The sequence below is a fragment of the Sporofaciens sp. SGI.106 genome, assembly GCF_050314255.1.
Taxonomy (GTDB): domain Bacteria; phylum Bacillota; class Clostridia; order Lachnospirales; family Lachnospiraceae; genus Claveliimonas.
In genome coordinates this window covers 1-164,361 of record NZ_JBNPMZ010000006.1, presented here as the reverse complement: position 1 = coordinate 164,361, position 164,361 = coordinate 1, and the positions used below count along the sequence as shown (strand labels likewise).

150 protein-coding genes, 1 tRNA gene, 1 other RNA gene, 2 pseudogenes and 1 other annotated feature are annotated in these 164,361 nt (G+C 44.3%); of the genes and pseudogenes, 22 read left to right on the top strand and 132 right to left on the bottom strand.

The genetic code is table 11. From position 1 onward, the window contains the following. Positions 1-39 precede the first annotated feature (39 nt). The 4 genes from rny to ACQRCC_RS06865 form a co-directional block, all read right to left on the bottom strand. Positions 40-1,587, bottom strand: a complete 1,548-nt coding sequence (gene rny, locus ACQRCC_RS06880; RefSeq protein ID WP_427850077.1) for a ribonuclease Y — start codon at positions 1,585-1,587, stop codon at positions 40-42. Between the two features lie 78 nt (positions 1,588-1,665). Next, complete coding sequence (locus tag ACQRCC_RS06875; protein ID WP_427850076.1) at positions 1,666-2,280, bottom strand: regulatory protein RecX; 615 nt, start codon at positions 2,278-2,280, stop codon at positions 1,666-1,668. 1 nt (position 2,281) lies between these two features. Then, complete coding sequence (gene recA, locus ACQRCC_RS06870; protein WP_427850071.1) at positions 2,282-3,319, bottom strand: recombinase RecA; 1,038 nt, start codon at positions 3,317-3,319, stop codon at positions 2,282-2,284. 218 nt (positions 3,320-3,537) lie between these two features. Then, positions 3,538-5,067, bottom strand: coding sequence for a sodium/proline symporter (locus ACQRCC_RS06865; protein ID WP_427850070.1), 1,530 nt, complete (start codon positions 5,065-5,067; stop codon positions 3,538-3,540). 225 nt (positions 5,068-5,292) lie between these two features. Between ACQRCC_RS06865 and ACQRCC_RS06860 the strand changes: the two genes are divergently transcribed. Beyond that, complete coding sequence (locus ACQRCC_RS06860; protein WP_427850069.1) at positions 5,293-5,634, top strand: hypothetical protein; 342 nt, start codon at positions 5,293-5,295, stop codon at positions 5,632-5,634. Between the two features lie 21 nt (positions 5,635-5,655). Here ACQRCC_RS06860 and ACQRCC_RS06855 read toward each other — a convergent pair whose 3' ends face one another. The 13 genes and pseudogenes from ACQRCC_RS06855 to ACQRCC_RS06795 all read right to left on the bottom strand — a co-directional run bounded on the left by ACQRCC_RS06855 (position 5,656) and on the right by ACQRCC_RS06795 (position 27,156). Next, positions 5,656-6,321, bottom strand: coding sequence for a UDP-N-acetylglucosamine pyrophosphorylase (locus tag ACQRCC_RS06855; RefSeq protein ID WP_427850068.1), 666 nt, complete (start codon positions 6,319-6,321; stop codon positions 5,656-5,658). A gap of 12 nt (positions 6,322-6,333) precedes the next feature. Then, positions 6,334-8,346 carry a DNA topoisomerase gene (locus ACQRCC_RS06850; RefSeq protein WP_427850067.1) on the bottom strand — a complete coding sequence of 671 codons (2,013 nt, stop codon included), beginning with the start codon at positions 8,344-8,346 and terminating at the stop codon, positions 6,334-6,336. Between the two features lie 16 nt (positions 8,347-8,362). Continuing rightward, positions 8,363-10,465 carry a polyphosphate kinase 1 gene (gene ppk1, locus ACQRCC_RS06845; RefSeq protein WP_427850066.1) on the bottom strand — a complete coding sequence of 701 codons (2,103 nt, stop codon included), beginning with the start codon at positions 10,463-10,465 and terminating at the stop codon, positions 8,363-8,365. A 126-nt stretch (positions 10,466-10,591) separates the two neighbouring features. Continuing rightward, on the bottom strand, positions 10,592-12,100 hold the full coding sequence (locus tag ACQRCC_RS06840) for a 4Fe-4S dicluster domain-containing protein (RefSeq protein ID WP_427850065.1): 1,509 nt from the start codon (positions 12,098-12,100) through the stop codon (positions 10,592-10,594). Positions 12,101-12,203: 103 nt separating this feature from the next. After that, positions 12,204-14,636 (bottom strand): homocysteine S-methyltransferase family protein, encoded by a 2,433-nt coding sequence (locus ACQRCC_RS06835; RefSeq protein WP_427850064.1) that lies wholly within the window; start codon positions 14,634-14,636, stop codon positions 12,204-12,206. Positions 14,637-14,662: 26 nt separating this feature from the next. Continuing rightward, a complete protein-coding gene (locus tag ACQRCC_RS06830) occupies positions 14,663-15,307 on the bottom strand; it encodes a vitamin B12 dependent-methionine synthase activation domain-containing protein (RefSeq protein WP_427850063.1) in 645 nt (214 codons plus the stop codon). Between the two features lie 9 nt (positions 15,308-15,316). Continuing rightward, a complete protein-coding gene (metF, locus tag ACQRCC_RS06825) occupies positions 15,317-16,186 on the bottom strand; it encodes a methylenetetrahydrofolate reductase [NAD(P)H] (RefSeq protein WP_427850062.1) in 870 nt (289 codons plus the stop codon). Between the two features lie 33 nt (positions 16,187-16,219). After that, positions 16,220-17,656 carry a glycogen synthase GlgA gene (glgA, locus tag ACQRCC_RS06820; protein WP_427850061.1) on the bottom strand — a complete coding sequence of 479 codons (1,437 nt, stop codon included), beginning with the start codon at positions 17,654-17,656 and terminating at the stop codon, positions 16,220-16,222. 70 nt (positions 17,657-17,726) lie between these two features. Next, positions 17,727-18,515 (bottom strand): sporulation transcription factor Spo0A, encoded by a 789-nt coding sequence (gene spo0A / locus ACQRCC_RS06815; RefSeq protein ID WP_427850060.1) that lies wholly within the window; start codon positions 18,513-18,515, stop codon positions 17,727-17,729. A gap of 219 nt (positions 18,516-18,734) precedes the next feature. Beyond that, entirely contained in the window at positions 18,735-20,063 is a 1,329-nt protein-coding gene (locus ACQRCC_RS06810) for an HD-GYP domain-containing protein (RefSeq protein WP_427850059.1), read from the bottom strand. Positions 20,064-20,458: 395 nt separating this feature from the next. Next, complete coding sequence (locus tag ACQRCC_RS06805; protein ID WP_427850058.1) at positions 20,459-22,645, bottom strand: ATP-binding protein; 2,187 nt, start codon at positions 22,643-22,645, stop codon at positions 20,459-20,461. A 56-nt stretch (positions 22,646-22,701) separates the two neighbouring features. Further along, positions 22,702-24,570, bottom strand: coding sequence for a 5'-nucleotidase C-terminal domain-containing protein (locus ACQRCC_RS06800; protein ID WP_427850057.1), 1,869 nt, complete (start codon positions 24,568-24,570; stop codon positions 22,702-22,704). A 24-nt stretch (positions 24,571-24,594) separates the two neighbouring features. Then, a pseudogene (locus ACQRCC_RS06795) lies at positions 24,595-27,156 on the bottom strand (EAL domain-containing protein). A gap of 326 nt (positions 27,157-27,482) precedes the next feature. Between ACQRCC_RS06795 and ACQRCC_RS06790 the strand changes: the two are divergent. Next, positions 27,483-28,691: a linear amide C-N hydrolase gene (locus ACQRCC_RS06790; protein WP_427850056.1), complete on the top strand. Its 1,209-nt coding sequence runs from the start codon at positions 27,483-27,485 to the stop codon at positions 28,689-28,691. Positions 28,692-28,777: 86 nt separating this feature from the next. On the opposite strand, the pseudogene ACQRCC_RS06785 reads toward ACQRCC_RS06790, so the two are convergent. The 3 genes and pseudogenes from ACQRCC_RS06785 to ACQRCC_RS06775 all read right to left on the bottom strand — a co-directional run. Beyond that, a pseudogene (locus ACQRCC_RS06785) lies at positions 28,778-28,894 on the bottom strand (SpoIVB peptidase S55 domain-containing protein); the annotation flags it as partial. A gap of 27 nt (positions 28,895-28,921) precedes the next feature. Beyond that, complete coding sequence (gene rhuM, locus ACQRCC_RS06780; protein ID WP_427850055.1) at positions 28,922-29,845, bottom strand: RhuM family protein; 924 nt, start codon at positions 29,843-29,845, stop codon at positions 28,922-28,924. After that, the gene (locus ACQRCC_RS06775; RefSeq protein WP_427850054.1) at positions 29,832-30,050 is read right to left on the bottom strand and encodes a helix-turn-helix domain-containing protein; all 219 of its coding nucleotides are present in this window, start codon (positions 30,048-30,050) and stop codon (positions 29,832-29,834) included. The genes rhuM and ACQRCC_RS06775 overlap by 14 nt, the downstream gene beginning before the upstream one ends. Before the next feature lie 292 nt (positions 30,051-30,342). Here ACQRCC_RS06775 and ACQRCC_RS06770 point away from each other — a divergent pair, with 292 nt between their 5' ends. Beyond that, positions 30,343-30,819, top strand: coding sequence for a hypothetical protein (locus tag ACQRCC_RS06770; protein ID WP_427850053.1), 477 nt, complete (start codon positions 30,343-30,345; stop codon positions 30,817-30,819). 67 nt (positions 30,820-30,886) lie between these two features. After that, on the top strand, positions 30,887-31,027 hold the full coding sequence (locus ACQRCC_RS06765) for a hypothetical protein (protein WP_427850052.1): 141 nt from the start codon (positions 30,887-30,889) through the stop codon (positions 31,025-31,027). Between the two features lie 65 nt (positions 31,028-31,092). Here ACQRCC_RS06765 and spoIVB read toward each other — a convergent pair whose 3' ends face one another. The 20 genes from spoIVB to spoIIIAA all read right to left on the bottom strand — a co-directional run bounded on the left by spoIVB (position 31,093) and on the right by spoIIIAA (position 47,981). Further along, complete coding sequence (spoIVB, locus tag ACQRCC_RS06760; RefSeq protein ID WP_427850051.1) at positions 31,093-32,154, bottom strand: SpoIVB peptidase; 1,062 nt, start codon at positions 32,152-32,154, stop codon at positions 31,093-31,095. An 89-nt stretch (positions 32,155-32,243) separates the two neighbouring features. Further along, positions 32,244-33,923, bottom strand: a complete 1,680-nt coding sequence (gene recN / locus ACQRCC_RS06755) for a DNA repair protein RecN (protein ID WP_427850050.1) — start codon at positions 33,921-33,923, stop codon at positions 32,244-32,246. A gap of 8 nt (positions 33,924-33,931) precedes the next feature. After that, complete coding sequence (argR, locus tag ACQRCC_RS06750) at positions 33,932-34,381, bottom strand: arginine repressor (RefSeq protein WP_427850049.1); 450 nt, start codon at positions 34,379-34,381, stop codon at positions 33,932-33,934. A gap of 4 nt (positions 34,382-34,385) precedes the next feature. Next, complete coding sequence (locus tag ACQRCC_RS06745; protein ID WP_427850048.1) at positions 34,386-35,216, bottom strand: NAD(+)/NADH kinase; 831 nt, start codon at positions 35,214-35,216, stop codon at positions 34,386-34,388. Between the two features lie 25 nt (positions 35,217-35,241). Beyond that, entirely contained in the window at positions 35,242-36,051 is an 810-nt protein-coding gene (locus ACQRCC_RS06740) for a TlyA family RNA methyltransferase (RefSeq protein WP_427850047.1), read from the bottom strand. A gap of 42 nt (positions 36,052-36,093) precedes the next feature. Continuing rightward, positions 36,094-37,962 (bottom strand): 1-deoxy-D-xylulose-5-phosphate synthase, encoded by a 1,869-nt coding sequence (gene dxs, locus ACQRCC_RS06735; protein WP_427850075.1) that lies wholly within the window; start codon positions 37,960-37,962, stop codon positions 36,094-36,096. 14 nt (positions 37,963-37,976) lie between these two features. Continuing rightward, on the bottom strand, positions 37,977-38,894 hold the full coding sequence (locus tag ACQRCC_RS06730) for a polyprenyl synthetase family protein (protein WP_427850074.1): 918 nt from the start codon (positions 38,892-38,894) through the stop codon (positions 37,977-37,979). Between the two features lie 27 nt (positions 38,895-38,921). Then, entirely contained in the window at positions 38,922-39,161 is a 240-nt protein-coding gene (xseB, locus tag ACQRCC_RS06725) for an exodeoxyribonuclease VII small subunit (RefSeq protein ID WP_427850046.1), read from the bottom strand. Between the two features lie 59 nt (positions 39,162-39,220). After that, positions 39,221-40,441: an exodeoxyribonuclease VII large subunit gene (xseA, locus tag ACQRCC_RS06720; protein WP_427850045.1), complete on the bottom strand. Its 1,221-nt coding sequence runs from the start codon at positions 40,439-40,441 to the stop codon at positions 39,221-39,223. A 15-nt stretch (positions 40,442-40,456) separates the two neighbouring features. Next, complete coding sequence (gene nusB / locus ACQRCC_RS06715) at positions 40,457-40,855, bottom strand: transcription antitermination factor NusB (RefSeq protein ID WP_427850044.1); 399 nt, start codon at positions 40,853-40,855, stop codon at positions 40,457-40,459. Further along, complete coding sequence (locus tag ACQRCC_RS06710) at positions 40,856-41,239, bottom strand: Asp23/Gls24 family envelope stress response protein (protein WP_427850043.1); 384 nt, start codon at positions 41,237-41,239, stop codon at positions 40,856-40,858. A 106-nt stretch (positions 41,240-41,345) separates the two neighbouring features. After that, complete coding sequence (locus ACQRCC_RS06705; protein WP_427850042.1) at positions 41,346-42,950, bottom strand: peptide chain release factor 3; 1,605 nt, start codon at positions 42,948-42,950, stop codon at positions 41,346-41,348. Between the two features lie 138 nt (positions 42,951-43,088). Continuing rightward, positions 43,089-43,718 (bottom strand): SpoIIIAH-like family protein, encoded by a 630-nt coding sequence (locus ACQRCC_RS06700; protein WP_427850041.1) that lies wholly within the window; start codon positions 43,716-43,718, stop codon positions 43,089-43,091. Positions 43,719-43,741: 23 nt separating this feature from the next. Continuing rightward, a complete protein-coding gene (locus ACQRCC_RS06695) occupies positions 43,742-44,326 on the bottom strand; it encodes a stage III sporulation protein AG (protein ID WP_427850040.1) in 585 nt (194 codons plus the stop codon). 55 nt (positions 44,327-44,381) lie between these two features. Beyond that, the gene (locus tag ACQRCC_RS06690; RefSeq protein ID WP_427850039.1) at positions 44,382-44,720 is read right to left on the bottom strand and encodes a stage III sporulation protein AF; all 339 of its coding nucleotides are present in this window, start codon (positions 44,718-44,720) and stop codon (positions 44,382-44,384) included. A 25-nt stretch (positions 44,721-44,745) separates the two neighbouring features. After that, the gene (locus ACQRCC_RS06685) at positions 44,746-45,924 is read right to left on the bottom strand and encodes a stage III sporulation protein AE (protein ID WP_427850038.1); all 1,179 of its coding nucleotides are present in this window, start codon (positions 45,922-45,924) and stop codon (positions 44,746-44,748) included. Then, positions 45,921-46,301, bottom strand: a complete 381-nt coding sequence (locus ACQRCC_RS06680) for a SpoIIIAC/SpoIIIAD family protein (RefSeq protein ID WP_427850037.1) — start codon at positions 46,299-46,301, stop codon at positions 45,921-45,923. Before ACQRCC_RS06680 ends, ACQRCC_RS06685 begins: the two co-directional genes overlap by 4 nt. Before the next feature lie 31 nt (positions 46,302-46,332). Further along, positions 46,333-46,527: a stage III sporulation protein AC gene (gene spoIIIAC, locus ACQRCC_RS06675; RefSeq protein ID WP_427850036.1), complete on the bottom strand. Its 195-nt coding sequence runs from the start codon at positions 46,525-46,527 to the stop codon at positions 46,333-46,335. A gap of 9 nt (positions 46,528-46,536) precedes the next feature. Next, positions 46,537-47,052, bottom strand: a complete 516-nt coding sequence (locus ACQRCC_RS06670; protein ID WP_427850073.1) for a stage III sporulation protein AB — start codon at positions 47,050-47,052, stop codon at positions 46,537-46,539. A 5-nt stretch (positions 47,053-47,057) separates the two neighbouring features. Beyond that, on the bottom strand, positions 47,058-47,981 hold the full coding sequence (gene spoIIIAA, locus ACQRCC_RS06665) for a stage III sporulation protein AA (RefSeq protein ID WP_427850035.1): 924 nt from the start codon (positions 47,979-47,981) through the stop codon (positions 47,058-47,060). Between the two features lie 196 nt (positions 47,982-48,177). Between spoIIIAA and ACQRCC_RS06660 the strand changes: the two genes are divergently transcribed. Then, complete coding sequence (locus tag ACQRCC_RS06660) at positions 48,178-48,510, top strand: hypothetical protein (protein WP_427850034.1); 333 nt, start codon at positions 48,178-48,180, stop codon at positions 48,508-48,510. Between the two features lie 102 nt (positions 48,511-48,612). On the opposite strand, the gene ACQRCC_RS06655 is transcribed toward ACQRCC_RS06660, so the two are convergent. The 16 genes from ACQRCC_RS06655 to gpr all read right to left on the bottom strand — a co-directional run bounded on the left by ACQRCC_RS06655 (position 48,613) and on the right by gpr (position 68,419). Beyond that, the gene (locus ACQRCC_RS06655; protein ID WP_427850033.1) at positions 48,613-50,700 is read right to left on the bottom strand and encodes a polyribonucleotide nucleotidyltransferase; all 2,088 of its coding nucleotides are present in this window, start codon (positions 50,698-50,700) and stop codon (positions 48,613-48,615) included. A 506-nt stretch (positions 50,701-51,206) separates the two neighbouring features. Next, entirely contained in the window at positions 51,207-51,473 is a 267-nt protein-coding gene (gene rpsO, locus ACQRCC_RS06650) for a 30S ribosomal protein S15 (RefSeq protein ID WP_427850032.1), read from the bottom strand. Between the two features lie 127 nt (positions 51,474-51,600). Beyond that, a complete protein-coding gene (locus tag ACQRCC_RS06645) occupies positions 51,601-53,247 on the bottom strand; it encodes a Na/Pi cotransporter family protein (RefSeq protein WP_427850031.1) in 1,647 nt (548 codons plus the stop codon). An 18-nt stretch (positions 53,248-53,265) separates the two neighbouring features. Continuing rightward, a complete protein-coding gene (locus ACQRCC_RS06640) occupies positions 53,266-54,186 on the bottom strand; it encodes a bifunctional riboflavin kinase/FAD synthetase (protein ID WP_427850030.1) in 921 nt (306 codons plus the stop codon). A 9-nt stretch (positions 54,187-54,195) separates the two neighbouring features. Continuing rightward, complete coding sequence (truB, locus tag ACQRCC_RS06635; protein WP_427850029.1) at positions 54,196-55,092, bottom strand: tRNA pseudouridine(55) synthase TruB; 897 nt, start codon at positions 55,090-55,092, stop codon at positions 54,196-54,198. Beyond that, a complete protein-coding gene (locus tag ACQRCC_RS06630) occupies positions 55,089-56,030 on the bottom strand; it encodes a DHH family phosphoesterase (protein ID WP_427850028.1) in 942 nt (313 codons plus the stop codon). The genes truB and ACQRCC_RS06630 overlap by 4 nt, the downstream gene beginning before the upstream one ends. 1 nt (position 56,031) lies before the next feature. After that, the gene (gene rbfA, locus ACQRCC_RS06625; protein ID WP_427850027.1) at positions 56,032-56,403 is read right to left on the bottom strand and encodes a 30S ribosome-binding factor RbfA; all 372 of its coding nucleotides are present in this window, start codon (positions 56,401-56,403) and stop codon (positions 56,032-56,034) included. A 40-nt stretch (positions 56,404-56,443) separates the two neighbouring features. After that, positions 56,444-59,326 carry a translation initiation factor IF-2 gene (infB, locus tag ACQRCC_RS06620; RefSeq protein WP_427850026.1) on the bottom strand — a complete coding sequence of 961 codons (2,883 nt, stop codon included), beginning with the start codon at positions 59,324-59,326 and terminating at the stop codon, positions 56,444-56,446. A gap of 13 nt (positions 59,327-59,339) precedes the next feature. Continuing rightward, entirely contained in the window at positions 59,340-59,660 is a 321-nt protein-coding gene (locus ACQRCC_RS06615; RefSeq protein ID WP_427850025.1) for a L7Ae/L30e/S12e/Gadd45 family ribosomal protein, read from the bottom strand. After that, positions 59,647-59,874, bottom strand: a complete 228-nt coding sequence (gene rnpM, locus ACQRCC_RS06610) for an RNase P modulator RnpM (protein ID WP_427850024.1) — start codon at positions 59,872-59,874, stop codon at positions 59,647-59,649. Before rnpM ends, ACQRCC_RS06615 begins: the two co-directional genes overlap by 14 nt. Before the next feature lie 60 nt (positions 59,875-59,934). Continuing rightward, entirely contained in the window at positions 59,935-61,116 is a 1,182-nt protein-coding gene (gene nusA, locus ACQRCC_RS06605; protein ID WP_427850023.1) for a transcription termination factor NusA, read from the bottom strand. A gap of 17 nt (positions 61,117-61,133) precedes the next feature. Then, positions 61,134-61,601 (bottom strand): ribosome maturation factor RimP, encoded by a 468-nt coding sequence (rimP, locus tag ACQRCC_RS06600; RefSeq protein WP_427850022.1) that lies wholly within the window; start codon positions 61,599-61,601, stop codon positions 61,134-61,136. A gap of 234 nt (positions 61,602-61,835) precedes the next feature. Next, positions 61,836-64,076: a DNA gyrase/topoisomerase IV subunit A gene (locus ACQRCC_RS06595; protein WP_427850021.1), complete on the bottom strand. Its 2,241-nt coding sequence runs from the start codon at positions 64,074-64,076 to the stop codon at positions 61,836-61,838. A gap of 92 nt (positions 64,077-64,168) precedes the next feature. Beyond that, a complete protein-coding gene (locus tag ACQRCC_RS06590) occupies positions 64,169-66,091 on the bottom strand; it encodes a DNA gyrase/topoisomerase IV subunit B (protein WP_427850020.1) in 1,923 nt (640 codons plus the stop codon). Between the two features lie 93 nt (positions 66,092-66,184). Further along, complete coding sequence (locus tag ACQRCC_RS06585) at positions 66,185-67,366, bottom strand: stage II sporulation protein P (protein WP_427850019.1); 1,182 nt, start codon at positions 67,364-67,366, stop codon at positions 66,185-66,187. Between the two features lie 84 nt (positions 67,367-67,450). Beyond that, positions 67,451-68,419, bottom strand: coding sequence for a GPR endopeptidase (gpr, locus tag ACQRCC_RS06580; protein WP_427850018.1), 969 nt, complete (start codon positions 68,417-68,419; stop codon positions 67,451-67,453). Positions 68,420-68,602: 183 nt separating this feature from the next. On the opposite strand from gpr, the gene rpsT reads away from it, so the two are divergent. Beyond that, on the top strand, positions 68,603-68,866 hold the full coding sequence (gene rpsT / locus ACQRCC_RS06575; protein ID WP_427850017.1) for a 30S ribosomal protein S20: 264 nt from the start codon (positions 68,603-68,605) through the stop codon (positions 68,864-68,866). Positions 68,867-69,023: 157 nt separating this feature from the next. Here the strand turns inward: rpsT and ilvC are convergent, their stop codons facing one another. The 3 genes from ilvC to ACQRCC_RS06560 form a co-directional block, all read right to left on the bottom strand. Then, a complete protein-coding gene (gene ilvC / locus ACQRCC_RS06570) occupies positions 69,024-70,043 on the bottom strand; it encodes a ketol-acid reductoisomerase (RefSeq protein ID WP_427850072.1) in 1,020 nt (339 codons plus the stop codon). 59 nt (positions 70,044-70,102) lie between these two features. Then, positions 70,103-70,600: an acetolactate synthase small subunit gene (gene ilvN, locus ACQRCC_RS06565; protein ID WP_427850016.1), complete on the bottom strand. Its 498-nt coding sequence runs from the start codon at positions 70,598-70,600 to the stop codon at positions 70,103-70,105. A gap of 117 nt (positions 70,601-70,717) precedes the next feature. Continuing rightward, complete coding sequence (locus ACQRCC_RS06560) at positions 70,718-72,544, bottom strand: ABC-F family ATP-binding cassette domain-containing protein (RefSeq protein ID WP_427850015.1); 1,827 nt, start codon at positions 72,542-72,544, stop codon at positions 70,718-70,720. Between the two features lie 178 nt (positions 72,545-72,722). Between ACQRCC_RS06560 and ACQRCC_RS06555 the strand changes: the two genes are divergently transcribed. After that, positions 72,723-73,343, top strand: coding sequence for an HAD family hydrolase (locus ACQRCC_RS06555; RefSeq protein ID WP_427850014.1), 621 nt, complete (start codon positions 72,723-72,725; stop codon positions 73,341-73,343). Here the strand turns inward: ACQRCC_RS06555 and ACQRCC_RS06550 are convergent. Beyond that, on the bottom strand, positions 73,340-74,260 hold the full coding sequence (locus ACQRCC_RS06550; protein ID WP_427850013.1) for a tyrosine-type recombinase/integrase: 921 nt from the start codon (positions 74,258-74,260) through the stop codon (positions 73,340-73,342). The genes ACQRCC_RS06555 and ACQRCC_RS06550 overlap by 4 nt on opposite strands. Before the next feature lie 155 nt (positions 74,261-74,415). Next, positions 74,416-74,748 carry a cupin domain-containing protein gene (locus tag ACQRCC_RS06545; RefSeq protein WP_427850012.1) on the bottom strand — a complete coding sequence of 111 codons (333 nt, stop codon included), beginning with the start codon at positions 74,746-74,748 and terminating at the stop codon, positions 74,416-74,418. A gap of 185 nt (positions 74,749-74,933) precedes the next feature. Between ACQRCC_RS06545 and ACQRCC_RS06540 the strand changes: the two genes are divergently transcribed. The 3 genes from ACQRCC_RS06540 (at position 74,934) to ACQRCC_RS06530 (ending at position 77,921) form a co-directional block, all read left to right on the top strand. Next, positions 74,934-75,698, top strand: coding sequence for an alpha/beta hydrolase (locus ACQRCC_RS06540; RefSeq protein WP_427850011.1), 765 nt, complete (start codon positions 74,934-74,936; stop codon positions 75,696-75,698). A gap of 227 nt (positions 75,699-75,925) precedes the next feature. After that, entirely contained in the window at positions 75,926-76,678 is a 753-nt protein-coding gene (locus ACQRCC_RS06535; RefSeq protein ID WP_427850010.1) for an esterase family protein, read from the top strand. Between the two features lie 46 nt (positions 76,679-76,724). Beyond that, positions 76,725-77,921, top strand: coding sequence for an ATP-grasp domain-containing protein (locus tag ACQRCC_RS06530; protein WP_427850009.1), 1,197 nt, complete (start codon positions 76,725-76,727; stop codon positions 77,919-77,921). Between the two features lie 51 nt (positions 77,922-77,972). Here the strand turns inward: ACQRCC_RS06530 and ACQRCC_RS06525 are convergent, their stop codons facing one another. The 3 genes from ACQRCC_RS06525 to ACQRCC_RS06515 all read right to left on the bottom strand — a co-directional run bounded on the left by ACQRCC_RS06525 (position 77,973) and on the right by ACQRCC_RS06515 (position 80,666). After that, positions 77,973-79,046: a GGDEF domain-containing protein gene (locus ACQRCC_RS06525; RefSeq protein ID WP_427850008.1), complete on the bottom strand. Its 1,074-nt coding sequence runs from the start codon at positions 79,044-79,046 to the stop codon at positions 77,973-77,975. A gap of 397 nt (positions 79,047-79,443) precedes the next feature. After that, a complete protein-coding gene (locus tag ACQRCC_RS06520) occupies positions 79,444-80,427 on the bottom strand; it encodes an N-acetylmuramoyl-L-alanine amidase (protein ID WP_427850007.1) in 984 nt (327 codons plus the stop codon). Positions 80,428-80,486: 59 nt separating this feature from the next. Beyond that, positions 80,487-80,666: a holin gene (locus ACQRCC_RS06515; protein WP_427850006.1), complete on the bottom strand. Its 180-nt coding sequence runs from the start codon at positions 80,664-80,666 to the stop codon at positions 80,487-80,489. A 45-nt stretch (positions 80,667-80,711) separates the two neighbouring features. On the opposite strand from ACQRCC_RS06515, the gene ACQRCC_RS06510 reads away from it, so the two are divergent. Continuing rightward, entirely contained in the window at positions 80,712-81,368 is a 657-nt protein-coding gene (locus tag ACQRCC_RS06510; RefSeq protein ID WP_427850005.1) for a tyrosine-type recombinase/integrase, read from the top strand. 138 nt (positions 81,369-81,506) lie between these two features. On the opposite strand, the gene ACQRCC_RS06505 is transcribed toward ACQRCC_RS06510, so the two are convergent. From ACQRCC_RS06505 to ACQRCC_RS06460, 10 genes are all read right to left on the bottom strand, one after another. Continuing rightward, positions 81,507-82,517, bottom strand: a complete 1,011-nt coding sequence (locus ACQRCC_RS06505) for a GGGtGRT protein (RefSeq protein WP_235396031.1) — start codon at positions 82,515-82,517, stop codon at positions 81,507-81,509. Positions 82,518-82,592: 75 nt separating this feature from the next. Beyond that, complete coding sequence (locus ACQRCC_RS06500) at positions 82,593-83,285, bottom strand: iron-sulfur cluster assembly scaffold protein (RefSeq protein WP_235396029.1); 693 nt, start codon at positions 83,283-83,285, stop codon at positions 82,593-82,595. A gap of 105 nt (positions 83,286-83,390) precedes the next feature. Continuing rightward, positions 83,391-85,580 (bottom strand): DNA topoisomerase III, encoded by a 2,190-nt coding sequence (locus ACQRCC_RS06495; RefSeq protein WP_427850004.1) that lies wholly within the window; start codon positions 85,578-85,580, stop codon positions 83,391-83,393. Positions 85,581-85,602: 22 nt separating this feature from the next. Next, positions 85,603-87,078 carry a GNAT family N-acetyltransferase gene (locus tag ACQRCC_RS06490; RefSeq protein ID WP_427850003.1) on the bottom strand — a complete coding sequence of 492 codons (1,476 nt, stop codon included), beginning with the start codon at positions 87,076-87,078 and terminating at the stop codon, positions 85,603-85,605. Between the two features lie 13 nt (positions 87,079-87,091). Next, the gene (locus ACQRCC_RS06485; protein WP_427850002.1) at positions 87,092-88,333 is read right to left on the bottom strand and encodes a competence/damage-inducible protein A; all 1,242 of its coding nucleotides are present in this window, start codon (positions 88,331-88,333) and stop codon (positions 87,092-87,094) included. Positions 88,334-88,335: 2 nt separating this feature from the next. Further along, the gene (gene pgsA, locus ACQRCC_RS06480) at positions 88,336-88,878 is read right to left on the bottom strand and encodes a CDP-diacylglycerol--glycerol-3-phosphate 3-phosphatidyltransferase (RefSeq protein ID WP_427850001.1); all 543 of its coding nucleotides are present in this window, start codon (positions 88,876-88,878) and stop codon (positions 88,336-88,338) included. Then, a complete protein-coding gene (rimO, locus tag ACQRCC_RS06475; RefSeq protein WP_427850000.1) occupies positions 88,875-90,200 on the bottom strand; it encodes a 30S ribosomal protein S12 methylthiotransferase RimO in 1,326 nt (441 codons plus the stop codon). Before rimO ends, pgsA begins: the two co-directional genes overlap by 4 nt. 80 nt (positions 90,201-90,280) lie before the next feature. Then, positions 90,281-90,520 (bottom strand): DNA-directed RNA polymerase subunit omega, encoded by a 240-nt coding sequence (gene rpoZ / locus ACQRCC_RS06470; protein ID WP_427849999.1) that lies wholly within the window; start codon positions 90,518-90,520, stop codon positions 90,281-90,283. Between the two features lie 3 nt (positions 90,521-90,523). Next, positions 90,524-91,144, bottom strand: coding sequence for a guanylate kinase (gmk, locus tag ACQRCC_RS06465; protein ID WP_427849998.1), 621 nt, complete (start codon positions 91,142-91,144; stop codon positions 90,524-90,526). An 18-nt stretch (positions 91,145-91,162) separates the two neighbouring features. Next, entirely contained in the window at positions 91,163-92,044 is an 882-nt protein-coding gene (locus ACQRCC_RS06460; protein WP_427849997.1) for a YicC/YloC family endoribonuclease, read from the bottom strand. A 121-nt stretch (positions 92,045-92,165) separates the two neighbouring features. On the opposite strand from ACQRCC_RS06460, the gene ACQRCC_RS06455 reads away from it, so the two are divergent. The 3 genes from ACQRCC_RS06455 (at position 92,166) to ACQRCC_RS06445 (ending at position 95,095) form a co-directional block, all read left to right on the top strand. Further along, positions 92,166-93,908, top strand: a complete 1,743-nt coding sequence (locus tag ACQRCC_RS06455) for an Rqc2 family fibronectin-binding protein (RefSeq protein WP_427849996.1) — start codon at positions 92,166-92,168, stop codon at positions 93,906-93,908. A 255-nt stretch (positions 93,909-94,163) separates the two neighbouring features. Further along, on the top strand, positions 94,164-94,520 hold the full coding sequence (locus ACQRCC_RS06450; protein WP_427849995.1) for a hypothetical protein: 357 nt from the start codon (positions 94,164-94,166) through the stop codon (positions 94,518-94,520). Between the two features lie 308 nt (positions 94,521-94,828). Next, positions 94,829-95,095: a hypothetical protein gene (locus tag ACQRCC_RS06445; RefSeq protein WP_427849994.1), complete on the top strand. Its 267-nt coding sequence runs from the start codon at positions 94,829-94,831 to the stop codon at positions 95,093-95,095. A gap of 40 nt (positions 95,096-95,135) precedes the next feature. On the opposite strand, the gene ACQRCC_RS06440 is transcribed toward ACQRCC_RS06445, so the two are convergent. Next, on the bottom strand, positions 95,136-96,425 hold the full coding sequence (locus tag ACQRCC_RS06440; RefSeq protein WP_427849993.1) for an ATP-binding protein: 1,290 nt from the start codon (positions 96,423-96,425) through the stop codon (positions 95,136-95,138). Between the two features lie 34 nt (positions 96,426-96,459). Then, complete coding sequence (gene pheA, locus ACQRCC_RS06435; protein ID WP_427849992.1) at positions 96,460-97,590, bottom strand: prephenate dehydratase; 1,131 nt, start codon at positions 97,588-97,590, stop codon at positions 96,460-96,462. A 95-nt stretch (positions 97,591-97,685) separates the two neighbouring features. On the opposite strand from pheA, the gene ACQRCC_RS06430 reads away from it, so the two are divergent. From ACQRCC_RS06430 to ACQRCC_RS06420, 3 genes are all read left to right on the top strand, one after another. Beyond that, positions 97,686-98,072, top strand: a complete 387-nt coding sequence (locus ACQRCC_RS06430; RefSeq protein WP_427849991.1) for a putative ABC transporter permease — start codon at positions 97,686-97,688, stop codon at positions 98,070-98,072. A gap of 304 nt (positions 98,073-98,376) precedes the next feature. Next, complete coding sequence (pyrB, locus tag ACQRCC_RS06425) at positions 98,377-99,294, top strand: aspartate carbamoyltransferase (RefSeq protein ID WP_427849990.1); 918 nt, start codon at positions 98,377-98,379, stop codon at positions 99,292-99,294. A gap of 19 nt (positions 99,295-99,313) precedes the next feature. After that, on the top strand, positions 99,314-99,754 hold the full coding sequence (locus tag ACQRCC_RS06420) for an aspartate carbamoyltransferase regulatory subunit (RefSeq protein ID WP_427849989.1): 441 nt from the start codon (positions 99,314-99,316) through the stop codon (positions 99,752-99,754). A 113-nt stretch (positions 99,755-99,867) separates the two neighbouring features. On the opposite strand, the gene rnpB is transcribed toward ACQRCC_RS06420, so the two are convergent. The 14 genes from rnpB to ACQRCC_RS06350 form a co-directional block, all read right to left on the bottom strand. Then, positions 99,868-100,220: RNase P RNA component class A (rnpB, locus tag ACQRCC_RS06415), an RNA gene on the bottom strand. Between the two features lie 51 nt (positions 100,221-100,271). Next, complete coding sequence (rnhA, locus tag ACQRCC_RS06410) at positions 100,272-100,745, bottom strand: ribonuclease HI (protein ID WP_427849988.1); 474 nt, start codon at positions 100,743-100,745, stop codon at positions 100,272-100,274. Between the two features lie 15 nt (positions 100,746-100,760). Next, complete coding sequence (locus ACQRCC_RS06405) at positions 100,761-101,453, bottom strand: MBL fold metallo-hydrolase (protein WP_427849987.1); 693 nt, start codon at positions 101,451-101,453, stop codon at positions 100,761-100,763. Positions 101,454-101,476: 23 nt separating this feature from the next. After that, complete coding sequence (locus ACQRCC_RS06400; RefSeq protein WP_427849986.1) at positions 101,477-101,941, bottom strand: MogA/MoaB family molybdenum cofactor biosynthesis protein; 465 nt, start codon at positions 101,939-101,941, stop codon at positions 101,477-101,479. A gap of 139 nt (positions 101,942-102,080) precedes the next feature. Beyond that, positions 102,081-102,914 carry a purine-nucleoside phosphorylase gene (locus ACQRCC_RS06395; protein ID WP_427849985.1) on the bottom strand — a complete coding sequence of 278 codons (834 nt, stop codon included), beginning with the start codon at positions 102,912-102,914 and terminating at the stop codon, positions 102,081-102,083. Positions 102,915-103,422: 508 nt separating this feature from the next. Further along, entirely contained in the window at positions 103,423-103,698 is a 276-nt protein-coding gene (locus ACQRCC_RS06390; protein ID WP_427849984.1) for a type II toxin-antitoxin system YafQ family toxin, read from the bottom strand. Continuing rightward, the gene (locus tag ACQRCC_RS06385) at positions 103,695-103,970 is read right to left on the bottom strand and encodes a type II toxin-antitoxin system RelB/DinJ family antitoxin (protein WP_427849983.1); all 276 of its coding nucleotides are present in this window, start codon (positions 103,968-103,970) and stop codon (positions 103,695-103,697) included. Before ACQRCC_RS06385 ends, ACQRCC_RS06390 begins: the two co-directional genes overlap by 4 nt. 176 nt (positions 103,971-104,146) lie before the next feature. Further along, positions 104,147-104,503, bottom strand: coding sequence for a hypothetical protein (locus ACQRCC_RS06380; RefSeq protein WP_427849982.1), 357 nt, complete (start codon positions 104,501-104,503; stop codon positions 104,147-104,149). 460 nt (positions 104,504-104,963) lie between these two features. Further along, a complete protein-coding gene (locus ACQRCC_RS06375) occupies positions 104,964-106,112 on the bottom strand; it encodes an iron-containing alcohol dehydrogenase (protein ID WP_427849981.1) in 1,149 nt (382 codons plus the stop codon). Positions 106,113-106,295: 183 nt separating this feature from the next. After that, positions 106,296-107,768, bottom strand: coding sequence for a stage IV sporulation protein A (gene spoIVA, locus ACQRCC_RS06370; protein ID WP_427849980.1), 1,473 nt, complete (start codon positions 107,766-107,768; stop codon positions 106,296-106,298). Between the two features lie 115 nt (positions 107,769-107,883). After that, the gene (locus ACQRCC_RS06365) at positions 107,884-108,897 is read right to left on the bottom strand and encodes an NAD(P)H-dependent glycerol-3-phosphate dehydrogenase (RefSeq protein ID WP_427849979.1); all 1,014 of its coding nucleotides are present in this window, start codon (positions 108,895-108,897) and stop codon (positions 107,884-107,886) included. A 25-nt stretch (positions 108,898-108,922) separates the two neighbouring features. Beyond that, complete coding sequence (gene plsY / locus ACQRCC_RS06360; RefSeq protein ID WP_427849978.1) at positions 108,923-109,564, bottom strand: glycerol-3-phosphate 1-O-acyltransferase PlsY; 642 nt, start codon at positions 109,562-109,564, stop codon at positions 108,923-108,925. A gap of 1 nt (position 109,565) precedes the next feature. Then, positions 109,566-110,894, bottom strand: a complete 1,329-nt coding sequence (gene der, locus ACQRCC_RS06355) for a ribosome biogenesis GTPase Der (RefSeq protein WP_427849977.1) — start codon at positions 110,892-110,894, stop codon at positions 109,566-109,568. 75 nt (positions 110,895-110,969) lie between these two features. Then, the gene (locus ACQRCC_RS06350; RefSeq protein WP_427849976.1) at positions 110,970-112,280 is read right to left on the bottom strand and encodes a DUF512 domain-containing protein; all 1,311 of its coding nucleotides are present in this window, start codon (positions 112,278-112,280) and stop codon (positions 110,970-110,972) included. A gap of 168 nt (positions 112,281-112,448) precedes the next feature. Here ACQRCC_RS06350 and ACQRCC_RS06345 point away from each other — a divergent pair, with 168 nt between their 5' ends. Continuing rightward, complete coding sequence (locus ACQRCC_RS06345) at positions 112,449-113,618, top strand: ribose-phosphate pyrophosphokinase (RefSeq protein WP_427849975.1); 1,170 nt, start codon at positions 112,449-112,451, stop codon at positions 113,616-113,618. A 56-nt stretch (positions 113,619-113,674) separates the two neighbouring features. Here ACQRCC_RS06345 and ACQRCC_RS06340 read toward each other — a convergent pair whose 3' ends face one another. The 9 genes from ACQRCC_RS06340 to ACQRCC_RS06300 form a co-directional block, all read right to left on the bottom strand. Next, entirely contained in the window at positions 113,675-115,030 is a 1,356-nt protein-coding gene (locus ACQRCC_RS06340) for a polysaccharide deacetylase family protein (protein WP_427849974.1), read from the bottom strand. Positions 115,031-115,234: 204 nt separating this feature from the next. Next, complete coding sequence (locus ACQRCC_RS06335; protein ID WP_427849973.1) at positions 115,235-116,398, bottom strand: phosphoglycerate dehydrogenase; 1,164 nt, start codon at positions 116,396-116,398, stop codon at positions 115,235-115,237. 2 nt (positions 116,399-116,400) lie between these two features. Beyond that, positions 116,401-117,483, bottom strand: a complete 1,083-nt coding sequence (gene serC / locus ACQRCC_RS06330) for a 3-phosphoserine/phosphohydroxythreonine transaminase (RefSeq protein ID WP_427849972.1) — start codon at positions 117,481-117,483, stop codon at positions 116,401-116,403. Between the two features lie 23 nt (positions 117,484-117,506). After that, positions 117,507-119,192 carry a biosynthetic-type acetolactate synthase large subunit gene (gene ilvB / locus ACQRCC_RS06325; protein ID WP_427849971.1) on the bottom strand — a complete coding sequence of 562 codons (1,686 nt, stop codon included), beginning with the start codon at positions 119,190-119,192 and terminating at the stop codon, positions 117,507-117,509. A gap of 17 nt (positions 119,193-119,209) precedes the next feature. After that, positions 119,210-120,880, bottom strand: a complete 1,671-nt coding sequence (ilvD, locus tag ACQRCC_RS06320) for a dihydroxy-acid dehydratase (RefSeq protein ID WP_427849970.1) — start codon at positions 120,878-120,880, stop codon at positions 119,210-119,212. A 42-nt stretch (positions 120,881-120,922) separates the two neighbouring features. Continuing rightward, a complete protein-coding gene (leuB, locus tag ACQRCC_RS06315; RefSeq protein ID WP_427849969.1) occupies positions 120,923-122,008 on the bottom strand; it encodes a 3-isopropylmalate dehydrogenase in 1,086 nt (361 codons plus the stop codon). Positions 122,009-122,158: 150 nt separating this feature from the next. After that, entirely contained in the window at positions 122,159-122,461 is a 303-nt protein-coding gene (yajC, locus tag ACQRCC_RS06310) for a preprotein translocase subunit YajC (protein WP_427849968.1), read from the bottom strand. 108 nt (positions 122,462-122,569) lie between these two features. Continuing rightward, positions 122,570-123,703: a tRNA guanosine(34) transglycosylase Tgt gene (gene tgt, locus ACQRCC_RS06305; protein WP_427849967.1), complete on the bottom strand. Its 1,134-nt coding sequence runs from the start codon at positions 123,701-123,703 to the stop codon at positions 122,570-122,572. An 18-nt stretch (positions 123,704-123,721) separates the two neighbouring features. Then, positions 123,722-125,719, bottom strand: coding sequence for a L,D-transpeptidase family protein (locus tag ACQRCC_RS06300; RefSeq protein ID WP_427849966.1), 1,998 nt, complete (start codon positions 125,717-125,719; stop codon positions 123,722-123,724). A 306-nt stretch (positions 125,720-126,025) separates the two neighbouring features. On the opposite strand from ACQRCC_RS06300, the gene aroC reads away from it, so the two are divergent. Next, entirely contained in the window at positions 126,026-127,138 is a 1,113-nt protein-coding gene (gene aroC, locus ACQRCC_RS06295; protein ID WP_427849965.1) for a chorismate synthase, read from the top strand. A gap of 109 nt (positions 127,139-127,247) precedes the next feature. Continuing rightward, on the top strand, positions 127,248-127,505 hold the full coding sequence (locus ACQRCC_RS06290; RefSeq protein ID WP_427849964.1) for an AbrB/MazE/SpoVT family DNA-binding domain-containing protein: 258 nt from the start codon (positions 127,248-127,250) through the stop codon (positions 127,503-127,505). 225 nt (positions 127,506-127,730) lie between these two features. On the opposite strand, the gene ACQRCC_RS06285 is transcribed toward ACQRCC_RS06290, so the two are convergent. The 14 genes from ACQRCC_RS06285 to ACQRCC_RS06220 form a co-directional block, all read right to left on the bottom strand. Continuing rightward, positions 127,731-129,392 (bottom strand): nucleoside kinase, encoded by a 1,662-nt coding sequence (locus ACQRCC_RS06285; protein ID WP_427849963.1) that lies wholly within the window; start codon positions 129,390-129,392, stop codon positions 127,731-127,733. 20 nt (positions 129,393-129,412) lie between these two features. After that, positions 129,413-130,189 (bottom strand): Nif3-like dinuclear metal center hexameric protein, encoded by a 777-nt coding sequence (locus ACQRCC_RS06280; protein ID WP_427849962.1) that lies wholly within the window; start codon positions 130,187-130,189, stop codon positions 129,413-129,415. Between the two features lie 32 nt (positions 130,190-130,221). Next, complete coding sequence (locus ACQRCC_RS06275; RefSeq protein ID WP_427849961.1) at positions 130,222-130,917, bottom strand: tRNA (adenine(22)-N(1))-methyltransferase; 696 nt, start codon at positions 130,915-130,917, stop codon at positions 130,222-130,224. Between the two features lie 14 nt (positions 130,918-130,931). Further along, positions 130,932-132,047 carry an RNA polymerase sigma factor RpoD gene (rpoD, locus tag ACQRCC_RS06270; RefSeq protein WP_427849960.1) on the bottom strand — a complete coding sequence of 372 codons (1,116 nt, stop codon included), beginning with the start codon at positions 132,045-132,047 and terminating at the stop codon, positions 130,932-130,934. A 39-nt stretch (positions 132,048-132,086) separates the two neighbouring features. After that, positions 132,087-133,862: a DNA primase gene (dnaG, locus tag ACQRCC_RS06265; protein ID WP_427849959.1), complete on the bottom strand. Its 1,776-nt coding sequence runs from the start codon at positions 133,860-133,862 to the stop codon at positions 132,087-132,089. Positions 133,863-133,911: 49 nt separating this feature from the next. After that, on the bottom strand, positions 133,912-134,919 hold the full coding sequence (locus ACQRCC_RS06260) for a deoxyguanosinetriphosphate triphosphohydrolase (protein WP_427849958.1): 1,008 nt from the start codon (positions 134,917-134,919) through the stop codon (positions 133,912-133,914). After that, complete coding sequence (gene pap / locus ACQRCC_RS06255; RefSeq protein ID WP_427849957.1) at positions 134,916-136,409, bottom strand: polyphosphate:AMP phosphotransferase; 1,494 nt, start codon at positions 136,407-136,409, stop codon at positions 134,916-134,918. Before pap ends, ACQRCC_RS06260 begins: the two co-directional genes overlap by 4 nt. Positions 136,410-136,553: 144 nt before the next feature. Next, entirely contained in the window at positions 136,554-137,945 is a 1,392-nt protein-coding gene (locus ACQRCC_RS06250; protein ID WP_427849956.1) for a saccharopine dehydrogenase family protein, read from the bottom strand. A 241-nt stretch (positions 137,946-138,186) separates the two neighbouring features. Beyond that, positions 138,187-138,927 (bottom strand): DeoR/GlpR family DNA-binding transcription regulator, encoded by a 741-nt coding sequence (locus ACQRCC_RS06245; RefSeq protein WP_427849955.1) that lies wholly within the window; start codon positions 138,925-138,927, stop codon positions 138,187-138,189. Then, complete coding sequence (gene ptsP / locus ACQRCC_RS06240; RefSeq protein ID WP_427849954.1) at positions 138,921-140,570, bottom strand: phosphoenolpyruvate--protein phosphotransferase; 1,650 nt, start codon at positions 140,568-140,570, stop codon at positions 138,921-138,923. The genes ACQRCC_RS06245 and ptsP overlap by 7 nt, the downstream gene beginning before the upstream one ends. 5 nt (positions 140,571-140,575) lie before the next feature. Then, the gene (locus tag ACQRCC_RS06235) at positions 140,576-140,833 is read right to left on the bottom strand and encodes an HPr family phosphocarrier protein (protein ID WP_427849953.1); all 258 of its coding nucleotides are present in this window, start codon (positions 140,831-140,833) and stop codon (positions 140,576-140,578) included. Positions 140,834-140,878: 45 nt separating this feature from the next. Continuing rightward, entirely contained in the window at positions 140,879-142,783 is a 1,905-nt protein-coding gene (locus ACQRCC_RS06230) for a PTS fructose transporter subunit IIABC (protein WP_427849952.1), read from the bottom strand. A 30-nt stretch (positions 142,784-142,813) separates the two neighbouring features. Continuing rightward, positions 142,814-143,728 (bottom strand): 1-phosphofructokinase, encoded by a 915-nt coding sequence (gene pfkB, locus ACQRCC_RS06225; protein ID WP_427849951.1) that lies wholly within the window; start codon positions 143,726-143,728, stop codon positions 142,814-142,816. A gap of 293 nt (positions 143,729-144,021) precedes the next feature. Further along, complete coding sequence (locus ACQRCC_RS06220; protein ID WP_427849950.1) at positions 144,022-145,290, bottom strand: serine dehydratase subunit alpha family protein; 1,269 nt, start codon at positions 145,288-145,290, stop codon at positions 144,022-144,024. Positions 145,291-145,442: 152 nt separating this feature from the next. Between ACQRCC_RS06220 and ACQRCC_RS06215 the strand changes: the two genes are divergently transcribed. Further along, complete coding sequence (locus tag ACQRCC_RS06215; protein ID WP_427849949.1) at positions 145,443-146,135, top strand: YoaK family protein; 693 nt, start codon at positions 145,443-145,445, stop codon at positions 146,133-146,135. 26 nt (positions 146,136-146,161) lie between these two features. On the opposite strand, the gene ACQRCC_RS06210 is transcribed toward ACQRCC_RS06215, so the two are convergent. The 7 genes from ACQRCC_RS06210 to infC form a co-directional block, all read right to left on the bottom strand. Then, complete coding sequence (locus ACQRCC_RS06210) at positions 146,162-146,947, bottom strand: ABC transporter permease subunit (protein WP_427849948.1); 786 nt, start codon at positions 146,945-146,947, stop codon at positions 146,162-146,164. After that, on the bottom strand, positions 146,944-147,825 hold the full coding sequence (locus tag ACQRCC_RS06205; RefSeq protein ID WP_427849947.1) for an ATP-binding cassette domain-containing protein: 882 nt from the start codon (positions 147,823-147,825) through the stop codon (positions 146,944-146,946). The genes ACQRCC_RS06210 and ACQRCC_RS06205 overlap by 4 nt, the downstream gene beginning before the upstream one ends. Positions 147,826-147,829: 4 nt before the next feature. Continuing rightward, positions 147,830-148,441 (bottom strand): TetR/AcrR family transcriptional regulator, encoded by a 612-nt coding sequence (locus ACQRCC_RS06200; protein ID WP_427849946.1) that lies wholly within the window; start codon positions 148,439-148,441, stop codon positions 147,830-147,832. A 155-nt stretch (positions 148,442-148,596) separates the two neighbouring features. After that, positions 148,597-148,681: transfer RNA gene (locus ACQRCC_RS06195), tRNA-Leu, on the bottom strand. Positions 148,682-148,861: 180 nt separating this feature from the next. Continuing rightward, entirely contained in the window at positions 148,862-149,218 is a 357-nt protein-coding gene (rplT, locus tag ACQRCC_RS06190; protein WP_427849945.1) for a 50S ribosomal protein L20, read from the bottom strand. Between the two features lie 30 nt (positions 149,219-149,248). Continuing rightward, positions 149,249-149,446, bottom strand: coding sequence for a 50S ribosomal protein L35 (gene rpmI, locus ACQRCC_RS06185; RefSeq protein WP_004840820.1), 198 nt, complete (start codon positions 149,444-149,446; stop codon positions 149,249-149,251). Between the two features lie 32 nt (positions 149,447-149,478). Next, positions 149,479-149,973, bottom strand: coding sequence for a translation initiation factor IF-3 (gene infC / locus ACQRCC_RS06180; RefSeq protein ID WP_427849944.1), 495 nt, complete (start codon positions 149,971-149,973; stop codon positions 149,479-149,481). 347 nt (positions 149,974-150,320) lie between these two features. On the opposite strand from infC, the gene ACQRCC_RS06175 reads away from it, so the two are divergent. After that, positions 150,321-151,676: a sodium-dependent transporter gene (locus ACQRCC_RS06175; protein ID WP_427849943.1), complete on the top strand. Its 1,356-nt coding sequence runs from the start codon at positions 150,321-150,323 to the stop codon at positions 151,674-151,676. Positions 151,677-151,738: 62 nt separating this feature from the next. Here the strand turns inward: ACQRCC_RS06175 and ACQRCC_RS06170 are convergent, their stop codons facing one another. The 12 genes from ACQRCC_RS06170 to ACQRCC_RS06115 form a co-directional block, all read right to left on the bottom strand. Further along, positions 151,739-152,407, bottom strand: coding sequence for a B3/B4 domain-containing protein (locus ACQRCC_RS06170; RefSeq protein ID WP_427849942.1), 669 nt, complete (start codon positions 152,405-152,407; stop codon positions 151,739-151,741). A gap of 10 nt (positions 152,408-152,417) precedes the next feature. Next, positions 152,418-153,281, bottom strand: coding sequence for a DegV family protein (locus ACQRCC_RS06165; protein WP_427849941.1), 864 nt, complete (start codon positions 153,279-153,281; stop codon positions 152,418-152,420). Positions 153,282-153,323: 42 nt separating this feature from the next. Further along, on the bottom strand, positions 153,324-154,694 hold the full coding sequence (locus ACQRCC_RS06160) for an MATE family efflux transporter (protein WP_427849940.1): 1,371 nt from the start codon (positions 154,692-154,694) through the stop codon (positions 153,324-153,326). 91 nt (positions 154,695-154,785) lie between these two features. Then, positions 154,786-156,147: a spore germination protein gene (locus ACQRCC_RS06155; protein WP_427849939.1), complete on the bottom strand. Its 1,362-nt coding sequence runs from the start codon at positions 156,145-156,147 to the stop codon at positions 154,786-154,788. Between the two features lie 118 nt (positions 156,148-156,265). After that, the gene (locus ACQRCC_RS06150) at positions 156,266-156,781 is read right to left on the bottom strand and encodes a deoxyuridine 5'-triphosphate nucleotidohydrolase (protein ID WP_427849938.1); all 516 of its coding nucleotides are present in this window, start codon (positions 156,779-156,781) and stop codon (positions 156,266-156,268) included. A 12-nt stretch (positions 156,782-156,793) separates the two neighbouring features. Then, the gene (locus ACQRCC_RS06145; protein ID WP_427849937.1) at positions 156,794-157,567 is read right to left on the bottom strand and encodes an ABC transporter ATP-binding protein; all 774 of its coding nucleotides are present in this window, start codon (positions 157,565-157,567) and stop codon (positions 156,794-156,796) included. Then, positions 157,542-158,441: an ABC transporter permease gene (locus ACQRCC_RS06140; RefSeq protein ID WP_427849936.1), complete on the bottom strand. Its 900-nt coding sequence runs from the start codon at positions 158,439-158,441 to the stop codon at positions 157,542-157,544. The genes ACQRCC_RS06145 and ACQRCC_RS06140 overlap by 26 nt, the downstream gene beginning before the upstream one ends. 40 nt (positions 158,442-158,481) lie before the next feature. Continuing rightward, positions 158,482-159,504: an ABC transporter substrate-binding protein gene (locus ACQRCC_RS06135; protein WP_427849935.1), complete on the bottom strand. Its 1,023-nt coding sequence runs from the start codon at positions 159,502-159,504 to the stop codon at positions 158,482-158,484. A gap of 109 nt (positions 159,505-159,613) precedes the next feature. Further along, positions 159,614-159,870 (bottom strand) — a binding site (T-box leader). A gap of 85 nt (positions 159,871-159,955) precedes the next feature. Continuing rightward, positions 159,956-161,341 (bottom strand): alanine/glycine:cation symporter family protein, encoded by a 1,386-nt coding sequence (locus tag ACQRCC_RS06130; RefSeq protein ID WP_427849934.1) that lies wholly within the window; start codon positions 161,339-161,341, stop codon positions 159,956-159,958. A gap of 320 nt (positions 161,342-161,661) precedes the next feature. Further along, positions 161,662-162,276 (bottom strand): formate/nitrite transporter family protein, encoded by a 615-nt coding sequence (locus ACQRCC_RS06125; RefSeq protein WP_427849933.1) that lies wholly within the window; start codon positions 162,274-162,276, stop codon positions 161,662-161,664. An 11-nt stretch (positions 162,277-162,287) separates the two neighbouring features. Then, positions 162,288-163,208: a homoserine O-acetyltransferase MetA gene (gene metA / locus ACQRCC_RS06120; RefSeq protein WP_427849932.1), complete on the bottom strand. Its 921-nt coding sequence runs from the start codon at positions 163,206-163,208 to the stop codon at positions 162,288-162,290. A 3-nt stretch (positions 163,209-163,211) separates the two neighbouring features. After that, positions 163,212-164,361 (bottom strand): AI-2E family transporter (locus ACQRCC_RS06115; protein WP_427849931.1); only part of this gene is annotated, 1,150 nt, incomplete at its 5' end.

Genomic DNA, 164,361 nt, shown 5'->3' with positions numbered 1-164,361 from the left:
AGACCAGACACGAAGGTCTGGTCTTTCATAATTTATCTTCTACTTGGCATAATCTGTTACCCTGGATTCCCGAATAACATTTACCTTAATCTGTCCCGGATATTCCAACTCATACTCAATCTGTTTTGAAATATCTCTGGCCAGTAATACCATATCCGCATCAGATACCTGTTCTGGAACTACCATAATACGAATCTCTCTACCTGCTTGAATAGCAAAAGATTTATCAACACCCTTAAACTGGTTGCTGATGTCTTCTAATTGTTTTAATCTGTTTGTATATGTTTCGATTGTTTCTCTTCTTGCACCCGGTCTTGCCGCAGAAATCGTATCCGCTGCCTGAACAACGCATGCTATCAGAGTTTCCGGTTCCACATCTCCATGATGTGATTCTACAGCATTGATGACTGTCGCAGATTCTTTGTACTTGCGGCAAAGATCCACACCAATCTGAATATGTGATCCTTCCACATCGTGGTCGATAGATTTACCGATATCGTGCAGGAGTCCGGCACGCTTTGCAACTCTGACATCAAGTCCGATCTCACCGGCAAGCAGTCCTGACAACTGTGCCACCTCAACAGAATGTCTGAGCGCGTTCTGACCATAACTGGTTCTAAACTTCATACGGCCAAGAAGTCTGATGAGCTCCGGATGAATTCCGTGTACTCCAACCTCCAACGCTGCAGCCTCTCCTTCTTCACGAATGATAGCATCCACTTCTTTCTGCGCTTTCTCTACCATTTCCTCGATTCTTGCAGGATGAATTCTTCCATCCACAATCAGTTTCTCGAGTGCAATTCTGGCAACCTCACGACGGATTGGATCAAAACCGGATAAGACAACTGCTTCCGGTGTATCATCAATAATCAGTTCTACACCTGTCAGAGTCTCTAAAGTACGGATATTCCTTCCTTCTCTTCCGATAATTCTTCCTTTCATTTCGTCACTTGGAAGCTGAACGACCGAAATCGTAGTTTCCGCCACATGATCTGCCGCGCATCTCTGGATAGCAGTAACGACGTAATCTTTCGCCTTTTTATCTGCTTCTTCCTTTGCCTGCGCCTCCAATTCCTTTATCATTTTTGCAGTATCATGTTTCACATCTTCTTCAACAGTTTTTAACAAATATTCTTTTGCCTGTTCGGAGGTAAGTCCTGAGATTCTTTCTAGTTCCTGTACTCTTTGTTGTTCCAGCTCCTTGACTTTTGATTCACGCTGTCTCAACTGTTCCTCTTTTGCTGCGAATCCTGTTTCGCGCTTTTCAATCGCCTCTGACTTCTTATCTAAAGCTTCTTCTTTGGACAGAACTCTCTTCTCATAACGCTGTAACTCTGCTCTTCGTTCCTTTGTCTCTTTTTCGAGCTCATTCTTTGTTCTGATAGATTCTTCCTTGATTTCCAAAAGAGATTCCTTTTTTTTGGCCTCAGCGGTCTTCACTGCATCATCAATAATCTCGCGCGCCTTACTCTCTGCATTTCCAATCTTGGAATCTGCGTTCTTCTTCAGATTGGAAACGGTCACGAAATGACTGATGACTGCCGTTGCTATGATCAGCACCACGACTACAGCAATCAAAATTCCCATTGGCACAGGAGCACCTCCTTATTTAGTTTTCATTGTACAAATACAACAGTTAAATTTTATACTGTTTTCACAAAGATGTCAAGCATTACCCCCAGAAACTTGTATCAGCTGACGGATGTCTTCATAGCGAAATCCCTTTCGCATCAGATATCCTATCATCTTCTGCTTTTCCTTCTCCGTAGCTGTCTCCGGACAATATCTCTTCTTTCGTATCAGCTCTTCAATTGCATGGCCGGCATCTTCCGGCTCCATAGTATCCTCCATCACCTCACGGACCAGTGTCTGATCCAGGCCTTTGCGGCACAACAGCGCATAGATTTCTTTCCTGCTCTTCCTGTCCTTCCTGCTTTCCACAAATCTTCTGGCATATTCACGATCATTGATGTATCCGAAAGATTTCACATAATCCATTGCCCGATCCACAATATCTTCTGTAAACCCTCCAGTCTCCAGCTTGTCACGCAACTGAGCCTCAGTTCTGTCCATGTCATTCAAAAGATGCATAGCCCGAAGCTTTGCACGCTTTAGTACTATTTCTTCTTTTATCTCCAGATACACATCAGAAGAAATCTGCTCCCCAACCTTAATTCTATAGCGGGACAGTTCGCCCTTGTATAATACAAAAGCGAACTGTCCATCTACGTACACTTTATATCTTGTTTTGGTTACGGCTTCTATCTGCGTAACTTCCATATTATTCCTCTCCATCCTTCGATTCTGCTGCATCTGCCGCATCTCCGATATGGTAGTGATTCCTTACTTTCTGCTCTACTTCTTCCATAATCTCAGGATGTTCAGCAAGATAGATCTTGGCATTCTCTCTTCCCTGTCCAATCTTATTACCCTCGTAAGCATACCATGCACCGCTCTTGTTAATTATATTAATGTTGGCTGCCAGATCCAGAATATCACCTTCTCTGGAAATTCCTTTACCAAACATGATATCAAATTCCGCTTCCTTAAACGGTGGCGCAATCTTATTCTTTACTATTTTCACGCGGACTCTGTTGCCCACCATCTCTCCGCCCTGCTTCAGGGTCTCGATTCTTCTCACATCCATACGGACAGAAGCATAGAACTTCAGCGCACGTCCTCCTGTGGTAGTCTCCGGATTACCAAACATAACTCCCACCTTCTCACGAAGCTGATTAATGAAGATAACCACACAGTTGGATTTACTGATAACAGGTGTCAGCTTTCTGAGAGCCTGAGACATAAGTCTTGCCTGCAGTCCCACATGGCTGTCTCCCATATCTCCTTCTATCTCCTGCTTCGGAACCAGAGCAGCTACGGAATCGACAACAATAATATCCATCGCGCCGGAACGTACCATAGTCTCCGTAATCTCCAGTGCCTGATCTCCACTGTCCGGCTGGGAAATATAAAGCTCATCAATATCAACGCCGATATTCTTGGCATATACCGGATCCAGTGCATGCTCAGCATCAATAAATCCCGCAATACCGCCTCTCTTCTGTACCTCTGCAATCATATGTAATGCGACCGTTGTCTTACCACTGGATTCCGGTCCGTATATCTCTATCACTCTTCCCTTTGGAACTCCACCCAGCCCCAGTGCCAGATCCAGACTCAATGAACCGGTAGGAACCGTCTCCACAGCTACCTGCGCAGCCGGATCACCTAATTTCATCACTGTACCTTTACCAAAATCTTTCTCAAGCTTCGCAATCGCCGCATCTAATGCTTTTTTCTTATTATCATCACTTGCCATAATGTACTCTCCTTACCAATAACGAACGGATGTTCGTGTCTCTGAATAATATAGTATTATACTTACTTTAAAATGTCAACAACTATTTTGTACATTCACAAAAGAGTTTATTATGTTTATGTAAATCATATATTATCATATCGGTTTCCATATTGCAATATAAAAATAGATTGCAATATAGAAACTGCAATCTATTTTTATATCTTTCAAATATTTTTTTAATTTGCCTCCAGAGAACGTTTTTTCGTAATAACAACCTTCTCCTCATAACATTCGAAAATCGCATCCACCTGCTCTTTATTCTGTTTTGGTGTAACCCAGCTTACTATCGGAACAACAATCAGACCGGCTATCATAGCCACTGCTCCGGCGTTAATCGGGGATGCAATGTAATGAAGGAACATATTGGAAACGGTGATTCCCACACCGGTAATAAAGCTTGCCCATACTGCAGCCCTTGTCACACCTTTCCAGTAGAGTCCGTACATAAACGGTGCCAGGAATGCTCCCGCAAGTGCTCCCCATGAAATACCCATAAGCTGTGCAATGAAAGTCGGTGGATCCATTGCTATCACAACAGAAAGCACGATGAAGAATACAACCAGTACCTGCATAACTCGTACCTGCTTCTTCTCGCTCATATCCTTAATCACATTATCCTTCAGGAAATCCAGCGTCAGCGTAGAACTGGATGTCAGAACAAGTGATGCCAGCGTAGACATGGATGCCGATAACACCAGTACTACTACAATACCGATCAATATATCCGGAAGTGTGGACAGCATATAAGGAATCACTCCGTCGTATATCATATTTCCAGCCTCGTCATGGATAGACGGATTATCAAACAGTCGTCCGAATCCTCCAAGGAAATAACATCCTCCGGATATTACTATTGCAAATAAAGTAGAAATGACTGTTCCGGTATTAATGGATTTCTCATCCTTGATAGCATAAAATTTACCAACCATCTGAGGAAGTCCCCATGTACCAAGAGATGTCAGGATAACAACTCCCAGAAGATTAATCGGATCCGGTCCAAAGAAAGAGGTAAATGCACCCGGCTGTCCCATTGTAACAGGAACATCACTCGGAATCTCAGCCATCTTACGGATCGCTTCGATAAAACCGCCCTGTCCGCTCAGTACTGCCGCAATTACTGCAACAATTCCACCCAGCATAATAATTCCCTGGATAAAATCGTTGATTGCTGTTGCCATGTATCCTCCCAAAATAACGTAAACAGCTGTAAATACTGCCATAACGATTACACAGTATGTATAAGGAATGTTAAATGCCATTCCGAAAAGTCTGGATAAACCATTATAAACAGATGCCGTATAAGGAACCAGAAAAATAAATACGATTGCAGAAGCTGTAATCTTCAGTGCCTTACTGTTGAATCTCTCACCAAAAAAGTCAGGCATAGTCTTAGAATTCAAATGCTGTGTCATTACTTTTGTCCGTCTTCCAAGTACAACCCATGCCAGAAGACTTCCGATAATTGCATTTCCAAGCCCGATCCAGGTGGAAGCAAGACCATACTTCCATCCAAACTGACCTGCATAACCTACGAATACAACTGCTGAAAAATAGGAGGTACCATAGGCAAATGCTGTAAGCCAGGGTCCAACAGAACGGCCTCCCAATACATACCCGTCTACGCTGGTCGCATGTTTCCTTGAATACAGTCCTACAGAAACCATAATTGCAAAGAATATAACCAGCATTAATAATTTGATAGCCATAGAAAATCCCTCATCTTTCCTTTTACTTCTCTGCAGCTTTCTTTGCTTTAAACCGTTACGCTTTAAACCGTTGCGCTTTAAAGCATTAAAGCTATCGCCTTATGTATATTAGCATATAATGATCCCGTCTGTCAATCATTCTCTGTCATATTTTTCTATGCATCTCACTCCAGAAATGGTATACTGATACAAAAGGAAAAATAAACTAAAAGAGGTGTTCTTCTAATGGAAATCAAGAATATAGACTGCCGTGGCTGCAACAATCACTGTCCACTTACAGTAACGGTCGATGAAAACAAAAAGGTAACAGATGTAGAAGGAAATTGCTGCCACCGGGGTATCGTCAGCGCAAAGAGACAGTTAGAACCGAGAGTCTCTCTTACCATGCTGCATACGAATGACAGTATCCGTACGCTCAACTGCACCGGGTGCTCGAATCATTGTCAGGTGAAAGTAACTCTGAAAGGAAAGAAAATAACAAAAATCGACGGTGCCGGCTGCCGCAGAGCTGTAATAAGCATCCGCAGACAACTTGGGCTTCCCGCCGATTCACCGTTTCAGGCCTGATTATTTAACAGAAGCCATCTTCTACTGCTTCTCTACAATTTCTCCCTGTCTTTTGTAAATACTTCCTGCCGGAACATATCCCCTTACAGAAGACAGCGGATAAATATTTGTATGCGGACCGACTACACTTCCCGGATTCAGGACAGTTCCGCATCCAACCTCTACCTCATCACCAAGCATAGCACCGAATTTCTTCATTCCTGTCTCAAAATTCTCCTCCGGTGTTTTTACCACTACCAGTTTTTTATCTGATTTTACATTCGATGTAATAGAACCGGCTCCCATATGAGCCTTGTATCCAAGAACAGAATCTCCCACATAGTTATAATGAGGAACCTGAACTTTATTGAACAGGATTACATTCTTAAGCTCTGTGGAGTTTCCTACTACTGCACCTTCACCTACGATTGCGTTTCCGCGGATAAAAGCACAGTGGCGTACCTCCGCCTCTTTACCTATGATTGCAGGACCGTGAATGTAGGCTGACGGGAACACCTTTGCAGACTTTGCGATCCATACGTCCTCTCCCACCTTTTCATACTCGTCTTCCGGAAGAGAAGCACCCAGTTCCAGAATAAAATCCTTAATCTTAGGAAGTACTTCCCACGGATAGGTAACTCCCTCAAAAATCTTTGCCGCAATGGTTTCTTCCAATGTATACATTTCTGCTACTGTCATTTCTTTCATTATGTTTCTCCTTTACTTTTTCGTTGTTTTCCGTTTTCCGGTCGTTTTGGTCATTTTTTTCTGCTCTTTCGTATAGAATCCGGCAGCGCGGTCATAACATGCCCGCAATTCATACTGATTGTTCAGTCCCAGTACCCCCTGCGTTCTGGACTGAATAAAATGCTCCAGCTTTCCCATATACTCTTCAGGGGTAATATCTCCCTCCGCCACATAAGTAAGGCCTTTCTCCCAGCTTGCTGTGAGTTCGGGATTCAGCAAAGATTTAATCGAGTGATCTACCACGTCATAGATCATCTCTCCCTGCAGCGTCGGTGTCACAATCTGCGTCTTTTTATTCAATGCCAGATACTTGTTTCCAAACAGTTTCTTCAAAATTTCTCCACGGGTAGCACTGGTACCGATCCCGCTTCCCTTAATTTGAGCACGAAGTTCCTCATCCTCAATAAGCTGACCCGCGTTTTCCATGGCAAGAATCAGAGAACCGGAATTATATCTCTTTGGCGGGGAAGTCTTTCCTTCTTTCACTACCAGTTCTGATACAGGAAGCTCCATTCCCTTGCGCAGGGATTTCATTTTTTCAAAAAATGCCGCATCTGTATTTTCCGAAGCCGGGATTCCCACGACCTTCAGATACCCCTCCTCTGCAAGCACTTTAAAATTAGAAAAAAACTGCTCTGTCTGAATCTGTGTTACTACTGACATTCTCTGATATACCGCAGCGGGATAAAAAATGCTTAAAAACCGTCGTACAATTACATCATACACCTGCGTAGCCATATGCGCCACACTTTTTAATGCATTTAATCCCTGACCGGTCGGAATAATCGCATAATGATCCGTAATCTGCTTATCATTGACATATCTGGTCCTGGAAAGATTCTTATGGCTTCCAAGCGCCACAATATCGTTTAAATAAGGCACCGCCGGTTCATACTTCATCAATCCGTTCAGGTTCTTATGTATTTCTTTCGCGACTGCAGTAGACAGAACTCTGGCATCTGTTCTCGGGTACGTCACCAGTTTTTTTTCATACAGTTCCTGTACGATTCTAAGAGTCTCATCCGGACTGATTTTAAACCGTTTGGAGCACTCATTCTGAAGCTCTGCTAGATTGAATAAAAGCGGAGGATTCTTCTTTTCTTTCTTCCGCTCAACTGATACTACGTGGCAGGACAGCGGTGTATCCTGCATAAGCCATTGAACCAGCTCCTGCGCTTTTTCCTCTTCTTTGAATCCATTTTCTTTATATAAATAAGGGGATGCATAATATCGCGAGCCTTCCACCGCACGCCATTCCCCCTCAAAGTTCTGTCCCCCGGCGTTCACCTGGCTTAGCACACGGTAAAACGGAGTCTCAACAAACTCCCTGATTTCCCGTTCTCTCCTCACCACCATTCCGAGGACGCAGGTCATAACTCTTCCCACAGAAATCACAGAAAACCTGGTATTCAGATAATTAGAAATGCTGTCTCCGTATTTTAGTGTCAGAAGTCTGGAAAAATTAATTCCCATCAGATAATCCTCTTTTGCCCGAAGATATGCCGACGCCGAAAGGTTATCATACTCTGACAGATCCTTTGCCTCCCGGATTCCCCGGAGAATCTCTTCCTCTGTCTGGGAATCGATCCAGACTCTTTTTCTGGTCTTTCCATGAACACCTGCCATCTGTTCTACCAGACGATAAATGTACTCCCCCTCACGACCGGAGTCTGTACATACATATATGGTATCCACATCCGGTCTTGTGAGAAGCCCTGCCACGATGCGGTACTGCTTTTCCACTCCGGGTATTACTTCATACTTGAACTCTTCCGGTAAAAACGGCAGAGTCGCAAGACTCCACCGCTTATACTTCTCATCATAAGCTTCCGGATAACTCATGGTAACCAGATGTCCCACACACCATGTCACCACGGAATCTGATGATTCCAGATATCCATCATTTCTTTTGGCCGATAATTTCAATGCTTTGGCAAATTCCTGTGCCACACTTGGTTTTTCTGCGATGTATAGTGATTTGCCCATATAATTATAAATACTCCTATTTTCCAAATATTTTTCGGATTCTGTCCATCAGATTCTTCGGCTTATCATTCTGCACCTTCTGTGCGTAGATTACCTCCTTCATGAAACGTTCCTGAGAATCAATAAGAGGCTCACTCTGGTCACGCATAATATAATTTCCATCTTTCGTAAGATTACGCCCCTTAATGTTATCTGCGAGCATTACCTCCAGATAATGATTCACCTGACGTTTCACATCCTCATCGAGAATCGGGCAGGCAACCTCAACTCTTTTCTCTGTATTTCGGGTCATCATATCCGCAGAACCGATATAAATTTTCTGATCTGCTCCCTTACCGAAACTGAAAATACGAGGATGCTCAAGATACCGTCCTACCACACTCATAACAGACAGGTTTTCCGTATATTCCGGCACTCCCGGAAGAATACAGCAGATTCCGCGAACGATCAGATCCACTTTCACACCTGCCCGTGATGCCTCAGATACTTTCTCAATAAAATCAACATCCGTTACCGAATTCATTTTCATAACAATCCGACCGGCAGATCCCTTTTTGATCTCCTCGTCCATCATCCGGAGTACTCCTGCTTTCAGAGTAGTCGGAGATACGATCAGATGCTTATATAGTCCATCCAGATTTCCGATAGACATATTTTTAAAGAAATTAGATGCATCCTCACCGATTTCTTTATTCGCTGTCATCAGTGACAGATCCGTGTACATTGTTGCTGTCTTTTCATTATAGTTACCGGTACCGATCTGGGTAATGTACTGAATCTCATTACGGTTTCTGTAAGTAATCAGACAGATTTTGGAATGAACCTTATAACCTTCAAATCCGTAAATCACGCGGCATCCCGCCTCTTCCAGACGCTCGGACCAGTCAATATTATTCTGCTCATCAAATCTGGCTCGGAGCTCGATGAGAACCGTAACTTCCTTGCCGTTTTCCGCAGCCGCACACAGGTATTCTACCAATCTCGCCTTCTTTGCCAACCGGTAAATGGTAATCTTGATGGTCATAACATTCGGATCTACCGAAGCTTCCTTTATAAGACGCAGGAAAGGATCCATACTCTCAAATGGATAGAACAACAGTACATCCTTTTTCTTTACCTGGCGCATAATGCTGCCATCCTGAAGGCCACGGGCAGGCTGAGGTGAGAACGGATGATAGGTAAGTGAACGCTTCATAGAATCCGGCAGATTCCCGCTGATTGCGAACATATAATCCAGCTTCATAGGCATCTTAGTCCGGAAAATCTGCTCTTTCCTGATATTAAATTTATCACAGAAATATTTTTCTGTCTCCGGGGACAATTTTTCTGCGATTTCCAGTCTTACCACTGCCATCCTTCTTCTTTTATGCAGGGTCTGCTTCATCAGATAACGGAAATCTTCATTGATTTCCAAGGCTTCATCATCCGGCGTAATATCAGCATTGCGGGTCACACAGATATAATTCTTATCTGTCACTGTGTAGTGATCAAATACCAGTTCCATATACTCCATGATTACTTTTTCCATACGGATATAACGGATATCATGTCCCGGAAGATAAAGGACTTCTGAAACAAAATTAGGAACAGGAATGATACCCAGCATGTTTTTGTTGTCCACTTTCAGATTAGCCGTCACATAAATATCTTTATTCAACAAATGTGGAAACGGATGATTAGCATCCACGATCTGCGGTGAGAGAATCGGAAGAATCTGCTCCTTGAAATACTTTTTAACATATTTCTTTTCTCCCTGCTCAAGTTCCTTAAAATCCAGTCCGCACACACCGTATGGATGAAGCTGCTTCTTAATCTCCGCATAGGTCTTATCACGTTCTTTATAAAGTGGCGCCACCGCCTCATATATCTTATCAAGCTGCTCCTTTGGTGTCATACCGGAACGGCTGTCCTTCGTCTTAACGCCGGAGGCTACCATATCAAAAAGGCTGCCCACACGAATCATAAAAAACTCATCCAGATTACTGGTGAAAATAGCCACGAATTTCATGCGTTCCAGAAGGGGAACCTTAGGATCCTGTGCCTCCTCCAGCACTCTCTGATTGAATTTCAGCCAGGACAGTTCCCTGTTTTGTGTATAGTTTAATATCTCTTCTCTCATAATTACATTTCCTCAATACGTTTTCCGTTCACATTCAAACTACGGATATATTTTAGCATTATATTTCTTTTAACACAATAAAAAATTGCACATCAAAAAACGGAGGATATCCCCCGTTTTTTCATTCTACTTTAATTCAATTTCTGCAAGTTCCTTCGGTGGAAGCTGCTTGGATGATGCTTTCACGAATTCCTTGATCGTCTTCTGAGCCTTCGGAACCGGTATATTGGTACCTGCTCCGGCCACACAGCCTCCCGGGCATCCCATTCCCTCGATCAGACAGCCATTCATCTTACCTGCCTTAGCAAGGGTCAAAGTCTTACGACACTCTGCAAGCCCTTCTGCATGCTCAATATTTACATCTACATCCGGATAATATTCCTTAATACATTTTTCTATAGCCTCTGCCACACCACCGGCAACCGCATAGCCACGTCCGGCTCCTGTAGCGTTATGGAAGGAGGATTCTGCCTCAAAATCTTCCAGATTTATATCCTTTGCATCGAACATTGCCTGAAGTTCCTCGAACGTGATAACAAAGTCCACATCACTTCTTACCGTTCTTCTCATAGCCTCCAGTTTTTTCGCCGCACATGGACCGATAAATACCACGCGGGCATTCGGATGTTCCTGTTTAATGGTACGCGCTGTAGCGACCATAGGTGTCAGCTCCTGGGATATCTGGTCAATCATATCCGGGAAGAATTTCTTCGCCATCATAGCCCAGGACGGACAGCAGGAAGTCAGAAGGAACGGAAGCTCTCCCGTTGCTACCTTCTCCACATAATGGTGCGCCTCGGAAATAGCTCCGATATCGGCACCAAGAGCAACCTCATACATCTCTGCAAATCCAAGCTCACGAAGTGCTGCCTTTAAGTTTCTCGGTGTAATATTATCTCCAAACTGGCCAGCGAATGCAGGTGCGATCTCAGCAATGATCTGATCCCCTTCACTGAGTGCACGGGCAAGCTGGAAAATCTGTGACTTGTCGGAAATGGCTCCAAACGGACAGTTTACCATACACATACCACAGGATACACATTTATCATTATTTATACGGGCGCGTCCGAGATGATCACTCTCAATAGCTCCCACACCACATGCTTTTGCACATGGACGCGCCTTCTGGGAAATGGCATCATACGGACAGGCAGATTTGCACTTGCCGCATTTTATACATTTGGACTGATCGATATAAGAATGTCTGTCTACCATGGAGATAGCTCCTCTGGGGCAGACCTCCATACATGGATGTGCCAGACATCCCTTGCACATATTGCTGACCTCATATCCTCTCTCTTCGCACGCAGCACAGGCAGACGGGATTACCTGCATAAGCGGCGGTTCATAATACTTATCAGAAATATTACTTGCCTCCACTCCGGCGGTCAGATGAACCGGTTTGTCTTCTGGACGAAGGGAAAGACCCATTGCAAGTCTCAGTCTCTCTCTCACAACCGCACGGGCACGATAAACGTTATCACGATACTTACTCTCGTCATTTACCAGCTTATATGGAATTGCTTCCATATCATCACATAATGTCTCCGCATTTGCCTTAAAACCAAGTCTCGCTACCTCTTCAAACACCCGTCTTCTCAGTTGTCTGACGGTCGTATTCAGTCCTCTCATCATAGAACCATTTCCTCCTGTTATTTGCTTTTTCGTATTGCACGTTAAGTATATCTATATGTTAATTTTGTGTCAATACAGAGATGTGTACAAAATCAGGAACATGTTATTGATTTTTCAAAATTTTCTGTGCGTAATAAACGGATTGCATTGCATCCTTTCCGTAGAAATCTGCTCCTATCATGTCCGCATATTCCTGATTCAGGACGGCACCGCCTACCATCACCTTACAATCCGGCTTTTCAGTACGGAGAAGCTTAATTGTTTCCTCCATACTGACTACAGTTGTAGTCATCAGAGCACTCAGTCCAACCAGCTCCACCTGTTCTTTCACTGCCGTTTCCACAATTTTCTCCGGTGCTACATCCTTACCCAGATCCAGCACTTCAAAGCCGTAATTTTCGAGAAGAACCTTAACAATATTCTTTCCAATGTCGTGGATATCTCCTTTGACTGTTGCAAGGATTACTTTTTCTTTTTTCTCAGGTGAAGTCTCATTCTGCGCCAACTTCTCCTTGATCACCGCAAAGGCAATCTTTGCTGCCTCCGCGCTCATCAGAAGCTGGGGCAGGAATACGGTACCCTTCTCAAATCTTTTTCCCACGCTGTCCAGTGCAGGAATCAGTTCCTCATTGATAATCTCCAGAGGCTCCCGGTTTTCAAGAAGGTTCCGGGCAGCGGCTCCCGCTTCCTCCTTAAGCCCCTTTTCCACTGCGTGCTGCAGGGTGATTTCACTTTTCCCATCATTACCCGCTGTATTCTGAAGTTGGCCTGTCCCTGCCGATGTCACACCGGACGCCGCTGCACTCTGATTCGCATAATGCGCAATATATTCTCCAAAGTTCTCATCCAGATTCATAAGTGCGCAGTAGGAATAATAGGAACGCATCATGTCTTCAGAAGAAGGGTTAATAATACCCGCACTTAGTCCATTGAGCATCGCCATCGTATAGAAATTCGCATTAATGACAGGTCTGGACGGAAGACCAAAGGAAATATTGGATACTCCCAGCACCGTTCTCACTCCACACACCTCACGCACCAGCTTCAGAGCCTCAAGCGTTGTCTTTGCCCCCTCAGGGTCAGAACTGACCGTCATGGCAAGTACATCGATCACAATATCTTTCTTATCAATTCCATATTTTTCGGCTTCGCTTATGATCTTCTGTGCCACTTTGAGACGTCCTTCCGCTGTAGCAGGAATACCTTCTTCGTCCAGAGTAAGGCCAACAACTACACCACCGTATTTCTGGATCAGAGGAAAAACCTGATCCATGGACTCCTGCTTGCCATTTACAGAATTGATCATAGGCTTTCCATTATAAATCCGCATGGCAGTTTCCATAGCTTCCGTGCTTACTGTATCAATCTGAAGCGGAAGGCTGGTAACACTCTGAATCTCTGCAACAACCTCCTTCATCATTGCAGTTTCATCAATATCCGGAAGCCCCACATTGACATCAAGGATATGGGCACCTCTGTCCTGCTGGGTAATAGCTTCCCGAAGAATGTAGTCCAGATTATGCTCTTTGAGAGCCTGTTTCAGAAGCTTCTTGCCTGTAGGATTGATTCTCTCACCAATGATCAGAGGTTTTTCTCCCAGCACAGCCGCCTTCCCATAAGAGGAAACGATTGTATCCGTCTTCTTCACCGGCGGCTTTACATCCATTCCCCGGCAACTCTCTGTCATTTTTCGAATATGTTCCGGAGTGGTACCACAGCATCCTCCGATTACACATGCACCCTTTTCCACGATTTCTTTCATTATGTGGGCAAATTCTTCCGGTTCCACATCATAATAAACCTCTCCGTCTCTCTGTTTCGGGAGACCTGCATTCGGGTTGACAATGACAGGAAGAGAAGAATATCTCAAAAGCTCATCCAGAATCGGAAGCATCTGCTTTGGACCAAGTCCGCAGTTAATTCCCAGCGCATCCACCCGAAGTCCTTCCAGAAGTGCCACCACTGATGCCACATCACCTCCGGTGAGAAGCTTTCCCTTTTCATCAAAGATAACCGTTGCACACACAGGTAGATGGGAATTCTCCTTTGCAGCAAGCACTGCCGCCTTCAGCTCATAGGTATCACTCATGGTTTCAATATGAATCAGATCTGCTCCGGCTGCCTCCCCATACTGAACCACTTCACGGTATGCTTCATATGCCTCTTCAAAATCCAGATCCCCCATAGGCTTCAGAAGCTTTCCGGTAGGTCCGATATCCAGAGCCACATAAACTTCCCGATTGTCATGCACTCCAAGGTTTGCCCCCTCTTTCGCACTGACAACAGCTGCTGTCACAATATCCTCAAGCTCATAATCGGAATCATGGAATTTCAGTGCATTCGCGCCAAATGTATTGGTAAGTACAATGTCACTGCCCGCTTCAAAATACATCCTGTGGATGTCAACAATATCCTCTGTATGATTCAGGTTCCAGGTCTCAGGAAGCTCTCCCGGCTTTAACCCTCTCTCCTGAAGCAGAGTTCCCATTCCTCCGTCAAAAAAAAGTAATTCTTTTCCTAATCTGTCCTTTAACATGTAGTTTCCTCCGTTATCTATCGACATTAATCCCTTCGAAATCTGCAGTCTGTTTTATCACAGCTCTCACATCCCTTTCTGTGACAGGGAATTTTCGTAACACTGATACCTATCAGTGCCGTCACCGACTTGGTAGGTGTCAGCATACAGCTTTCTGTCATTGTAAGTCCAATTCTTTTGGCAGCGTCCAGCATTCTGAGAATCGTCTCCTGGTGATGAATAGAAAAATCTCCATATCCCGGACTGAATCTGGGCCGCAGATATTTCCCCTCCTCCTCAAGCTCCAACGCCTTATTTTCCTGCCAGTCATCCAGATATTCCTCCAGCATAGCCGCAGCTGCAGCCTGAAGAACCACTGCCTGAGCCATATCTGTAAGAGAATATCTTTTCATCAGCATATCAACCCCGATTCCCAGAGTTGCTCCCAGAAGGATCACCTGATCGCATCCATTCAGATTGCGATACAGATTACTGCTCTCTATCAATAATTTACCAATTTTCAGACAATTCTTATCCTGAATAGATAATTCAAAAATGCGATAGATGATCTTCGGATCCGCCACCTGATCCAGTTGCCGAAAGGCCTCCTGAACCATGGCAAGTGTCCTGTCATCTACCGCATGTCTTCCATATCCCAAGTAACGAATTGCCTCCTTCGTTCTTGTATTCATTCTCTGCTCCTATGCTCCTACAATTTCTGACAGATTCCTCATAATCGCAGCCGCCACTTCCGGCTTATTCATAGAATAAATATGAATATTGCGGATTCCATTTGCAATTAAATCAATAATCTGATCCGTTGCATAGGCAATTCCTGCCTGCTGCATAGCTGCCGGATTGTCTCCGAAACAATCTACAATAGCACGGAATCTCTGTGGCAGAATCGTTCCCGAAAGATCACAGATTCTCTTCATCTGCTTTCCATTTGTAACAGGCATAATACCCGGAAGCACCGGAACCGTAATTCCCTGTTCCCGAATTCTGTAAAGGAAATTATACAGAATACTGTTGTCAAAAAACATCTGTGTCGTCAGAAAATCCACACCGCACTCAACTTTATTCTTCAAATGAATGATATCTTCCTTCTTACATGCACTCTCAACATGTCCTTCCGGATAGCAGGCCGCACCAATACAGAAATCTCCCTGACTCTTAATATCCTCAATCAGTTCACACGCATATTTATACTGATTGGGAACCGGAAATGTATCGTCCTTTGGAATATCTCCCCGAAGTGCAAGAATATTTTCAATTCCCTGCTCTTTTAATCTGTCAATAACCTGATGTACCTCATCCTTCGTAGAAGACACACAAGTCAGATGTGCCAGACTCTCCACCCCAAGATTCTGACGAATATGGGACGCTATCTTAGCTGTATTTTTACTTGTTCCGCCGCCTGCTCCGTACGTAACACTGATAAATGATGGCTTCAGCGCTGCAATCTGTTCGGCTGCAGACAGTACATTATCATATCCTGCATCCGTCTTCGGCGGAAATATTTCAAAAGAAATGTGTACTTTATTGTCATTTAATATATCTCTTATTTTCATTGTTTCAGTCTTTCCTGTTGCTGTTTTTGTATCTTACAATCTATCGTAAAGTTCCTCATACTGCTTTGCAGAATTATTCCATGAGAAATCCTTCTTCATTCCGCGCTCGACAATCAAATTCCAGTCACTTCTTTTATTGTAATAAACACGTTCAGCATAGCGGATAGTTGCCAGCATCTCATGTGCATTATAATTGCTGAAACTGAATCCTGTACCGGTATTTTCAAATTCGTTGTACGGCTCTACCGTATCCTTCAGACCACCTGTCTCACGAACAATCGGAACTGTACCATAGCGAAGGCTCATTAACTGACTCAGTCCGCATGGTTCGAAAAGGGACGGCATCAGGAATGCATCACATCCGGCATATACCTTGTGTGACATCGCTTCTGAATAGTAAATATTTGCAGAAACATTACCCTGATATTTCCATGCAAAATGACGGAACATATTCTCATACCTGTCTTCGCCTGTTCCAAGAACTACCAGCTGAATCTCATCCTGACACAGTTCATCCATAACATAAGCGATCAGATCAAATCCTTTCTGATCAGTCAGACGGGATACAATGCCAATCATCATCTTATCCGGATCCTGTACCAGGCCAAGCTCTGCCTGCAATGCCAGTTTATTCTTCACCTTTTCATTCCTGAAACTCTCAACGGAGTAATTCTGTGCGATATGCGGATCTTTAGCCGGGTCGAAATCATCATAGTCAATTCCATTCACAATTCCTGACAGACAGTTAGACCTTGCATTCATAAGTCCGTCCAGTCTCTCACCATAAAAAGGTGTCTTAATCTCCTCTGCATAAGAACTGCTTACCGTTGTCACCCAGTCAGCATATACAATACCGCCTTTCAGATAATTGGCATCTCTGTATGCTTCCAGCTTATCCGATGTAAAATAGTAAGACGGAAGTCCTGTAATATCCTGAATCCTTCCGGTATCCCATGTTCCCTGGAACTTCAGATTGTGTATTGTCATAATCGTCTTAATTCCGCGATAGTACTCACTGCTATAACGGAAATGATCCAGATAAACCGGAACAAGACCTGTCTGCCAGTCATGACAGTGAATAATATCTGGCCGGAATCCTATATTCGGAAGTGCACTTAAAACAGCTTTTGAGAAAAACGCAAATTTCTCAACGTCTCCAAAAATATCTCCATATGGTGCCCATCCGCTGAAATAGTATTCATTATCTATAAAATAGAACGTAATTCCTTCGTGCACATACTGCAGAATTCCTACGTACTCTGTTCTCCAATTCAAGTCCATATAAAAATGTGTAATATATTGAAGTTTATTTCTCCATTCTTCCTTGATGCACATATATTTGGGAAGCATCACTCGAACATCGTATTTCTCTTTATTAAAATATTTCGGAAGTGTACCGGCTACATCCGCCAAACCTCCTGTTTTGATAAATGGCACTGCTTCCGAGGTTGCAAATAATATTTTTTTCATTTGGACTTCCTCCCATTTCTTTTTCACAATATGATACATTATAACGCATTTTGCCTCGAAAGAAAAGTGTTTATCTTGTTTTAAATTCTAACCTGAGTGTATCGGCAATCAGTGCAATAAACTCAGAATTCGTAGGTTTTCCCTTTCCATTGCTGACTGTATATCCAAACAGACTATCCAGGGTATCCAGTTTCCCACGACTCCACGCCACCTCAATCGCATGACGAATTGCGCGTTCCACACGGCTGGAAGTAGTCTGATGCATTTTGGCAACTGTCGGATAAAGCACTTTTGTCACCGCATTCAGTACATCCATATCCTCCACCGCCATAATAATTGCATCTCTCAGGTAATGATACCCCTTAATATGTGCCGGTATTCCAATTTCGTGAATCATATCCGTCACCCTTGTTTCCAGACTTACCTCCTGCACTTCCTTTACAGGCTGTGCATCCACTGATTTAAAAAGTGCTCTCGTACTGCTTTTGTTGGCACTCTTTATGTAACTTAATATGATGTCGTTATTAAAGGGCTTCATTACGTAATAATGTGCCCCTTTGTTAAATGCATCTTCTGTAATTCTCTCCTGTCCAACCGCTGTTACCACAATAAAGCTGGGGTGCTTACGCAGTGTCTGATCCCTGTTCACAGACTCCATAACACTTAATCCATCCATCTTCGGCATAATAAGGTCCAATAAGACAACATCCGGTTCTTTTTCTCTGATAATATTGCACATATCTTCTCCGTTATTTGCCTTCCCCACCAGATTCAGTTCGCTGTCACTGCTCACAATTTCGCCAAGCAGTTCCAGAATTCTTTCGTTATCGTCGGCTATTGCTACACGTATCTCTTCCATTCTGCAAATCCTCCTCTACCTTACTTAAAACCGTCAAGCACATTATAGGATTCGTCATATCTCAAATCAAGAAATTAAAGTCGTAAAAAAATGACAGGCTTCGAGAAATTTTTGATATTTCGCTATTTTTCATCTAACTTTTATGCGTAAAAAAATTTCCCTCGTTCATACCGGCCTGTATGTAAAGGGAAATTTGTCTCTTTTTCTTCTATTTTGACTTTAATTTTTCTGGGTTTTTTCGTCGCCCAGACAGGCAGGGGTTCCCTCCCATCTGATATGTTCCACTTTTTTTCTCAAATCAAGGAAAATGTCCACAAGAAGAGGGTCGAAATCTCTCCCGCTTCCACTCCGTATAATTTCAAAGCACTCATCCAGAGGAAGTGCCGCCCGATAACAGCGGTTTTCCGACACAGCATCAAATACATCTGCAATCGACATAATCCTTGCACATAGTGGAATCTCTTTCTCCCGCAATCCGTCGGGATAACCCTTTCCATTCCATTTTTCATGGTGATGAAGCGCAATCTCATATGCAATCTCCAGATACTGCTCATTCCCCATCCGACTGAAAGTCTCACGGATAATCTCTCCACCCTTAATCGTGTGCATCTTCATCATTTCGAATTCTTCCTCCGTAAGTCTTCCCGGTTTCTGAAGAATCGCATCCGGCACCGCAATTTTACCCACATCGTGCATAGGTGCTGCCATCAGAAGATTCTTCATGTAATCTCTCGTCAGGATTTCCGAATAATATCCTCTATTTCGCAGCTCTTCCGCAAGAAGGCGTACATATAATGTTGTCCTCTTTACGTGGCCTCCGGTATTATTATCCCTGTTCTCAATCAAGGTTGCAAATCCCATAACCATCTCTTCATGATACCGTGACAGTTCCTGCATAACCGGGTCTTCCTGATTCATATATGCCCCGAGGATGATCAACATGGTTCCTATACTGCTGACCAGCATATCCGGGAAAATCATCTGATAAACGGTTGCAACACTCATGATCACAATACAGGAAATAATACTGGCCCTTTTCTGTTGCTGAATATACTCCCAGCGTCGAAATACAATATATACCGTTAGCGCAAGATACACCGCCACCATAACAAAACAGGTATAGGCCGGAATTCCCATAGAATAATTGCTGATCGGACTTGTCCGGTATTCCAGCGTAGGGAGACTGATGAATACAACAACTACATTCACCAGAAACGGGGTGCAAAGAATCAGGCGCTTATTCCTGTTATTCGGAATTCCTTCCGTCATAGAAAGTATGTACAAGAACCATATAAACACCACCGCATCGATACTTGCCAGAAACATCCCATGCAGAATAAGATTCAGAGATGGATTCACCGTATCCAGATGATTCACCATATATGCTGTTGTGCCGTCAAGAATCAGATTTACAAAACCTGTGAGCAAAAGGATTTCATACAGGTTTCTTCCCTCATTAATATGAAATCTGCGGCGCTCCCTGTAATATACTATTATGATATATACGAGTACCAGAAGACACCCCATCTGTAATCTGCAGTATTCCACAATTATTTCCTCCTGTGTATCATATTTATTATTCCGCTAATTGATTTACGTTTTTGCGGTCTCATACGAATATTTTCCGGTTTCAAATCAATTGAATTCTCCAGAAGTTTTTGACACATCCTGCAAATCTGTTCTCCCGGCACAGTTGGCGCTCCACATGCCACACAAATATCAGGATTGTCTATTATTCTCTTTTCCGAACTCAATCTATCTCCTCCAATCAGCCTGATGACATTTTTATGATATCATTATTATATGAATCATACCTGTCATTTATTACGCTGATTGCAACCGAAGGCATAATAACTCTTTTATTATAATCTGTCAAAAGGCACCAACATTTTACGGTTGATGCCCTTTGGTTACTCCTTATTCTTTTCGCAACATTTATCAGATTACCTGTCCAAATTTCTTGCAATGGTCTTTACAACCTCATCTATTACAATAGGCTTTGACAAATGCCCGTTCATTCCGGCATCCAAAGATGCCTGTACATCTTCAGCAAAAGCATTTGCCGTCATTGCGATAATAGGGATTGTATCGGCATCCGGACGATTCTGCAAAGTACGGATGGCTTTTGTGGCTTCATAACCGTTCATCTTCGGCATCATAACGTCCATAAGGATTAAATCAAATGTGCCTTGCGGATTTTCAGCAAAGAATCTTGCTGCTTCATCACCATCGGCAGCCCTGGTGATTTGGATTCCCAGTTCTTCCAGCTGAACAATTGCGATTTCTGCATTCAGGTCATTGTCTTCAGCCAAAAGGATCTTCAAACCTGTCAAATCTATATTACCAACAGAGTAATTCTTTTTCTTAACCTCACAGGCATCCGTAATCTCCATAGGCAATTCAACGGTAAAAGTTGAACCAATTCCCTTCTTACTCTCCACAGAAATCGTTCCACCCATCAGGTCAACATACCGCTTTGTGATGGCCATACCTAAACCAGTACCCTTATACTGGGTCCGGGCACCATGCTCTTCCTGTGAAAACTCATCAAAAATATGACCAACAAATCCTTCTGCCATACCAATACCGGTATCGGAAATCCGATATCGTACATTAATGTGATGGTCATCTTTTCCCGGATGGTAGCTGACCGTATAGGTAACGGTTCCACCATCCTCCGTAAACTTCACTGCGTTTCCAAGAATGTTTACAAGTACCTCCCTGACACGCACTGCATCGGTCAACACATAACGCGTTTCAGGCTCTTCAAGTTCGGTTCGGAAGGTGATATTACGATTGGATAGATAACCGTACATTATTGTAAGCACCGAATCTGTAACCTCAGCAATATCAACAGGTGTTGGTGTGTATTTGATCTTTCCGCTTTCAATGCGGCTGATGTCCAGCACGTCATTGATAAGAGCAAGTAAATGCTCAGAACTCTCACTGATTTTATCGAGGCAATTCTTGATTTCAGGAGGTGGACTATGTTTCATAGCAATATTGGTAAAACCGATAATGGCGTTCATAGGTGTTCGAATATCATGGGACATATTATTCAGGAAAGTGCTTTTTGCCGCATTCGCTGACTCTGCAACCATGCGCAGTTGATTCAGTTCCCTGTTCGTCTCCTGTTCCACTCTCACCATCTGACTGCTTCGCCGCACTCTGATAAAACTGATGACTGCCAGCAGCAGCAACAGCGCCATAGCTAAAATAAATATTACCGCCGTCCGAATGGTGGATTCCATCATATTCATGGTACTGACTGCCACAGAGTCCGCAGGGATCAGAAGCATCAGTATCATATCATAATCATCCAGTGCTGTAAGGCAATAGTAATACTCCGTCTGGTTCAGCAGGATATTAGCAGTGGCAATACCTTCCCTATCTAACTGTTCTTTGACCATATCAAAGCTTTGCTCCTGAACATACTCTACTTCTCCCAGCGATTTAAAAATATTCCGTGCATCAATGACATCTTCCTCATCTGCATCAAAATAGGCCAATGTTCCGTTTTTTCTGATGAAATAGGTTGCAGCACTGCCACCGTAAGTTGTGGTGGTATAGTATTGTTTCACAGTTTTAATATCCTTCAAAAGAACCACATGGGTAAACCGGACATTGTCATCACCCATTGTGACGGGGGAATCTAATTCCCGTGAAAATACAAGAAAGCATCCATCAATATTGTCAGTCTCAGAAATAAAGGTATGCCGACTATTTTCATCTATCAGATGGCTGACATCGTTCCAGATGCCCACAGGACCATTGCGGAGATACGCCGTGCCCTGTTCATCCAGAAGCATTACCTGACTTCCGTACATATCTGTGCAGAACACCTTTTCCAAATGAGCAATGTTATCGCACAGTTCCTGTCTGTTTTCAAAATGTTGCCCCTGTACAGCGTTATTAAGCCCTTCCACCAGATTCCAATGTGTCTGAAGGCCGCTGGTCAGATTTGCCTTAATCTGAGTAACCATTTCCTTCAGCTGATTGGAACGCTCCTCAACAGTCAGCTTCATCAGGGAATTACGCATAAAAACTATGCCCAACACCAGGGAAACGACCAGAATCAATGCAAACACAACGGGCAAAAGATATTTAGTTTTTTGTTTTCTCTCTTGCATAGGATGTTCTCCTCAAATCTCTTTCATACGCTGTGTGTCAGCGACCAGTCTGCATTTTATCGCAGGATGATGTAATCCGTAGGCTCTTCCAGCTGCTCTCCCTGTTCCACCAGGCGCTGCGTCAGGTATTCCTCTGCCTTAGGACCTTCGATATTAACTTCCGTAACTCCCATTTTCTCCATGACATCGGACATATACCAGTCGCGTTCACCATAGATCAGGAAGGAATAGGTTGCACTGCGATCCAGTTCCTTGCCATCTATAGTCAGAGCATTAAGTGTATAACCACCATCCTTCTTTGTAATGTCCATCTCGAAACCACTGGAAACATACAGAGTGCTGTCATTGCAGACTGCACCACGGTTGCCAGTCATAGAAAGTGTGGTTTCCACAAGTGTATAGATCTGATCACCGGTCAGTTCCATAAGGCCTGGCCAGCCGCCGTCATTCTTTGCAAGATATGCCAGATCTTTCTGGGAATAGTCGCCACTGTAGATGTCACTTGCTACATAGCAGGACTGCATAAACACCAGATCCACACCAGACAGCACGCGCATGGTATTTGCAATGGAAGAGGCCGCCTGATTACCATGTTCCGGGGTAAAATCGTTGGAATAGCTGGTGTCGATATGAGCAACGATCTCAGTGCCGGGTTCTTCTCCCGCCAGCTCTTTATTAAATGCAGCCAACGCCTCCTCCGGTGTCTTAATTTCATCGTTCAGAATCATCTGTACTACATCTTTGGAAATACGGAACATATCATTGGATGCCAGACGGATATACAGCTTGTTCTGCTCAACATAAGGCTTCAGGTTGTCCATCTCAGGCATCAGTTCCAGAGTAACGTCTTTTTTATATGGTACCATGTTTTTACCATAAGAGATATGATCCTGCCCCTCCTGATTGACCATGGCAGTCATGATGTCCAGAATCAGTTTTTCACGTTCAGGGTCATCCATACCCTTACTGGAAGCTGCAATCTGGAAGGTTGGATAAGTCAGATACCAGTTATCCTGCTCTGTCTGACCATAATACGGCATCAAAAGCACTTCATCTTCACCACGGCCTGGGAATGAGATAACATCCGCTCCGGTACCACGGAACATAGCTGCTTTGCCTTCACTAAACATGTCCTTAGGAGTTCTATTCTGATAAGATGCATCCTCGGCACTCAAACCGGTTTTTTCTTTGAAATCAAAGAAATTTTCGAAAACAGGAAGCCATACTTCTTCTGAAAGTTCATTCGTCGCGCCACTCTCATACTGCTGACGCCATTTACGCCCCTCTATACTCTGAAGCATTGGAATTGATGCGCCCTGAAGGACTTCCATACAGGTATAGTCAGCTTCAAAGTCAGACACGAAACTTCGAATCCCCACCGCCTCGAAAGCCTCGCAGGCAGCGACAAAGCTGGTATAATCTGTAGGAACAGGTACATTGTACTCGTCAAACAGAGTCTTATTGATGATAAGGCTGTCCACCTCTGCACAGGTAGGAAGCCAGTTTACCGAACCATCATCATAGGTATAGCTATCCAAATAGGAACCATAATAGGTGTTGGCCAATTCGGTATTGCTAAGATCATACAGATAATCCTTCAACAGCACCGCATCCTTTAAAGCGAAACGGCGAACCGTCAGAATATCCGGCATATCGTCATGATCCTGACGAAAACGATAGTAATCCGTGGAGTTAGTGGCCAAAACAAATTCAAACTCCACTTCCGGGAACTGGTCGCAGAGGTACTGGTTATATTTATCCAGCATCTGATTTCCCCAGCAGGCAACTACGACCTTTTCCTTTTTTTCTCCCTGTGCCCCGACATTTTCCACAGTATTTCCTTCTTTGCTACTCTGGCTTCCACAGCCAGTCAGCATCGTTGCTGCCATGGCTAATGACAGCAAACAATAAACAATTCTCTTCATAATTCTTCTTCTCCTTCTTGTAATCTAATCTTTCCACAAACAGCAGCCGCCTTTGTTTTTCCGCTTCGCACGGTACAGAGCCTGATCTGCATTCTGAATCAGTCCTGCAAAGTTATTCTCATTTGGTCCGCACAGAGCAATTCCCACGGAGCAGGCAGCCTGAAATGCCTGACAGATATCTGATGCTTTTTTTTCAGCAACCTGACCGTCATTCAAATGCTTCAGAACAACCAGAAATTCATCTCCGCCATAGCGGCAGAGGATATCCTTTGCCCGCGTCTTACGCCGGAGCAGATCTGCAAAAGACTGGATAAGCCGGTCTCCCTCTTCATGACCAAAGGTATCATTCACTTGCTTTAAATCATCCAGATCAAAAAGGCACACTGCCACAGGCAGATCCTCTTTTCGCAGAGAATCCATGGCGGCCTGTAATCCCCTCCTGTTGAGCAGACCCGTCATATAGTCCCGACTGGCCTCATCCTTCAGGGTAAGCTCACGTTCATGCGCAGCTGCAATCCCCATCAGTTTTTCAACACGTCTCTGAAGATCACACTGGGGATGACATTTACACAGGAAATCATCTGTTTCCAGTGCTAGCGGCAGCTCCTCCATCATTTCACCTCCGGGAATGGTGGCTAATACAGGAATTCGCCAGAACAATGGATTCTGTCGTAAAACTTTCAGAATAGAAGCTGCTCCATTCTCCGGGAGTGTCATGCTCAGTATCACGGCAGAAACGTTGCCACGCTCGTACTCAGTAATATAGGGTAAGGCACTGTCTGAATCGGAAGCTTCCAGAACCTGATATTGTCCTTTAAAAGTTCTGCAAACCTGCTTTCTGTATGCTTCGTCTTCATCTATTATCAGCAAACTTCGCATATCATTTACCTCCCACGATGACGTCATCACCGAAGGTCCGCAACAGGAAGGCTGATTCTTTAATAATTCTTCATATTCTGTGACAGGCATGGGTTTTGCAAAATAATATCCCTGTACATAGTCACACCCAATATCTCTCAGGCGCTCCAGCTGCTCCCGGGTCTCTACCCCTTCCGCCACCACGCTGAGTCCCATTCCATGGGACATATTGATAACATAGCTCAGTATACTCTGGTCTGCAGGTTTTTCCATTTCATTCTGAATAAACTTCATATCAAGTTTTAATATATCCATTTTCATCTGATTCAGCATATTCAGAGAAGAGTAACCACTGCCGAAGTCATCCATTTCTATAATAAATCCCAGTTTCCGCAGCTGATTTACAGTATTGATAATCTGTACAGGATTTTCTGCATAGGCACTCTCCGTAATCTCCAGGTGCAGATATACCGGATCAATATCGTATTTTCCGATAATTTTCGCAAGAGTATCCACCAGATCAATCTGATAAATGTCTGCCCGCGAAACATTAACGGATACCGGCAGCAATGGATACCCCTTATCTTTCCAATCCCTGAGTTTCATGCATACCTGCTCCCAGACATACTGATCCAGGTGGGAAATAAATCCATTTTTCTCAAAAAGAGGAATAAATTCTCCCGGAGACATGAATCCCCATTCCGGATGAATCCAGCGCACCAGTGCTTCTGCCCCGGCCATACTTTCTTCATTCAGATTATACTTAGGCTGTAAATAAACGATAAACTGTCTTTCAGCCAGAGATGTCTCCATTGTGTCAGTGATGGCTTTCTCCCGCAGCATTTTACCGCGAAGCGCATCATCATAAATGGCATAGAACTGGTTATACTGCCCTTTGATACTGTCCGCTGCCACTCGAGCCCAGTCACACATCTGCTCAACAGGGATTGTCCGGTCAGTAATCTCATAAATTCCCCATTTAACAGACACGTTCTCCATCTTTTCCGTACGTTCATTAAAGGATTCATTTAAAAAATTCTCCCGATCTGACAGTTCCGTTTCCCTCTCCTGCATGAACAGGAAACAGTCTGCGCCATAACGCCCGCAGATTCCCAACTCACCAATCATTTTTTTCATATTGGCAGCGCTGTCACATAGCAGACGGTCACCGGCCTTCCGGCCATAGATATCATTATATAATTTGAAATTTTCAATATCAAAACAGACAATCGTATACTCATGTTCGTGATCTGTTTCCAGTCTTTCCTTTACCTTGCGGTAAAAGAACTCCTTACTGTAAAGTCCTGTAAGTCGATCGTACTGGAGCTGATTAACAATTGCAGCGGTTTCCCGCAGCTAGATAATACTTGCCACCCGGTGCAGGATTACCTGAGGACGGTAAGGCTTTGGCACAAAATCAGTAGCGCCATGCGAGAGAGCATTCACTTCATCCGCCTCACTGTCACTCTGCGTCATTACAATGACCGGTATCAGTGTCAGCTCTTCATCCTCCTTCATTCGATCCAGGAAGGTGTATCCATCCATTACGGGCATCATAACGTCCAGGAGAATGAGAGCAATGTTGTCCCTGTGTTGTTTCAGAATATCCAACGCCACCTGACCATTTTCAGCCTCCAGCACCTGATATTCATCCGACAGTATCTCACTCAACATTGCCCGGTTGAGGTCGTTATCCTCTACAATTAAAACTTGTTTCTGCGGCATCATTCTAAATTACCTCTTTTTCCTAAATGTATATAGCATTTCGAAATAATAATTGACATCAAAACCTATATAATCGCAAAGTTATACAATATAAATCATACCACACTTTTTCCGTAAATAATAGGAAATTATTCCATTTTTATAACATGTCATGTTAAATGTCATTATCAAATTATTGTCATGCGATATTACACTTCTGGGTGCATTCACAATTGATTGTCATTATAAAAAATCCTATCCCACACTTTTGCTTCAATTGTGTTTTCACATATGTTATGATATATGCAATAATACTTCTTTCATAAACTGTACATTAGGAGGTCCCACATATGAAGAAAATCTTTGGCATAAGCCTGTTTGTATTAGTTATCGCAGCAGTTCTTTTTCCAACTTTTTACAGCAGTAATTCTGACAGTTCATCTTCCTCAACCTCAACAAGAGAAATCACTCCTGTTTACGATTATGTGCTCGATGTTGGCACCTATACTTCTCTTGATTGGGATTGGGCTTTATCGAACGGAGAAAAATTACTGAATAAGATGTCATGTCATTGCTCGGCCGCCGCTACTCAAACCGATGACGGTGTAACTTTAGTCGGACGAAATTTTGATTTTTATATAAATCACAACCCCTTATATATTTTCAGGACAGCAGTTGATGATTGCTATGAAACAATCGGAATTTCTAATGCTCTTAATGATGCACCTGAATACAGTGACACTATAAAAAACGGCCTTTCAAAGGAAATGGAGAATGTCATTCCTTTTATTGCTGTGGATAGTTTGAACGAAAAAGGTTTATATATTGAAACTAATATGCGTTTAGGCGAATGGAACGAAGATGAAAGCATTAAATTTTCTTCATCCGGCACTCTTAATACCGAAACTAAACCGATGAGTCTTCAATACCTCACCCTATACCTGACTCAGAATTGTGCAAACGTTAAACAGGCTATAGAACTGGTCAACCAAACAAATATATATTTGCCTGACTCTATAGACGAAATCAACATTTGCTTTTTGATGGCGGATGCCCTAGGCAATTACGGTGTACTGGAAATCGCAGATAATGAAGTATATTGGCTGGACAAGCAACCGGTTCAGACAAATTTTTACATCAACAAAACCTGCTATGAAAAATCCGATTATAAAGCCGGTCTTGGAAGGTATTCCCTGTTAATGGAACAGGTAGAGAATGTCGAGACATTTGAAGAGATGTTCACTCTGATGGATTGTGTAAAATATTCAACGATCAACGACCCCGAAAATGCTTTATTTGATGTCCGTTCAGAATATGTTGGCATTTATGAAAATTGGACCGATGAATATGTCCTGAATGAAGCAAACAAGGATGAAGTGCTCAGTCTTATCAAAAGTGATGGTGAAGCATTTTACAGCATGACCCGGGAGGAGCTTCGAGACTGCGGAGAATTCTGGGAATCAACCATGACTTCTGTTGTTAACTGTAATGAAAAAAGTATATTCATCAGATTTTTCGAAGATGACTCATTAACTTTGAAGCTGGACTTTGAGCAATAGCCCACATTCCATTTATGCAATGCGTGGTTTATGTTAATAAAGAAAAAGAGGATGCTTTCCAACACCCTCTCTTTCTGCTGCGCGTCTCAATGCTTGAGCATATCTTCTATAAAAATCCCATACCCTCTCGCGGGATCATTGACAAACACATGTGTCACAGCTCCCACCAGTTTCCCATCCTGAAGGATCGGGCTGCCGCTCACGACTGATTGTCATCAGGGACAACATTTTTATTGCATACAATTCATTACCACGCTGATCATCATTTCTTTTTCTTCCGGCCTTGATTCAGCAATCATGATCGTAAGAGCGACCAATGTTGAATCCTCTATCTTCTTTTTTCCATCTACAAATAACGCATTATTCTTATCCAGAAAATACAAAAACATAGTTGCTGCAATTCTTTTATTCCCATCAAAAAAACTATGATTCTTCGTTACAAAGTACAAAAGATTGGCTGCCTTTTCTTCCAGTGATTCGTAGATGTCCACTCCACCGAAAGACTGATAAATATTACCGATACTTCCTTTGAAGGAATCGTCCTTCTCTTTGCCGAACAGATCTGATTCATCCCCAAAGCGCATACTCTGAACCACCTCCATACATTCTTCATATCGAAGAACATATGTTGCTTCATTTCCCGTCGGACGAGTCATATTCTGATGATCGTAGGAATCCAGCAGATCGAGTGCATTGCTGTACTTTTCAATTACGGAAAGTACCTGTTTACTGTCCAGTTCATTCTCCGTCCTTTTCATAATCCGTATCACTTCTCCCAGCTGTTTGATACGATTATCATTCACCGCATAACCTTTCAATATGTACTGTTTCAATACAGAATTAGCCCAACGGCGAAATTCAACACCACGTTTGGATTTCACACGATAGCCAACGGAAATGATGACATCTAAAGTATAAAATGGTACCAATTGTTTTACTCCATCAACACGCATTTTTTGCGTGTTGTTATCTTTTTCAACTTCCCTTTCTAAAAAAACATTGTTAATATGTTTTCGTATTGTTTTTTCATCTCTCTCAAACAATGTCGCCATTTGATTTGCACTAAGCCATACTGTTTCATTTTCAATATTTACAGGTAATTTCACCTGCTTATCTTCCGTTTCAAAAATTACAATCTCGTTATTTTTCTGCACCCTTCTCCTCCTTCTGCTTTTTTTCAATCAATTCTTCATACTTCAGCTGATACTCAATCAGGCGAGGAATATATTCCGGCGGTCTCCTGCGTCCTGCCTCCCAATCCTCTAACGTTCTCAAAGGAATGCCAATATGTATTGAAAAATCTTTTCTGGTCATTCCTGTTTGTTTCCTGATTCTCCGTATTTTATCTGCAGATTCCATTTTTCTGAACACCTCCATGTAATGTTTCATTAATCATATCACATTATTTGCAAAAGCGCAATGCGTGGTTTTTAAAACTAAAAGTTATCCGATTGCAGCTATGGACAATATTTATATTGTTCGATGTACTGCGAAATGCTATAATGTATTAAGATTATGGCCGGGATTGAGGGAACTGTCTGCAGTGAAACAATCCGTAATCGCCTTTCGATATTCGAGTCTTATCAGGAAACAAAAGAGTAAAATAACATTTAGTATTTATTCGATCATGTGGTATTTAAGGTGACAAATTATGCGTAATACAATTCTTCGAAATATTGGTATCATTATCGGTGTCATTATCGGTTTGATCGTTATTTTAGTAATTGGGGCACTTGTCTATTTCAGATACTTTGCATTTGTTCCCGACAAAGGCGGTATGGAAGCAACCTACTTCCTGCTGAAAGTCAACCCGTACAATAGCGGGACGGATGAATTTGGTAAGTCTGTCGGTTATGGAACCGGGGAATCCAGGGATTATGAAATAGCAAACGGTGATGTTTTTTATGAGGATTTCAATGATACGTTAGTTCAGAATCCAAAGGAATCTGAAATCCCCAATATGATCGGTTTGCTGTTCAAGGTAATATCTTTGGATGAAGACAAAGTGACACTTCTTATAAATCAGGAAGAGCGTACAGTAATGTATGGGGAAGAATTTGTTGTCTATTCCCTGCTTGAAGTTCGGGATGGTGCCTCAACCGGTTATCGCATGCAGATAACGCCATGATCTAACATTGTTTTTCCTCCAACCACCGTTTTAGACGAAAAACCTTTCTTTTGAATTAAAGGCAGATGTGTCACGAGAGATTCGCACCACTGATGTTATTGATAGAAGTGTTGCAAGAATTCCTATGTATCAAGCTCTTGATACGATAAAAATTGAAACAAGCAATAAAACCTTTCGTGAAATAGTGGATGAAATAATGGCGCTTTGATACCGATAACTTCGAGTTTATTAAGTCGAACCTCCCTGAGAAAATTCCCCGGGAGGTTCGTTCTTTTACGCCGCCGCATCCAGCATATTCTCTATAAAAATCCCATACCCCCTCGTGGGATCATTGACAAACACATGTGTCACAGCTCCCACCAGTTTTCCATCCTGAAGGATAGGACTGCCGCTCATTCCCTGAACAATCCCTCCCGTGAGACGCAAAAGTTCTTCATCTGTGACCTGAATTTCCAGTGCCTTATTCGCCTCCCCCGCATAGAGATTCATTCCGGTAATCTCTATCTCATATTCTTTCACACTGCCGTCCACCGTACAGCGGATCACGGCATCGCCTTCCCTGACTTCTTCCCTCTGTGCCACTTCTACCGGGTCGGCATCATAAAACACGGTATCCATCCTGTCCATTGTTCCGAAAATACCTTCATCTGTATTTTTTGTAATGCTTCCAAGAACATTATAATTGTTATATACGATAATCCCTTCCATTCCTCCTGGAACTCCATTTTCTCCTTTCTGAATATCACGGATACTGGTAGCGTAGAGAACTCCCTTATCCATATCCAGTAGCCCGCCTGTATCCACATCGTGAATGCCGTGTCCCAGTGCACCGAAGCTGCTGTCTGCCTTCAGATAGGTTATGGTGCCAAGTCCCTGCGCATTATCCCGTACCCAGATTCCCAGTTTGTACTCATTTGAACTGCACCGGACCGCTTTCATACGAATATCAATCAATTGATCTTTTCTTCTGACTTTTAATATTACATCCTCATCTTCCAGGTTACGAATCGTCTCGATCAGCTCTGATTTGTTCTGAATTTCCTCTTGATCAAGTCCTACAATGTAATCCCCTTCCTTTACCAGATGCGCTGCCGGCTCGTATTTTAATCCATCTTCCGCTTCTATCTTGTCCGTTCCCAGCACCAGCACCCCTTTTGTCTCCATATAGATTCCGATCGGCATTCCTCCCGGAATCACCATACTGTCAGAGGTTCCTGCGCTTACCTCCTGCTGGAATGCAGATTTTTTCTCATGGATCAGATAGTAACCTCCACCCACACTCACCGAAAATACAACAATCATAATTAAGATTCTTCTATACCAGTATCTTCTCATTCTCCCGCTCCCCTTTTTTAATCTGTATAATAAATAAAAAGCAGACACATCAATATGTATCTGCTTTATTATATGGGTTTTACATTTATTTACACTGGAAATTTTTTCCTTGCAAGACGTTTCATTTCTCTCGCATTCTCTCTTACTGTCTCGGTTATCTCCGCGCCTCCAAGGATTCTTGCCAGCTCCTCCGTCTCTTCCTCATGAGAAAGCATGCGGATTCCTGTCCTGGTCACTCCGCCTGTCACTGTCTTTTCAATTGCAAAATGTACATCTGCCATGGCTGCAATCTGTGCCAGATGAGTGATGCAGATAACCTGATGTTTCCTGCCGATCAACGCCATTTTTTCCGAAACCTTCTGTGCGGTACGTCCGCTGATTCCCACATCAATCTCATCAAATATCAGAGTTTCTATCTCATCCCGGTCTGCCATAACCGTCTTGATTGCAAGCATGATTCGGGATAATTCACCGCCGGATGCAACTTCTGCCAGCGGTTTTACCGGTTCACCGGGATTCATGGAAATCAGAAATTCCACATCATCCCTTCCTTTTGCAGTGTAATCCTTAAGCTCTCCAAAATGGATCTCGAATTTCACATCCACAAAATTCAGATCCGCCAGTCCCTCTGTGATTGCCTGCTGAAGCAGAATTCCCTGCTCCTTTCTTAACTTTGTGAGCCGTTTCGTTTCCCTGTCAAGCTTCTCTTCTGCCACTTTAAGACGCTTGCCAAGCTCCTCCAGATAGTTATCAAAGTCATTCAGCACTGCAAGACGGGCTTCTTTCTCCTCGCAGTAGGCCAGAATATCTGAAATGCTGTTTCCATACTTGGTCTTCAGATGATTAATGACATTCAGCCTTTCCTCCGTCTCATGAAACTCTTCTTCTGAAAACTCCATGGACTTACTGTAATCCGATAATTCCCGGTTAAAATCATTGAGCAGACTATCCGTCTCCATAAGCTGCTGATAAAGCTCCTCAGCATGCGGATCATAAGATGACACTTCTGACAATAAGCGGATAGCACGGCTTAAGCTCTCGCTTGCACTTCCATCCATTCCACCAGTATATTCGTAAGCCTCATTCACATTCTCTACGATCTTTTTGCCATGCACCATACGCCGGTAAGCCGTTTCCAGTTCCTCATCCTCACCTTCCCGCAGCATGGCATCCCTGATTTCTCCAGTCTCGAATTCCAAAAATGCTATCTCTTTCGTCCGCTCCGCTTCATCACACCTGGCAGCTTCCAGTTCTTTCTTCACAGACTCGTATTCCCGATAACTGTTTTTTACCAGTTCTGCCGTTTCTGCAATATAATCCCTGGCATAAGCATCCAGAATCTCCATCTGATGTTTTTTGTACAAAAGGGACTGGTGCTCATGCTGTCCGTGAATATCAATCAGGATTTCTGCCACCGCCTTAAGCTTCGCCATAGATACGGTCTCCCCGTTAATTTTACTGACGCTTCTTCCTTCCATCAGCCTTCGGCTGAGCACAACCATTCCCTCTTCCGGAAATATATCCAGCGCTTCCAGTTTCTTTATCTGGTTCTCATTTTCCGGAACAAACAAAAGCTCAACATATCCATAAGGAGCTCCCTTACGGATAATATCCCTGGTATATCTTCCACCGAGAGCCAGATTTACAGACCCCAGAATGATGGATTTACCGGCTCCGGTCTCTCCGGTTAATATATTAAGTCCCTGACCGAATTCCACTTCCACTTCTTCGATCAGGGCAAGATTCTTCACATGTAAATTCTGTAACATACTGCCTCCTACAAGACAATTTTACTAATCTTATCCATTACCTTTACGGTATCCTCGGTACTGCGGATTGCACACATAATGGTATCATCTCCTGCAATACTTCCTACCACTTCCTGCCAGTGCATGGAATCAATTGCCGCACACACTGCCATAGCCATGCCGGATACGGTTTTGATCACCAGTATATTCTGTGCCATATCCATGGAGATATAACCATCCTTCAGCACTCTGATATACTTATCACTCATCTCCGTTTCTCCGGTCTGATGAACTGCATATTTCTGCCGGCCCTCATCCGTAGGAACTTTGGTAAGCTTCAGATCCCTGATATCTCTGGACACCGTCGCCTGAGTCACCTTGAATCCTTCTCTGTTCAGATATTCCGCAAGCTCTTCCTGAGTCTCAATATGATATTTATTAATCAATTCTACAATCTTTGCATGTCGGTTAATCTTCATCCCGCTAATTTCCTTTCATCTTTCTGCGCAAACGCTCCATAAAGCTGACCCGGCTCAGATGCATCATGGTTGTCTTTTTCTCCGATTTACAGATTGCTATTTTTTCCCCGGTTTTCATTTCCACAGTATCTGCTCCGTCAAAAGCAATAAAGACCTCTTCCACCTGATCATGCCTTCTCTTTCCAATCTCGATTATAATCTCGTCCTCCGCAGACAATACAATACTTCTTGTATTTAATGAATGCGAACAAATAGGTGTAACCACGATGCTGGATGCTGTCGGCTCCACGATAGGTCCTCCGGCTGATAAATTATATGCAGTCGAACCTGTTGGTGTGGATATAATCATACCATCTGCCTCATAGGAATTCAGAAGTTCACCATTTACATACAGATTAAAATGCAGAATCCGAAGATGCCCTTTTCTGGTAAGAACAATATCGTTCAGCGCAATACTGGTATTCCCGTTTTCAAATGTTCCCTGAAGCATCATCCGCTCTTCCGTCGTATAGTCTTCGTTGATGATCTGCTCCATTGCTTCTTCCAGATCATCCACTTCTACCTCTGTTAAATAACCGAGAGTGCCCATATTCACACCCAGAATAGGGATACCCGGCTGCAATACTCTGGCCACCTCGATGAGGCTTCCGTCTCCTCCGATAACAATAGCACAGTCAATATTTTCCGGTATTTTATCTTTTATTATATTATTTTGTTTATCTTTATGACAGAGGACACATACCTTTCCTCTCTGTTCAAGAAGACCAATCACACGGCCGGTCATCGACCGGTCTTTATCCTTGCCATCATTCGTTACAATCCAAAATCGTTCCATATTCTCTACCCAATCTGTTGTATTATTATTTTGACAGTGTTTCAAACGCTTCCTCTACCGTACGTTTTACATCGATATCACCTGTAACTCTTCCTTCTGCTTCATGAACCTTCTGCAGGTGAATCAAATATTCAATATTACCCTCCGGTCCTCTGATCGGAGAAAATTCCAGATTCAATACGTTGAATCCGATAGAACAGGCATACTCTTTTACTTTTTCAATTACTTCTACATGAGTGCCCTTTTCACGAACCACCCCTTTTTTGCCGACCTTCTCGCGTCCTGCCTCGAACTGTGGTTTAATAAGTGCCACAATCTGACCATCCGAAGACAGGTAATTCCGGATCGGCAGAAGCACTTTAGTCAAGGAGATAAAAGATACATCAATAGAAGAAAAGTCAACCGGTTCTCCCAGATCCTCCGGCGTCACATAACGGATATTGGTCTTCTCCATACAGACCACCCGTTCATCCTGACGAAGCTTCCACGCAAGCTGTCCTCTGCCCACATCAATGGCAAATACTTTTTTCGCACCATTTTGCAGCATACAATCTGTAAATCCGCCCGTTGATGATCCCACATCTGTACAGACCTTATCCTTAACCGTCACATCAAAATGCTTCATGGCTTTCTCAAGCTTCAATCCTCCCCTGCTTACATAAGGCATGGTGTGTCCTTTGATCTCAATCTGCACTTCATCTGAAAATGTGGTTCCGGCTTTATCCTCCCGCTGTCCTTCAACGAATACATTTCCGGACATGATGATTGCCTTCGCTTTTTCCCTTGATTCTGCCAGATTTCTTTTCACCAGCAGAACATCCAAACGCTCTTTCATGCTGTTTCGTCTCCTGTATCTATCATTTTACGGATTTCATTCTTATACCGGTAATATCCGATATTTTTCGGCTATGCGTTTCTTCATCGATACTGCATCCAGTTTTACTTCTCTTCGAAGTACATCCACGCTTCCATGCTCAATATAATCATCCGGAAGCGCCAGTGTAAGCACCGTTACATCCAGAGAATTTCTGGATACAAACTCCAAGACTCTCTCCCCGTATCCGCCATTCTGAACATTTTCCTCAATGGTTACGATCAGTTTGTGGTTCTTTGCCAGTTTACGAATCATCTCTTCATCTATCGGCTTTACAAATCTTCCATTTACCAGTGTACAGGCAAATCCCTCTTTTTTCAGTAGTTCTCTGGTATGCACAGCTTCCTCAAACATATGACCCACACTGATGATTGCAATGTCCGATTCCTCAAAAATCATCTCACTTTTTCCATATATGACCGGTGCCCTGTATTCCTCAAACCCGTCATAAGCAGAACCTCTCGGATATCTGAGTGCGATCGGTGCATCAAAATCCACTGCAAACCTTATCATATCAGCAAATTCCCAGCGATTCTTCGGTGACATCACCGTCATATTCGGTATTGCACCAAGGTAAGAGAGATCAAAGATTCCCTGATGGGTCTCCCCGTCGCTTCCTACCAGGCCTGCACGGTCTATGGCAAACACTACCGGAAGCTTCTGAAGGCTCACATCATGGATAATCTGATCAAATCCTCTCTGAAGAAAAGAAGAATATACCGCAAATACAGGCTTCATTCCTCCGGCAGCCAATCCGGCTGCAAAGGTCACTGCATGGGCTTCTGCAATACCCACATCGAAGAACCGTTTTGGATAACGCTTCCCAAATTCAGCCAGTCCCGCTCCATCTGCCATGGCCGCTGTAATTGCCACTACATTCGGATTCTTCTGACCTATATCACACATAACCTTGGAAAATACCTTCGTGTAGCTGTCTTTGGACGATTTGCTCACCGGTTCTCCCGTAGCTATTTCATAAGGACCCGTTCCATGAAACTTAGCCGGCTCCTTCTCTGCCGGTTCATAGCCTTTTCCTTTCTTCGTCAGCACGTGAAGAAGCACCGGTCCTTCTACCTTTTTAGCCTCCTGCAAAGCCTGACAAAGCATGTCTATATCATGTCCCTCTATCGGTCCCAGATAGGTTACCCCCATATCTTCAAAGAACATACCCGGAACAACCAGTTGCTTAATACTGCTCTTCGTCTTTCGTATATGATCAATCATAGAATCCCCGGCCACCGGAATCCGATGCAGGGCACTGGTAATTCCCTTTTTCAGTCCGGTATAAAAATCTGCCGTCCGAAGCTTATCCAGATATTGGGACATACCGCCTACATTTCTGGAAATAGACATCTCATTATCATTTAAAACAATGATAAAATTCTTTTTAATTGAAGCTGCATTATTCAGTGCCTCATAGGCCATACCTCCCGTCATGGAACCATCTCCAATGACAGAAACTACGGAATAATTCTCTCCTCTCAGATCCCGGGCCATGACATATCCAAGCCCCGCCGAAATCGAAGTAGAGCTGTGACCGGTATCAAAAGCATCACAATCACTCTCAGCCCTCTTTGGAAATCCGCTCATTCCGCCGTATTTACGCAGATCATCAAATCCATCCTTACGACCGGTCAGAATTTTATGGGTATATGCCTGATGTCCCACATCCCAGATAATCTTATCCTGAGGAAGGGTAAATACTCTGTGCATGGCCATGGTAAGTTCGACCACTCCCAGATTCGATGCCAGATGTCCTCCGGTACGGCTGATCTTCTCGATCAGAAATTCCCGAATCTCTTCCGCCAGTATCGGAAGTTCCTCTCTATTCAGTTCTTTTATATCATTTTCCTTTTGAATTCGTTCCAACATCATTGCCAGACTCCTTATTTTTCCCGATGGATTAACTCCTTAAGAAGCCACTCCAGGTAACTGTTTTCATCCGGAAGACTGTGAAGAAGTTCAATTGCCTCTCCGGACTCTTTTTCTACGATTGCTCCTGCTTTTTCTATTCCCATGAGCGTTACATACGTAGTCTTCTCATTCTTCTCATCACTGTGGATCGGTTTGCCAAGCACTTCACTGGTACTGGTAACATCCAGAATATCGTCCTGAACCTGGAATGCCAGTCCCACCCTGGCAGCTACCTGCTCCACGATCCTGATTTCCTCCTCTGATGCTCCTGCAAGTACCGCTCCTATCATCATCGAGGATTCTATCAGTGCTCCTGTTTTCAATTCATAGATAAAATCAAGCACATCTTTTCCAATCCGGTGTCCGGTTTCTTTGACATCTACCACCTGACCACCGATCATACCGTAAATTCCGGCCTTTTTTGCCAGAATACCCATAGCTTTTCCAATTCTTTCAGAAGACTCCGGATAAAGAGCAAATGCGCTGCACGCAGTTTCAAATGCGTAATTTAAAAGCGCATCTCCTGCCAGAATCCCCATATCCTCTCCATATACCACATGGGTAGTCTTCCTTCCCCTGCGGTACTCATCGTTATCCATTGCCGGAAGATCATCGTGAACCAGGGAATAAGTATGAATCATCTCCATAGCCGCCATGAAAGGTTCTACGATTTCTCCCTCTCCGCCAAACAGAGTAAATGTCTCCTTCATCAGCATCGGGCGCAGCCGTTTTCCTCCTGCCATCAGGCTGTATTCCATGGCTTCCATAATAATCTGCTGATATCCTTCCTTAGCAGGAAGATATTTTTCCAGGATTGCTTCAATCTCAAGCACCTTATTTTCACGCTGTTCCCTGTAAACCGCTTCATTCTGATCTGTCTGCTTTTCCATATCATTTACTGCCTCTGTCATCTTTCCTTAAAGAAATTCATGAGGCTCTCCTTCTTCATCCAATACTAACATCTGTTTTTCTACTTTATCGATTTTCTCACTGCATAGCTTCAGCATATCCATTCCTTTATGGTAAAGCTGAAATGATTCCTCCAGAGATGTCTCTCCTTCCATCCTCGCAAGAACCTCCTCCAGTTCTTCAAACACCTGCTCCAATGTATGTTCCTCTGTCTGAGCTTCCGCTTCTGTCTGCATTTTTTCTGCCATGCGAACCTCCCTTTTATCTTATCACATACGAAATATCTTATATTCAGAACCAACTCTTATCACATCTCATAAGACAAATTCTGTGTATCCGTAACCTCTGCACGAATCACACCATCTGATACATAAATGGAGAGCGTGTCTCCCTGCCGTACCTGATCCGTCTTTCGAACTGTTTTTTTCTCATCCTCCCACTGCTTCTCTACATAGGCATATCCCTGATTCAGTTTCCTGAGGGGTGAAAGTCCATTCATCCGCTCTACCTGAATTGCCAGACGATGTCTCGCTGCCTGAAGTTTCTGTTCCATAACCATCTGAAACTCTTCCTGAATGTCAATCATTCTCTGCCGTTGCTCCCGCAGCTTTGTACCCGGATGCAGGTAGCGAAATCTTGTCTGATACTGGGACAGACGCATGCGGCTCATGGATATCTGCTGTTCCATCCGCCTTACAAGCTTCATCCGGTACTCATACATCTGATTCTCATAGAGACGGTAATCCCAGACTGCCAGCTCGGCAGCAGCAGAAGGTGTGGGAGCCCGAAGGTCTGCCACATAATCGGAAATGGTAGTATCTGTCTCATGTCCCACCGCAGATATGACCGGAACCTGACAATTGAAAATAGCCCTCGCCACCTCTTCTTCATTGAATGCCCACAGATCTTCTATGGATCCTCCGCCTCTTCCTACAATGATTACATCCACCTGTTTCTGCTCCAGAAGCCGGATTCCACGGATAATACTTTCCTTGGCTCCCTCCCCCTGTACCTGTGCCGGATACAGTATAAGCTGAACAAATGGATTTCTGCGCCTGCTGATATTCATGATATCTCTGACGGCCGCTCCCGTAGGTGCTGTAACAACTCCTACTGTCCGCGCAAATGACGGAATCGGTTTTTTGTATTCCGGGGCAAACATCCCCATCTCTTCCAGTTCCCGCTTCAGTGCCTGGAATCTTTCATATAATACGCCCTCTCCATCTAACCGTATCTCTTTCGCATAAAGCTGATAAGATCCGCTTCTCTCATATATGCTGACCGCTCCAAATACGATTACCTGCTGTCCCTCACACATACGAAAAGAGAGCCCTCCCCGCTGCCCGGCGAACATCACGCAGGCAATCGTTCCGGACTCATCCTTCAGTGAAAAATATATATGTCCCGATGTATGGTACTTACAGTTCGAGACTTCTCCTTTTACATAGATACGGTTCAGCATAAAGTCCTGGGCAAACATGTTTTTAATATACATATTTACCTGTTTTACTGTATATACATTTGCCATATCATGCTCTCCTGATTATTCCGCAAATTTTGCCAGGATTCCATTGACAAAAGCCGGACTTTCTTCACCGCCGAACCGCTTTGCAAGCTCTACCGCCTCATTAATTGCAACAGAAACCGGCACATCGTCATCCCATTTCATCTCGTATATCGCAAGTCTGAGAATAGAGAGATCTACCTTGTTCATACGCCCCGTCTTCCAACCGGTCACGTTTTCATTCAGTAGATCATCAATCTCCTTAGCCTTTGAAGCCACTGCATCCGCTTTGTCTCCGATATATTCCCTGTCATTGTCCTCTGTAATCCCATTCTGCTCAAAATACAGACTCTTTTGCTCCTTCATCTCCTCCGGAGTGTTGAATTCTATTTCAAACACCATTTTAAAAATGTGTTCACGCTGTTCTGATCTCTTCACTTATTCTTCCTCCGGCACATCCACACCTGCAATGCGGATATTAACATCTGCAACGGTAAGCCCTGTCATATTTTCAATCGCAGATTTTACCTTCTCCTGTACCTTGTTGGAAACATCTACAATGCTGTATCCATATTTCAGATTCAGCTTGAGGGAAACGGTAACTACACCTTCCAGCACATCAACCTTCACACCCTTGGACAACGTCTTCATTCCAAGCTTTCCGATGATCTCTCTTGTAGTATTGCCGGACATAGAAGAAACTCCATCTACCTCCGTAGCTGCAAGACCCGCGATAATGGCAACCACTTCGTCTGCAATCTTAACCTCGCCAAGATTCTCATCTTCTTTTATTGTATAGGTATTTCTTTCTTCTTTTCCCATAACGTCCTACCTCACTTTTCTTAATTCCAAATACGGCACATATTTCCTGCCATTTTTGTTTCTTTGAATATTATATCAAATTTATACATAATTGCAAACCATAACTTTAGGAACGCCCAAATTCTGACAGCACCAGACCTTTATTCCGTTCTAATGTCATACGAATGCTCCATTCGTTCACAAACAGAAGCAGCGGCCGGTCTTTCAGATCCTTAATTTTCTTCATGTCAGATGTTCCGGAAAGCCTGTCAAGATCCACATCATCATTTTCTATCCAGCGTATATATTCATAAGGCAGGCTGTCCATGCGGATTTCCACATTATATTCATTTTCCAGTCTGTATTTCAGCACATCAAACTGAAGCACACCAACAACACCGACAATAATCTCCTCCATACCGGTATTATATTCCTGGAAAATCTGGATCGCGCCCTCCTGGGCAATCTGATTGATTCCTTTGATGAACTGCTTTCGCTTCATGGTGTCCACCTGGCGCACCCTTGCAAAATGCTCCGGTGCAAAGGTAGGGATTCCCTCATACACATATTTTTTAGCAGAAGTCGTCAAAGTATCCCCAATGGAGAAAATACCCGGATCAAACACACCGATAATATCACCGCCATAGGCACGTTCGATCATCTTACGCTCACTCGCCATCATCTGCTGAGGTTGTGATAATCTCACCTTCTTGCCCCCCTGAATATGCATCACTTCCATCCCTGCCTCGAAAGCCCCGGAACAGATACGCATAAATGCAATCCTGTCTCTGTGTGCCTTATTCATATTTGCCTGGATCTTAAATACAAACGCTGAGAAATCCTCTTCTTCCATCGGATCAATCTCACCCTGGTCAGACTTTCGCGGAAGCGGTGATGTAGTCATCTTAAGGAAATGCTGAAGGAAAGTCTCCACACCAAAGTTGGTCAGCGCTGAACCGAAAAATACCGGAGACAATTCTCCTTTGCTTACCAGTTCCTGATCAAACTCAGCGCCCGCTCCATCCTGAAGCTCAATTTCCTCCAGAAGCTGCTCCATCTGATCCTCATCAATATACTGTGCAGCCTCCGGATCATCAATACTGATTTTCCGTACCTGTCCCTGTGTCGTTCCCTTTTTGGTATCGGAGAACAGCTCTACTTCTCTGTGGGCGCGATCGTACACACCCTTGAACCGCTTACCGGAACCGATGGGCCAGTTTACCGGACAGGTAGCAATTCCAAGCTCGCTTTCAATATCGTCCAGAAGTTCAAATGTATCCATCGCCTCACGATCCATTTTATTAATAAATGTAAAAATCGGAATATGGCGCATGGTACATACTTTAAAAAGCTTTCTTGTCTGCGCCTCCACTCCCTTGGATGCATCAATGACCATAACCGCGGAATCCGCAGCCATCAGAGTACGGTAAGTATCCTCAGAGAAATCCTGATGTCCCGGGGTATCCAGAATATTAATACAGTATCCTCCGTAATTGAACTGAAGTACGGAAGATGTAACGGAAATACCTCTTTCTTTCTCAATCTCCATCCAGTCGGACACAGCATGCTTTGCAGTAGCTTTTCCCTTTACACTTCCCGCCTGATTAATGGCACCTCCGTACAGAAGAAATTTCTCCGTCAGGGTTGTCTTTCCGGCATCCGGATGGGATATAATCGCAAATGTTCTCCTTTTCTGAATCTGTTCTTTTATCTCTTTTGTAAGCTCTGACATAATTTCAATCTCCTCATATTCAAGACTCACTCTTTTCTTTTCAATTTCATGCGTATTTCGACATAACGTATTTAGTATACCAAAAAAAGAACAGTTATGCAAAACTGTTCTTTAAAATCCTGTCTTTTTTTGTCTGTGTCACTTTCCCTCCACATAAATAGGTGTGATCACGATATTTTCCGGAGCAATTCCGGTCTTTCGCGTAATAATGTCCTCGATCTGAGCCCGGTTGGCGTCACTGAGCTCCGATGCTCGGACCACTACATCTGCACTGTCTGCCGTGAGACTGACTACCGCCTCACTGAATCCCTTAGATGCCATCATAGTTTCCGCAGCCGCCTCTTTTTCTGCCAGATCCGTCATTGCAACCATCTGGGCCACCGCATCCTGCTTCTGCTCATCGCTGAGATTTTCATTATCAATAATTTCCATCAGCATTTCTTTATTTTTGGCACGTACCTGTTCTCTGGTAACCTTCGCTTCAGCAACAACAGAATCCGCTTCAGCGCTTGTAAGAACCGCTTCTCCCGGTGTACCCTCTACCGTTCCGTCAGTCGCCTCACTGTCCTGACTTGCGATCTCACCGGAAGCATCAAGCTCTTCATCCGAAATATCCAGAAGTTCCTGATTAGCAAGCTCATTTGCAGTCTGAGCCGCATCATCCTTACCGCCGAATATCCGCCCGGAATAGTTCAGATATCCTGCCGCCGCAATCATTACGGCAAGCGCTGCAATAATGACCTGATTTTTACGAATTTTACGTTTCACTCTTTTTCCTCCTGACTTTTATTTTAACTGCGCTTCATTACCTTAATTTTATGCGTGTCTACATCAAATAATGCCTGAATGGCCTCCGTTATGTTCTGAACCACAACCCCATTGTCTCCCCCATCCGCAATGACAATGATTCCTCCCACAACCGGAGTCTTCTCCTTTGTAACATAGGGTTCTCCTCCCGAAGACAGGCTTTCCCCGCTCCCGGAATTATAAACCGATGTTTCCGACCTGCTGTCGTTCATGGTAGTCCGACTCCCACCCTGACTGTCCTCTTCTTTCACTGTTTCTGTTGTACTCTCCGTATCCTTCTCAACAATCCTCTCCCCGGAATCTGTCAGCGTAATCATCACACGTACCTCCCCGGCACCTTTTACCTGGGACAGGATTTCCTCCAGATGTTGCTCCAGATAACGGGCATAACTGTAAGAATCTACGGCTTCGGCACTCTTCTCTGCCATCTCATCTGTATTATTTTGGTTTCCCGTATTCACAGGAAGAGCAATGATCAAAAGTAATACTCCACAGAGCAGCAGGATCACCAGCCGGTCTTTTTTCAAAATTTCTGAAGGGATTCTTTTTTTTAACTGATCTGCCAGCATGGCGCGCCCCCTTTCTATTTCCGTTTAAATACACCAAGGCGTATTTGCGGCGGAATCAGTGAATCCGTATTGGAGAAATATAGATTTCTCCCGGCTTCTCTCCTTCCTCTGAAGCCATTGTGCTATCTGGTTCATAATCTTCCATAACATCCGTCGCTTCTCTGATTTCTTCCAGTTTTTCCTCATACGCACCACTTTCATACAAATGAAGAATTTCACTTCCCGCGTCAAAAAGACGAAAAACCGGTGTTAACAGAAGAAGAACCAGCACAAGACCGGTAAACATCCGGATATATTTCCGGTATCCCTCATTCGGAATCACATGCATAAACGCAGTAATCAGTACCATATAGCAGGCAATATTTTTCATCCACTCATAAAAATAATCCAGCATCCTTCCCTCCCGATACGTCCAAAATCTAACTTCCTGTAGTGGCTGCCACGATTGCAATCGTAAGCAAAAACAGTACACAGACCGTAAAGATCAGCCGCATCAGAAGCTGGCATCCATCCCCCATTCCGGCGATCCCTTCTACCATCCGTTTATCGGAAACCGGCTGAACAAAAGCCGCCGCGAGCTTATAAAGAAGAGTCATAACCGCCACCTGGATAAGAGGCACCAGACAAATACTCAGACATACCACTGCTCCGGCCATTCCGATTCCATTCTTGATCAGAACCGCTGTTCCCAGAACGACCTCTGCCGTTCCGCCAAGGGCATCCCCTACTCCGGGTATTGCTTCTGCACTTCTCGTTACCGCGCTTCTCTTTACCGCATCAATCGCAGGAGCGATCAGCCCCTGCACAATGTTGAGTCCTACCACACAGGCCAGAAGCGTTTTCATAGTCCAGGAAGCTGCCAATTCTAACAGTTCTGCCATTTTTGACAGATAATCCTCCTTTGACAGACAATTCAAAAAACGTACCACAATATAGATATGAATCAGGGGAAGCAGGAATTTTAATATGACTGTCTCTGTCACAGTGATAAAAAGCAATGCCAGACTGTAGAAAGCCGCTGAAGTAACACTCCCTCTGGCAATAGTCACTGCCATAAAATAGACAGGACAGAGTGCCTTCATAAAGGTAAGAAGATGATCCACACCTTCCTCAACCCAATCTACCGATACCTGGAATGCATTCAGACACAGAGCGATCAGAAGCATATACAGGATATAGAATCCCATTTCCCCTATCTGCTGATTTTTTAATACCTGGGAAAAATTCAGGAATACAGCCCCGATGACGGCCAGTACCAAAAGATGGGTCAGGTTCTCCCGATTCACTCGAAATGCATAGCTGATCTGGTCTGCCACAAGCTGATTCACCAGTTCAGCACAAATCTTCGTATCTCCTTTTATAATAGATGCGACCGTCTCCCCGAAATCCATCTTTTCCTGCGGAAATAATTCCTCCAGAGCCTGATTTACTTCTCCATAATCCAGTATTTCTCCCATCGTCTCTGATTCCATCCCGTAGGAAGATTCTATATTTGGGGAAAGAGTATCGGCCCCCCATACTGTCATCTTCATACACATTCCCAGCAGACCAGACACCACAACTCCCAAAATCAGATTTTTATTTCCGCTCTTTCTCATGACAGGAATTCCTTTATGGTTTCCAGAAGTGCCAGGAGCACCGGAATACCAAGAGCCAGAATCACCAGTTTCCCGAATATTTCAATCTGCATGCCAATCGTCTGATGTCCGGCATCTTTGCATATTGCAGAGGCAAATTCTGCCACATAAGTAATCCCCAGCATCTTAAGCAGGGTTCCCATATAATAAGAATCCAGATTCACATACTGCCCAATCTGCCTCACCGCATCCGTAAATATCTTAAGCTGCGAAAGAATAGAGAAAAAGATCATCAGACTGACTGCAATTCCTATGTAAATTCCGTATTCTCCTTTCGTACTTTTAAACTGGATTGCCAGAAGTGCGCCCACAATACCGAGAATACCGATCTGTATCACATCTACCGCTCCCTCCCGTTTTCAGATATTTCTACAGAGAAAACAATCCTCTGATCGATTCAAACAGGTCATAGATATAGGGAACAATCCAGAAAAGGACCAGAATCAGCCCGGCAAGGCTTGCAAGAAATGCCTGCTCCTCTCTGCCGCTGTGTTTCAGCACCTGTCCCAGAACTGACACCAGAATTCCCACTGCTGCAATTTTAAATATCAGATTTACTCCCATCCATGCCTCCTATATCAACAACACTGCCAGAAAGATTCCGCCCATTACACCAAGACATCTGCACAGCTTCTTCTTTGCAGTCAGTCCCTCCCACATTAGTTTCATTTCCTGCTGTATCTCCTCATTAACCAGCTGTATCTGCTGTATCTGCAACTGTATATCTGCTCCTCCCAGGTATTTTCCCAGAAGGCTGATCCGTTCCCGGATTCTTGCCGGAAGTTTCAAGCTTCCCAGATATTCATCCATCGTTTTTTTCCACACTGTCTCAAAGCTTCCGCTGCTCTTCCTCTCCATCCGATGATACATCTGTCTCAGCCATGCATCGTAAGGCGGTCGTGCCGTCTTCGACAATTGTAAAAATGCTTCCGATAGGAAGGATCTTGAATATCGGATCTCACTCTGCAGCATCATAAGCAACTGACTGATATACCTCATTTCCTCATATTGCGCATCCATATCCTTTGCCGCAACTGCTCCCAGAAGGGAAGCCGCTGTTATTACGATAAGACTGCCTGCCACCTTCATATCTGTCACGCAATCTGCTTTCCACTTCCATCGTATATGGCGGACACCTGTCCCACCTGTTCTTTATTTTCCAGAACAATATACCTCTCAAATGCCTGTGCCTCTATCATTCTGGCAAGCTCCGGTTTCTTTGCAATCTCTTCTATCGAACTTCCATGCGCTGTCACCAGCATCTTACATCCGCAGTGCATCGCATATTCAATCGCATGCACATCCGATTCCATGCCGATTTCATCCACCGCGATAACCTGTGGTCCCATGGAACGAATCAGCATGATCATCCCCTCTGCCTTCGGACATCCATCCAGCACATCCGTCCGAACTCCCAGATGGTTTTGCGCAATACCCATATAGCTGCCGCCAATTTCTGACCGTTCATCCACAACACCCACCGTCATGCCGCGAACCCATTCATTTCCATCTGACACCTGCCTCACAATATCCCGAAGCAGTGTGGTCTTGCCACATCCCGGCGGTGAGATAATCATGGTATGCGCAAGCTGCCGGTTATATGTAATGTATGGAAATACCTTATCCGCACATCCCGGTACCTCATGAGCCATACGAATATTAATAGAGGAAATATACTTGATATTTCTCACCTTTCCCTCTTCCAGTATAGCCTGCCCGGTCACACCGACCCGATGGCCTCCCTCAATTGTTATAAATCCCTGCCTCATCTCCTGTTCAAAAGCATACAGCGAGTATCCGCTCACATAATCAAGCGTTTCCCGGACTTCTTCTGCTGTTACGATATGCGGTTTGTCCCGGATTCCGCCCGGCACCAGCTCCTCACCCTTATAAACAAGTATCAGCGGCTGACCGATCCTCAGCTTTATCTCCTGTAAATACTCATACTTCAGATGTTCCCTTCTCAGAATCATCCGGATTGTGCCCGGAAGCACGTTTAGAATTCTTTCTTTTTCCATCTTTGTCCACCTCTTTAAAGCATGTATATGTTCGGTAGAAAGAAATATGCAATGAGAAGCCTTTTTCTTTTACCCATAAAGAAAATTCATTTTTTTCAAATTACATGTGACATTTTCTTCCCGTACATATTTACTTTTAAAGGATAATATGTCATTATAAAGAAAAGATAAATGCACTTATGAAAGGAGTACTATTATGTCTAACGATTTTACACCCATTTCTGATTCAATTCTGGACAATGCTACAGGTGGCACAGACGAGGCGAAGGAGACCATACGCATCCGGGCTGCATTAAAAATTGCCATGGATGAGTTTCCAATTGGTACCCGTGTTCACGTAAGCCTCCATCCAAGTCATTCAGACTTAAGCGAGTACGAAGGCAACGGTACCGTCGACGGATATGGAACTACACGTTCAGAACAGAGCTATAGTTATATTGTTGCAGGCCTTTGGGTTGTGATGGATGATACCGGTGAGCGAGCTGCCGGAACTTTACCTGTTCCAATTAATTGTCTCACGAAACTGTAGAGATTGTTTATATTTCATTTTATTTCCATAATTTAAAATTTCAGGATCAAAAAGGCACCACCCACAATCGTGAATGATGCCTTATCTTTTTTTATTCTATTTCTATTCTGCAACGTCCTTCATGCTAAATGACAGGCGTCCCATCTTATCCTTACCAAGGCAAACCACCTTGACAACATCTCCCAGAGTGAGTACATCCTCAACCTGTTTGATTCTTTCTTTGGAAATCTTGGAAATGTGAACCATTCCTTCTTTTCCCGGTGCAAATTCCACAAATGCTCCAAACTCTTTGATGCTGACAACCTTTCCTTCCAAAACCATACCAGCTTCAAAGTCTGTCACGATTGTCTGAATCAGCTTTCTGGCACGTTCCATGCTTTCAGCCTCAACACCACAAATGGATACTGCTCCATCGTCCGTAATATCAATCTTGACACCGGTCTCATCAATGATCGCATTAATGGTCTTTCCACGCTGTCCAACTACATCACCAATCTTCTGAGGATCTATCTGCATCTGAATAATCTTTGGTGCATACGGACCAACCTCCGGTCTTGGCTCTGCGATTGCTTTTGCCATAACCTCATCCAGAATGTAGGTTCTTGCCTTCTTTGTAGCGGCAATTGCCTCTTCAACGATGGCTCTTGTAAGACCGTGAATCTTAATATCCATCTGAATTGCTGTAATACCCTTATGAGTACCAGCCACCTTAAAGTCCATATCTCCAAAGAAGTCTTCCAGTCCCTGAATATCTGTCAGTACCAGATAATCGTCATCCGTATCACCTGTTACCAGACCTGCAGAGATTCCTGCAACAGCTGCCTTGATCGGTACGCCTGCAGCCATCAGTGACATAGAGGATGCACATACACTTGCCTGAGAAGTAGAACCGTTGGATTCAAATGTCTCAGATACAGTACGGATCGCATACGGGAACTCGGCCTCGCTCGGAAGTACCGGAACCAGCGCTCTCTCAGCCAGTGCTCCATGTCCGATCTCACGACGTCCCGGTCCTCTGGACGGTCTTGTCTCACCAACAGAGTATGACGGGAAGTTATAGTGGTGCATATATCTCTTGGAAGTCTCAGACTCATCCAGTCCATCGATACGCTGTGCCTCAGCAAGAGGAGCCAGTGTTGCAATGGTACAGATCTGAGTCTGTCCACGTGTAAACATGGCAGAACCGTGAACTCTCGGAATCAGATCAATCTCTGCAGCCAGAGGACGAATCTGGTCGATGGCTCTTCCATCCGGACGTTTGTGATCCTTCAGAATCATTTTACGGACAGTCTTCTTCTGATACTGATATACGGCTTCCCCTAATTTTGCAAGCCATTCCTCATTGTCAGCAAATGCTTCCTCCAGTTTTTCTGTAATCCGGCGGATATTTTCTTCGCGAACCAGCTTCTCATCTGTAAATACTGCTGCTTCCATCTCCTCCGGAGTAACAATTTCCTGAATTGCTGCAAATAACTCTTCCGGAACTGCAAAGCTTACATATTCATGTTTTGGCTTACCGCACTCGGCTACAATTGTTTCAATAAATTCGATTACCTTCTGATTCAGTTCATGGGCAGCAAAAATGGCCTCGATCATACGATCTTCCGGAACTTCATTTGCTCCGGCCTCGATCATGATAACCTTTTCCTTTGTAGACGCAACCGTAAGGGCAAGGTCAGAAAACTCTTTCTGAGCTGCTGTAGGGTTGAATACAAATTCTCCGTCAACCATTCCTACCTGGGTTGTGGAAATCGGTCCGTCAAACGGAATATCAGAAATGCAGGTTGCAATTGCTGAACCAAGCATTGCTGTAAGTTCCGGTGAACAGTCCTGATCAACAGAAAGCACCAGGTTCTCCAGTGTTACATCATTTCTGTAATCCTTCGGGAAGAGAGGTCTCATCGGCCTGTCAATAACACGGTCTGTCAGGATTGCATTCTCAGATGCTTTTCCTTCTCTCTTGTTAAAGCCTCCCGGGATCTTACCTACTGCATATAATCTCTCATTGTACTCTACACTTAGCGGGAAGAAATCGATTCCTTCTCTCGGCTTATCAGAAGCGGTAGCTGTACATAAAACTGTTGTATCTCCATAGTGCATCAGAACTGCACCGTTTGCCTGCTTTGCCACTCTGTCAACATCAACACGAAGTGTTCTGCCGGCTAATTCCATTTCATATTTCTTGTACATAGTGTTCTCCTTTTCATTTTTTCAGAGGATGCAGGAATTCGCCGAAACTACTGAAATATGCATTTTGATACAAATACGCATTTCAGTGGTCTCGGGTGAATCATCCTGCTCGCAATCTCAAATATTATATCATAGCCGCCATAAATATGCTACTGTTTTTTTATCGAAAGCACTGCTTTCTCGGTATCCGTTGCACTCCCTCTCACCGAAAGTAAGCGCATAGCAACGTACGCTTACCTCGAAAGCACTGCTTTCTCGGTATCCGTTGCACTCCCTCTCACCGAAAGTAAGCGCATAGCAACGTACGCTTACCTCGAAAGCATAGCTTTCTCGGTATCCGTTGCACTCCCTCTCACCGAAAGTAAGCGCATAGCAACGCACGCTTACCTCGAAAGCATAGCTTTCTCGGTATCCGTTGCACTCACATAAATATGAAAGGAAGTCTTTGCCTGCCTGTAAACAGTCAGCAAAGACTTCCTTTCATATTTGCGTTCGTTGCTATGCGCTTACTTTCTTAATCCGAGTTTTTCGATAAGTGTACGATATCTCTCGATGTCTTTTTCTTTCAGATATGCCAGAAGTCCACGTCTCTGACCTACCATTTTAAGAAGTCCTCTTCTTGAGTGATGATCCTTCGGATTTGCTTTGAAGTGATCTGTTAAATCGTTGATTCTTGCTGTAAGAATTGCAACCTGTACTTCCGGAGATCCTGTGTCTCCAGGGCATCTTCCATATTCTGCAACAATCTGTTCTTTCTGAGCTTTTGTAATCATTTTTCTTTTCCTCCTGAATTCTTAATAAACACTGCCGGTATTAAGTAACGGTTGGAGTCCTCCAGTTACCGAACACCGGTTGTTCCCAAGGAAGAAGTATAGCATAAAGCAATTTACTTGTAAAGCCCTATTCTTCCTCATCCTCATCTTCTATTTCTTCCGGCTCCAGAATAGCAAATGCTATATTGGTGGCATGGTCTGCCACACGTTCCAGACCGGACACTGTATCAGAGAATATCATTCCTGCTTCCGGCGTACATTTATTCTTTGTCAGTCGTTTTACATGGGAGCGCTGCAGCTTTTTCTCTTTCTCATCTATCTCATCCTCTAGCTGCAGGATTTCTTTCATGTGCTCCTGATTACGGTTGGAAAACATATCCAGAGAGTATTCCAGAATCGTCACTACCATATTCATCATATCTTCCAGCTGACTCTGGCTCTTCTCGCTCATCTCCACATTATCTTCGATACGCATTTTTGCAGAATCCGCGAAATTCTCCGCGTGATCTCCGATACGCTCGATATCATTTACCACATGGAATAAACCGCCAAGAAGTTCCGCATCCGCGAAAGGCAGTTCCATCTCATTGGCCTTTACCAGATAATTGGTGATCTCACAGTTCAGAAAATCAATATATTTTTCTACCTCATATACTTTATCTATCTTCTCTTCATTCAGTGTGCATAGTGCCTCCATACCTGTCTTCAGATTATCAATGGCAAGCCTGCCCATATGCACTATCTCGTGGATTACATCAACCGTTGCGGTTGTAGGCGACCGCAGCGAACCTTTTCCTATGAACTGAAGCTCATATGCATCCGCATCTTTATCAGTCCCCGGTACAATTTTATAGGTAGCTTTTACCACCCAGCCCATGAACGGGAAGAGAAGAATAACTTCACAGATTTTAATCAATGTATGTGTATTGGCTACTGCACGGGCCACATTGCCTCCTGTAACACGAAGCATCATATCTGCAAACGGTTCCAGTGTAAACATCAGCACAATATAAATAATAACCGAACCGATTACATTAAACAGAAAATGTATAAAGGCAGCACGCTTTGCGTCCTTTTTTCCGCTTAAGCTTGCCAGAAGTGCGGATACACAGGAACCAATATTACATCCCAGAATCAGGAACGGACAAATGATGAAATTCAAAAGCCCCTGTGATGCCATCAGAATTACGATACCAACTGTAGCAGATGAACTCTGCAGTACAGCCGTAATTGCAAATCCTACCAGAATGGCTAGCAACGGATTTTTCAGGGATTTCAGAAGTTCTACAATATACGGGGATTCTCTGAGAGTGCTCATAGAATCTCCCATGATACTGAGCCCCATAAATAAAATACCGAATCCCAGTACAATCTCACCGGCTTTTTTGATACTCTGTTTTTTGCAGAACATCAGCATCACTACACCCGTGATGACAAATAAAGGTGCAATTTCAGACAAATCAAAAGCAATCAACTGACCGGTCACAGTGGTTCCGATATTTGCACCAAGGATTACACCCGATGCCTGCAGCAGGTTCATAAGTCCCGAGTTAACAAAGCTGACTACCATAACCGTTGTCGCACTCGAAGATTGAACTACCGCGGTAAATAATATACCAACCAACATGCCGATAAATCGATTTTTTGTAAAGAACTCGAGAATTCCTCGCATTCTGGCTCCGGCTGCCTTCTCCAGTCCCTCACTCATTAATTTCATGCCGAACAAAAACAGACCAAGTCCCCCTGCCAGCATAAAAATGATTGACATACTCATTTGTATTCTCCTTTAACTTTACTGCCCAAAATAGGTTTTTCCGTAAGCAATATCCTGATCAATACACCGTTTCATTTCCTCTATATCTGCAAATTTTTTCTCAGGTCTCCGAAAATCATACAGTTCGATCACCACATTTTTCCCGTAAGCATCTCCATCGAATCCAAACAAAAAGCTTTCAATCAGCATCTTTCCGCTTTCAGTCACCGTAGGTTTGATTCCCACGTTCCCGATAGCGGGATACCATGTTCCATCCACCAGAATACGGTTCATATAAACCCCATTAGGTGGAAGAAGCTTACAGGACTCCGGGGGCACATTCAGGGTTGGAAAGCCCAGCGTTCTGCCAAGCTGTTTCCCATGCTCTACCTTTCCCATAATCGTATAGGGATAGCCTAACAGCTCCGTCACCAGTGCCATATTTCCTTCTGCAAGGGCTTCTTTCACAAAAGTACTGCTAATGACGCGATCCCCATACTTTTCTTTTTCTATTACAATCAGCTCATATCCATACTCATTTGCATACTCTGCCAGCATATGAATATCGCCTCTTTTTCCATGTCCGAATCGAAAATCCGCACCAACAACCACAAAGGCTGCATGAAAAATCTCAGATAGCACACTCCTGATGAAATCCTCTGCCTCCATCTGTTCAATCTGTTCAGTAAACGGGCAATCCACCAGATAATCTACCCGATTTTCCAGGCGTCTCTTTCTCTCCGCCTTTGTCATCAGAACCCTTCCCGGTCTGTGCAGGCGTTCAAAGAGAGGAAGCATGTCAAAGGAACACACTACGCTGTTCACGTCATGCTCTGTGCCAAGTCTTATTACCTGTTCTACCAATTTTTCATGTCCTCTGTGCAGTCCATCGAATTTTCCAAGCGTAACTGCACTTTTTCCTGTACCGTTATACGCTTCAATTCCTCTTATATACTGCATATTTCTTCCTCAGTTGAAAAACATTTTCACAATTTGGAAACGCTTTTTTGCTTCATCATAACGGTATATGGCCACGAACTGATCCTGACAGTCATATACCCGGAATTGCTCCTGATCTTTCGGCTTTATCTCGGGATCCCGGATATAAAACATATTCCCGTTGTGCAAAAGTGCCTCCTGCTCTTTGCCCACCCTGATCTTCCTGTAATGAGCAAATACTTCATCTACCGGAATCAGAATCTCTTCCAGCCGGTTCTGATCCTTAAGCTTCTGAATTTCTGACAGCTTTATGCTGTTCTCAAGGGAAAAACTGCTGACTCTGGTGCGGAGAAGCTTCTCCATGCATCCGCCGCAGCCAAGCTTTTCCCCAATATCCTGACACAAAGTTCTGATATATGTCCCCTTGGAGCAGGATATCTCCATTCGGATCCGCGGAAGTTCCATCTCCAGAATACGGATAGAATGGATAGATACTTTTCTCGGTTTTCGCTCTACGGTCTTCCCTTCCCGGGCCAGCTCATAGAGCTTCTTCCCATTCACTTTAAGTGCTGAGTACATAGGGGGAATCTGCTCATATTCTCCCACAAAACTCATAATTGCCTTCTGTACTTCTGGCTCTTCTATTCCGGCGGTATCCCTGCTTTCCAGAATTTCTCCGGAAATATCCTGGGTGTCAGTAGTAACTCCCAGAAGAAGAACTGCCTCATAAGTTTTGTCTTTCTCCGTCAGCAAATCACAGACCTTGGTCGCCCTGCCCAGACAGACGGGAAGAACGCCCTCCGCATCCGGATCCAGCGTTCCGGTATGACCGATTTTACGCTGTCCTGCAATACCCCGGAGTTTTGCCACCACATCATGGGAGGTAAATCCTTTTTCTTTGTATACGTTTATAATTCCATGCATCATAGCTGAAGCTCCAGCTGTCTGGTCAGATTGTTCAGCACATCATGAACGGTACCCGGCATCGTACATCCTGCGGCCTTCCTGTGTCCGCCGCCGCCAAAATACTGAGCTACCTTTCCCACGTCAACCTGATTGACAGAACGCAGGGATACCTTGTATACTCCAGGCTCCAGTTCATACATAAAGATAGCAACTTCCACGCCTTTTGTCATCTTAAGCTGGCTCACGATTCCATCCAGATGTTTTGGCTTAACCTGATAAAATTCCATATCCTTCATGGAAATAGCTGACGCAATACATTTTCCATCCAAAAAGAGGATACTTTCCAGAAGTGCCCGACCCAAAACCTGATTCTGATGATAGGTCTTCTCATAAAATGTCTTATTTACAAGCTTCTCAACGTCTATGCCCTTCTCCTGCAGCACTGCAGCTGCACGGAAGGTGGACGGTGAGGTACAGGAATACTGAAATACTCCCGTATCGTGTGCAATTCCCATGAATAATGACTCAGCAATCTCCTTCGTAATCTTCTCCTGCGGAATCAGATTGTAAATCAGCTCTGAAGTAGAACTTGCATCCGGTTCCACATAGTTTTCTTCCGCAAAAGATCCATTCGTAACGTGATGGTCTACACACAATGTGTGTTTTGCTATTTCAAACAATTCACCGGAAAATCCCAGTCTCTGTGCATCTCCGCAGTCCAGACAAATGAAAAGATCATATATTTTCCCCTCCGGAATCTCGTGACGGATATCCTCAGTCGCCTTAATGAACCGATAGGAGTTGGGAATCTCTTCCAGATACACGTCCGTCTCAATATCTTTATAATTGTCCCTGATATACTGATATAATCCCATACAGGATCCCACACAGTCACCATCCGGGCGGATGTGTCCGCCTATGGCAACGGAAGAAGCCTGTTTCAGTAAACGATCCAGCATTTTATTCACCTTCTGTTTTTATATCTTTTGTCACATCATCAATTTTTTTCGACATATTTACACCGTATTCGATAGACTGATCCAGCACAAAGCGAATCTCCGGTGTATTGCGCATATTCAGACGGTGTGCCAGCTCACGGCGGATATATCCTTCCGCACTTTTGAGTCCTGCTACTGTATCCTTCTGAGCCTGTTCATCCCCCAGCACACTGATATATGCCTTACATGTCTTAAGATCCGGCGCCACCTCTACAGCAACAACCGATGTCCAGGTCGCTACACGCGGGTCCTTGATTCCATCTCTCAGGATGCCTGCAAGTTCCCGCTGTACCTCTGTATTTACTCTTGTATTTTTAATACTGTTCTTTCTCAATTTCTTTTCCCTTCTGCCAGGAAATGAGACATTTCACAGATTATCTTGGTATTTCTACCATCTTATATGCCTCTACCTGGTCTCCTTCTTTGATATCATTGAAGTTTTCAAATACAAAACCACATTCATATCCTGCCCGGACTTCCTTCACGTCATCCTTAAAACGTTTCAGAGAAGCTAATTTTCCATCGTAAATTACGATACCATCACGCACAATACGTGTCTTGCAGTCTCTCTCGAAGGTTCCGTCCAGCACGTAGGAACCTGCAATCGTACCTACTCCGGAAGCCTTGAAGGTCTGACGAACTTCTGCATGGCCCAGTACTTTTTCCTCGAATACAGGATCCAGCATACCCTTCATAGCTGCCTCTACGTCCTCGATGGCATTGTAAATAACTCTGTAAAGACGGATATCTACACCCTCGCGCTCTGCGGTCTCCTTGGCAGTTGCATCCGGACGGACATTGAATCCGATGATAATCGCATTTGATGCAGATGCCAGGCTGACGTCAGACTCATTGATAGCACCAACACCGCCATGAATAATCTTAACAACCACTTCATCGTTGGACAGCTTCAGAAGACTCTGTTTGATTGCTTCTACGGATCCCTGAACGTCTGCTTTCACAACGATTCCCAGTTCTTTTAAGTTACCTTCCTGAATCTGGTTGAACAGATCATCCAGAGACAGCTTGGATTTCGTATCGTCCAGAAGTTTCACTTTACTCTGAGAAATGAAGGTTTCTGCAATATTTCTTGCTTCTTTATCATTTTTGCATCCCATGAATACTTCTCCGGCATTCGGAACATCATTCAGACCAAGGATCTCAACCGGCATGGACGGACCTGCTTCCTTCACACGTCTTCCCTTGTCATCCATCATGGCTCTTACCTTACCATATGCGGAACCTGCTGCAATTGCATCTCCCACACGAAGGGTACCCTTCTGTACAAGTACGGTTGCCACAGAACCTTTTCCTTTGTCCAGCTCAGCCTCAATTACAAGACCTCTTGCACGGCGGTTCGGATTTGCCTTTAATTCTGCCATCTCTGCAGTCAGAAGAAGCATTTCCATCAGTTCCTGAAGACCTTCTCCCGTCTTAGCAGATACAGGAACGAAAATAGTGCTTCCACCCCAGTCTTCCGGAATCAGCTCATACTCGGTCAGTTCCTGTTTTACACGTTCAATATTGGCACTTGGTTTATCTATTTTATTAATTGCAACAACGATATCGATTCCTGCAGCTTTTGCATGGTTGATTGCTTCCACAGTCTGCGGCATAACACCGTCATCTGCAGCAACGACCAGAATTGCAATATCTGTAGAGCTTGCTCCACGCATACGCATAGCTGTAAAGGCTTCATGTCCCGGTGTATCCAGGAAGGTAATCTTCTCACCATTCACTTCCACTACAGAAGCACCGATATGCTGTGTAATACCACCGGCCTCACGGTCGATTACATTGGTATTGCGGATCGCATCCAGAAGAGATGTCTTACCATGGTCAACGTGACCCATTACGCAGACAACCGGCGGACGCTTCTTCATCTTCTTTTCGTCCTCTTCATCCTCTTTCAGAAGCTCTTCGATTACATCCACTACCTCTTCCTTCTCACAGAGTACATCAAACTCCAGTGCGATTTCCTCTGCTGTCTCGTAATCAATCTCCTGATTGACTGTTACGATCTTACCCTGAAGGAATAATTTCTTAACAATTACAGAAGGAACGATCTTCATCTTGTCAGCCAGATCCTTAATGGTCAGGACCTCCGGAATTACAATGGATTTGATCTGCTCTTCCTGCTTCTGCTCCTTCGGCTGCGGTTTCTGAAGCTGCTGTTTAGGCTCGTTTTTCTGTTTCTTACCTTTTGTCATTCTATCGTCATCGTCACCGCGGTAGTCTTTCTTCTTATACTCATCCTTACCTTTGCCCTTTGCACGCTGAGGTTTCTGTCCCTCCAGTGCCGGTGCCGGAATTCCCTGATTTTTCTTATTCTGTCTCTCGCGGTGTTCATCTCTGTATCCGCCCTGGCCTCTGTCATTCTGGTTTCTGTCACCCTGGCCTCTTCCAAAACGTCCGCCCTGGTTTCTATCTCCCTGCGGTCTGTCGCTCTGATTTCTGTCGCCCTGGTTTCTTCCAAAGCGTCCGCCCTGGTTTCTATCTCCCTGCGGTCTGTCACTCTGATTTCTGTCGCCCTGGTTTCTTCCAAAGCGTCCACCCTGATTTCTATCTCCCTGCGGTCTGTCACTCTGGTTTCTGTCTCCCTGCGGTCTGGATGGACGATTCTCCTGAGACTGCTCTGCATTCCTTACCGGACGTGTTCCCTGTTCCTCTGCCGGTCTTGTTCCTGCCGGACGTTCTCCCACTGTTCTTGCTCCTGCCGGACGTTCTCCCACTGGTCTTGCTCCTGCCGGACGTTCTCCCGCCGCTCTTGCTCCTGCCGGACGTTCTCCCGCCGCTCTTGCTCCTGCCGGACGTTCTCCCGCCGGTCTTGCCCCTGCCGGGCGTTCTCCTACCGGTCTTGCCCCTGCCGGACGTTCTCCCGCCGCTCTTGCTCCTGCCGGACGTTCTCCTGCCGGTCTTGTTCCTGCCGGACGCTGACCCGGACGACCATTCTGTCGATTGCCAGCCTTTGCTCCGTCTCTGGAATTCTGCGGACGGAATACATGAACGATATTCTTTTTCTTAGGTGCCTCCTCTTTTTTCGAAGCATCCTTTACAGTATCTTTCACATCATCTTCCGTAACTTTAGCTGTATCCGTATGACCACCAAACGCTTTTTTCACCATTGTTACTGCGTCCTCCTCAATAGAACTCATATGACTCTTTACTTCTATATTCCTGGCAGCAAGGAATTCCACCAGCTCCTTGCTGCTCTTGTTCAGCTCTTTGGCAAGCTCATAAATTTTCATTTTTGACATATAACTACCTCCTCTATGCAATTCCATCCTGTGTTTTCAACTGCTTCATGATCCCTTTTGCAAATCCCTCATCCAAAACGGCGAGAGACGCCCGGAATTCTTTTCCCATTGCATGACCCAAGGTATCTTTATCTTTATAAAAACAGATTGGTACTTCGTAAAAATCACACATGTTTTGAAACTTTTTCTTTGTATTATCGGATGCATCTGCTGCTACGATTACCAGTGCGGCCCGCCCTGTCTTTACCTCTTTCTCTGTACAGAATTCACCACTTGCTGTTTTTCCTGCTTTAGTAGCAAGACTGATTAAAGATAAAACCTTATTCTGACTCAAGTGCTTCCATCTCCTTTTCAAGTGCTTCGTATACTTCTTTTGGAATCGCCTGCTTAAAAGAACGCTCCAGTCCTTTATTTCTGACAGCCTTCTCCAGACATTCTCTTGACGGGCACACATATGCACCCCTTCCGTTCTTCCTGCCTGTCGCATCCAGTAAAAATTCATCCTCCGCAGTTTTAATCACACGAATCATTTCCTTTTTACTCTTCATTTCCTGACAACCTACACATTTTCGTACAGGTATTTTCCTGTTACTGCCCACACAATCACCTTATTCCTCAAAATCATCAGTTTCCTGGAACTCGATTTCTTCAGTCTCACCGGCATCATCATATGCGCCTTCATAATCATCCTCGTACATTTCTTCCTCATATACGCCTTCACCAAGCTCCATGTAGTTCTCCGGCAGTTCTCCGGACTCAATTGCCTGTGTTTCACTCTTAATATCAATCTTATATCCGGTCAGTCTTGCGGCAAGTCTTGCATTCTGACCTTCCTTACCGATAGCCAGAGACAGCTGGTAATCCGGTACGATAACACTTGCTGTCTTCTCATCCGGATCTGCCATTACGGAAATAACCTTTGCCGGACTCAGTGCATTTTCAATGAGGATTGCCGGATTATCACTCCAGTTAATGATATCAATCTTCTCACCTCTGAGCTCGCTGACAATCGCATTGACACGGGCACCATTCATACCAACACACGCTCCTACCGGATCAACGTCCGGATCATTGGACCACACTGCGATTTTTGTTCTGCTTCCCGCCTCTCTGGCAATGCTCTTAATCTCTACGATTCCGTCCTTAACCTCTGTAACCTCTGCCTCAAACAGGCGTTTTACCAGCTCCGGATGGGTACGGGATACCAGAATCTTCGGTCCTTTGGTCGTATTCTTCACTTCTACAATATATAATTTAATACGCTCTGTCGGTTTGAATACCTCTCCCTTAACCTGCTCATTCTCAGTCAGCATGGCATCTGCCTTACCAAGGTTAATACTTACATTTTTGCCAACATAACGCTGTACGATACCGGTCACGATATCCTTCTCTTTCTCAAAATACTGATCATATACTACCTTGCGCTCTTCCTCACGAATTTTCTGAAGGATCAGGTTCTTCGCATTCTGAGTTGCGATACGTCCAAATGATTTGGACTCAACCGGAATCTGAACCACATCACCGATCTCAAACTTGCTGTCGATCTGTTTTGCATCCTCGAGGCTGATTTCCTCAACCTTATCTTCTACAATATCAACAACCGTTTTTTCCTGGATCAGCTGATAATCACAGGTCTGACGATCCATTATTACCCTGATATTATCTGCTTTTCCGAAATGGTTTTTGCATGCATTAATCAGTGAATTTTCAATAGCATCCAAAAGAGTTTCCTTACTGATGTCCTTCTCTTTTTCCAGGATATTCAACGCTTCTAATAATTCTGTGTTCATTTTTCTTTCCTCCTACATTAAAAATCGAACGCCAAGCGGATAAGCGCAATCTCGCTTTTTTCAAATGTTCTTTTTGATTCATCCTCCATCTCGATGGTCACGCTGTTTTTATCATATTCCACCAAAATTCCGGTAAATTCTTTCTGTTTGTCAACCATGCGGTAGGTTCGGATCTCTACCTCTTTTCCAATACTTCTTGCAAAATCTTTTTCTTTTTTAAGCGGACGTCCAAGTCCCGGAGAGCTCACTTCCAGAATGTATGCTTCATCAATGTAATCCTTCTCGTCCAGGATATCCGACAGCTCCCTGCTGACCACCTCACAGTCTTCTACATTGATGCCGCCCGGCTTATCAATGTATGCCCGAAGGTACCAGTTACCGCCTTCTTTTACATATTCCACATCCCACAGCTCAAATCCGTTTTTCTCTACAATGGGAAGAAGAATCTCTTCTGTTTTCTGTTCGTAAATCTCTTTTTTTGACAATCCTACAATTCCTCCTTATCAAATTGCCGGCTGCGTCCGCAGCACCGGCCTGCCAGAATACTAAACTCTCTTCCAGCAACAAAGAAGAGTGAACTTCCGTCCACTCTTCTGCCGATTTCCTTATGCAACTATAGCGTAGTATAACACTTGTTTTTACTGAATGCAAGGGGTTACTGAAAATCTTTCAAAAATTTTCGGCATTTTCACGAAAATCAGGATTACAGACAATCCCTTTTATCCCCTCAGCTTCGTCCCGGTTCCGTCCCGCTTCGCCGCCTTCAGCCGGTTAAGGGTAACTTCTCTCTCTCCGTACATGATCCTGCTCTCCGTTCCCTCTTCAAATACATAAACCTGCTCCAGTTCGTCATTTCTCTTGAGACGAATACCACGGACTCCGATAGCCCCTTTCTTCTTCTCCGGCACCTCAGTTGCTTCAAAACGCAGGAAATAACCTTCTTTGGTCCGCAGCACCACATTCTGGTTCTCTGTCACCACCTGAACACTGATCACTTCGTCATCATCCTGAAGCTTGGTGGCTGCAATGGTTCGTTTTGCCACCTGGAACTCCGTTCCCTCCACTTTCTTTATCATACCCTGTCTGGTAGCAAACAAAAGCCGGGCAAATCTGGTCTGTTCCGCATCGCAGATATATACAATCTCTTCCTGCGTACTGTCATAATTACTCACATTATCAATCGGAAGCCCCTTATCACGGAATTTTCCAAATGGAAGATCCAGCACTTTCACCTGATGCATCTTGCCGGTGTTTGTAAAAATACAGAGTTTTCCGGTATTTCTGCAGGAAACCACGTATTTATTTTCATGGTCGGCCGCCTCACGATTTCTCTCATAGGTAGGAACATCCACCGTCTTGGCATATCCGAAGCGATCCATCAGGAACACAACTTCCTGTTCTTCCACTTTATTTTCCTCAAATACCGCTTCCTCTGCATTTTCAACCACGGTACGGCGTTTGCGTCCGAATTCTTTCTTATACGCATCCAGTTCCCCTATGATCACTTCTGACATCGAGTCATAGTTATTCAGAATATCCTCATATCTGGAAATATTTTTCAGCGTCTCTTCATGCTCTTTCTGAAGTGCTTCAATCTCCAGTCCGATAAGTTTGTAAAGACGCATCTCCAGAATTGCTGTCGCCTGACGCTCGGTAAACCGGAGCATAGCCGCCATTTTCTTTGAGATTTTGGTCTTAAATGTAATGTTTTCCGTAATTCCCTGGGTAAGACATGCTTTGGCATCTTTGATATTCTTGCTTCCGCGCAGAATCTCAATAATCAGGTCAATCACATCACACGCCTTGATCAATCCCTCCTGGATCTCTCTCCGATCCAGTTCCTTTGCCAGGAGATTCTTATATTTTCTTGTAGCAAGCTCAAACTGGAAATCCACATGATGCTCGATAATCTTCTTAAGCCCCATGGTCTCCGGTCTTCCATCCGCCACTGCCAGCATATTGACACCAAAGGTATCCTCAAGGCGGGTCTTCTTATAGAGCATATTGGTCAGATTTTCAACATCTGCACCTTTCTTAAGCTCGATGACAATTCGGATTCCCTCCTTGGAAGACTGGTTGGAAATATCTACAATGTCAGAAGTTTTCTTCGATTCCACAAGGGCGCAAACATCATTTAAGAACTTTCCGATTCCCGCACCGATCATGGTATATGGGATTTCCGTGATGACCAGACGCTTCTTACCGCCCTTCATCTCTTCTACTTCCACTTTGCCTCGGATTTTAATCTTGCCAGTTCCCGTTTCATATATATTCAGGAGCTCATCCTTATTTACTACGATTCCTCCCGTAGGAAAATCCGGTCCCTTAATATACTTCATAAGCTGTCTGGTGCTAATCTCATCATTTTTCATATATGCCTTCACGGCATCGATAACCTCGCCCAGATTATGAGTGGGAATGCTGGTCGCCATACCTACTGCGATTCCCTCCGCGCCATTTACCAGAAGATTGGGCACCCGCACCGGAAGCACCTCCGGCTCCTTTTCCGTCTCATCAAAGTTCGGCACAAAGTCCACAATATCCTTATCCAGATCAGCCAGAAATGCCTGCTGAGTGAATTTGGCAAGCCGTGCCTCCGTATAACGCATGGCTGCAGCCCCGTCTCCCTCGATAGAGCCAAAATTACCGTGGCCGTCCACCAGGATCATTCCCTTTTTAAATTCCTGCGCCATAACCACCAGCGCTTCATAAATAGAACTGTCACCGTGGGGGTGATATTTACCCATGGTATCTCCTACGATACGCGCGCATTTCCGGTATGGCTTGTCGTACCGGATTCCAAGCTCATGCATGTCGTAGAGCGTCCGCCGCTGTACCGGTTTGAGGCCGTCACGCACATCCGGCAGAGCACGTGATACGATAACGCTCATGGCATAATCGATGTATGATTTCTTCATCACGTCCGAATATTCGGTACGGATAATCTGTTGTTCCTGCATAACTTTCCTCCTGAGGACGTAGCATTTTGCAAAATGCTACGTCCTGAATTAACAAATGTGGTGTACCCATCCGTCATTTGTGGTGTACCCAATTAAATATCGAGCTCTGCCTCCGTGGCATTTTCATAGATAAATGCCCTGCGCGGAGGCACTTCCGTCCCCATCAGCATCTCGGTTACACTGGATGCCATTCTCGCATCTTCGATCTCCACCTGCTTGAGGATCCTGGTCTCGGGATTTAACGTGGTATCCCAGAGCTGCTGAGCATCCATTTCACCGAGTCCCTTGTATCTTTGCAGAGTGAACGGTCCTTCATGGGTCTTCCGGTAGCGTTCCAGTGCCTTATCATCATAAAGATACTCTTCTTCCCCTTTTTTCGGCATTGCCTTGTAAAGAGGCGGCATGGCAATATATACATGTCCTTCGTATATCAATTCCGGCATGAACCGGTAAAATAATGTTAAAAGTAATGTGGAAATGTGTGCTCCATCCACGTCCGCATCTGCCATAATGATAATCTTATTATAGCGAAGCTTTGAGATATCAAAATCATTTCCGTAGCCTTCGGAAAATCCACAGCCGAAGGCGTTAATCATGGTCTTGATCTCCGCATTCGCAAGGACCTTATCAATACTCGCTTTTTCTACGTTTAGAATTTTACCGCGGATCGGCAGAATCGCCTGATACATACGGTCTCGCGCCGTCTTGGCAGAGCCGCCTGCGGAGTCTCCCTCTACGATAAATATTTCACATTTGGAGGCATCCCTGCTCTCGCAGTTGGCCAGTTTTCCATTGCTGTCGAAGGAATATTTCTGCTTTGTCAAAAGGTTGGTCTTGGCCCTCTCCTCTGTCTTCCGGATCTTGGCCGCTTTTTCTGCACAGGAAAGCACCTTCTTAAGAGTATCCAGATTCCGGTCGAAAAATCTCACGATCTCGTCGTTGGTGACTTTTCCGGTAGCCTTGGCCGCATCCGGGTTGTCCAGCTTCGTTTTTGTCTGGCCTTCAAATCTCGGATCCGGATGCTTGATAGACACAATGGCTGTCATTCCATTTCGGATATCTGCCCCGGTGAAATTGGAATCCTTTTCTTTCAGAATTCCAAGCTCTCTGGCATACTGATTCATTACGGTTGTAAATGTAGTCTTGAATCCGGTAAGATGGGTTCCTCCCTCTGCATTATAAATATTATTGCAAAAACCAAGGACATTCTCATGGAACTCGTTTACATATTGGAAAGCCGCTTCCACTTCGATGCCCTCGGCTTCTCCCTTAAAATATACCGGCTCATGGACCGTTTCCTTTTTGGAATTCAGTTCTTTTATAAAGCCCAGGATTCCATCCGGTTCATGGAATACGATATGCTCTGTCTCCGGTCCTCTCCGGTCTTCATAAATGATGGTCAGCTCCGGGTTCAGATATGCGGTCTCATGCATACGGCTCTTGACTTCTTCCCCTCGAAATCTGGTCTTTTCAAATATGGTATCATCCGGCAGGAAATTTACCTTTGTTCCGGTCTTTCTTGTCTTTCCGATCTTCGGCAGCAGGCCGTCTTCCAGCTCAATGACCGGAACACCTCTCTCGTAGCGGTCATGATGTACATAGCCTTCCCGGCTAATCTCCACATCCATATGAACGGACAGGGCATTGACTACAGAGGAACCCACTCCATGCAGACCACCGCTGGTCTTATAGGCGGAATCATCGAATTTTCCTCCCGCATGAAGCGTCGTATATACGAGCCGGGCCGCAGACACGCCCTTTGTATGCATGCCAACCGGAACGCCACGTCCGTTGTCAGACACGGTGGCAGAACCGTCTTTCTCCAATGTCACACGTATCTCTGTACAGAAGCCTGCCAGATGCTCATCCACAGCATTATCGACGATCTCATAAATCAAATGATTCAATCCTTTGGTGGACACACTTCCGATATACATTCCCGGTCTTTTCCGAACCGCCTCCAGCCCTTCCAGAACCGCAATACTATCCGCATCATAAGTATTTTTTTTCGCCATGCTACCCTAATCCTTTCTTTCTCAAAAGGGGATCCCTGCTGTCCCCGTATTTTTTCATATTAGCATGAAAAAATGCATTAATCAAATAATTTTCTATCCGATCAGCACACCATTCAGAAGCTCCGCCAGTATTTCCATGGCATTTTTCATCTCCTCCACCGTGTTTGTCTGTGCTCCCGCCTCCACCAGAAGAGATTTTGGCATGAAATGCATGTTGTAGCGATAGCCTCTCAGATAGATCCTCCTTGCAAATCCCGGATACTTCTCATATGCCGCCACCTGCATCTGCAGGGAAAATGCCAGATTCTCCTGTATGTATGGATTGGCCAGATAATCAATTTCCCCATTGGCTCTGGTCTTGCTGAGCCCGTTAAAAAACATAATCTGCGCCGTTTGTTTTCCATTTACTTCAGTAACCAGATGGGTATTCTCCCCCACTCCGTCCCGATGCAGGTCAATGACCACCTCTATACTGGGGTTTTCCTCCAGAATCCTTTGAATATCGGGTTTTGCCATATCATACGCCTTGCTCCGATCCAGTTTTCCGTCAATCAGATCATAAACCCCGGTATGATGAATGGTGGGAATGTGGTAGGTATCATTTAATAGAGTAGTCAGATAATCTCCCACCCCCACTATGGATGTGGACGGATCGCCGGGTACAGAATCTGCAAACATCTCCTGGGAATGGGTATGATAGATCAGTATTTTGGGCCCGCCGGTTTCCATATTTATTTTCATATTTTTTGCAAGCAGCTCTTCTCCACGAAGTTCATCTTCCCGAATCATAGTTGTACTGTCCACTGTATAAAAATTACTGAGAAGATAGGTGAAATCTCTCATTTTCTCAACAGAAGTATCAATGGGCACAACGCCGGAATGAATCGTCTGCTGAGAATTATCCTCACCGTTTATCAGTTTTCCATTTTCATCCACCGCATTCTCATCATTTGCCTGCTGTCTCAAAATCATTTCATATGTAGCGGCATCTTCCACATCCGTCTCCGATACCGTATATTTCTCTGCAAATGCACCAAAAGAAGTGATTTTCACAGCCTCCCCTGCCACCCAGTTTTCAAGAGAATGTCGTCCCTCTTCCTGATAGAGCATGCCGGGCAGATACAGAAGCTCCGACTGACGGATCACCGACTCAGACAGGTATCTTCCTGCTGTATGGATAATAGGCGCACGAAAGGTATAGATTCCATATCCCAGCAGCATTGCTAGGACTATCCCTGTTGCAATCGTATTGATTCGATATTGTCGCCGCTTCACTTGAGTCTTCCTCCGCTTTCACTTCTCTGTTATAGAATCAAAGTCCCATTGTCACTTTACTACTATATGAAAATGTATATAAATTTATGTCTCTTTCTCCCCCGCAAATAACTGATTTATCGCCTCGGAAATGGTGTAGCTCAGACGTTTTACCGTCTCGTCAATATCCTTCGGTGTCACAAACATTCCATTGAGATGCGGAGAGATCAGTTCTTTTACCAGCTCGTATTTTTCTGCTGCATTGTAGCCCTGCATGACAACTCCGACTCCCCGCAGAGTCTCCGAAGATTCCAGAGCAGCAATCAGATTCTCCATAGCGTCATTGACAATCGTTGCAGCGTCAACCACCGTGGGCACGCCGATGGCAATGACCGGCACCCCCACCGTCTCACTGGTAATTGCATTTCTGTGGTTGCCCACCCCGGAGCCGGGATTAATTCCCGTATCTGCAATCTGTATCGTCCGGTTCAGTCTCCTGGAACTTCTGGCTGCCAAAGCATCCACCGCAATGATACAGTCAGGATGTGTCTCCTGCACAATTCCTTTCACAATTTCCAGCGTTTCCATGCCAGTCTGACCCATCACTCCCGGTACGATGGCACTGACCAGGTGAATCTGTTCCTCTCCCATAGCATACTTTCCATACTCTTTCACAATGTGCCGGTTGATATTCAGATTATCCACCACATAAGGTCCAAGAGCATCCGGTGTGACCTGCCGGTTTCCAAGCCCCACAACCAGAACCGAATACTCATCCCTATCCTCCTGAATCAGCATTCCCAGAAACCGCTTAATCTCCTCCGAAATCTCACTGTGGTATTCCTCATCAGGAACTGCCATGCCCGGCGCCTCCATGGTAATATAGGTTCCCACAGGCTTTCCCATAGTCTTAGCACCCTTCTCCGTCTCAATCTTCACGGTCGTAATCCGCAGCTCCTTCTCTTCATCGTATTCCTCCTCCAGAATGACACCCGGAATCTCCACATTATCCGCCTCAAACCTTTCTTTCTGCTCAAGAGCAAGGTCTGTTCGAATACTGTATTTTTCTATCATATCCGCATCCTCACCTTTTCTTTTTTTCTATTTTTTACAATATTTTTAAGAAATATGTATTGACATTAGGGAATCCTTGGCATATTATTAATGAGTATGTTTCGTTAGAACGTCCGTGTCCGGCTCTAACGAAGGAAAATCATCGATAAGAATCGAAATACGAAGATATTGGAGGTGGACGAATTGGCTAATATCAAATCTGCTAAGAAAAGAATTTTAGTAAACGAAACAAAAGCTGCTAGAAATAAGGCAATCAAATCTAAAGTGAAAACTTACGTAAAGAAAGTTGAAGCTGCTGTTGCTGAGAAGGATGTTGAAGCTGCAAAAGCTGCACTGAAGGCTGCAACTGTTGAGATCAACAAAGCAGGAAGCAAGGGTGTTTATCACAAAAACACATGTGCCAGAAAGATTTCCCGTTTAGCAAAAGCTGTCAACGGAATTGCTTAATTCATAAAATAATGAAGATAAAAAGACAACCATACCGTCATGTGGTTGTCTTTTTTGTTTGACCGTTGGCGCCGCCAACTAAAATAAAAAGGAGATGCACTCCTTCATGCATGATGAGTGCATCTCCTTTTATTTTGATCGGCTCGTTGCCTTTCGATTAATTGTTGATTAATTTGTCCTCGTCGCTCCAGCTGTAGAGTTTTCTTACTTCTTCTCCTACTACCTCTGCCGGATGCTCTGCTGCTAATTTTCTCATAGCTTTGAAGTGTACCTGACGTCCTGCCGGTGACATATCTAACAGGAATTCTTTTGCGAATGTACCATCCTGGATATCAGCAAGGATCTGTTTCATTGCTTTCTTTGTATCCTCTGTGATGATCTTCGGTCCTGTGATGTAATCGCCATATTCAGCAGTGTTGGAGATGGAGTATCTCATTCCTGCGAATCCTGACTGGTAGATCAGATCTACGATTAATTTCATCTCGTGGATACACTCAAAGTATGCGTTTCTCGGATCATATCCAGCCTCAACCAGTGTCTCAAATCCTGCCTGCATCAATGCGCATACACCACCGCAAAGTACTGCCTGCTCACCGAAGAGGTCTGTCTCTGTCTCTGTTCTGAATGTTGTCTCAAGAACACCGGCTCTTGCTCCGCCGATTCCCAGTGCGTATGCAAGTGCTTTGTCAAGTGCCTTACCTGTAGCATCCTGCTCTACAGCTACCAGACAAGGAACTCCCTTACCAACTTCATACTCGCTTCTTACTGTATGTCCTGGTCCCTTTGGTGCGATCATTGTTACATCTACGTTCTTCGGAGGTGTGATACATCCAAAGTGAATGTTGAAGCCGTGTGCGAACATCAGCATATTGCCTTCTTCAAGGTTTGGCTCGATGTCTTTCTTGTACATATCAGCCTGTAATTCATCGTTGATCAGAATCATGATGATGTCAGCCTGTTTTGCAGCCTCTGCTGCTGTAAATACCTGGAATCCCTGCTCTTCAGCTCTCTTCCATGATTTGCTTCCCTCGTAAAGACCGATGATAACGTCACATCCGGATTCCTTTAAGTTCAATGCATGTGCATGTCCCTGACTTCCGTAACCGATGATGGCGATCTTCTGTCCTTCCAGTAAGGATAAGTTACAATCTTCCTGATAATAAATCTTTGCCATGATAGCATTCCTCCTGCATTTAAAAAAATATGTATTGTTAAAGGTTTTTTCCTTTAGCTAACTTAATCGATAAATGTGACATCCTTAATGCCACGTGCAAGTCCTGTAATTCCGGTTCTTGCAAGCTCCAGTATCTCGTATCCGTCCAGCAGATTCAAAAATGCCTCCAGCTTGGACTGGTTTCCGGTAAGCTCGACCATCAAACATTCCTTCTCCACATCTACCACCTTGGCACGGAAAATATCTGCCAGTGATATAACTTCTGAACGGTGAGCGGCATCCACGCGTATCTTTACCATGATCAATTCTCTGTATACAGACTCATCTGGTTTCAATACCTTAATCTCAATAACATCCTCCAGCTTACGAACCTGCTTCTCAATCTGAGACAGAATCAATTCGTCTCCGCTTGCCACGATCGTAATTCTGGTAAATCTCGGGTCTGCAGTTGACCCTGCTGTAATACTGTCTACATTGTATCCGCGGCGGCTGAATAATCCTGCGATCCTGCTCAATACACCCGGATTATTATCAACCAGCAATGAAAATACTCTCTGCATATTGCACCTCTCATTTCCTGTATTTTTCAAAAACAGAGTGCGTTCTGTTTTTAAATCATAACAATATCTCTTCGTTTTGTCAAGTAAAATGGCCTATCTTTTTTTATATATACTAAATCATTTTTGCATCTGCTCATAGATATCATTCAGATAGACCCATCTGTCCATCTTTTCTTCCAGAAGCTGCTCTGTTTTATCCTTTTCTTCCATGAGCTCCCTGAGCTTTACAGAATTCGTGGCATTTGCCTCGATCTGACGATCCAGGGATTCTATCTTATCCTCAAGCTTTGCAATATCATCGTCGATCGTCTCGAATTCTCTCTGCTCTTTAAAAGTGAATTTCACCTTATTCTCCCGCTGCTTCCAGGTCTTTTTCGAATCCACGGGAGCAGAATCTTTGCAGCTGTCCTTTCCGCCTCCTGATTTTTCTGCTTTCAGTGGCTCGTCGGCAAGCCCCTCCAGTTCCCGGCGGATCAGATAATCTGAATAACCACCCTCGTACTGACGAATTTTCCCGCCGCCCTCAAAGGCGAAAATACGATTCACTGTCCGATCCAGAAAATAACGGTCATGGGATACCACAATAATAATTCCGTCAAAATGATCCAGATAATCCTCCAGAATCGTCAGTGTCTGAATATCCAGATCATTGGTAGGCTCATCCAGAACCAATACATTCGGCGCTCCCATCAGAATTCGCATCAGATACAGACGGCGTTTCTCACCACCTGATAATTTTCCGATCACTGACCATTGCATAGCACCGTCAAATAGAAATCTCTCCAGCATCTGGGAGGCGGTAATCTTTCCATCGGAGGTCGTAATATATTCTCCCTCCTCCTTCACGTAATCGATGACCCTCAGCGAATCATCCATATATTCATTTTCCTGGGAAAAGTAACCGATTCGAATGGTCTGTCCCTTTTCCACCGTTCCGGTATCCGGCCTGACAATTTCGTTTATAATCTTAAGAAGTGTAGTCTTCCCGCAGCCGTTTGGTCCGATAATGCCGATCCTGTCATTTTTCAGAAAAATATATTCAAAATTCTCTATCAGCTTTCTGTCCCCATAAGATTTTGAAATGCCGGATAACTCTATCGTCTTATTCCCCATTCGGGATGCCACAGAATCCAGTGCCACTCTCTTTTCTTCCTGAATATCCTTCATTTCCTGCATGGCTTTGATTCGGTCGATATGGGCCTTCTGCTTCGTACTTCTGGCTCTTGCTCCCCGGCTCAGCCATTCAAGCTCCGTTCTCAGGAGACTCTTCCGTTTCCGTTCCGTAGCAAGAGCGATATTCTGACGTTCCTCCTTCAGCCGGATGAACTCTGAGTAATTCCCCGGATAGCTGTATAGACTTCCCTTATCCACCTCAACGATCCTGGTTGCCACGCGGTCCAGAAAATAACGGTCATGGGTTACCATCAATATGGCGCCCCGGAACTGGATCAGATACTCCTCCAGCCATTCCGACATGGCATTGTCCAGATGGTTGGTAGGCTCGTCCAGAACCAGTATATCCGCAGAAGTCAGCAGCGCATTCACAAGAGCAATCCTCTTCTTCTGACCCCCGGACATATGCTCTACCTTCTCATCATAGTCCGAAAATCCAAGCTGGTTCAGCATCGATCTGGCGTCCGCCTCAATCGTCCAGCGGTTCAGGTCATCCATATTGCCTTCCACCGCTGCCTGGAGTACGGAACATCCCTCTCTAAACACCGGAGTCTGAGGAAGATAACATATTTTTACCTGATTCCCCTTGCTGATTTTACCGGAATCGCAGGGTTCAATTCCTGCCGCCACCTTAAGCAGCGTTGACTTTCCCATTCCGTTGATTCCGACCACTCCGATTTTCTCATTTTCATTAATACTAAATCCCACATCCTCCAGAAGGATTCTGTCTGTATAGGATTTGGTTATATGCTCCATGGTAAGTAAATTCATAGGTACCATCCTTTATCTCATTCATCCTGCAAATTGCAATGGATATTTTACCCTATTAAAGTACGTCCGTCAATGCAAAGAGGCCAGATATTTGCGCTTGTACAGGACATTTTCCTATGCTATGATGTTGGAAACAAAAGTTTTGACCCCATTATGCTGTAAAATAAGGAGATTCATTATGACTGGAATTATATTTGACGTAGACGGAACTCTCTGGGATTCCACAGACGTTGTAGCCGAATCCTGGAACCTTGCAATCGAAGAAAACTCAGACCTGCACCTCAATCTTACCGGTGAGGGGCTGAAAAGTCTTTTCGGAAAAACCATGGAGGAGATATTCGAGGCTCTCTTCCCTTCCCTTTCTTCCGAAGAACAGATGAGACTAGGCACCCTGTGCTATGAATACGAGAACCGGCTTCTGGAAGACAAGCCCGGTAATGTATACGAAGGTGTGATTGAAACCTTCCATACACTTTCCAAAAAATATCCTCTGTTCATCGTAAGTAACTGCCAATGTGGTTATATTGAAGTATTTTTAAAATCCACCGGACTGGATTCCTGTGTGAAAGATCATCTCTGCTATGGCGAGACTATGGCCTCCAAAGGACAGACCATCCGCATGCTCATGGAGCGCAACCAGCTTCAGGAAGCTGTTTACGTGGGTGATACCCAGGGTGACTGCAATGCATGTAAAGAAGCCGGCATTCCATTTATTTTTGCAGAATATGGATTCGGTGATGTTCCGGAAGCTGACAGACGGATTCAGAGCATCTGCCAGCTTACAGACATGACATTTTAATCACGTATCCTTCCAAAACCATCCGGAGGCTCAACTTTAAGCTTTACCAGATGATTCGCTTCCCGTGCCAGATTCTCCCTGTAAGACAGGTTCCTATAGCGGTGAATCTGCATACGGGTAATGCCCATCTGTCTTGCCACCTGCTCAGGTGCAGCTCCATAGGCAAACATCGTCACTCCGCAGGTATTGCGGATATATTCTGCGCTGTAAGACGGAAGTCCCGCCTTAAGAGTATATTTCTTCATCATCCGGCTGATATACATCAGATTCAGCTGATTTCCCCTGCGATTATAGAACATCCATGGATTGTCTGTGCGCTCCGCCAGATACTTTTCCACTACAATAAAAACATCCTCCGGGATAAAGCAAGCCTCCTTTCTTCTCTCTGTCTTAACATAGACACCATTGTCATAGGCCGCGAAATCCTCCGGACGAAGTCTGATAATCTCTGTAGATGTAAGCCCGGTTCTGTACAGGAGTGTCAGAATACAATAAGCCATCAGATCCTCCTGCGCTGCCTGTAAAAGACGGTCCATATGTTCAGCCGGTATGGAATTCACATAGCGCTCCTGATTCACCGTTTGCTTCAGATAGGGATAAAAATAATCCTGAAATGCTGCCGGAATCTGATATTGTTCTCTATTTTCACAGACATATGCGGCCAGCGAATGAAGCTCTCTCAGTTTTTTCGCTGCAGTTACCGGACGAATCCGTCCTGATTTCATCTGTCCGGTCAGCCATTCAAAATAATCTTTCACATCTCCCTCACAGATTTCCAGAAAATCCTTTTTTATATAATCCATCAGTTCATCCGTGTCCGCACGGTAGGATCCGGAGGTAGTATCACTCTTAAAATGTGCCGTAAAATCCGGCCAGATCCTCTTGCACAATTTCTCCGAAGCATATACGCTGTTCATTTTGCCTGCCCCTTCCCTGTCTGCTCTCCGCGAAGCGGAATCATCTCTTAATGTTATAAGTATATTTCATACTATAACATTAATTATACTGCAAAGCAATAAAAAAAGAGCTGAACACCTTTCGATATTCAGACCCTTTCGAGATCATATATGATTTAGAACACAACATTCAGCAGCATCTTGAATCTCTCTTCTCCGTAGACTGCATGAGGAGTTTTTGCAGGCATCACAATGCTCTCTCCCTCTTTCAGAATAAATGGCTCCCCATCGATGGTGAACCGTCCCACTCCCTCCAGGACAGTTACCAGCGCGTCTCCACCGGATTCATGGGTACTGATCTCCTCTCCTTTCTCAAATGCAAAAAGCGTCAGACTTACTGCCCTGTTCTGCACCAGTGTCTTACTGACAATCTGCCCATCCGCATACTGCACCAGCTCTTTCATCTCCAGCTTTGTTGATTTTTCAATGTTTTTCAATTTTCCGTTCATATTGCCTTGTCCTTTCTTACACTCTGATACGGATTGTTTCGTGCTTTGCACTCCCACAATCCTTCTATCTTTATATTGTACTATAACCATTTTTCTCTCTCAATAGAAAATCTTGCCATTTTTGTCGTATGGTGGTATATTTAGGGAATAGATTCGCTTATCTTTGTTACAGATTGGAGGACATCATGATAGAAAAATGGAATATTACGATTCCGGAACTGACAGGTGATGAAGAACGGCGCGCCTATGTTTATCTTCCGGAATCTTACGAATCAGAACCGGACAAACGCTATCCGGTACTTTATATGTTTGACGGTCACAATGTTTTCTTCGATGAAGATGCCACATATGGAAAATGCTGGGGCATGAAAGAATACATGGACTATACGGAGACACAGCTTATTATTGCTGCAGTAGAGTGCAATCACAGCCCGGACAACGGAAGGCTGAGTGAATACTCTCCTTTCTCCTTCCGTGACAGCCGTTTTGGCAAGGTTGTGGGACGCGGCAGACTGACCATGGAATGGATGGTACATACGTTCAAGCCATTCATCGACCAGAATTTCCGTACCCTGCCGGATCGGAACCACACATTTATTGCAGGCAGCTCCATGGGAGGGCTTATGAGCCTTTACGCCGTGATAGAATATAATAAGTATTTTTCAAAAGCTGCAGCTTTATCGCCGTCCCTGTGGGTATCAGTCTCAAAGCTTTCGGACATGATTGCCAATGCAAAGCTGAAACCAAATACCGTCATTTACATGGATTATGGTTCAAAAGAACTTCGCAACCATAACAAAATGCGAAGCTATTTTGCGAAAATTTCTTCACTCCTGCTCAGGAAGCGCGTCCTTCTTGAGAGCCGCATCATACCCGGCGGGGAACACTGCGAGGCAAGCTGGGAACGACAGATTCCGTTCTTTATAAACACATTACTCTATGAACCTTAATATGATACCAGGGTCAAAAGGGCTAAACCCACATGAGCTTGCTCATAAGTGGGTGAAAGTCCTTGGGACCCGCCCCGATATGAGCATAAAAGTGGGATGATAATCCCGCGATATGCGAATGTTGGGCAGGATTGTGGGAGTGCAAAGCACGGAACAATCCGTAGGTATCATAGCCTAGGGCTTTTGACCCCAACATCTTAATATGCAACACACAAAGGAGGAACTTAATGGAAGTACAATATCACAAATTTTACAGTCCTTCCCTCAACAGGGATATGGAATGCAAGGTATACGGACATGCGGGACGCCCGGTACTTTTTATCCCATGTCAGGACGGACGTTTCTTTGACTTTGAGAATTTTCATATGACTGAGGTCTGGTCCCCGTGGATCGATTCCGGAGAGGTTATGGTCTTCTCCATTGATACCATCGATTCCGAGACCTGGTCCAATAAATCTGGAGATCCCAGATGGCGTATCTGCCGTTATGAACAGTGGATTCAATATATTACTGACGAAATGGTTCCATTTATGCGCAATATGGCAAATGAGCGCAATGGATGGGATGGATATCCGAGAATTCTGGTATTCGGATGCAGTCTTGGTGCGACACACGCTGCCAACCTGTACTATCGTCGTCCGGATCTCTTCGACCGCCTGCTGGCACTGAGTGGAATCTACACCACTGAATATGGTTTTGACCAGTATATGGACGACCTGGTATATGCAAATTCTCCGGTACATTATCTGGCTAATATTGCACCGGATCACCCGTATATCGATATGTACAATCAGCAAAAATCCGTGATCTGCGTTGGACAGGGTCCATGGGAAATCCCGGATTCCACCTGGCAGATGAAATCAATCCTGGAAAGCAAAGACATTCATACATGGGTGGATTTCTGGGGATATGACTGCGCACATGACTGGGACTGGTGGTACAAACAGGTCACCTACTTCGTTCCATATCTTCTGGGATAACAGGTAACTCTTAAACAACTTATATATACAAAAGGATGAGAGCATTATGAAGAATTTTATTTTTATTTCCCCCAATTTTCCTACCAACTACTGGCAGTTCTGCCGCGAACTTAAGAATAATGGCATGAATGTGCTTGGTATCGGTGACCAGCCCTATGATGAGCTGAGCTATGATTTAAAAAACAGCCTGAATGAGTATTTCAAAGTAAGCAGTCTGGAAAATTATGACGAAGTTTACCGTGCTGTTGCATTTTTCACCTACAAATACGGTCGTATCGACTGGCTGGAATCCAACAATGAATACTGGCTGGAACGGGACGCAGCATTAAGAACAGACTTCAACATTAACAGTGGTTTCCATACCGAAGATATGCCGCGCATGAAGTATAAGTCTAAAATGAAAGAATACTACCAGAAAGTCGGAATTCCAACAGCACGCTATTACCTTGTTGAAAATAAAGAAGGATGCCTGAATTTTATTAACGAAGTAGGATATCCGGTTATCACAAAACCGGACAATGGCGTTGGTGCATCCGATACACACAGAATTTCTTCCGAGGCAGATCTTGACGCATTCTTTGCTAACAAGATTCCAGGTATTACCTACATTATGGAAGAATTCATCCACGCTGAGGTAAACTCCTATGACGCTGTTATTGATTCCAACGGTGAACCAATGTTTGAGACCGGTAATGTAACACCAATGTCTATCATGGATATTGTAAATAACGAAGACAACTCTATCTACTATATCGTGAAAAATCTGCCGGAGGATACCAGAAAAGCCGGACGTGCTGCAGTTAAGAGTTTTGGAGTAAAGAGCCGCTTCGTTCACTTCGAGTTCTTCCGTCTGACTCAGGATCAGGAAGGCATGGGCAAAAAAGGTGACGTAGTCGCACTGGAAGTAAATATGCGTCCATGCGGCGGATTCTCCCCGGATATGATGAATTACGCCAACAGCACCAATGTTTACAAAATCTGGGCAGACATGATTGCATTTGACAGATCCACCCTCCCGGATGGTGAGCATGCTTACTGCGCATATGCCGGACGACGTGACGGAAAAGATTTCGTTTTAAGTCATGAAGAAATTCTGGAAAAATACGGAAATCAGATGAAGATGGTAGAACGTATTCCGGATGTCCTGGCCGGTGCCATGGGCAATCAGATGTATGTAGCTACATTTAAAACAAAAGAAGAAATGGACGCATTCTATAAAGACATGCTGAAATGCAATAAATAATTCATAACAAAAAGGGGACGTTCCCAAAATGAAACGTCCTCTTTTTAACTTCTATCTGCATCTGCGCCTGTTATTCCCTGTTCTTTGATAAAAACGATTCTTTTCACGGTACATTTCCTCTTCAGCAGCCTTAATCAGCTCTGTCATCTGAATTTCTCCCACTCGCTGGATATCGTACCCTACTGAAACATAATAATGCGCATCTTCCACTTTTGTTGTAAAACCAGTCAGTTTTTCCTTCAAAACTGCCTCATCCACATCCACTGCAAATGCAACAAATTCATCTCCGCCGATGCGGTATGTATGCGCTTCTCCAAACAAATTTTTAAACGATTCTGCTATAAATTGCAGCATCCTGTCTCCCGCCAGATGTCCTCCTGTTTCATTCAATTCATGCAGACCGTTCGCATCAGCATAAATACAGGCAAGAGATTTTTTACAACATTCGGGGTAAGCAGGAAGACGATGCTCATAGCTGGTTCGGTTGCGGAGTTTCGTAAGCTGATCCCTTTCTGCCAGAAAAGTCATTTTATCCTTAATCACAAAATTTTCAACTGTGATCATCTGCATAAAAGTGGAGACAATAATACCGATACCTCCGAACACTAACGCATTTATCACATCAATAGGTATGACATCCGGGCTTTTCACCTGCATCACCGTAAGGATAAAAAGAGCATCAAAAAAAATAATCACGCATGCATTCTTCCATGGCCTCAATATGAACAGCATCGGAATCGCCAGCAGAAATGCCAGAAAAGTTCCCGCAGTCTGTGTTTTATTTGCAATAGCACCAATATAGATTGCCATTAAAAATAATAATGATATAAACACATAAATTATAATCCTTAGCAGTAAAGGTCTGTTTGGGGTAAGAAAACGCACTGTCAAAAATATTGCCAGAATGATTATCAATGGAATCAAATAGATATAATACCCGAATCCAAGACCCGGATTCAAATATGTGATAACAACCATAGCAATCAAAAAGAAAATGGTAACCCCGGAAAATACCAGCAATCTTTTTCGGTTATGCTCACAGATTTCCGGAAAGATGCTCTCATATTCCTCCTGTGTAGCCCCTGCATAATTAAAAAACCTTATGATACTCTGAAAAAACTCCATAATACTTTCGTCCTCATTATGCGTAAAAAAGGCACTCTCCAAAGTACTGAAAAGTGCCTCGCTTATCTTTACATTATCTCTTTATATTCAAAACTCACTTAGAATCTTCCTGCTTTTGCAGCTTCTTCGATAGAAACAAGAAACCCATATAAATATCGGCTTTTATGCGAATATCTACAAATAGTATGCAAATACATTAATTCTAAGAACAACTTAAAAGCACTAATCTCTTTATTTTTTACAATGTAATTATATGTTAATATGAAGTAACTTGCAATAGCATATTTATCTTTCAATTACCGCCTGGTCTTTATCAGAAGCCTGGCTTATACTATCTTTCCATCCGTGCGACGTCGCACATTACATTATATAAAAGAGGGCCGTTTCCAACCCTCAATCATTGAGCCACCTTTAATCGCATAGCCTCAACCGCAGTCTTGATACCAACCGTACCGGATGTATATCCACCAGCAATATATCCCGTCCATCCGAACTTTGCCAGATGAGTCTGCGCGTAGATATTTTTTCCAGGTACTCCGGTAAGCTCCAGCTCGATGGCTTCCAGGCGCTTGCCCTGGCCAACGGTGCCGATCACGGTATCATGCTCAACATTATCATAGGATACCCAGCCAATGCCCTGGATATGTGCTTTGGCGGATAACTTGGCATCCGGGTATTTCTCTCTGACTTTTCTGAGATCAATCATGATAGCTTCTAAGCGTTTTGAGAATCCCACGGTGCCAGCTACCTGACCGTCGCGTACTGGATCCAGCCAGCCCACGCCTTGGCAGTGTGCGCGGTAATATAGTAACATGTCGTTTACCGGGTTTCCTGGGATCTGTTTTGGAAGAGGTGGTTCATCTTCTGCCACAGAAATTCCAAATGATTTCAAAACTCCCTTGGCAATCTCGTCTAACCGGGAGTTAAAAATCTTAACATCGTTTGCGTTTGAAATAAATCCAAATTCCACCAACCGGTATCCGTACCCCTTCGCTGCAGCTCTGTTTACGTTGGCCAGATCGCCGCGACCCACAATCATGTTAGATCTTCCCGGAAGAATTTCCTTTAACATTTTTGCCAGTGCATTGTCATATTTGTCTGCAGTATATCCCTGCTTAATAATCACATGACCACCATGTGCGGATGATGCTCCGGAGTCCATGTGCAATTCCAGAATCTGCCAGTCCTTCGGGATCGTCAGCGTGTTTATTCCTGCGGTCTTGTACCAGTTCTTCGAGGTATCTGCCAGTGTGACATAATCTCCTCCGAGCTTTTTGATTCTGTATGCCAGGGTACGGACTCTCTCTGCTTCTGTGTAACCATTTCCAACTGCTCCAGAGTCGCCGGCTCCATGGCCGGCAATTAAAAATAATCGTGCCATATCTTACTCCTTCCTGTGCGACGTCGCACACTATATTCTATGAGTTCACGAGGACGATGTTACTCGCCCTCGACCTCTGGGATTCCGGCAACACTGGTTAAGATGCTTACTACTCCAGCAACAATCGACGCAGATACGACCATCTTCCAGTCAACCGCGGATACAACCGCTCCGGTTCCGATCACTGCCACCGCAGTCTGAGCTACCGTCTTCAGCGCACGGATTCCCGCGGCTTTCATCCATTTCTTAGTGTCTACTGATACTCTAAATCTCTCTTTAATTTAATGATGGATTATGCTTTAGAATACGAAATTGTAGATAAGAACTATGCCAGAACATTTGAAATTTCCGATGATATTATTAAAGAGAAAGAAGCATCAACACGATCACACATTCCATTTACCGAAGATGAGATGAACATTCTTTGGGAAAACGTAGATAAGGTAAGATACGTGGATTGGATTCTCATGCAATGTTATATGGGATGGAGGCCTCAGGAGCTTGCTACTCTTCGACTGGATGAGGTCAATCTCGACGAATGGTATATGCAGGCCGGAATGAAAACGGATGCAGGAAAACAGAGGATTGTGCCAATACATTCTAAAGTAAGGGACCTGTTGAAGAAAAACTATGAAATTGCTCAATCTCTGGGAAGTGAATATTTGCTGAATGATAAGGGACAAACTCATGCCGGTTCATGGAAACTGACCTATGATAAATATGCCAAAAGATTTGAAAAAGCAATTGCGGAACTTAAATTAAATCCGGAACATAGACCGCATGACCCAAGAAAATCATTTGTGACTCGATGTAAGAAAGCTGGTGTGGATGAATATGCTCTAAAAGAAATGGTGGGGCATTCGGTAAAAGATATCACGGAATCAACATACACCGTTCGTGACGTAGAATGGCTTAGAAAAGATCTTGAAAAATTGCAGTAAAAAGGAGAGGTTTACCCTCTCCTTTAGTGTGCATTTCTATGTGTGCATTTAATGTACATATAATATGCATATCTTGCACATTTTAATGATTTTTGATACTTCTTACTACTTCTAAGAATGGCTTAAAATCAACGTTTCTTAGAATCTTCCTGCTTTTGCAGCTTCCTCGATAGAAACTGCAACTGCAACGGTCATACCAACCATCGGGTTGTTACCTGCTCCGATAAGTCCCATCATTTCTACATGGGCCGGTACGGATGAAGATCCTGCGAACTGTGCATCAGAGTGCATACGTCCAAGAGTATCTGTCATACCATAGGAAGCCGGTCCTGCTGCCATGTTGTCCGGGTGAAGTGTACGTCCTGTACCACCGCCGGATGCAACGGAGAAGTATTTCTTACCCTGCTCGATACATTCTTTCTTGTATGTACCTGCAACCGGGTGCTGGAAACGTGTCGGGTTTGTAGAGTTACCTGTGATGGATACGTCTACACCTTCTTTGTGCATGATAGCAACACCTTCACGTACGTCATTTGCTCCGTAGCAGTTAACCTTGGAACGAAGACCATCGGAGTAAGCGATTCTCTGAACCTCTTTCAGTTCTCCTGTATAATAGTCATACTCTGTCTGAACGTATGTGAATCCGTTAATTCTGGAAATAATCTTTGCTGCGTCTTTTCCAAGTCCGTTCAGGATAACACGCAGTGGTTTCTTACGAACCTTGTTTGCTTTCTCTGCGATACCGATAGCACCCTCTGCTGCTGCGAATGACTCGTGTCCAGCCAGGAATGCGAAACAGTCTGTATCTTCCTCAAGAAGCATCTTTCCAAGGTTACCATGTCCAAGACCTACTTTACGCTGATCAGCTACAGATCCCGGGATACAGAAAGCCTGAAGTCCTTCTCCGATTGCTGCTGCTGCATCTGCTGCTGTCTTACATCCTTTTTTGATTGCGATTGCTGCACCTACTGTGTATGCCCAGCATGCATTTTCAAAGCAGATTGGCTGGATTCCCTTAACCTGATTGTAAACATCAAGTCCGGCATCCTTTGTAATCTTCTCTGCCTCTTCAATGGAAGCGATTCCATAGCTTCCCAATACTTCATTGATTTTATCAATTCTTCTTTCATATGATTCAAATAAAGCCATTTACTTGTCCTCCTCGTTTGAGCTCTATATACTATGTAACATTTTGCAAATACGTGCGTATTCCGCTAATTACGGCTACTCCTTACGTGGATCAATAATCTTTGCTGCATCTGCAACACGTCCATACTGTCCTTTTGCTTTCTCCCATGCATCGTTCGGTGTATCACCTGCTTTGATAAAGTCAGTGAATTTTCCAAGACTTACAAACTGATATCCGATGATCTCATTCTGTTCGTCAAGAGCGATACCTGTTACATATCCTTCTGCCATCTCAAGATAACGAGGTCCTTTTGCAAGTGTTCCGTACATTGTACCTACCTGAGAACGAAGTCCCTTTCCAAGGTCCTCAAGACCTGCACCGATCGGAAGACCGTCTTCTGAGAATGCACTCTGTGTTCTTCCGTATACGATCTGAAGGAATAATTCTCTCATTGCTGTATTGATCGCATCGCATACAAGGTCTGTATTCAATGCTTCTAATATAGTTTTTCCCGGAAGGATTTCAGAAGCCATAGCAGCGGAATGAGTCATTCCTGAACATCCAATTGTCTCTACCAGTGCTTCCTGGATAATTCCGTCCTTAACATTCAGTGTAAGCTTACAGGTTCCCTGCTGTGGAGCACACCAGCCAATACCATGTGTCAGACCGGAAATGTCCTTCACTTCTTTTGCCTTTACCCATTTTGCTTCTTCCGGAATCGGAGCCGGTCCGTGATTTGCACCCTGAGCTACCGGACACATCATTTCTACTTCGTGTGAATAAATCATTTTAAAACTCCTTTCAACTATGCATGATTTTATTTCTGTAAGGCTTTGTTATTACTTTAACACCATACCTGTTCTTATTTTCTCACAATTGTCGATATTCGTCAATTAACTTTTTATATGAATTCTGGAAAATGCTTCCGCAAATGCCAGATTCACCGGTTCATCCTTCTGTTTGTTCATATATTTCTGAACATCACGCTTGCTGACCCCTGCGCCCTCCTTCTTCCTTCTCTCCTGAAAAGCGGTCAGTTTCTCCTTATGTCCACAGGAGCATACGAAGGTCTGGGCTTCCCCTTTTCCGCGAAGCATCATCTTTTTGTGACAAACCGGACAGCGCGCATTGGATACCCGGGCAAGAGTCTCTCTGTGTCCGCATTCTCTATCCTGGCACACCAGCATCTCCGCCTTCTTCCCCTGCACCTTCAACATTCGCTTTCCGCAGACCGGACATTTTGTATTGGTAAGATTCTCATGGCGGAAGGTTCCCTCTCCCTGACGGATTTCTCCGATCAGTTCACCGGTGTAATCCACAATTTCTTCCATAAATGCACTGCGCTTCTTCTGTCCCTTTGCGATTCTTGAAAGTTCCATCTCCCACTGGGCGGTAAGCTCCGGTTTTTTCAGATCCTCCGGAACCAGGTTGAGAAGCTGCTTTGCTTTGGCAGTCAGATGAATCTCCTGTCCTTTCTTCTCTAACAAAAAGCCGGAAAATAATTTTTCAATAATGTCCGCTCTGGTCGCCACAGTTCCAAGTCCCCCAGTCTCTCCAAGGGTCTTTGCCATTGCCTTGTCATGGCTTTCCATATATGCCGCAGGATTCTCCATGGCAGACAGAAGTGTACCCTCGTTGAAATATGCCGGTGGTTTCGTCTTACCTTCCGTGATAGTCAAACGAAGAATATCCATGTGTCCTCCCGGTTTCAGTGCCGGAAGCGTCTGATTTTTCAGTCCTGAAGTCTCTTCCTCTGCATCCTCGTCTTCTATGGAAGAATCATAAACCTCTTTCCATCCCTGACTCTTTACCACTTTTCCTTTTGCCGCAAACTGCTCCGTACCAATCTTCACCAGTATCTGCGTCTGCTCATATTCAAACGGCGGATATAAAACTGCCAGAAATCTGCGCACCGCCAGATCATAGATTTTCCTCTCCTCATTGGTCATACAGGAAAAATCCGGTACTTCCTCCGTAGGAATAATGGCATGATGATCAGAAACCTTCTGATTATTTACAAATGGCGCCTTTGCGGAAACAGGTTTCTTCATTACCTTCGAAGCCAATTTCCGGTACGGTCCCACACTGACTGCTTCCAGCCTGTCTTTGATCGTCGGCAGGATATCGGTACTGATATACCGCGAATCCGTACGGGGATAGGTGAGTACCTTATGATTCTCATAGAGTCGCTGCATAATATTCAGTGTCTCCTTGGGTGAGAATCCGAATCTCCTGTGTGCCTCTCTCTGAAGCTCAGTAAGGTCGTAAAGAAGAGGTGCAGAGCTCTTCTTTGGCACTGTTTTCACCTGCTCAACAGTACCGCCTGTTCCTCTCAGGCTCTGGTAAAGCTTCTGTATCCGCTCTTTATCAAAAGAACGGCAGCTTCCGGATTTTTTGTCCTGCCAGGTAAGGGTCAGTCCCTCTCCCACTGCCTGAAGCCCATAATAACTCTGGGGAACAAAGGAGCGAATCTGTTCCTCCCGCTTTGCAACCATGGCAAGAGTTGGCGTCTGAACACGTCCGCAGGATAACTGGGCATTATACTTACAGGTAAGTGCCCGTGTGGCATTGATTCCAACCAGCCAGTCAGCCTCCGCACGGCAGAGAGCCGCATCATAGAGATTGTCATACTCATGTCCGTTCCTGAGTTTCTGGAATCCTTCCCGGATTGCTTTATCCGTCACAGAAGATATCCAGAGTCTCTTGATCGGCTTTTTATTTCCTGCTTTTGCAAGAATCAGCCTCGCCACAAGTTCTCCTTCTCTTCCGGCATCGGTAGCAATGATGATCTCTTCTACATCCTTTCGGTGAATCTGTGTTTTCACTGCCTGATACTGTTTGGCTGTCTGCCGGATTACCTCATAGCGGAAATGCTCCGGCAGCATGGGAAGATCTTCCATCTTCCACTCTTTATATTTCTTATCATAATCTTCCGGATCTGCCAGAGTCACAAGATGCCCCAGCCCCCAGGTAATTACATACTGATTCCCCTCAATGGCTCCGGATATATTTTTCCCGCACTTTAAAACGCGGGCAATATCCCGCGCCACAGATGGTTTTTCTGCTATTACTAATGATTTCATAAATGATAGTTCCTCGCTCTGTCTATTTTATCAGCGTCCAGAAGTCGCTGTCTGTCTTGAATTCCCTGATATCATCCATCTCAAACGGAGCAGTTACCCAGCCAAAGCCCAGATCATTCTTATCATCTGCAGGATAACGGAATCCCAGACCAATCTCAATTCCTTCGGAATCCAGGAAAAAATTATCGTGATATACGCCGTCTTTATCATCACCGGAGAGGACTTCTTTCATTTCTTTCTCACTGAGCTCAGAAAGAAGTTTTTCTGAGTCTGCCTCATCTCTCATTTCCTCTGCCCATTCTTCGATAAAATCCTTATTCAGCTCTACAATGTCCTTTACCTCATAGACATTTCCATTCTTCAGATTCATATTTAAAGTACGAAAGTCCATATGATAATCCGACTCGCTTCCCTCATAATAATAATCCTGATAAACCACACTGATCAGATCTTTTGATAAATAGCAGACCTTATATTCTACAAAGCTTGCCAGAACCGGGGACTTTTCCTGAATTACCTTCTCTTTTATCTTCTCATCCGGATTCAGATAAATCCTGTCAGCCGTTTCCATGGCTTTTTCCTTCAATGCAGCATTCACCTTCTCCTGCACCTGTCCGTCCAGTCCCGTAATCTGCGGATAATAGATTTCAAATGCTATTTTCGTATTCTTCGTTCCGCTTTCACCGGGATGGAGAACATAGGATTCTTCTGTGAGTTCATAACCGGTATTGTCCTCCCTGTACTCCGGTATGGCATCCATGCCGGACAGTTCACCGGCATCATATGTATCGTCTTTGTCATTCCAGTCTTTATTATTCCAGTCACCGTCAAACAGATCCTCGTCCTGACGGAATTCCTGTACTTTATTCGAGGTAACAAATTTATAAACAGCAAAGGTTCCTATTCCAATGATCAATGCGAAAAAAGCCACGCAAGCCGAAACAATACCGGCGATGATCCAGTTTCTCCTTTTTCTCGCCTTCTGTCCCTCTTCGCCGCCCGGTATTACACGCATTTCCATTGGCACAAAACGAATTCCTCCCGCATTCTGTTCCGGTCCGGTCTCTCTCATTCCAAAACTGCGGTATACCGGAACAGCGTTTGGCGCTGCATTAACTGTAATCCGATCTACCTGAAGATTCTGCTCCGCAAAGTGACACATGGTCTGAAAAATCATTCTTCCAATTCCACGGTGCTGCCATTCTTTTTTTACAAAGAAGAGCGAGATATGTCCCTTTCTTCTTACAGCTCCCACACCACAGAGAGTTTCACCTTTCCAGGCTCCGAAAAAGGTCAGTTCTTTACGTTTTACCATAGGTATGATTCCATCATACCGGATAAATTTCTGAAACTCTCCGACTCCCTCCGGTGTATACCCCGGCGCTACATCCCGGGCAAATACCTCCCACACCAGGTGCAGTGCCGGCAAAATCTCCGTTTCTTCCAGTAATCGTACAATCGGCAGTCTCTCTGCTTCTTCTCCAGCTTCATTCATCATTCTAATTCCTCCTTTACAGCAGTTCCTCACGCAGGATAGTCAACGCACGGACTACTGCATAATCTCTGTTTTTATTTCTGTTTCCGCTGAACCGGAATTCTTCCACACGCACTTTATCACCCACACAGCAACCGACATAGACCAGCCCTGCCGGTTTACCATCTGCGCCTCCATCCGGTCCCGCATAACCGGTCACGGAAACGGCTGCCTCACTTCCTGCTGCCCTGGCTGCACCAACTGCCATCTCGTATGCAGTTTCAACACTTACCGGACCATATTGATTCAGGGTTTCTTCCTGCACACCCACCAGCTTCATCTTGGAGTCGTTGGAATAAGTAATGTACCCTTCATTATATACATCCGAGGCGCCCGGGACATTCATAATCCTTCCCGCCAGTAAACCGGCAGTACAGGATTCCGCCGTTGTCACCGTCATATTTTTCTCTTTCAGGAGATTTACAACTGCCTCCTCTAATGTCACAGTTTCCTCTGTTGTATAGATATTATTTCCGAAACGCCGGAATAATTCATCCAGTACAGGCTGCATCAGCTGATCAGCCGTTTCCTGGTCTTTTGCCTTTGCAGTCACACGAAAATGCACTTCCCCTGTCTTCGCATAAGGAGCAAGTGTAGGATTACTCTGCTGTTCCATCAGATCAGCCACCATGGTCTCTGCCCGGCTCTCACCGATGGAGCAGATTTTCACCATCTTAGAATAAATTCCTTCCGGCTGCAGTCTGTTCAGATACGGAGCAATATCATTTTCAAACATAGGCTTAATCTCATTTGGCGGTCCGGGAAGCAGAATCGCTGTCTTTCCGTTCTCTCCCTCCAGAATAATGCCGGGAGCCGTTCCGTTATGATTATCAATAACGATTGCGCCTTCCGGAACCATAGCCTGTTTCCAGTTATTTTCTGTTATCATTCCCTTTCTGTTCAGTCTGTCAAAATATTCCTGAATCCGCTCTCTGGTATGGGCATCCTCATAGAGTTCTTTTCCAAATACCTTCGCCGTAACCTCTTTTGTAAGATCATCCTTCGTGGGTCCGAGACCTCCGCTTAAGATTACAATATCGGATCTGGACAGTGCAAGCTTTAGAGTATCTGTAAGGCGCTCCTCATTGTCTCCCACTACACTCTGATGATAGCAGGATAACCCCAGGGCTGCCAGTTTCTCTGACAGAAAGGCCGCATTCGTATTTACAATATTTCCCAGAAGAATCTCCGTTCCAACGGATATTAATTCTACTGTCATACCTACATTCCTCCTTTTGTCAATACTTCCACGTTCTTTGCCACATAATCAATCAAAGAAACAATGGTCAGTATTAAGGATACCCAGATCAGTACCGTTCCAATCACATCGAATATTCCTCCGAAATCAGCGATCAGCACAATAATCATCGCCATCTGGGATACGGTCTTAAATTTGCCCCAGTAGCTCGCCGCGATTACGATTCCATTATCGGAAGCCACCAGACGGAAGCCACTGATAATAAATTCACGTGCAATAATGATGATAACGATCCATGCACTCAGTTTTCCCATAGGAATCAGACAGATCATGGCAGAGCATACCAGAAGCTTATCTGCCAGCGGATCCATAAACTTTCCGAAATTTGTCACAAGATTTCTGGCTCTGGCAATCTTGCCGTCCAGCATGTCCGTAAGGCTTGCCACACAGAAAATTACAAGTGCGATCCACTTATTTGCGGCACCTCCGATATCTGTCAGCATGAACAGAACGAAAAACGGCACCATAATCACTCTCAGTACAGTCAGTTTGTTTGGTAAATTCATGATATCAACTCTCCTATCAAATCATATTCTAATGCTCCGGTCACTTTCACTCTCGCAAAATCTCCGGACATCAGTTCCTCTTCTGTATTTACAAAAATAAGTCCATCCACATTGGGGGCGTCCTTGTAGGTTCTTCCCACATAGGCATTCTCATCTGCAACCTTTCCCTCGATCATCACCAGAACTTCCCGGCCGATCATATCTTCCGCCAGATCGAAGGCAATATCCTGCTGCAGTTCCATAATCTCTGCCTGCCGGTCTTCCTTGACCTCCTCCGGAATCTGATCTGCCATCTCTGCCGCCGGTGTATCCTCCTCCGGTGAGTAGGTAAATACGCCAAGACGGTCGAACTCCATCTGATCCACGAATTCCATCAGCTCTTCGTGCTGCTCCTTCGTCTCCCCCGGGAAACCGGTAATCAGGGTAGTCCTCAGCGTAATATCCGGAATTTCTTTTCGGAGCTTTTCAATAATCTCTATTAACTGCTCTTTGGATGTTCTGCGTCCCATGCGCTTCAGTATCTCATTACTTGCATGCTGAATCGGAAGATCCAGATAATGGCAGATTTTCTTTTCTTCCTTCATAACCTGGATCAGATTGTCATCGATTTCTTCCGGATAACAGTAAAGAATACGAATCCACTGAATTCCTCCGATCCGGCAAAGTTTCTTAAGCAGGACGTGAAGAGATTTCTCCCCGTAAATATCCTTTCCGTAAAGGGTCGTCTCCTGTGCTACGAGAATCAGCTCCTTCACTCCCTGATCTGCCAGCATCTGCGCTTCTTCAAGAAGCTGCTCCATGGGAACACTCCTGAAATTTCCGCGGATTTTCGGGATAATGCAGTAAGTACAGTGTTTGTCACAGCCCTCTGCAATCTTCAGGTAGGCAAAATGTCCGCCGGTAGTTACAAGCCTCTTTGTCTCCACCCTTGGAAGGGCATCGATGTCCGTAAGCTCGATACTCACCTCACCTTCCAGAGCCTTGTCAATTGCCTCCACGATCTTATCATAAGAAGTCGTTCCAAGAACGGCGTCCACCTCCGGAATTTCCTTTACAATCTCTTCCTTATACCGCTGTGCCAGACAGCCGGTAACGATCAGTGCCTTCAGCGGCCCGGTCTTCTTATACTCAGCCATCTCCAGAATGGTCTGGATACTCTCCTCCTTGGCATCATGGATAAAACAACAGGTATTGATAACGATTACATCTGCCTGCGTCTCATCATCAATCATCTGATAGCCCCGGGAAGCAAGAAGCCCCAGCATCACCTCCGTATCCACCAGGTTCTTGTCACAGCCCAGGGATATAAACAATACATTCATAGCGTCTCTCCTTTTCAAACAGGAAATGAGATAAAAAGGCAGACACTCTGTTAAGCATCTGCCCTCCCATCATCCTTTTCTTATTCTGCATCCTCTGCAACGACTTTGATCTTGCCGCTGTTCAACTCATCAATTGCGATAGAAAGCGGCTTCTCGCCATCCTTCGTATCTACCAGAGGCATCTCTCCGTCAATAATCTGTCTTGCTCTTTTGGAAGTAGCCATAACAATAGAATATCTGCTGTTTACAACCTTGGTAGCGCCTTCCTCTACGTCTTTGTTTACGACTTTCATTAAATCAGTGTAAGATGGGTGTAACATCTGTTATTCTCCTTTCAAATCTCGTTTTATATGTTCTGCAAATTCAATATTGCGGTAACTTCTACTATGTTCAGCCTGAATAATCTGATGCACGTGTTCCACACAGTCCTCCAGTACGTCATTGACTACATAATAGTCATACTTCTCCATACCTTCAGCCTCTTCACAGGCTCTCTTCATCCGCTGCTCGATCACATCCATGGTCTCGGTTCCCCGTCCCACCAGACGATTCTTCAGAATCTCAGCCGTCGGTGGTGTCACAAACAGAAGCAGTGTCTCCGGAAACTTCTCCTTCACCTTCAGGGCGCCCTGAATCTCAATCTCAAGGATTACATCCCGTCCGGCATTCAGCTGTTCTTCCACATATGCTTTCGGCGTGCCATAGTAATTATTCACGTACATAGCATACTCTATCAACTCATCTTTCGCAATCATTTTTTCAAATTCTTCCCTTGTTTTGAAAAAATATTCCCTGCCGTCCACTTCACCTTCCCGCGGTCCTCTGGTAGTTGCAGAAATAGAAAGAGCGTAATTATCATACTTTTTAAGGAGCTCTTTCATAATCGTTCCCTTACCGGCACCGGAAAATCCGGACACAACGATCAGTATTCCCTTCTGATTCATCTGTCTTTCCTCCATCTTCTACTCAATATTCTGAATCTGTTCTCTGATTTTCTCAATTTCAGTCTTAAGATCAATGGCACAATTAGACACCTCAATATCATTCGCCTTGGAAAGGATGGTATTGGCCTCCCGGTTCATCTCCTGGGCAATAAAATCAAGCTTGCGTCCTATTCCATTTTCTTCGGATAAAAATGTCTCTCTCATATGGCTGATATGGCTCTTTAATCGAACCACCTCTTCATCGGTACAGATCTTATCTGCAAATAAGATCACTTCCGCAGCAATCCTTCCTTCTTCCATCTGACTGTCTCCGAGAAGCTCTGTCACCTTCTCCTCCAGCTTTGTACGATACTCCTTCAGGATCTGCGGAGAACGTTCCTCAATATATGCTACCTTTCCAAGCATACCGTCAAGCTTGTCCAGAATATCTTTTTTCAGATTCTCACCTTCCAGTGTTCTGGTCTCCACAAACTGTTTCAGTGCTCCCTCCAGAGCCTTCTTAAGCCCATTCCAGAGTGCATCCTCATCCGGAGCCTGTTCCTCCATGGTGAGCACCTCCGGACATCTGGAAAGTGTGGATACCCGGATATCATTCTCCAGTCCGAAAGTTTCCTCCATCTTCTTAAAATAAGATAAATACTCCTTCGCCAGTGTCTCGTTATACTTTAATGATACCTGATTCTCAGAAGTATCTTCATATGTAATAAAAATATCTACTTTGCCACGCGCTACATACTGCTTTAAAAGTGCGCGGATAGCACTGTCAAAAAAATTCAACTTCTTTGGCATCCGGATGTTCGCATCCAGGTAACGGTGATTAACACCCTTCATCTCCACCGTAAATTTTCGTTCTCCTTCTGCGACTTCACAACGACCGAAGCCTGTCATACTCTTTATCATTTTAGTTCCCTCTTTTATTTAAAATGTTAAATTTCATTATCTTTCATTATAATTCATTTGACATATCCAGTCAATCCTTTCATAATGAACACATATTCTATAGAAAGACGAGGATATTATTATGGCTTTTGACGGAATCACTGTTGCCGCACTGGTACAGGAATTAAACAATACATTAAAAGACGGACGAATCAACAAGATTGCACAGCCCGAGACGGATGAGCTCTTACTCGCCATCAAAACACCGAATGGCATGAAAAGGCTCTGTATCTCTGCAAGTGCATCTCTTCCCCTGATTTATTTAACCGATGAAAATAAACCCAGTCCCATGACTGCCCCTAACTTCTGCATGCTTCTTCGCAAGCACATCAACAACGGAAGGATCGTGGGCATCTCTCAACCGAAACTGGAACGTATTATTCATATTGACATTGAACATCTGGACGAAATGGGTGATCTGTGCCGAAAGAGGCTGATTGTAGAGATTATGGGAAAACACAGTAATATCATTTTCTGCAATGACAAAGGAATGATCATTGACAGCATTAAACACGTGCCGGCACAGATGAGTTCTGTGCGGGAGGTACTGCCGGGACGGGATTATTTCATTCCTGATACCATGAACAAGCATGACCCTCTGAGCGTTACCCGTGAAGAATTTATCCATACTCTCCAGGAAAAGCCCGCTCCTCTTGGAAAAGCCATTTATACAAGCTTCACCGGAATCAGCCCGGTTGCGGCAGAAGAAATCTGTTATCTGTCCGGTCTGGAATCCGGTGTCACCGCAAAGGATCTGTCAGAAGATATGCTGCTGCACCTGTATAACCAGTTCACCATTTATCTGGAACCGATAAAACAGGGGCACTTCCTGCCGGTCATTTACTATGATAAGGCTGCACCAAAGGAATTTTCCTGCCTGCCACTGAGCCATTTTAATCAATATACACCAAAGGAAATGGATTCTGTATCCGCTCTTTTGAGCGCGTATTATGCCCAGAAAAATCTGGTGACTCGTATTCACCAGAAATCTTCGGATCTTCGCAGGATCGTACAAACTGCTCTGGAACGAAACCGCAAAAAATACGATCTGCAGACCCGGCAGCTTAAGGATACGCTTGACCGTGAAAAATACAAAATCTACGGAGAACTGATTAACGTATACGGCTATAGTCTGGAAGAGGGAGCAAAAGTGCTGGAAGCACAGAATTATTATGATGACAACAAGATCATCCGCATTCCCATGGATCCGACTATGACACCTCAGGAAAATGCCCAGCGTTATTTTGCAAAATACAACAAGCAAAAACGAACTTTTGAAGCACTCAGCGAATTAATAGAAGAAACAAAAGAAGAAATTCAGTATCTGGAGTCTGTCAGCAATGCCCTTGATATTGCTTTAAGCGAGGATGATCTGACTCAGATTAAAGAGGAGCTGACCCAGAGCGGATATATCCGCCGAAAATTCACGAAGAAAAAAACGAAATTCAAAAGTCAGCCCCTCCACTACATTTCCAGCGATGGCTATCACATGTATGTAGGAAAAAATAATCTTCAGAATGAAGAAGTCACCTTCCATCTGGCAGACGGCGGTGATTGGTGGTTCCACGCCAAGGGAGCTCCCGGGTCCCATGTCATCGTAAAGACCCGTGGAGACGAACTGCCGGATGCCACCTTTGAGGAAGCAGGACGGCTGGCTGCTTATTATTCCAAAAACAGGGGGAATGACAAGGTAGAAATCGATTACATCGAACGAAAACATGTCAAAAAGACCAACGGAGGAAAACCCGGATTTGTCATCTATCACACCAATTATTCACTGGTGATTGATTCCGATATCTCAGGAATTACGCAGGTGCTGGAGTAAAAATGGAGTAAAGATGATGGTGTAAATGCAGAAATATGTATCATATACATTGACAAGTTTTTCGTATTATGTTACATTTCATGTAGAGCATTATTTTTCTATCTATCTGAAAAAACATATCTGATATCATCTGAAATCAGTAATCATTAGAAATCTCGATGCTTAATAATCCAACAACAGCAGGGGGTTTCTTATATAGAAAATATAATGTACATTTTATAAGAGACCCCATCATAACTACAAAGGAGGTCTTTTATGAGTAAAATGAACGAAACTACGGTCAACCGCACCTATAAAGCAAGAATATTCTCAATGATATTCAGTGATAAAAAGGAGCTTCTCGAACTGTATAATGCTGTTAACGGGACGGCATACGATGATCCGGAGCAATTAGAAATCAACACCCTGGAAAACGCCATATATATGTCAATGAACAATGACGTTTCATTCATTATTGATTCACGCCTGTCCTTGTACGAACATCAATCTACATACAGTCCGAATCTACCGCTTCGATATCTTTTTTACATTTCGGATCTATATTCGGGATTAATACGAAAAAAAGTCTGTATCGCAAAACAGCGATTCAAATCCCAGCACCGCGTTTTCTGATATTCTACAATGGGAAGGATGAACATGTCGAACATAAAGTGTTGAAATTATCCGATCTATATACCATATCAGAAAAAGACGCAGCTCTGGAATTAAAAGCAATAATGCTAAATATCAACCCTGGGTGTAATCAGGCGCTTCTGAACGCCTGCAAAACATTAAAAGATTATTCTGAATACACAGCCCGAGTACGAGAATATGTGAAAAACATGCCTCTTGAAGATGCAGTGGACCGTGCGATAAATGAATGTATCAATGAAGGAATTCTTAAAGATTTTCTTTCAAAAAACAAGGCGGAGGCGAAAAAGATGAGCATATATGAGTATGATGAAGAAGAAACCATGCGCCAGCTAAGAGAAGAAAGCTACGAAGAGGGAGAAGCTGCCGGAATTGCAAAAGGAGAAACCGCCGGGATTGCAAAAGGGAAAGCTGCCGAACAAAAACATTCTATACGTTTGCTAATTGAAACTTGTCAGAGATTGGGTGAATCACCGGAAGATACGATATCCTGGATTCAAAAACAATATCCGGTAACCATAGAAGAGATAAAACAAATAATGAAAGATAGCTTCTAAAACAGAAAACAGCGGCTGCCTTTTTGGCAACCGCCGTTTTCTATCTCGTCCCCAGCAGATAGTCCACAAACTGCTGCGCAGTTCTTCCGGACAGTCCGCCGTGGCTCAGTTCCCACTTATTTGCTTCCAGAAGCAGTTCATCTTCCGAAATGGTAAGACCGTTTCTTGCCGCAAGCTGCCGTACGATCTCCTGGAATTCTTTCTTGCTCGGTCCCCCGAAGAAAATCGTTACACCAAATCTTGCCACCAGTGACAGCTTCTCCTGTACCGTATCGTTGGTGTGCAGTTCTTCATCCCTATCCTGTTTATCCCGGAAGGTCTCGCGGATCAGATGCCGTCTGTTAGAAGTAGCGTAAATCAGAACATTATCAGGCTTTCTCTCCAGACCACCCTCGATGACTGCTTTCAGATACTTATACTCTATCTCGAACTCCTCAAAGGAAAGATCATCCATATAAATGATAAATTTATAATTGCGGTTCTTTATCTGTGCAATCACATCATTCAGATCCTGGAACTGATGCTTGTACACCTCGATCATGCGGAGTCCCCTGTCATAATACTGATTCAGAATTGCCTTGATAGATGTGGATTTTCCTGTTCCCGCATCACCAAAGAGCAGACAGTTGTTTGCTTTCTTTCCACTGACAAATGCTTCTGTATTGTCAATCAGCTTCTTTTTGGCAATTTCATATCCCACCAGATCATCCAGATGTACATGGGCGATTTTAGTAATGGGTACAATCTCTGCACCCTCCTGTGTATGTTCAATACGGAATGCCTTATGAAGTCCAAGTTTTCCCACACCGAACTCTTTGTAGAACTGAGTCAGAATTTCCTTAAATTCTTCTGTTGATCCTGCTCCTGCAAGGGATTTACTCAGATCACAGATGCGGTCGCGGATTCTCTGATTGAAAACGCTTCCGTGTGCTCCGGAACCGGCATAGTCTTTCAGCATGGCAAGACAATCTGTTCCCAACGCTTTTTCCATATCTGTAAAATCATAATCAAATAATTCTTTAAAAATAACAAAATCGTGAAGAGCCACCTGATTAATACTTCCCTCAACCGCTCCAACGATCTCGCAGGAGGTGCTGTACGCATTTTCATCACTTGCCAGAAGAAATGTCAGATAATCCTGCCAGAGATTTCCCTCAAATCCATGGCTGACTGCCATTTCCAGTATCTCGTTGACACAGTCATAGAGAAGTCCTCTCATATCCTCTACATTGTAATATTCATTATCATAGTTTTCCATCAGGAAATTCATATCCGTCAATATCTGTCCCTGTTCCATATGACGGTAGATCATTAATTCATTGATTCTCATCTTCCAGCTGCCTCCTCTTTTGTTTTAAGAACCATTAGTAATTTCCAAGAATCTTCAAATTCTTAGCCTCTTCCCGGATTCCACGGACGGCATTCTTCACCGCTCCGTCTCCCATGTTTCCCTCAAAATCTACAAAGAACCGGTATTCCCAGGTTTTTCCCTCTATCGGGCGTGACTCAATCTTCGTCATATTCAGGTCATTATAAATGAAATGAGATAACATATGATAAAGGGAACCACTCTCATGTGCCAGTTCAAAACAGATACTGATTTTCCGGGCATCTTTCAGGAAGATTTTCTGATTCGTAACGATAATAAAACGGGTAGAATTATTATCATTATAATTAATCTTCTCTTTTATGATCTTTAATCCATATACCTCTGCCGCATGTTCACTGCAAATGGCAGCCTGAGTCACATCCATATCCTTCAGGATCTTCCTGGCAGCAACTGCAGTATTACTCTCTCCTATCCTCTGCCAGTCCGGATATTCATCCAGAAATCTGGAACTCTGCATCAGTGCCTGCGGGTGGGAATACACCCTTTTTATTGTATCAATGGACGCTCCTTCCACACCTGCAAGGGCATGCTCAATTGGAAGAACTACCTCTCCCACAATATAATTTTCAAATTCCACCAAAAGATCATAAACCTCTGTCACCACTCCGGCAGATGAATTCTCTATAGGGAGCACGGCAAAATCTGCAGAGCCCTCCTCAATGGCTTCCATAGCTTCCCGGAAAGTCTGTACATGAAAGCTGTTGATATCTGTTCCGAAATATTTATACATGGCCGCCTGGGAATATGCCCCTTCCGTTCCCTGAAATACAATACGCGAATTTTCCCAGTCCAACGCATCCACGCCAATGAAAGGCAGACGTCCCAGCGCACCCTTTTTCGTCAGCATCTGATACTGAAGCTTCCGACTCTGTGACATCAACTGTTCGAAAAGCTCTGTCAGCCCTTTCTTCAAAAACGGATCGGATGTACCTCCGATAACCTGATGCAGTTTTTCCCGCTCCCGTACCCGGTCAAATACTTTCTTTCCTGTCTCTATCTTATAATCTCCTACCTGTTCGCATACCTTCATGCGGTTCTCATAGAGCTCCACAATCTGACTGTCGATCTCATCCAGTTGTTTTCTAAGTTCTTCCAGTGTAGCCATAAAACTGATTCTCCTCACTTCTTTTTTCCCTAAAACAACATACAGTATAATACATTTTCTGAATAAAATCCAGTTCTCTTCGGCATACTGATGACATGAAACACAATTTTCTTGCCTGTGGAACTGCAGGATGGTGTATGGAGATAATTTATACGGCACTTTGCTCCTACCAGAAAAATAAGAATCCCAAACTTATGGGGAACACCTCCATCTGGATGTTCCCCATTTATGGAATGGCATGTTTTTTATCGCCTGTCTGTCGGATTCTGAAAGGAAAAAGCGCGGTAATCAGGGGAGGTGTATATACCTGCTGCATTTTTGCGGCAGAATTTTTTACCGGCTCCTTTCTTCGCAAAATGGATGCCTGTCCCTGGGATTACAGCGATGCTCCGCTGAATATCCGGGGACTGATCCGTCTCGATTATGCTCCCCTGTGGTTTGGTGCAGGCCTGTTATTTGAAAAAATTCTTTTCAGACATTGAAAAACTTCCGCATTTATTATATGATGTTACAGGAAACGTAAATTCATCATTTACGGAAGTTTTACATAAGATGTAAGAAAGGAGAAGCGCCATGAAAAAGCATAGATTATACTCAGTTACTTTTTCTATCCTTCACTTTCTTCCTGAACGATTATTTTATTTCATATTATTATTTTTATTTCCATATTATATAAACAACGTCGTTACTATCGCAGTTCCTTTTCAACGGTCACTGCGGTTTTCCATGTAACGACATTTTTTTGCCGTAAATGATTCCAATCAACATATAATTAAGGAGGTTTATATGAGACACTTAATGAGCCCATTGGATTTCTCCGTGGAAGAACTCGACAAATTACTGGATTTAGCAAATGATATTGAAGCCAACCCTGAGAAATATGCACACGCCTGCGTTGGCAAAAAGCTGGCAACTCTGTTCTATGAACCAAGTACCCGCACCCGCTTAAGTCACGAAGCGGCGATGATCAACCTGGGTGGAAGCGTTCTCGGCTTTTCTACTGCAGATTCCAGCTCTGCTACTAAAGGTGAGAGTGTTGCGGACACCATCCGTATGGTGAGCTGCTACGCCGACATCTGTGCGATGCGCCATCCGAAAGAAGGTTCTACTCTGGTTGCATGTGAGAACTCTTCCATCCCGGTCATCAATGCCGGTGACGGTGGACATCAGCATCCGACGCAGACACTGACCGACCTTCTGACTATCCGTTCTCTGAAGGGCCGTCTGAATAATATGACCATCGGACTTTGCGGTGACTTAAAATTCGGCCGTACTGTCCACTCACTGATTCATGCTCTTGTAAGATATCCAGGCATCCGGTTTATCCTGATCTCCCCTGAGGAGCTTCGTCTGCCAGGATATATGCGCCACGACGTACTTGACCGAAATAACATTCCTTATGAAGAGGTTGTCCGTCTTGAAGATGCGCTTCCGAAACTGGATCTGCTCTACATGACCCGTGTTCAGAAGGAACGTTTCTTCAACGAAGAGGATTACGTACGTATGAAAGATTTCTACATTCTGGATGCAAACAAAATGGAGCTTGCAGGACCGGATATGCTGGTTCTCCACCCGCTCCCGAGAGTAAATGAAATTGCCGTTGAAGTGGATAAGGATCCGAGAGCGGCTTATTTCAAACAGGTTCAATACGGAGTTTATGTACGAATGGCTCTGATTTTAACCCTGCTGGAAATTCAGGTATAAAGAAAGGGAGGAAGTCAAAATGGTAGAAAACACACTGACCGTAGGCAGCATATCAGAAGGTTTTGTTCTGGATCACATTCAGGCAGGCAAGAGTATGGATATCTACAAATATCTGAAACTCGATAAGCTGGACTGCTGCGTGGCAATCATTAAGAATGCAAAAAGCAAGAAACTTGGAAAGAAGGACATTATTAAAATTGAATGTCCGATTGATTTCATGGATCTTGATATTCTGGGCTTCATTGACCACAATATTACCGTTAACATCATTAAAGATCAGAAAATCGTTGACAAACAGGCGTTAAGATTACCTAAAAAGATTACGAATGTTATCAAATGTAAAAACCCAAGATGTATCACCTCCATCGAACAGGGGCTGGATCATGTATTTGTTCTGACTGATCCCGAGAAAGAAATCTATCGCTGCAAATACTGCGAAGAAAAATATCACGGACGTTAACCAAAACGGTCCACTGGACCTTTGGGCGTATGCATGGCAACAAAAACGAGGAAGAAATCCCGAAAACAGATTTCTTCCTCATTTTTATTTTCTTTAGATCACTTTTCTATGATGTAACAAGCACAACGATAAGCCGGGTTATGTCGTTGAGTAATCATCTATCTAGACCTGCTGTCACCAGCAGATTCAAGCGACCTACCTAAGACGTGACGGGCCGCCACATGGTCTTTATTCGGTCTTGCTTCGGATGGGGTTTACATCTGCCCTCTCTGTTACCAGAGAGGCGGTAGTCTCTTACACTGCCTTTCCACCCTTACCACCGGACGAGCCGGGGCGGTTTATTTCTGTTGCACTGGCCTTGGAGTCGCCTCCACCGGACGTTATCCGGCATCCTGCCCTGTGAAGCCCGGACTTTCCTCACCTGCTGCCTTTCGGCAATTGCAGCCGCGATTACTTGTCATACTTGTATTCCACGATTTTTGATTCTAACACATTTCCATCAAAATGTAAAGCTGTTCTACACCCCCTCATCAATGATCAGATCCGTACCGTCTGCCGCTCTGGTAGCAAGCGCATCACATCTCTCATTCTGAGGATGTCCATCATGCCCCTTTACCCAGATGAACTGTACCTGGTGGGGCTCCTTTGCTTTCAGAAGCCGTTTCCAGAGATCCACATTCTTCACCGGTTCGTTCTTGCCTCGCTTCCATCCCTTTTTGATCCAGCCCTCAATCCAGTGCTGGTTAAATGCATTCACAACATACTGGGAATCTGAATACAGTTCCACGCTGCATGGGCGGTTCAGCGCTTCCAGCCCTGCAATTACTGCCATCAGTTCCATTCTGTTATTGGTTGTCTTCACATACCCCTGGGAAATTTCCTTTGTATGAAGCTCTCCTTTTGTATCTACATATTCCAGTACCGTTCCATATCCTCCCGGTCCGTCCGGGTTGCCTCTGGCTGCACCATCCGTATATATCTTAACCTTCATTCTCCCTCTCCTGTTCTATGATTCTATCCGAAATATCTGTCCCTCTTTCTCAATCTGTATAATCTTATGGCGATAGGGCTTCGTCTTCGGTTCCTCCATCAGCTTCACATATAACCGTTTCTGCTCATTCTGCATGTGCATGGGAAATACCACCTCTGTATCCGTCTCCCGCATAAACCAGTCGATTCCCCAGTAATATGCATCATTAAGTCTTGGATCCACCGGAAAAAAAGCTGCGTCTATATGTTCTCCTTTTATCTTCTCGATTGCTCTCAGGAAATTCTTCTTCATAAACTGATTGTAGAGAGGGCCTTCTTCCTCCCAATGCCACCAGTTCAGGTCTCCCGCATGAAATATCTTTTTACCGTTTACAGAAAGAAAGAACGCTACGCCCTCATCTGTAGAGCGAAGCGTCTTTATATGAATGTCGTCCACGTCCATCATCTGATCCGAACCTATCTTTTTCACATGATCAGCAGGCCCGTCCGCCTCAATATCATCCGACAAAATATAAGTAATCTCCGGATAATCCGAAACCCAGGAAAAAATCTCCTCTGTAAAATGGTCAAAATGATTATGACTGGCAAATACATATACCTTCCTGGCTTTTTTTAATTCAGGAAGCTTTCCCTTGTAGTAATCGAAGATAAAGGCCACATCCTGATATTCCACAGCAAATCCGCTGTGTCCTATGTATGTAATCTTCATCTGTCCTGTTCCTTTCAGCCCGCTTACTCCTTAATCAATCCTGCTGCATGTGTGATCTCCGGAAGCAGATATTCCAGGCACTGTTTTACTGCATTGGCTTTGCCCGGCAGATTTACAATCAGAACCTCTCCACGAATACCTGCTGCACAGCGGTTCAGCATGGCACGCTTGCTGATTTGCATCATATAGGCTCTCATAGCCTCCGGAATTCCAACCACAGGTCTATCCACAATCTCCAGGGTTGCCTCCGGCATACACTCTCCGACCTTACAGCCAGCTCCTCCCGTTGTCAGAATCAGATCGGTAAGTTTTCCATCTGCCATTCTCTGCATAACAGTAGAAAGAACCGTCTTGTCACAGGGAAGTGCCTTCATAAAAACAATCTGATGTCCGGCTTCTTCCATGATCTGCTGAATTACCTTTCCACTCTTATCCTCTTCGTTGCCTCTATAAATCTCTGTATTCGCTGTAATAATTGCAACTCTCATTGTATCCCTCCATTATGTTACGCTTTCGTATCTCCTGCTTCCTCAATTCAAGAGGAAAATATCATTTTCCTTAGCGTAATAGACTACTCCTAGTTTAACGCTTTTTGGCCGGAATTGCAACGCCTAACATAACGCATCCTCACATTTCCTGTTTCATTTCCCGAAATACTGCCAGCATAAGCCTTCGGAATTCCTCTGATTTACGACTTCCCATCTTTTTCACTTCCTCATGGCTCAAAGGTGTCTTCTGAATCCCTGCTGCCATATTTACCACACAGGATATTCCACAAATCTTCATTCCCATATGATTGGCCGCAACTGCCTCACATGCCGTACTCATACCTACTGCATCGGCACCGAGCGCACCTGCCATTCGGATCTCAGCCGGAGTTTCATAACCCGGACCGGTAAATTGTATATAAACACCCTCTCTCAAAGGAATCTGCTCTGAATCAGCCGCCCGCCGGATCAGTTCCTGCAGCTCCTCATCATAGATATGGCTCATATCCGGGAAACGGGTTCCCAGTTCTTCTATATTAGCCCCAATCAGGGGTGATGGCACCAAAGAGGATATCTGGTCGGTAATGAGCATCAGATCCCCCGGATCAAAAGCCAGGTTGATTCCTCCTGAAGCATTGGTAAGAATCAGCGTCTCCGCTCCCAGCATCTTCATGAGACGAATGGGGAGTACCACTTCCTCCATAGAATATCCCTCATAATAATGAACCCTTCCTTTCATCATCACTACCGGAACTTCTTCCACATATGCAAATACGAATTTCCCCTCATGGCCTGACACCGTAGAAACCGGAAAATCCGGAATCTCTGAATAAGGAATCTCTGATTCTACCGTCACATAATCCGCAAAATTACCAAGCCCCGACCCCAGAACAAAAGCCACTTTCGGGACAAAATCCGTCCTTGTTCTGCAATATTCATAACTCCTTACCAATCGCTCATATGCTGCTCCCATATCCGAACCTCCTAATATTATATCTCTTTGCTCAGGTCACATCTATAAATTCCCTTTATGAAAACCAACTAAATAAATCTGCCAAGATTTGACTTATAAAATCTCACTATTGCTCGTTTACGGTCATAAAATCCATAATTTTCCCTCTCATAAAGCAAAGATCACCACTGGATCCTGTGATCTAGTGATGCCCTAATTAACATGTTGCAGCTGGCTACCATTTAACAGGTCTTCTTGCTTTCCTTCACGGTGTTTCCACCGATCTACCACGATACATTAATTATAGTCTCGTCTCGGAGCAATATCAATAAATTCAAAGATAATTTGTACCGTTTGATCTGCTATTTAATTAAATAAGTAGCGACCCATCTTTTGGCACTTGCCAAAGTCTTTCATTGTACCAGTTCAACGCTTCCACACGTCGGGGAATCTTCTCTATTTTAACAAAAAGCGAGGGAGACTCGCTCAATAACTGACTAATCAGTTATTTTGCGACACTCCCTATATTTTAAAATAAATCACTATGCGTTCCAGTTCTTGTTAGATATAAATACAAGTTTCCATCATCAATTTCATATATCAATAACCAGTCTGGTGTAATATGACATTCCCGTTTTCCTAAGTAGTCTCCAGTTAAAAAATGATCTCTGTTTTTCTCTGGAAGGCTTTCACCAGAAGCCAGCTTTTTAATTACTTCTTTGATTAAAGATAAATCATAACCTCGTTTTTGAAGTCTCTTTAAATCTTTTCGAAACTTGTTTGTTGGTTTGATTTCGTATTTCAAGATAATAAATCCTCCATCATTTCGTCAACATCTGTATATGATTTCCCAATAACTGGATTTCTCTTCATTTCCTCAACTTCTCTGAACGCTTCTAAAGTTTCTGAATTAGGAATATCTCTTGAAACACTAAATGGTATGCCTTGCTCTCTAATGGCTTGCTTTGCGGCCATTGTAAAAAAAGTTGTCATATCTAATCCAAGATCATTCATTAACTCTTGTAATTGTGATTTTATTGCTTCATCAATTCTCATGGTAATATTTGTATTTGCCACTTTTATCACACCTTTCTTTTATTACATTATACTTCTCATGAAGAACAGTGTCAATACATTGTTATTGCATTGTTAAAATATGTTCTCCTTAATTGTGTTTTATTGTGTTTTATTTTTAGCCTTTTTCTTTCATTCTAACCAATCCCAATATTGGAATTTTGATTGAAAGAATCAGGTCAGAAATGTTTTCCATTCCGGAAATAAAATCCATTCACAAATCCTTTCCACTTCAGCAGAAATCCTTTTTCATTCCAAGAACCATCCCTTGTACGATGGTCATGGACAAAAATGTTAGTCAGATCACCGGCTTCGTCATCCTTCAATATCACATATGGGCCATTACTGAATACATAAGTAAATTCTGTGCCGCTGCTCCAAATAGTAGCGAAAGCGCTGTCACCGATCTTTTCGATATAATACTGTGCAAGTACTCCGGTAGAAAAGCCGCCCAGGGCAGTTGCTTCATCTGCGTATATTCCGTAATATGTCTGCGAACGGTCTTTGATTGCATTCTCTACTTCAGCTGCATACATACTACAGTTTTTATTAAATAATATTTTCCCATGGCATTGATTCATTAATGCGGTATACGCCTGCTACAATGCATTTGACAACAGTGAAATTACTTTCAACCTATAAAAAAGGAAGCCGCCTAATAGACCACTTCCTATCTGTCTTAACTCCGTGACGTTAAACTCACCACTTAAACCAAATCATCTTCTATCGGCGTATAATTTGCACAATGAACCAGATCTTTTTCGCCTAGAAGATTGTATGTATCTCGTACGGACTAATGATCCTTGATATTGTTACAGCATCCAATGTACATCCATAACATTTTTCACCGTTTTTTCTTTTATATTTCCTTAACGGAATCTTGGAGCGGTGCGCACAATTCAGCATACTTGCAACTACTGCCATGGCTGTTCTTCCGTTTCAAAACTTTACTTACAGTATAACTTCTGAAAACACATATTTCGATTCTGAACTATTCTATAATGCTTTGTGATACAGCATAATGACATCCTTTAAGGTTGTCTGACGCGGATTTGCTGCAATATTACCGCTCTTCATGGCATCCTCAGCCATCTGTGGAATCTTATCTTCTGTCACACCAACCTCTGACAGAGTCTTCGGAATTCCAAGATCCGCATTCAGCTTTTTAATCTCATCGACCAGCATCTGCGGCTTAAAATCTACTGCCGGCTCCTTCTTCTCACGGATGTAATTATAGATTTTCTCATAACGTCCGTGATCTGCCAGTGCATTGTACTCTACAATTACCGGAAGCAGAATGGAATTGGCAACTCCATGCGGAACGCCGAAGAAGGCGCTTACCGGATGGGACATGGCATGTACGTTGCCAAGTCTTGCCCATGCAAATGCAATTCCTGCAAACATACTTCCCGACATCATGGCACAGGCTGCCTCTTCGTCTTTACGGTTTGCCACAAAACGACGGATATTTCCTCCAATCAATTCCATTGCCTTTTCTGCCATGGCATCAGAAAATGGAGAGGCTCCCAGGGATGTATATGCCTCCCATGCGTGGATCAGCGCATCGATTCCGCAGGAAGCTGCCACTGACGGCGGTACGGACATGATCATTTCCGGATCCAGAAGAGCATACTTCGGCAGAAGCTCATAGCTGAATACTGTTAATTTATAATTTCTTGATGTATCGGTAATTACGGAAAAAGCTGTCACTTCGCTTCCTGTTCCGGCCGTAGTCGGAATGGCGATGATCGGTTCAATCGGTCCAGGCACCAGATGTGCTCCCTCATACTCTGTAATTGAACCTCCATAACGGGCCAGTACACCCACTGCTTTCGCCACGTCCATAGGGCTTCCTCCTCCCAGTGCCACAATACTGGTGGCTCCGGACTCCTTATACATTTTAGTAGCAGCATCTACCATATCTACCGTAGGATTCGGCAAAATATCAAGAAATGTACAGGTTTCAATTCCATCTGCCTCTACAATATCCACAACCTTTTTTACAACTCCCAGCTTCTCAAGACCCCGGTCAGATACGATCATCATCTTCTTAGAGCCGCTCTTTTCCAGTAATTCCGGAAGCTTTTTCAGAGAACCCACTCCAAAAACAATATCCTGAGGTACTTTAAATGTAAAATCATTCATTTCAATCTCTCCTTTTCTGCCGCGGAAAACAGTAACAGTAAAAAAAGATGCTGCAAAACTGCATGTCTTCCGGCACACAGCTCCCGCAACATCTTTGTCCGCGAATATTTTTAATCCTTTCCTAATTATATCCACATGTCATGCTGATTTCAAGCCTATCTATGTTAATTTTCTAACATATTTTCAAATTATAATGCATACCAGTCCTCCGTTGGAGTCGTTCACAATCTTCTGCATGGTGTCCTGCAGTTTTACCTGGCTCTCTTCGTTGATAACAGCCATCTTGTTTTTCATTCCGTCCATGACCAGCTCCTCGATAGACTTACCGAAAATACTGGTTCCCCAGATTCCTCCTTCTTTTTCTCCTGTCTCTTTAATATACTGGATCAGGTCTTTGGCCTGCTGTTCACTTCCTACGATAGGAGCAATCTCTGTCTCAATGTTTGCCCGTATCAGGTGAATGGAAGGTGCCTTGGAATGGATCTTCACGCCGAATTTATTGCCCTGTTTGATGACCTCCGGCTCATCTAAAGTGATCTCATCCCTTCGCGGACTTACCACGCCGTACCCTTTCATTTTCACAGAAGTAAAGGCATCCCGAATTCCCTCATACTCTTTTTGAAGCTCTGCCATTTTCTTCATCTGGGCAATCAGTTCATACTGCCCCTCAATCCTGGTTCCGGTAAGGTCACTTAGCATCTCATAATAATAAGATTCTGCAACCTGAATCCGGATTTTGACACATCCTGTATCCATCTCAATTTTTTCTACCCGCATATCTTCGATATACATACTGTCCGGCTTCTCTATACCCCTGGATGCATCCCGGATCTCCGTCATCTTCTCCATGACCTGCCTGATATGTACGAGAAGATCCGATTTGATTTTGTGGTCCCTCGGAAGCATTTCAACCCACTTTGGAATAAAGAACTGCACCTCTGAAACCGGGAATTCAAACAAAACCGCTTCCATAATCCGGTGAATATCCTCTTCTTTTAGCTGCTCACAGTTTGCGGCAATCGCCTGAACCTGATAAGCATTTCCCAGTTCCTCCACAACTGTTTTGGCTTCCTCACTATAAGGCTTCTTAGAGTTCACAATCACCACAAAAGGTTTCCCGATGCTTTGCAGCTCGCGGATCGTCTTTTCTTCTGCTTCCCTGTAATTTTCTCTTGGAATTTCTCCGATACTTCCATCCGTAGTTACCACAATCCCTATCGTGGAATGTTCATGTATTACCTTCCTCGTCCCGATTGCAGCCGCTTTGGTAAATGGAATCTCATAATCAAACCAGGGCGTCTTCACCTGCCGTTCCTGATTATTCTCCACATGTCCGGAAGCTCCGTCCACCATATACCCCACACAGTCTATCAGCCGGACTTTTACCGACACGTCATCGGAAATCTGGATTTCAGCAGCTTCCTTGGGTACAAATTTAGGTTCCGTAGTCATAATGGTCTTCCCGGATGCCGACTGGGGAAGCTCATCCCTCGTTCTTGCCGATACATGTTCATCCGTCATATGCGGCAGAACCAGCACATCCATAAACCGTTTGATAAAAGTGGACTTCCCGGTACGTACCGGTCCTACCACTCCTATGTAAATCTCTCCATTTGTCCTTGCCTGTATATCCTTATACAAATGATACCGCTCCATATACCATGCCCCTTCCCAATATGCTGTTAGAGTATATGCTGCGATGTCCCATTTTAGACCTGTGAAAAGAGCAGCTCCTCCATTTTACTGGAAAAGCTGCTCTTTTTCTCATCTCTTATTCATCCCATGGTTTTGCAGTATGCTCTGCCTTGCCCTCACGCATCATCAGCTCTTTAACAGCTTCTGAAGCACTCTTTCCTTCAAAAAGCACTGCATTCACCTGTTCAATAATCGGAAGGTCTACCCCATATTTCTTACCCAGCTTCACTGCCGCCTTTGTAGAATACACTCCTTCCACTACCATCTTTACCTCGTCCATGGCCTCCTGCATGGACATTCCCTGTCCAATCAGATAACCGGCCTTTCGGTTCCGGCTATGTACACTGGCACAGGTAACAATCAGGTCTCCGATTCCCGTAAGACCGGTAAAACTCTCGATTGCTCCTCCCATTTTGACTCCAAGCCTTGCAATCTCCTGGATTCCTCTGGTAATCAGAGCTGCCTTAGTATTATCCCCATATCCAAGACCGTCTGCAATACCTGCCGCAAGTGCAATAACATTCTTCAGAGAACCGCCCAGCTCCATTCCCAGAATATCCGGACTGGTATACACACGGAACACCTCATTCATAAACATCTCCTGCAGATAATCTGCAGTTTCTTTGGTCTTCGCACCAACAACTACAATCGTCGGAAGCTCTCGTCCTACTTCCTCTGCATGGCTCGGTCCGGAAAGTACGGCCACATCTGCCTGCGGAATCTCTTCCTCAATCTGCTGTGACAGCGTCATCAGTGTACTCTCCTCAATTCCCTTGGCCACATCCACCAGAATCTGACCTTCCTTCACATACGGCTTCATCTTTCTTGCCGTACCGCGGGTAAATGGAGACGGTACTGCCATAACTACAAAATCCTTTCCCACAATAGCCTTCTCCATATCAGAGGTAAATACCATGTCCTCCGGAAGCTTCACCCCCGGAAGCTTGGACTTATGCTCCCTTTCTTTTGAAAGCATCTGCACCTCTTCCTCACTGATTGACCAAACTGTCACCTCATGGCCATTCTTATGAAGCAGAAGCGCCAGTGCAGTTCCCCAGCTTCCTGCTCCCATAATACCTGCTTTTGCCATTCATACATCCTCCTCTCAAATGCTCTTATTTTTTTGCGACACTTAATTTATTCTCTGTCCCTGACAGCAGTCGCTTTATATTTTCTTTATGCTTATAAAATGCCGATACCACCAGCACTCCTGCAAGCGCATAAATCTCATAACATTGTCCCTGACTTACCCCAAAGCCTCCCATCTGACCAAAGATCACAATCTCAGCCAGGTAAACCAGAACCACGATAAGGGAGCCCAGAGATACATATCTGGTTAACGCAACAACGCCTACAAACACAACAAGACAAATCAGCACCATCCAGATATTTACCGTACTGGCAATCAGTCCTGCCGTAGCGGCAATTCCCTTTCCGCCTTTAAATTTCATATAAAACGGATAGTTATGTCCCAGCACTGCACCAATACCCGCATACATGGCGAGAACCGGTATCATCTCCGGATGAGATTTTCCAAAGATGAGATGAACGGTCACAACCGCGAAAATGCACTTGAACGCATCCCCCAGGAATGTTATAAGCCCTGCTTTCCACCCCAAAGTACGCAGAGCATTGGTTGTCCCTGCATTTCCGCTTCCATATTTACGGATATCAATATTCTGGGTCTTGCCATACAGATATCCCGTCTGAAAAAGCCCAAATGCATATCCGATGATCACACATATCAATCGTTCCATTCTATTTCTCCTTTTCTTTACGCTCACGAATAAAGAACTTCAGCGAAGTTCCCCGGAAACCAAATGCCTCCCGGATCTTATTTTCCAGATATCTGGTATAGGAAAAATGCATGAGTTCCTTATCATTTACAAAAATAACAAATGTAGGTGGTTTTACCGATACCTGGGTAATATAATAGAGCTTCAGTCTCTTACCCTTATCTGAAGGCGGCTGCTGCATAGCCACTGCCTCCATCATAATTTCATTCAATACACCGGTTGCCACACGCAGGGTCTGATTCTCAATGACCATATCTATCATATCGAACAGTTTCGGAAGCCTCTGTCCCGTTAGAGCGGACACATACATGATCTCCGCATACGGCATGAAAGAAAGAACCTGACGCACTCTTCCTTCATACTCGCGCATGGTTCTGTCATTTTTCTCAATGGCATCCCATTTATTAACAACAATAATCACACCCTTGCCTCTCTCATGGGCAATTCCTGCAATCTTTGCATCCTGCTCCGTAACACCTTCCGCAGCATCAATTACTACCAGAACCACATCTGCGCGCTCCACCGCCGTCACAGTTCGAATAATACTGTAACGTTCAATCTCTTCCTTGATCTTGTTCTTCCGGCGAAGTCCTGCCGTATCAATAAACACGTATTCTTTTCCGTTATGCACGATTTCCGTGTCAATCGCATCCCTGGTCGTGCCAGCGATATCCGATACAATGACTCTCTGCTCACCCAGAAGCTTATTTACAATGGAGGACTTCCCTACGTTCGGCTTTCCTACGATTGCAATTCTCGGACGCTCATCCTCCTCTTCCTCTCCTTCATGCTCCGGGAAGAGTGCGGTAACCGCATCCAGCATGTCTCCCAGTCCCAGGCGTGATGCAGCAGAAATCGGAATCGGATCCCCGATTCCCAGATTGTAGAATTCATACACATCCGGCATGAACTTATCAAAATTATCCACCTTATTCACTACCAGGATCACCGGCTTTCCGGAACGGCGAAGCATATCTGCCACCTTGGAATCAGAATCAACAAGCCCCTGACGCACATCCGTGATAAATATGATCACATCTGCCGTATCAATGGCAATCTGTGCCTGCTCTCTCATCTGAGACAAAATAATATCCTTGCTCTCCGGCTCAATTCCTCCGGTATCAATCAGAGTAAAATCCTTATCCAGCCAGTTAACCTCCGCATAAATCCGGTCTCTGGTCACTCCCGGTGTATCTTTAACGATGGAAATCATCTCTCCCGCAAGTACATTGAACAGGGTTGACTTTCCTACATTTGGCCTTCCAACAATGGCCACCACTGGTTTACTCATGATAAACCTCCTCTATCTGTATTTCTATCTGTTTCTCTATTTTTTTGACAAGATTTATTCGATTCCTCTTCTGCTCTATGCTCCAAGCACCGCATCAATAAAATCTTGTCCGCTTGATTTTACAATATCTGCCTCTACTTGTAAAGTATCTTTCAGTTCAGACAGAGTCATGTCATCCAGAAATACCTCTTCCTGACTTCGGAACATATTACATGGAAGTAATAGTCGTTCTCCCAGATCCTGTCCCTTTAACTGTTTTACCAGATCCTGTCCGGTAATCAGACCGGATACTGTGATCTTCTCACCAAAAAACTCATTTTTGATCGGCCAGACTTTGATATCGGTATTCGGATATTTCTCCTTAAGCCGGTCTGCAAATTTCTGAATATAAGGAGCTGCAAGAAGTCCTGTAGCCACCGATACACTTCTCGCCATATTATCTCCCTGCAGGAGAGCATACGCTTCCTCAAATTCATTTTCCAGAAGCCGCAGCATTCCCACACCATTTTCCAGCTGCAGGTATCCGTCATAACGCTCCTCCTCCGGAACCTCTTCTTCTGCCAGAATATACCATTCATCTCCGGCATGAATAAAATGAAGCCCCCATTTTTCATAAAGCTTTTTCTGCCAGCGGTGAATAATGTCCAGCACTTGTCTGGCATCCTCCCTGGTAAATGATTCAAGAGGCTCCAGACCTTCCCTGTATTTCGTAAGTCCAACCGGAACTACAGAAACACTCTGGAGATAAGGAAGATACTCTGCCATATCTCTGATACTGCGCTCCAGTTCTTCTCCGTCGTTAATTCCCTTGCAGAGAACGATCTGACCATTCATCTGTATCCTTCCCTCATAGAGAGTCTTCACTTTCCTAAGTGCATCCCCCGCAAAGCGGTTGTGAAGCATGCGGCAGCGAAGTTCCGGATTGGTCGTATGAAATGAAATATTAATTGGCTCCAGATGATAACGGACAATCCTTTCAATATCATGGTCACTCATATTTGTTAAGGTTATATAATTCCCCTGTAAAAAGGAAAGTCTTGAGTCATCATCTTTAAAATAGAGTGTATCCCGCATTCCTTTCGGCATCTGATCAATAAAACAGAACATGCACTTATTGCGGCAGCTTCTGTATTCATCCATCAATCCCTGCTCAAATACGATTCCCAGGTCCTCTTCATAATCCTTCTCAATCTCCAGCTCCCACTGTTCTCCATCCGGCTTTTCCACCAGAAGCACGAGTTCTTCATCATTTACATAGTAGTGATAGTCAAAGACATCCTCAATCTCATTATCATTAATGGCAAGCAGCCTGTCACCCGGCTCAAGTCCCAGCTCATCTGCAATACTTCCCGCCTCAATTTCTTTTATTCGATGTTCATGTTTCATGTATATACTCCTATCTGTCGATATTCGTCTTTTTTATCTAAAGAACATTCTTACCTGTCCTTCCCGTATAGTATAACATATTCCTTTCATTTTAGTTGACCTTTTTGTATAGAAAGTGATATAAATAATATAGACTATAAGGATAAAAATAAACTTTAGGAGATACTTATGCCAAACATTAAATTACTGGAGAGGGATCTTCCCGTTGCTCCGCTGAAAATTGCCGCATTGGAAGGATGCAAGGATTTAGGAAAAAAAGTAAATGATTATATTGTAGGATTTCGTAAAGATGTGACCAAAGAGTCCATTGATTCCCCACTCTTCTGTTCTTATCAGCTTGATAATTACCTGATTGACTGCCCCTGCCCCCGCTTTGGAAGCGGTGAGGCAAAAGGTATGATTGGTGAGTCAATCCGCGGAAAAGATTTATTTATAATGGTAGATGTATGCAATTACAGTCTGACTTATTCTGTAAACGGTCACATCAACCATATGTCACCGGATGATCATTACCAGGATCTGAAGCGTATTATTTCTGCCGCAAACGGAAAGGCACATCGCATTAATGTCATGATGCCATTTCTCTATGAAGGCCGTCAGCACAAACGTACCAAACGCGAATCTCTTGACTGTGCACTTGCACTGGAAGAGCTTGTCGATATGGGCGTAGACAACATTCTCACCTTTGATGCCCATGATCCGCGGGTGCAGAATGCCATTCCACTTCTTGGTTTTGATAATTTTAATCCGGCTTATCAGTTCATAAAAGCACTCTTCAAGGCAGAGCCGGATCTGATCGTAGACAAGGATCATCTCATGATCATCAGCCCCGACGAGGGCGCTATGCACCGCGCTGTTTATTTTTCCAATGTTCTTGGAGTGGACATGGGTATGTTCTATAAACGCCGTGATTATTCTACTGTTATAGACGGACGCAATCCGATCGTCGCTCACGAATTTCTGGGGACAGATCTTACCGGTAAAGATGTCATCATCATGGACGACATGATTTCTTCCGGTGACAGTATGCTGGACGTTGCACGACAGGTCAAAGAACGCGGAGCAGGACGGGTATTCGTCTGTACCACCTTTGGCCTCTTCACCAATGGATTTGAGGCTTTTGATGATTACTATGAAAAAGGATATATCAACCGTGTTATTACCACCAATCTAACCTATCTTCCGCCGGAAGCCATGGAAAAGCCATACTTCCAGGTAGCAGATATGAGTAAATTCATCGCATTAATTATTGATTCTCTGAATCATGACCTGACCATCAGTGCAGTATTGAATCCAACGGATAAAATTCATGCACTTCTGGCAAAGCATCGGAAATAATGTTTTATTCCAATAAAAACCCCTCCCGGGTTCGGGAGGGGTTTTCTGTATCACTTTTATTTATTGAAATCGGTATAAGCCACACCATTTTCCATGGTAATTCCTCTTGCCTCAGCCATCTCACTGACCGTCACAAGCTGATAACCATTTTCAATCAACTTCGGAATCAGCTGTATTGCAGCATCAACAGATGCACTGTGGATGTCATGCATCAGTATAATATCCCCATCATCTGCTGTGTTAAGTACACAGTCAATCGTCGCCTGTGTATCTCTGGTCTTCCAGTCAAGCGTATCGATATTCCAGAGGATCATCGGCATTCCAACGCTTGCTTTCACTGTATCATTGATATCACCATAAGGCGGACGAAGCACGGTTGATCTCTTTCCGCAAGCCGCCTCTATCAGACTGTCGGTATCTCCGAGCTGCTTCTGGATACCCGCCGGATCCAATGTACTGAGCTGAGGATGATCATAGGAATGATTTCCCAGTTCACAGCCAATCTCTTCCATCTTTTTCACAATCTCCTCATTACCCGGAATATTAATTCCCTGCATGAAGAATGTTGCATGAGCATCATACTGTTCCAGTACGGCAAGAAGCTCAGCCGTTCGTTCGCCCGGGCCATCATCAAAGGTCAGGGCCATCATCGGAAGATCCGGATTTACAACACTTTCCTTGGATACCAGTTTTCCATCCTCGTCAAACACACATTTATAGAAGCCGGCCTTCTTCTCACCAGTCACTTTAACACCATTTTCATCAAAATAATATGTAGCGCCCTTATAATCTACGAAATCAGAGGTCACATATGAACCGTCCCATCGTTTGAACTTATCACCGTCCCATTCACCGGTCTTATTCTTTACTTCCAGTTCTCCTCCGGTCAGCTGTATGGTCACACGGTCATTCCACTGATCCGCAATCTTTTTCTTAAGCTCATCTGACAATTTTAATTCAATAGGATATGTTCCTTCTGTTACTCCGTCGCTGTCACAGCTGATTGTATATCCCTCTCCGGAATTCAGTTCTCCAATCAGGTCCGACACCCTGTATTCCGGTTTTCGTGAAAGCCGCATATCTTCTTTTCCTTCTTCACAATCTACTGTTACACTCAGCTCCGGAACAGCTTCTTCCTGAATCATGGAAAGGTTATCTGCTTTCAGATTAATCTCCACGTGGCGGCTTTTACCAATAGCAGATACCGTAATAACAGAAAGGATCAAAACAACAAACATTGCTGCCATACCCACCATGATCCGCAACTTTCTGACTCTCTTCGCACGGGCCAGAGACTTTCTGGAACGCCTTCCTCCATGTGATGTCCTTGTCCCGTCTTTTCTAACGCCACTTCTGGTCGAACCGGAAGGACGGGACTGGCTTTTTCTCTCTACAGTTCTTTTTTCTTCCATCTTTCGCAAAACTCCCTATATCTATTCCCTAATCAAACAGTCACTATATATTTAGTTTAGAATAACACAAATGTTCTCCTAATTCAATATAACATAGAAAGTGTAACAGTAGTGTAAATCTTTTGTAACAAAAACTGCGAATATTCGACTTTTTTCGAATATCCGCAGTTTTTATCTTCCTATTCATCTATTCAGGAAAACTGTTTAGTTCAGAACTCTTACCCTGAGAACTCCTTCAATCGCCCTCAGATCTTCCGCTACTGTATCCGGAATATCTGAATCGATGTCAATCATCGTGTATGCGAACTCTCCCTTACTTTTATTAGCCATGTCCGCAATATTCATATTATCCTTTGCAAGAACCTTCGTAAACTGACCAATCATGTTCGGGATATTGTGATGAAGAAGAACGATCCTCTTATTCTCACCCGGCTTACCCATATCGCAATTCGGATAATTAACGGAATTTTTAATATTACCATATTCCAGATAATCCATCATTTCCCGAACCGCCATCTTTGCACAGTTATCTTCTGATTCAGCTGTAGAAGCTCCAAGATGCGGAATTACAATCGCCCCCTTTACACCGGCAATTTCCGGAGTCGGGAAGTCTGTCACATAGTGTTTTACCTTTCCGGACACAAGTGCATCCACCATAGCCTCTTCGTCTACCAGCACATTTCTTGAGAAATTCAGGACAACTACTCCATCCTTCATCAGACCGATGGCATCTCCGTCGATCATTCCCTTTGTACTATCCATAGCCGGTACATGAACTGTGATATAATCACATTCCTTATAAATTTCATCTACTGTTTTCGCATGATAGATATTTCTTGACAGCTTCCATGCAGATTCAACAGATACATACGGATCATAGCCATATACTTCCATTCCAAGATGAACTGCTGCATTTGCAACCAGTACACCGATAGCTCCAAGGCCGATAACACCAAGCTTCTTGCCTTCCAGTTCGCATCCTGCAAAGGCCTTTTTTGCTTTTTCTGCATCTTTTGCAATGTTGCCGTCTTCCTCATTTTCCTGTACCCAGTTAATACCACCGATAATATCACGGGATGCAAGCAGCATTCCCGCAATCACCAGTTCTTTCACACCATTTGCGTTAGCTCCCGGTGTATTAAATACAACGATTCCCTGCTCAGCACATTTGTCCAGCGGAATATTGTTTACTCCCGCACCTGCTCTGGCAATGGCCTTCAGGTTCGGTCCAAATTCCATATCATGCATCACGGCACTTCTCACCAGAATCGCATCTGCAGCTTCTGAGTCACTTACCGGCACATAATCTTCAGTCATTCTTGAAAGTCCTACTTCCGCAATCGGGTTTAAGCAATGATATTTATACATGATTACATATTCTCCTCTTCAAACTTCTTCATAAATGCTACAAGTGCCTCTACGCCTTCATATGGCATTGCATTGTAAATACTTGCACGCATACCGCCCACTGTACGGTGTCCCTTCAGGTTCTCGAATCCTGCCGCTTTGGACTCTTTAATGAATTTGGCATCCAGATCCGGATCTCCCGTTACAAAAGGAACATTCATCAGAGAACGGTCTTTGGGCTCTACTGTTCCGTGGAACATTTTGCTCTGATCCAGAAAATCATACAGAAGCTTTGCTTTTTTCTCATTGCGTTCCTTCATTACTTCCAGACCACCCTGCTTTTTCAGCCATTTAAATACTTTACCGCAAATATAGATACCATAGCACGGCGGTGTATTATAAAGAGATTTTGCATCTGCATGGGTCTTATACTGCAGCATGGTCGGTGTTCCCGGAAGTACATCTTCACGGATCAGGTCTTCTCTGATGATAACGATAACAACACCTGCAGGACCCACATTCTTCTGAACACCACCGTAGATCACGCCATACTTTGTAACATCCACCGGTTCGGAGAGGAAACAGGAGGATACATCTGCAACCAGAGTCTTGCCCTTGGTATTTGGCAGCTCTTTATATTTTGTACCGTAAATGGTATTATTTTCACAGATGTATACATAATCTGCATCTTCGGAAATCGGAAGATCCGAACAGTCCGGAATATAGGAAAATGTCTTATCCTCGGAAGATGCAATCTTATTTGCCTTTCCGTATTTCTGTGCTTCCTGATATGCCTTCTTTGCCCACTGTCCGGTAACGATAAAATCTGCAACCCCGTTTTTCATCAGATTCATAGGAATCATCGCAAACTGCTGGGATGCGCCGCCCTGCAGGAATAATACCTTGTAATTATCCGGAATATTCATAAGATCACGAATATCTGCTTCTGCGGCTTCAATAATTTCCTCAAATGCCTTCGAGCGGTGACTCATTTCCATTACGGACATTCCAGTTCCGTTGTAATCCAGCATCTCTGCCGCTGCCTCTTTAAGAACTTCCTCCGGTAAAACTGCCGGTCCAGCTGAAAAATTGTACACTCTGCTCATTTTAATTCCTCCATGTCTTTTTATTATTGTACTGTCTTTTCTTTCATATCTTTTTCGTCAAACGCTTCGCTGATAGCAGCTCCCGGAGCTACCATCGGCCATACTTTATCATCAGAATCAATCTGACAATCAATTACAACCGGTTTGCCAAGTTCCAGTGCCTGTTTCAGTGCTTCCGTGAACTCTTCTTTTGTTGCAGCACGAAGCCCGGTTGCTCCCATCGCCTCTGCAAGCTTCACAAAATCCACCGCGTCATTCAATACGGTTGCGGAATAACGCTGGCCATAGAACAGGTTCTGCCACTGGCGGACCATTCCCAGAACATGGTTATTGATCACCACCTGGATAATCGGAATATTGTGACGCACTGCTGTGGCAATCTCATTCATATTCATACGGAAACATCCGTCTCCTGCCACATTAATAACGGTTTTATCCGGCATACCTGTCTTTGCTCCAAGGGCTGCTCCAAGACCATAGCCCATGGTTCCAAGACCACCGGAAGTTAAGAATGTTCTCGGTTTCGTATATTTGTAATACTGAGCTGCCCACATCTGATGCTGGCCTACCTCTGTAACAATGACAGCGTCTCCATTCGTCTGACGGTAAATTTCCTCCACCACAAATGGTCCTGTCAGCCCTTCCGGATTGTAGGAAAGCGGGAATCTGCTTCTATATTCCCTGATCTTTTCTTTCCACTCCGGATGACTCTGCTGTTCCAGCCTTTCATTCAGCTTTCTGAGAACAACTTTCAGATCTCCGATCACACCTTCTGTGATCAGAACATTTTTATTCATCTCTGCCACATCGACATCTAACTGTAATATCTTGGCACGGCTTGCAAATTTCTTCGCATTTCCCGTAACACGGTCACTGAATCTGGCTCCTGCCACGATCAGAAGGTCACACTCACTTACTCCATAATTGGAAGCCTTTGTTCCGTGCATACCAAGCATTCCGGTGTACAGTTCATCCGTTCCCGGGAATGCTCCCTTACCCATCAGAGAATCCGTTACCGGTGCATCTACCTTTTTCGCAAACTCATATAATTCTTCACTTGCTCCTGCAAGAACTGCACCGCCGCCCACGAAAATGTAAGGCTTCTTGGATTTCTGGATCATCTTTACTGCATGCTCCAGATCTTCCTCACAGATATCCTCAGAAGGGAGTACCGGCTCAATCGTAACCGGTCTATACTCTGTCTTATTTGCCGTAACATCCTTTGGAATATCAATCAGGACCGGTCCCGGTCTTCCTTTCTTCGCAATCACAAATGCTTTGCGAATCGTATCTGCCAGATCCTTCACGTCTTTTACAATATAATTATGTTTCGTAATCGGCATGGTAATTCCGGCAATGTCGATCTCCTGGAAACTGTCTTTGCCAAGAAGAGACACTCCTACGTTACAGGTGATTGCAACCACCGGGATAGAATCCATATAAGCCGTTGCAATACCGGTAACCAGATTCGTTGCTCCCGGACCGCTGGTAGCCAGACACACGCCTACCTTGCCCGTTGCACGTGCATATCCGTCAGCCGCATGAGACGCTCCCTGTTCATGGGATGTGAGGATATGTCTAATCTCATCACTATGCTTATAAAGCTCATCATATACATTCAAAATCGCTCCGCCCGGATATCCGAACACGGTGTCTACCCCCTGCTCCTTCAGGCATTCAATTACGATCTGCGCTCCTGTTAACTGCATGAATCTAACCTCTCATTCTATTTCTTTGGTATTTCTAATACAGCTCCCCGATTTCCGGAGGTTACCATAGATGCGTATCTTGCCAGATATCCTGTAGTTACCTTCGGTTCTCTCGTCTGCCATTTTGCCTTTCTCTCAGCCAGCACTTCATCCGGTACATCCAGTTCCAGTGAAAGTCCCGGAATATCAATCTTAATAATATCCCCTTCTTCAACCAGTGCGATTGGTCCGCCCACAGCTGCCTCAGGTGAAACATGGCCGATGGAAGCTCCTCTGGAAGCCCCGCTGAAACGTCCGTCTGTGATCAGGGCAACACTGGATCCCAGTCCCATACCTGCAATTGCAGAAGTAGGATTCAGCATCTCACGCATACCCGGACCGCCCTTTGGTCCCTCGTAACGGATGACTACCACATCTCCGGCAACAATCTTGCCGCCCTTGATTGCAGCAATTGCATCCTCCTCACATTCAAATACTCTTGCAGGTCCTTCATGAACCAGCATCTCCGGAACAACTGCAGAACGTTTTACAACACTGCCATCCGGTGCAAGATTTCCTTTCAGAACTGCCAGTCCGCCAGTCTCACTGTACGGATGATTAATCGGACGGATAACTTCCGGATCCTTATTCACTGCTCCGGCAATATTCTCACCAACCGTCTTTCCTGTTACGGTCATACACTCCGTATGAAGCAGATTCTTTTTATTCAGCTCATTCATGACTGCAGACACACCGCCTGCCTCATTAAGATCTTCCATATAAGTAGGACCTGCCGGTGCAAGATGGCAAAGATTTGGTGTCTTCTCGCTGATTCCATTTGCAAAATCAATCTCAAAGTCCATGCCGATCTCATGTGCGATTGCAGGAAGATGAAGCATACTGTTGGTAGAACATCCCAGTGCCATATCTACTGTCAGTGCATTTAAGATTGCCTCCTCTGTCATGATGTCTCTCGGCCGGATATTCTTACGCCAGAGTTCCATTACCTGCATACCTGCATGCTTGGCAAGACGGATACGCTCAGAGTAAACTGCAGGAATGGTTCCATTTCCCGGAAGTCCCATACCCAGAACCTCTGTCAGACAGTTCATGCTGTTAGCGGTATACATACCGGAACAGGAACCACAGGTCGGGCATACCTTACTTTCAAATTCACAGAGATCCTCCTCTGTCATCGTACCTGCAGCATAAGAGCCAACTGCCTCAAACATACTGGAAAGACTTCTCTTCTGTCCTTTTACATGTCCTGCCAGCATCGGTCCTCCACTGACGAAAATGGTCGGAACATTGATTCTTGCAGCTGCCATCAAAAGTCCCGGTACATTCTTATCACAGTTTGGAACCATAACAAGAGCATCAAACTGATGTGCCATCGCCATTGCTTCTGTTGAATCAGCAATCAGATCTCTGGTAACCAGAGAATATTTCATTCCGATATGTCCCATGGCAATTCCGTCGCACACTGCAATAGCAGGGAACACGATCGGCGTTCCACCAGCCATGGAAACACCCATTTTTACAGCATTTACAATTTTATCCAGATTCATATGACCCGGAACGATTTCATTATAAGAGCTTACAATACCAACCAGTGGTCTTTCCTGCTCTTCTTTGGTATATCCAAGTGCATTAAATAAAGACCGGTGGGGTGCCTGCTGCGCTCCTTTTGTTACAGTATCACTTCTCATTTTTATTTCCTCCATCTTATATTGGTTTTAATTTTACTAAGTTTAGGCAATATGTCCTGCGATCAGATCTCCCATCTCGGCTGTTCCGACCTGCTTCTTGCCTTCTGACATAATATCAATCGTCCGATATCCTTCCTTTAATACCTGCTCAACTGCATTCTCAATGGCCTCAGCCTCTTTATCAAGATCAAAACTGAACCGAAGCATCATCGCTGCTGACAGAATCGTTGCAATCGGATTTGCAATACCCTTGCCTGCGATATCCGGTGCGGAACCGCCGCTTGGCTCGTAAAGACCAAATTTCGTTTCATTAAGGCTCGCACTTGCCAGCATTCCGATGGATCCGGTTACCATACTTGCTTCATCAGAAAGAATATCACCGAACATATTCTCTGTCAGAATCACGTCAAACTGTTTTGGATCCTTTACAAGCTGCATTGCACAGTTATCTACCAGCATATGCTCCAGTTTCACTTCCGGATACTCAAGAGCCACCTCTTCTACTACCTTTCTCCACAGTCTTGAAGAATCCAGCACATTGGCCTTATCCACGCTGGTTACTTTCTTTCTTCTCTTCATTGCAATATCAAAACCACGCTTTGCAATCCGGCGAATCTCATCTTCATTATATGTCAGAGAATCATATGCTGTCAGGATTCCATTTTCCTCTACCGTCTTCCGCTCGCCAAAATAAAGTCCTCCGGTCAGTTCACGCATAATCATCATGTCGAATCCGCCTTCTGTAATCTCTTCTTTCAGCGGACAGGCTCCCTTCAGTTCATCGTACAGAAGCGCAGGTCTTAAATTTGCGAAAAGATTCAGCGCCTTTCTGATCTTCAGAAGTCCGGCTTCCGGTCTTTTTGACGGCTCCAGCTGATACCATGGTGATGTCTTCGCGTCTCCCCCGATAGACCCCATTAAAACAGCTTCACACGCTTTTGCCTTCTCAATCGTCTCATCAGTAAGCGGTACGCCATGCACATCAATGGAAGCGCCTCCCATTAAAAGCTGCTCATATGTAAATGTATGACCGTATATTTCCCCTGTCTTATTCAGGACTTTCATAGCCTCTGTGACAATCTCCGGACCAATACCGTCCCCTTTAATCACTCCAATATTCAGGTTCATGTCCCTCTTCCTTTCTCCTCGACTTTAATTATTCCCTATAATATCGCATTTTTCGATTCGTTTCAACCCTTTAGCTTACAAAAGTGCAAAAAATTAGAGTGCCCTCTGTTTTAAATCAGGGACACTCTGCTCATTTTTTCATTTTTTTGACTATTCTCCGGTCTTCTCAACCTGAGCGATTGCTGCCTTCTGCATTGGAATACGACAGTTCTTATTGCTTCCGAATTCTACAATTACATCATCATCTGTAATGTCAATTACCACTCCGTAGAATCCACTGGTAGTAAGAACTGTATCTCCCACTTCCATCTCTGCAATCATCTGTGCAATTCTTTTCTGCTCTTTCTTCTGTGGTCTCATCAGAAGGAACCAGAATCCTCCAAAGATCACTACATATACTAAGATCATTCCAATTGTGCTGACCATTGCATTCGCTGCTGCTAATGTATACATGTTTTTTCCTCCTACTCTCTTTTAAACACTATTGCTATCATACACAATAAAGAAAAGTTCATCAAGCCTTTTTTCAATGAAAATAGCAAATTCATATAATTTTCATACTTAATTTTCTTTATTCTGAAAACCTTCCAGTGTTTTTTTCTTATATTGCCGGTAACATCCTGCCTCAATCGCCTCCCGTATTTCTTCCATCATATGATTATAGAAATACAGATTGTGAAGCACACAGAGACGCATACCCAGCATTTCCTTTGCCTTCAGAAGATGTCTGATGTAAGCTCTGGAATAAGTACGGCACGCCGGGCACTGGCATCCCTCTTCGATCGGACGGTCATCCAGCTCATATTTTGCATTAAACAAATTTAATTTCCCATGTTTGGTATATACATGTCCATGTCGACCATTTCTGCTTGGGTAGACACAATCAAAGAAATCCACCCCCCGGTCGACGGCTTCCAGAATATTCGCAGGTGTCCCTACTCCCATCAGATATGTTGGCTTGTTTTCCGGAAGATGAGGAACCACTGCATCCAGTATCCGGTACATATCCTCATGGGATTCTCCCACAGCCAGTCCCCCTATAGCATATCCGTCCAGATTCATCTGCGCAATTTCCTTTGCATGCCGGATACGGATATCTTCAAAAATAGCCCCCTGATTAATTCCAAATAACAACTGCTTATTATTAATGGTATCCGGCAGGGAATTCAGACGCTCCATCTCCTTTTTGCACCTTGCAAGCCATCTGGTCGTGCGGTCTACAGAATGTTCGATATACTTTCTTTCCGCTACACTGGAAGGACACTCATCAAATGCCATGGCAATCGTCGATGCCAGATTAGACTGGATCTGCATACTCTCCTCAGGTCCCATGAATATCTTTCTACCATCAACGTGGGAATGAAAATATACACCTTCTTCCTTAATACGGCGAAGACCGGCCAGAGAAAATACCTGAAACCCTCCCGAATCTGTAAGGATTGGCTTATCCCAAACCATAAATTTATGAAGGCCCCCCAGCTTCTTAACCACTTCATCTCCCGGTCTCACATGAAGGTGATAGGTATTTGAAAGCTGAACCTGGGTTCCGATCTGCTGTAAATCCTCTGTAGAAACGGCACCTTTTATCGCTGCTGCTGTTCCCACATTCATAAATACAGGGGTCTCAATGACCCCATGTACTGTGTGCAGTCTTCCCCGCTTGGCAAGACCATCTTTTTTCACTATTTCATACATATGCGCTATCCTCTCTGCTTAATAATGACAGATGACCGGTGTTCCGGTATCCACATACCCGTAAAGCTGCGCTGCAACATCAGGCGGCAGATTCACACATCCGTGAGATCCTCCACCCACATATATACTTCCGCCAAAGGAAGATCTCCATGGTGCATCATGAAGCCCGATTCCTCCATTGAATGGCATCCAGTACGATACAGGAGATTCCCACTTATAAGTTCCATCCGGCTGTTTTGGACCACGAAGTACAGCATCCTTCTGCTTATATGCCAGTGTATATGTTCCCTGTGGGGTTGCATTCCCCTCATTCGGATTACCGGTAACGATATCCGACTGCAGAATACACTGACCATTCTGGAAGAAAAACATATGCTGATTTGTCAGATCCACCTCTACGTATGTATTTCCAAAATCATTCACGTCATGTGACAGGCCTCGATTTGCATAATTGGCCTCTCTCGTGACCGTTTCCCCATTCTGAATATTAGCAGTCAGGGCTGCATACTCTGCCTCCTGATCAATCCGCCAACCGAAATTTCCACCTGTTACTTCTACCGTATTACCATATCCGGTCACAAAAGAACGCGGTTTTCCATAAGTATCATATTTTTCTGCCAGTGCTGCAATATATCCTCGAACAGAATCCTGATTAAATGTTACATTCATCTCAGCATCCACTGTAACCCACTGAGAAATAACGGAAGCATCCACTACTTCTGTAAACGGGTTAAAATCATAGGTAATATTTGCCCGGAGGTACTGATTCATGGCATCTCTGGCTGCTGCGACCTCCGGAGAATCCTTGACATACTTAGGCAGGATATAGCATCCGGCTTCTTTCAGATCAAGCTCCGGAAGAAAACCTTCAATCGCATTGTGTACTTCAGTATGAAACTTCTCCGTATCTATCTGTGTTCCGACAACCTCTTCCACAATCACAAATTCTGTATTCTGGAATTCCGGATGTGCTGCTACAGATTCCACCTGCTCCTCCGGTTTCATACACACCAGATTCTCAATCACTTTATCCAGTTTATCTTTATCGTATTTTACTCCCACCGAGGCAGTTATCTCAGGATGTTCCCACAATGACTGAATCCAGAAAAACGCATTCTGACTTTTTAACAACTTCTCAACGCTGTCATCCTTCACGTACTCCAGGGAGATATCTGTACCATCAATGACTTCCGTGCCACCATCAGATTCCTTCAGCGTAAGCGTGTAATTATCTACCTGATCCTGCATAAAACGCTGAACCTGTGACTCATTTTTCCCCGAAAAATCATTACCATTAATCGTTGTAAAAGGTAAAAAATGACTCATAAAGTACACTGCAACACCTGCATATACAAGGATAAACAATCCTGCAAAAATCAGAAGTCCTTTTCTTACCTTCTTTCTCCTGCGATGCTTCTTCAGATCCGGATTTTCATCCAGCTCCTCCATCGCATTCATCCTGTCATCGTCGATTTCTTCATTGATTTCTTCACCAATTTCTCCGTCAATCTCTTCCTCAAACTCATCTTCGCTTTCTCTCAGGTCTGAAAAGTCATCTTCATCTGCAAAATCGTCTTCCGAATCTTCTATAACATTTTCTAAAGCTTCTTCTATATTCTCTTCAAAATCAGGGATTTCATCCAGCTCCGATTCATTCTGGCTGTCATTAACAGGTTCTATTTCCAGTGCTTCCAATGCATCCGTCAGTTCCTTAAGACCACGCTGAAAATCATCCTCTCCTGTTACAGAGTCTCCTGACTCACTGCGATTACGGACAGCGTCAGATAACTCACTGCCATTAGAATTTTCTTTTGAATCCGGTGCTTTCTTTTTTTTCTTTTTCTTAACTTTGCGAACTTTTTCTGGAGTCTGTGAATCTGAAACTTTTCTTTTTTCTTTCCTTTTCTCATTACCTTCATTCGCCTGTAAATCCTCATTAACTTCCCGCAGTTTCTTTTCTACTGCATTATCTGAAACTTGTTCGACGCTATTTACTCTCGTCTTTTTTTCACTCATTTATTCTCATACTCCTCTAAACACTGCTGCAACTAGTCATCAGGACAAAATTATATTCCAACACATTATAATACGCACGTTTGGAAAAGTACAGTGCAAAATCGGTTTTTTACATATTTTGACGAATTTTGCTTTCCTCTACATTTTCTGTTTTTCTTTATTTGCCTGATTGACTTCTTTCATATATAATAGTGGAAGGATCACGGAAGTGCAAAGCACAGAACAATCCGTAGATATCATAGTGGGGCTTTTGGCATATAGCCTCAATATCATTATTCATTATATAAATTAAGGAGACAAATTATTATGGCTGGCTCAACTTTTGGAACACTTTTTAAAATAACAACCTGGGGCGAATCCCATGGCAGCGCCCTTGGTGTAGTAATAGACGGCTGTCCTGCGGGACTCCCCTTATGCGAATCAGATATACAGGAATTTTTAGACCGAAGAAAACCGGGACAGAGTCGTTTTACCACTCCCCGCAAAGAGAGCGATCAGGTAGAGATCCTTTCCGGTATTTTCGAGGGACGCACCACCGGAACACCAATTTCCATGATGGTACGCAATCAGAATCAGATTTCACGGGACTATGGAAATATCAAAGACTGCTACCGCCCGGGACATGCTGACTACTGTTTCGACGCAAAATACGGTTTACGCGATTACCGGGGCGGGGGACGGTCCTCCGGTCGGGAAACCATCGGACGGGTGGCTGCAGGAGCGGTCGCATCTCTTCTTTTAAAGGAAATGGGAATTCAGGTTTGCGCATACACAAAGGCTATCGGAAATATTATCATCCCGGAGTCTGAATACCATATGGATGAGATTCCGAATAATAAACTTTATATGCCCAACACAGCCTATGCAGAACAGGCAGAAAAGTATTTACAGACCTGCATAAAAAATCAGGACTCCGCCGGAGGAATCATCGAATGCACAGTTACCGGAATGCCATCCGGTATCGGAGAACCTGTATTTGAAAAGCTGGATGCCAATCTTGGAAAAGCACTTTTTTCCATCGGAGCTGTAAAAGGCGTAGAGATTGGTGATGGATTTGCCGCTGCACTTGCCAACGGAAGTTCTAATAATGACAGTTTCTGCCACACAGAGAATGGCATTGCCAAGATGACCAACCATTCGGGCGGAATTCTGGGAGGGATGAGCGACGGAAGCACCATTATTCTTCGTGCCGCAATTAAGCCCACGCCTTCCATCTCCCGGGAACAGCATACCGTAAATACCTCAGGTGAAGATGTAGATATTTCAATCCACGGACGTCATGACCCGGTTATTGTTCCCCGTGCAGTCGTTGTTGTAGAGGCCATGACCGCCCTGACTCTGATTGACATGCTGATGATTAATATGTCCTCACGGGTGGATTATCTGAGGGATTTCTATGATACGCACAACAAAAAATAAAACCATAATATGAATTTTATTTGTCTCCGTTTACTTTCTACCTTGAATTGGATATAATAGAATTAACTTCAAGTTTTCTTTAGATTTCAAGAATAGAAAGGATGATTTTATGAACCTTGCAAAAATTTCTTCAAACGGTCAGATCACAGTTCCGGTTGAAATCCGCCGCCTGCTCGGTCTGAAATCTGGTGATAAAATTCTGTTTTTGCAGAAGCAAAATGGTGAAATTGTAGTCAGCAATGCCTCCGCTCAGGCAATCCGCAAAGCACAGGCTGCCTTTTCCGGTGTCGCTGAGGAAATGGGTGTCTATAATGAAGATGATATTCAGGCACTTGTGGACGAAGTACGGTACGGAAAGGAAAGATAATTATGCGGATTTTGATTGATACAAACATCCTTTTTTCTGCATTGCTCTTTCCCCGGTCAAAGCCTGCAAAGGCTCTGCTCTATATTGCCCAGAACCACGAAATGGTTCTCTGTGACCGCAATATAGCAGAGCTGAGGGACATCCAAAATGTATGACGGCTGCACAGTTTTTTGAGTATGAAGGCGTGGGGGAATAACCTCTTCGCCTTTTCCCACTTTTGAATCATTATACATTAAAACAGCCGCCACCGATAAATTCCCGCAGCAGGGAATTCGTAGGCACAACTTCACTTCCGATTCCCACAAAATAATCCAGGAACTTCAATAATCTCTTTGCTTCCAGATACTCCGGACAATAGCGCTCAATTCCAAAAATCAGAGGCTCTACATACTGTTTCAGTACAGCAAATTCATAGATCAGCGAAGAATTAAACATCACATCTGCCTCTTCCTGATATGGAAAAATATTTTTCTCCTCTCCCTTTCGCACCGAAGGCCATCTGGCAATGGTCTCCTTCGCCGTCGTATTGCGGGTTCTTGCATCCCGAACCATTCTCCTGATCAGGCGACCATCTGTAGTCGGAATCCGGTTATGCTCATCAACGTTAAGCTGTGTCAGGGCACTGATGTATATTTTGAACTTATTTTCCTGAGAAAGCTGTTCTGTCATCTTAGGATTCAGACAATGGATTCCTTCTATTACTAATATATCACTGGCACCTAACCGCATAGGTTTTCCCGAAAATTCCTTGTGCCCCGTCTTAAAGTTAAATACCGGAAGAACCACTTCCTCTCCGGCAAGGAGCTGATTCATCTGGCGGTTGAAAAGTTCAATATCCACTGTCTCCAGGCACTCAAAATCATACTCTCCATTCTCGTCTCGCGGTGTCTGCTCCCGCTCTACAAAATAATTGTCTACCGCAATCGGATGCGGCACCATGCCTTTTGCCTTGAGCTGAATAGAAAGACGATGGGAAAATGTCGTCTTTCCGGAAGAGGACGGACCTGCGATCAGTACAAATTTGACATCCGGTCTTGCCACAATCTGCTCTGCAATATCCGCAATCTGACTCTCCTGATTTGCTTCCTGCACCAGAACCATCTCTCGGAAATCGCTCCTTGTTATTTCATCATTGAGATCTCCCACAGTCTTAATTCCCTGCATATCTCCCCATCTGGTTGATTCCTTCAATACCTGGAACAGCTTATGAGCCGGAGCAAATTCCTCCAGCTCTTTAGGATGCTTTACATCCGGCATCTGCAGGACAAATCCCTCATCATATGGATACAGATCAAAATATTTCAAATATCCTGTAGACGGCACCATATATCCGTAATAATAGTCTTCAAACTCATTGATACTGTACAAATTAACTTTAGAAACTCTTCTATATAAAAACAGGCGCTCTTTATCATCCATACCGTACTTCCGGAAGAGCTCCAGCGCTTCATCCGTATGGACGCTTCGCTTGCCAATGGATATATCCTGCTCTGCCAAACTCCTCATCCGTGCCCTCAGTTTCTGAAGGAATTCTTCATCAGACAGAGTACCGCCTTCCAACGTACAATAGTAACCATTTCCTACTGAATAATGAACCCGCACCTTCACATCTCTTTTATGGTCGCAAATGTCATGAACGGATTTCACCATGAGAAGTGTCATACTCCGTTTATAGGTCTGATGCCCGATTGGATCGCCTGTCGTCACAAACCGCATCTCACAGTCAGACTGCAGTGTTTTGCGCAGTTCCTGAAGCTTGTTATTAATAAAAACAAGCACAATATCATTTTCATATTTATTCTGATAATCTTTTGCTATCTCGAGGTAACTGGTTCCCTCAGCATATTCTACTTCCTCAGAACCGATTTTCACATGATATTTATTCATTCTTTACATCGCCTCCTCACCTACACAACACGAAACGGATGACAGATCTCTGCTGTCTTAACAGCAGCACTGGGAATTTTCTCCCGCAAATAGTCTGCCATATTCTCCACAAAAATATGCTCTATCCCATAATGACCGGCATCCATGACCGAAAGCCCCTGTGCCACGGCGTCGATTCCCGTATGATGATCAATATCGCCTGTGATCAGCACATCTGCATTTTTTTCAAGTGCAGCACCAATCATGCTCTTGCCAGATCCGGGGGAAACCGCAACACGGTAGATCATACTGTCCAGATCTCCGAACACCTTCACCGTATCAAGCCCGAATCTCTCCTTTACCAGCTGACAATAGTCCCTGAGTGTCACCGGAGAAATATCTGCGACACGCCCGATTCCTTCCTGCTTTCCATCCTCCGCCGTAACCTCCAGTACTTCAGCCTGCTCAAGATCCAGCATATTTCCTGACAGTTCTGCCATTCCCATCACATCATAGTTGGTGTGCATGGCATAATATGAAATATCATTCCGAATCAGAGTCAGTAATCTCCGACCGATGAAATCCTGATTATTGATTCGCTTCATACCGGAAAATATCAGTGGATGATGCGTGATCAGCATATCTGCCTTCCATTTTACCGCACACTCGATCACATCATCCGTCGCATCAAGGGCTATGTAGATGCGCTTCACTTCCTTATCATCCCTGCCTGCCAGAAGCCCTACATTATCCCATTCCAGGGCATATTTCCGTGCATATTTTTCTTCTATTTTTTCTATGATCTCTTTACAAAGCATATGTCTCATCCTCCCCGGGAATAACCCCAAAATTATACGTCAAAGCAGGCAAGTGCTTTCCGCAAAAGTACCTGATCTCTCTCCAGCTCTGCAAGGCGTATTCTGATCCGATCTCCTTTCTGCAGCTTAAGTTTTTCAGATATTTCTTCCTTAAGCTTCAGTTCCCGCAAAAGATAGCGGTGAAGTACCGAATGTCTCTCCCGGAGCAGTCTCCGGCCATACAGTAATTCTATTTCCGAGTAGCGTTCTTCCGTTCCGTGAGCCATTTTCATCATAGGATAATATTTTCCATCTTCCTCTACCATATCTTCTGCGATGGAAATAAATCCGTTCTCATTTAAAAACCTTCTGACTTTGGCAATTTCCGACTGTGGCTGTAGAATAAAATACTTTACATCTTTCGTAATCTCCGGACGCGCTTCCAGAATATGAATCACAAGTCCGCCTCCCATGCCGGCAGTAATTACCGTATCTGCCTCTCCGGTTTTTAAAGCTTCCAGCCCATCCGAAAGTCTGGTCTCAATCTGCTGTGCAAGGCCATGTTCTTCAATATGCTCTCTGGCCCTCTCAAGAGGTCCCTCATTAATATCCATGGCTATAACCTTCCCGGCCACCCCATTTTCTATCAGATAAATTGGAATATATCCATGATCTGTCCCGATATCTGCAACAGAGGCGCCCTCTGTCACAAGACCGGCAACTGCGTGTAGTCTTTTTGATAGTTCCATAGGCGCCTCATTTCTTAATCTAAATAATCTCTTAATTTTCTGCTGCGGCTGGGATGACGAAGCTTTCTGAGAGCTTTCGCCTCAATCTGACGGATACGCTCTCTGGTTACATCAAATTCCTTGCCGACCTCTTCCAGAGTACGTGCACGTCCATCATTCATTCCAAAGCGCAGACGCAGTACCTTCTGTTCTCTCTCCGTCAGGGTATCCAGCACTTCATCCAGCTGTTCCTTGAGAAGTGTAGCTGCTGCCGCTTCTGCAGGAACCGGGACATTGTCGTCCTGGATAAAGTCTCCCAAATGGCTGTCCTCCTCCTCACCGATCGGTGTCTCCAGTGATACCGGTTCCTGAGAGATCTTAAGAATCTCTCTTACACGATCCACCGGCATGTCCAGTTCCTCCGCAATCTCTTCCGGCGTGGGTTCACGTCCAAGCTCCTGCAAGAGCTGTCTGGACACCCGGATCAGTTTATTAATCGTCTCGACCATGTGTACCGGAATACGAATAGTTCTTGCCTGGTCTGCAATCGCTCTTGTTATTGCCTGACGAATCCACCATGTAGCATAAGTACTGAACTTGAACCCCTTCTGGTAGTCGAACTTCTCAACAGCCTTAATCAGTCCCAGATTTCCTTCCTGAATCAGATCCAGGAAAAGCATTCCTCTTCCCACATATCTCTTTGCAATACTGACAACCAGACGTAAGTTGGCTTCTGCCAGACGCTTTTTCGCATCTTCGTCACCCTCTGCCATCCGTCTTGCCAATTCTACCTCTTCCTCTGCGGAAAGAAGCGGAACTTTGCCAATCTCTTTTAAATACATACGGACAGGATCCTCAATACTGATACCATCCGGCACAGACAGGTCGATTTTCTCCATATCTACCTCATCCTCTTCACTCAGGATGATTTCCATATCATCGTCCACATCATCCGTGTCTCCATTAATACGGAGAACATCGATATTATTGGATTCCAGATACTCAAATACCTTCTCCATCTGCTCCGGATCCAGATGCATATCCGCAAACACATCATTGATTTCCTGAACCTCGAGAATACTTTTTTTCTTCTTTCCAAGTGCCAGAAGTTCTTTCAGCTTTTCCTCAAATTTTACAATGTTCTCTTCCATGTAGTGTCCATCCTCTCATTGCTTGTTTATATTTTATCCTTAATTAATAGAAATATGCAGTTTCTGCAGGTCCTGCAGGGCTCTCTTATCTTTCATCAACTTCTGCAGTCCGGCAATATCTGTCGGTGCCAGATTCCTGGCAGCCTCCTCGATACTATGCTCCTTTACTTTGATGATGGTTTCCTTCAGTGCCTTCTCCTGCTCACGCACTGTCTGGAGTTCTCTGATCCTGGTGTGAAAAAGCGCTGCTACCTTCCGGTGCTCCTCTTCATCCGTAAAATGATTCATAATCTGTGCCGGATTCACAGCATGGTTCTCATACTGCTCATACAGAAGCTCCGCTACATTCCTATACAGCTCCTCCGTAAAATCCTCCGGAGAAATATGTTTCCTGATCTGATGGAATATCCGTTCATCCTCAATCAGCCAGGTCAGAAGAATTCTCTGAGATTTCAGATATCCATCTTCCTTATCTTTCTCACGGTTCCTGGTACTTCTGGGACGTTCCGCCGGTTTAGCAAGACCCGACTGAACCGCCATCTTTCCTACCAGTCTGCGCAGCTCCTCATAGCCTGTATGGTATGCCTTTGCTACCGCCTCTATATAGTTATTCCGCTCGATCTCATCCTCAAACTCTGCAAGCCGTCTTGCCGTCTCATGCATGAATTCCGTCTTGCCTTCCGGAGATGTCATATCATAATTCTTCTCCAGCATTTCCAGACTGAACATAAATCCATTCCTTGCCCTGGCAATCCGCTCCTCGAAGGCCTCCACTCCCAGATTCTTAATGAATTCATCCGGGTCTTTATAGGGATCCATACGTATCACCCTGGCTGTAATACCCACATTTTTCAGAATTGGCACAGCCCGTAAGGCAGCCTTCGTTCCCGCCTCATCGCTGTCATATGTCAGGTACACTTCCTTTACATACCGCTTGATCAGCGACGCATGGCCAGGCGTAAGGGCGGTTCCAAGAGACGCCACTGCATTGGTAAACCCTGCCTGATGAAGTGAAATCACATCCATATATCCCTCACAGAGAAGAAAATATGGCTTTCTCGAGGTTCTGGCGCGATGAAGGCCATAGAGATTCCGACTCTTATCAAACACCGGAGTTTCCGGGGAATTCAGATACTTGGGTTTTGCATCTCCCATCACCCGTCCTCCGAATCCGATAACACGGTTATTCACATCCATGATTGGAAACATGACACGATTCCAGAATTTATCGTAGACTCCCTGTCTTTCATCAATACTGATAAGACCCGCCTTCTGAATCATCTGATCCGAATATCCCTTCTGCTTCAGATATTGATACAGATCATCACTGTATTTGTTCGAATATCCAAGGCCAAAAGCCGTAATCGTCTCATCACTCAGCTTCCGGTTCTTCAGATATGTATAGGCCTGACTTCCACGCTCGGATTTTAACTGGGCATAAAAATACTTTGCCGCCAGCTTATTAATCTCCAGAAGAACGGCCTTTTCATCCGCCTTTTCTTTTGCTTCTTTGGAATACTCCATTTTCGGAAGTTCTACACCTGCCCGTTCCGCAAGAAACTGAAGTGCCTCCGTAAAGGAATAATTTTCGTAGTTCATAATAAAAGTAAATACATTACCTCCTGCTCCGCATCCAAAGCAGTAATACATCTGCTTACTTCTGCTCACCGAAAATGACGGTGATTTCTCATTATGAAATGGACACAGACCAAAATATGAGCTTCCCTTTTTCTGCAATTTTACATAGCCGGAAATCACATCCACAATATCATTCTTCTGTCTTACCTCTTCTATCAATTCATCCGGATAATACATGTCAAAAATCTCCTCATATATAGTATTCGACAAAACTTTCTTATTTCCTTTAATTTTTCCAGGATTCCGGAATAAAATATTCCTGGAACTTTTTTACTGCATAGGAATCCGTCATTCCCGCAATATAGTCACACACCACACGTTCAGCGCTTTCCCCTCTTTTTTGTGCGGCCTCCAGATAGGACTCCGGAATCAGAGCCAGATGATCTATATAATATTGATAAAGATTCGTAATCATGTGTATTGCTTTTTCCTCTTCTCCCTTAGCCTGTGGATTCTGATATACATGTTCAAAGAGATATTTCCGAAGTCCCATTGTCGCCTCCATGACCCTCTGCGACATACGGATCTCCGGCTGGTTCATACTGTTGATAATCACATCATGTATCATGGTGTTCAATCTCGCCCTTGTCCCATGACCCAGCACCTGTGTATATTCCCCTGGCAGGTCTTCCTCTTTCAGGATTCCTCCCCGGATTGCATCATCAATATCATGATTAATATAAGCAATTTTGTCCGACAGCCTTACGATTTGTCCTTCCAGTGTATGCGGATGTCCGGCCGACTTGTGATTTAAGATTCCATCCACCACTTCTTCTGTAAGGTTCAAGCCCTCTCCCTGCTTCTCCAATCGTTCTACTACCCGTACACTCTGCTCATTATGTCGGAATCCTTCCGGACAAATCTGATTCAGGGCACGCTCTCCCGCATGCCCGAAAGGCGTATGTCCCAGATCATGTCCTAGGGCAATCGCCTCTACCAGATCCTCATTGAGACGAAGGGCTTTGGCGATCGTCCGGGCATTCTGTGACACTTCCAGTGTGTGGGTCATTCGTGTCCGGTAATGATCACCTTTTGGGGAAAGAAACACCTGAGTCTTCTGTTTCAGTCGTCGAAAAGATTTGCAATGAAGGATCCGGTCACGGTCTCTTTGAAACACCGGGCGCAGATCACATTCCGGCTCCGGAATCTTCCTGCCTTTCGAATTCCTGCTAAGCACAGCAAATGGACTCAGATAGGTAACTTCTCGCTGTTCCAGTTCCTCACGAATCGTCATTTTCCGGCATCCTCCTTTTTAAGCCTTTCCTCTATCGCATTTACTACCGATTCGAGCACCTTAATTCTTGCATAATATTTGGAATTACCCTCTACCACAATCCACGGAGCATTCACCGTCGAGGTACGCACCAGCATCTCATTTACAGCCGTTTCATACTTATCCCATTTCTCTCGGTTTCTCCAGTCTTCATCTGTGATCTTCCACTGTTTCTCCGGATTTTCCTGACGGGCTCTGAAACGCTTTTCCTGCTCATCCTTATCAATCTGCATCCAGAATTTCAATACGATTGCCCCGGCATCCGTAAGATCACGCTCCATAGAATTAATCTCTTCGTAGGCTCGTTTCCACTCTGCTTCCGTACAGAATCCTTCAATCCGCTCCACCATAACTCTTCCATACCATGTGCGGTCAAAAATTGCCACATGACCGGCTTTGGGCATATTTTTCCAGAATCTCCACAGATAATGATACTTCCGCTCTGTTGCATCGGGCGAAGCAGTCGGATGTACTACATATCCCCTGGGATCCATTTTTTCCGTCAGCCGTTTGATGGCACCACCTTTTCCTCCTGCATCCCAGCCTTCAAATCCCAATACTACCGGAATTCTTCTTCGATACAGCTCCCCGTGCAATTTCTCCATCCGGTTCTGAAGCCTCTCCAGCCGGACTTTATACTCATCCTTTGTATAGGAAAGAGTCAGATCCACTCCGGACAGGACATCTTCATTCACTGCCGTATCTTCCGCTGATCTTTGTCCGTTTTCTCTCCCCTCTTTCTTTCGAAGAACTGCCTCTTCCACCATACGGACGACTGTCTCATATACTTTTACTGCCGCATATCTGCGGTCTACCGCTTCGATCAGATTCCATGGTGCATATGCCGTGTCCGTTTCCTCCAGCATTTCCTCATTCATCTTCTCAAACCGTTCAAATTCTTTATTACGCCTTAGTTCCTCTTCCTTTACCCGCCATGCACTCTCCTCAGAAGCCAAAAGCTTCCGAAAGCGTTTTTTCTGCTCCTTTTTATCAATAACAAGAAATATTTTAACCAGCACCATTCCATCATCCGTAATCTGTCGTTCAAAGGAGCGGATCGACTCATAGGCAGCTGGCAGTTCTTTCCTTTTTGTCCGTTTTTCGAACCGGTCTACCAGAACCTTCCGGTACCAGGTACTGTCATAAATAGCAATTCTTCCCTTCTCCGGCATCTTTGTCCAAAAGCGCCACAGAAAAGGATGCATCTTCTCATCCTCCGTCTCATTTTTCACCGCGTACACTGTAAACCCGCGTGGATCCAGAGAACGGATTAATTCCCCGATCTGAACGCCCTTTCCGGACGCCCCATAGCCTTCAAAGGCGATCATCACCGGAATTTCCAGTTCCCTGCACTCTCTCTGCAGTCTTCCCATTTTCGGCATCAGCTCCAGCATCCGTTCTTTATATTCCGTTTTACTAATTTTTTTTGTCAGATCCAGCTTTTCCAGCATATTCATCCTCCTCTCCGATACTACTACTTCTTATAGTATACCTCATTTTTCTTCTTTATTTTACATTTTTTAAAAAATTGCAGGGACACGAGTCAACAGGGACAGGTTCCATGACTCTAAAGAGTCAAGGAACCTGTCCCCGTTTTAAACTTCGCCGGTATAATCCTTTATCGTATAAGAAAATCCCGTCTCTTCCATAAGCGCCAGATATGGCAGTGGGTTAAATGCTTCCAGTGAATTCACGCCAGGTTTCCGATAAATCCCTTTTGCATACAGTTCCAGGGCCAGTGCCGCACCGAATCCCGTCTGTGCCACCACCGCCTGCATAGAGAACCGCTCCATTGCCTCCACATTAGAGAAACTCTGATACATCATCACTTTCTTGTCATGTCCATCCTTTTTCCCAACTGCCAGTACACCGACTACCATCTTTCCTTTCATCTCGTCCCGGATATTTTTCGGTGCAGGCGCACATGCTGCGATCACATCGCGGGGAACCACTTCCACATCTCCCACCCGTATCTTCTTTATCGTATTCAGGTGCAGCTGATCCAGCACCTTTAAGGCCTGAATCAATTTTTCATCCAGGGAAATCTTAAAGGTACATTTTTTCAAGCCATAAGAAGCCAGATAACGGGGCATTGTAACCGTTTCCTCATGCTCTACTTTGATAAAAGTATTATTTCCCACTTCCGGCATACAGAATACCTCTTTTCCCGCAAAAGCCTTTTCAACAATAAAGCCACCTTTTTCCAGGTCATATTCCACATTCGGATTCATCACCTCATCCAGGACAGTCCAGACATTAAAACCAAAGACTATCTCCTCTTCGTCACCCTCGACTTCAATGTTGCCGCCGTCCCTTACGTGCAGCTCCTCCACCTCGTCAAACTCATACTCACACAGATAACGGGCAAATACATTGACGACACCCGGGTCGATTCCCAGACAGATCAATGCGGTATTCCCCTGTTTCTTCCATTTTTCATCCGCATCAAAATTATACTTTGTCATCACCTCATGATAGCTGTTCTCTATGCCGGGGCCATATGTCGGATTTTCTTTCGGGACTGACCAGGTTCCCATATTTGCATAGTCTGAACCGCTTTCATACGCCGCATCAAAGATATAATTTGAGCAAAACGGACTGGCCGCATCCATTACAAAGTCAATATGATACGCTTCGATCAGTTTTTTCATACCTTCTTTATCGGTTGCATTGACCTTTGCAAAATCAAAACGCTCATCCTCCATATGTTCCTTTACTTCCCTGGCACGCGCCTCATCCAGGTCACAAAGAAGGCAGTATTCAAACCATTCTCTTTTCGCATCCCGCTCCTTCAGCATCTTTACAATACATTCTCCTACGGCACCTGAACCAACTAACATCATTCTCATATTCCATTCCTCCCTGCTGTCATCCAACAAAAAAAGAAGACCTGGTGCGCCCTGCGCACCATTATCTTCTTTGTCTCTGTACCAGTTGGTTATCTCCACGTAGGTGATGCAGTCCCGGGCGAAAGCCTCAGGATACATACTCTCCAAAGAGTTGTCAGTCAACCTTCCTTTTGCCTGCTAGTTTCCTAAATACAGTGGATGCTCTCTGCATTTATTGCTGCTTCGGCCCCGGTTATCCGGTGTCTTAAATTGACCTCATCCATTTCTTTTTCTTTTAAATTAACAAAATACCAGCCAAATGTCAACAGGGACAGGTTCCATGACTCTAAAGAGTCATGGAACCTGTCCCTGTTGACTCGTGACTCGTGTCCCCGCTATATTACGCAATTATTATATTCGAACAATCTGCATATCCGGGAAGTCTGCGGTCCGTAATATACTTTACATCCTGAAAGGCTGCAAATGTAATCGAACTGACCGAATCGAACTTGGAGCTGTCACAAAGTATATATGCATTCCGGCACTGCCCCACCGCGGTTCGCTTAATCATTGCTTCGTTGGAATCCGGCGTCGTACATCCGGCTTTTCTCGAAATACCATTGGCTCCGAAAAAGCCTTTTGTAAAATGATACTCCATCAGCGTACGCATAGCCTGATTACCCACGACCGCTTCCGTTGATGCTTTCAGCTCTCCTCCTATCAGGATAACTTTTTTTCCCATCCGCGCCAAACGCTGGGCATGTGCCACTGCATTTGTCACAAAGGTTGCTTTCGTGTCATCCAGATAATCCAGAATACATGCTGTGGTTGTTCCCGCATCCAGAAAGACAAAATCCTCCTGTTCAATCAGCCCCGCCGCATATCTTGCAATCCGGTCCTTCTCTTCTCGGTTCAGCTCGCTTTTCTGCGCAACCGTATACTCATGAGAGACCACCTTCTGGCCTGCTGCCACCGCGCCTCCAAATACCTTCACAAGCTTTCCTTCCCTGTCAAGCGCCGTGATATCCCTTCGCACGGTAGACACAGAAGTGTCCAGCATATCCTTTACCTCAGTTACTGTAATACTTCCCTTTTCATCCAGGAGTTTTAGAATCAGCTCCTGCCTCTGCTTTGTTAACATTCCTTACCCGCCTTGAACTCTCCTACATTCGTCTCCAGTACGATCTTACGGATCGGAAGAATACTTCCCGGTGATACGGACAACTCATCCACACCCATTGCCAGGAATTCACGGGTCAGTGACTGATCTGCTCCAAGCTCACCGCAGATACCTGCCCAGATGCCTGCCCGGTGTGCATTTTCCACTACCATGGCTATCATGCGGAGTACCGCCGGATGATGTGGGTCATAGAACTCATCCAGTTTCGTGTTCTGGCGGTCAATGGCCAGCGTATACTGTGTCAGATCATTGGTTCCGATGCTGAAGAAATCCACCTCTTTTGCCAGCTGGTCACTGACGATAGCTGCCGCAGGAGTCTCAATCATAATTCCCTGCTCCGGATTGCCGTAGGGCGTTCCCGCCTCATCAAGCTCCTTCTTCACTTCATCGACGATCTCCCGGATTCTTCTGATCTCTTTTATACTGGTTATCATAGGATACATAATCGCTATTTTCCCAAAGGCACTGGCTCTGAAAAGTGCTCGAAGCTGTGTTTTAAATATCTCAGGCCGTGTGAGACAGATACGGATAGCACGATATCCAAGTGCCGGATTTTCTTCCGGATCCATCTCAAAATAATCGCACTGCTTATCTGCTCCGATATCCAGAGTACGGATAATGACACGTTTTCCCGCCATTGTCTCCGCCACCTGCTTATATATCAGGAACTGCTCCTCTTCCGTCGGATAGGAATCCTTTTCCAGATAAATGAACTCGCTTCGGAACAGACCGATTCCGCCCGCATCATTCTGAAGTACGCAAGCCAGGTCTTTGATGTTTCCAATGTTAGCATACAGCATGAGTTTCTGACCGTCAAGCGTTACATTTTCTCTTCCTTTGAGAGTCAGTAACAGTTCTTTTTTCTCCTGCTCTTCCCGAAAACGTCTCTGCATCAGTTCCAGTGTATCTTTATCCGGATCTACATAGATTTTTCCTTCCATTCCGTCAACGATTCCCAGTTTCCCATCCACAGAATTATCCAGAGGAAGTTCCGTTCCGACCAGAGCCGGAATGGCCATGGTTCTGGCAAGGATTGCCGTATGGGAATTCAGGGATCCGTGTACTGTCACAAAAGACAGTACCTTATCCTTATCGAGCTGAACCGTTTCTGATGGTGCCAGATCATCTGCCACAATGATGACCGGTTCATCTGCCTGGACCTCTGTACCGGAATTTCCATACAGGATCCTCAGCAGGCGTTCAGAGATATCCTTAATATCTGCAGCCCTCTCACGCATGTAATCGTCGTCCATGGAAGCAAACATCTGTGAGAAATTGTCTCCGGTCGCAGCAACCGCATACTCCACATTTACTTCCTGGCTACAGACAATATTTTTTACGGAATCATTATAATCGTCGTCCTCCAGCATCATCTGATGCACCTCGAAGATGGCAGCATTCGCCTCTCCCACTTCCTTCAGGGCCTTATCATATAAGCCCTGCAGTTCCTGGATTGCCTTTTCTTTTGCCTCATCATAACGGGCCATTTCCCCATCCACATCAGAGACCTTCACCCGCTTCACCTGATGTTCATCTTTTTTGTATACCCTGATCTTTCCGATAGCAATTCCGCTAAATACGCTTTTTCCACAATAAACTTTCATCTTTTTTATAAATTCTCCTGCATGAATTTACCAATAGCTTCCATTGCAGCATCCTCATCTGCACCATTAAAGGTAAGAGTAACCTCTTCTCCCTTTTTTACTCCAAGGCTCATCACTCCCATAACACCCTTACAGTTCACTGCTCTTCCATCTTTGATCATCTGGATCTCACTTTCAAATCCTTTTACCGCCTTCACAAGCATTCCTGCCGGACGTGCGTGAACTCCCTGTGGATCTGTGATTACATACTTTAATTCTTTCATAATGATTTCCTCTCTTTCTTTATTTTTCTCAGTTATTATATTTTTTTATTCTACTACTTTTTTCTTTAATACGCCAAGAAGGACTGTTGAAACAACTGTTCCGGCCACAAGAGCGACCAGATACATCACTGCATTACCCATAACCGGCACAACGAAGATACCACCGTGCGGAGCCATCAGTGTACATCCAAATGCCATAGAAAGTGCTCCTGCCACACCGGAACCTATGATACAGGATGGCAGTACATGAAGCGGATCCGCTGCTGCGTAAGGAATTGCTCCCTCTGTGATAAATGCAAGTCCCATAATAAAGTTCATCGGTCCGGATTCGCGTTCTTCTTTTGTAAATTTATTTTTAAATAAGATTGTTGCCAGCGCAATCGCACACGGAGGTACCATACCGCCAATCATAACTGCTGCCATAATATCGTAGTTGCCTGCCGCAATTGCTGCTGTACCAAATACATAAGATGCCTTATTGAACGGGCCACCCATATCAATTGCCATCATGCCTCCGAGAATCATACCCAGGACAACCTTACTTGCACCACCCATGCTGGTCAGTCCGTTATTCAATGCCGTATTGATTCCTCCCATAACCGGCTCAACAACAAACAGCATAAGCAGTCCCATAAACAAAATACCAAATACCGGATAGAGAAGAACAGGCGCGATTTTCTCAATAGATTCCGGAAGCTTTTCACATACTTTTCTCAGCCCTTTGATAATGTATCCTGCTACGAAACCAGCTACCAGAGCACCCAGGAAACCGGAGCTTCCATTTGCTGCCATCATTCCACCCACAAAACCAAGGGCAAGAGCCGGTCTGTCGCCGATGGCCATAGCAATGAAACCTGCCAGTACCGGAAGCATAAATCCAAACGCAGTTCCTCCGATATTTTTAAATACGGCCGCAATCGGTGTGATAGTACCAAAGTTTGCACGGTCTGCTACAGAAAGTGCATTCATATCTACCATCAAACCATCGATCAGAAATGCAATGGCAATCAGGATACCGCCACCAACAACCAGCGGAAGCATATGAGATACACCATTCATAAGCTGAGTGTAAATCTGATGTCCCAGGCTGCCGCCTGCTTTTGCAGACTGAGAAGCCTTCGTTCCGTTTGCACTGTGATATACTGGAACATCTCCGGAAATTGCCAGTTCTATCAGCTCATCTGCTTTATTGATTCCGTCAGATACCCGACGCTCAATGACTTTCTTTCCGTCAAATCTGTCCATAGGAACCTGTGCATCTGCCGCTACAATAATGCAGTCCGCCTCTTCGATTTCAGAAGCTGTCAGCACATTCTTGGCTCCTCCGGATCCTCTGGTCTCTACCTTCACAAAACATCCCTTTGCTTTGGCTGCCTTCTCAATTCCTTCCGCTGCCATATAAGTATGGGCAATTCCGGTCGGGCAGGAGGTTACTGCAAGAATTCTGACCTGATTTTCCGTTTTCACTTCCTCAGCCGGTACATCCTCTTTCTTTTCCTCATCTGCCTCATCTATAATATGAAGAAATTCTTCCGGTGTCTTTGCCGTGCGCAGGCTCTCTGTAAATTCTTCGTTCATCAACATTCTTGACAGTTTACTAAGCACAGTCAGATGCACATTATCTTCCGTGTTCGGTGCCGCAATCAAAAACAGCAGGTTTGCCGGCTCTCCATCCAGGGAATCAAATTCCACTCCGTCCCTAATCACCATAGCAGCAAGTCCCGGTCTGTCGACCGCATCACCTTTTCCATGGGGGATGGCAATTCCATCACCGATTCCTGTTGTACTCTCCTCTTCTCTTGCATATACCAGCTGGCGGTAAGCTTCCTCATCCCTGATTTTCCCGCTTTTTACCATCAGAGCAACCGCCATATCCAGGGCTTCCTTTTTGCTCTGCGGAGCCTGATCCAGTGAAATGCTCTTCACATCCAGTAAGTCCGTAATCCTCATTTTTGTTTCCTCCATCCTGTCCTTTCATTTTTAGATTGACTTTATAACCTGCTGATATACAGCTTCAATCTCTTCCTTTGTTGCCAGATTTTCTGAAAACGCACTGGCGCTTCCTGCCGATACCCCCATATGGAAGGCATATTCGTAATCCTTCTTTTCCATCCAGCCTGCCATAAAACCAGCCACCATGGAATCGCCTGCTCCCACACCATTTACAAGAACGCCTTTCGGTGCCGGAGCATCAAAAATTCTTCCGTCTGCTGCAACGAGAACCGCTCCTTCTCCTGCCATGGAAATCAGTACATTCTGCGCTCCCATTTCCTGAAGCTTCTTTCCATAAGGAATAACTTCTTCCCGAGTGTTAAGCTGTACTTCGAAAATATCTCCCAGCTCATGATTATTCGGCTTAATTAAAAATGGATGATAAGGAAGCACATTCATTAATAAATCCTGCGTCGCATCTACAACGATCCGGACTGCCTTATCTTTCAGCCTCTCCATGATCTTCTGGTATGCATCACTTGGCATGGATGCCGGTATACTTCCCGAAAGAAACAGCACATCTCCTTCACTCATCTCATCCAGCTGCACCATCAGCTGCTCTACTTTTTCTTCGCTGATTTCCGGCCCCTGACCGTTAATCTCTGTACCATCTATACTCTTAAGCTTCAGATTGATTCTGGTAAAACCATCCGGAATCCGAATGAATCCATTCTTTACTCCCATCTGCTCCAGTCGTCTCACCACTTCATCACCGGTAAATCCAGCTATAAATCCCAATGCCGTACTCTCAATTCCAAGATTCATAAGGACGGTTGATACATTGATCCCTTTTCCTCCCGGAAGAAGTAATTCAGAACCTGTACGATTCGTAAGACCCAGTTTAAAATTATCTACCGATACAATGTAATCCAGTGACGGATTAAATGTAACCGTATAAATCATTCGTTTTCCCTCCTTCTTTCCTCACGCTCTGTTTTGCGTGTTTTTGATTTTGTATCTTCATTATATATTCATATTCACTCAAAGTCAATCAAACTAATTCACAAATTTAACGGTTTGTTTTGGTTTAAATTGCACAATTATGATTTAATTTGATCTATTTTGATTCAGAAAGAGATGGTCTTTTCGTCCATAGCTTTCAAACAAAAGCAAAATAACAGGGACAGGTTCCTTAACTCTTAAAACGAGTCAAAAAACCTGTCCCCAGCGACTTCTTTCGCCCTGATTTTCATATCTTAACGGGTCATCATGCGGATAATCGTCTTATCCGTCTCCTTCATTCCCTTGCTTGCAAGCTCTCCGATATTGCGGATGGTATTTTCCACACCCTTACATACGATTCCATCTCCATCATAGAACTGTGCTCCGTTTTTCTGCATCTGAACTCCCAGAAGACCGGCCTCTACCGCCGACGCTATCTTCGCAGCACAACTTGCCTTAGCACCGTCACAGATGACTCCGGAGTTAATAGCCACAGCATTCACAATGACATGTGATATCTCATAGGCTTTTCCGCCATACAGATAACTGATTCCGGCTCCCGCTCCGCATCCGGCACTGATTGCACCGCAATATGCAGACAAACGCCCGATTCCCGTCTTCAGATGAATGGTCACCAGATTTGACACTACCAACGCTCTGAGCATCGTCTCCTCCGACACATGCAGTTCCTTCGCATATACAATTACCGGCAGAGATGCCGTCATACCCTGATTACCGCTTCCGGAATTGATTACCACCGGAAGTTCACATCCGTTCATTCTCGCGTCAGATCCTGCAGCGGCCATTGCCTTTGCTCTATTGTGAACGCTGTCCCCATAGGAATTAATCAGAAGCCGTCCGATACCTGCTCCCCATTTTCCTGTCATTCCTTCCTTTGCAATTGCTGTATTGCACTCAATCTGTCTCATCAGGATGTCTCTTACCTCATCCACCTGAACACAATCGGCAAATTCAACAATATTCTCCACCGTAAGAAGGCTTCTGTCCGTAGCAAAGGTCCGCTGCTGTTCCACATACTCTTTCTGCTCCAGAATCTGATCATCCTTCATAATACAGATCACATTGGTATGATAACCGGCAATCTGGGCAAATCCTGTATGCCCCTGGGCAAATGCCTTAATCTGAATATCAAATATGTAGCCGCTGTCTGATTCATTTACCTGGATCGGAATCTGCTGCATCAGACTGCCCACCTGCCCTTTCTGTTCTTCCGTAAGACCTGCCAGTATCTCCAGCTCTTTCTCCGGTTCTCCTGACACAACTCCGGCACAGACGGCCGCCCTGATTCCTTTCATTCCGCCCGTACACGGAACAACCACACTCTTAACATTCTTGATGATATTTGCACTTACATTCACTTCCATGGATTCCGGCTGTTCCCCAAGCGCCTTTACAGCTACAGCCGCCGCGTAAGCCACCGCTATGGGCTCTGTACATCCCATGGCCATGACCAGCTCCTCCTCCAATATCTTTACGTATTCCTGATAGATCCTTGCTTCCATCTTCACCTCTCCCGTCCGTTACATTTTTTACGTGCAGTAACCTTATACAAACAGTATAACATATCCCCCGGATATTTGACATCTATTCTTGTTCACAGTATAATGTTTTCGACAAAAAAGTAACAATAATTTCTGACAAGGAGATAGCAAAGATGCAACAAAGATTCCATGGCCAGATGTCAGAATCATTTCTGACTGCCGCATTACTATCCGTATCCGGTGGACTACAGGATGCATATACTTATATTTCAAGAGGGCAGGTATTCGCAAATGCGCAGACCGGCAATATCGTTCTTTTAAGCCAGTGTATCACAGCCAGAAACTGGAATTTGACAATTCAATACTTAATACCTCTTCTGTTTTTTTCGCTCGGTGTTGCAGCAGCCGAGCTGACCCGACAAAAATACCAATTCTCCAGCCGTGTTCATTGGAGACAGATCATACTCATAACGGAAATACTTCTCCTTTTCATCGTCGGTTTCTTCCCGGAATCCCGAAACCTTCTGGCAAATGCTACGGTTTCCTTTTCCTGCGCGATGCAGGTTCAGGCTTTCCGCAAAGTAAATGGTTATGCCTTTGCCAGTACCATGTGTATCGGAAATATACGAAGCGCAATGGAGTCTTTATGTGCGTATATACGCACCCATAACCCGGAACCGCTTCATAAAGTTTTCTGTTATTTTGGTATCATTTTTATGTTTGCTTTCGGTGCAGGGCTCGGAGGTTATCTGCTGCCACGTTTTGGTATGCATACCATATGGTTTTCCTGCGCTCTCTTAACATTCAGCTTCCTGTTAATGTTTATCAAAGAGGAATGTCAACGGGACAGGTTCCGTAACTCTTAGAGTCATGGAACCTGTCCCTGTTTTACTTAATGCATATCTTTCCTTGTATATTTCAGATAGGCAGCAATGACACCCGCGGCCCCTATCACAATACCTATAGCCACCTTCGCACCGTCCAGGCTTCCGTCAGTTACGATATCAGCTCCCTCACAGTATGCAAAAGGCGTTATATATTTCAACCCCTCTGCCACTTCTGCTATATTAGCGATCAGGTTCAGAAAATACATCATGGCGGCAATGCCCAGACCAACTCCCGCACTTCCCTTTCTTAAAAATGCGGAAATACCGAAACAAATGCCTGCAAGCTCTATCTGGAGAATATAATATGCCAGATGAAAGAGATTCAGCTCTTTCCACGGAATCTCCTCACCGATTGCCAAAATAGAACCAGTGGCGATGGCATAGATAATCAGATTCATGACTGTAATCTGAATCAGCACTGCAATGAGTTTTTCTGTAATGATCCTTGTCCGGCTAACCGGATGCGTCAGTAAAAATTCCGCAGTTTTTTCCTTCTCCTCTTTGCTGAGTATTCCAACAGCGCACAGAGATGCATAGAACGCTCCTCCAAGCCCCAGTACATTGCCGCACTCAATGGCATAAAATCCGATCAACGTACCGAAGTTGAGTCTGTCCATGCCAAATGCCGCGGTAAAGGAACCCATAGAAGAAAAAATATCATTGACTCCCTCCATCTCTCCCTTCATTTCCGGGAAAAGGAACACGCAGATTGCAAGCAGGAAGCCGATCGACCCCGTCCAAATCAGAAGGGCATTTCTCCCCTGTCTAAGTTCATGTTTGATGATTGTCATACTCTGTCACCCGCCTTTTCATAATAATGTAAGAATATTTCTTCCAGATCGGGTTCCGAAACAGTCAGATCAGACACATATCCCGAAGAAAGCGTTTGAAGCAGACTGTTCATATCACCACTGTACAGGAAACTGACTGCTCCATCAAAATCCTTCCTGTCACGGATACCCTCAAGATTATTCAGGTTCACATCGCCATGTACCGTAATTCGTTTTGCACTGGTCTTTGACAATGCGTCCACACTATCACAGGCAATCATCCTTCCTTCCCGGATAATCGACGCCCGGGTACAGTTCCGCTGAATCTCAGAAAGCACATGGCTGGACAGAAATACCGTCGCACCTTTCCGGTTTCGCTCTCTTACGATATCAAAGAACTCCCGCTGCATCAGAGGGTCAAGTCCTCCGGTAGGTTCATCCAGAATCAATAACTCCGGATTGCTTTGGAGTGCACAGATGATTGCAACTTTCTTCCGATTACCAAAGGATAACTCATCCACTTTCCGGGAAGTATCCAGCTGCAGGCGCTCACAGAGCTTTTTTGCTTCCTCTGAGCAATTCTTCTTTCTCATGTCTGCGGACAGTTTCAATACATCTTTCACCTTCATACCAGGATAAAATACCGCTTCTGACGGAAGGTATCCGATTTTTTGTAAAATATCTTCTTTCTTTTTTATAATATCATTGCCAAAAATCTGTGCACTTCCGGAAGTCGGTGAAATAAGTCCCAGCAAGGTGCGGATCGTCGTTGATTTTCCCGCACCGTTTGGCCCAATAAAACCAAAAAACTCTCCCTTCTCAACAGACAGATTCAACTCTACTATGCCTCTGGCCTTTCCATAGTATTTTGTCAGATTCGTCGTTTTAATTGCTTCCATATCCTTACTCCTTTCGAAGATAAACACTCTTCCAGAATTCTATCAGTTTTGTAAAAACCATCTCCATTTCTTCAATATCCACATTTCCCCGCTGCACCATCTCCCAGAGATAGCCTTCTGATGCCCAGTACATTTCCCGATACATCATCGAAATATCCAGACCGGGAATAAACTGCTCCGGATCAAGATTCAGCCGTACTTTGTCCGCTTTCAGATTAAAATACTTGTGATAGCTCTCCTGGACAGCCGCACATATTTCAGGATCTTTCTCATAAAAAGCCCTGATCGTAAAATTGCCCATATCCGGGTACAGGCGGATAATTTCCATCTTTGCCCTCATCCCGCGTTCCATACTCTCAAAAAGTTCCTTCTGCTCATAGCATTCGTACCTGGTCAGGAATTCAATCGTGGTTTCCGCACAGTTTTCCCACAGGAACAGATATAATTCTTTTTTATTACGAAAATAGTGAAACAACAGGGATTTACTAATTCCGGCTTCATCTGCAATTTCACTCATGGGACTGTTCTTATAGGAATTCTGTGAAAACACCCGATACCCGGCATTCAGGATTGCCTGTTGTTTTTCCACAGGCAGAGAAAAGAATCTTTCGTTCATAGCGTCACCCCCATTAACCAAATCGGTCAATTACATTGTAAATGCATTGACCGATTTTGAGAAGACCCTATGAAAAAGTATATGTGAATAAAGATGAACGCAAAATAAAAAGTACTGAAACCCTATAAAATAGGTAATCAGTACTTTTTCTTAAATGCGGAAGATGGGACTTGAACCCACACGATCGCATTGATCACAAGATCCTTAGTCTTGCTCGTCTGCCAGTTCCGACACTTCCGCATGACCTAACGTCCTCGATTATAATACTACATGATTCATCAGATGTCAACATCTTTTTTAATTTTTTTCATTTTATTTTTGAGGACTTTTATCTGCTCCGCCGGCCAACAGATTCTTCCTCTGCTGACCGGCGAAGCTTATCTTATGCGCAATATAATACGCACTCATTCTATACCAAAATTAAGCCAGTTTAGATTTTGCAATCTCTGCCAGTGTAGCAAATCCTGCAGCATCGTTTACTGCCATCTCAGCCAGCATCTTTCTGTTCATATCGATGTTAGCCAGTTTTAATCCGTGCATGAACTTGCTGTAAGACAGACCGTTCATTCTTGCTGCTGCGTTGATACGTGCGATCCAAAGCTGACGCATCTGACGTTTGCGCTGTTTTCTGCCTGCATATGCAGATGTAAGAGCTCTCATAACAGACTGTTTTGCAACTCTGTACTGTTTGGAACGTGCTCCTCTGTATCCTTTTGCTAACTTTAATGTTCTATTATGTTTCTTCTTAGCGTTCATTCCGCCTTTAATTCTTGCCATGTCTTATTCCTCCTTCAATATTTCCCTATCCTAGAGATATGGTAATACTTTCTTCATATTCTTTACGTTAGTAGCATCTGTAATAGTTGCCTGTCTGAGATTTCTTTTTCTCTTAGTAGACTTCTTTGTTAAGATATGGCTCTTATAAGCTTTATTTCTTTTTAATTTTCCTGTACCTGTTTTTTTGAAGCGCTTTGCAGCTGCTCTATTTGTTTTAATTTTTGGCATGATATATTCCTCCTTAATGATAGTTTTTATTTTTAACGTTTTACAGTTAAAACCATGCTCATATTTCTTCCTTCGAGTTTTGCCGGTTTTTCAACCGCAGCAACATCTTCCAGCATTGCTGCAAAATCATCCAGAATATGTTTGCTCTGCTGTACATGTGCCATTTCTCTTCCTCGGAAACGTAAAGTAACTTTTACTTTATTCCCTTTACCAATGAACTTCTTCGCATTATTTACCTTTGTATTCAGGTCATTGGTATCAATATTGGGTGAAAGACGCACTTCCTTGATCTCTACTGTTTTCTGCTTTTTCTTTGCTTCCTTCTCTTTTCTTGTCAGTTCGTATTTGTACTTACCGTAATCGATAATCTTACAAACCGGCGGCTGAGCCTTAGGAGCAATTTTTACCAAATCAAGCTCCGCTTCCTGCGCAAGCTTCATTGCTTCTCTTGCAGACATAATACCAAGCTGCTCTCCGCTCTCGCTAATCACTCGTACTTCCCTGTCTCTGATTTGCTCGTTAATCATTAAATCGCTAATTGTAGTGCACCTCCATCATAAAATAAAAATAAGTGAACAGTTCATAGACTATCCACTTCCATTTCTGCACAGATTATGCTATAATAACATACTATCAGTTCTGTACTTCTATATCAGACCATCAGTCGCCCGATTGCGCTGAGGTGAGAGTGGATACTCTACTTTCTTTTTCGCTTCACGCAGAATTTAATTTACCACACTTTTTTTTCATTGTCAATATCTTTTCTCTTGCAGAAACAGAGTTTTTTCTATATAATATGTTTTATGTATTGTCTTTCCCCGAGGCAATACCAGAAAAATATGAGAGAAATGTTATTTTGAGGAGGTTTATGCAAATGAAAAACAGAAGCAGTTTTTCCAGCAAGCTGGGATTTGTCCTCGCCGCTGCCGGTTCTGCTGTCGGACTGGGAAACATCTGGCGTTTTCCATATCTTGCAGCCAAGTACGGCGGAGGAACATTCCTGTTAATCTACTTAATTCTGGCAGTTACCTTTGGTTTCTCACTTATGGTTGCCGAAATTGCTATCGGACGTAAGACAGGATTAAGTGCAATCGGAGCTTTCAAGAGTCTGGATTCCCGTTTTGGATTCCTGGGCGTTCTTGCCGCAGCAGTTCCGATTATTATTTTCCCATATTATTCCGTAATCGGCGGATGGGTTATCAAGTATTTTGCCACCTTTGTCAGCGGTGGGGTAAGCGCTGCAGCCGGCGATACTTATTTTACCGATTTTATCAGCAATCCTGTTGAACCTTTAGGATGGTTCTTCCTGTTCATGGCATTCACTGCTATCGTTGTAATATGTGGTGTAGAAAAGGGAATTGAAAAAGTAAGTAAGATCATGATGCCAATCCTGGTTCTTCTTACAATTATCATCTCTGCATACTGCCTGACGATGGAAGGTGCGATGGAAGGTCTCATCTATTACGTAAAACCACATATGGGTGATGTATCCATCAAAACTATTCTGGCAGCCATGGGACAGTTGTTCTACTCCATGTCACTGGCAATGGGTATCATGGTTACATATGGTTCTTATATGAAAAAGGAGAATCAGCTGGAAAGCTCTGTTCGCCAGATTGAGATTTTCGATACCGGAATCGCTTTCCTTGCAGGTCTGATGATCATCCCTGCAGTATTCGTATTCTCCGGCGGAGACAAATCTGCTCTTAGCGCAGGTCCGGGACTGATGTTTATTACTCTTCCTAAGGTATTTAACAGCATGAAGCTCGGTGGCGTGATCGGTACTATTTTCTTCGTACTGGTATTCTTCGCCGCACTGACTTCCGCTATCTCTCTGATGGAAACGATCGTGTCTATTTTCCGCGACAAATTCCATTGGAACAGAAAAGGCACCTGTATCGGTGTTGCTATTTTATCCCTGCTTATGGGTATTCCGTCCTCCATGGGATTCGGACCTCTCAGCTTCATCAGCTGGATGGGAATGTCCATACTCGATATTATGGACTTTGTAAGCAACAGTATCCTGATGCCGATCGTGGCACTGTTCACCTGTATCTTCGTTGGATTTGTGATTAAGCCAAAGGCAATTGCAGATGAAGTAAAAGTAGCAAACGGAACATTCTCAGGAGAGAAATTATTTACCGTTATGATCAAATGGGTTGCTCCTATCTTCCTGATCATGATTCTGGTAAGCTCCATCATGAATGCTCTGGGAATCATCAGTATCTAAGTCAAAAAAAGCTGGTTCGCATATCATATACGAATCAGCCTTTTTTGTATACTTAAGATTCTCTATTCTACGATCCAGCTCTCGACATCCATTGCACCTGCATATTTCTCCAGGTATTTCTTTCCATACTCCAGAGCCTTTTCCAGATCCTGATTATCTGAAAAAGAATAAATCAGCGTCAGTACCTCTTTCACATTTTCTGTAATCATGGCGCGCTCAGAATCACTGGTAGAGCTTCCGATCGCCCCCTTTTCGTCAGCCAGTACGGGTAAATTCTCTATGTTTACATTTTCTTTGCCGATTCCCTTATACGTCTCGCCCTGCTTTCCCGTACGGAACACAAGCACATCCTCTATGTTTGCAGTGTCATAAGAACCAACAGAAAAACCTGATTCGATGGAAATCAGATTATTTACATCCACCACCGTATTCACCTCATAGAGTCCCTTTCCCTGACCAATTCTCCGAATCAGCGCCTCCGAAGAAACACGGTATCTACTCGGATCCTTGCCGAAAGCCTTATATGCCAGTCTGGACTCTCTGACATTCGGAATATCATTCACTCCATAATCAAAAATGGCATCTTTCGTCTTCTTAAAAATATCTTTTTTCAGATATGTCCACATATCCTCATTTTTCTTTTCTACATTTACTTTATATTGAAAACATCCCACTCTTGTACAGGGCCAGATTGCCTTCATTTCCTTATCGATCGTCAGCTGTTTCTTCATCTCTCGTCTCCTATCTCTGATTTCCCATACAGAATACTGCAACAACCCCCGGACCTGTGTGGCTTCCGATGACAGTTCCGATATTATTGATCAGGATATTCTCGATCCCCATCTTCTCCCGAACCAGAGATGCTACATACTGCGCATCTTCAATACAATCTCCGTGAGTAATCAAAATCAGATCATTCTCCCATCCCGCAGACTGTTCTACAGCCATATCCACAATCTTGTTCAGAGCTTTCTTTCTTCCTCTCTCTTTTCCAATCACCTGAAGCTTGCCTTCGTTATCCATATGAATCATAGGCTTAATCTTTACCATACCTCCAAGCACCGCTGTTGTCTTGGATATACGGCCTCCGCGATGCAGATGATCCAGATCATCAATAGTAACATTATGGCAGACATGAAGCTTATTTTCTTCCGCCCACTGTGCTGCCTCCTCAATCGTTTTTCCCTGTTCCCTCTGCTTCAGAACACCATGCAGAAGCAATCCTTCTCCCATGCAGGCACAGAGGGTGTCCACTACCAGAACCTTTGCCCCGGGATACTCTTCCTCCAGTTCCTCTGCGGCAATCCTCATACTGTTGCAGGTACCGCTGAGCCCGGATGAAAAAGCCAGATGCAGCACATCTTTTCCTTCTTTCACGTACTGTTCCAGCCTCTCCTTTGCTTCCTCCGGATTCACCTGTGAAGTCACTGACATCTTCCCCTCACGAAGCTTTACGAAAAATTCCTTTGCTGTAAGGCCATTCATATCCTCGTAAGTTTCTCCATCTATCGTATAATGCAGCGGGACAACCGGAACTCCCCTTTCCTCAAGCCATTCCTTTGGCATATCTACCGTACTGTTCACTGTAATCACAAAGTCTCTCATCTGTCTTACCTCCTTGTTTCACACATTTGAGTTCGCTTCGCCCTATATCATACCATCTTTTCCCATAGTACGCAAAATCTTTTTAAAAGTTATAATAAACAGTACTGCTGTAGTAATAACAGATATCACGTCCGCGATAGGCTCTGCCCGGTAGATTCCCATAACTCCCATCGTTCTGGGAAGGATTACTGCCAGCGGAATCAGGAGAATCACCTTACGGAGCAGTGCAATAAACAAAGAAACCTTTGCCTGCCCCAACGCCAGAAATGTAGACTGGCACGAACACTGGATTCCAAATATGGTAATGCCCAGGAAATACACCGGCATCACCTGACAGGTCAGCTCGATCAGTCTGGCATTATCCGTAAATATTCCTGCATAAACTTCGGGTGCTGCCACCGCAACACCGGCCAGCACAAAAGTCCCCAGAAAGCAAACCGTTAAAAGTCTTGTAAATGCAGATTTCACTCTGTCAGCATTCCCCGCTCCATAGTTATAGCTGATAATCGGCTGCACTCCCTGTGCAACCCCCTGAACCGGAACAATAATGAGCTGCATCACACTTGTCATAATCGTCATAGTACCCACATAAAGATCTCCTCCATAGTGTTGCAGTCCGGAATTCAAAGTGATACTGACCAGACTTTCCGTACTCTGCATGATAAATGGCGATACACCTAGAGCAGCTATTTTCCCTACCAGCTCTTTTTTTAATTTCATCTTACTAATACGAAGCTGGATCACGCTCCTACCGGAAATAAGGAAGCGCACCACCCACGCCGCACTGACCGCCTGTGAGATAACGGTAGCAAGAGCCGCTCCCCGCACTCCCATGTGAAGCAAAAATATAAATATTGGGTCAAGCACAATGTTAATGACCGCTCCGATCAGAACCGACAACATTGCCGTCTTTGCCTGTCCCTGTCCGCTGATAAAAGTATTCAGTCCGAGTGCAAACTGTACAAAGATTGTTCCTATAAGATAAATGGTAATATAATCTCTGGCATATCCTATAATATTATCACTGGCACCAAAAGCATACAGGATTGGTGTTTTGAAAAGCATAAAAAAAGTCGTAAGGATTACCGAGAAAATCACCAGAAGACCTGCTGAATTCCCCAAAATATCCTCTGCCCCGTCATAATCCTGCTTTCCAAGCAAAATAGAAGCAAGGGGTGCCCCTCCCATTCCTGCGAAAGCACTGAACGCCGAAATCAACATAATAATCGGGAACGTAACGCCCACACCCGTCAGCGCCATATCCCCGTATCCTGCAATATGCCCTATGTATACTCTGTCCACAATATTATAAAGCACATTGATCAGCTGGGCTGCCACCGCAGGCACTGCCATCTGCACCATCAGCCTTCCTATAGGCTCCGTTCCCAGTCTCTGATCCTGTTTTGTCTGCATAATACATCCTTCCTTCTTTTTCTCATATGATGAACATTATAGCAAACCTTTTCTATTGTGAACAGATTTCTTCTTATTATTTTATTTTTTATTAATTTAATTTTATATTTAGGTAATTTCTTCCAGACAGGGTCTTGTTAAAACAAATGAGACATACTACAATGATGCATCCTGCCAGGAATCCCATCCAGTTAAAGAGTGCTGTCAGTATCAGAAGCAAAAGGCGCATAAATTTGAGCGCATAACCAAGCTCAAAATTAGGCTGTGTATAATTTGCCACTGCCACAAATGCCATATAGACCATCACTTCTGTGTTGAACCAGCCGGATTGCACCGAAAATTCACCCATAACAATACCGGCTATTACACTGAGAGGAGTGCTGAGCATGCTGGGTGTATTCAGAGCAGCAAGTCTGAGTCCGTCTATCGCAACCTCCAGGATTAACAGCTGGAACACCAGCGGAATATTCACCGTATCCTTGATTGCAACGAAAGCAAATACCTCCGGTAGCCAGTTCAGATTCTGCATAAAAAGCAAAAACACAGGCGTCAGAAACACTGTCAGAAAAGTAATCAGCCCCCTGGACAGCTTCAGATAAATTCCAGTCATTGTAGGAAAATAGTAATCATTCGCCTCCTCGATCATATCCAGTATGGAGGTGGGAAGGATGAGAGCTGACGGGGAATTGTCTACCATAATTACAACCTTTCCCTCCAGGAGACACGCAGCAGCCGTATCCGGACGCTCCGTGAATTTGAACTTGGGAAGCGGATTGAACCATTTTCTCTTAAAAAGGCATTCTGCAAGACTCTGCTGATTCATGCGCAGATCATCAACCTGAATGCTCTGAAGTCTGTTTTTTACATTTTCAAGCAGTTCCTGATCCACCCGGTCTGACATATAGCACAGTGCCACATCCGTCCGGGAGCTTTCCCCGATATCCATCATCTCCATGGTCAGATGCGGGTCACGGATCCGCCTGCGCATCAAAGCCGTATTGAACACAATCGTCTCCACAAAGCCATCTCTGGAACCCCGCAGAGATTTATCCTTATCCGGCTCCTCCACACTTCTGGCCGGATAGGTTCGGCAGTCAATCGCAAGACAGGCCTCGTATCCGTCGATAAACAGGCAGGTAACTCCCGATAATATATTGCGGAACACCTGATCAAATTCGCTGATCGTATCTACCTCCACATAGGGAATGCATTCCCTGGAAAATCCGGTGGCACTATCCGGCATATCCTCTTCTTTCACTCCAAAAAAAGAATCCATAATCTTCAGCATTGACTCATCCTTCGTAAAACCGTCCACAAAGAAAAAAGAGGCTTCCCTTCCGCCAATCACCATATCTCTCTGAACCAGGTCAAAGCTTTTCTTTACAGGCAGCACCTGATTTACATAAGCTACATTTTCCTTTACAGACGTAGCCACTCTTTTTAAATCCGGCATCACACATCCTCCCTTATCGTAAATATTTTTTCATAAAAAAGAACATGCCCTCAGGCATGCTCTTTGCACATTCATTCGGGTATAGAAATAATCTTCCCCGTTTCTCTGTCATTTATTCTTATTTCGTCGTACTTCCGAATCCTCCGTTTCTGACTGAAGTAACGTCATCATCCACCGTAATTCCGTATTCCACGAAGATTCCCTGCATGAATCCGGTTCCTGCAGCAATGTCCACAATCTTCCCTTCATTCGTATCATTGGTAATTTTGGCAAAAATATGTCCTTCATTATCAGAATAGAAATAATCACTGTCTATGATTCCCACCGTATTATTTAACTGGAGACGGTACTTAAATCCAAGCCCGCTTCTGGGATAACACTTAAGCACCCACTCTTCCTGCATCTCGGCACGGATTCCCGTCGGAATCTTCATCGTCTCTCCCGGCCGGATGACCATATGCACCGGTGCATAAAAATCATATCCCGCAGAACCTGCCGTGGCTCTCTTTGGCAGTTTAATCTCCTTGTAAATATTGTTTATTTCCTCTTCCGTACACGCTCCGAATGTATCTTCCCAGTCCTCCCGGAACCGTTCAAAGCTCACTTTATAAAACTTCGCAATTCTCTTTGCCATCTGTATCCCTTTCTAATTACCACACTCAATACTGATCTCATTGAAGAGAGAAAGCACATGCTCTACAGAGAGATTTTTCTTCTCTTCGCCTTTTTTATCCAGGACTGCCTCACCCTGATGCATCATCAGAAGCCGGTCTCCGTACTGTACCGCATAGCGCAGATTATGGGTGACCATGATGGTCGTCAGATTCTTCTCCTTCACGACCTTATCCGTCAGCTCCATAATCAGATCCGCCGTCTTCGGATCCAAAGCGGCCGTGTGCTCATCCAGAATCAGGAATTCAATCGGTGTCATGGTGGACATCAAAAGTGCCATAGCCTGACGCTGACCACCTGAAAGAGCGCCAACCTTGATATCCAGCTTATCCTCCAGTCCCAGATTCAGCTGACTCAGAAGTTCCCGGTATTTTTCGATGCGGGCTTTCTGGGTTCCACGGCCAAATCCGTACATCTTTCCCTTATTGTCTGCCAGGGCCATATTTTCCAGGATCGTCATGGAAGGGCAGGTTCCCATGGCCGGGTTCTGATATACACGCCCAATCCTTACATTTCGCTTATATTCCTTTTCTCTGGTAATATCTGATCCGTTAATCAGGATCTGCCCCGCTTCCGTGGGGATACTGCCACAGATAATATTCAGAAGAGACGTCTTACCGGAACCATTACTGCCAACAACAGAAACGAACTCCCCTTTTTCCACCTTCAGATTAAAATCCTGAAACAGGCACATCTCATTTACCGTCCCCGGATTGTAATACTTATGAATTCCTTTCAGTTCCAGCATCCGTCTTCACCTTCTTTCTTCTGTCCATGCTGATAATCAGAATAATCAGGAACAAAACTGCTGTAATCAGCTTCATTGCCTGAGGCTCAAAGCTTCTGAGGGCAACTGCCACACACGCCTTGTAGATAATGGAACCGATCAGCACCGCCGTTGTCGCACGCAACACCGTTATATTCTTAAAAATACTGGTTCCGATAATTACACTTGCCAGACCGATTACGATGGCGCCGGTACCCATTGAAATCTCAAATACACGCTCTTCCTGGCAAAACACACTGCCCGCCAGTGACACCAGACCGTTTGCCAGTGCCAGCCCGACAATCTTGACATTCCCCTGATCCTTTGCAAGAGAAGTAACCAGTGTGGCATTGTCTCCGACTGCCCGGAGAAGGTAGCCTGATTTCGTCTGGAGATACCAGTCCAGCAACACCTTGGCAACCAATGTAAGAATCAGAATAATGATCAGTGTCATATAAGGCTTTAATCCTGACGGAACCAGCCCGTCCAGGCCTTCATTTTTAAAAATGGTTTTCTGTGAAAACAGAGGCACATTGGCCGTTCCTGCAATATAAAGATTGATGGTCCATAATGCAGTCATCATAATGATTCCGGAGAGCAGGTCTCTCACCTTACATTTTACATGAATCAGTCCCGTAATGATACCCGCTGCCGCTCCTGCAAGAAATGCCAGAATAAGCGCTGTATATGGGTTCATCCCCCTGGTCAGAAGGGCCGCTGTAATTGCGCCCCCGAGAGGGAAACTTCCATCTACCGTAAGATCCGGGAAATCCAGTATTTTATAAGTAATATATACGCCAAGTGCCAATATACCATATATCAGCCCCTGCTCCAGAATGGTAATTATAAAATCCATAAAAAAGTGCCTCCATCTATTCCCTCAGGGGAATTATTATTTATTCGGAAATAGCATCAAAGCTTTCCGCTGCGTCCTTTAAAAGTTCTTCCGGTACCTGAATACCAAGATTCTCTGCTACTTTGTTATTTACATAGAAACCAGGCTCTGTGATCGTCTCAAATGGAATCTCAGAAGCTTTCTTCTCGCCCTTTAATACCTGTGCTGCCATCTTTCCGGTCTGTTTTCCGAGAGAAATATAATCAATACCTTCAGCTGCCAGACATCCGATCTTCACCTGTTCAATCTCACTTCCGAACACCGGGATTTTCTTCTCATTTGCTTTTTCCAGAATGGTTGGCAGAGAAGAAACAACGGTATTATCGGTCAGATTGGTAATGCAGTCTACCTGACGGAGCAGTTCTTCTGCTGCCAGCGGGATATCTGCTGTAGTTGCAATTCCTTTTTCCACCAGTTCAAAATCGTATTTTCCTACCAGCTCTTTATATTCAGCAATTGCAGATACGGAATTAGCCTCACTCGTTGTATACAGGATACCAATCTTCTTTGCATCCGGAAGCATGGTACGGATCATCTTAAGCTGTTCTTCCACCGGTAGTTTATCAGAAGTTCCGGTTACCTCTCCTGCCGGATTGCCATCTGCATCTGCAAGCTCTGCAGCAATCGGATCTGTTACAGCGGTAAAGATAACCGGAATATCTACATCCATAGCTGCGTTATAAGCACTCTGGGCACTCGGTGTAGCGATCGCGCATACCAGATCAACTTTATCTGCTGCAAATCCACTGGAAATCTGTCCTGCAGTCGCCATATCTGCCATTGCATTCTTGTAATCAACCTCCAGATTCTCACCTTCTTTGATTCCTTCTTCTGCCAGACCTTCCAGGAATCCTTCCCGGCAGTTATCCAGAGAACCGTGCTCTGCAAACTGGGAAATACCTATAGTATAAGTCTTTCCTTCGCTGCTTTCTCCCTCAGAAGATGAGCTTCCTCCTGCACATCCGGTAACCATTGCTGTAACCATTGCCATTGTTAAAATAATTGCTGCTGCTTTGTTTTTCATAATTTTGTTCTCCTTTTCTTTTTACTGTTTTAAATTTCTGTTAGGAGAGAAAATAGTGGTAAATAATAAGAAGTTACAAATGGTATAAAAAACCGCCCCAAACCAAAAGGCTTGAGGCGGTAATAAATCTCTTATTATCGCGGTACCACTCAAATTGACATAGTGTCCACTTTTCTCATGTACTAACATACACTCCTGATTGATAACGGGTTCGGTTCCCGACTAACCATACTCTCCAAATGTCTTCAGGATTTCAGGCCGCCCTCGAAAGTCCATTCAGCTATCGGCTCCGTACGGCAATCTCACCATCTGCCGCTCTCTTTAACTTCACAATGATAACTTACTACTCTTTCTCATCGGTTTTTCTTTTATGGTATTCACTTTAATTCATTAAAGTTCATTTGTCAAGTCAAAATCAGAATAATTTTGAATTTCTACATTTCCTACCGAATTAATCCTTGATAACCGGGATTGGCGTGGTATCCACTGCATCCAGATCCTGCAGATATTTCTTCGTATCCTTAACCATCTGGTTGGACAGAAGCAATACGGCCACAAGGTTCGGGATTGCCATTAATGCGTTCAGAGTATCCGCGATCAGCCATACCAGATCCAGTGCGATAACAGGAGCGATTCCGGCTACGATTACATACAGTACACGGTATGGAACCAGAGCCTTGCTTCCTGCAAAATACTCTACGCAGCGCTCACCGTAGTATGCCCATCCAAGTACGGTTGAGTATGCGAAAGACATAATACCAAGTGTCAGAATAATCGGTCCGATTACCGGAATCTGGCTGAATGCTGCAGATGTAAGCTGTCCGCCGTTCTCAACAGTATCCATGTTGATGGTTGGGTTCTTCATGATAGTTGTTACCAGTACAAGACCTGTCATAAGACAAACAACTACCGTATCCCAGAATGTACCTGTGGAAGATACAAGTGCCTGACGAACCGGATTTCTGGTCTGAGCTGCTGCTGCTGCGATAGGAGCAGAACCAAGACCGGACTCATTGGAGAACAATCCTCTTGCAACACCAAAACGGATTGCCATCATGATACCTGTACCAACGAGACCACCTGCTGCTGCGCCCGGTGTAAACGCCAGTTTAATAATCGTTCCCAGTGCAGGAATGATAAAATCATAGTTCATACATAAAATTACGATACATCCAAGTACGTAGAAAATAGCCATGAAAGGAACCAGCTTCTCACATACTTTTGCGATGGACTTAATTCCACCGAAGATAACAACTGCGGTCAGAACTGCAACTACAATACCAACTGCGATTGGCGGAATATTAAAGTTTGTCTTGGCAACTTCTGCAATGGAGTTAACCTGAGTTGCACATCCGATACCGAAGGATGCAAAAGCTGCAAAGATTGCAAACAGCATACCCAGCCATTTCATATTAAGACCTCGCTCCAGCGCATACATTGCACCGCCCTGCATACGTCCGTCTGCCGTCTTAACTCTGTATTTTACTGCTATGTAAGACTCTGCATACTTTGTAGCGATACCGAACACACCAGTCAGCCAGCACCAGAGAACCGCACCAGGTCCACCAAGATAGATCGCGGTACCTACACCTACGATATTACCGGTACCGATGGTAGCCGCAAGTGCTGTTGTAAGAGCTCCAAAGTTGGATACCTCTCCTTCTGCATCCGGATCTCTGGTTACAGATAATTTAATACCTTTTGAAATGGTATACCTCTGAATAAATCCTGTACGAATTGTCAGGAAGATATGAGTACCGAACAACAGGATAATCATCGGCCAGCCCCATACTACACCATTAATCGCGTTTACTACTGAATTGATAGCATCTAACATACTATTCCCCCTTCTCTCTTTGATTTGAATCTCTCTCTTCTCTTTGCTTCTGTTATATGCGCTTCGTGTACAAAATAGTACAGATAACGCATTTTGGCATCTCATCTCACCTGATGCCTTCTTCCGTTTAACCTAATCACATTGTACACGAATTTCTAGTAAATAGCAACAATTGTTATATTATTGTCATTCAATTCTGAATCATTCATTATTCGTCAGAATTTTCACATTATAATAACAGATGCATAAATACGCAAAAAAACTCCAAGACGAATCCGTCATTGGAGTTTTACGTAAAATTATTTTAACATATGAGCATTTTAATTGCAAGTTTTTTTAATCAGCGGCAGCAACATGCCTCCCGCACTGTTTCCGACCGTCATAATCAGGAGATATCCCACTGCTTTTACAGACCATGCTCCTGCAAGGCTGAAATAAAACATATTGGCAATACAGTGCTCAAATCCACATAAAATAAATGTACTGACACACAGGAACAGAATCAGGGGATTTCCTTTTTCCTTAAATCCATCTACCGCCACATACATAAGAAGACCACAGAAACATGCCAGTAAAAAAATACTGAACGGTTGATCTGCAAGCTTTACCTTGCAGATATTCTGCGCCTGTTCGCTGATTCCATTGATTCTGGACATCCGTACAGCCAGCGCACCGAGTCCTGTTCCCACAAGATTTCCAAGCCAGGTAGCCGCCAGAAGTCCCGCGTAATCAACCTTATTCTCCGCAGCCGGAAGATATCCGATTTTACCAGTGTATAGAAACAGACCGTTCAGTACAATTGCATAGAGACCTACCGTAAAGAGCAGTGCACCGATTACTTTATTCTCTACCGACAGATAGACCGTTCCGCCGACTGCGATGGCGATACCCGCCCCCACAGCTAAAAGAAACATATTTCCATACTTTTTCATCATCTGCGCCCTCCTTAAAACGGTGTTCCTTCCAGATCATACGGTGTCACCTGATATACGTAATAATTCAACCAGTTGGTATAAAGATTATTGGCTGTTGCGCGCCAGGTAAGAAGCGGTTTGTTATTCGGATCGTCGTCTCTGTAATAGTTTTTTGGCATATCGATCGGAAGTCCTTTTCCAAGATCCCTCTTATATTCTCCATCCAATGTTACGCGGTCATATTCCGGATGACCCATTACGAATATCTGGCGTCCATCCTGAGCCATTGCAAGGAACAGTCCCGCCTCATCGGATTCTGCCAGAACCGTCAGCCTCTCATCTGCACGCACTTTATCCATAGGTGTTTCCGTATGGCGGGAATGAGGAGCGAGAAAGACATCATCAAACCCTCTCACCAACGGTATTTTTCGGTTAAGCACTCTGTGCCAGTACACTCCAAAAACCTTTTTATCCAGCTGCACCTTATCAATTCCATAGTGATAGTAAATACCTGCCTGAGCCCCCCAGCACAGATGAAGGGTGGATGTCACATTGGTCTTGCTCCACTCCATAATCTCTTTCAGCTCATCCCAGTAATCCACTTCTTCAAAAGGCATCTGCTCTACCGGAGCCCCCGTGATAATAAAACCGTCAAATTTCTGATTCTTTATCTCAGAAAACGGCAGATAAAACTTATTCAAATGGCTGGTAGAAGTATTTTTGGATACATGGCTTGATACATTTACAAACACCACATCCACCTGCAGTGGTGTGTTAGAGAGGGAACGGAGAATCTGTAACTCCGTGTCCTCCTTAAGCGGCATAAGATTCAAAAGTCCGATCTTAATCGGACGGATATCCTGATGGGTTGCACGATGTTCATCCATCACAAATATATTCTCCTGCTCCAGTATTTCTTTTACCGGCAAGTCATTCTGTACTCGAATCGGCATAATCTATTCCTCCTTTTTATCCTTTTCCTTCCGCTCATCATGCTGTTCAGAAAGAATGTAATTTCCCTGATCATCTACATAACTGTATTCATCATAATAATCCGACTCCTGCGGAAGGTTCTTCCGCTCCAGTTTATGATTAATAATCATCTGAATGATATAATATATAACTGCAAATGTAGGCACTCCCATAAGCATTCCCAGAAATCCGAACAGTCCGCCTCCCAACAAAATCGCAAAAATAACCCAAAACGCAGAGAGCCCCGTAGAATTTCCCAGGATCTTCGGTCCGATCAGATTTCCATCTACCTGCTGTAAGACCAGTATGAAAATGAGAAAATACAATCCCTGAAGCGGATTCGTCAAAAATATCAGTATCGCACTCGGAATGGCACCTATGTAAGGTCCGAAGAATGGAATGACATTGGTCACTCCTACTATTACACTAACCAGCAAAACATAAGGCATCTTCAGAAGAGACAAACCCACAAAACAGAGCACGCCTATAATTGCGGAATCTATCACTTTACCGATAATAAATCCGCCGAAAATCTCATTGCTTTTCTTCGTAAAATGCAGAACAAGGTTCGCATTATGAGGTGTCAGAAGCGCATAGACCATCTTCTTTGTCTGACGCATAAAGACTTCCTTACTGAACAACACATACACGGATACGATCAGACCAATGAGAAGGTTGAATAATTCACTGACAATATTAAACACACCCACCGTCAGGCTGGACATCAGCTCATTCGCCTTTTCCAGAAGATCGGTACGCAGCCATTTCTGAAACATGTCCATACCTTCCTGCATTGCAGTTTTCAAAAATGTTCCTGTCGTTGACTCATCATGAATCATAGTATTAATCTGAGCCATCAGATCATTCAACTGTCCGGGAAGTGTCACCACCAGGTCACGGATACTTTTATACAGTTCCGGAATCATCATATTACAGAGTCCCGTAATAACCATGATTAAAATAATCAGAGAGATAAAGACACCTGCCGTCCTGGAAAGAACATGGACACGGGTCTGATTTTTCATTCTCTTTTCCAGTCTCGGAATGAGTATCCTGTCCACCTTTTTTACAATTGGATTCAAAACATAGGCAATCACAAGCCCGTAAAGAATCGGCTTCAGTACTGTGATAATC

Bases quoted from the DNA above. Each gene is read 5' to 3' on its own strand.
- rny (WP_427850077.1), bottom strand. From the start codon at position 1,587: ATGGGAATTTTGATTGCTGTAGTCGTGGTGCTGATCATAGCAACGGCA.
- ACQRCC_RS06875 (WP_427850076.1), bottom strand. From the start codon at position 2,280: ATGGAAGTTACGCAGATAGAAGCCGTAACCAAAACAAGATATAAAGTG.
- recA (WP_427850071.1), bottom strand. From the start codon at position 3,319: ATGGCAAGTGATGATAATAAGAAAAAAGCATTAGATGCGGCGATTGCG.
- ACQRCC_RS06865 (WP_427850070.1), bottom strand. From the start codon at position 5,067: ATGGCTATCAAATTATTAATGCTGGTTATATTCTTTGCAATTATGGTT.
- ACQRCC_RS06860 (WP_427850069.1), top strand. From the start codon at position 5,293: ATGGAAATCAAGAATATAGACTGCCGTGGCTGCAACAATCACTGTCCA.
- ACQRCC_RS06855 (WP_427850068.1), bottom strand. From the start codon at position 6,321: ATGAAAGAAATGACAGTAGCAGAAATGTATACATTGGAAGAAACCATT.
- ACQRCC_RS06850 (WP_427850067.1), bottom strand. From the start codon at position 8,346: ATGGGCAAATCACTATACATCGCAGAAAAACCAAGTGTGGCACAGGAA.
- ppk1 (WP_427850066.1), bottom strand. From the start codon at position 10,465: ATGAGAGAAGAGATATTAAACTATACACAAAACAGGGAACTGTCCTGG.
- ACQRCC_RS06840 (WP_427850065.1), bottom strand. From the start codon at position 12,100: ATGATGAGAGGACTGAATACGACCGTCAGACAACTGAGAAGACGGGTG.
- ACQRCC_RS06835 (WP_427850064.1), bottom strand. From the start codon at position 14,636: ATGTTAAAGGACAGATTAGGAAAAGAATTACTTTTTTTTGACGGAGGA.
- ACQRCC_RS06830 (WP_427850063.1), bottom strand. From the start codon at position 15,307: ATGAATACAAGAACGAAGGAGGCAATTCGTTACTTGGGATATGGAAGA.
- metF (WP_427850062.1), bottom strand. From the start codon at position 16,186: ATGAAAATAAGAGATATATTAAATGACAATAAAGTACACATTTCTTTT.
- glgA (WP_427850061.1), bottom strand. From the start codon at position 17,656: ATGAAAAAAATATTATTTGCAACCTCGGAAGCAGTGCCATTTATCAAA.
- spo0A (WP_427850060.1), bottom strand. From the start codon at position 18,515: ATGGAAGAGATACGTGTAGCAATAGCCGACGATAACGAAAGAATTCTG.
- ACQRCC_RS06805 (WP_427850058.1), bottom strand. From the start codon at position 22,645: ATGCAAGAGAGAAAACAAAAAACTAAATATCTTTTGCCCGTTGTGTTT.
- ACQRCC_RS06800 (WP_427850057.1), bottom strand. From the start codon at position 24,570: ATGAAGAGAATTGTTTATTGTTTGCTGTCATTAGCCATGGCAGCAACG.
- ACQRCC_RS06790 (WP_427850056.1), top strand. From the start codon at position 27,483: ATGAAGAAAATCTTTGGCATAAGCCTGTTTGTATTAGTTATCGCAGCA.
- ACQRCC_RS06775 (WP_427850054.1), bottom strand. From the start codon at position 30,050: ATGGAATCTGCAGATAAAATACGGAGAATCAGGAAACAAACAGGAATG.
- ACQRCC_RS06770 (WP_427850053.1), top strand. From the start codon at position 30,343: ATGCGTAATACAATTCTTCGAAATATTGGTATCATTATCGGTGTCATT.
- spoIVB (WP_427850051.1), bottom strand. From the start codon at position 32,154: ATGAGAAGATACTGGTATAGAAGAATCTTAATTATGATTGTTGTATTT.
- recN (WP_427850050.1), bottom strand. From the start codon at position 33,923: ATGTTACAGAATTTACATGTGAAGAATCTTGCCCTGATCGAAGAAGTG.
- argR (WP_427850049.1), bottom strand. From the start codon at position 34,381: ATGAAGATTAACCGACATGCAAAGATTGTAGAATTGATTAATAAATAT.
- ACQRCC_RS06745 (WP_427850048.1), bottom strand. From the start codon at position 35,216: ATGGAACGATTTTGGATTGTAACGAATGATGGCAAGGATAAAGACCGG.
- ACQRCC_RS06740 (WP_427850047.1), bottom strand. From the start codon at position 36,051: ATGAAAGAGCGTTTGGATGTTCTGCTGGTGAAAAGAAATCTGGCAGAA.
- dxs (WP_427850075.1), bottom strand. From the start codon at position 37,962: ATGTTGGAACGAATTCAAAAGGAAAATGATATAAAAGAACTGAATAGA.
- ACQRCC_RS06730 (WP_427850074.1), bottom strand. From the start codon at position 38,894: ATGGAAAAGCAGACAGATCAGAATGAAGCGGTTTACAGGGAACAGCGT.
- xseB (WP_427850046.1), bottom strand. From the start codon at position 39,161: ATGGCAGAAAAAATGCAGACAGAAGCGGAAGCTCAGACAGAGGAACAT.
- xseA (WP_427850045.1), bottom strand. From the start codon at position 40,441: ATGGCAAATGTATATACAGTAAAACAGGTAAATATGTATATTAAAAAC.
- ACQRCC_RS06710 (WP_427850043.1), bottom strand. From the start codon at position 41,239: ATGGGAAAAGAAGAAAGAAATACCTATACAATAAAAGAAGATGAGAAT.
- ACQRCC_RS06705 (WP_427850042.1), bottom strand. From the start codon at position 42,950: ATGTCAGAGCTTACAAAAGAGATAAAAGAACAGATTCAGAAAAGGAGA.
- ACQRCC_RS06695 (WP_427850040.1), bottom strand. From the start codon at position 44,326: ATGCTGGCAGATCAGTTAAAAAAAAGAATCCCTTCAGAAATTTTGAAA.
- ACQRCC_RS06690 (WP_427850039.1), bottom strand. From the start codon at position 44,720: ATGCTGGATTATTTTTATGAGTGGATGAAAAATATTGCCTGCTATATG.
- ACQRCC_RS06685 (WP_427850038.1), bottom strand. From the start codon at position 45,924: ATGAGAAAGAGCGGAAATAAAAATCTGATTTTGGGAGTTGTGGTGTCT.
- spoIIIAC (WP_427850036.1), bottom strand. From the start codon at position 46,527: ATGGGAGTAAATCTGATATTTAAAATTGCAGCAGTGGGAATTCTGGTG.
- ACQRCC_RS06670 (WP_427850073.1), bottom strand. From the start codon at position 47,052: ATGAAGGTGGCAGGCAGTCTTATCGTAATAACAGCGGCTTCCCTTCTG.
- spoIIIAA (WP_427850035.1), bottom strand. From the start codon at position 47,981: ATGGAAAAAGAAAGAATTCTAAACGTGCTTCCGGGCACAATCCGGATG.
- ACQRCC_RS06660 (WP_427850034.1), top strand. From the start codon at position 48,178: ATGTCTAACGATTTTACACCCATTTCTGATTCAATTCTGGACAATGCT.
- ACQRCC_RS06655 (WP_427850033.1), bottom strand. From the start codon at position 50,700: ATGTACAAGAAATATGAAATGGAATTAGCCGGCAGAACACTTCGTGTT.
- rpsO (WP_427850032.1), bottom strand. From the start codon at position 51,473: ATGATTACAAAAGCTCAGAAAGAACAGATTGTTGCAGAATATGGAAGA.
- ACQRCC_RS06645 (WP_427850031.1), bottom strand. From the start codon at position 53,247: ATGAGTATGTCAATCATTTTTATGCTGGCAGGGGGACTTGGTCTGTTT.
- ACQRCC_RS06640 (WP_427850030.1), bottom strand. From the start codon at position 54,186: ATGCAGTATATAAGAGGAATTGAAGCGTATAACGGTACAGGAAAAAGT.
- truB (WP_427850029.1), bottom strand. From the start codon at position 55,092: ATGATGCATGGAATTATAAACGTATACAAAGAAAAAGGATTTACCTCC.
- ACQRCC_RS06630 (WP_427850028.1), bottom strand. From the start codon at position 56,030: ATGCTGGATCGTTTACTGAAACAGGCTTCTTCCGTTGCCATAGGCGGA.
- infB (WP_427850026.1), bottom strand. From the start codon at position 59,326: ATGTCAAAAATGAAAATTTATGAGCTTGCCAAAGAGCTGAACAAGAGC.
- rnpM (WP_427850024.1), bottom strand. From the start codon at position 59,874: ATGAAGAGTAAAAAGGAAATGATTCGTGTGATTAAAACTGCGGAGGAT.
- nusA (WP_427850023.1), bottom strand. From the start codon at position 61,116: ATGAACACAGAATTATTAGAAGCGTTGAATATCCTGGAAAAAGAGAAG.
- ACQRCC_RS06595 (WP_427850021.1), bottom strand. From the start codon at position 64,076: ATGCAGGAACAACAGATTATCCGTACCGAATATTCGGACGTGATGAAG.
- ACQRCC_RS06590 (WP_427850020.1), bottom strand. From the start codon at position 66,091: ATGGCGAAAAAAAATACTTATGATGCGGATAGTATTGCGGTTCTGGAA.
- gpr (WP_427850018.1), bottom strand. From the start codon at position 68,419: ATGATAGAAAAATACAGTATTCGAACAGACCTTGCTCTTGAGCAGAAA.
- ilvN (WP_427850016.1), bottom strand. From the start codon at position 70,600: ATGCAGAGAGTATTTTCATTGCTGGTTGATAATAATCCGGGTGTATTG.
- ACQRCC_RS06560 (WP_427850015.1), bottom strand. From the start codon at position 72,544: ATGAATTTACTTACCATGGAGCATATAACCAAATCCTATACAGACAGA.
- ACQRCC_RS06555 (WP_427850014.1), top strand. From the start codon at position 72,723: ATGACTGGAATTATATTTGACGTAGACGGAACTCTCTGGGATTCCACA.
- ACQRCC_RS06550 (WP_427850013.1), bottom strand. From the start codon at position 74,260: ATGAACAGCGTATATGCTTCGGAGAAATTGTGCAAGAGGATCTGGCCG.
- ACQRCC_RS06545 (WP_427850012.1), bottom strand. From the start codon at position 74,748: ATGAACGGAAAATTGAAAAACATTGAAAAATCAACAAAGCTGGAGATG.
- ACQRCC_RS06540 (WP_427850011.1), top strand. From the start codon at position 74,934: ATGATAGAAAAATGGAATATTACGATTCCGGAACTGACAGGTGATGAA.
- ACQRCC_RS06535 (WP_427850010.1), top strand. From the start codon at position 75,926: ATGGAAGTACAATATCACAAATTTTACAGTCCTTCCCTCAACAGGGAT.
- ACQRCC_RS06530 (WP_427850009.1), top strand. From the start codon at position 76,725: ATGAAGAATTTTATTTTTATTTCCCCCAATTTTCCTACCAACTACTGG.
- ACQRCC_RS06525 (WP_427850008.1), bottom strand. From the start codon at position 79,046: ATGGAGTTTTTTCAGAGTATCATAAGGTTTTTTAATTATGCAGGGGCT.
- ACQRCC_RS06520 (WP_427850007.1), bottom strand. From the start codon at position 80,427: ATGGCACGATTATTTTTAATTGCCGGCCATGGAGCCGGCGACTCTGGA.
- ACQRCC_RS06515 (WP_427850006.1), bottom strand. From the start codon at position 80,666: ATGAAAGCCGCGGGAATCCGTGCGCTGAAGACGGTAGCTCAGACTGCG.
- ACQRCC_RS06510 (WP_427850005.1), top strand. From the start codon at position 80,712: ATGATGGATTATGCTTTAGAATACGAAATTGTAGATAAGAACTATGCC.
- ACQRCC_RS06505 (WP_235396031.1), bottom strand. From the start codon at position 82,517: ATGGCTTTATTTGAATCATATGAAAGAAGAATTGATAAAATCAATGAA.
- ACQRCC_RS06500 (WP_235396029.1), bottom strand. From the start codon at position 83,285: ATGATTTATTCACACGAAGTAGAAATGATGTGTCCGGTAGCTCAGGGT.
- ACQRCC_RS06495 (WP_427850004.1), bottom strand. From the start codon at position 85,580: ATGAAATCATTAGTAATAGCAGAAAAACCATCTGTGGCGCGGGATATT.
- ACQRCC_RS06490 (WP_427850003.1), bottom strand. From the start codon at position 87,078: ATGATGAATGAAGCTGGAGAAGAAGCAGAGAGACTGCCGATTGTACGA.
- ACQRCC_RS06485 (WP_427850002.1), bottom strand. From the start codon at position 88,333: ATGACAGTAGAATTAATATCCGTTGGAACGGAGATTCTTCTGGGAAAT.
- pgsA (WP_427850001.1), bottom strand. From the start codon at position 88,878: ATGAATTTACCAAACAAACTGACTGTACTGAGAGTGATTATGGTGCCG.
- rimO (WP_427850000.1), bottom strand. From the start codon at position 90,200: ATGAATGTATTGTTTATATCCCTGGGCTGTGACAAGAACCTGGTGGAT.
- rpoZ (WP_427849999.1), bottom strand. From the start codon at position 90,520: ATGTTACACCCATCTTACACTGATTTAATGAAAGTCGTAAACAAAGAC.
- gmk (WP_427849998.1), bottom strand. From the start codon at position 91,144: ATGAATCAGAAGGGAATACTGATCGTTGTGTCCGGATTTTCCGGTGCC.
- ACQRCC_RS06460 (WP_427849997.1), bottom strand. From the start codon at position 92,044: ATGATAAAGAGTATGACAGGCTTCGGTCGTTGTGAAGTCGCAGAAGGA.
- ACQRCC_RS06455 (WP_427849996.1), top strand. From the start codon at position 92,166: ATGGCTTTTGACGGAATCACTGTTGCCGCACTGGTACAGGAATTAAAC.
- ACQRCC_RS06450 (WP_427849995.1), top strand. From the start codon at position 94,164: ATGAGTAAAATGAACGAAACTACGGTCAACCGCACCTATAAAGCAAGA.
- ACQRCC_RS06445 (WP_427849994.1), top strand. From the start codon at position 94,829: ATGAGCATATATGAGTATGATGAAGAAGAAACCATGCGCCAGCTAAGA.
- ACQRCC_RS06440 (WP_427849993.1), bottom strand. From the start codon at position 96,425: ATGAGAATCAATGAATTAATGATCTACCGTCATATGGAACAGGGACAG.
- pheA (WP_427849992.1), bottom strand. From the start codon at position 97,590: ATGGCTACACTGGAAGAACTTAGAAAACAACTGGATGAGATCGACAGT.
- ACQRCC_RS06430 (WP_427849991.1), top strand. From the start codon at position 97,686: ATGAAACACAATTTTCTTGCCTGTGGAACTGCAGGATGGTGTATGGAG.
- pyrB (WP_427849990.1), top strand. From the start codon at position 98,377: ATGAGACACTTAATGAGCCCATTGGATTTCTCCGTGGAAGAACTCGAC.
- ACQRCC_RS06420 (WP_427849989.1), top strand. From the start codon at position 99,314: ATGGTAGAAAACACACTGACCGTAGGCAGCATATCAGAAGGTTTTGTT.
- rnhA (WP_427849988.1), bottom strand. From the start codon at position 100,745: ATGAAGGTTAAGATATATACGGATGGTGCAGCCAGAGGCAACCCGGAC.
- ACQRCC_RS06405 (WP_427849987.1), bottom strand. From the start codon at position 101,453: ATGAAGATTACATACATAGGACACAGCGGATTTGCTGTGGAATATCAG.
- ACQRCC_RS06400 (WP_427849986.1), bottom strand. From the start codon at position 101,941: ATGAGAGTTGCAATTATTACAGCGAATACAGAGATTTATAGAGGCAAC.
- ACQRCC_RS06395 (WP_427849985.1), bottom strand. From the start codon at position 102,914: ATGGGAGCAGCATATGAGCGATTGGTAAGGAGTTATGAATATTGCAGA.
- ACQRCC_RS06380 (WP_427849982.1), bottom strand. From the start codon at position 104,503: ATGTATGCAGCTGAAGTAGAGAATGCAATCAAAGACCGTTCGCAGACA.
- ACQRCC_RS06375 (WP_427849981.1), bottom strand. From the start codon at position 106,112: ATGAATGATTTTACATTTAAAGTACCTCAGGATATTGTTTTTGGAGTG.
- spoIVA (WP_427849980.1), bottom strand. From the start codon at position 107,768: ATGGAGCGGTATCATTTGTATAAGGATATACAGGCAAGGACAAATGGA.
- ACQRCC_RS06365 (WP_427849979.1), bottom strand. From the start codon at position 108,897: ATGGCAAAAGCAGGTATTATGGGAGCAGGAAGCTGGGGAACTGCACTG.
- plsY (WP_427849978.1), bottom strand. From the start codon at position 109,564: ATGGAACGATTGATATGTGTGATCATCGGATATGCATTTGGGCTTTTT.
- der (WP_427849977.1), bottom strand. From the start codon at position 110,894: ATGAGTAAACCAGTGGTGGCCATTGTTGGAAGGCCAAATGTAGGAAAG.
- ACQRCC_RS06350 (WP_427849976.1), bottom strand. From the start codon at position 112,280: ATGAAACATGAACATCGAATAAAAGAAATTGAGGCGGGAAGTATTGCA.
- ACQRCC_RS06345 (WP_427849975.1), top strand. From the start codon at position 112,449: ATGCCAAACATTAAATTACTGGAGAGGGATCTTCCCGTTGCTCCGCTG.
- ACQRCC_RS06340 (WP_427849974.1), bottom strand. From the start codon at position 115,030: ATGGAAGAAAAAAGAACTGTAGAGAGAAAAAGCCAGTCCCGTCCTTCC.
- ACQRCC_RS06335 (WP_427849973.1), bottom strand. From the start codon at position 116,398: ATGTATAAATATCATTGCTTAAACCCGATTGCGGAAGTAGGACTTTCA.
- serC (WP_427849972.1), bottom strand. From the start codon at position 117,483: ATGAGCAGAGTGTACAATTTTTCAGCTGGACCGGCAGTTTTACCGGAG.
- ilvB (WP_427849971.1), bottom strand. From the start codon at position 119,192: ATGCAGTTAACAGGAGCGCAGATCGTAATTGAATGCCTGAAGGAGCAG.
- ilvD (WP_427849970.1), bottom strand. From the start codon at position 120,880: ATGAGAAGTGATACTGTAACAAAAGGAGCGCAGCAGGCACCCCACCGG.
- leuB (WP_427849969.1), bottom strand. From the start codon at position 122,008: ATGAACCTGAATATTGGAGTGATTAAAGGGGACGGTATTGGTCCGGAG.
- yajC (WP_427849968.1), bottom strand. From the start codon at position 122,461: ATGTATACATTAGCAGCAGCGAATGCAATGGTCAGCACAATTGGAATG.
- tgt (WP_427849967.1), bottom strand. From the start codon at position 123,703: ATGTATGAAATAGTGAAAAAAGATGGTCTTGCCAAGCGGGGAAGACTG.
- ACQRCC_RS06300 (WP_427849966.1), bottom strand. From the start codon at position 125,719: ATGAGTGAAAAAAAGACGAGAGTAAATAGCGTCGAACAAGTTTCAGAT.
- aroC (WP_427849965.1), top strand. From the start codon at position 126,026: ATGGCTGGCTCAACTTTTGGAACACTTTTTAAAATAACAACCTGGGGC.
- ACQRCC_RS06290 (WP_427849964.1), top strand. From the start codon at position 127,248: ATGAACCTTGCAAAAATTTCTTCAAACGGTCAGATCACAGTTCCGGTT.
- ACQRCC_RS06285 (WP_427849963.1), bottom strand. From the start codon at position 129,392: ATGAATAAATATCATGTGAAAATCGGTTCTGAGGAAGTAGAATATGCT.
- ACQRCC_RS06280 (WP_427849962.1), bottom strand. From the start codon at position 130,189: ATGCTTTGTAAAGAGATCATAGAAAAAATAGAAGAAAAATATGCACGG.
- ACQRCC_RS06275 (WP_427849961.1), bottom strand. From the start codon at position 130,917: ATGGAACTATCAAAAAGACTACACGCAGTTGCCGGTCTTGTGACAGAG.
- rpoD (WP_427849960.1), bottom strand. From the start codon at position 132,047: ATGGAAGAGAACATTGTAAAATTTGAGGAAAAGCTGAAAGAACTTCTG.
- dnaG (WP_427849959.1), bottom strand. From the start codon at position 133,862: ATGTATTATCCGGATGAATTGATAGAAGAGGTAAGACAGAAGAATGAT.
- ACQRCC_RS06260 (WP_427849958.1), bottom strand. From the start codon at position 134,919: ATGACGATTCGTGAGGAACTGGAACAGCGAGAAGTTACCTATCTGAGT.
- pap (WP_427849957.1), bottom strand. From the start codon at position 136,409: ATGCTGGAAAAGCTGGATCTGACAAAAAAAATTAGTAAAACGGAATAT.
- ACQRCC_RS06250 (WP_427849956.1), bottom strand. From the start codon at position 137,945: ATGTATCCTGAGGCTTTCGCCCGGGACTGCATCACCTACGTGGAGATA.
- ACQRCC_RS06245 (WP_427849955.1), bottom strand. From the start codon at position 138,927: ATGTTAACAAAGCAGAGGCAGGAGCTGATTCTAAAACTCCTGGATGAA.
- ptsP (WP_427849954.1), bottom strand. From the start codon at position 140,570: ATGAAAGTTTATTGTGGAAAAAGCGTATTTAGCGGAATTGCTATCGGA.
- ACQRCC_RS06235 (WP_427849953.1), bottom strand. From the start codon at position 140,833: ATGAAAGAATTAAAGTATGTAATCACAGATCCACAGGGAGTTCACGCA.
- ACQRCC_RS06230 (WP_427849952.1), bottom strand. From the start codon at position 142,783: ATGAGGATTACGGACTTACTGGATGTGAAGAGCATTTCACTGGATCAG.
- pfkB (WP_427849951.1), bottom strand. From the start codon at position 143,728: ATGATTTATACGGTTACATTTAATCCGTCACTGGATTACATTGTATCG.
- ACQRCC_RS06220 (WP_427849950.1), bottom strand. From the start codon at position 145,290: ATGGAAGCAAGGATCTATCAGGAATACGTAAAGATATTGGAGGAGGAG.
- ACQRCC_RS06215 (WP_427849949.1), top strand. From the start codon at position 145,443: ATGCAACAAAGATTCCATGGCCAGATGTCAGAATCATTTCTGACTGCC.
- ACQRCC_RS06210 (WP_427849948.1), bottom strand. From the start codon at position 146,947: ATGACAATCATCAAACATGAACTTAGACAGGGGAGAAATGCCCTTCTG.
- ACQRCC_RS06205 (WP_427849947.1), bottom strand. From the start codon at position 147,825: ATGGAAGCAATTAAAACGACGAATCTGACAAAATACTATGGAAAGGCC.
- ACQRCC_RS06200 (WP_427849946.1), bottom strand. From the start codon at position 148,441: ATGAACGAAAGATTCTTTTCTCTGCCTGTGGAAAAACAACAGGCAATC.
- rplT (WP_427849945.1), bottom strand. From the start codon at position 149,218: ATGGCAAGAATTAAAGGCGGAATGAACGCTAAGAAGAAACATAATAGA.
- rpmI (WP_004840820.1), bottom strand. From the start codon at position 149,446: ATGCCAAAAATTAAAACAAATAGAGCAGCTGCAAAGCGCTTCAAAAAA.
- infC (WP_427849944.1), bottom strand. From the start codon at position 149,973: ATGATTAACGAGCAAATCAGAGACAGGGAAGTACGAGTGATTAGCGAG.
- ACQRCC_RS06175 (WP_427849943.1), top strand. From the start codon at position 150,321: ATGAAAAACAGAAGCAGTTTTTCCAGCAAGCTGGGATTTGTCCTCGCC.
- ACQRCC_RS06170 (WP_427849942.1), bottom strand. From the start codon at position 152,407: ATGAAGAAACAGCTGACGATCGATAAGGAAATGAAGGCAATCTGGCCC.
- ACQRCC_RS06165 (WP_427849941.1), bottom strand. From the start codon at position 153,281: ATGAGAGACTTTGTGATTACAGTGAACAGTACGGTAGATATGCCAAAG.
- ACQRCC_RS06160 (WP_427849940.1), bottom strand. From the start codon at position 154,694: ATGCAGACAAAACAGGATCAGAGACTGGGAACGGAGCCTATAGGAAGG.
- ACQRCC_RS06155 (WP_427849939.1), bottom strand. From the start codon at position 156,147: ATGCCGGATTTAAAAAGAGTGGCTACGTCTGTAAAGGAAAATGTAGCT.
- ACQRCC_RS06150 (WP_427849938.1), bottom strand. From the start codon at position 156,781: ATGGCAAAGAGAATTGCGAAGTTTTATAAAGTGAGCTTTGAACGGTTC.
- ACQRCC_RS06145 (WP_427849937.1), bottom strand. From the start codon at position 157,567: ATGCTGGAACTGAAAGGAATTCATAAGTATTACAATCCGGGGACGGTA.
- ACQRCC_RS06140 (WP_427849936.1), bottom strand. From the start codon at position 158,441: ATGGATTTTATAATTACCATTCTGGAGCAGGGGCTGATATATGGTATA.
- ACQRCC_RS06135 (WP_427849935.1), bottom strand. From the start codon at position 159,504: ATGAAAAACAAAGCAGCAGCAATTATTTTAACAATGGCAATGGTTACA.
- ACQRCC_RS06130 (WP_427849934.1), bottom strand. From the start codon at position 161,341: ATGTTAGATGCTATCAATTCAGTAGTAAACGCGATTAATGGTGTAGTA.
- ACQRCC_RS06125 (WP_427849933.1), bottom strand. From the start codon at position 162,276: ATGATGAAAAAGTATGGAAATATGTTTCTTTTAGCTGTGGGGGCGGGT.
- metA (WP_427849932.1), bottom strand. From the start codon at position 163,208: ATGCCGATTCGAGTACAGAATGACTTGCCGGTAAAAGAAATACTGGAG.